Source organism: Clostridium sp. TJA020, assembly GCF_058310295.1.
Map to the genome: position 1 here is coordinate 230,686 of NZ_JBZEFC010000001.1, position 230,686 is coordinate 461,371.

Annotated in this window: 270 protein-coding genes, 2 tRNA genes, 2 pseudogenes, 1 riboswitch and 3 other annotated features (1 of these 278 cut by a window edge); of the genes and pseudogenes, 37 read left to right on the forward strand and 237 right to left on the reverse strand. The window is 26.3% G+C overall.

Annotated features, from left to right (window positions below; all coding sequences use genetic code 11):
• A protein-coding gene (locus AC4FQ1_RS01165) for a hypothetical protein (RefSeq protein ID WP_491147104.1) crosses the window boundary here: on the reverse strand, positions 1 to 387 show its 5' portion. 171 nt of this gene lie to the left of the window's left edge; only the first 387 of its 558 coding nucleotides appear in the window; it begins with the start codon at positions 385 to 387; the stop codon falls past the left edge of the window.
• Positions 388 to 481: 94 nt separating this feature from the next.
• Positions 482 to 907, reverse strand: coding sequence for a hypothetical protein (locus tag AC4FQ1_RS01170; protein ID WP_491168681.1), 426 nt, complete (start codon positions 905 to 907; stop codon positions 482 to 484).
• A gap of 149 nt (positions 908 to 1,056) precedes the next feature.
• On the opposite strand from AC4FQ1_RS01170, the gene lexA reads away from it, so the two are divergent.
• Together lexA and AC4FQ1_RS01180 are read left to right on the forward strand one after the other, a co-directional pair.
• Positions 1,057 to 1,662, forward strand: a complete 606-nt coding sequence (gene lexA / locus AC4FQ1_RS01175; RefSeq protein ID WP_491168682.1) for a transcriptional repressor LexA — start codon at positions 1,057 to 1,059, stop codon at positions 1,660 to 1,662.
• A gap of 506 nt (positions 1,663 to 2,168) precedes the next feature.
• Positions 2,169 to 2,396: a hypothetical protein gene (locus AC4FQ1_RS01180; protein ID WP_491168683.1), complete on the forward strand. Its 228-nt coding sequence runs from the start codon at positions 2,169 to 2,171 to the stop codon at positions 2,394 to 2,396.
• A gap of 36 nt (positions 2,397 to 2,432) precedes the next feature.
• On the opposite strand, the gene AC4FQ1_RS01185 is transcribed toward AC4FQ1_RS01180, so the two are convergent.
• The 13 genes from AC4FQ1_RS01185 to AC4FQ1_RS01245 all read right to left on the reverse strand — a co-directional run bounded on the left by AC4FQ1_RS01185 (position 2,433) and on the right by AC4FQ1_RS01245 (position 15,438).
• Positions 2,433 to 3,719, reverse strand: coding sequence for a methionine gamma-lyase family protein (locus AC4FQ1_RS01185; protein ID WP_491147096.1), 1,287 nt, complete (start codon positions 3,717 to 3,719; stop codon positions 2,433 to 2,435).
• Positions 3,720 to 3,781: 62 nt separating this feature from the next.
• Positions 3,782 to 4,024 carry an RNA chaperone Hfq gene (hfq, locus tag AC4FQ1_RS01190; protein ID WP_024613663.1) on the reverse strand — a complete coding sequence of 81 codons (243 nt, stop codon included), beginning with the start codon at positions 4,022 to 4,024 and terminating at the stop codon, positions 3,782 to 3,784.
• A 47-nt stretch (positions 4,025 to 4,071) separates the two neighbouring features.
• The gene (gene miaA / locus AC4FQ1_RS01195; protein WP_491168684.1) at positions 4,072 to 5,004 is read right to left on the reverse strand and encodes a tRNA (adenosine(37)-N6)-dimethylallyltransferase MiaA; all 933 of its coding nucleotides are present in this window, start codon (positions 5,002 to 5,004) and stop codon (positions 4,072 to 4,074) included.
• A gap of 28 nt (positions 5,005 to 5,032) precedes the next feature.
• On the reverse strand, positions 5,033 to 7,027 hold the full coding sequence (mutL, locus tag AC4FQ1_RS01200; protein WP_491168685.1) for a DNA mismatch repair endonuclease MutL: 1,995 nt from the start codon (positions 7,025 to 7,027) through the stop codon (positions 5,033 to 5,035).
• A gap of 13 nt (positions 7,028 to 7,040) precedes the next feature.
• Complete coding sequence (gene mutS / locus AC4FQ1_RS01205; RefSeq protein ID WP_491168686.1) at positions 7,041 to 9,683, reverse strand: DNA mismatch repair protein MutS; 2,643 nt, start codon at positions 9,681 to 9,683, stop codon at positions 7,041 to 7,043.
• 222 nt (positions 9,684 to 9,905) lie between these two features.
• Positions 9,906 to 11,273, reverse strand: coding sequence for a tRNA (N6-isopentenyl adenosine(37)-C2)-methylthiotransferase MiaB (miaB, locus tag AC4FQ1_RS01210; protein ID WP_491168687.1), 1,368 nt, complete (start codon positions 11,271 to 11,273; stop codon positions 9,906 to 9,908).
• A 97-nt stretch (positions 11,274 to 11,370) separates the two neighbouring features.
• Positions 11,371 to 11,751: a hypothetical protein gene (locus tag AC4FQ1_RS01215; RefSeq protein ID WP_491168688.1), complete on the reverse strand. Its 381-nt coding sequence runs from the start codon at positions 11,749 to 11,751 to the stop codon at positions 11,371 to 11,373.
• Between the two features lie 77 nt (positions 11,752 to 11,828).
• Positions 11,829 to 13,997: a type IV secretory system conjugative DNA transfer family protein gene (locus AC4FQ1_RS01220; RefSeq protein ID WP_491168689.1), complete on the reverse strand. Its 2,169-nt coding sequence runs from the start codon at positions 13,995 to 13,997 to the stop codon at positions 11,829 to 11,831.
• 25 nt (positions 13,998 to 14,022) lie between these two features.
• A complete protein-coding gene (locus tag AC4FQ1_RS01225; RefSeq protein ID WP_491168690.1) occupies positions 14,023 to 14,187 on the reverse strand; it encodes a hypothetical protein in 165 nt (54 codons plus the stop codon).
• Complete coding sequence (locus AC4FQ1_RS01230) at positions 14,180 to 14,392, reverse strand: hypothetical protein (protein ID WP_491168691.1); 213 nt, start codon at positions 14,390 to 14,392, stop codon at positions 14,180 to 14,182. Before AC4FQ1_RS01230 ends, AC4FQ1_RS01225 begins: the two co-directional genes overlap by 8 nt.
• Before the next feature lie 12 nt (positions 14,393 to 14,404).
• Positions 14,405 to 14,824, reverse strand: a complete 420-nt coding sequence (locus AC4FQ1_RS01235) for a hypothetical protein (protein ID WP_491168692.1) — start codon at positions 14,822 to 14,824, stop codon at positions 14,405 to 14,407.
• A 283-nt stretch (positions 14,825 to 15,107) separates the two neighbouring features.
• Positions 15,108 to 15,317, reverse strand: coding sequence for a hypothetical protein (locus tag AC4FQ1_RS01240; RefSeq protein ID WP_491168693.1), 210 nt, complete (start codon positions 15,315 to 15,317; stop codon positions 15,108 to 15,110).
• Complete coding sequence (locus AC4FQ1_RS01245; protein WP_491168694.1) at positions 15,304 to 15,438, reverse strand: hypothetical protein; 135 nt, start codon at positions 15,436 to 15,438, stop codon at positions 15,304 to 15,306. Before AC4FQ1_RS01245 ends, AC4FQ1_RS01240 begins: the two co-directional genes overlap by 14 nt.
• A gap of 331 nt (positions 15,439 to 15,769) precedes the next feature.
• On the opposite strand from AC4FQ1_RS01245, the gene AC4FQ1_RS01250 reads away from it, so the two are divergent.
• Positions 15,770 to 16,150 carry a DUF5301 domain-containing protein gene (locus tag AC4FQ1_RS01250; protein WP_491168695.1) on the forward strand — a complete coding sequence of 127 codons (381 nt, stop codon included), beginning with the start codon at positions 15,770 to 15,772 and terminating at the stop codon, positions 16,148 to 16,150.
• Positions 16,151 to 16,176: 26 nt separating this feature from the next.
• Here AC4FQ1_RS01250 and AC4FQ1_RS01255 read toward each other — a convergent pair whose 3' ends face one another.
• From AC4FQ1_RS01255 to AC4FQ1_RS01495, 49 genes are all read right to left on the reverse strand, one after another.
• A complete protein-coding gene (locus AC4FQ1_RS01255) occupies positions 16,177 to 16,377 on the reverse strand; it encodes a helix-turn-helix transcriptional regulator (RefSeq protein WP_491168696.1) in 201 nt (66 codons plus the stop codon).
• Positions 16,378 to 16,386: 9 nt separating this feature from the next.
• Positions 16,387 to 16,644, reverse strand: a complete 258-nt coding sequence (locus AC4FQ1_RS01260) for a hypothetical protein (RefSeq protein WP_491168697.1) — start codon at positions 16,642 to 16,644, stop codon at positions 16,387 to 16,389.
• A gap of 228 nt (positions 16,645 to 16,872) precedes the next feature.
• Positions 16,873 to 17,313 (reverse strand): hypothetical protein, encoded by a 441-nt coding sequence (locus AC4FQ1_RS01265; RefSeq protein WP_491168698.1) that lies wholly within the window; start codon positions 17,311 to 17,313, stop codon positions 16,873 to 16,875.
• 12 nt (positions 17,314 to 17,325) lie between these two features.
• A complete protein-coding gene (locus AC4FQ1_RS01270) occupies positions 17,326 to 18,306 on the reverse strand; it encodes a hypothetical protein (protein WP_491168699.1) in 981 nt (326 codons plus the stop codon).
• A 203-nt stretch (positions 18,307 to 18,509) separates the two neighbouring features.
• Complete coding sequence (locus AC4FQ1_RS01275; RefSeq protein ID WP_491168700.1) at positions 18,510 to 19,436, reverse strand: N-acetylmuramoyl-L-alanine amidase; 927 nt, start codon at positions 19,434 to 19,436, stop codon at positions 18,510 to 18,512.
• 49 nt (positions 19,437 to 19,485) lie between these two features.
• Positions 19,486 to 19,872: a phage holin family protein gene (locus AC4FQ1_RS01280; RefSeq protein WP_491168701.1), complete on the reverse strand. Its 387-nt coding sequence runs from the start codon at positions 19,870 to 19,872 to the stop codon at positions 19,486 to 19,488.
• Between the two features lie 90 nt (positions 19,873 to 19,962).
• Positions 19,963 to 22,443: a BppU family phage baseplate upper protein gene (locus AC4FQ1_RS01285; protein WP_491168702.1), complete on the reverse strand. Its 2,481-nt coding sequence runs from the start codon at positions 22,441 to 22,443 to the stop codon at positions 19,963 to 19,965.
• Positions 22,440 to 22,655 (reverse strand): hypothetical protein, encoded by a 216-nt coding sequence (locus AC4FQ1_RS01290; RefSeq protein ID WP_491168703.1) that lies wholly within the window; start codon positions 22,653 to 22,655, stop codon positions 22,440 to 22,442. Before AC4FQ1_RS01290 ends, AC4FQ1_RS01285 begins: the two co-directional genes overlap by 4 nt.
• Before the next feature lies 1 nt (position 22,656).
• A complete protein-coding gene (locus AC4FQ1_RS01295; RefSeq protein WP_491168704.1) occupies positions 22,657 to 22,797 on the reverse strand; it encodes a hypothetical protein in 141 nt (46 codons plus the stop codon).
• Positions 22,797 to 25,079 (reverse strand): phage tail spike protein, encoded by a 2,283-nt coding sequence (locus AC4FQ1_RS01300; RefSeq protein ID WP_491168705.1) that lies wholly within the window; start codon positions 25,077 to 25,079, stop codon positions 22,797 to 22,799. The genes AC4FQ1_RS01295 and AC4FQ1_RS01300 overlap by 1 nt, the downstream gene beginning before the upstream one ends.
• Before the next feature lie 10 nt (positions 25,080 to 25,089).
• On the reverse strand, positions 25,090 to 25,506 hold the full coding sequence (locus AC4FQ1_RS01305) for a hypothetical protein (RefSeq protein ID WP_491168706.1): 417 nt from the start codon (positions 25,504 to 25,506) through the stop codon (positions 25,090 to 25,092).
• Between the two features lie 11 nt (positions 25,507 to 25,517).
• A complete protein-coding gene (locus AC4FQ1_RS01310) occupies positions 25,518 to 28,049 on the reverse strand; it encodes a phage tail tape measure protein (protein WP_491168707.1) in 2,532 nt (843 codons plus the stop codon).
• Entirely contained in the window at positions 28,049 to 28,267 is a 219-nt protein-coding gene (locus tag AC4FQ1_RS01315) for a hypothetical protein (RefSeq protein ID WP_491168708.1), read from the reverse strand. Before AC4FQ1_RS01315 ends, AC4FQ1_RS01310 begins: the two co-directional genes overlap by 1 nt.
• Positions 28,251 to 28,685: an esterase gene (locus tag AC4FQ1_RS01320; protein WP_491168709.1), complete on the reverse strand. Its 435-nt coding sequence runs from the start codon at positions 28,683 to 28,685 to the stop codon at positions 28,251 to 28,253. Before AC4FQ1_RS01320 ends, AC4FQ1_RS01315 begins: the two co-directional genes overlap by 17 nt.
• 42 nt (positions 28,686 to 28,727) lie before the next feature.
• Positions 28,728 to 29,345: a hypothetical protein gene (locus AC4FQ1_RS01325; protein ID WP_491168710.1), complete on the reverse strand. Its 618-nt coding sequence runs from the start codon at positions 29,343 to 29,345 to the stop codon at positions 28,728 to 28,730.
• A 9-nt stretch (positions 29,346 to 29,354) separates the two neighbouring features.
• On the reverse strand, positions 29,355 to 29,699 hold the full coding sequence (locus AC4FQ1_RS01330; RefSeq protein WP_491168711.1) for a hypothetical protein: 345 nt from the start codon (positions 29,697 to 29,699) through the stop codon (positions 29,355 to 29,357).
• Between the two features lie 8 nt (positions 29,700 to 29,707).
• Positions 29,708 to 30,052 (reverse strand): hypothetical protein, encoded by a 345-nt coding sequence (locus AC4FQ1_RS01335; RefSeq protein WP_491168712.1) that lies wholly within the window; start codon positions 30,050 to 30,052, stop codon positions 29,708 to 29,710.
• Position 30,053: 1 nt separating this feature from the next.
• A complete protein-coding gene (locus AC4FQ1_RS01340; protein ID WP_491168713.1) occupies positions 30,054 to 30,407 on the reverse strand; it encodes a hypothetical protein in 354 nt (117 codons plus the stop codon).
• Entirely contained in the window at positions 30,404 to 30,628 is a 225-nt protein-coding gene (locus AC4FQ1_RS01345; RefSeq protein ID WP_491168714.1) for a hypothetical protein, read from the reverse strand. The genes AC4FQ1_RS01340 and AC4FQ1_RS01345 overlap by 4 nt, the downstream gene beginning before the upstream one ends.
• 33 nt (positions 30,629 to 30,661) lie before the next feature.
• Positions 30,662 to 31,624, reverse strand: coding sequence for a phage major capsid protein (locus AC4FQ1_RS01350; RefSeq protein ID WP_491168715.1), 963 nt, complete (start codon positions 31,622 to 31,624; stop codon positions 30,662 to 30,664).
• 14 nt (positions 31,625 to 31,638) lie between these two features.
• Positions 31,639 to 32,211 (reverse strand): phage scaffolding protein, encoded by a 573-nt coding sequence (locus AC4FQ1_RS01355; protein ID WP_491168716.1) that lies wholly within the window; start codon positions 32,209 to 32,211, stop codon positions 31,639 to 31,641.
• A gap of 107 nt (positions 32,212 to 32,318) precedes the next feature.
• Positions 32,319 to 32,621: a hypothetical protein gene (locus AC4FQ1_RS01360; protein WP_491168717.1), complete on the reverse strand. Its 303-nt coding sequence runs from the start codon at positions 32,619 to 32,621 to the stop codon at positions 32,319 to 32,321.
• A 9-nt stretch (positions 32,622 to 32,630) separates the two neighbouring features.
• Positions 32,631 to 33,566 carry a minor capsid protein gene (locus AC4FQ1_RS01365; RefSeq protein ID WP_491168718.1) on the reverse strand — a complete coding sequence of 312 codons (936 nt, stop codon included), beginning with the start codon at positions 33,564 to 33,566 and terminating at the stop codon, positions 32,631 to 32,633.
• Positions 33,556 to 34,920 carry a phage portal protein gene (locus AC4FQ1_RS01370; RefSeq protein WP_491168719.1) on the reverse strand — a complete coding sequence of 455 codons (1,365 nt, stop codon included), beginning with the start codon at positions 34,918 to 34,920 and terminating at the stop codon, positions 33,556 to 33,558. The genes AC4FQ1_RS01365 and AC4FQ1_RS01370 overlap by 11 nt, the downstream gene beginning before the upstream one ends.
• An 11-nt stretch (positions 34,921 to 34,931) precedes the next feature.
• Entirely contained in the window at positions 34,932 to 36,140 is a 1,209-nt protein-coding gene (locus AC4FQ1_RS01375; protein WP_491168720.1) for a PBSX family phage terminase large subunit, read from the reverse strand.
• Positions 36,141 to 36,980, reverse strand: a complete 840-nt coding sequence (locus AC4FQ1_RS01380) for a terminase small subunit (RefSeq protein ID WP_491168721.1) — start codon at positions 36,978 to 36,980, stop codon at positions 36,141 to 36,143.
• A gap of 55 nt (positions 36,981 to 37,035) precedes the next feature.
• Positions 37,036 to 38,001, reverse strand: coding sequence for a hypothetical protein (locus AC4FQ1_RS01385; RefSeq protein ID WP_491168722.1), 966 nt, complete (start codon positions 37,999 to 38,001; stop codon positions 37,036 to 37,038).
• Between the two features lie 170 nt (positions 38,002 to 38,171).
• On the reverse strand, positions 38,172 to 38,339 hold the full coding sequence (locus tag AC4FQ1_RS01390; protein WP_491168723.1) for a hypothetical protein: 168 nt from the start codon (positions 38,337 to 38,339) through the stop codon (positions 38,172 to 38,174).
• 404 nt (positions 38,340 to 38,743) lie between these two features.
• Positions 38,744 to 39,214: a DUF722 domain-containing protein gene (locus AC4FQ1_RS01395; RefSeq protein ID WP_491168724.1), complete on the reverse strand. Its 471-nt coding sequence runs from the start codon at positions 39,212 to 39,214 to the stop codon at positions 38,744 to 38,746.
• Between the two features lie 11 nt (positions 39,215 to 39,225).
• A complete protein-coding gene (locus AC4FQ1_RS01400; RefSeq protein ID WP_491168725.1) occupies positions 39,226 to 39,591 on the reverse strand; it encodes a hypothetical protein in 366 nt (121 codons plus the stop codon).
• On the reverse strand, positions 39,557 to 39,745 hold the full coding sequence (locus tag AC4FQ1_RS01405) for a hypothetical protein (protein WP_491168726.1): 189 nt from the start codon (positions 39,743 to 39,745) through the stop codon (positions 39,557 to 39,559). The genes AC4FQ1_RS01400 and AC4FQ1_RS01405 overlap by 35 nt, the downstream gene beginning before the upstream one ends.
• A 143-nt stretch (positions 39,746 to 39,888) precedes the next feature.
• Positions 39,889 to 40,284, reverse strand: a complete 396-nt coding sequence (locus AC4FQ1_RS01410) for a barstar family protein (RefSeq protein WP_491168727.1) — start codon at positions 40,282 to 40,284, stop codon at positions 39,889 to 39,891.
• Between the two features lie 141 nt (positions 40,285 to 40,425).
• Positions 40,426 to 40,830: a RusA family crossover junction endodeoxyribonuclease gene (locus tag AC4FQ1_RS01415; protein WP_491168728.1), complete on the reverse strand. Its 405-nt coding sequence runs from the start codon at positions 40,828 to 40,830 to the stop codon at positions 40,426 to 40,428.
• The gene (locus AC4FQ1_RS01420; RefSeq protein ID WP_491168729.1) at positions 40,831 to 40,983 is read right to left on the reverse strand and encodes a hypothetical protein; all 153 of its coding nucleotides are present in this window, start codon (positions 40,981 to 40,983) and stop codon (positions 40,831 to 40,833) included.
• Positions 40,984 to 41,061: 78 nt separating this feature from the next.
• Positions 41,062 to 41,430 (reverse strand): hypothetical protein, encoded by a 369-nt coding sequence (locus AC4FQ1_RS01425; protein ID WP_491168730.1) that lies wholly within the window; start codon positions 41,428 to 41,430, stop codon positions 41,062 to 41,064.
• 13 nt (positions 41,431 to 41,443) lie between these two features.
• The gene (locus AC4FQ1_RS01430; RefSeq protein WP_491168731.1) at positions 41,444 to 41,788 is read right to left on the reverse strand and encodes a hypothetical protein; all 345 of its coding nucleotides are present in this window, start codon (positions 41,786 to 41,788) and stop codon (positions 41,444 to 41,446) included.
• Positions 41,789 to 41,812: 24 nt separating this feature from the next.
• Complete coding sequence (locus AC4FQ1_RS01435; RefSeq protein WP_491168966.1) at positions 41,813 to 42,595, reverse strand: ATP-binding protein; 783 nt, start codon at positions 42,593 to 42,595, stop codon at positions 41,813 to 41,815.
• On the reverse strand, positions 42,558 to 43,361 hold the full coding sequence (locus AC4FQ1_RS01440) for a phage replisome organizer N-terminal domain-containing protein (protein ID WP_491168732.1): 804 nt from the start codon (positions 43,359 to 43,361) through the stop codon (positions 42,558 to 42,560). Before AC4FQ1_RS01440 ends, AC4FQ1_RS01435 begins: the two co-directional genes overlap by 38 nt.
• Positions 43,362 to 43,372: 11 nt before the next feature.
• Positions 43,373 to 43,678 carry a hypothetical protein gene (locus AC4FQ1_RS01445; RefSeq protein WP_491168733.1) on the reverse strand — a complete coding sequence of 102 codons (306 nt, stop codon included), beginning with the start codon at positions 43,676 to 43,678 and terminating at the stop codon, positions 43,373 to 43,375.
• Positions 43,678 to 44,472: an exodeoxyribonuclease X C-terminal domain-containing protein gene (locus AC4FQ1_RS01450; protein ID WP_491168734.1), complete on the reverse strand. Its 795-nt coding sequence runs from the start codon at positions 44,470 to 44,472 to the stop codon at positions 43,678 to 43,680. Before AC4FQ1_RS01450 ends, AC4FQ1_RS01445 begins: the two co-directional genes overlap by 1 nt.
• Positions 44,473 to 44,474: 2 nt before the next feature.
• Positions 44,475 to 44,987, reverse strand: a complete 513-nt coding sequence (locus AC4FQ1_RS01455) for a host-nuclease inhibitor Gam family protein (protein ID WP_491168735.1) — start codon at positions 44,985 to 44,987, stop codon at positions 44,475 to 44,477.
• Positions 44,988 to 45,001: 14 nt separating this feature from the next.
• A complete protein-coding gene (locus AC4FQ1_RS01460; RefSeq protein ID WP_491168736.1) occupies positions 45,002 to 45,244 on the reverse strand; it encodes a hypothetical protein in 243 nt (80 codons plus the stop codon).
• 9 nt (positions 45,245 to 45,253) lie between these two features.
• Positions 45,254 to 45,436: a hypothetical protein gene (locus AC4FQ1_RS01465; protein ID WP_491168737.1), complete on the reverse strand. Its 183-nt coding sequence runs from the start codon at positions 45,434 to 45,436 to the stop codon at positions 45,254 to 45,256.
• Positions 45,437 to 45,447: 11 nt separating this feature from the next.
• A complete protein-coding gene (locus AC4FQ1_RS01470) occupies positions 45,448 to 45,627 on the reverse strand; it encodes a hypothetical protein (protein WP_491168738.1) in 180 nt (59 codons plus the stop codon).
• A 19-nt stretch (positions 45,628 to 45,646) separates the two neighbouring features.
• A complete protein-coding gene (locus AC4FQ1_RS01475; RefSeq protein WP_491168739.1) occupies positions 45,647 to 46,405 on the reverse strand; it encodes a Rha family transcriptional regulator in 759 nt (252 codons plus the stop codon).
• Between the two features lie 142 nt (positions 46,406 to 46,547).
• Positions 46,548 to 46,811 carry a hypothetical protein gene (locus tag AC4FQ1_RS01480; RefSeq protein WP_491168740.1) on the reverse strand — a complete coding sequence of 88 codons (264 nt, stop codon included), beginning with the start codon at positions 46,809 to 46,811 and terminating at the stop codon, positions 46,548 to 46,550.
• A 19-nt stretch (positions 46,812 to 46,830) separates the two neighbouring features.
• Positions 46,831 to 46,956, reverse strand: coding sequence for a hypothetical protein (locus AC4FQ1_RS01485; RefSeq protein WP_491168741.1), 126 nt, complete (start codon positions 46,954 to 46,956; stop codon positions 46,831 to 46,833).
• Positions 46,956 to 47,165 carry a helix-turn-helix domain-containing protein gene (locus tag AC4FQ1_RS01490; RefSeq protein WP_491168742.1) on the reverse strand — a complete coding sequence of 70 codons (210 nt, stop codon included), beginning with the start codon at positions 47,163 to 47,165 and terminating at the stop codon, positions 46,956 to 46,958. The genes AC4FQ1_RS01485 and AC4FQ1_RS01490 overlap by 1 nt, the downstream gene beginning before the upstream one ends.
• A 52-nt stretch (positions 47,166 to 47,217) precedes the next feature.
• Positions 47,218 to 47,427 carry a helix-turn-helix transcriptional regulator gene (locus AC4FQ1_RS01495; RefSeq protein ID WP_491168743.1) on the reverse strand — a complete coding sequence of 70 codons (210 nt, stop codon included), beginning with the start codon at positions 47,425 to 47,427 and terminating at the stop codon, positions 47,218 to 47,220.
• Between the two features lie 196 nt (positions 47,428 to 47,623).
• Here AC4FQ1_RS01495 and AC4FQ1_RS01500 point away from each other — a divergent pair, with 196 nt between their 5' ends.
• The 5 genes from AC4FQ1_RS01500 (at position 47,624) to AC4FQ1_RS01520 (ending at position 51,353) form a co-directional block, all read left to right on the forward strand.
• Positions 47,624 to 47,983, forward strand: a complete 360-nt coding sequence (locus AC4FQ1_RS01500; RefSeq protein WP_491168744.1) for a helix-turn-helix domain-containing protein — start codon at positions 47,624 to 47,626, stop codon at positions 47,981 to 47,983.
• A gap of 13 nt (positions 47,984 to 47,996) precedes the next feature.
• Positions 47,997 to 48,584, forward strand: a complete 588-nt coding sequence (locus AC4FQ1_RS01505; RefSeq protein ID WP_491168745.1) for a helix-turn-helix domain-containing protein — start codon at positions 47,997 to 47,999, stop codon at positions 48,582 to 48,584.
• Positions 48,585 to 48,614: 30 nt separating this feature from the next.
• Positions 48,615 to 48,950, forward strand: coding sequence for a helix-turn-helix domain-containing protein (locus AC4FQ1_RS01510; RefSeq protein ID WP_491168746.1), 336 nt, complete (start codon positions 48,615 to 48,617; stop codon positions 48,948 to 48,950).
• A gap of 24 nt (positions 48,951 to 48,974) precedes the next feature.
• A complete protein-coding gene (locus tag AC4FQ1_RS01515) occupies positions 48,975 to 49,322 on the forward strand; it encodes a helix-turn-helix domain-containing protein (protein ID WP_491168747.1) in 348 nt (115 codons plus the stop codon).
• 357 nt (positions 49,323 to 49,679) lie between these two features.
• On the forward strand, positions 49,680 to 51,353 hold the full coding sequence (locus AC4FQ1_RS01520) for a recombinase family protein (protein WP_491168748.1): 1,674 nt from the start codon (positions 49,680 to 49,682) through the stop codon (positions 51,351 to 51,353).
• A 193-nt stretch (positions 51,354 to 51,546) separates the two neighbouring features.
• Here the strand turns inward: AC4FQ1_RS01520 and AC4FQ1_RS01525 are convergent, their stop codons facing one another.
• The 8 genes from AC4FQ1_RS01525 to AC4FQ1_RS01560 all read right to left on the reverse strand — a co-directional run bounded on the left by AC4FQ1_RS01525 (position 51,547) and on the right by AC4FQ1_RS01560 (position 59,043).
• On the reverse strand, positions 51,547 to 52,401 hold the full coding sequence (locus AC4FQ1_RS01525) for a GNAT family N-acetyltransferase (RefSeq protein WP_491168749.1): 855 nt from the start codon (positions 52,399 to 52,401) through the stop codon (positions 51,547 to 51,549).
• Between the two features lie 66 nt (positions 52,402 to 52,467).
• A complete protein-coding gene (locus AC4FQ1_RS01530) occupies positions 52,468 to 54,372 on the reverse strand; it encodes a bifunctional 4-hydroxy-3-methylbut-2-enyl diphosphate reductase/30S ribosomal protein S1 (protein WP_491147090.1) in 1,905 nt (634 codons plus the stop codon).
• Positions 54,373 to 54,391: 19 nt separating this feature from the next.
• On the reverse strand, positions 54,392 to 55,051 hold the full coding sequence (gene cmk, locus AC4FQ1_RS01535) for a (d)CMP kinase (protein ID WP_491147089.1): 660 nt from the start codon (positions 55,049 to 55,051) through the stop codon (positions 54,392 to 54,394).
• A gap of 71 nt (positions 55,052 to 55,122) precedes the next feature.
• On the reverse strand, positions 55,123 to 56,337 hold the full coding sequence (locus AC4FQ1_RS01540) for a BaiN/RdsA family NAD(P)/FAD-dependent oxidoreductase (RefSeq protein WP_491147088.1): 1,215 nt from the start codon (positions 56,335 to 56,337) through the stop codon (positions 55,123 to 55,125).
• Positions 56,338 to 56,434: 97 nt separating this feature from the next.
• Positions 56,435 to 57,334: a MurR/RpiR family transcriptional regulator gene (locus AC4FQ1_RS01545; protein ID WP_491147087.1), complete on the reverse strand. Its 900-nt coding sequence runs from the start codon at positions 57,332 to 57,334 to the stop codon at positions 56,435 to 56,437.
• A gap of 142 nt (positions 57,335 to 57,476) precedes the next feature.
• Complete coding sequence (gene mnmM / locus AC4FQ1_RS01550; RefSeq protein WP_491168750.1) at positions 57,477 to 58,019, reverse strand: tRNA 5-(aminomethyl)-2-thiouridylate-methyltransferase MnmM; 543 nt, start codon at positions 58,017 to 58,019, stop codon at positions 57,477 to 57,479.
• 24 nt (positions 58,020 to 58,043) lie between these two features.
• Positions 58,044 to 58,754 (reverse strand): pseudouridine synthase, encoded by a 711-nt coding sequence (locus tag AC4FQ1_RS01555; protein ID WP_491147086.1) that lies wholly within the window; start codon positions 58,752 to 58,754, stop codon positions 58,044 to 58,046.
• Positions 58,755 to 58,875: 121 nt separating this feature from the next.
• Complete coding sequence (locus AC4FQ1_RS01560) at positions 58,876 to 59,043, reverse strand: hypothetical protein (RefSeq protein WP_303130530.1); 168 nt, start codon at positions 59,041 to 59,043, stop codon at positions 58,876 to 58,878.
• A 130-nt stretch (positions 59,044 to 59,173) separates the two neighbouring features.
• On the opposite strand from AC4FQ1_RS01560, the gene AC4FQ1_RS01565 reads away from it, so the two are divergent.
• On the forward strand, positions 59,174 to 59,563 hold the full coding sequence (locus AC4FQ1_RS01565) for a PadR family transcriptional regulator (RefSeq protein WP_303130529.1): 390 nt from the start codon (positions 59,174 to 59,176) through the stop codon (positions 59,561 to 59,563).
• Between the two features lie 21 nt (positions 59,564 to 59,584).
• Here the strand turns inward: AC4FQ1_RS01565 and AC4FQ1_RS01570 are convergent, their stop codons facing one another.
• The gene (locus AC4FQ1_RS01570) at positions 59,585 to 60,187 is read right to left on the reverse strand and encodes a hypothetical protein (RefSeq protein ID WP_303130527.1); all 603 of its coding nucleotides are present in this window, start codon (positions 60,185 to 60,187) and stop codon (positions 59,585 to 59,587) included.
• A gap of 338 nt (positions 60,188 to 60,525) precedes the next feature.
• On the opposite strand from AC4FQ1_RS01570, the gene AC4FQ1_RS01575 reads away from it, so the two are divergent.
• The gene (locus tag AC4FQ1_RS01575) at positions 60,526 to 60,954 is read left to right on the forward strand and encodes a divergent PAP2 family protein (protein WP_303130526.1); all 429 of its coding nucleotides are present in this window, start codon (positions 60,526 to 60,528) and stop codon (positions 60,952 to 60,954) included.
• A 47-nt stretch (positions 60,955 to 61,001) separates the two neighbouring features.
• On the opposite strand, the gene AC4FQ1_RS01580 is transcribed toward AC4FQ1_RS01575, so the two are convergent.
• The 4 genes from AC4FQ1_RS01580 to AC4FQ1_RS01595 all read right to left on the reverse strand — a co-directional run bounded on the left by AC4FQ1_RS01580 (position 61,002) and on the right by AC4FQ1_RS01595 (position 65,255).
• Positions 61,002 to 61,928: a 3'-5' exonuclease gene (locus AC4FQ1_RS01580; RefSeq protein ID WP_491168751.1), complete on the reverse strand. Its 927-nt coding sequence runs from the start codon at positions 61,926 to 61,928 to the stop codon at positions 61,002 to 61,004.
• Between the two features lie 114 nt (positions 61,929 to 62,042).
• Positions 62,043 to 62,957, reverse strand: a complete 915-nt coding sequence (locus tag AC4FQ1_RS01585) for a hypothetical protein (protein WP_491168752.1) — start codon at positions 62,955 to 62,957, stop codon at positions 62,043 to 62,045.
• 104 nt (positions 62,958 to 63,061) lie between these two features.
• Complete coding sequence (locus tag AC4FQ1_RS01590) at positions 63,062 to 64,096, reverse strand: DUF6398 domain-containing protein (protein WP_491147081.1); 1,035 nt, start codon at positions 64,094 to 64,096, stop codon at positions 63,062 to 63,064.
• Between the two features lie 292 nt (positions 64,097 to 64,388).
• The gene (locus tag AC4FQ1_RS01595; protein ID WP_491168967.1) at positions 64,389 to 65,255 is read right to left on the reverse strand and encodes an SDR family oxidoreductase; all 867 of its coding nucleotides are present in this window, start codon (positions 65,253 to 65,255) and stop codon (positions 64,389 to 64,391) included.
• A 172-nt stretch (positions 65,256 to 65,427) separates the two neighbouring features.
• Between AC4FQ1_RS01595 and AC4FQ1_RS01600 the strand changes: the two genes are divergently transcribed.
• Positions 65,428 to 65,664 (forward strand): hypothetical protein, encoded by a 237-nt coding sequence (locus AC4FQ1_RS01600; protein WP_491168753.1) that lies wholly within the window; start codon positions 65,428 to 65,430, stop codon positions 65,662 to 65,664.
• Between the two features lie 29 nt (positions 65,665 to 65,693).
• Here the strand turns inward: AC4FQ1_RS01600 and AC4FQ1_RS01605 are convergent, their stop codons facing one another.
• Both AC4FQ1_RS01605 and AC4FQ1_RS01610 read right to left on the reverse strand, forming a co-directional pair.
• Positions 65,694 to 66,035 carry a hypothetical protein gene (locus tag AC4FQ1_RS01605; RefSeq protein WP_303130518.1) on the reverse strand — a complete coding sequence of 114 codons (342 nt, stop codon included), beginning with the start codon at positions 66,033 to 66,035 and terminating at the stop codon, positions 65,694 to 65,696.
• Positions 66,036 to 66,095: 60 nt separating this feature from the next.
• Positions 66,096 to 66,599: pseudogene (locus AC4FQ1_RS01610) on the reverse strand (FAD-dependent oxidoreductase); the annotation flags it as partial.
• On the opposite strand from AC4FQ1_RS01610, the gene AC4FQ1_RS01615 reads away from it, so the two are divergent.
• Complete coding sequence (locus tag AC4FQ1_RS01615; protein ID WP_491168754.1) at positions 66,591 to 66,872, forward strand: helix-turn-helix domain-containing protein; 282 nt, start codon at positions 66,591 to 66,593, stop codon at positions 66,870 to 66,872. The pseudogene AC4FQ1_RS01610 and the gene AC4FQ1_RS01615 sit on opposite strands and share 9 nt — an antisense overlap.
• A 141-nt stretch (positions 66,873 to 67,013) precedes the next feature.
• Here AC4FQ1_RS01615 and AC4FQ1_RS01620 read toward each other — a convergent pair whose 3' ends face one another.
• The 4 genes from AC4FQ1_RS01620 to AC4FQ1_RS01635 form a co-directional block, all read right to left on the reverse strand.
• Positions 67,014 to 67,685 carry a manganese catalase family protein gene (locus AC4FQ1_RS01620; RefSeq protein ID WP_209796520.1) on the reverse strand — a complete coding sequence of 224 codons (672 nt, stop codon included), beginning with the start codon at positions 67,683 to 67,685 and terminating at the stop codon, positions 67,014 to 67,016.
• A gap of 76 nt (positions 67,686 to 67,761) precedes the next feature.
• Positions 67,762 to 68,043, reverse strand: a complete 282-nt coding sequence (locus AC4FQ1_RS01625; protein WP_491147011.1) for a spore coat protein — start codon at positions 68,041 to 68,043, stop codon at positions 67,762 to 67,764.
• Positions 68,044 to 68,045: 2 nt separating this feature from the next.
• A complete protein-coding gene (locus tag AC4FQ1_RS01630) occupies positions 68,046 to 68,261 on the reverse strand; it encodes a hypothetical protein (RefSeq protein WP_491147010.1) in 216 nt (71 codons plus the stop codon).
• 209 nt (positions 68,262 to 68,470) lie between these two features.
• Entirely contained in the window at positions 68,471 to 69,256 is a 786-nt protein-coding gene (locus AC4FQ1_RS01635) for a PH domain-containing protein (RefSeq protein ID WP_491168755.1), read from the reverse strand.
• 303 nt (positions 69,257 to 69,559) lie between these two features.
• On the opposite strand from AC4FQ1_RS01635, the gene AC4FQ1_RS01640 reads away from it, so the two are divergent.
• Both AC4FQ1_RS01640 and AC4FQ1_RS01645 read left to right on the forward strand, forming a co-directional pair.
• On the forward strand, positions 69,560 to 70,033 hold the full coding sequence (locus tag AC4FQ1_RS01640; protein WP_491147008.1) for a CPBP family glutamic-type intramembrane protease: 474 nt from the start codon (positions 69,560 to 69,562) through the stop codon (positions 70,031 to 70,033).
• Between the two features lie 217 nt (positions 70,034 to 70,250).
• Positions 70,251 to 71,606, forward strand: coding sequence for a putative bifunctional diguanylate cyclase/phosphodiesterase (locus AC4FQ1_RS01645; RefSeq protein ID WP_491168756.1), 1,356 nt, complete (start codon positions 70,251 to 70,253; stop codon positions 71,604 to 71,606).
• Positions 71,607 to 71,678: 72 nt separating this feature from the next.
• On the opposite strand, the gene AC4FQ1_RS01650 is transcribed toward AC4FQ1_RS01645, so the two are convergent.
• From AC4FQ1_RS01650 to AC4FQ1_RS01760, 23 genes are all read right to left on the reverse strand, one after another.
• Positions 71,679 to 72,593, reverse strand: a complete 915-nt coding sequence (locus tag AC4FQ1_RS01650; protein ID WP_491168757.1) for a GH25 family lysozyme — start codon at positions 72,591 to 72,593, stop codon at positions 71,679 to 71,681.
• Positions 72,594 to 72,723: 130 nt separating this feature from the next.
• On the reverse strand, positions 72,724 to 72,885 hold the full coding sequence (locus tag AC4FQ1_RS01655; protein WP_491168758.1) for a glycine zipper domain-containing protein: 162 nt from the start codon (positions 72,883 to 72,885) through the stop codon (positions 72,724 to 72,726).
• 132 nt (positions 72,886 to 73,017) lie between these two features.
• Entirely contained in the window at positions 73,018 to 73,440 is a 423-nt protein-coding gene (locus tag AC4FQ1_RS01660; RefSeq protein ID WP_491168759.1) for a hypothetical protein, read from the reverse strand.
• A gap of 48 nt (positions 73,441 to 73,488) precedes the next feature.
• Positions 73,489 to 73,899: a phage holin family protein gene (locus AC4FQ1_RS01665; RefSeq protein WP_491168760.1), complete on the reverse strand. Its 411-nt coding sequence runs from the start codon at positions 73,897 to 73,899 to the stop codon at positions 73,489 to 73,491.
• Positions 73,900 to 73,946: 47 nt separating this feature from the next.
• A complete protein-coding gene (locus tag AC4FQ1_RS01670) occupies positions 73,947 to 78,908 on the reverse strand; it encodes a hypothetical protein (RefSeq protein WP_491168761.1) in 4,962 nt (1,653 codons plus the stop codon).
• A gap of 36 nt (positions 78,909 to 78,944) precedes the next feature.
• Entirely contained in the window at positions 78,945 to 79,325 is a 381-nt protein-coding gene (locus AC4FQ1_RS01675) for a hypothetical protein (protein ID WP_491146928.1), read from the reverse strand.
• Between the two features lie 65 nt (positions 79,326 to 79,390).
• The gene (locus AC4FQ1_RS01680; RefSeq protein ID WP_491168762.1) at positions 79,391 to 79,654 is read right to left on the reverse strand and encodes a hypothetical protein; all 264 of its coding nucleotides are present in this window, start codon (positions 79,652 to 79,654) and stop codon (positions 79,391 to 79,393) included.
• 16 nt (positions 79,655 to 79,670) lie between these two features.
• Entirely contained in the window at positions 79,671 to 80,024 is a 354-nt protein-coding gene (locus tag AC4FQ1_RS01685; RefSeq protein ID WP_491147000.1) for a DUF6711 family protein, read from the reverse strand.
• Positions 80,025 to 80,027: 3 nt separating this feature from the next.
• Positions 80,028 to 83,456 (reverse strand): hypothetical protein, encoded by a 3,429-nt coding sequence (locus tag AC4FQ1_RS01690; RefSeq protein WP_491168763.1) that lies wholly within the window; start codon positions 83,454 to 83,456, stop codon positions 80,028 to 80,030.
• A 44-nt stretch (positions 83,457 to 83,500) separates the two neighbouring features.
• Entirely contained in the window at positions 83,501 to 83,806 is a 306-nt protein-coding gene (locus AC4FQ1_RS01695; protein WP_491168968.1) for a Gp15 family bacteriophage protein, read from the reverse strand.
• Between the two features lie 16 nt (positions 83,807 to 83,822).
• Complete coding sequence (locus tag AC4FQ1_RS01700; protein ID WP_491168764.1) at positions 83,823 to 84,191, reverse strand: hypothetical protein; 369 nt, start codon at positions 84,189 to 84,191, stop codon at positions 83,823 to 83,825.
• Positions 84,192 to 84,203: 12 nt separating this feature from the next.
• On the reverse strand, positions 84,204 to 84,665 hold the full coding sequence (locus tag AC4FQ1_RS01705) for a phage tail tube protein (RefSeq protein WP_491146997.1): 462 nt from the start codon (positions 84,663 to 84,665) through the stop codon (positions 84,204 to 84,206).
• A 10-nt stretch (positions 84,666 to 84,675) separates the two neighbouring features.
• Positions 84,676 to 85,062 carry a phage tail terminator protein gene (locus AC4FQ1_RS01710; RefSeq protein ID WP_491168765.1) on the reverse strand — a complete coding sequence of 129 codons (387 nt, stop codon included), beginning with the start codon at positions 85,060 to 85,062 and terminating at the stop codon, positions 84,676 to 84,678.
• Positions 85,062 to 85,445 (reverse strand): hypothetical protein, encoded by a 384-nt coding sequence (locus AC4FQ1_RS01715; protein ID WP_491168766.1) that lies wholly within the window; start codon positions 85,443 to 85,445, stop codon positions 85,062 to 85,064. The genes AC4FQ1_RS01710 and AC4FQ1_RS01715 overlap by 1 nt, the downstream gene beginning before the upstream one ends.
• Before the next feature lie 328 nt (positions 85,446 to 85,773).
• Positions 85,774 to 86,136 (reverse strand): head-tail connector protein, encoded by a 363-nt coding sequence (locus AC4FQ1_RS01720; RefSeq protein ID WP_491146993.1) that lies wholly within the window; start codon positions 86,134 to 86,136, stop codon positions 85,774 to 85,776.
• 1 nt (position 86,137) lies between these two features.
• On the reverse strand, positions 86,138 to 86,425 hold the full coding sequence (locus AC4FQ1_RS01725) for a hypothetical protein (RefSeq protein ID WP_491146992.1): 288 nt from the start codon (positions 86,423 to 86,425) through the stop codon (positions 86,138 to 86,140).
• A gap of 14 nt (positions 86,426 to 86,439) precedes the next feature.
• Positions 86,440 to 87,402 (reverse strand): major capsid protein, encoded by a 963-nt coding sequence (locus tag AC4FQ1_RS01730; protein WP_491146991.1) that lies wholly within the window; start codon positions 87,400 to 87,402, stop codon positions 86,440 to 86,442.
• A 37-nt stretch (positions 87,403 to 87,439) separates the two neighbouring features.
• Positions 87,440 to 88,042, reverse strand: coding sequence for a phage scaffolding protein (locus AC4FQ1_RS01735; protein WP_491168767.1), 603 nt, complete (start codon positions 88,040 to 88,042; stop codon positions 87,440 to 87,442).
• Between the two features lie 95 nt (positions 88,043 to 88,137).
• Entirely contained in the window at positions 88,138 to 89,376 is a 1,239-nt protein-coding gene (locus AC4FQ1_RS01740) for a phage minor capsid protein (RefSeq protein WP_491168768.1), read from the reverse strand.
• Positions 89,357 to 90,871, reverse strand: a complete 1,515-nt coding sequence (locus AC4FQ1_RS01745) for a phage portal protein (protein WP_491146988.1) — start codon at positions 90,869 to 90,871, stop codon at positions 89,357 to 89,359. Before AC4FQ1_RS01745 ends, AC4FQ1_RS01740 begins: the two co-directional genes overlap by 20 nt.
• Positions 90,872 to 90,873: 2 nt before the next feature.
• A complete protein-coding gene (locus AC4FQ1_RS01750; RefSeq protein ID WP_491168769.1) occupies positions 90,874 to 92,223 on the reverse strand; it encodes a terminase large subunit domain-containing protein in 1,350 nt (449 codons plus the stop codon).
• Complete coding sequence (locus AC4FQ1_RS01755; protein ID WP_491168770.1) at positions 92,216 to 92,641, reverse strand: terminase small subunit; 426 nt, start codon at positions 92,639 to 92,641, stop codon at positions 92,216 to 92,218. Before AC4FQ1_RS01755 ends, AC4FQ1_RS01750 begins: the two co-directional genes overlap by 8 nt.
• Positions 92,634 to 92,927 (reverse strand): hypothetical protein, encoded by a 294-nt coding sequence (locus AC4FQ1_RS01760; protein ID WP_491168771.1) that lies wholly within the window; start codon positions 92,925 to 92,927, stop codon positions 92,634 to 92,636. Before AC4FQ1_RS01760 ends, AC4FQ1_RS01755 begins: the two co-directional genes overlap by 8 nt.
• Positions 92,928 to 93,024: 97 nt before the next feature.
• Between AC4FQ1_RS01760 and AC4FQ1_RS01765 the strand changes: the two genes are divergently transcribed.
• Positions 93,025 to 93,981, forward strand: coding sequence for a hypothetical protein (locus AC4FQ1_RS01765; protein ID WP_491168772.1), 957 nt, complete (start codon positions 93,025 to 93,027; stop codon positions 93,979 to 93,981).
• Positions 93,982 to 94,342: 361 nt separating this feature from the next.
• Here AC4FQ1_RS01765 and AC4FQ1_RS01770 read toward each other — a convergent pair whose 3' ends face one another.
• The 20 genes from AC4FQ1_RS01770 to AC4FQ1_RS01865 all read right to left on the reverse strand — a co-directional run bounded on the left by AC4FQ1_RS01770 (position 94,343) and on the right by AC4FQ1_RS01865 (position 104,629).
• The gene (locus AC4FQ1_RS01770; protein WP_491168773.1) at positions 94,343 to 94,816 is read right to left on the reverse strand and encodes a DUF722 domain-containing protein; all 474 of its coding nucleotides are present in this window, start codon (positions 94,814 to 94,816) and stop codon (positions 94,343 to 94,345) included.
• Positions 94,817 to 94,943: 127 nt separating this feature from the next.
• Complete coding sequence (locus AC4FQ1_RS01775; RefSeq protein ID WP_491146982.1) at positions 94,944 to 95,468, reverse strand: cysteine hydrolase family protein; 525 nt, start codon at positions 95,466 to 95,468, stop codon at positions 94,944 to 94,946.
• Positions 95,469 to 95,724: 256 nt separating this feature from the next.
• The gene (locus tag AC4FQ1_RS01780; protein ID WP_491168774.1) at positions 95,725 to 96,978 is read right to left on the reverse strand and encodes an erythromycin esterase family protein; all 1,254 of its coding nucleotides are present in this window, start codon (positions 96,976 to 96,978) and stop codon (positions 95,725 to 95,727) included.
• 56 nt (positions 96,979 to 97,034) lie between these two features.
• The gene (locus AC4FQ1_RS01785) at positions 97,035 to 97,448 is read right to left on the reverse strand and encodes a helix-turn-helix domain-containing protein (RefSeq protein WP_491168969.1); all 414 of its coding nucleotides are present in this window, start codon (positions 97,446 to 97,448) and stop codon (positions 97,035 to 97,037) included.
• A gap of 346 nt (positions 97,449 to 97,794) precedes the next feature.
• Positions 97,795 to 98,079: a hypothetical protein gene (locus AC4FQ1_RS01790; protein WP_491146979.1), complete on the reverse strand. Its 285-nt coding sequence runs from the start codon at positions 98,077 to 98,079 to the stop codon at positions 97,795 to 97,797.
• 253 nt (positions 98,080 to 98,332) lie between these two features.
• Complete coding sequence (locus AC4FQ1_RS01795; RefSeq protein ID WP_491168775.1) at positions 98,333 to 98,809, reverse strand: Holliday junction resolvase RecU; 477 nt, start codon at positions 98,807 to 98,809, stop codon at positions 98,333 to 98,335.
• 4 nt (positions 98,810 to 98,813) lie between these two features.
• The gene (locus tag AC4FQ1_RS01800; RefSeq protein WP_491168776.1) at positions 98,814 to 99,161 is read right to left on the reverse strand and encodes a hypothetical protein; all 348 of its coding nucleotides are present in this window, start codon (positions 99,159 to 99,161) and stop codon (positions 98,814 to 98,816) included.
• A gap of 109 nt (positions 99,162 to 99,270) precedes the next feature.
• Positions 99,271 to 99,483, reverse strand: a complete 213-nt coding sequence (locus tag AC4FQ1_RS01805) for a hypothetical protein (protein WP_491168777.1) — start codon at positions 99,481 to 99,483, stop codon at positions 99,271 to 99,273.
• A gap of 7 nt (positions 99,484 to 99,490) precedes the next feature.
• A complete protein-coding gene (locus tag AC4FQ1_RS01810; RefSeq protein WP_491168778.1) occupies positions 99,491 to 99,865 on the reverse strand; it encodes an HNH endonuclease in 375 nt (124 codons plus the stop codon).
• On the reverse strand, positions 99,865 to 100,581 hold the full coding sequence (locus AC4FQ1_RS01815) for a hypothetical protein (RefSeq protein WP_491168779.1): 717 nt from the start codon (positions 100,579 to 100,581) through the stop codon (positions 99,865 to 99,867). The genes AC4FQ1_RS01810 and AC4FQ1_RS01815 overlap by 1 nt, the downstream gene beginning before the upstream one ends.
• Positions 100,582 to 100,596: 15 nt before the next feature.
• Positions 100,597 to 101,499, reverse strand: a complete 903-nt coding sequence (locus tag AC4FQ1_RS01820; protein ID WP_491168780.1) for a DUF1351 domain-containing protein — start codon at positions 101,497 to 101,499, stop codon at positions 100,597 to 100,599.
• A gap of 12 nt (positions 101,500 to 101,511) precedes the next feature.
• Positions 101,512 to 102,189: an ERF family protein gene (locus tag AC4FQ1_RS01825; RefSeq protein ID WP_491146899.1), complete on the reverse strand. Its 678-nt coding sequence runs from the start codon at positions 102,187 to 102,189 to the stop codon at positions 101,512 to 101,514.
• A gap of 11 nt (positions 102,190 to 102,200) precedes the next feature.
• Positions 102,201 to 102,371 carry a hypothetical protein gene (locus AC4FQ1_RS01830; RefSeq protein ID WP_491168781.1) on the reverse strand — a complete coding sequence of 57 codons (171 nt, stop codon included), beginning with the start codon at positions 102,369 to 102,371 and terminating at the stop codon, positions 102,201 to 102,203.
• A 28-nt stretch (positions 102,372 to 102,399) separates the two neighbouring features.
• Positions 102,400 to 102,555: a hypothetical protein gene (locus AC4FQ1_RS01835; protein WP_491168782.1), complete on the reverse strand. Its 156-nt coding sequence runs from the start codon at positions 102,553 to 102,555 to the stop codon at positions 102,400 to 102,402.
• 95 nt (positions 102,556 to 102,650) lie between these two features.
• Positions 102,651 to 102,866: a hypothetical protein gene (locus tag AC4FQ1_RS01840; protein ID WP_491146896.1), complete on the reverse strand. Its 216-nt coding sequence runs from the start codon at positions 102,864 to 102,866 to the stop codon at positions 102,651 to 102,653.
• On the reverse strand, positions 102,866 to 103,102 hold the full coding sequence (locus tag AC4FQ1_RS01845) for a hypothetical protein (protein ID WP_491168783.1): 237 nt from the start codon (positions 103,100 to 103,102) through the stop codon (positions 102,866 to 102,868). The genes AC4FQ1_RS01840 and AC4FQ1_RS01845 overlap by 1 nt, the downstream gene beginning before the upstream one ends.
• Positions 103,103 to 103,121: 19 nt before the next feature.
• Complete coding sequence (locus tag AC4FQ1_RS01850) at positions 103,122 to 103,307, reverse strand: hypothetical protein (RefSeq protein ID WP_491168784.1); 186 nt, start codon at positions 103,305 to 103,307, stop codon at positions 103,122 to 103,124.
• A 70-nt stretch (positions 103,308 to 103,377) separates the two neighbouring features.
• Complete coding sequence (locus tag AC4FQ1_RS01855; RefSeq protein WP_491168785.1) at positions 103,378 to 103,536, reverse strand: hypothetical protein; 159 nt, start codon at positions 103,534 to 103,536, stop codon at positions 103,378 to 103,380.
• 75 nt (positions 103,537 to 103,611) lie between these two features.
• On the reverse strand, positions 103,612 to 104,403 hold the full coding sequence (locus AC4FQ1_RS01860; RefSeq protein ID WP_491168786.1) for a phage antirepressor: 792 nt from the start codon (positions 104,401 to 104,403) through the stop codon (positions 103,612 to 103,614).
• 10 nt (positions 104,404 to 104,413) lie between these two features.
• The gene (locus tag AC4FQ1_RS01865; protein WP_491168787.1) at positions 104,414 to 104,629 is read right to left on the reverse strand and encodes an XRE family transcriptional regulator; all 216 of its coding nucleotides are present in this window, start codon (positions 104,627 to 104,629) and stop codon (positions 104,414 to 104,416) included.
• Positions 104,630 to 104,817: 188 nt separating this feature from the next.
• Here AC4FQ1_RS01865 and AC4FQ1_RS01870 point away from each other — a divergent pair, with 188 nt between their 5' ends.
• From AC4FQ1_RS01870 to AC4FQ1_RS01880, 3 genes are all read left to right on the forward strand, one after another.
• Entirely contained in the window at positions 104,818 to 105,306 is a 489-nt protein-coding gene (locus AC4FQ1_RS01870) for a helix-turn-helix domain-containing protein (protein WP_491168788.1), read from the forward strand.
• Between the two features lie 23 nt (positions 105,307 to 105,329).
• Positions 105,330 to 105,797 carry an ImmA/IrrE family metallo-endopeptidase gene (locus tag AC4FQ1_RS01875; protein ID WP_491168789.1) on the forward strand — a complete coding sequence of 156 codons (468 nt, stop codon included), beginning with the start codon at positions 105,330 to 105,332 and terminating at the stop codon, positions 105,795 to 105,797.
• 83 nt (positions 105,798 to 105,880) lie between these two features.
• On the forward strand, positions 105,881 to 107,596 hold the full coding sequence (locus tag AC4FQ1_RS01880; protein WP_491168790.1) for a recombinase family protein: 1,716 nt from the start codon (positions 105,881 to 105,883) through the stop codon (positions 107,594 to 107,596).
• On the opposite strand, the pseudogene AC4FQ1_RS01885 reads toward AC4FQ1_RS01880, so the two are convergent.
• The 3 genes and pseudogenes from AC4FQ1_RS01885 to AC4FQ1_RS01895 form a co-directional block, all read right to left on the reverse strand.
• Positions 107,579 to 108,364 (reverse strand): annotated as a pseudogene (locus AC4FQ1_RS01885) (FAD-dependent oxidoreductase); the annotation flags it as partial. The gene AC4FQ1_RS01880 and the pseudogene AC4FQ1_RS01885 sit on opposite strands and share 18 nt — an antisense overlap.
• Positions 108,361 to 109,350 carry a sulfide/dihydroorotate dehydrogenase-like FAD/NAD-binding protein gene (locus tag AC4FQ1_RS01890; protein ID WP_491168791.1) on the reverse strand — a complete coding sequence of 330 codons (990 nt, stop codon included), beginning with the start codon at positions 109,348 to 109,350 and terminating at the stop codon, positions 108,361 to 108,363. The pseudogene AC4FQ1_RS01885 and the gene AC4FQ1_RS01890, both read right to left, overlap by 4 nt.
• A 114-nt stretch (positions 109,351 to 109,464) precedes the next feature.
• The gene (locus AC4FQ1_RS01895) at positions 109,465 to 110,550 is read right to left on the reverse strand and encodes a D-alanyl-D-alanine carboxypeptidase family protein (protein ID WP_491168792.1); all 1,086 of its coding nucleotides are present in this window, start codon (positions 110,548 to 110,550) and stop codon (positions 109,465 to 109,467) included.
• A gap of 101 nt (positions 110,551 to 110,651) precedes the next feature.
• Here AC4FQ1_RS01895 and AC4FQ1_RS01900 point away from each other — a divergent pair, with 101 nt between their 5' ends.
• Positions 110,652 to 111,179: a DUF2953 domain-containing protein gene (locus AC4FQ1_RS01900; RefSeq protein ID WP_491168793.1), complete on the forward strand. Its 528-nt coding sequence runs from the start codon at positions 110,652 to 110,654 to the stop codon at positions 111,177 to 111,179.
• Positions 111,176 to 111,649: a GerW family sporulation protein gene (ytfJ, locus tag AC4FQ1_RS01905; RefSeq protein WP_491168794.1), complete on the forward strand. Its 474-nt coding sequence runs from the start codon at positions 111,176 to 111,178 to the stop codon at positions 111,647 to 111,649. Before AC4FQ1_RS01900 ends, ytfJ begins: the two co-directional genes overlap by 4 nt.
• Before the next feature lie 59 nt (positions 111,650 to 111,708).
• On the opposite strand, the gene scpB is transcribed toward ytfJ, so the two are convergent.
• The 42 genes from scpB to dapF form a co-directional block, all read right to left on the reverse strand.
• The gene (scpB, locus tag AC4FQ1_RS01910; RefSeq protein WP_303130821.1) at positions 111,709 to 112,302 is read right to left on the reverse strand and encodes an SMC-Scp complex subunit ScpB; all 594 of its coding nucleotides are present in this window, start codon (positions 112,300 to 112,302) and stop codon (positions 111,709 to 111,711) included.
• Positions 112,289 to 113,044 carry a segregation/condensation protein A gene (locus AC4FQ1_RS01915; protein ID WP_491168795.1) on the reverse strand — a complete coding sequence of 252 codons (756 nt, stop codon included), beginning with the start codon at positions 113,042 to 113,044 and terminating at the stop codon, positions 112,289 to 112,291. Before AC4FQ1_RS01915 ends, scpB begins: the two co-directional genes overlap by 14 nt.
• Positions 113,045 to 113,151: 107 nt before the next feature.
• The gene (locus AC4FQ1_RS01920) at positions 113,152 to 114,333 is read right to left on the reverse strand and encodes a D-alanyl-D-alanine carboxypeptidase family protein (protein WP_491168796.1); all 1,182 of its coding nucleotides are present in this window, start codon (positions 114,331 to 114,333) and stop codon (positions 113,152 to 113,154) included.
• Positions 114,334 to 114,473: 140 nt separating this feature from the next.
• Positions 114,474 to 115,352: a tyrosine-type recombinase/integrase gene (locus AC4FQ1_RS01925; RefSeq protein WP_303130817.1), complete on the reverse strand. Its 879-nt coding sequence runs from the start codon at positions 115,350 to 115,352 to the stop codon at positions 114,474 to 114,476.
• A gap of 77 nt (positions 115,353 to 115,429) precedes the next feature.
• Complete coding sequence (gene spoIIM, locus AC4FQ1_RS01930) at positions 115,430 to 116,065, reverse strand: stage II sporulation protein M (protein WP_491168797.1); 636 nt, start codon at positions 116,063 to 116,065, stop codon at positions 115,430 to 115,432.
• Between the two features lie 114 nt (positions 116,066 to 116,179).
• Entirely contained in the window at positions 116,180 to 116,698 is a 519-nt protein-coding gene (locus AC4FQ1_RS01935; protein ID WP_303130811.1) for an NUDIX hydrolase, read from the reverse strand.
• Between the two features lie 64 nt (positions 116,699 to 116,762).
• The gene (locus AC4FQ1_RS01940; RefSeq protein WP_491168798.1) at positions 116,763 to 117,860 is read right to left on the reverse strand and encodes a DUF1002 domain-containing protein; all 1,098 of its coding nucleotides are present in this window, start codon (positions 117,858 to 117,860) and stop codon (positions 116,763 to 116,765) included.
• 417 nt (positions 117,861 to 118,277) lie between these two features.
• On the reverse strand, positions 118,278 to 118,418 hold the full coding sequence (locus tag AC4FQ1_RS01945; protein WP_491168799.1) for a hypothetical protein: 141 nt from the start codon (positions 118,416 to 118,418) through the stop codon (positions 118,278 to 118,280).
• Positions 118,419 to 118,574: 156 nt separating this feature from the next.
• Entirely contained in the window at positions 118,575 to 119,393 is an 819-nt protein-coding gene (gene spo0A, locus AC4FQ1_RS01950) for a sporulation transcription factor Spo0A (protein WP_303130436.1), read from the reverse strand.
• 303 nt (positions 119,394 to 119,696) lie between these two features.
• Positions 119,697 to 120,881: a SpoIVB peptidase gene (spoIVB, locus tag AC4FQ1_RS01955; protein WP_303130434.1), complete on the reverse strand. Its 1,185-nt coding sequence runs from the start codon at positions 120,879 to 120,881 to the stop codon at positions 119,697 to 119,699.
• A gap of 161 nt (positions 120,882 to 121,042) precedes the next feature.
• On the reverse strand, positions 121,043 to 122,734 hold the full coding sequence (recN, locus tag AC4FQ1_RS01960; protein WP_303130433.1) for a DNA repair protein RecN: 1,692 nt from the start codon (positions 122,732 to 122,734) through the stop codon (positions 121,043 to 121,045).
• A gap of 15 nt (positions 122,735 to 122,749) precedes the next feature.
• On the reverse strand, positions 122,750 to 123,202 hold the full coding sequence (locus AC4FQ1_RS01965; protein WP_303130432.1) for an arginine repressor: 453 nt from the start codon (positions 123,200 to 123,202) through the stop codon (positions 122,750 to 122,752).
• Positions 123,203 to 123,224: 22 nt separating this feature from the next.
• Entirely contained in the window at positions 123,225 to 124,052 is an 828-nt protein-coding gene (locus AC4FQ1_RS01970; RefSeq protein WP_303130430.1) for an NAD(+)/NADH kinase, read from the reverse strand.
• A 13-nt stretch (positions 124,053 to 124,065) separates the two neighbouring features.
• Positions 124,066 to 124,875 carry a TlyA family RNA methyltransferase gene (locus tag AC4FQ1_RS01975; RefSeq protein WP_491168800.1) on the reverse strand — a complete coding sequence of 270 codons (810 nt, stop codon included), beginning with the start codon at positions 124,873 to 124,875 and terminating at the stop codon, positions 124,066 to 124,068.
• Positions 124,876 to 124,877: 2 nt separating this feature from the next.
• Positions 124,878 to 126,752 carry a 1-deoxy-D-xylulose-5-phosphate synthase gene (gene dxs, locus AC4FQ1_RS01980; protein WP_491168801.1) on the reverse strand — a complete coding sequence of 625 codons (1,875 nt, stop codon included), beginning with the start codon at positions 126,750 to 126,752 and terminating at the stop codon, positions 124,878 to 124,880.
• A gap of 18 nt (positions 126,753 to 126,770) precedes the next feature.
• Positions 126,771 to 127,640: a polyprenyl synthetase family protein gene (locus AC4FQ1_RS01985; protein ID WP_303130425.1), complete on the reverse strand. Its 870-nt coding sequence runs from the start codon at positions 127,638 to 127,640 to the stop codon at positions 126,771 to 126,773.
• Positions 127,630 to 127,851, reverse strand: a complete 222-nt coding sequence (locus AC4FQ1_RS01990; protein ID WP_303130424.1) for an exodeoxyribonuclease VII small subunit — start codon at positions 127,849 to 127,851, stop codon at positions 127,630 to 127,632. The genes AC4FQ1_RS01985 and AC4FQ1_RS01990 overlap by 11 nt, the downstream gene beginning before the upstream one ends.
• Positions 127,852 to 127,863: 12 nt before the next feature.
• Positions 127,864 to 129,060, reverse strand: a complete 1,197-nt coding sequence (gene xseA, locus AC4FQ1_RS01995) for an exodeoxyribonuclease VII large subunit (RefSeq protein WP_303130422.1) — start codon at positions 129,058 to 129,060, stop codon at positions 127,864 to 127,866.
• Complete coding sequence (locus AC4FQ1_RS02000; protein ID WP_491168802.1) at positions 129,050 to 129,898, reverse strand: bifunctional 5,10-methylenetetrahydrofolate dehydrogenase/5,10-methenyltetrahydrofolate cyclohydrolase; 849 nt, start codon at positions 129,896 to 129,898, stop codon at positions 129,050 to 129,052. The genes xseA and AC4FQ1_RS02000 overlap by 11 nt, the downstream gene beginning before the upstream one ends.
• A gap of 9 nt (positions 129,899 to 129,907) precedes the next feature.
• Complete coding sequence (nusB, locus tag AC4FQ1_RS02005) at positions 129,908 to 130,312, reverse strand: transcription antitermination factor NusB (protein WP_491168803.1); 405 nt, start codon at positions 130,310 to 130,312, stop codon at positions 129,908 to 129,910.
• A gap of 106 nt (positions 130,313 to 130,418) precedes the next feature.
• Complete coding sequence (locus AC4FQ1_RS02010; RefSeq protein WP_024615037.1) at positions 130,419 to 130,802, reverse strand: Asp23/Gls24 family envelope stress response protein; 384 nt, start codon at positions 130,800 to 130,802, stop codon at positions 130,419 to 130,421.
• A gap of 86 nt (positions 130,803 to 130,888) precedes the next feature.
• Positions 130,889 to 131,398 (reverse strand): SpoIIIAH-like family protein, encoded by a 510-nt coding sequence (locus AC4FQ1_RS02015; RefSeq protein ID WP_303130419.1) that lies wholly within the window; start codon positions 131,396 to 131,398, stop codon positions 130,889 to 130,891.
• Between the two features lie 68 nt (positions 131,399 to 131,466).
• Positions 131,467 to 132,069 (reverse strand): stage III sporulation protein AG, encoded by a 603-nt coding sequence (spoIIIAG, locus tag AC4FQ1_RS02020; protein WP_491146948.1) that lies wholly within the window; start codon positions 132,067 to 132,069, stop codon positions 131,467 to 131,469.
• 12 nt (positions 132,070 to 132,081) lie between these two features.
• Entirely contained in the window at positions 132,082 to 132,672 is a 591-nt protein-coding gene (gene spoIIIAF, locus AC4FQ1_RS02025; protein ID WP_491146947.1) for a stage III sporulation protein AF, read from the reverse strand.
• 8 nt (positions 132,673 to 132,680) lie between these two features.
• Complete coding sequence (spoIIIAE, locus tag AC4FQ1_RS02030; RefSeq protein ID WP_491146946.1) at positions 132,681 to 133,883, reverse strand: stage III sporulation protein AE; 1,203 nt, start codon at positions 133,881 to 133,883, stop codon at positions 132,681 to 132,683.
• A gap of 9 nt (positions 133,884 to 133,892) precedes the next feature.
• The gene (gene spoIIIAD, locus AC4FQ1_RS02035; protein ID WP_303130413.1) at positions 133,893 to 134,276 is read right to left on the reverse strand and encodes a stage III sporulation protein AD; all 384 of its coding nucleotides are present in this window, start codon (positions 134,274 to 134,276) and stop codon (positions 133,893 to 133,895) included.
• Between the two features lie 8 nt (positions 134,277 to 134,284).
• On the reverse strand, positions 134,285 to 134,482 hold the full coding sequence (gene spoIIIAC, locus AC4FQ1_RS02040) for a stage III sporulation protein AC (RefSeq protein WP_491168804.1): 198 nt from the start codon (positions 134,480 to 134,482) through the stop codon (positions 134,285 to 134,287).
• Between the two features lie 15 nt (positions 134,483 to 134,497).
• Positions 134,498 to 135,016 carry a stage III sporulation protein SpoIIIAB gene (spoIIIAB, locus tag AC4FQ1_RS02045; RefSeq protein ID WP_491168805.1) on the reverse strand — a complete coding sequence of 173 codons (519 nt, stop codon included), beginning with the start codon at positions 135,014 to 135,016 and terminating at the stop codon, positions 134,498 to 134,500.
• A complete protein-coding gene (spoIIIAA, locus tag AC4FQ1_RS02050; protein WP_491168806.1) occupies positions 135,004 to 135,933 on the reverse strand; it encodes a stage III sporulation protein AA in 930 nt (309 codons plus the stop codon). Before spoIIIAA ends, spoIIIAB begins: the two co-directional genes overlap by 13 nt.
• A 124-nt stretch (positions 135,934 to 136,057) precedes the next feature.
• On the reverse strand, positions 136,058 to 136,420 hold the full coding sequence (locus AC4FQ1_RS02055; RefSeq protein WP_491146944.1) for a CD1247 N-terminal domain-containing protein: 363 nt from the start codon (positions 136,418 to 136,420) through the stop codon (positions 136,058 to 136,060).
• Positions 136,421 to 136,484: 64 nt separating this feature from the next.
• Positions 136,485 to 137,042, reverse strand: coding sequence for an elongation factor P (efp, locus tag AC4FQ1_RS02060; RefSeq protein WP_303128974.1), 558 nt, complete (start codon positions 137,040 to 137,042; stop codon positions 136,485 to 136,487).
• 187 nt (positions 137,043 to 137,229) lie between these two features.
• The gene (locus tag AC4FQ1_RS02065; protein WP_491168807.1) at positions 137,230 to 137,604 is read right to left on the reverse strand and encodes a hypothetical protein; all 375 of its coding nucleotides are present in this window, start codon (positions 137,602 to 137,604) and stop codon (positions 137,230 to 137,232) included.
• A gap of 2 nt (positions 137,605 to 137,606) precedes the next feature.
• Complete coding sequence (locus AC4FQ1_RS02070) at positions 137,607 to 137,999, reverse strand: hypothetical protein (RefSeq protein ID WP_303128977.1); 393 nt, start codon at positions 137,997 to 137,999, stop codon at positions 137,607 to 137,609.
• Between the two features lies 1 nt (position 138,000).
• Positions 138,001 to 138,552 carry a hypothetical protein gene (locus AC4FQ1_RS02075; RefSeq protein ID WP_491168808.1) on the reverse strand — a complete coding sequence of 184 codons (552 nt, stop codon included), beginning with the start codon at positions 138,550 to 138,552 and terminating at the stop codon, positions 138,001 to 138,003.
• Between the two features lie 5 nt (positions 138,553 to 138,557).
• Positions 138,558 to 139,064 carry a hypothetical protein gene (locus tag AC4FQ1_RS02080; protein ID WP_491168809.1) on the reverse strand — a complete coding sequence of 169 codons (507 nt, stop codon included), beginning with the start codon at positions 139,062 to 139,064 and terminating at the stop codon, positions 138,558 to 138,560.
• Positions 139,055 to 139,549: a hypothetical protein gene (locus AC4FQ1_RS02085; protein WP_303128983.1), complete on the reverse strand. Its 495-nt coding sequence runs from the start codon at positions 139,547 to 139,549 to the stop codon at positions 139,055 to 139,057. The genes AC4FQ1_RS02080 and AC4FQ1_RS02085 overlap by 10 nt, the downstream gene beginning before the upstream one ends.
• A complete protein-coding gene (locus AC4FQ1_RS02090; protein WP_491168810.1) occupies positions 139,546 to 139,980 on the reverse strand; it encodes a hypothetical protein in 435 nt (144 codons plus the stop codon). The genes AC4FQ1_RS02085 and AC4FQ1_RS02090 overlap by 4 nt, the downstream gene beginning before the upstream one ends.
• Positions 139,961 to 140,404: a prepilin-type N-terminal cleavage/methylation domain-containing protein gene (locus AC4FQ1_RS02095; protein ID WP_491168811.1), complete on the reverse strand. Its 444-nt coding sequence runs from the start codon at positions 140,402 to 140,404 to the stop codon at positions 139,961 to 139,963. Before AC4FQ1_RS02095 ends, AC4FQ1_RS02090 begins: the two co-directional genes overlap by 20 nt.
• Positions 140,401 to 141,432, reverse strand: coding sequence for a type II secretion system F family protein (locus AC4FQ1_RS02100; protein ID WP_491168812.1), 1,032 nt, complete (start codon positions 141,430 to 141,432; stop codon positions 140,401 to 140,403). Before AC4FQ1_RS02100 ends, AC4FQ1_RS02095 begins: the two co-directional genes overlap by 4 nt.
• Positions 141,404 to 142,786 carry a GspE/PulE family protein gene (locus tag AC4FQ1_RS02105; protein ID WP_491168813.1) on the reverse strand — a complete coding sequence of 461 codons (1,383 nt, stop codon included), beginning with the start codon at positions 142,784 to 142,786 and terminating at the stop codon, positions 141,404 to 141,406. The genes AC4FQ1_RS02100 and AC4FQ1_RS02105 overlap by 29 nt, the downstream gene beginning before the upstream one ends.
• Positions 142,787 to 142,879: 93 nt before the next feature.
• Complete coding sequence (locus AC4FQ1_RS02110; RefSeq protein WP_491168814.1) at positions 142,880 to 143,896, reverse strand: hypothetical protein; 1,017 nt, start codon at positions 143,894 to 143,896, stop codon at positions 142,880 to 142,882.
• Positions 143,897 to 143,917: 21 nt separating this feature from the next.
• The gene (gene dapF / locus AC4FQ1_RS02115; protein ID WP_491168815.1) at positions 143,918 to 144,736 is read right to left on the reverse strand and encodes a diaminopimelate epimerase; all 819 of its coding nucleotides are present in this window, start codon (positions 144,734 to 144,736) and stop codon (positions 143,918 to 143,920) included.
• A gap of 94 nt (positions 144,737 to 144,830) precedes the next feature.
• Between dapF and AC4FQ1_RS02120 the strand changes: the two genes are divergently transcribed.
• Positions 144,831 to 146,561 (forward strand): Rqc2 family fibronectin-binding protein, encoded by a 1,731-nt coding sequence (locus AC4FQ1_RS02120; RefSeq protein ID WP_491168816.1) that lies wholly within the window; start codon positions 144,831 to 144,833, stop codon positions 146,559 to 146,561.
• A 42-nt stretch (positions 146,562 to 146,603) separates the two neighbouring features.
• Here the strand turns inward: AC4FQ1_RS02120 and AC4FQ1_RS02125 are convergent, their stop codons facing one another.
• The 19 genes from AC4FQ1_RS02125 to rsmH form a co-directional block, all read right to left on the reverse strand.
• A complete protein-coding gene (locus AC4FQ1_RS02125; RefSeq protein ID WP_491168817.1) occupies positions 146,604 to 147,764 on the reverse strand; it encodes a THUMP domain-containing class I SAM-dependent RNA methyltransferase in 1,161 nt (386 codons plus the stop codon).
• Positions 147,765 to 147,788: 24 nt separating this feature from the next.
• Positions 147,789 to 148,331 (reverse strand): bifunctional pyr operon transcriptional regulator/uracil phosphoribosyltransferase PyrR, encoded by a 543-nt coding sequence (gene pyrR, locus AC4FQ1_RS02130; RefSeq protein ID WP_303128999.1) that lies wholly within the window; start codon positions 148,329 to 148,331, stop codon positions 147,789 to 147,791.
• A 10-nt stretch (positions 148,332 to 148,341) separates the two neighbouring features.
• On the reverse strand, positions 148,342 to 149,259 hold the full coding sequence (locus AC4FQ1_RS02135; RefSeq protein ID WP_303129000.1) for an RluA family pseudouridine synthase: 918 nt from the start codon (positions 149,257 to 149,259) through the stop codon (positions 148,342 to 148,344).
• 109 nt (positions 149,260 to 149,368) lie between these two features.
• Positions 149,369 to 149,968: a DivIVA domain-containing protein gene (locus AC4FQ1_RS02140; protein WP_303129003.1), complete on the reverse strand. Its 600-nt coding sequence runs from the start codon at positions 149,966 to 149,968 to the stop codon at positions 149,369 to 149,371.
• A 16-nt stretch (positions 149,969 to 149,984) separates the two neighbouring features.
• A complete protein-coding gene (locus AC4FQ1_RS02145; RefSeq protein ID WP_491168818.1) occupies positions 149,985 to 150,752 on the reverse strand; it encodes a YlmH family RNA-binding protein in 768 nt (255 codons plus the stop codon).
• A gap of 1 nt (position 150,753) precedes the next feature.
• Positions 150,754 to 151,029, reverse strand: a complete 276-nt coding sequence (locus AC4FQ1_RS02150; protein ID WP_491168819.1) for a YggT family protein — start codon at positions 151,027 to 151,029, stop codon at positions 150,754 to 150,756.
• Between the two features lie 14 nt (positions 151,030 to 151,043).
• Positions 151,044 to 151,517, reverse strand: a complete 474-nt coding sequence (locus AC4FQ1_RS02155; protein ID WP_303129007.1) for a cell division protein SepF — start codon at positions 151,515 to 151,517, stop codon at positions 151,044 to 151,046.
• An 11-nt stretch (positions 151,518 to 151,528) separates the two neighbouring features.
• On the reverse strand, positions 151,529 to 152,191 hold the full coding sequence (locus AC4FQ1_RS02160; RefSeq protein ID WP_491168820.1) for a YggS family pyridoxal phosphate-dependent enzyme: 663 nt from the start codon (positions 152,189 to 152,191) through the stop codon (positions 151,529 to 151,531).
• A gap of 106 nt (positions 152,192 to 152,297) precedes the next feature.
• Positions 152,298 to 153,029 (reverse strand): DUF881 domain-containing protein, encoded by a 732-nt coding sequence (locus AC4FQ1_RS02165; protein ID WP_303129010.1) that lies wholly within the window; start codon positions 153,027 to 153,029, stop codon positions 152,298 to 152,300.
• Entirely contained in the window at positions 153,026 to 153,382 is a 357-nt protein-coding gene (locus tag AC4FQ1_RS02170) for a small basic family protein (RefSeq protein WP_303129012.1), read from the reverse strand. Before AC4FQ1_RS02170 ends, AC4FQ1_RS02165 begins: the two co-directional genes overlap by 4 nt.
• Positions 153,382 to 154,119: a DUF881 domain-containing protein gene (locus tag AC4FQ1_RS02175; protein WP_491146879.1), complete on the reverse strand. Its 738-nt coding sequence runs from the start codon at positions 154,117 to 154,119 to the stop codon at positions 153,382 to 153,384. The genes AC4FQ1_RS02170 and AC4FQ1_RS02175 overlap by 1 nt, the downstream gene beginning before the upstream one ends.
• Positions 154,120 to 154,135: 16 nt before the next feature.
• Positions 154,136 to 154,909: a cell division protein FtsQ/DivIB gene (locus AC4FQ1_RS02180; protein WP_491168821.1), complete on the reverse strand. Its 774-nt coding sequence runs from the start codon at positions 154,907 to 154,909 to the stop codon at positions 154,136 to 154,138.
• A 137-nt stretch (positions 154,910 to 155,046) separates the two neighbouring features.
• Positions 155,047 to 156,195 (reverse strand): stage V sporulation protein E, encoded by a 1,149-nt coding sequence (spoVE, locus tag AC4FQ1_RS02185; protein WP_303129018.1) that lies wholly within the window; start codon positions 156,193 to 156,195, stop codon positions 155,047 to 155,049.
• Positions 156,196 to 156,220: 25 nt separating this feature from the next.
• Positions 156,221 to 157,201 carry a phospho-N-acetylmuramoyl-pentapeptide-transferase gene (gene mraY / locus AC4FQ1_RS02190; RefSeq protein ID WP_491168822.1) on the reverse strand — a complete coding sequence of 327 codons (981 nt, stop codon included), beginning with the start codon at positions 157,199 to 157,201 and terminating at the stop codon, positions 156,221 to 156,223.
• Positions 157,202 to 157,247: 46 nt separating this feature from the next.
• Positions 157,248 to 158,606 (reverse strand): UDP-N-acetylmuramoyl-tripeptide--D-alanyl-D-alanine ligase, encoded by a 1,359-nt coding sequence (locus tag AC4FQ1_RS02195; protein ID WP_491168823.1) that lies wholly within the window; start codon positions 158,604 to 158,606, stop codon positions 157,248 to 157,250.
• 13 nt (positions 158,607 to 158,619) lie between these two features.
• Positions 158,620 to 160,077 carry a UDP-N-acetylmuramoyl-L-alanyl-D-glutamate--2,6-diaminopimelate ligase gene (locus AC4FQ1_RS02200; RefSeq protein ID WP_491168824.1) on the reverse strand — a complete coding sequence of 486 codons (1,458 nt, stop codon included), beginning with the start codon at positions 160,075 to 160,077 and terminating at the stop codon, positions 158,620 to 158,622.
• 105 nt (positions 160,078 to 160,182) lie between these two features.
• Positions 160,183 to 162,378, reverse strand: coding sequence for a stage V sporulation protein D (locus AC4FQ1_RS02205; RefSeq protein WP_303129024.1), 2,196 nt, complete (start codon positions 162,376 to 162,378; stop codon positions 160,183 to 160,185).
• Positions 162,379 to 162,466: 88 nt separating this feature from the next.
• Positions 162,467 to 162,901, reverse strand: a complete 435-nt coding sequence (ftsL, locus tag AC4FQ1_RS02210) for a cell division protein FtsL (RefSeq protein WP_491146874.1) — start codon at positions 162,899 to 162,901, stop codon at positions 162,467 to 162,469.
• 40 nt (positions 162,902 to 162,941) lie between these two features.
• Positions 162,942 to 163,874, reverse strand: a complete 933-nt coding sequence (gene rsmH, locus AC4FQ1_RS02215; RefSeq protein WP_303129026.1) for a 16S rRNA (cytosine(1402)-N(4))-methyltransferase RsmH — start codon at positions 163,872 to 163,874, stop codon at positions 162,942 to 162,944.
• A gap of 274 nt (positions 163,875 to 164,148) precedes the next feature.
• Between rsmH and AC4FQ1_RS02220 the strand changes: the two genes are divergently transcribed.
• Positions 164,149 to 164,245 (forward strand) — tRNA-Sec (locus tag AC4FQ1_RS02220).
• Between the two features lie 66 nt (positions 164,246 to 164,311).
• On the opposite strand, the gene ychF is transcribed toward AC4FQ1_RS02220, so the two are convergent.
• Positions 164,312 to 165,409: a redox-regulated ATPase YchF gene (gene ychF / locus AC4FQ1_RS02225; RefSeq protein ID WP_303129028.1), complete on the reverse strand. Its 1,098-nt coding sequence runs from the start codon at positions 165,407 to 165,409 to the stop codon at positions 164,312 to 164,314.
• Positions 165,410 to 165,571: 162 nt separating this feature from the next.
• Between ychF and pdaA the strand changes: the two genes are divergently transcribed.
• On the forward strand, positions 165,572 to 166,375 hold the full coding sequence (gene pdaA / locus AC4FQ1_RS02230; RefSeq protein ID WP_491148134.1) for a delta-lactam-biosynthetic de-N-acetylase: 804 nt from the start codon (positions 165,572 to 165,574) through the stop codon (positions 166,373 to 166,375).
• Between the two features lie 26 nt (positions 166,376 to 166,401).
• Here the strand turns inward: pdaA and AC4FQ1_RS02235 are convergent, their stop codons facing one another.
• The 17 genes from AC4FQ1_RS02235 to ytxC form a co-directional block, all read right to left on the reverse strand.
• Positions 166,402 to 167,046: a cyclodeaminase/cyclohydrolase family protein gene (locus tag AC4FQ1_RS02235; RefSeq protein WP_303129030.1), complete on the reverse strand. Its 645-nt coding sequence runs from the start codon at positions 167,044 to 167,046 to the stop codon at positions 166,402 to 166,404.
• Between the two features lie 24 nt (positions 167,047 to 167,070).
• Positions 167,071 to 168,171 (reverse strand): tetratricopeptide repeat protein, encoded by a 1,101-nt coding sequence (locus AC4FQ1_RS02240; protein WP_303129033.1) that lies wholly within the window; start codon positions 168,169 to 168,171, stop codon positions 167,071 to 167,073.
• 425 nt (positions 168,172 to 168,596) lie between these two features.
• Entirely contained in the window at positions 168,597 to 169,199 is a 603-nt protein-coding gene (locus AC4FQ1_RS02245; RefSeq protein WP_303129035.1) for a 50S ribosomal protein L25, read from the reverse strand.
• Between the two features lie 77 nt (positions 169,200 to 169,276).
• Positions 169,277 to 169,714 (reverse strand): 2-thiouracil desulfurase family protein, encoded by a 438-nt coding sequence (locus AC4FQ1_RS02250; RefSeq protein ID WP_491168825.1) that lies wholly within the window; start codon positions 169,712 to 169,714, stop codon positions 169,277 to 169,279.
• Between the two features lie 59 nt (positions 169,715 to 169,773).
• Positions 169,774 to 170,724 carry a carbohydrate kinase family protein gene (locus AC4FQ1_RS02255; RefSeq protein WP_303129038.1) on the reverse strand — a complete coding sequence of 317 codons (951 nt, stop codon included), beginning with the start codon at positions 170,722 to 170,724 and terminating at the stop codon, positions 169,774 to 169,776.
• Positions 170,725 to 170,895: 171 nt separating this feature from the next.
• Positions 170,896 to 173,256, reverse strand: coding sequence for an endonuclease MutS2 (locus AC4FQ1_RS02260; protein ID WP_491168826.1), 2,361 nt, complete (start codon positions 173,254 to 173,256; stop codon positions 170,896 to 170,898).
• Positions 173,257 to 173,259: 3 nt separating this feature from the next.
• Entirely contained in the window at positions 173,260 to 175,602 is a 2,343-nt protein-coding gene (locus AC4FQ1_RS02265; protein ID WP_491168827.1) for a U32 family peptidase, read from the reverse strand.
• A gap of 115 nt (positions 175,603 to 175,717) precedes the next feature.
• Positions 175,718 to 176,995, reverse strand: a complete 1,278-nt coding sequence (gene zapA / locus AC4FQ1_RS02270) for a cell division protein ZapA (protein WP_491168828.1) — start codon at positions 176,993 to 176,995, stop codon at positions 175,718 to 175,720.
• Between the two features lie 148 nt (positions 176,996 to 177,143).
• Complete coding sequence (pheT, locus tag AC4FQ1_RS02275; RefSeq protein ID WP_303129042.1) at positions 177,144 to 179,528, reverse strand: phenylalanine--tRNA ligase subunit beta; 2,385 nt, start codon at positions 179,526 to 179,528, stop codon at positions 177,144 to 177,146.
• Positions 179,529 to 179,559: 31 nt separating this feature from the next.
• Positions 179,560 to 180,579, reverse strand: coding sequence for a phenylalanine--tRNA ligase subunit alpha (pheS, locus tag AC4FQ1_RS02280; protein ID WP_303129044.1), 1,020 nt, complete (start codon positions 180,577 to 180,579; stop codon positions 179,560 to 179,562).
• 58 nt (positions 180,580 to 180,637) lie between these two features.
• Positions 180,638 to 180,868, reverse strand: a binding site (T-box leader).
• A 52-nt stretch (positions 180,869 to 180,920) separates the two neighbouring features.
• Positions 180,921 to 181,697 (reverse strand): TrmH family RNA methyltransferase, encoded by a 777-nt coding sequence (locus AC4FQ1_RS02285; protein WP_491168829.1) that lies wholly within the window; start codon positions 181,695 to 181,697, stop codon positions 180,921 to 180,923.
• Positions 181,698 to 181,714: 17 nt separating this feature from the next.
• Positions 181,715 to 182,380: a potassium channel family protein gene (locus AC4FQ1_RS02290; RefSeq protein ID WP_303129046.1), complete on the reverse strand. Its 666-nt coding sequence runs from the start codon at positions 182,378 to 182,380 to the stop codon at positions 181,715 to 181,717.
• Between the two features lie 12 nt (positions 182,381 to 182,392).
• Complete coding sequence (locus AC4FQ1_RS02295; RefSeq protein WP_303129047.1) at positions 182,393 to 183,739, reverse strand: TrkH family potassium uptake protein; 1,347 nt, start codon at positions 183,737 to 183,739, stop codon at positions 182,393 to 182,395.
• 194 nt (positions 183,740 to 183,933) lie between these two features.
• Positions 183,934 to 184,293 (reverse strand): 50S ribosomal protein L20, encoded by a 360-nt coding sequence (gene rplT / locus AC4FQ1_RS02300; RefSeq protein WP_024614981.1) that lies wholly within the window; start codon positions 184,291 to 184,293, stop codon positions 183,934 to 183,936.
• Between the two features lie 27 nt (positions 184,294 to 184,320).
• Positions 184,321 to 184,518: a 50S ribosomal protein L35 gene (gene rpmI, locus AC4FQ1_RS02305; protein WP_024614980.1), complete on the reverse strand. Its 198-nt coding sequence runs from the start codon at positions 184,516 to 184,518 to the stop codon at positions 184,321 to 184,323.
• A gap of 22 nt (positions 184,519 to 184,540) precedes the next feature.
• Positions 184,541 to 185,062, reverse strand: a complete 522-nt coding sequence (gene infC / locus AC4FQ1_RS02310; protein ID WP_491146868.1) for a translation initiation factor IF-3 — start codon at positions 185,060 to 185,062, stop codon at positions 184,541 to 184,543.
• A 21-nt stretch (positions 185,063 to 185,083) separates the two neighbouring features.
• Positions 185,084 to 185,206 (reverse strand) — a sequence feature (ribosomal protein L20 leader region).
• A gap of 39 nt (positions 185,207 to 185,245) precedes the next feature.
• Positions 185,246 to 186,133, reverse strand: coding sequence for a putative sporulation protein YtxC (gene ytxC, locus AC4FQ1_RS02315; RefSeq protein ID WP_303131229.1), 888 nt, complete (start codon positions 186,131 to 186,133; stop codon positions 185,246 to 185,248).
• A gap of 146 nt (positions 186,134 to 186,279) precedes the next feature.
• Here ytxC and AC4FQ1_RS02320 point away from each other — a divergent pair, with 146 nt between their 5' ends.
• A complete protein-coding gene (locus AC4FQ1_RS02320; RefSeq protein ID WP_491168830.1) occupies positions 186,280 to 186,981 on the forward strand; it encodes a DUF6873 family GME fold protein in 702 nt (233 codons plus the stop codon).
• An 81-nt stretch (positions 186,982 to 187,062) separates the two neighbouring features.
• Here AC4FQ1_RS02320 and AC4FQ1_RS02325 read toward each other — a convergent pair whose 3' ends face one another.
• The gene (locus AC4FQ1_RS02325; protein ID WP_491168831.1) at positions 187,063 to 187,695 is read right to left on the reverse strand and encodes an HD domain-containing protein; all 633 of its coding nucleotides are present in this window, start codon (positions 187,693 to 187,695) and stop codon (positions 187,063 to 187,065) included.
• Between the two features lie 110 nt (positions 187,696 to 187,805).
• On the opposite strand from AC4FQ1_RS02325, the gene AC4FQ1_RS02330 reads away from it, so the two are divergent.
• A tRNA-Cys gene (locus AC4FQ1_RS02330) sits at positions 187,806 to 187,880 on the forward strand.
• Positions 187,881 to 187,917: 37 nt separating this feature from the next.
• Here AC4FQ1_RS02330 and hslO read toward each other — a convergent pair.
• The 3 genes from hslO to AC4FQ1_RS02345 all read right to left on the reverse strand — a co-directional run bounded on the left by hslO (position 187,918) and on the right by AC4FQ1_RS02345 (position 189,893).
• Positions 187,918 to 188,799, reverse strand: a complete 882-nt coding sequence (gene hslO, locus AC4FQ1_RS02335) for an Hsp33 family molecular chaperone HslO (RefSeq protein ID WP_491168832.1) — start codon at positions 188,797 to 188,799, stop codon at positions 187,918 to 187,920.
• A 3-nt stretch (positions 188,800 to 188,802) separates the two neighbouring features.
• Positions 188,803 to 189,549 (reverse strand): class I SAM-dependent DNA methyltransferase, encoded by a 747-nt coding sequence (locus AC4FQ1_RS02340; protein WP_491168833.1) that lies wholly within the window; start codon positions 189,547 to 189,549, stop codon positions 188,803 to 188,805.
• Positions 189,550 to 189,641: 92 nt separating this feature from the next.
• Positions 189,642 to 189,893: an alpha/beta-type small acid-soluble spore protein gene (locus AC4FQ1_RS02345; protein WP_491168834.1), complete on the reverse strand. Its 252-nt coding sequence runs from the start codon at positions 189,891 to 189,893 to the stop codon at positions 189,642 to 189,644.
• A 202-nt stretch (positions 189,894 to 190,095) separates the two neighbouring features.
• Between AC4FQ1_RS02345 and AC4FQ1_RS02350 the strand changes: the two genes are divergently transcribed.
• From AC4FQ1_RS02350 to dapB, 3 genes are read left to right on the forward strand one after another with little or no spacing between them, the layout of a single operon-like run.
• Entirely contained in the window at positions 190,096 to 191,085 is a 990-nt protein-coding gene (locus AC4FQ1_RS02350) for an aspartate-semialdehyde dehydrogenase (RefSeq protein ID WP_491168835.1), read from the forward strand.
• A gap of 22 nt (positions 191,086 to 191,107) precedes the next feature.
• Positions 191,108 to 191,980: a 4-hydroxy-tetrahydrodipicolinate synthase gene (dapA, locus tag AC4FQ1_RS02355; RefSeq protein ID WP_303127676.1), complete on the forward strand. Its 873-nt coding sequence runs from the start codon at positions 191,108 to 191,110 to the stop codon at positions 191,978 to 191,980.
• Positions 191,981 to 191,991: 11 nt separating this feature from the next.
• Positions 191,992 to 192,747, forward strand: coding sequence for a 4-hydroxy-tetrahydrodipicolinate reductase (dapB, locus tag AC4FQ1_RS02360; RefSeq protein WP_491168836.1), 756 nt, complete (start codon positions 191,992 to 191,994; stop codon positions 192,745 to 192,747).
• Positions 192,748 to 192,786: 39 nt separating this feature from the next.
• Here dapB and AC4FQ1_RS02365 read toward each other — a convergent pair whose 3' ends face one another.
• From AC4FQ1_RS02365 to AC4FQ1_RS02400, 8 genes are all read right to left on the reverse strand, one after another.
• Positions 192,787 to 193,278: a GNAT family N-acetyltransferase gene (locus tag AC4FQ1_RS02365; RefSeq protein WP_303127482.1), complete on the reverse strand. Its 492-nt coding sequence runs from the start codon at positions 193,276 to 193,278 to the stop codon at positions 192,787 to 192,789.
• Between the two features lie 86 nt (positions 193,279 to 193,364).
• Positions 193,365 to 195,056 carry a peptide ABC transporter substrate-binding protein gene (locus tag AC4FQ1_RS02370; RefSeq protein ID WP_491168837.1) on the reverse strand — a complete coding sequence of 564 codons (1,692 nt, stop codon included), beginning with the start codon at positions 195,054 to 195,056 and terminating at the stop codon, positions 193,365 to 193,367.
• A gap of 72 nt (positions 195,057 to 195,128) precedes the next feature.
• Entirely contained in the window at positions 195,129 to 196,112 is a 984-nt protein-coding gene (locus tag AC4FQ1_RS02375; protein WP_303127485.1) for an ABC transporter ATP-binding protein, read from the reverse strand.
• Entirely contained in the window at positions 196,099 to 197,118 is a 1,020-nt protein-coding gene (locus AC4FQ1_RS02380) for an ABC transporter ATP-binding protein (protein ID WP_491168838.1), read from the reverse strand. The genes AC4FQ1_RS02375 and AC4FQ1_RS02380 overlap by 14 nt, the downstream gene beginning before the upstream one ends.
• A 13-nt stretch (positions 197,119 to 197,131) precedes the next feature.
• On the reverse strand, positions 197,132 to 198,073 hold the full coding sequence (locus AC4FQ1_RS02385; RefSeq protein ID WP_303127488.1) for an ABC transporter permease: 942 nt from the start codon (positions 198,071 to 198,073) through the stop codon (positions 197,132 to 197,134).
• Between the two features lie 13 nt (positions 198,074 to 198,086).
• Positions 198,087 to 199,013, reverse strand: a complete 927-nt coding sequence (locus tag AC4FQ1_RS02390; RefSeq protein ID WP_303127489.1) for an ABC transporter permease — start codon at positions 199,011 to 199,013, stop codon at positions 198,087 to 198,089.
• A gap of 519 nt (positions 199,014 to 199,532) precedes the next feature.
• Positions 199,533 to 200,669 (reverse strand): pyridoxal phosphate-dependent aminotransferase, encoded by a 1,137-nt coding sequence (locus AC4FQ1_RS02395; RefSeq protein ID WP_303127490.1) that lies wholly within the window; start codon positions 200,667 to 200,669, stop codon positions 199,533 to 199,535.
• A complete protein-coding gene (locus AC4FQ1_RS02400; protein WP_491168839.1) occupies positions 200,669 to 201,205 on the reverse strand; it encodes a cob(I)yrinic acid a,c-diamide adenosyltransferase in 537 nt (178 codons plus the stop codon). The genes AC4FQ1_RS02395 and AC4FQ1_RS02400 overlap by 1 nt, the downstream gene beginning before the upstream one ends.
• A 155-nt stretch (positions 201,206 to 201,360) precedes the next feature.
• On the opposite strand from AC4FQ1_RS02400, the gene dapD reads away from it, so the two are divergent.
• Positions 201,361 to 202,071, forward strand: coding sequence for a 2,3,4,5-tetrahydropyridine-2,6-dicarboxylate N-acetyltransferase (dapD, locus tag AC4FQ1_RS02405; RefSeq protein ID WP_303127492.1), 711 nt, complete (start codon positions 201,361 to 201,363; stop codon positions 202,069 to 202,071).
• A 40-nt stretch (positions 202,072 to 202,111) separates the two neighbouring features.
• Here the strand turns inward: dapD and AC4FQ1_RS02410 are convergent, their stop codons facing one another.
• Positions 202,112 to 202,765, reverse strand: coding sequence for a single-stranded DNA-binding protein (locus AC4FQ1_RS02410; RefSeq protein ID WP_303127495.1), 654 nt, complete (start codon positions 202,763 to 202,765; stop codon positions 202,112 to 202,114).
• 109 nt (positions 202,766 to 202,874) lie between these two features.
• Positions 202,875 to 203,633, reverse strand: coding sequence for a polysaccharide deacetylase family protein (locus AC4FQ1_RS02415; RefSeq protein WP_491168840.1), 759 nt, complete (start codon positions 203,631 to 203,633; stop codon positions 202,875 to 202,877).
• Positions 203,634 to 203,752: 119 nt separating this feature from the next.
• Between AC4FQ1_RS02415 and AC4FQ1_RS02420 the strand changes: the two genes are divergently transcribed.
• Entirely contained in the window at positions 203,753 to 204,289 is a 537-nt protein-coding gene (locus AC4FQ1_RS02420; protein ID WP_303127505.1) for a DUF4364 family protein, read from the forward strand.
• Here AC4FQ1_RS02420 and AC4FQ1_RS02425 read toward each other — a convergent pair.
• Positions 204,286 to 205,176, reverse strand: coding sequence for a YncE family protein (locus tag AC4FQ1_RS02425; protein WP_491168841.1), 891 nt, complete (start codon positions 205,174 to 205,176; stop codon positions 204,286 to 204,288). The genes AC4FQ1_RS02420 and AC4FQ1_RS02425 overlap by 4 nt on opposite strands.
• 125 nt (positions 205,177 to 205,301) lie before the next feature.
• On the opposite strand from AC4FQ1_RS02425, the gene AC4FQ1_RS02430 reads away from it, so the two are divergent.
• On the forward strand, positions 205,302 to 205,550 hold the full coding sequence (locus AC4FQ1_RS02430; protein ID WP_303127509.1) for a TIGR03905 family TSCPD domain-containing protein: 249 nt from the start codon (positions 205,302 to 205,304) through the stop codon (positions 205,548 to 205,550).
• Positions 205,551 to 205,568: 18 nt separating this feature from the next.
• Here the strand turns inward: AC4FQ1_RS02430 and AC4FQ1_RS02435 are convergent, their stop codons facing one another.
• Positions 205,569 to 206,858, reverse strand: a complete 1,290-nt coding sequence (locus AC4FQ1_RS02435; RefSeq protein WP_491168842.1) for a bifunctional folylpolyglutamate synthase/dihydrofolate synthase — start codon at positions 206,856 to 206,858, stop codon at positions 205,569 to 205,571.
• Positions 206,859 to 207,062: 204 nt separating this feature from the next.
• Here AC4FQ1_RS02435 and AC4FQ1_RS02440 point away from each other — a divergent pair, with 204 nt between their 5' ends.
• Positions 207,063 to 208,316: an FprA family A-type flavoprotein gene (locus AC4FQ1_RS02440; protein ID WP_303127512.1), complete on the forward strand. Its 1,254-nt coding sequence runs from the start codon at positions 207,063 to 207,065 to the stop codon at positions 208,314 to 208,316.
• A gap of 102 nt (positions 208,317 to 208,418) precedes the next feature.
• On the opposite strand, the gene AC4FQ1_RS02445 is transcribed toward AC4FQ1_RS02440, so the two are convergent.
• Positions 208,419 to 211,064 (reverse strand): valine--tRNA ligase, encoded by a 2,646-nt coding sequence (locus AC4FQ1_RS02445; RefSeq protein ID WP_491168843.1) that lies wholly within the window; start codon positions 211,062 to 211,064, stop codon positions 208,419 to 208,421.
• A gap of 125 nt (positions 211,065 to 211,189) precedes the next feature.
• Positions 211,190 to 211,415, reverse strand: a binding site (T-box leader).
• A gap of 58 nt (positions 211,416 to 211,473) precedes the next feature.
• Positions 211,474 to 215,712 carry an acyl-CoA dehydratase activase-related protein gene (locus tag AC4FQ1_RS02450; RefSeq protein WP_491168844.1) on the reverse strand — a complete coding sequence of 1,413 codons (4,239 nt, stop codon included), beginning with the start codon at positions 215,710 to 215,712 and terminating at the stop codon, positions 211,474 to 211,476.
• A 276-nt stretch (positions 215,713 to 215,988) separates the two neighbouring features.
• On the opposite strand from AC4FQ1_RS02450, the gene AC4FQ1_RS02455 reads away from it, so the two are divergent.
• Positions 215,989 to 216,342: a tetratricopeptide repeat protein gene (locus AC4FQ1_RS02455; protein WP_303127520.1), complete on the forward strand. Its 354-nt coding sequence runs from the start codon at positions 215,989 to 215,991 to the stop codon at positions 216,340 to 216,342.
• 25 nt (positions 216,343 to 216,367) lie between these two features.
• On the opposite strand, the gene AC4FQ1_RS02460 is transcribed toward AC4FQ1_RS02455, so the two are convergent.
• The 3 genes from AC4FQ1_RS02460 to AC4FQ1_RS02470 are packed head-to-tail and all read right to left on the reverse strand — an operon-like array spanning position 216,368 to position 219,320.
• Entirely contained in the window at positions 216,368 to 217,426 is a 1,059-nt protein-coding gene (locus AC4FQ1_RS02460; RefSeq protein WP_491168845.1) for a transglutaminase-like domain-containing protein, read from the reverse strand.
• 1 nt (position 217,427) lies between these two features.
• Positions 217,428 to 218,066 carry a recombination regulator RecX gene (gene recX, locus AC4FQ1_RS02465; protein ID WP_491168846.1) on the reverse strand — a complete coding sequence of 213 codons (639 nt, stop codon included), beginning with the start codon at positions 218,064 to 218,066 and terminating at the stop codon, positions 217,428 to 217,430.
• A gap of 9 nt (positions 218,067 to 218,075) precedes the next feature.
• On the reverse strand, positions 218,076 to 219,320 hold the full coding sequence (locus tag AC4FQ1_RS02470) for a M16 family metallopeptidase (RefSeq protein ID WP_491168847.1): 1,245 nt from the start codon (positions 219,318 to 219,320) through the stop codon (positions 218,076 to 218,078).
• A gap of 145 nt (positions 219,321 to 219,465) precedes the next feature.
• On the opposite strand from AC4FQ1_RS02470, the gene AC4FQ1_RS02475 reads away from it, so the two are divergent.
• Both AC4FQ1_RS02475 and AC4FQ1_RS02480 read left to right on the forward strand, forming a co-directional pair.
• Complete coding sequence (locus AC4FQ1_RS02475; protein ID WP_303127530.1) at positions 219,466 to 220,137, forward strand: response regulator transcription factor; 672 nt, start codon at positions 219,466 to 219,468, stop codon at positions 220,135 to 220,137.
• Positions 220,137 to 221,651 (forward strand): sensor histidine kinase, encoded by a 1,515-nt coding sequence (locus AC4FQ1_RS02480; protein ID WP_491168848.1) that lies wholly within the window; start codon positions 220,137 to 220,139, stop codon positions 221,649 to 221,651. The genes AC4FQ1_RS02475 and AC4FQ1_RS02480 overlap by 1 nt, the downstream gene beginning before the upstream one ends.
• Positions 221,652 to 221,654: 3 nt before the next feature.
• Here AC4FQ1_RS02480 and ymfI read toward each other — a convergent pair whose 3' ends face one another.
• The 4 genes from ymfI to glyA all read right to left on the reverse strand — a co-directional run bounded on the left by ymfI (position 221,655) and on the right by glyA (position 225,636).
• The gene (gene ymfI, locus AC4FQ1_RS02485; protein ID WP_303127534.1) at positions 221,655 to 222,392 is read right to left on the reverse strand and encodes an elongation factor P 5-aminopentanone reductase; all 738 of its coding nucleotides are present in this window, start codon (positions 222,390 to 222,392) and stop codon (positions 221,655 to 221,657) included.
• Between the two features lie 5 nt (positions 222,393 to 222,397).
• Positions 222,398 to 223,339 carry a dipeptidase gene (locus tag AC4FQ1_RS02490; RefSeq protein WP_491168849.1) on the reverse strand — a complete coding sequence of 314 codons (942 nt, stop codon included), beginning with the start codon at positions 223,337 to 223,339 and terminating at the stop codon, positions 222,398 to 222,400.
• A gap of 55 nt (positions 223,340 to 223,394) precedes the next feature.
• Entirely contained in the window at positions 223,395 to 224,306 is a 912-nt protein-coding gene (locus tag AC4FQ1_RS02495; protein WP_491168850.1) for a metallophosphoesterase, read from the reverse strand.
• Positions 224,307 to 224,400: 94 nt separating this feature from the next.
• Entirely contained in the window at positions 224,401 to 225,636 is a 1,236-nt protein-coding gene (gene glyA / locus AC4FQ1_RS02500) for a serine hydroxymethyltransferase (protein ID WP_303127541.1), read from the reverse strand.
• A 185-nt stretch (positions 225,637 to 225,821) separates the two neighbouring features.
• Between glyA and AC4FQ1_RS02505 the strand changes: the two genes are divergently transcribed.
• Together AC4FQ1_RS02505 and AC4FQ1_RS02510 are read left to right on the forward strand one after the other, a co-directional pair.
• The gene (locus tag AC4FQ1_RS02505) at positions 225,822 to 226,586 is read left to right on the forward strand and encodes a threonine/serine exporter family protein (protein WP_491168851.1); all 765 of its coding nucleotides are present in this window, start codon (positions 225,822 to 225,824) and stop codon (positions 226,584 to 226,586) included.
• A gap of 4 nt (positions 226,587 to 226,590) precedes the next feature.
• Positions 226,591 to 227,052, forward strand: coding sequence for a threonine/serine exporter family protein (locus AC4FQ1_RS02510; protein ID WP_303127545.1), 462 nt, complete (start codon positions 226,591 to 226,593; stop codon positions 227,050 to 227,052).
• 495 nt (positions 227,053 to 227,547) lie between these two features.
• Here AC4FQ1_RS02510 and AC4FQ1_RS02515 read toward each other — a convergent pair whose 3' ends face one another.
• The 4 genes from AC4FQ1_RS02515 to AC4FQ1_RS02530 form a co-directional block, all read right to left on the reverse strand.
• Positions 227,548 to 228,873: an APC family permease gene (locus AC4FQ1_RS02515; protein ID WP_303127547.1), complete on the reverse strand. Its 1,326-nt coding sequence runs from the start codon at positions 228,871 to 228,873 to the stop codon at positions 227,548 to 227,550.
• 91 nt (positions 228,874 to 228,964) lie between these two features.
• A riboswitch (Lysine riboswitch) is annotated at positions 228,965 to 229,136 on the reverse strand.
• 49 nt (positions 229,137 to 229,185) lie between these two features.
• A complete protein-coding gene (locus tag AC4FQ1_RS02520) occupies positions 229,186 to 229,524 on the reverse strand; it encodes a hypothetical protein (RefSeq protein WP_491168852.1) in 339 nt (112 codons plus the stop codon).
• Positions 229,525 to 229,547: 23 nt separating this feature from the next.
• The gene (locus AC4FQ1_RS02525; RefSeq protein WP_491146842.1) at positions 229,548 to 230,030 is read right to left on the reverse strand and encodes a flavodoxin family protein; all 483 of its coding nucleotides are present in this window, start codon (positions 230,028 to 230,030) and stop codon (positions 229,548 to 229,550) included.
• 90 nt (positions 230,031 to 230,120) lie between these two features.
• Positions 230,121 to 230,570 (reverse strand): hypothetical protein, encoded by a 450-nt coding sequence (locus AC4FQ1_RS02530; protein ID WP_303127554.1) that lies wholly within the window; start codon positions 230,568 to 230,570, stop codon positions 230,121 to 230,123.
• Between the last annotated feature and the right edge of the window lie 116 nt (positions 230,571 to 230,686).

Below are 230,686 nucleotides of genomic sequence, written 5' to 3' on the forward strand. Positions count from 1 at the left end.
ATTTTTAAGCTTATCTTTTTGGTTTTTATCATATTCATAAACATATATTTCACCATTTTTTATTTTTAATGTTTTTCCATCAACAGAGAATATTTTTTTCATAGAATTACTATTTTTATCTTCTTCTTGTTTTGGTTCAAAACCTTTTGAGTTTAAAGTGTCTTTTAATGATTGTTTATCAAATTTCATTTCTTCATCATTGAATATATTATCTGCAAGATCCTTTGCTGAATCTACTCCTTCTTTTACTTTCTCTTTAGTTGCATCATAGCCTTGTTCCACTTTTTCTTTTGTATCTTCAACAGTTTGTTTAGGACTACAAGAAATAAATGATGAAAGTGATGTTGCTAATAATCCTATAATAATTAATAATTTAGTTTTCTTCATATAATATCTCTCCTATCATGTAAATTGCTACAATAATAGTATTTTATTAAAATGTATAAATTATACCAAAATAAAAGAAGCAACTAAATTTAATTTAGTTGCTTCTTTTAACCAATCTTCTTACTCCAGGAAATATTTCTTCTGTGTTATCTTCTAAAGAATCATAATCAAGGTTTGCTTCATCTAAATATTCTACAAACTCAAATGCATCTACATAATCTTCTTGCTCATTGCTTTTAGATATAGAATCGTCTAGTTGTCCTTGTATCATTAAATAAGCTTCTTTTAAAGCTTTTTCTAAGTCTTCTTTTTCTAAAGAAGGATCAATATTTTTAGCTTTAGCTATTGTATTTTTAAATTCTTCTTCAAGAAATTTATTTTCTTCTATATTTTTTGATATATCTTCTATTTTTATAGCTCTTATATCAACACCTTCATTTTCTAAACATTTACCGCAATTATCGCAAATTTTATTTTCATATAAATCGCAATAATCATCTTCGTTATATTTGTTTTTCATACATACACCACCTTCTAAAGTGCAAAATCAAATTACATTATAACAAATAAAAATAAATATAGCAAATAGAACTTATGTTCTAAGAACATAAGTTTGATATATTAATAATCATATGTTATAATTAATAAAAAAACGTGAGGTGCTATGCAATGTTAGATGGTAAAGATAAACAAAGTCAAATATATGAATTCCTAAAAAATTATACTGAAAATAAAGGTTACCCACCATCTGTAAGAGAGATTTGTGAAGCGGTTAGCTTAAAATCTACATCAACAGTACATGGGCACTTAAAAAGATTAGAAAAAAAGGGGCTTATAAAGAGAGATCCTACAAAACCTAGGGCATTAGAAATCGTTGAATTCTTACAGCCAAAACGTGAAATGATAAATATTCCTATAGTTGGAAATATAACAGCAGGCACTCCTATATTAGCTACTGAAAATATTGAAGATACTTTTACATTGCCACTTGATTTTATTAAGCACAACAATGAACTTTTTATGCTTAGAGTAAGCGGTAATAGTATGATAAATGCTGGAATTAATGATGGAGATTTAGCCATTATAGAAAAAACTCAACATGCTTCTAATGGTGATATAGTAGTAGCTTTAATTGATGACTCTTCAACTATTAAGAGATTTTTTAAAGAAAGTGATCATATAAGATTACAACCAGAAAATGATGCTATGTTACCTATGATAGTTGATGATTGTAAAATATTAGGTAAGTTAGTTGGGATTTTTAGATCATATTAAGAATATATTAATTAAGAGGTTCATATATAAAAAGTATGAGTCTCTTTTTTATTTTAGATTTATAAGGAGTATGAAAAGTGAAAATTTTAATAAAAGAAACTAATACCTATAAAGAAAATTATGCTTTCAATATAAGATTTTTTATATTTATATTAATGTTTTTTTATATTTTTTATTTATTAGGATATAATTTAATAAATTATAATGGAAAATTTATAATAACATTTATAACATATTTTAAATTAATACTACTCTATTCTATTTTATGTTTTATTATTAGAATATTTATAAAATATATTTTTTATTTTGATTTTAAAAATACTTATTTAATATTTTGGAAAGATAACTTACACATTTCTATTGCTAATACTAGAGAACTAAAAAAATATAGACATATTATATCTATTCTTTCTCCTATTATATTTTTAACTATAGTTCCTTTAATATTAGATTACAATAATTTATATATTATTTGTTTAATATCTGTAAATATATTATATTCATCTATGGATATTTATAATTTTATAGTTTTAATATTTTATAAAAAATCTAAATTTGTTTTTAATGGAGTAACTATAGTCAAAGAAGGTCAAATGATTAAAGAGGAAGAGTTATATATAAATAAAAAATTAGATAATTTTAATAAAGAGTTTTATTTATTAAATAGAAATTTATTTAAAAATTATAAAGTTAAAATTTCAAATAAATCAGAACTTAAGATTTTAAATAAATAAAAGACTTAGTTTAAAAACTAAGTCTTTTACTTTAAGCTAACTATTTAAAACATTATTTAAAGCTATTAATATACCTATTTTAGCATGATCAAATGTAAGTCCACCTTGAATATATGCTATATAAGGTTCTCTTATTGGAGCATCAGCTGATAACTCTATTGAAGATCCTTGAATAAATGCTCCAGCTGCCATTATAACTTCATCTTCATATCCAGGCATTGGTGTTGGGATACAATGAACAAATGAATCTACAGGTGAACCGAACTGTATTCCTTTTATAAATTCAATTAATCTTTCTTTATTTCTAAAGATTATAGTTTGAACTATATCAGTTCTTTTATCAAAAGCTTTAGGCTTAGCTTCAAATCCTGCAAGTTCCATAACTCTAGCACAAAATATAGAACTTTTAACAGCTTCCATAGTAACATGTGGAGCTAAGAAAAAACCTTGAAATAATGTTCTCATTACACCTAAAGTTGCTCCGCATTCTCCACCTATTCCAGGTACTGTAAGCCTGTAAGATGCATTGTCAACCAAATTTTTTTTACCTACTATATAACCACCAGTTGGTGATATACCACCACCAATATTTTTTATTAATGAGCCTGCCATTAAATCAGCCCCAAAATCTGTTGGTTCTAATGTGTCAACAAATTCACCATAACAATTATCAACAAATATAATTATATTTTCATTTAAGCTTTTTACTAATTCTATAGCTTCTTTAATTTGAGAAAGCATTAAAGAATATCTAGTACTATAACCAGTACTTCTTTGAATATGTACCATTTTTATTGATTTATCATTTAAAATAGCTTTTTTTATTCCATCTAAATCAAAAAATTTATCTTCAATTAAATCAACTTGTGAATATTTAACTCCATACTCTATTAATGATCCCATTCCTCTTTCTTCTGTTAATCCTATAACACCATGAAGTGTATCATAAGGTTGTCCTGATATAGCTAATAGTGTATCTCCTGGTCTTAAATTTCCGAATAAAGCTGTTCCGATTGCATGAGTACCATTTACAAAATGAGGTCTTACAATAGCAGCTTCAGTATTAAATACTCTAGCATATACTTTATCTAATCCTTCTCTTCCAATATCATCATATGCATAGCCTGTAGAATTAGTAAAATGACAATCACTAATTCTTTCTTCTTGAAATGCTGTAAGAACCTTTAATTGATTGTATTCTCTAATTTCATCAAGCCCTTTAAATATTTCCTCAGTATCTTTTAATGCTTGTTTATAAATTTCAAATGCATTATTTTGAATACCGTAATTTTTTATTACTAATTCTTCTGTTGATTTTAACATAAAGTCCTCCTATATATATATATATATATAAACAAAAATAAATAGGCATTTAAGCCTATTTATTAAATATTATTTAATTCATTATTTACAAATAAAATAGGTTTTAATGGAGTAATAGTTGTAATTGCATGTTTATAAACTAACATTTGTTTTCCATCACAATCTAATACAACAGTAAAACTATCAAATCCTTTTACAAAACCTTTAAGCTTATAACCATTTGTAAGATAAACTTCTACTGATATTTTATTTTTTCTAGCACCATTTAAGAAAATATCTTGCAAATTATTTTGTTGTTTATTCATAATATACCTCCTAAAGTTATCAATACACCTTTAGATTAATTATACAACTACTTTGGATTAATGTCATTAATTATTTTATCAATCATAGCCTCTTCTGTTAATATGTCTTTATTTAAAAATCTAACTCTAGGATCTCTTCTAAACCATGTTAATTGTCTTTTAGCATAATTTCTAGATCCTTTTTTTATTAACTCTATAGCTTCATTTAAATTCATCTTACCATCTAAATAATGAAAAATTTCTTTATAACCTATTCCTTGCATTGATTGCATAGATACAGTATACCCCATATTTTTTAAGTTTATACATTCATCAATTAATCCTTTGTTTATCATTATATCTACTCTTTTATTTATTCTATCATACAATTTATCTCTATCCATATTTAATACATAATAATAAATATTATAATTTGACTTATAAAAAGACTCACCTACATTAAATGAACTAAAAGGCTTACCTGTTAGCTTATATACCTCTAAGGCACGTATAACTCTTTTTCTATTATTATAATGTATTTGATTATAACTTATAGGATCTATATCTTTTAGCTTTTCATGTAAATATTCATTTCCATATTCAATTGCTTCTTTTTCTAAAGATTTTCTATATTCTTCATTAGTTTCAGCTTCTGTAAAGTCCATATTGCAAGTTAGTGAATTTATATAAAGTCCTGTTCCACCAACAATGATTGGAAGTTTTCCTCTTTTTATTATATCTTTAATTATTGTATCTCCAAGCTCTTTGTAGTTAGAAACAGAAAATGGAACATCTGGATTAATTATATCAATCATATGATGTTTTATTCCATCCATTTCTTTTAATGATACTTTTGCTGAACCAATATCCATATATTTATATATCTGCATTGAATCTGCAGATATTATTTCACCATTTAATATTTTGGCAAGCTTTATAGAAAGATCTGTTTTGCCAACTGCTGTTGGTCCACCTATAACTAAAATATTTTCTTTTTTCATTTTATGATACATCCTTTACTTATTTGTATTAAACAATTCTTCTAAACCTTTTATCTAGTTCTGTATTAGTAAATTTTATTATTGTAGGTCTACCATGTGGACAATGGAACGGATCCTCAATAAATCTTAATTCATCTATAAGTTTAATCATTTCTTTTTCTGTTAATGAATCATTAGCTTTAACAGCTTTTTTGCAGGCCATAGTAGCAATTTTATTATATTTAATATCTATTGTTTTACCAGTACCTAAACTTTTTAAATCATCTATTATATTTAAAAATAAATCTTTAGAGTCTATCTTTCCAAGGAAATATGGCACTTCTTTTAAAGATATAGAATTTCCACCAAAATCTTCAACCAAAAATCCTGCGTTTTTAAAAATATCTTTATTTTCTATATAATAAGCTAAATCATCAGTTGTTAATTCAATAATTGTAGGTACTAAAAGAGGTTGAACTATTAACGAACCATTTGCTATAGAATTTAAGTATTTTTCAAATAAAATTTTTTCATGTGCTGCATGTTGATCTATTAAATATAAAACTTCATTAAACTCTGCTATTATATATGTTTTATTAAATTGACCAATAATTTTAAGTGGAGGAAATTTTGCAATTTTCTCTTCTTGTTTTTTATTTATTTCTTTATAATTAGTACTAATATTATCTGAAATTTTTTCTACTTTATCATAAAGTATATTATAGTTATTATAAGTAGATTTATCATTTTCAGGTAATACTAATAATTCTTTAGAAGAATTTATATTAATATCATTGTCACTTAAATTATTAATTAATAAGTTATCTTTAGTAAATTTTTCTTTTAACCTATTAAATTCTTCCTTTTCCTTACTTATAGCATCTTTTATTTTTTCAGAATAATCTATAGATTTATCATTTATTATTAGCTTATCATTTTTTTCAAATGAATTAAATTTTATCTCGTTATCATTAAAATCTAAATCCATTTTAATATTTTCGCTAATAGAAGTATTTTTTACATTTTCTTCTTCAGGCAATTTAAAATTATCAAATATATCATTTTTTAATGCAGAGTGTACGGCATCAAAAATCATTTTAAATATTAATCTATCATCTTTAAACTTAATTTCAGCTTTTGTTGGATGTATATTAACATCTATATACTCAGGATATATATCAATAAATAAAGTAAAGAAAGGAAATTTATTAACTGTAGAAAAAGACCGAAATGCATTTTCCACGGCAACAGCTAATGTCCTATTTTTTATATATCTATTATTCACAAAAATACTTTGATTATTTCTAGAGCCTCTAGCTATTTCTTCTTTACCAACATATCCATAGACTTTTATATAGTCATTTTCATTTTCAAAGTAAAGTATATTATCAGTTATTTTTTTGCCGTATATAACTCTTAATACATCCTTTAAATTATTATTTCCAAATGTCTGAAGAACTTTTTTGTTGTTATTAAATAGCTTAAAGCCAATTTCAGGCTTAGAAATAGATATTCTATTTATAATATCATTTATTATAGATCCTTCTCTAGTAAAGGATTTTAAAAATTTTTTTCTAGCAGGTACATTAAAAAATAAATCTCTAACTTCTATAGTAGTACCATTATTACAAGCACATTCATTTTCATAAATTATTTCGCCACCTTCAACTAAAATCTCTTTTCCAAATTCATCAGATGCTTGTTTAGTTTTTAAAGATACTTTAGATACAGAAGCTATAGAAGCTAATGCTTCACCTCTAAAACCTAAAGTATTTATAGAAAATATATCATTAACATCTTTTATTTTACTTGTGGCATGTGGCATAAATGCTTTTTTTAAATCATCTTTATGAATTCCATAACCATCATCTATTATACGTATTAAAGAGCATCCACCATCTTTTATTTCTATAGTTATATTTTTAGAATTTGCATCAATACTATTCTCAACTAATTCTTTAATAACTGAGGAAGGTCTTTCAACAACTTCTCCTGCTGCAATTTTATTTGATGTATTTTCATCTAATAAATTAATTCTATTCAAGTTACATCAACTCCTAAATTAATTTTTTTGCATCTTTAACTAATTCGTATAATTTATTCATAGCCTCCATTGGATTTAAATTTAATATTTCAATTGATGATAAATCTTTTATAAAAGCTTCTTTTTCTATATAAGAAAAATCTAATTGCATATTATTACACTCTTTATTTTTAGAATTTTTCTCTTTTTTATTTATAGCTGAATAATTAATATTATTTTCAAGGGCAATTTCTTCATTTATTGTTACATTACTTGATTCTTTTTCTTCTAATGTAGATAAAATATTTTTAGCTCTATTTATTACACTTTCAGGTAATCCAGCAAGTTTTGCAACTTCAATTCCGTAGGATTGATCTGCACCACCTTTTATTATTTTTCTTAAAAAAATAATATTGTCAGATACTTCCTTAACTGCAACTGAATAATTTTTTACTCCTTCAATTTCACCTTCAAGCTTTGTAAGTTCATGATAATGTGTTGCAAATAGAGTATTACATTTTAAATTATTACTATTTGAAATATGTTCTATAACTGACCATGCAATACTAAGTCCATCGTAAGTCGAAGTACCCCTTCCTACTTCATCTAATAAAACAAGGCTTTTGGGAGTAGCATTTTTTAAAATATTTGATACTTCCCACATTTCTACCATAAATGTAGATTTACCACCAGCTAAATCATCTGAAGCGCCTATTCTAGTAAAAATTTTATCACAAATAGATATATTAGCTTCTCTAGCTGGAACGAAAGATCCAATTTGAGCCATTAATGTTATTAAGGCTACTTGTCTCATATATGTTGATTTACCTGCCATATTAGGACCGGTTATAAGTATAAGTCTATTATCCTTTTTGTTTAATAAAGTATTATTAGATACAAACTCTCCTCTACCTATTACCTTTTCAACAACAGGGTGTCTACCTTCTTTTATTTCAATTAAACCATCTTCATTTATATTTGGCTTAACATAATCATTTTCAAGTGCTATTAACGCTAATGTTGATAAACAATCTAAATTACTAACAATTCTAGCACTATTTTTTAATCTTGAAATTTCTTTAGATACACAATTACGTATATCTTGGAATATTTCATATTCTAAATTTATAAGTTTTTCTTCAGCTCCTAATATTTTTTCTTCCATCTCTTTAAGTTCTTGTGTTATATATCTTTCTGAATTGGCTAATGTTTGTTTTCTTATATATCTTCCTTCTGGAATTGAGGAATAGTTAGCTTTTCTTATTTCAATAAAATATCCAAAAACTTTATTGTACCCTACCTTTAAAGATTTAATTCCAGTAACTTCTCTTTCGCTATTTTCTAAAGAAGCTATCCACTCTTTTCCATGTAATTTAGCCTTTCTTAATTCATCAACTTCGTTTGAATATCCATCTTTTATTATATTACCTTCTTTTACGCTAATAGATGGATCATTAGTAATTGAATTAAATAAAAGTTCCTTTATATCATTTAATATATCTAAAGAATTATAATACTCTTTTAATAATTTTGAATCGCAATTAGCTAAAAGTTCTTTTATATTTGGAAGTTTTTCTAAGGATGTTCTAAGTGATACTAAATCTTTTCCGTTTACATTACCATTGGCAACTTTACCTACTATACGCTCTATATCATAAATATTCTTTAGTGCTGAAATGATATCTTCATTTAAAGATATAGAATTAAATAATTCATCAACAGCATCTAACCTATTTATTATTTCTTCTTTAGATATAAGAGGTTCATCAATCCATTTTCTAAGAACTCTAGCCCCCATTGAGGTTGCAGTTTTATCCATAACCCAAAGTAAAGAACCTTTTTTGCTTTTTTCTCTTAAACTTTCAGTTAATTCTAAATTTCTTCTTGAGCTTCCATCTATAGTCATATAATTTATTATATTATATACTTCTAAGAAGTTTATATTAGAAAGACTCATTTTTTGTGTTTCATATATATACTTAAGTAAAACCCTACATGCTATTTTACTATGATTAGATAAAGAAGAAACTTCTGCATCACTAAATTGATTTATTAATTCATCTTCACTAACTTTAAATTCATTTAAATCTTTTTTTGTAATAAGTGCTTGGGTTATAGAATTTATATCATTTAATAATGATATATCTGTATTTATATCTACAATTATTTCTTTTGGATTTATTTTTGTAATTTCATCAAGCAATGTTGTTTTTAAAGAATTAAATGAAGTTGTTTTAAACTCACCAGTACTTATATCCGTTAAAGCTATTCCTATTGAATCAGATTCAGAGAAAATGGCCATTAGATATGTATTTAAATTATTTTCATTATTTTGATCTATATAAGTACCTGGAGTTATAACTTTTATTACATCCCTTTTAACTATTCCTTTTGCAGCACTTGGATCTTCTACTTGCTCACAAATTGCTACTTTAAATCCTTTAGTTACAAGTCTTGATATATATGAAGAAGAAGCATGGAATGGAATACCACACATAGGCGCTCTTTCATCAAGTCCACAATCTCTTCCTGTTAATACTAATTCAAGTTCTCTTGATGCTAACTTAGCATCTTCAAAGAACATTTCATAAAAGTCTCCTAATCTAAAAAATAATATACAATCTTTATAATTTTCTTTTATTTCAAAATATTGCTTCATCATTGGGGTTAAAGCCATACATTTTCACTTCCTTTAACTTTAAATATTAAATCTCTATATTAAGAATTACGAAATTTTAAATATATTTTAATTACTTTTTTTCAATTTATTATATCTTATAAAATTAAATTTTAAAGACTAATTGATTATATTTACTTATATCTATACGATTATAACATAGGAGTTTATAATTTAAAAATAAGAAAACAAAAAGGCCTTATTTGGCCTTTTTTTATTTCATTATTTAATTAATTCACCTATAAGTGAAAATGGCTGTGCACGAACAATTTTTAAATCTACAAGAGTTCCAATTAAGGATTCATCTCCTTCAAAATTTACTAATTTACCATTTCTACTTCTTCCCATTAATTTAGTATCATCATTTTTACTTTTTCCTTCAACTAGTACTTCAAGTGTTCTACCTTCATATTTTTTGTTGTTTTCTATTACGGCTTTATTAACAGCATCAACAAGTCTATTAAATCTTTCATGTTTAACAGAATCAGGTACTTGATTATCCATTTTATCTGCCGGTGTATGGTTTCTTCTTGAATATATAAAAGTAAATGCTGAATCATATTTTACTTCATTTACAAGACTTAATGTATCTTCGAAATCTTCTTCTGTTTCACCTGGAAATCCAACAATAATATCTGTTGTTATAGTTACATCTGGAATTTCTTTTTTTATTTTTTCTATTAATCCCATGTAATGTTTTCTATCATAATGTCTATTCATTTCTTTTAATATTCTATCTGATCCACTTTGAACTGGTAAATGTATTTGCTCACAAAGTTTATCGCATTCTTTTATAGCTAAAATTACATCTTCATTTAAATCTTTTGGATGTGAAGTCATAAATCTAACTCTTTCTAATCCTTCAACCTCATTAATCATTCTTAATAATTTTGCAAAATCAATATCTTCTTCTAAGCCTTTTCCATATGAGTTAACATTTTGACCTAATAATGTTATTTCTTTATATCCTTTGCTTACTAAATCTTTAATTTCTTTTAATATTTCTTCTGGTTTTCTACTTCTTTCTCTTCCTCTAACGTAAGGTACTATACAATATGTGCAGAAGTTATTACAACCATACATTATTGTAACATATGCCTTTACATCACTTTCTCTATCTACTGGAATACCTTCAACTATATCAGTTTCTTTATTAAAAATCTCTTTTACTTGTACACCTTCAGTTTTTACTCTATTTAAGTACTCTGGGAATTTATATGCGTTATGAGTTCCAAAAATTATATTAACATATGGAAATTTTGATAATATCTTATCTGCCATTCCTTTTTGTTGCATCATACATCCACAAATACCTATTATTAAATCTTTATTTTTTTCTTTAAGTTTTTTTAATGCTCCAAGATTACCAAAAACCTTATTTTCAGCATTTTCTCTAACACAACAAGTATTAAATAATATTATAGATGCTTCTTCTTTATTTTCAGTTCTTGTATAGCCAATTCTTTTAAGCATACCTGAAAGTTTTTCAGAATCCTCTTCATTCATTTGGCATCCGTATGTAGCAATATAGAAGAATTTCTCCTCTTTATTAGAATTAAGTTTCTCAAGTTGTTTTATGTCAAAGTTCATTTCATTTCCTCCATTTATAAAGATTACTTTTTGTATTATAGCACAAAGATTGTACTAAATAAAAGACTGGATTAAAACTCTGGTCTTTTAAATTTATTTATCTTGTTGGCTTCTTTGATCTCTCTAGTTCTTTAAATATCTGTTGATCTTTATCAGAAAAATCTCCTAATTTATTTGATTGAAAAATTTTAGCATCCTCATAATTTAACTTTGTATACCCTTTTCCCCCTACAGAATATACATAAGGTTTAATATCAATAAAATTAGTTACATGATCTATGGACTTTTGGTCTTTAACATCATATAAATCAAGTTTATCTAAAAGATAGAATACACCAAATCTTCCATCACTTCCAAAAGACTCTACTGTATCTTTTCCTGAATTTGATGAATATCTGTTATCTTCATCATTAGAACATCCAATCATTAACGATAGACTTAATATCAGAAGCAACATAATACTTAGTAGTCTTTTCATTAATATTCCTCCTTAGTATAAAAGTATATAAATATTTTATCATAAACATAAAAAAGATAGCAATTTTGCTATCCTTTCTAAATTGGCTTTGGTAATTTAGTTATAAAACTAGAGTAACCTTTACTATAGTATATTAAATTCAAACTACTATATTGGTCCATATCTCTAAGATCTTCAAATTCAAAGTTATCCATTTTATTTTTAAAGTGATTGAAGTCATCTTCCAATGCTCCTGTAAGAAGCATATATGATGTACCTGAACTTTCTAAAGTTTCATCTATTTCATTTAACTGATTTGTATTATGAGTTGCAAATACTAATTTACATCCAAACTTTCTCGTTTGAGGAATTATCTCTTTTAAATCATTCATAACAGTAGGTGCTTGAAACAATTCATCTATTATTATATTACAAGGTCTAGGTTTATCATGCATTGCCCCTCTAGTTGCACAAGCTAACCATATCTTTGACATAAAATAAGTAACAAGTATATTTTTAATATGCTTTGATGGGAATTGTGCTTGTGGCATCTTTATCAGTATTACTTTTCCTTCTTCCATAGCCTTTACAAAATCTATATTGTTTTTAGTATCCTTATTGTACATATATTTAAGTTTAGCATCACTTCTTAATACCCTTGTTCTATCTAAAATATGTTCAATTTTACTTTCTCTAGTACCTATTATTTCAGATTGGATACCTTCTTTTATATCTTTAGCACTAACTTTTGACCATTCATTTAATTCTTCTAAAGTTTCAACCTCTTCATCTAGTAATTCATATAGCTCTTTATCTTTCTTTAACTCTTCTATATATTTCATTCTAGTTTTATAACAAGTCAAACATTTTATTACATCTTTTATGCTGGTATATCCTAAAGAAAATACTATATCTCCAGCTGCTCCTAATATAGTTTCCATTCTACTACTTAATGGATCTCCTACAATAATACTATTAATGAAACTTTTGAGTTGAGTAGTCTGTAAATTTCCTACTTCTAATCTTTCAAAAGCTGATGCATTAGGCTTTATTTTTAATTCATCAAAGCCGAATCCTTGCATATTTTCTTGTTTACCTAAATCAATTTCTAAGACTTTATCCTTTGGAGCTATAGATTTAATACTATCACTCAATTCACACTTTTTAATAAAATCTATAATTACTACACCTTCATTATTATCTATACAATCTTTAGTAAAATTAGATAAGTAAGTTGATTTACCTCCACCCATTGCACCTATAAGCACAAGTGGTAAACTTGCTTTATCATAACTATCTTCTAAAAATGCCTTTGTTTCTGTTCCTTTATACTTAGTAGTTCCTAATCTTTTCTTACCTGATTGAAGTTCTTTAGGTATTTTTACTTCTTCTGTTTTTATATGATTAATTCCTAAAGAGGTTAAAAGAAGTCTACCTGGTATCTTTATAAAATTAGCAACTTCATCTACACTCATTTTACTTATTTTTGTTTTTAAATTCATATCTAATACATTACATACATGTTTACTTTCTAAATGTATTAATTCATTATTATCATCTAATACTCTAAATGAATTGCAAACTGATTGTATATTATTTATTTTTCTTACATTATCATCTGAATCAGAAACAACTGCTATTTGAGTATTTATTATTTGGCTATCTTTTTTCTTCTTTGTAGATATACTAATTTCATCATTTTGAACTGAAAGAGCATTCATAAAAGCTCCATAGGTACTTATTTTTGTATCTATCTTTTCTCCGCCTAAAGAATCATTTAAAACTTCCTTTAACATATCTATTACACTACAGATAAAAGTAAATGTAATTTTAAATATATATTCTAAGCTTACAATTTCTTTATCCATACATTCTTTACGTTTCATTTTAGCTATTGCTTTATTATATTTATCTCTCCATCCAGTTTGGCTACATGGCATCATGTTAAATATTATTGTTATTCTATCTGTATCATTCATAACTTGCATAACACTTAAAATCTGATTTAATGGTTCATTAGATTTTCTATCAACTATTTGTAGGCTTAATGCATCATCTTTTTTTAAGAATAATTCTTTTTGTATAGAATTTTGGGAGAAAGGCTTTATACCTTCCTCCACAATTTCTATAGTACATTTAGACCATATTTCTTTTATTTTTTCTAAAATGATATTTTCATAAAACTTAGGAACAAGAAAATAAAAATTAGAATTTGAATCTACAATATCTATGATGTATTTTATACTGAAATAAGTATCTATAATCAATTTCTTTTGTTCCTTATGAATTAATTTATTTATAATGAATTAATTTATTTATACTTTTATAAGTATTAGCTATTGTCTTAACTAAATTACTACTATTATAGTTTCTTATACTTTTATGGCTAGTTATCTTTATCCAACTGTAGCTAGGTTTTCTTAATTCAAAATAATCACTTAGTTTCAAACTACCCATTTACAATCACCTGTTTAAGTGCTTGTAAGATTATAAATATAACTGTTGATGCAGATACATATTTTAAACTTTTCCTAAAGCTACATATATATAGTAATATTGCTATCATACAAATTATCAAACATATCCAATAAGAATTATCTATTATTCCTAACAGTATCCATTGAAATAAATTAATTATATTTTCTTTAATCCAATCTAGCATATAAATACCTCCTTAAAAAACTTCTTTAATCCAATCAAATAAAGATGGCATAAAATATATACTTGCAAATGCTATACAATACTTAACTATTGGTTTAGCAAGATCAGATGGATTAGTGATAGCATTACCTTGAAGTATTTCAGTTAGAATTTCTTTTATACAAAGTACTAAGCATAACCAATAGCCAACTTGTTGAGCTATTCCTAATAATCTATTTCCTATAGTATCAATTGCTGGAATGGCTTCTGAAGCATAAGCTGTTTTAGTATTTGTTATTAGAAACATTGTACAAGCAACTCCAAAGACTATAAATTTTTCTACTCTAGGATCAATAATTAATAAATTCTTATTTTCTATTCTAATATCAATTAAATCTTTTTCTTTTCTTTGTAATTCCATGAACTGCTTTAGTGTCATAGTAACATCTTTCATATTTAATTAAATCCTCCTGAATATTATTTTTAAAAATGGTAATACTATTATTAAAGAATATTTCATTTTTATCGGAGGTATCTTTATGTTTATTGCAGGGTATATTACTTGTTATGCTGTAGTTGGAATAGCATTAGCATTACTTTCTTAAAAAAATCTTAATACTATAAAAACTAATCGGAAAATAGTCAACTTTTTATATATTGCTGCATAAGCTATAGCGTAAGCAAAGCTTAGCGATAGCAACCTAGCCTAAGTCTATCCTTCAACTGGATAGGCTTTTTTATTTGATTTTAATTATATGAGTAGTGTTATTAACTACACAATAAGCAGTACATTCATTAGTATTTAAATAAATATTAACATCATCTGAATACTTCACGCCTAAAGATTTAAGTTCTTTAAGAATAGTTTTTTCTAAATCTTTAAACTCAAACTTTTTATCTTCCATTTCTAATATAAAGATCTTATTACCTTTTTTAGTTTTGGCCATCTTTTTTCCCCTCCATATCTTTTATTATTAATTCCTTTATATAAGCACTAGGAGAAACCTTCCCCATGCAATGCAAATATAAATTTAATTCTCTTTGTTTAAAACTAACAGGTATTTTCATACTATTTTTGCTCCTTTTTGATTCTTATGGTTTATTTATATGCAATAATTTTAAAAATGTTTCTTATATTTTAAGAAAATTCTTTTATTTTAAGAAAGTTACTTAAAATAGATATTGAATTAGAATACAAGAGAATTAAATGAGGTATGTATAAATAATATATATATATACAATATTCAATATATAAATAGAGAATATTTTAATTTTCATTGATTTTACAAATATAACCATATAATATTTTGATTATAACTATAACTTAATAGGAGTGATTAATATTAGAAAGAACAAAAAAATAATTATTTTCTCAATGGTTATTTTATTAGGGGTTATTATGTTTCTATCAATTAGGGAAACAGTTACGAGTAAACAAATGTTAGATATTCCAAAGAAAAATGAGATTTCATTTATAGAAATATACAATGATTTCAGTAGTAATACATCTAAGTTGCATACAATTGAAGATTCTAAAGACATATCAGAGATTTACAATGCGTTATTATTAGTTAAGAAAAACAAAATAATGCAAAGCATAGACGATTCACCTACTAATATAAATGGAAAACTTATAAGAATAGTATTAACTGATAGTTCTAATAATCTTATATCATTGTTTGTATACCAAGGTAATGACGGTAAATACTATATTGAAAAACCATATGAAGGCATTTATGAAATATCAGTTCAAGTATATGAAACTTTCACTAAGTTTTAAAACAGAGCCAAAATAAAAAAAGGTATCTAGTCATCTAGATACCAAATTTCTTTTACATCTTTATTTAATTTATTTGCAATTAATAGAGCTTTATCTAATGGAGGTTTGCTGTGATTGTTTTCCCAACCACTATAGGTTTTTATACTTATACCTAAAAATCTTGCAAATTCTCCTGAATTCATTGTGTACTCTTTCATTCTTATTTCTTTTAATCTATTTTTTACCATAAACACTACCTATTTAAATAAATTTAGAAATAATTGAAATAATGAAGTGTTTTTCTTAGTTACTTTACCAGTAGTTGATGTATTGATTACATCACCAGCTGAAACCGTTGTTTTATTATATACTTTATTGTAAGCTGCACGTTTAGGATTATTGATCCAACCCATTCCCTTTTTTCCGTATGCTGGATTGATAGCTTTTTTAATTTGTCTTTTAGCTTTTCCTGTGGTTCTAGCTTTTAAAGATTTTTTTAAGCTAGGTTTTCTCATACCCATTTTCATAATATCACCTTCCATAAGTATATTTTACCATTAAATGGATAGGATTTAAAGTGAGGTGATTTTATGGGTATAGTATTTATTTTTATTACTTTAGTTATATTAATATTAGCTTATTTAGTATATATTTTATTTCTTTTACTTATACTATTTATCCTTAATAATTGAAAGCATTTAATATGAAAAATCCCGGAACTTAATATAACCATGTATTTCATACTATTTTATTTTTCTTATTATTCCAATTAAGTCATACATACATTTTATGAATAGCAATACACCTATTAATAAAAAATATTGTTCCATCCAAAGTAATGTTGATAAATTAATATTGCTATTAAACAATATTAATAATGAACTTATCATGCTTATCAAATTACAGAAAATAGCTATATATATTTGCCAATAGTATTTAGCTATATAACCACCATTATTTAGCCTTTTTACCTTTTCGCTACCAAGTCCGCTTATAATTATGCCTAATCCAGTAAATAGGAAACCTGCAAAAATTGATCCTATTGTTAATATATTAAAATGATCGCCTTTTTCAAAATCAGTTATTACTTTGATTAATTGAAATTTATATGCTAAAAAGACTAATATATTGATACTTATAAAATAAATAATAATAAACTTTGCATCCTTAATCCTTTTAAACATATAAATTCCTCCTTATTTCATATAATCTAATAAATCATTTCTATTATTTATATATTCTTGATGTAATTTCTTTTTTATTTCATCAAATCTTTCTTCAGGTTTATTTTTTTTATATTTAAAGTTTACTTTAGATATAAACTCATTTTCTAAAAAATGATAAGGAAGTGCTTGATTTTTAGCTGTATCTTTTGCTTTTGCTAAACACTCTTTTACTCCACTGTTATGGGTTTTATATATATAATCTTTAAACCCTTCTAATTTACTTTTATCTTTCAATAAATTTTTGTTACGTTCAGCTGTAATTGTAATTACAATATCTGTTGAACGTACGTTTTCAAGTTCTTCATATAAACTTTGACTAATACCTATACCATCTAATCCTAAAATAGCATCTGTTGGTACTGCTATTTTATATTGAAGTGCAGTTATTAGTTGTTTTTTTTCTAGAATTTTTGTTGCATCTTCAGTTATAATTGGATTTATTTCAATTTCTCTTGTTTTATCAGAATGATATCTATTTATTAAATTAGTTAGTTTTCTTATATCTGGTGCTGATACTGATGTAAGATAAGCTATACTAACTTTTTTTACTGTTTCTTCAAAGAAAATATAAAAGTAAGTGAATATTTCCATGTTTTCATCATCTTCAATTTCAATTTCTCTTGTACTGTAATCAGTCATATTTCTTTTTTGTAAATTAGTAATATCCTTCTTTTTACCTATTCTCCCAAAAATGTATTGGAAATCATCAAAATTAGCATCATCTTCTCTATTAGTAATATTCTTTCCTTTTTCTAAAATTTCAAACATAACCCAATCAGGTTCATCATTTAATAATATAGTATTATTTGTATGATTATTTTTAACTATATGTTTAAAATCTTTTTTTAATTCATCATAACTTAAGTCAGTTGCTATAGGTATATTTTTTCCTTTTTTTATTATAGTTGATTTTTTAATATAATTAGCTTGATAAAAATGTATAGTAGCCATATTACCTCCATATTTTCTTTCTATCCCTTAGAAAATATGTTATAATAGAACATATTTAATGAGACATATTCGTTTTTGAGAACTTACGTGCTACCAACACTTAGTAAGTTCTCTTTTATTTTACAATATTTACTTTTTTTGTACAAACTAATATTTTCCATAAAATAAAAGGCTAGTAAGAGTTCTCCTACTAGCCTAAAACGTTAATATTTTAAATCTTTAATATATGCCCAACTGATAACATTATCTAATAAAGCCATATCTCCTTTAATTTCTTTAACTTTATACTTATTATTTTTTACCCAACTTGGAACGCTTTGGCCAGTTGCCCACTTTGAACCTACCATTTGAACATACATTCCAACTTCTAATTTTTTAGAACTTGTACTTATTTGTAGATCCTTTAAGTAACACCAGGAAGTTATTTCTTTAAGTAGAGCTCTATCCCCTTGGATTTTACTTATTGTATGAATTTGTTTCTTGGCCCAATCTGATATTTTTTCTCCTGTTGCATATTTAGTACCTGTAATTTTTACTCTATCTCCAACCTTAAAGTTAGTATTTGTATTAGATTGAGGCTTTGTAGTAGATGAATTTGAATTATTACCTGATACTTTTTTATTTGATATAGATTCAGCTATTTTCTTACCTATTGCATCAGGACCTAATTTCTTATAAAGTTCCACATCTTTAGTAGCTTCAACAAAGCATGTTTCAATTATCATAGATTTCATCTTAGTATTTTTAAGTTCATACAGATTAGTTCTTATTTTTTGTCCTCTATTTTTAAATCCTAAATTACCTAATCCATCTACAACTCTTTTAGCTTCTGTAAATTCTCTGTATACACATACTTCTGTACCTAATGCTCCATTATATTTATCATAAGCTTTATTAAAATGTATAGATATAAATAAATCTGCGCCCCAACTGTTAGCTTTGTTAACTCCATATTTTAAGTCTTCTGAAGAACCCATTTTACCTGGTGTTACATCTAATACTGTATGTCCTAGTTGCTTTAAATATTTTATTACTGCATCTTTAACTTTTCTATCTTCTGTTAATTCATCTATTATTGCTCTTGCTCCTGTAGCTCCTGGATTGTGTCCACCTCTTACTGCTATTTTCATAATATATTACCTTCTTTCTTTTAATATTTTTATAAATTAAAAAGAGCAACTATCTAAGTTGCTCTTCATTTCCTAAATTATCAATTTTATCAGTATAAACTTGTAGTCCTTTTACCAAGAACCCTGGTAATTTTACACCTATTTCTATAAGATTTTCACATATTGACCATAGCTCTTTTAAACTCATAAATACTATAAGCACAAAAATTAGTGCTGCCGCTACTGGAATTATGTTTGCTACTACTATAGCAATAAATAATACTATCAATTCCCCTACACTTCCAAATAATCCATCTCTAAGTGTTCTACTCTTAACCCTTCCTTGTTTCCATGCTTTAGTAACTCCTGTTATTACATCCATAAATACTAAGAATGCAAATAAGTAATAAATTGCCTCCAAAGTAACATTTTCTTGTAGAATTTTTATTAAATCCATTTTCTTTTCTCCTTTTTATATAAAATTAGGCAATAAAAAAAGACCTTTAATAGATCCATTAATATTGCCTTTATATTTCTAATTTTATTTTTATTTTACTAATTCATTAGCATCCATTAAGCTTATTATCTCATCATATTCAGCTTGTGTAATTCTCTTACCTTGTAAATATCTACTTGCTTTATATTCAATATCCTCTCTATCATAGTTGTTGTTTAATACTAATATTTTCATCATTTCAAATGGACTTCTTGCCATATTTTTAACTCCTTTCATATTTAAATTTATAGGTAATCCTATATTCATTTCTAATTCAAAAATTCTAAAATCTAGGTCTAAATCTGAATTTGTTAACTCTACATCTTGGTCATGTAACTTAAGTGTTTTAGTATTTACTTCATCTTTAAGTTGTTTATTCTCGTGCTCTAAGTTTGTGTTTTTACTTCTTAAGCTACTAATAGTTGCTGGAACATCTACTGGAGCTTTAAAGCTAAGATTAGGTTTTATTTCATTTTCAGAAAATACATGAGTAATATCTTTAAATGTTTCTAAATTAATAGAATTTAAATTAGATATTTTGTATTCAATTGGTTCAGCCAGTTCATAATAAACAGTAACGTGATTGGTTTGAAGCCATTTTTTTAATCCTTCTACATCTGGAGTTTCTAATCTTTCTTTTTTAATTCTAAAATTGAAATCTTCATCCGTAAAACATCCTTCATAATCTACACTACCTAATCCTGTGAAATATTGTACAAATTTATTATTTATAATTTTTGAATAAGGTTTAATTCCGTTTATTTTTGTAAAAAACATAATTGTTTCCTGTGAAGCATCATATTTATAAATAGTATAATTTTCTACTCCTTTTAAAGTTGTTAAACCTATATTTTTTCTTACATAACAACTATCATCTTTGTTGTATATCAAATCTTTTGTTCCATTAGGTAAGCCTTTAAGTCCGTCCTCAAAAGGCAATAAAATTTCTTTTTTATTTCCCTTATAGGGTTCATAGTCAGTATCACTGGTTATACCTTTTCCTACCATAAGCTTTTGTAATTCTATCTTATTAGAAATATCTACTTCACTACTTGATTTCATTTCAACTCTAGCATATACACATCCACTAGGTATGTTTACAGTTGTATTACCAGAAATATAATTTTTACCTATAAGATCTTTATAATTATTATAAAAATATACTACTGATAATCTTACATCATCATCCTCATTATTATTCACTATACCTAACTTAGTAAAATTTAATACTTTAATGTAATTACTTCTTATATAAATATTTTTATTGTAGTCTGCTCCATTAGCATCTATAATACCACCTGATTCAATAAATTCAACTAAGTTTTTACCACAACTCGAAATACTAATTTTATTATCTGCTAACTCCCCAATAGATTTAACTCCTTCAAAGTATAATTTAGGGATTGGTTTACTTGTATAATCACCTTCTAAAAGCATAACTTCAAACTTTATATTAGTTGATTTATTACCTCCATTTGCCCAAATACAGAAAAAAGCATCGCAATTATACTCTTGTTTATCAATATCTATTGATGTACATTTAATTTTTGATATTCCTAATTTATTTTCAAAGGAATTTTTTTCAGGAACTAATGCACTTAAATAACTACTCATACCTAAATTTTGATTAGCACTATTGCTTATTATATTAACAACCACAGTATAGGTTGTATTTGGTTTAATAAGTGCTTTATTTTTAATACATCTTATTGCTGTAGAATTAACATCAGAACCAAATGGAAGTATTAGTGAATTATTATCTATATCTCCATCACCTTGAAATGAATAATTTGATGTTAATATTTTTGGAAATAAATTTTGATAAGTACCACCTTGTATAATTATATCTTTAGTAAAACCAACCTTTGAATGTTCTATAGTTACATTTTCACCCTCGAAAGGTAAATAACTACCATCATTTATAACTTCAAATGCTCTTTCGATATCTAAAGTATTCTTTCTAATATTTTTTGTATTAGTTGTAATTTTTGAATCATAATTCTTAAGATTTTCAGCTAATGGTTTAGCTTTGTTTTCATAAAACTCTTGTCTTTTAATTTCATTATTTGCTCTTATTTTTTCATTTTCAATTCTAGTAGTTTCATCTCTCTTAGCATTTTGCAAGTCAATTTTTAATTGCTTAAGTGAATTAAATTCATCAGATGCAGCAAGATTATCTTCACCTAAAACTTTCTTATTGACTTTAATAAAAAAACTAGATGTTGTCATTTCACCTTCACTATCTTCTAAGTTTAATTCAAGTTCTATAAGTCCATAAACTGCAAGTACGCTATTTTTAAGTTGTATTGTTAATAAATTACGATTTATAGTAAATCCGTCAATTTGTTCTACAACAGTATTATTAGGTCTATATGCCCCTAAGGTTATAGTTTGTCCTGTTATATCAAATTCTTGTCCATTTTTAAATAGAGTAACCTCTAAAGTAGCATTATCACCTTGCTTAAAAGTAGCAATAGGAGAATAGTTAATAGCATTAACATCAATAGCATTTTCTCTATCTATATTCCTCATTCATTTTCTCCTTTTAACTCTTTTAAAATATTATTATAGGAATTAGTTAACTCTATTTTTTCTTGTCTTTTAACATCAAGCATTATATCTGATAAAATCCCTGTAATTAAAAAAGCAGGTAATCCATATTGCATGGTTGCCTGGCTTAATGCTGTATTTAACATACCTCTTACGTTCTCTATTTTCACATTTAAAGGTAAGTCTTTCCCCATATTACTTCACCTCACTATATAAATAAATTCTTTCTTTACGTTCGTTTTCAGTTTCACTAATATCATAATAATCTTCCTGTTTAGGTTCTTTTGGTCTTTTATAAGCTTTGTTATTTTCTTCTATAACATATTTTTCTTTCATTATGGATTCCCCCAACTAGCATCTATTAAGATTCCATTAGAAAATACTAATTTACAATTATTAAACCAACGTGCTGCAGTTCCATTTGTATTCATTTCTGCTATTTGTACAAATTTTAAAGTTCCATTTATTCCTCCACCTTCAAACTCAACATTTCTTAAAGTGTAATTATGCATATCTATATCACAACCTGCATGCAATCTATTAGCTGCATAACCTTCTACTGTTTTGTTAGCATAGCTCCATTTCATCGCATAATAGCCACTATTTCTTTTCGCCCAGGTCATATATGCACCTGATTCTTCTAAGTCAAAAGTAAATCCTTTAAGAGCATTATCACTACTAATATTATTAGTTCCTATTTTACCTAGATAATCTCCATCTCTCCAAAAGTGCATTCCATCTTCATCGAATACACTTCTCCTATTATAAGCAGTAGCTTCTCCGTTATAAATTACTAATGCTCCATCTTCAAATTGTACGAATTGTGAAATATTGTTCCAGGCAATCTTAACAGCATGAGAATTTTGTTCTAAAAGAGTTCCAAATTCTCCACTACTTACTTTTGTCTGTATAGCATCATCGAGAAAATCAAGTTCTTTTTGAGTTGCAACTGCTTCACTATTTATTCTTAATGTTGTTACATCTAAATTAACATTACCGAAACTGTCTATATCTAAAGTCCTCTTACCATTTCCATCTGTAACAGATAGTTGTTTAGCATCTATATAATTCCCTCTAAGTTCACCTATCCAACCTCTATCTAAAGATAAAGTTCCTATAAGTGCTTCTCCAATAGCCATTTCTCCTACGTAATTAGATAAATCATCAATTTTAGTAGTTGTAACTGTAATCTGATTACTAAATAATGTTCTATTTCCATGACTATTAACAGCACAACATCTAAAATACCAAGTTTCATTAGGTTTAGCTTGAAATAAAAATGTACTCGCTTGTCCTTGAAATATTAAATCAAATACATTAGGAGTAAAGTCTTTAACCTTACTAGCATACAATTCATAGCTGTAATAAAGCTTATTCTCAAAAGTCCAGCTTAACTCTATATTTGCAAAACCATAAACTTTAGAAGTCAAACTAGGTATGCTTGGTAACGAGTCTGGAAAATCATTTAAATCCCCAGGTTTTCCATCTAATCCTGGTGGCCCTTGCACTCCTTGCACTCCTTGTGGTCCAGGTGGTCCTGGCTTTCCATCTTCACCATTTTGACCATTTCCAATAATGTCACAAATATTTGTTTTAGGTTCTCCAAGTTCCATTGATTCATATCTACCTTCTAAAACATTAAATACAGTTTTAATTACTTTTACTTGAGTATCAATTCTATAAATTCTATGCTTAACAGTAACAACATCACATAAACTTATTTCATCTTGTATTTTCTCATACCCAACGCATTTAGAAAGCGGCACAAACTCTATTTTGTAATTTAACTTTGGAATATCACATTTATTTTCTTTAAAGTATTTCTCAGATAAAGTTCTTAATTTTTCTAATGTAGGAACTTCATTATCTTCAAATTTATCTGAGAAATCTATATGTTTTATATAAGGATGACTAAAGTTATTTATAAAGTTACTATCAACATAAATTCCCTTTACTATAGTTTCTTCTTGACCTTCAGGAGTATATTTTGCATAAGGGAATATCCTAGTAATTAAATCTGTTGTATCTTCAGTACAATTAAATCCAGTTAAGTTTTTACCATATTCTATAGTAACGTTATTATCATGGCCACGCCTATTCAAAACATGTATATTTTCGTTATCTCTTAACATTTCAGCACCAGTTCCAAATGTATCTATTATAGATCCTTTACTTCCAGCTATTGCACTTAAGCAATCAATCATTTCTATTTTAAAATTTTGAGCATTTATTATATTAGAATAACCTCTATAATGTCTACAAAATTGAGAGTTTCTAAATATAGTATTAAGAGCATATTCACAACTTTGGTTTTCTATATTTATGCTTTCTATAAAGTCATACATTAAATCAAAACTTATGTGTCTAGCATAAATTTGTACTTTATTAGCAATTTCCTTACTTATATGATAGATTCTAAACTTCTGATTTTTTAATATGTCATTGGCATTTGAAACTATAATGTTTTCTTTTATTAAAGAGTTAAAATTACTATCAAAAGTTGGATAAATAAGTTTTAATTCAAATATTCCATTTCTCTCTTCTTCAACAAAGCATTCTATGCAATTTTCAAGATTAGCTATAATTGTATTACCAGTCTTATCATATAATTTAATCATCTATTCACCCCTACTCTGGTTGGATTTTAAACTTAATGAGTACTTGTCCTAATCCTTCAATTACTTCATCTATTTCTATTCCTGTACAAATAGCTTTATATGTTCTAAAAGAGTTAGAGAATTGCAATTTATTTAATTTAACTTCCGATTGAAGCCATTTTTCTATTTCTATAACTAATTCATCAAAAGTTTCTATATATGATTTTGAATGATCTATAAATCCTTCTATTTTAATTTCTTTAGATTTTCTTCTGTTATTATCTATAATTAAATCACCATTTCGTCCAGGAACTTCTATAAATTTGATATCCCTTTCAAAAGCATTGTTTAACCCTTGTACATTTAGTACATAAAGAGAATAGAGAGTGCTAGACACACCTCCATAAATAAAACTTATTAATTCATTTTCATCTACAAAATATTGCATATAGCACCTCCTTAAGCAAAAGATGTTCTTTTTAAATAAAATGCTAGTTCATCAGCTATTTCTTCTATACTTCTATTATCGGAGTTCATCATTTTATCTATAGTTAGATATATATTTATATCATTATTAGTTGGTTTAGGAGTTTTATCCTTAACTTTTAAATCAAAGTCTTTTAAACTTCTATTTAAAGTATTTTCTATATCTATAATTGAACTATCAACAATACTTCTATCTCTATAATAATTAAACTTAATATCTTTCAAGTCATTAGGATTATCAAAAGTTGAAATAGGATTAGGATTTTCAACCGATATTGATTTAGCTTTTTCGTCTTTCTTAAATATACTAACTACAGCTTTTATAGGATTTTTAAAGATACTTTTAATTTTATCCCACCAACCTTTAGCAGTATCCCAAGCTTTACTTAAAGAATCACTTATACTTTTAATAATATTATTAAAGCAATTCTTAACATCAGTCCATATTCCGTTAACTTTATTTTTTATATCATTTTTGATACCAGTCCAAATGGTTGAACATATCTTTTTAATATTATTAAGAGCATTGTTAATTGTTGATTTCATATTATTCCATGCATTACTAATGGAGCTCTTTATATTTTCAAGCTTAGTTGAGATTATTGACTTTATATTTTCCCAAGCATCACTTATTTTATTTTTTATAGAGTTTAAAGTATTACTTATAATATTTTTTATAGCTTCCCAAGCTTTATCTAGTTGGATTTTTATCTTTTCCATCATGTTAGAGATTATCTGTTTAAATCCTTCCCAATCTCCAGAAAGTAACGCATCTATAGCTCTACCAACAGCTTGGAAAATTTCAGTTTTTATAAATTCCCATGTAGTGCCTATTATATTTTTTATTTTACTTAAAGCTTCGCTTATATCTCCAAATATACTGTTCCAAGTTTCTGTAATGACATTCCAAATAGCACCTAAAGCTTCTGATATATTAGTTTTAATAGATTCCCAAACATTAAAGATATTTTCTTTAACTAAATTCCAATCAAGACCTATTTTTTCAGCAGTCCATCCTATAGCATTATCTATTGTAGTAACTATGTTGTTCCATATTTCACTAGCAAATGTACTTATCTCATCCCAATTTGAAATTAATAAATATCCTACTGCTATAATTCCAGCTATTGCACCTATTACTAATCCTACTGGTCCAGTTAATAAAGTTAATGCACCACCGAAAATTGTAGCTGCTGTTCCTCCTGCTGCAAAGGCTGCACTTAAAGTTCCAAGTGCTGTTGTAACATTAGCTGCAAATATAATAAGACCTCCTATCAATAATAATAGAGGTCCTAAAACTGCTATAAATCCACCAACAGCAATAATTACATTTTGAATGCTTGGACTTAAGTTATTAAACCAAGTTAAAGCATTTGTAACTTTATCAACTAACTTTTGAAATATAGGTATTAATCTTTCACCTATAGTTATCATTACACCTTCAAATGCACTCTTAAGATTATCTATAGATCCCTTAAGATTATTTTGCATAGTATCATACATTTTACTTGCTGCACCATCAGAATTTCTTATAGCACTTTCAAAGTCTTTAATTTTTTTACTTCCAGCTTGAAATGCCATATTAACACCTTTTAAAGCTTCAGTTCCCCAAATTGAAGAAAGTGCTTGATCTCTTTGAGCTGTTGTCATTCCTTTAGTTGCTTTTTCAACATCAGCAAGTATACTATTCATATCTCTATAATTACCTTTTGAATCTACTATAGCAACATTAGTTTTTCCAATAGCTATTGCTCCATCTTTAGCATTCTTCTTCATATCTCTAAACATAGAGTTAAGAGTTGTACCAGCAGAACTTCCTTTTAGACCTTGGTCAGCAAAAGTACCTAAAAGAGCTGTAGTATCTGCTAAATCATATCCCATAGCATTAGCACTAGCTCCACAATATTTAAGTGCTTCTCCTAACTGTTGTACATCTGTATTAGAGTTAGCTTGTGCATATGCTAACATATCAGTCATTTTAGTTGCTTCACTAGCTTCCATTCCAAACATACTCATAGTATCTGTTACTATATCAGTTGTAAGAGCTAAATCCATACCAGCTGCACCAGCTAATTTTAAAGAAGGTTCAAGTCCAGCTGCCATTTGTTCAGCATCCCATCCAGCTAAGGCCATATAAGATAATGCATCACTAGCTTCCGTTGCACTAAATTTTGTAGTTGCTCCCATTTCTTTAGCAACTTTCTCAAGCATTTCTAAATCTTTACCAGTAGCACCACTTAATGCAGATACCTTACTCATTCCAGCCTTAAAATCACTTGCAGTTTTTAGAGCTCCAGCTCCAATACCTAATAGAGGGACAGATACCAAACTTAAAGTGCTACCTATACTGGTTAAACCACTACCAAGAGCCTTAAATCTTTGTGTTGTAGTAGCTGTATTATTAGATACTTGTTTTAAACTAGCTACAGCATTTTTAAGTCCAGTTTGAAATTTACTTGAATCTAATTCTAAATAAGCTACAGCACTTCCCGCATTAACGCTCATTAATTACCTCCTTTCTTTCTTAACTTTTCAGCTAATAGAAGGTTACTTTTCCTAATATCTTTCTTACTTACTCTATCTTCTTGCCAAGTAGGTTTTTTACCATTTTCAAGTTGAGTAATTATATAAAAACAAGCTTCATTAAAACAAAAAGCTGTATATTCATCATATATACAGGCTATTTCCGAAGGTAATCTATTAAATTTATTGGCTTGATTCAATATTCTCAGTATTTGTTTGCTTGATACGAAAGGTTTCTAACGCCTTTAGACCTCCTTGACTGTAGGTTAATATTGCACTTAATTGATTTTCATTAAGTTCGATTCCTAAATCTTTTAATTGTTTATAACTAGGTTTAACTAAACACGCTTCTGCTAATACAACTAAAAGATTAGTTAAAACTTGAAAATCTTTAGGATTGTTAAGAGCTTTGTCTACAACTTCTTTAGTTTTATTATCTTTAAATATATCCATAGCTATATTTAATAAATTATTAGGAATGCTTCCATTAGCCATAAGCATCATCATATTAGGTTTTTTAAGTTCAGCTATAAATGCTGTACCATCATCAAAACTAGGTAATTCAACTACATCATTTAGCTTTATATTCTTTAATTGTTCTAAACTTGTAACTTGCATTAATAATTCCTCCTATAAAAAAGACCAGGTAAAAACCTAGTCTTATTCTTCTATATTTAAATCTTTTTGTGCAACTATTGCTGGATGTTCAAATAAAACAACCCCTCTAGGTAATTCATTTACTAAGTCTATTGTATATAAAGCAGATCCTAAAGCTGGTCTTGATTTTATTTTGTATTCTGCTGCAAAATATTCACCATCTTTAAAATTAGGAGATATAAAACTTCCTTTACAATTAGGGAAAGTGTATTTTAAATATTCTCCTGTTGGCCCATCATCACCAACTATTTCTACATAACATGTAAAATCAAATGATTTAGTTTCAGGAAGAGCTCCAACACTAGGTGCTGTATATTTAGCAAATCTAGTTCCTAAATCAAGTGCTGGTTCTGTTTGAACAGAGCCACCTTGAATATCAGCTAACATTTCTGGAGTAAAAACATTATCCTTACACGTTATATCATGGCCTAATATTATATCTGGAACTTGCTTTTTAGCTACAAGCTTTGATTTAATTTTTAATGACTTTGTTTCTCCTTCTTCTATAACTGGTTCACAACCAATTTCATCAGCAGTAGAAAAATGATAAGTTTTCCCACCACTAACCTTTATTTCTGCTAAAACAACATCACATAATGCTAGTTGAGCTACTTGTTCCATATAATCCACCTACCTTTCTTTTAATTTAATTTTTTTATAAGCTAAAAAAGTCATATAAGCTTGTTTATCATCATCCACAATTACTGGATTAACATTAATAACACGCCTAATATGACTTAACTCTTTCATAGCTTTTTTTATTTTTTCTATATATCCACTAAACTCGCTATATTGACCTAATGGATAATATATAAGTAATTCAATGTTCTTGTTCATTAAATTTTTATTTGATATATCACTATCTCCAGTTTCAGAAATAACAATATAAGGATCTTTGCATATTCCTTTATGTTGTCCTATAGAATATACATTAAATTCATTATTTTTTAAGTGTAAATATAATTCTTTAAACATATTTCACCTTACTTTAATATTTTATTTAATCCTCTAAGTGCTTCAGGGCTTACTTTATCAACGGTCTGTTTTAAGATTGCATATCTTCTTTCATTACAGAATTCTAAATAAACTCCATAATCAACGCCATGACTAATAGCTACCCTTGTACCATTTCCATAGCGTTCCCAAGAACCAGTTAACCTTTTTCTAGCATCACCTGTTCTATCATTCCATTTACGATTACTTTTAGCGTATGACTCCATTTTTTTAGCTACACTATCTGAATAAACACCAAGAGCAGCTTTAGTTTTAGTTTCTATATCTGTTAATCCTTTAATAAGATTACTAGCATCAAATTTAAAATTACTCATACTATTCCTCCAAGAGCATATCAAAATATATATTTAACATATTCTGATTTCCCTTATCCTTTATAAAATATCTTTTATTATCTAGAAAGAGATAATCACCTTCTTTAATAAGTTTGGTTTTCTCATCATATATAACCATAAGAAAGCGTTGTTTATTTCTTTTAACTTCTCCCTTATCCTTTGTTATAGAACTTATTTGAGTATTCCCTTCATGATAAAATCCTTTTACATTACATATAAGTTCTCTTTTAGTAGGTTCTCCAAAGTCATTTTTAGAATCTCTATAAATATCAGCATAAGTAGGAAACTTATTTATAACTTTTTGAATCTTAGGTTTAATCTTATTTGCTATCATAGTATTCTACTCCCATTAGGTTTATATTTCTTAGCAAGTCTTAGCCAATATTTACTGTTATCAGCTAATTGTAATCCTCCAGGAAGAGAAATACTATCATCTTCAGCTTTAAGAAGTAAACATTCATAAGCTGCTTTCCTTATATCATTATTATGTTTTTCTAGATAGTAAGATAATTCTAAATCAGAGAAGAAAGGGGAACTATCTTCTCTGAGTATCAATTTTAGTTGTTCTATATCCAACTAAATCACCTTCTATTTACCTTTTCTTTTTGATTTTAATTCTTTATTATCTTCAATAGATTTATCTTCAGCTGAAGTTTTAAGGCTAAACATTGCTGCTGGCTTTAAAACGGCAAAGGCATCATCTTTAATTGGTAAATATGCTAATCTCATAGTAGCTTTAATGGCTATCATATCATTTTCAGCTAAAGATAAAGGCTTACCATCTGTCATAGTAACACTTTGAAGAGTAGCTTCTTTTAAAATTTCAAACTCTAACCCTTCTCTTATGCCTACTATAGACTTTGACCAATCTCCACATAGTAATTCAGCATTAGTTGTATCAAAAGCACCATTTCTAACAAATGTTAAAGGTAAATCATATAAAGAATTTTCTTTCATACCTAAAACTGCTAATTGATTTCCGTTTTGATCTCTTAAGTTTCTTATTTGTCTTTTAAATCCATAATGGCCAACAAATCCATTAGGATCATAATTTTTATCTTCTAATTTCCCCATAACATCAGATATATCTAAATCTAAAGATTGAGATTCTCTAGTTATAACATTACTTGAACTTGTAGCAACTCCTAGTATATTTTTAGTAAATGGTGAGCTAGTTCCAAATAAACAAGCCTTATCTATAGCTGTATAGAAAGCTTCTGCAATCTGTGGTTTTAATTCACTAAATACATCTATAGTAGTATCATTTAACTTTTCTTTAGTTACAGGAATTATAACTGCTATTTTCTTGGCCGTCATTGTTGGGAATATCCAACTAGCTTTAGAAGTATTAATTCTTTCTGATTCTCCTACCCAATAAGCACCTGGCTTTTCTGCCCAAACTTGAAATTTCATAGTATCTGATTTCATTGGTTTTACTTCTGATAATTGAAGGGTAGATGATCCTCTTGCAATTTCATCCATAATACCTGGAGCAATCTCCGTTGGAACAAATCCTTTTAAGTTATCTTTTAAAAAATGTGAATCTGCCATATTATACAATCCTCCTACTTTCTTAAACTATTATTTAATATTGCATTCATAAAATCGCTAGTACCTGAACTATGTGTAGACTTTCCAAAAGCACCTACACTTCCAGTATTGTTAGAAACATCTTCAAATAAGTAACCTTCATTTTCTTTTAAAGTTTCTAACTGCTCTTCTAAACCTTCAAATTTACCATCTTTTAAATTGATATCATCTAATTTTAAAAGAGCTTTAAGAGCAGTAGTGTTTTTACATTTAGCACCTAAAAGAGCTTTGTCTAAAGCATAATCAAATTCCATTTTTGATATTTTATTTTCATATTCAGTTTTAGAAGTTTCATTTGCTGATTTTAAATCTTCTAATTGCTTTAATAACTCTGCATTATTAGAATTGTTTTTCTTTAATTCTTCAAGCTGAGTATCTCTTTCATTTAGCTGCTTTTCTAACTCTGATTTTTGACTTTTAAGCTTAGAATATCTTTCATCTATGTTTTCATTTTTACTAATGTATACCTTAGATTCCTTCATAGCATTTAATATATTCTCTATAGCTTTATCATCAAGTCCTTGTTTCTTTAAGATTTCTTTTAACATACTTAACCTCCTACGATTTTTACAAGTTTTCTCTTGAAATAGAGTTTAAATTTATTGTTCTTTTACGCCTACAATAAGAAAAAAGGCAAAATAAAAAAGCCTTATTTCTAAGACTCCTTAAATCTTTCTTTTAATAGATCCATATCTTTTTTAATTGCTTTCTTTAAATCTTCATATAGTTTCCAGTACTTATCTCCATTAGGTGTACCTTTTACATACTTACTAAGTTTCTTAGCAATTTTTCTAACCTTCTCTTGTTTCTGCTCTATCTTACTATTTACATAATAAGATATATATTTCTTATTACAATGAGGACATATGAAGTAAACTCTTCTTATATCACCTTTGACTTTTTCTATTTGTTGTTTAATTTCAAAATCTTTTTTGCATTCATCACAAACTACTTGCATACCTCACCTCTATATAAATTCTTCTCCATATTCATTAAACCAATTATCTAACATAGAGTTATTAGCTCCATCTATCCACTCTCTTAATTCTTGTCCTATATCATCTAAACTTTTCTCTATAACTGGAATAGTTGTGCAAAGTCCATTAGGATGGTCTAAAGGAACATCATTAACTTTATAGATTACTCCATCTCTATCCTTACATAATTCGCAAGTTCTACTATGTGCATTACTTGTTAACCATTGTATTCCTTCAACATAAGGATTTTTCTTACAAGACCTCATTTGTGCTTGTTGAAAGGCATGACTTACTGATGTTCTAGCAAGTCTTTGAGCATTATAATCTACCTTTTGTCTAGATTTAGGGTAACAATTTGACCAATCAGTATCCTTTTTAGCACTAGTCTTAACATATTTCTCTAAATCTTTAGCTATTTCAATAGAGCTCTTTTTATCAGCTATGCCTTTAGATATTATATAATCTATATCTTTATTAAAAGCTTTAGTATCTTTCCATATACGCTTGTTTAAGCCTTGCCTATCTTTATATACTTTACCAAATAAAATCTCTTTCATAGCATCTTCTGGTATTTTAGCAAACATTTTTTTAAAAGTATCTTTCATATCTAAAGAATACTTCTCATTAATTTTTTCAAAGAAATCTAACTGAATATTATTAGAAATTTCAGCTGATTTTTTAATATTATCTTTGATAGTATTCTTAATCTTAGAATTACACTTTTTTATTGCTTCCTGATATATATTTTTAACTTCTTCCAAGTACCTATATTTAAGAGATTTAGAATCTAACTTAGATATTTTTTCTCTAGTTTCAAAGTAAAGCTCTTTATATATTTCTTTTATTTCTTGTTCTTGTTTTTTACTTAATTTAAACTTCTTTCTTTGTGCTTCTTTGCATAGCTTTAGATAGTCTTTATTCGCCATCTATAGCACCTTCAAATTGACTATAGCTATCTTCTAATAATTGCTTTTCAAATTGCATTTGCTTAAGCTCTTCTTCAATAACAGTATCTTTAAATCCTAACCATTTCTTCATATAAGTTTTTCTACTCATAACCTGTGTATTAACTTGTTGCATATCAAGTACCTTTTCATTATCTTCATCTTCTTGAAGAGGATAATTGTTAGTTACTTCTATATAGTAATCATCTTTTATATTAAAAGATTTAAGTATACAAGTAGCAAGCCATTCAAGAGCTGGTATCCAAGCTGTAAGTTTTTCTTCACATCTAGTAATAAGTTGCCAATATAAAGCCTTCATACTTTTACCTGAAGTTATCATACCTTTTAAATCATCATTTGATATTTGAGGTATATTTAAAGCTTCGTACATATCACTTTTCATTCTTTTAAGAGCATTTTCCATTCTCTCGTTATAATTAAAGTCAGTAGCTATAGTTCCTATTTGTGCTTGTTTACCATCAGCAGTTGGATCTGTCATTACATCCCAAAATGCTCCTGGTTTAAGTTCAAAATGCCTACTAGATTCTTCATCTATATCAGTACCAAAGATAATTCTATTCATACCTTTTCTAAGAGTGTCTAAATCTTCACTAGCCATACGATTATACATAAAAGCATTATCAAGTATTTCTTTAACATCACTTTCACCAGTATAATCATGTGATAGACCATCATTTATAACAATATAAGCTGGTATTTCTTCAAATCCTAAGTCTTTGTTATCATCTAAAGATTCAACTATATTTCCAGTTCCATCACATATAAACTCAGTAAGATAACACTTTTTATTAATCATTTCATACTTTTGTATCCAGTACCTTTCTTCACTTTGGGTAATAGATGATACAGTTTTCTGAAAGAAGATTATTTTCTTTAGCTTGTTTTGACTATTTTCCATAGTTTCAAACATAAAATTAGTTGAAGGTACAAATGTTATAATAGGATTTTTATCTATTATATTTACTTTAATAGCTACTCTTTTACCTATAAAACAATCTCTAGTTCCTTTTATAAGCTTACCTTTGAATAAATTTTTCTTTAAAGTATCATTTAATAGTTTCTGATTATCTTCTATAACTTCTCCTTCTTTATCTAATACAGTAAATTCAGGAGTTTTACCAAACATGAATCTAGCCTCTTCTTTAATTAATTTCTTAATATTATTAGATATTTTCATAACTGCATAATAAGCAGTTTCCTCTTCATTCCACTTTTGACCTGGACCTTTATATATTTTATAGAGCTGTTCTGTTTCTCTTATATCTTCCATTACTTCATTGTAATTTTTAAATTCTTTCTCTAAGATTTTCTTCATGTTGCACCTCCTTATTTACTGTTGAATGTTCTATTTTTACCATATGCTAAATCTGAAAATATCCCATATCGTATTGAATCTAAAACATCATCATATTTCTTAACTGGTTCATCCTTACCTTCTTGCCATACATAGTTATAAATTTCAGTTTTAAATACATCTACGTTATCTTCAACAACCTTTAATTTTCTTGTTTTAAAAAGTGATGATACTTCTGCTATTCCAGCAAGTACATCCTTCTTAGCATTAATAGCTTTTATTTTAGCTTCCCTCATTTTTTTAATATGTTCTTGCCTTGCATGATCACAATAAAAGTTTATATTCCCATATTGGCTTATTATATCCTTAGCTTGACTTATCCACCATTCAATATGTTTATGCTTATATGCTATCTCTTTAATCAAATAATAATTATCATTAATATCTATTCCAATTAAAGCAATAGAACCATAGTGTTCCCAACCAAAGTCAACACCACAAAAATACTTCTTAAATTCTACATCCTTTAAATCAATAGACCTTATATAATTTTCATTTTTATTAAAATCAGCATATACAACACCTTCACTAGCAACCCAAACCCCTAGTATATCCCTATCAAAAAACATACCAGTTGGAGTTGAAGCTTCTATTGATTCCACATACTCTTTATTTAAAAATGTATTATCATAAAGAGTGAAATTGAAAGCTCTTATATTTAACTGACCATTTTTAAGCCTTTGTCCGTCTTTATCAACATAGTCAATTTTAACTGTATGAGTTGGATTTTCAGGATTAGTATCCATATATATTCTAGCACCTTCATATGAGCATCTTGATATAACTTCTTTAACAAATGTATCATGTAAAGTTGTAGCTTCATTTAAAAATGCTCCAGCACTAGTAAATCCTCTAGCTTTTTTATAACTATCAGCTTGAGCACCATCAAAACAATAAATTTTATTACCAAACAATTCAAAGGCATTAGACTTATCAAGTTTAATCTCTCTGCCTAGTAACTTTTCAATATCATCCAGTATATTTCTTCTAATGGATGCTTGTGTAGCTCCACCCAATATAAATGCTAATCCCATATCTTTATATTTTGAAATATGAGCCATAAATCCAAATGTTAAAACAAAGGTTTTACCAGCTCTCTTTGCTCCTGAACATATAAGAATTTTAGGATTTTCATACTTAATGCATTTAAGTACTTCTTTTTGTTTTTCATGGAATTTCATTTATATATCCTCCAGGGCCTCTTTTAAAACTCTAGCAATATCTTCCTCTCTGTTATCAGCTCCTGTATCTTTATTAATCATATGATCTAATCTCTTTTTCTCATTTTCTAATTTAATTTTAGTATCAGTAGGTAATAAATCCATTCTGTCTGATAACCATTGAAGAGCTTTCATTTTATCTTGTAATTTTATTGATACACCATTCTTTCCTTGTGATACTTCACTAACAATAGTTCCATCAACTTCATTACTATTTTTAAAATCTACATAGTTAACTTCAATCATTACTGGATTATCTTCCTTATCTTTAGCAACTTCTATTTCTTTTCTTCCGAATGTTACATAATCAGTAATATCACTAAAAGCTATATCTATATACTTCTGAAATATATCTTCTTCACTTAACATTACTTGATTAAGTTTATGCTTCTTAAGTTTTTCTATTTCCTTTATAATACTATCATTTTCCATCAATCTATATCCATTAGATAATGCTGATTCATAACTACATTCATATGCTTTCTTATAAGCCTTAGCTGCATTAAAACAATTTATATAATAAATACAAAAAAGCCTTTGCTTATCAGTAAGTTCAGTATTTTCTAGTACCTCTTTTACTTCATCTGCAATAGGCTCTTTCTTCTTTACTTTTTTATTATTCTGTTTAAGTGAACGTTCACTATTTTTATACGAACGTTCGTTATCCCAATTATATGTTTTCTTCCATCTTCGCACTGTGCTAGATGGTATATTTAATTCTTTTGATATATCTATAAGCTTATATCCTTTTTTAAATAATTCATAAGCTGTATCTACTTTTTCATTTGGAGCTCTTGCCATTTATCACCACTATCCTAGTTCTTTATCTAAAAAAGAACCTAACTAACAGGCTCTTTTAAATTATTTCATATAATATTTTCTCTAATATATCTGAGTATGTATATTTCATATTTATACTATCTTGATGAATATTAAAAATTTTAATATCACCTTCAATATTAAATTCTAGCTCATATATTATATTTCTTTTCTTTTTATAACATATTCCTTCAATTCTATCCATATTATATATTTTTACATATATATCTTCACTTGATTCATCTAAGCTAAGCTCTAGCATTCTTCTATTTTTAATCACATATAATATTTTAGATTTTACACTATCACAATTATTTTCCTGAAACTTTATATAATATATACTATCGTCTACATCGAACCCTATCTTTTGAGCTTCTTCTACTAATGAATATATTATAAAATCATCAAACTCACATAAATTTTTTAATTTATCTTTATAGTCTTCTATTCTATTTCCCATAATATTATCTTCACTTTCTTTTTCTATATCATCTTGACTTGAAGCCTCGTTTTTTTCATGTTTTTCCCCTAATAAATTATCTATTAATTCACTATTTTCAGGATATATAGTTTCAATTCTATTAATTTCACTAAGTTTTATTGTAGCTAAAGAATTTTTCTCACTTTCTTGTGGAAGAACTTCTTCAAGAATTTTAGATTCTCCATACTTATAGACTTCATAATCATTTAAAACTATGCATCCATCCTCATATTTATCTTTTTTTTCAAATAAAATTACAGAACCATAATAAACTAACTTATCATCCTTTAGGTAAACTCTTGCCCAAGTTCCAGCATCCTTATCTATGATATCATCAAATATATTATTATTTATTGTTCTATTAATTTTAAAAAACCTTCTTATTTTAGTAAACTTATCTGATTTTATGAATACTCCTATAAGATATCCTAAACTCGCACTTAAAATCAGTAAAGATACTATTATTTGAGGTAAATTCATATTTACTTCATTATAAAATATTCCTAATATAGACTTTACCACAGCACATAATATATAACTAACCACTACATATTCAAAAATATTATTTTTAATTGTTTTATCTTTCCAGCTTAGTATATAGTTAAAAATTTTATAATATAAATAACCTGGGACAATATAAATAAGTATTTTAGGAACTAAATTTATTAATTCATTTATATTGTTAGGATTCATTATCTACTGCCTTTTTTTCCAGGTCTAGATGGTTTTGAATACATTGGCTTGCTTACGACTTCAGCTCCTTCATTAATAGAGCGTCGTTCAAAAATCTCTCTTTTAGTACTTTGACTTTTATCACTATTACTATTATTACTATTGGTATTATTTTTATTTCTACACATAATATCCCCCCTTTACTATATTTTATTATATAAAATTCTTTAATTCAACTTTCTAAAACTTAAGTATTATTAATCTTCGAATATTATATAAGAATATCATTTATATTTATATCCATATCAACAAAAAGAACCTAGCCTAAGCTAGATTCTTTAGTAAACTTACTAATAGCACTTGTAATCCCTACTATTAGTCCTATTTAATTATAAAGGGGAACTTATGAGAGGAAGGTAAAGGAATTGCACCTTTATTAACACTAGACCTTCCACGTTGCAGAGGGAAACCCTCTGCCTAGTAAATAATTATAAAGGAGGTATTCAATGAAAAACTTTAGCCTATCACAATATTATTTTACTATATGTTATAGGTACTTTATCGAATATAAATCGAACATAAACCGAACCCTCTATAATTTTAACTTCTCTTGCTTGTATGGATTAACAAATATCGTATCACTAATTTTATTGATGATCTTTCTTCTTAATTTTTGTCTGCAATAATCAGGATTAAAACCTAATATATATCCAACCTGATCCCAACTTAAAGTATTTCTATTAGTATATCGTAATTCAACCAATTTCCTCTCAGAATCATTCATTCTTTCTATAGTACTATCAATCTTTTCTTTAAGAATTTTCTTACTATACAAATCCCTTTTGAGATTATTTATAATTCTTTCTTTTTCTATAATTTCATTCTCTACGCTGCTATTAAACTTGTTTGTAGAACCAGTCTTTTCTTCATACCCTATAGCTCCACAACCACTATAAGAATTTTCAATATCATCTATTTCTAGTTCTAGACACTTTATTTTAGATACTAACTCATTGTATCCATAAAGTGTAGCTTCTGTTTTCCTAAAAATATTTTTATCCATAAATCCCCCTCCTATTTATTGTAAATCCCTTTAATTAAATTTCTTACATCTTTTATATCAGTATTAACTTTAACTCCACATCTATTTAAAAATTCATCACCTAATTTAACTTTTATATTGTTAATGAAACCTCTAACCGTATCCTGGTTATTCTCATCAACATACCACTTTATTAAATTTCCACTATAATAATCTATAAAGCTTAATATGAACTTTTTTTCATCATCAGTTAGTTCCATTGCTTTATTTTTAGTAGCTCTAGGTCTTATATCTTTTTTCTCTACCTCATGCTCTATAACATCAGGTTCATTATCAAATATGCTAGTTTGTCCATCTATCATATCAACACCTCTTTGTATCTTTCTTATAAATTCCATAGAATGTTTCATCTATTAAGATAATGCAGTAGTTCTCTCTTTCTAAGAAAACTTCATGAATGCTATTTTTAGTTAACTTAGGATGTAATTTTGTCCAATCCTTTAATAACTTTATTTTTGGTTTATCAAATATACTTATTTGTCCTTTTATCATAATCTCACTTCACTTTATTTTATTAAAAAATACCGTATATTCATTTTTGAATAATACGGTATTTTACTAGAATAATATTTGGTTTTATTTAATTGATTAAAAATAAATACTATAAAATAAACTTTATATATATTTAGAAATTATTATTTTAATATTAATTCAATATCATCATGTTCATTTATTATTTCAATAATTATATCAAACAATGTTTCTTCTTTTTTCTTTTGTGAATTTTCAAGTAATTCTTTTACATAATTTATATTTGTCGGATGACATTCTTTTAACATATTTTTATAATGTCTAACAGTTTCATTATACCCTAAATCTGATTTACTTTTATTAGCGTTCTTCCATATGATAGTAATCGGCTCACAATATTCATGTACTCCGAAGCCTCCATATAATAAATCATTAAAAGCATCTAAATTATGTCCTGTTTTCCACGTTAAATCTTTTGTAAAAACTCTATCAACTTCTATATAAAATTCATTAAGATTACTAAAATTGCATCCATCAATAATAAGTTCTTTCTTATTCATATATCCCCCTTATAATTATTGTTGTTATCACTTTATAAGAATTATGAATTAATTATAGCATATTTTGTAAATACCGTACTATTCACTTTTCAAAGATCAAATTTTCTTAACTAATTCGCTTAATTCTCATACTGCGAATTATTATTTTCTCGTTGATTCAATCATTAATTCAACTCTTTCATTTTCTTCAGTATACTTTTTTAAAACTATCAACTCTATTATTTGAGCATCATCATTGAATGCTATCTTATTTAAGCTATCAAGAATTATTTTTGCTATATTATCTGCATCAGGTTTCTTAACTGGTTGTTCTAATCCCTCTCTTATAGCTTGTACACGCTTTTTAGAATAAGACTTAGGTATTTTATAGTATGCAGTTATAACAGCTCTTATAGGGCCTTCTATATACCTTCCATCTTGTTCTTTATAACAATACTTAACCCAATTTTCATAACTTAATGTATCTTTAGGAGTTATTGCATGACCTGTATTTGTATTAAATCTTGGTCTAGCTTTACCTTTAATTTTACCTTCTATAACTACCAATTACTTTCTCCTCCTCATTTTTCTTTGAATCGTTTCATATCTATCAACTTCATATTGATAAGCTTCCTTTTCTCTTTTAAGCTTCTTACGCTTTATATCCCTTAATGTCATTTCCATCATTTCATGTGGTGTATGATCTTTAAGTAAATCCATAACATCACCTCTCATTTGATTTTCATATGAGAATGAATGGTTATAACTATAACTTAATTCATTCTCATATTTAATTAATTAAACATTTATTTCTTCTATGTTTATAATTTTATAAAAAGTTGGTTCATATCCATGTTCTTTTTGCCATTTAAAAAATACTTCATTTAACTTTTCCTCTAATTCTAATAAGTGTTCTAACTCTACATCACCTAAGTAATCCTCTGCAACTTCTCCAATATCTTCATACATAGTTTCATTAATACGTTCTATTACACTATCAACATCTATTCCAAAATTAAAAGCTGGTTCAGTTTCTCCAATTTTAAACTTATTTAAACCATCCTCTTTTGCTAACTTTCTACCTTCTGCTATAGCCTGTTCTTTTGTATTAAATTCATCTCCACGCCATATATCAGAATTTGATATTTCTGCTACCCATTTTCCCATTTTAATAATCCTCCTAAGAATTTTTATATTCTACCTTAAGCCATGCCAGCTTAGATCTTAAAACTTCTATTTCAACCTTTAAATTTTCCATTGAACTTTTGCATACATAATAATTATTATCTGCAATATCTCTTTCAAGTCTTAGCCTTGCTATTTCATCATCACCTCTAGATAAATCTCTTATCAAACTCACTTGAACTTTGTCCATTTTTAAACTAAATATCTTTTTAGCTAATGCAGTTCTATAAAGCCTTTCGGATTCAGCTTTTTTAAGTCCTAATGTTTTTAACTGAATATTACCTTTACTTAGAGCAGCAATACACATATTTAGTTTATTGATTAACTCTTCAGGATTCATAGAATATCCCATCCCCTCTATTTTTTATAAAAGTATTTTTCTTAATAAATTAGTTTTTTCTTTAGCTTGTTCTTTTCTAATACTTTCAGCACCATTTTTTAGTGGAGTACACATTTCAAATAGTCTATCTACTGTTCTAACATGATACATATCTTTTAACTCAGATAGAGATTTATTGGTACTAACTATAATCGGTAACCCATTTCTATATCTGCTATCTATAATGTTATAAATTTTTGTTGCACTCCAATCAGTTAATTGTTCTGTTCCTAAATCATCTATTATTAGTAAATCTGCATATGCTAATGTATTTAAAATATCTCTTTCGCCTTCTTTTCCACAGCTACTATAAGTTTTTTGTATTCTTTCTAATAAAGCATTTATACTTAGGCATATAACAGGAATACCTTTATTTAATAAATTATTAGCTATGCAATTTGATAGATAAGTTTTTCCGTTACCTGGTGGTCCATATATAAGAAATCCTAAGCCTTCTTTTTTAGCTGCTTTAAAATTCTCACAATATTTATTTCCTATATTGAACATTTGTTCACTACCTTTTTTATGATCCCAAGCTTCAAAGGTTTCTTTCATGAACTTCTTATCCATTAAAGAGCTACTGAATAATCTTTTAAGCCTTTCTTGTTTTTCAGTATTTAAATCTTTTTCTCGTTGCTTTTCTAATTTAGCTTTTTTACAACTACAAGCTATTGGAACTACTCTTACCTTACCTAATAATTCAATTTCTTTTTGTATAGGCTCTCCACAATTACTGCATATCATCAATGTCGAATCCAATTCCTTCATCTTGAAGCTCGTATCCAGAGTTGCTGTTATTAGCTGTTCCATTATTCTTTACTCCTTTCCTATCAACTCCATCAGCTCTTCTACGCCTTAATATTCCTTGTACATAGCTATAAGTATGCTTTCCATTATTATCAGCTATATCTATTGCCTGTTTAACTTCTTCTAAAGAATACATTTCTATATCACTTTGTATTTGTTGAGCTATCATAGAGCTTATTGTTATAAAACCTCTTTGTTGCATATAAGTGAATATATTAAAATCACCACAACTAATTTCAACTTTTATCTCTTTTTCTAGTTCTTTCTTTAACTCTAATTCTTTCTCTTTATCTATCTCTTTCTCTATCGGACAATTTAAGGACTTAGTTGGGACATTGTCCTCGTCCGTTTTTTTCTCTCTTTGTAGTCTTTTCTTTCTAGCCCAATCTGTTTCACTTCCAACCATTTGCTCAAGTTGCGTTATATATATTTCTCCATTTTCTAAAATTTGAACTAGACCAATTTGCTTAAATAAACTCATAGCTACTCTAACTGTATCTTTCTCAGTTCTAGTGATTTCAGCTAATTTCTTTACATCATAAGGAATTAATATTTGGCCTACATTTCGTATTAATATCCCATTAGTTTTTAAGGATTTCAAACATAATTTAAGATAAAATAAACAATATTCTTTTCCGTTTTCTTGCTCCTCTAACCATTGAAGAGTATCTTCTTCAAAAAAATCTTCTTTTAACTTTAACCAATAGTATTTTTTACTTCCTGGCATAAAATTTCCTCCTATAAAATCCCTTCTGACATAAAATATTTTTCCATTCTAGCATCATTATGCTCTTCATATTGTTCTATAAGGTCATTTCTTTCTTCTAATTGATTTTTCAAACTATTTATTTTATCTAAAAGTTCTTGATAAGTAGGCTCTCCAAATGCTTTTTTAACTTCATTATCAAGATTATCCCATTGATCAAACGAAAATTTTATATCTCCATCAAGTTCATAATCTTCTATTTTAAGAATAACTTCTGTACTAGGCTTTATATAAACTGCATCACGCTTTTTAATTAAATCTAAATTTATTTTATACATTACTTGATACCCCCTAAATCCTCATTTAATAACATTTCACAAGCCTTTTTTATTGCTGCATCTTTAGTATTTTTGTGTAGCCAATCTATATAATCAGGCTTAACTTCTTGAGCTTCTTGCAAAGTCTTTCCTTTGAATTGACCGAATGTTATTTTCATATTTTTAGCTTGGTCTAGTGTTAGATTTTCAACGTGCTCTGATTGCATAAATTCTCTAATGTCTTCTAAGTCTTGAGTAAAAACATCACTTAAACTTGCTACTTGTAATACTGCATCTATAAAAGCTCTCTTTTTAGCCATTTTTAGAATTGTATTAACTAAATCAGCTATGTGTGGATTAGGAATTTTATATTTTACTTGCCCCCATTTTGTAGTTATTTTCTCTACTGCTGTTGGATCTACACCTTCTGGAATAGTATCTGAATTTATATATCTATATTTCTTCTCCATACTGTTACAATTTCCAACCCCTTGACTTACTGGACTACCATTTCTGTATAAAGTACATTTGATATTGTAAGCAAAGAATCCATCATTGTAATTCTCTGTTTTTTCTAAAAATTCATATTCGGGATTAAGACCAAACATCATACATATTTTTTCTCCACCTGGTTTTAATAAGGTTGGTTTACTTCCAGTACCAGCTATAACTCCAAAATCATGGTTTTCTTTTAGGTTCTTTTGTATTACTGCTTGAAATGTTGCTATTTTTTGCATAGTTCCTGTTATTGCAGCTATATCTACACTATCTATTAAACTTAAAGCTTGATTTTGCATTACTAATTCCTTTTCCATTTTTATTCCTCCACCTTTACTGTTATATTTTCGATTTCTTCTATTCTTACAAATGGTAATATCTCTCCTGTTTCTTGATTAACCCCATCTTTAAACAGCTTTTTAAGGCAAGTCTTATCAATTTCTTCTTTAACCTTTATAGCTTCTATACCATTTAATTTAATGTATTCTTTAAGTTGAACTTCATCATCATAGAACCACTTTTTACTTTTTCTACTATTTACCTTTCCGTATGGTGTAGTAAGTTTAAATTTTTTATCTTCTCTTTTTTGCTCTACATAATATTCAGTAAGTAAACCTTCAAAGTATGCTTTATCCCCTTCATAAGCATTTATAGACTCTTTTACCCATCTATCTATATTTGCCTTCTCTTTTTCTGCAACTGCATTAATTTCAGCTATTTTACTTTCTAAAGCTCTAAGCTTTCTAAATGCCCATGTAGCTCCTTCTAAATCCTTAATTTTAAAATTTTCTTTTTCTTGATTTAATTCTCTTACAACCTCTAAATTTTCCATTATCTCAATACCTCCTATAATTCTTTTATTGTTTTCCCAGTTATTTCGTCATACACTTCCCCATTGTCTAAATCAGTTCCTGGTGGTAAAATATCTTTGAATTGAATTTTTAGTGTGCTTTGGTTGTTTTGGTCGACTCCAAGGCACTCTTTATTTAATTCTTTAGTTATTAAATCATTGAAATCTTCTCCAGTTTTACTTGCTCTTTCTTGTACTACTGGAGTTAATTTATTTACAATGTCTAAAATCTTACCCATAATATCCTCCTAATAATATCTTCTAACTAAGTTTAAGCTCCTGTTACATATAACAATAAATTCATTAGCACTTGTTACCTTATTGAATTTAACCTTATTAAACTTAATATCTTCTTCTGTCATTTTAAGAATTACTTTGAATTCTTCTTTAGTAGTAACCTTTTGCAATTTATCCAAATATTTAATAAGCATATTTATCACTCCTAAATTAAATTAACTATAAAAATGAAGCTTATAAAACTTAAACAACCCATTACACCAAATAGCATTCTATCTTTGCTTGTAGCTGCATTAACTGATGAATACATTCCCATTACAGTACTGAATATTAACCCCAATACTGTTATTACTGATAAAACGATTCTTCCACTCTCTGTAAACATAAATTATCACCCTATCCCCTTATATATTTAAATTCAATTGACAATTAATTTGATTTATCTCTTCTTCTAATATGATTGGTGCTTTGTAGTTAGAAACTATTTTCTTTGCTAAATCTAAATGCTTTCTTTTTATAGCCTTATATTTATTAACTTGAAATTGTCTTTTAAGTTCCCTTTGTATATCTGTATAAACTTTAGTTCTTATAGATTTATCTTTATAAGCAATCGATTTTTTTCCACCTAATATTTCTATGCCTTTATGCCTAACAAGAGCTTGTAATTCTTCTGGCTCACTTCCTATTAAAGGTAAATCCTCTTTAAATTCTTCAAATTCTTTTCTAGTTTCAAGTGTTTTAAAATTAACTTGATTTAATTGATCTCTAGTTTCTTTTATAGCTTTGAATTGAAGTTCTAATAAATCAAATGCAGTTTTAGGTTGCTTAACAACCTCTTCCATTTGATTGAATCTTTCTACATACTTAGCAGTAAATAATATTCCTTTTTCTCCATTAAATTTATTTGCTATAAATTCGCATCCCATTTTAGTAAGTTGATAGCATAAATTTCTCTTCCCAGAGATATCTTTATAACTACTTTCTATGAAATATTTACTCACAACAATTTTGTTGTCAGTTAAAGTTTTAATAATTCCCTTTAATTTTCTTAAAACTTCCCAATGTCCTATTTCCATCATTTCAGCTACTTCTCTGCTGTCTATAGTTTTAATAGCTTGTTTTCTAACTAAGTCAGTTCCAAATCTTTCAACTTTTTGTTCCATTTTAAAATCCCCCATCCCTATAAATTTTTGTAATAATATTTAAACTGGTGCATAGAATATATTGTTAACTCTATGCTTTTTTGTGCTTTTAAAAAATTTTTAAGGCATAAGCCTTAACTTAATCTTTTGTATAAACAAATATTTAATTTCCTATATAACCTATACATTCTCCTTTTAGGTTAGTAAGCTTATAGCACCAACTAAATGTTCTTGATAATCCAATTATTTTACTAACCTTATATATAGAATCTAGATATACATCTACAACTCCAGGGCCTATTAAATAAATACATACCTTTGAATTGTCTATATTTACTTCCTTTACCTTTGTTCTTATACGAAAATCATTAGTAATTAAGTAATAATGACCACTTTCAAATAACTCTTTAATTTTTTCTTTATTCATATACCCTCCAAATAAATTGTTACTGCTCTAATGCAGTTGTAAAAAATCCTATATCTAATTGATTATTTTTTAGTGCTTCCTTTAAATCTTCTTCTGTATATATGTTGTAAGAATTTAAAGTTTCCCAAATATCCTTTTGATCCACTAGAATCCTTCCTTTCTCTTAATTTCTTCCCAATCAAGCAATGTGTTAGGATCTACTACTAGACCTATACAAAGTTTGATTATTATTTCTTCAGTAGCCTCATGCTTTTCATTTTCTAACTCTGAAATATAATTTTGGCTAATTCCAGATCTTTCTGATAATGCATATTGACTTAATCTTTTTTGTTTTCTTAACTCTTTTAATTTCATGGCAATCACTCCTATTAATTTTAAATTTGATTACCATCCCCTTTTTTAACGCCTAACTGACTTCTAAAGTCAATTCATCAGCAAAAAAAATTTCCTCTTTAACATTCAAAACCTTTGCTAATTTTTTGATTTCTGCAACAGTAAAAAGATTGGGATTGGATTCTTTCCTAGCAAATGTTTTTAAAGATATACCAATCTCCTTGGCTACGTATTGTTGAGTATAACATTTCATATTTCTAACTTTTCTTACTATACTATACAAATAATCACCTCCTTTAACTGACTTATTAAGTCAGTTTATGATTTAATTATACTGACCTAATAAGTCAATGTCAACTGTTTTTTAGAAATTTTTTTCTCTTTTTAAGAAATTTTTGACTTATTAAGCCAATTGGAAGTTTGATTATTTTTTTTAGGTTATAATATAAACAAGTATAATTTATTAGAGGGGGGATAAAATGAGTTCTCTAGGACAAAGAATTAAATTACGTAGAAAACAATTAGGACTAACCCAAAAAGAATTAGGTTCTAAAGTAAATTTAACGGAATTTAATATAAGTAAATACGAAAGAGAATCAACTAAACCAGATATAGAAACTTTGTATAAGCTCGCTGAAGCATTAGATTGTTCTATAGATTATCTTCTTTGTAAGACTGATAATAAAGAAAATTCAATAGTTGAAGGAAAATATAATGATGATGTTATAAAAATAGAGATAGAAGGTAGAAATGTAAATTTAACCGTTGAAGAAATTCAAGAATTAATAAACAAGTTGGGAGCAGTTGGATTTGATGTGAATAAGCTTATAGGAAAATAAGGAGGAATATATATTGAGTTCTTTAGGAGAAAAATTAAAAACTCTTAGAAAAAACAATAAACTAACTCAAACTGATATGGCTAATATTTTAGGAGTTGAAAAAAGTTCTATATCTAAATACGAAAATAATGTTAATACTCCTGATATTAAGTCATTGATTAAATTATCAAATTACTTCGAAATAAGCTTAGACTCTTTAGTTGATAATAGTTTTGAATTGTATGAAGATGAAAAAAACTTTTCTTTAATGTTAAGTGATAGAATAAAAGAATGCAGATTAGAACTAAGATATAACCAACCTGAATTGGCGAGGATTTTAAATGTTACTAAACAAACTATATCAAACTGGGAAAAAGGAGTCAGAATACCTGATGCTCATACACTTTTAAGGTTATCTGATTTATTTAATTGTAGTGTGGATTATATGCTTGGAAAAACTAATAATAAGAATAATTTAAATACAGATATTTCCTTTGATAATGAGAATATAGAGTTTAAATTAGAAAATAAAAAAATCTATTTAACTTTATATGAGATTCAATATCTAATAAATAAATTAGAGTCAATCGGATTTAATGTAGAAAAACTAATTAATAAATAATATGAGGAAATAATAATGATTTATAAAAGGTTGAAAATATTGAGAGAAGAATTAGGATTAACTCAAAAAGAATTAGGAGCAAAATTAAATGTTTCATCATCTACAATAGGAATGTATGAAGTTAATAAAAGAATCCCTGATGCTAATATGATAGAGAAAATTGCCGATTTTTTTCAAGTAAGTGTAGATTATCTACTAGGACGTACTAGAAATAGAAATAATTCAATAGTAAAAGGAAAATATAATAATATTGTAAAAATAAAAATTAAAGGTGAAAATATATATTTAACAGCTGATGAAATACAGAATTTAATTAATAAGTTAGTAGATATTGGACTTGATATAGATAAGCTTACAGAAAAATAATAAATTGTATATGAGGTGTATACATTGAATAATTTAGGAGAAAGGCTAAAAGAGTTAAGACTTGAAAGAGGTTATGATCAAAAAGAACTTGGTAAATTATTAAATATAACCTCTAGCAGTATATCCAACTGGGAAACTAATCGAAGATCTCCAGATTTAAAAACACTTGTAGATATAGCAGATTTTTTTAATGTAACAGTTGATTACTTACTGGGAAGAACCGATTTTAGAACTAATAATATAGATAAAGATAATCATGAATATATAACAATTCAGTTAAGTAAAAATAAATACCCTGAATTAAGTCATAAGGATTTATTAGAAAAGTTAGATCTTTTGTCAAAATTAGAAAAATTAATAAAGAATATTTAATAGTTAACTTTTTATAGTTAAATTAGTATTTTTTTCAATATAAAATTTTATTATTATTAAGAATTTGAAATTAAGTTTCAAGTTCTTTATTTTTTTATACTATTTTTTAAAAATATACCAATCGATAAAAAAATAATCGATATGTCGATTACAAAATAAAATTCAAATAGTTTAGAATGTCGGTGTGGGATTTTATAAGCACTATATGTGTATTAATGGAGGGTGTATGGAGAATATTATTTCAAGAATTGTTCAGATTTCAAGGGATAATAAAATTATTTATCAAAAATCTGAACAAAACAAAAAGGTACAGAGTGGCAAATAGCTACTCTGTGCTTAAAGTTGAGGTGATAACTAATGAAAAAGAAAAAAAGTGCTATATACGTTAGAGTATCTACTAATTATCAAGTAGATAAAGACTCTCTCCCACTTCAAAGACAGGATCTTATCAATTATTCTAAGTATGTATTAGGTATAGATGAATATGAAATTTTTGAGGATGCTGGATTTAGTGGGAAAAATACAAGTAGACCAGCCTTTCAAGAAATGATTGAAAGAATACGAACGAGAGAATTCTCTCACCTTTTAGTTTGGAAAATAGATAGAATATCTAGGAATCTACTTGATTTCTGTAACATATATGAGGAAATTAAGAAGTATGATTGCACATTTATATCTAAAAATGAGCAATTTGATACCTCTTCTGCTATGGGGGAAGCTATGTTAAAAATAATTCTTGTATTTGCAGAATTAGAACGTAAATTAACTGGTGAACGTGTTACAGCTGTTATGCTTGATAGAGCTAATAAAGGGTTATGGAATGGTGCTCCTATTCCTTTAGGATACAAGTGGGATAAAGAAAAGAAGTTTCCAGTAATAGATGAAAATGAATCCAGGACAATTAAAATTATTTTTAATAAGTATAGAGATACTCAATCTACATCAATAGTTAGAAATGAATTAAATGAGATTGGACTTAAAACAAAAAGAGGTGGCTCATGGACTACTAAAACTTTAGCTGATATAATAAGAAATCCATTTTATAAGGGCACATATAGATATAATTATAGAGAATCTGCTAGAGGTGCTAAAAAGAAAAAGGAAGAATGGGTACTTGTTGATGATAATCATCAAGGTATTATATCTAAAGAGTTATGGCAAGAATGTAATGAAATAATGGATAAAAACGCTGCTAGTAATAATGCTAGATTCAGGAGTAATTCTAAAACTCATGTATTTGCTAGTATACTTGAATGTGGAGAATGCCATAATAATTTATATGCTAAAGAAGATAAGGCTAATAAAGACGGTTTTAGACCATCTATATATGTATGTAGTAGTAGATATAATAATAGTGGATGCAAACAAAAGACTATAAGTGATAAGGTTGTTGGAAGCTTTGTATTGAAATATATATCCAATATAATAAAACTCTCTGAATCTAATGTTACCAATATAGATGATATTCAAAAAGTATTACTATCTGGAAAAGTATTTAATGATGTTATTGCAATAGATAAAGGATCTTTAACATCTATTATTAAGTTACTTAATATTAAAAGTACTAATATATTTTCTAAGAAAGTACCTGATAAAAAGGCTATGAATAAAGAAATAATTGAAATTGAAAATTTAAATAAACAAAAAGAGAAATTTGAAAGAGCTCTTGAAAGATTAGAAGATTTATATCTTTTTGATGATGAAAGTATGAGTGAAAAAGATTATATTTTAAAAAAGAAAAAATTAAATGAAAAACTAGATGATATAAATAAGAAATTAAGCGATATTTCTTCTGAAAATGAAATTGAATTTAATACTAATCTTATAGAAAATGCTAAGAGTTTAATATTAATATTAGAGCTTAAAAAGAATTCAAATATTAATTATAAGAAATTAGTTACAACAATAGGCAAGGCTTTACTTAAAGAATTAGTTAACTCTGTAATTAATAAAATTATAGTTAAAGATAAAAAAGTATTATCTATTGAATTTAAAAACGGGTTAGTCAGCAAATTTATATATGCCGACTAGCCCGCACTATTACTATCTTAGGAGAATTCGTCTGTTATATAACGCTTGGACATCCCCAAGTTTCTATACAATATTTTAAATCTTTTGTATTTGACATAATAATCTCCTTTTCAATAAAAATCACTTGTTTAAATAGTCTTATATATTATATTAAATTTTATAATCAATTTAAAGCGTTTTTTAATTTTATGAATTAAGGTCTTATCCAAGTAGCATAATCTCCAATCATTTTAAAACCTATTTTTTTATAAAGATTAAACGCTTTAAAATTATTTTCTTCAACTCTTATAAATATTTCCGATATATTATTTTTATACGCTAAGTTTATTAGATAGATAAGTAAATCTTCACCATATCCTTTACTTCTATATTCACTAATTATACCTAGATTAACTATTGTATATATGTTGTTATTAAATATTATTTGTCCATAACCAATTTCATTATTATTAGAATCTAAAATAAAAATACAAAAATTTTCATTATAGTAAGATTGTTTTTCTTCAAAACGTATATCTTTAGGTTTTAAAGGAAGTCTAGATTTATCATAAAATATAGAATTTTGAATATTGCATCTTAGAAATTCATCTTTATTTTTATTAAATTTTCTAAAGCTAACATTGGAATTTATATTTAATTTAGTTTTTATATTATATTTTAATAATTTTGTTTGTTTAGAACGGATAAACAAATTTGATAATAAAATATTAGTTGTTAATTTATCTTCATATGTTTGATAAATTAATATTTTGCCATTAAGTTTAGGTATATCATTAAATTTTACTAAATCTACATAATTATTTTTTATATAAGTATCATTTATAATTATTGTATCTATATCGTTATAATCAAACCAAATATAACCAATATATTGTTTGTTCAATAAAATTAATATTAAGTTATTTTTAAGAAGTGATTTTTTAAATAAATTTGATTTGAAATAATATTTAATAAAGTTATTTTTATATTTATTAAAATTTAAAGATTCATTTATTAAAATTTCTAACTTAGAGAAATTTTTATTGCTTAATTTCTCATATTGTACCATATAAAAATATCCACCCCATAAATTATTATAAAATAACCCCTTTAATAAAGGGGTTATCATTTACTACTAAATATCTTTTATACTTAAGCTTATACGTTTATTTGATTCATCAACAGATAATATTTTAGCTTTTACATCTTCTCCAACTGATAATATGTCCTTTGGATGATCTATTCTATCATGACTTATTTTTGATATATGAACTAATCCATCAACACCAGGTTCTAATTCAACAAAAGCTCCAAAATCATTCAATCTTACTACTTTGCCTAAAACAATAGATCCTTCTGGATATCTTTCTGTTATATTGCTCCATGGTTCAGGAGTAAGCTCTTTAATACTTAAAGAAAGTTTTTTATTTTCTTTATCTAAATCAATAACTTTAACATCAATTATATCTCCACTCTTTAAATAATCTTGAGCTTTTTTTACATGATTCCAAGATATTTGTGAAAGATGTATTAAACCATCAACCCCATTTACTTCAGCAAAAGCTCCAAAATCAGTAAATCTTTTAACTTCAGCCTTTACAACATCTCCAACTTTTAGTGAATCAAAAACTAAGTTTTCTTTAGCTTCTTTTTCTAATTCTTGTACAATTCTACTTGATGCTACAACTCTTGAAGGATTTTCTTTGTTAAAATCTATTAATTTAACTTTTAAAGTTTTTCCTTTGTAAGATTCTTTATCATTAACAAATTTCATATCAATTTGTGATGATGGAATAAAAACACGTATACCTCCAAAGTAACCAACTAATCCTTTTTCTTTTATTTCTGAAATTTTTAATTCAAATGTAGATTTTTCATCAAACATTTTTTGAAGTGTATTTAGGATTTCTTCTTTTTCATATTCTAATCTTGATAGAACAACAAATCCATTATCATTATTAAGTTTTATAACTTTAGCTTTTAATTTATCACCAACATTTAAAGTTTTTGCATATTCTTTTGGATCTTCTTTAGCAGTTAATTCTTTAAATGGGATAACTCCATCTGATTTATATCCAGTAAGTGAAATAACTACTTCATCATTTAATATTGAAAGTATTTCACCTTCAATTTCACTTCCAGTAAATAATCTTTTATCGATTTCATTCATCAATTGTAATTGTTCGTTATTTGTATTTTCCATAACTTCAATAACCTCCCTTATTATCCATTCTGGTGTAGAAGCACCAGCAGTAATACCAATTTTTTTAAAGTTTTCATTATTTATAAAATCATTTGGTAATGCACTAACGTTTTCTATATGAATAGTATTAATACAATTTTCTTTTGAAATTTGGTATAACTTATTTGTGTTAGAACTATTTTTTCCGCCTATTACAATCATAGCATCTACTTCTCTTGAAAGTTCAAATGCACTTTTTTGTCTTTCTTCTGTAGCTAGACAAATGGTATTAAATTGTAAAAGGTTATCTGTCATTTTTTCTAGATTTGAAACAGTTTTATTCCAATTAGATTCCTTTTCAGTAGTTTGAGATACAACACAAGTTTTACCAAAATGATTTTTGCCTTCAGTAAATTCACCATTTTTCGTTATAGTAGCTTTATTATTACACCATCCATTTATACCAATTACTTCTGGGTGGTTTTTATCACCAAGTATAACTATATCATAACCTTCTTCAGAATATTTTTTAACCTTTTTTTGAATATTAGTAACAAATGGACATGTAGCATTTATAACTTTTAAACCTCTTTTATTTAATTCGTTTAAAGTTTCCTCTGAAACTCCATGAGATCTTATAATAATTACATCATTAGGAGCTAATTTATTAATATCTTCAATATTTATTGAAAATACATCGTTTTTTTCTAAAAATTTAACTACATCATTATTATGAATAAGAGGTCCTAATGTATAAATTCTCTTATTATAATTATTTTTTATTTCAATAGTTTTATCTACAGCTCTTTTTACTCCAAAGCAAAATCCAGAGTTTTTAGCTAGTATAATCTCTCTCATTTTAAATTCCTCATAAATTTTATTTATTAAAATTTTCTCTTATAAAATTATTTATTTTTTCTGTTACTTCTACTATGTTTAACCCAGTTGTATCTATTTCTATAGCGTCATCAGCTTTTCTTAATGGATCTGTAGCTCTATTGCTATCTTCATAATCTCGTCTAATTATGTCTTTTAATATTTCATTATATGAACAATCTATATTTCTATTTTTTAATTCAGTATATCTTCTATCTGCTCTTTCTTCTGGAGTTGCAGTTAAAAATATCTTAAATTTTGAATCTTTTAAAACAACAGTTCCAATATCTCTACCATCCATTATAACATTATATTTTTTAGACATATTTTGTTGAAGCTTTACAAGCATTTTTCTAACTTCAGGTATTGATGCATAAGCTGAAACTATAGAACTTATTTCTGGCATAGTTAGTTCTTCTTGAACATTTTTACCGTTTAAAATTAAATCATCATTTTCAAAATGCATTTCCATAGTTTTTATTAATTCGCATATTTTATCAATATCGTTTGGTTTTAAATTATTTTGTGAAGCTTTTAAAGCTACTGCCCTATACATAGCCCCTGTATTTATATACATCAAATCAAATTCTTTAGCTACTAACTTAGCTATTGTACTTTTTCCTGCACCTGCAGGACCATCTATTGCAACTGAAATTTTCAAAATTTCTCCACCTTTCTAATAAACAATTACAAAACTAATTATATAATTTTATTTATTTTATAACAAGTCTTTTAAATATTGCTACCCGCAACATATCCAGTAGATAAAGCTATTTGTACATTATACCCTCCAGTAAATGCATCTACATCAATAACTTCTCCTGCAAAAGATAGATTTTTTATAAGTTTACTTTTCATAGTTGATGGATCTATTTCTTTTGTATCTACTCCACCAGCAGTAACAATTGCTTCATCAATAGATCTTAATTTTTTTACATTAAGATTAAAATTCTTTATTAGAAAAACAAGACCTTTTCTTTCTTCTTTAATTATTTCATTTACCTTTTTATTTTCATCTATATTAGATAATCTAATTATTACAGGAATTAATTTTTTAGGTAATAGATCATCTAATGAGTTTTTAAAATCTTTGTTTATATATTTTTTAAAATCTTTTTGAACTCTTAAATCTAATTCTTTTTCAGTTAAAGCAGGTTTTAAATCTAAAGAAACCTTATATTTTTTATTATCCTTTATAAATCTACTACCAGTTAAAACTAAAGGACCTGATATTCCAAAATGGGTGAAAATCATTTCACCTATATTTTCATATACTTTTTTATTATCTTCGTAAATCTTCAAAGATATATTTTTTAAAGATAATCCCATTAATTCTGTGACGATAGGTTCTTTTATTTCTATTGGAACTAAAGATGGTTTTAATTCTTTTATATTATGACCAATATTTTTTGCAAATCTTTGGCCATCACCTTTTGAACCTGTTAACGGATATGAAGCTCCTCCTGTTGCTAAAATAAAATGATCTCCTAATATTTCTTTACCATTTTCTAATATAACGGAAACAATTTTATCATCTTTTTTTATTATATCTTTTACTAAACTATTTAACATTATTTTTATATTTTTATTTTGAAGTGCATTTTTTAAACCTTTTATAATATCTGAAGATTTATCAGATTTTGGGAAGACTCTCCCGCCTCTTTCAACTTTTAATTTTATACCTTCTTTTTCAAAAAAATTTATAGTATCTACATTTGTAAATGTATATAAAGCACTATAAAGGAAATAAGGATTTCCAGGTATGTAATCAAAAAATTCAGATATGTCTTTATTATTAGTTACATTACAACGACCTTTTCCAGTTATAAATAATTTTTTACCTAATCTATCATTACCATCTAATAAAATTACTTCATTACAATTACTTGCAGTTATTGCAGCCATCATTCCTGCTGGGCCTGCACCTATAACTACTACTTTTTTCATTTAATCAGCTCCTTAAATTATGCTAAAATCATTTTACTATACTAAAGCATATAAAAAAAGATGTGTACTAAAAAATACACATCTAAATTAAAAACTATTAATTATCATTGTCCCCAATTGTTTTATTATTGATTTGATATACATTATAGTCTTGCCATATAGCTTCTAATGATCCAAATATATCAGCTATATTTTCTTTTTCTCTCATTCCAACAGAAATAATTAAAGCATTAATAAGAGAAAGAGGCGCTACTAAAGAATCTACAAATGATGCCATATTACTTTGAGCAATCAATGTTAAATCAGCTTTAGCTGCTAATGGAGATATTAAGCTATCTGTTATAGCTACAACTTTTGCTCCTTTATTTTTTGAAAAATCAAGAGCAGCTATAGTTTTTGAAGCGTATCTTGGGAAGCCTATTCCTATTACTAAATCCCCCTGTTTAACATTTATCATCTGCTCAAAAATATCAGATATACCATATCTAACTGTTCTCACGTTTTGAAGTATTATATTTAAATAAAATCCTAAAAATTCTGCTACAGCAGTTGAACTTCTTAACCCTAAAATATATATATTGTTAGCTTTAAATATTTCATTTACAACTTCCTCAAATACATCTGGATTAATTTTTTCTAAAGTAGCTCTAATATTTTCAATATCTGCCTTTAAAACACCTTTTAATGAATCACTATCTGATATGTATTCATTAGATAATTCTAATCTTTGAACAGTAGTAAGTTTATTTTTTATTAATTCTTGAAGTGCTTTTTGTAACTTTGGATATCCACTAAATCCAAGTTCATTAGCAAATCTAACTACAGTTGATTCTGACACCCCAACAGATATTCCAAGTTTAGCTGCAGTCATAAAAGCTGCTTTATCATAATTATTTAAAATATATTCAGCTATTAACTTTTGTCCTTTACTTAATCTTTGAAACTTAATTTGTATTAATCGCATTAAATCTTTATTTTCATTCAAATTCTTATCCATAATTATCTACCTACTTATAACAATCTTTAGTCATATAATTTTAACATTAAATGATATATTTTTCAATAAAAATTTCATGTGTGTTAAGTTTATTATATAAAGTTCAAGTCGAATTATATGCTTAAAATTAAGTTTTTAAAAGTTATTTCTTTTCAACAATAACTAGCATTGGTGCAGTCTTGCTTCTGTTTAAGCATTTATGAATCATTACCCCAAACTCATTTTTAGGCAAATTTTCCAAGTAATCTAATATGCAAGTTTTTTCTTTTTTTCCTTCATCATGCCCAGTATATATACATATAGACATAATTCCATTGCTATTTAAAAGTTTTAATCCTATTTTTATACTAAGAAGAGATGTTTCATGCAATGTTGTTATATCTTTTGATGCTCCAGGTAAAAAACCAAGATTATACATTATACAATCTACTTTAGAATTTATATATTTGTCTAGTTTATGATGAGAATCACAAATTACAGTAACATTTGAAATTTTTTTATCTTTGTATCTATCACAAGCATTTTTTTGTATATCAAAAGAATATACACTGGAAAATTGGTCACTTAAAAAATCTGTATCATGTCCATTACCTAACGTAGCATCAATTGCTATATTTTTATTTGTTAAAAAGTTTTTTATTATGTAGTGTGATAGTTCACTAATATCAGATACGTATTTAAACATATTTAACACTTCTTTCTATAATAATTATAATGAATTTATGTAGTTTAATTCTTCTTCAGTTAAATCTCTATACTCTCCCGTTTTAAGGTAACCAAGAGAAATTTCTCCAATAGATACTCTTTTAAGATTTATAACATCATGTCCAAATGCAGAACACATCTTTCTTATTTGTCTATTTTTTCCTTCGTGAATTATTATTTCAACTGTGGAAATATTATTTTTAGAAGAGATTTCTTTGATAGAAGCATAAGAAGTTATATAACCTCCTATATCAACTCCATTACTAAATTTAATCATTTCTTCTTTTGTAAATTTACCCTTTACTGTTGCTATATATTTCTTATCTATAGAAACTCTTGGGTGTATTATTTTATTATATATATCTCCATCATTTGTAAGAATTAACAAACCTGAACTATCGTAATCTAATCTCCCTATTGGAAATATTCTTTCATTAACTTTAACTATATCTAAAATAGTTTTTCTTCCCTTTTCATCTTTTAATGAAGTTATATATCCAACTGGCTTATTTAAAGCAAAGTAAACTTTTTTTTCTTCAGGTACTATTATTTTATTATTAAATTCAACTTTGTCTTTATTTTCAATAATCTTTACTCCTAATTCATTTACAACTTTTCCATTTACTTTTACTTTACCTTCTAATATAAATTGCTCACATTTTCTTCTTGATGCAACACCGCATTTAGCCATAAATTTTTGTAATCTTTCTTCCATAAAATATCACTCCATCTTTCTATTCCTATATGATTATATATATTAAATTAAGGTTTTACAAGAAAATATAGTACTTTAATTAATAAACAAAGCTTAGGTGAAAAACACCTAAGCTTTTTATTTAAAAGAAAAATCCACCATTAAAAAATAATAACAATAACAATGGACTTATTCCACAACCGCCAAAGCCACAACCTCTACCTCTACAGTTATTAAAATTATTATAGTTATTATTATATCCACATCTATTGCATCTGTTACAATTATAATTATTACAACATCTATTCATGAGTTTACCACTCCTTTTCTTCTGTTACTATATAATATTCTTTTTTTTCAATTTGTTGAGTAATTTATTTTTGTTTATTTATATATTTTGTTAAAATATAATTATATATTTAAATAAGGAGGTTTAATTTATGGACAAGCGTAATCGTATTATTGCTCCAAGAAATGTTGTTAATACAAAAATGTTATATATGCTTTATATATTAAAGGAACTTTCAAAAGGAGAAGTTGTTTTTGGAAATAAAATTCTTACAGATTTTAGAGATATGTTTGATTCAACTACTATGCCTTTCCCAGTATCTTCTAGTACTGTTTATGAAAGTTTATATGAACTAGAAGATAGAGAGTATGTAGTTTCTAAATGGAGTGGTGAAGATTTATCTAATAAAAGAAGTAAAAAGGTATATCATATAACAGATAGGGGATTAAATTTTTTAAATGCAAATTTAGATGAATATGTTCTTAATTTAGATAAAACGAAATCAACATTAGATAAACTAAAAAAAATGCTATTAAAATAGTACATATTAATATGTACTATTTTAGCATTTTTTTATTTTTGATGATTTGCTTATAAATTTTTTTCTAAGTATAGCTTCTTCTTTACAGGAACAATCCAATTTAATAAAAATATTTTTATAACCTTCTTTTATGTATGAATTTTTATATAAATCTTCATAAGATAACTTTTCTATGTCTTCTTTTAAAATAGATAAATAATTATAGCCATATATTTTAAATAGTATATATTTAAATCCTAATAATATTTGTTCTTTATTTTTTTTATTTTCAATATCTAAGTTTAAAATATCATTATTTAATTTTTCAATAATTCCATATAATTGATATAGGTAACTAAGTTCTCTTATTGTGTATTTATCACTGAGAGATGCAACAGCACATGAGAAATTTTTATTTATTGGTATAGTGTAAATATAGCCTAATTCATCTTTATTTAATATTGTACGTATGCTTTGATAAATAGATGTACAAATATCTAACCTTATCGTATTAGCGTTTTCACATACTGCTTTTATTTTAAAAAGATTTTCATAATCTCTATTATAATTTATTAAATTAAGTTGTTCTTCTCTTTGAATTTTATGCATTTTATTATTTATAATCCAACTAAACCAAGCTCCCATTGCAGAACCAGCTAATATTGAACATGCAGAAATTATAGATGTAATAACTTGTATTTGTATATTTATCAGCTCCTTAAAAAATAATTCTATCTTATTATTAACTAAAAATATAAAAATATTATTTATAAAGATAAATTTTTTCTATAATTTCAAAAATATTATAATACTTATAAAACAATTAAATTAATTTTATATAGAAATTTTTTAATATAAGTTAACAATATATTGAAAAGTTTTCTTAATTAAATATTTATTTACATCGTTTAATTAAAATTTTATTTTAAAATCTATTATATTTATACTATAAAATTGTATAATAAATATATGGAGTGATAAGTATGATAATAAAAAATCAATTAATTATTTTAAGTGTATTATCTTTAATAATAGCTCAAGCATTAAAAATAGTATTTGGTTATTTTTACACAAAAAAATTTGATTTAAATAGGCTATTTGAAACTGGTGGTATGCCAAGTTCTCATTCAGCTTTTATAGTTTCTTTAGCAATTGGAATAGGAAGAATAAATGGTTTTGACTCATCAATATTTGCACTAGCTTTTGTATTTGCATCTATTGTAATGTATGATGCAATGGGAATAAGACGTGCTGCTGGTGAACATGCAAAACTTTTAAACTTGATTTTATCAAAAGATAATACATTTAAATTAGATAATAAAAAATTAAAAGAATTATTGGGTCATACACCTTTTGAAGTTTTAGGTGGGTTAATACTTGGAATTATAATTGGATGTTTTTATCCACTTTAAAATAAAAAACAAATGCTAATAATTGCATTTGTTTTTTATTTTAAAGTTTAAATCATAGAGTTTTTATATAATATAGATAAATTAATACTATCAAATAAAGAGTCATGTTGATTACCTAAGAATTCAATATTATATTTTGACAAAGCATTTTTTAAAGATAAAGCATTTTCAATTTCTAATAAATCTTTGCATAAAATTTCTTGAAAATCTAAGTTATTTTTTAAAATAGTTTGTAATATTTCTAAATTTGAATTATTTCTAGTTATATCATTTTTTAATACTTTTATATCATTTCCACCCCAGTATATAAATAATTTCTTTTTATTTCCACACCATATTGAAAATTTTTTAAACACTGTTTCAAAGTTATTTGCATTATCTATATCATTTTGATTTAATGATGTTATTTCTATACACTTTGAAGTTAATTTTGAAATATTTTTTGGTTTAATAAGCTCATAAAATTTAGAATTTATATTACCATAAATATCAGTTTTTACAGCACCAATACTTATTATCTCTACATCATTAAAATTTTCTAAGCAATTCATTTCAAAATCGAAAAATATAATTTCTTCTGAGGTTTCTATATTCTTTTTTAACATTACTAAAGTACTGTTTCTATTTATAAGTTTTTTGTAAGTTTTGCCTATGCATTTACATTCATTATATAATGAAAACGATACTCTTCTACTTTTTCTTATAATATCATATACATTTTTATTTAAAATTGCACTATAATCATATATTTGATTTAAGAAAAAGCTTATATATTCCAAATCTTCATTTAATGTAAAATAATTATTGTTTATTTTGTATATTATATCTTTATTATCTGTAAATAATTTTATTTTGCTATATTTATCTATTTTTTTTAGTTCTATTAAACAAACTATATCTTTTAAAATATAATATAATCCATGATAATGTGATGTTTTAAAAGAATCACTCTTTAATTTTTTTCTTATTTTCATTAAGGTTATATTATTAATATCTTTTATTAAATAGTATAATACAAATTTTTCATCAAGTTTTTTTATATGATAGTATATATTTATATAATTAATCATTTGTATAGTATCCTTTCTTTATATATACATACTTATTGGAATTACTTGAAAAGAATTTTCTGTACACTTTATTCTTGGACATTTAGGTGGAACTATACCTATATCTAATAAACAATCAAATTCTTTAATACATTTAGCAAGCATTTGTTCATTAAAACTTTGCTGTCCAGTTTTTCTTAAAAAGTGAATGTTATTATTATTAGAACATTTTTTAACTAATTTACCTAATACATTAACATTGCAATCTATATTATCAAATTTATTAGAATTATTATTAAAAAAATATGAGTTATTAACAGTTAATATAACATCTCTATTATTACATTGTACTATTAAATCAGTAGTATTATTAGCACTTAATTTACTTTGCATCTCAGAAAGGAATCTATCTATAATATTAAAGTCAATTATAGAATCTCCTTTTCTTATGCTATTTAGTTTATCCACACCAAAACAATCTATTATTAATTTAAGAGAGGATATATACTCATATAATGACTCATGACATACAAGACCATTTAAACTTATATAGTCCCCCTCTATTATAGAATCATTACATAAGTTTTGAATAGTTTTTAATTGATTATTTTTAGAAAGATTATTTATTAACTTATTATGAAAGCTAAACAAAGTATAAATTCTTTTTTCTTCTTCTTCAATTCTAATTGCACCTCTATTTTCTAGTATTTCATCACTTTCTGATCCTACTGTTCTTGTATTTGCATCAGAATTTGTGTATCCTTTATATCCTTCTCTTTTATCTTTTGAAAATCTGTCTTCATAATAATCACTTTCTTTATTTTCACAATGTAATCTTCCAGTTAATGATTTATCACATATTCTCTTACGTGAAAAAATTTCTATGTATCCCTCAGCTGTTATAGAAAAAATTCCTCTAAGCAATAATTCATCTAAATAAAGAAGAAAATCCAAATTATCTACCTCCAAAATTAACTCCTTTATATATATGTTTATGTATAAATGTAATAATATATTAAAGCATAAATAAAAAGCAAGATTTAAATCTTGCTTTTTATTTATTTTATTTTATTTAAAGCTTTAATAATCCATTTTCCTATTTTTTCGTTAGTCCATAATGGTAAACTATACTCTATACATAAACTAGCTTCTTCTAAACTACCTTTTCTATATGATGATATTTCACCATCAACTAGATTTATTTTTCCTACTAAACAATCTATAAAATAATGATTATGTTTTAAAGCTTTTTTTAAGGCTTTTCTAGCATTTTTTCTATCATTTGTATAGTAATAATATAATACTCTTCCATATTTAAAGAATATACAATCTTCATCACTATACTTGTCTAATATATAATTTGCAAATTCATAGTCTTTATTCATTAAAGCTCTAAACACTATTGAATGTCTTACATTTCTAGAATCATAATCATCTAAATTTAATATTTCTTTTTCTATATTAAAACTTCTATCATAATTACCTAAAGCAAATTCATAATTAGATAAAGTTGATAATATTGTTAAGTAAAAATCTCCTTCAGCAGAAAAGCCTATTTGACCTTTAAATTTATCAAAGTAGTCTTGTCCAAGTTGGGTTCTTAGAAGCTCTTCACATTTTCTAAGTTCACTTGCCCCTTTTTCTACATCATCTAATTTTAATGCATTATCGAACAAATCAATAACATTATTTTCAGAATTACATCCTGAACATTCAACATTTGAAGATAAATCTTCTATTTTCCATTCCTTTGAAGTTTTATCTATATTTAATAATTTTCTTATTTCTCTTGATTTAGTACCTATAGTTCCCTCTGAAACTTTAAAATAATCTGCTAATTCATCCATTCTTATACCTTTTTTATTAAGTGTATCATTTACAAAAAAGATTGCATGAAGCACTCCAGCAGACCAAGTATTAACTTTACCTCTTAATAATTTATTTTCATCAGTATTTGCTAAAAACTCTACTAATTTAATGCATTTTTTATAATAATCATCATTTAGTACATTATTACAAAAAGTATCTATACTAATTAACATTTCTTTTGCACGAGCTTCAAATTCAACTGGTACATTTATACTATATTTCATTTATACCTCCTAATAATTTATAGCTTCTGTAGTAAATCACATCTAATTATTATAACTTAAAATTAAAAAATTTTCATTAATAAATTAAATATTATTGAATCATAAATAAAAAAACGAAGAAAAATAACTTTTTCTTCGTTAATATAATCTAATATTGATTATGGTTGTTATTTGTTTTATTTTCATTATTATAATTTTCTCTGTAACTTTTAATCTTAGAATTTGATAATGCTCCACCTTTTTGTATATTCTTCTTATTTTTACCCATTATAAATCTCCTTTTAATGTAAATTTAATTATTAATCATTTCTCCACCATTAACATGTATAGTTTCTCCAGTTATAAAAGAAGCATTTTGACTAGCTAAAAAAACATATGCTTCTGCCAATTCAACTGGTTGCCCTGGTCTTTTTAAAACTGTATTAGCTCCAAAACTTTTAAATTGATCTTTTTTAAATGATGCTGGTATTAACGGAGTCCATATTGGACCTGGCGCAACTGCATTTACTCTTATTCCCATATCTGCTAAGCTTAATGATAAGCTTCTAGTAAGTGATGTTAATGCGCCTTTAGAAGCTGAGTAATCAATAAGTTCCTTGTGTCCATGATAAGCTACAACAGAAGTAGTATTTATTATACAACTTCCAGGACTCATATAAGAAAGAGCTTCTTTAATTAAATAAAAGGCTGAGAATACATTAATACTAAATGTTTTTATTAACTGATCATTTGTTAATTCTAATATTGACTCAACTGGATATTGTTGAGCAGCATTATTAACTAATATATCTATAATGCCATATTTTTCTGATACTGTTTTTATTACTTTTTTACAAAAATTATAATCAGCTAAATCACCTTGTATGCCTATAGAATTATTATTATATCTTTTTATTAAATTTAGTGTTTCGTCTGCATCTTCTTTTTCATTTAAATATACAATTACAACTGTTGCTCCTTCTCTTGCAAAAGCTAAACTAACAGCTCTTCCAATTCCACTATCACCGCCTGTTATTATTGCAATTTTTCCATTTAATCTTTTACCATTATTCATATAATCTTTATGTTCATATACAGGTTTTGGATTCATTTTTTGTTCAATTCCAGGTTGATTTAATTCTTCTTGTAAATCAAAAATTTTAGGAAAAGTATTATCAATCAAATAATCACCTCATTTTATTAAGTGTATTTCATGATTATTTTTTGTAAAACTTAAAATAATATTCTATATTATATTTATAAAAAATTGTGATGTATCATATGTTACAGAAAAAAGATTTAATTTTAAGTATAATAATATCATTATTTTAAAAATTAGGAGGAAATTTAAAATGTCTTGTGGATGTTCAACAATAAATAATGGAAAACAAGTTTCAGATTTAGTTAGAAGTAAGGGATTTGAAAATATGCAAACAAAGAAATTACATAATATAACTTGCTCTTGTGGAAATACTTTTATAATGGATAAGTTAATTTGTAAATGTAATAATTGTAATATGACTTACGCTGTTACACCATGTAGTTCTGATGATATAAATAGTATAAAAGAATGTGGAATTAATTATTAGTTTTTTATAAAGTAAATGAGTATAATTATTTAATTATACTCATTTATTATATCGTTGCTAAATTTTAAAATTAATTTATCATAATCTATTTCATTATACTTTTTTTCTAATATTTCTTTATTTTCTTCAAAATAAATTGCTTTTTCATTTATTATTTTATTTAAGCTATCTATATTAAAATCATTTATATTTTTAGTGTTTATTAATTCTTCTAAATAATTACTTATATTTTCTTTATGCCTGTTAATTTGATCATTTTTCATTGATTCCAAAGCTTCTTTCCAATTGTTAAAACCACCTATTGGCGTATCTTTTTCTTCTTCAATAGGTTCATTATTATAGGTATTTTTAAAAAAATTCATAAGTCCCATAATTTAATCCTCCGTACAATAATTATTTAATAATATTATATTACATTAATTTTTTATAATTTAAACTAATTTTTGATTAAATATATTATCTAAATTTAGTTTTTTAATTTTTTTATTTATTAAATCTATATCAGTTGTATATAATCCTTCTTCTTGCATTCTTTTAAAGTATATAGATCCTGCAAAAGTATATCTACTTTTTCTATCTTTACCTTCTGTAATTCTTTCATTTGAATAAGAAATTATATCACCTATTGCTAAACTTGTAGGTAAAGATAATAAAGGCATTCCCATAAAATATCTAACTGCATTATGACCTGCTAAAGAACCAGTACATATAGCTTCTGTATGTCCTACAAACAGTCCGGATTTTTCTCCACCACAAAATAGATTATCTACTCCTTTCACTTGCATAAAATTAGTTCTAGGAGCTACTGATAAATATCTTATAGAATTCCCCTTGCTTCCAGCATAAGGATCTACATATTTTGCATTTTCAAGTCCCTTTACTTTTCTAAGTTTCTCTAAAGGATAATAAGTAGTCATTAATTTAGCATGTCCAGTGTAAACAAAAGAACAACCTTTAACCGAGTTTTTAAAGAAGAAACAGCATCTTTTTTATCATTATATCCTAATAAAACTATAGGTGATAAAATTAAACTTCTTAGAATTAAAAGTGGACTTACCTATAATCAATTTGCAAAGAAAGCTCAAGTAGCTGTTATGACTATTTATAGATGGGAAAGTAATGAACGTATCCCTTCTGATAAGTATTTAAAACAACTAATAAAAAATTTTAAATTAAATGATGATTATTTTAATTTAAATGATAAATAATCTTATAAATAAGAAAAGACTAGGAATAAAAACTCCTAGTCTTTTTTAATTGAATACTTTTAATATTTTATCCTTATATTCATTAAATGTATATTTTGCAGATAAATTTATTAAAAATACCACTTAATCTCACCATAAAAACTATCTTCTTGGATTATCAAAGGATGGTGGTGTAGGCTCTGGATGTTTATGTTCTGGTCCTGGTGTAGATAAATCAAAGTAAAGTTTTGAATCTTCTGTTACACCAAAATCTTTATTTGATCCTGTTTTTTGTACTTTATTTAATGCTTCCCTAAATAATGCATTATGAGCTTCTTCTCTATTAAGTAAAAAATCAATAGTTTCTTTAACATATTTATCATCAATCTGTCTATATAAATATTCATATACAACTTTTGCTCTTTGCTCAGATGCAATATTAGATAATAAATCAGCCACTAAATCACCTGTAACTGTAACATAATCAGCAGTCCATGGAGCTCCTGAAGAATTTATTAATACTGGAGATAATCCAGTAAGTACATGAGTTTCTATTTCTCCAACTTCAGTTTTATTATAATCTACTTCATGTCCGTTTAATAAATTAATTGTTTGAGCTACCATTTCCATATGACTTAATTCTTCTGCACCTATATCCAAAAATAAATCCTTTATCTCTGGATCTTTTATTCTAAAACTTTGAGATATGTATTGCATCGCTGCTTTTAGCTCACCATTCCCACCACCTAGTTGTTCTTGCATTAAAGCTGCATATTGTGGATTTGGTTTTTCAACTTTAACTTCATGTAATAATGCTTTATCATGTTTAAACAAAATAATTACCTCCTAAATTTAATAGATTGTATTATTATTATTTTTATTAAACAAGAAAAGTATTCTTTAATTTTTATTATTTTATTTTATTGTAAGTATCTAATAAATTTTCAACTAATGGTTTATTAGGATTTACCCATTCTTTACTTATATTTAATTCTGTTATAGCAGTATGTCCAGCCACCATTTGTCCTAACCCATTAGAATAAATAAGTCTTAATTCTGAATTACTACTTGTTAATGTAGCATTTAAATACATTTCAGCACCTTCTTTTGCAGCTGCTAGCATACCCATGGATATAATTTCATTACTCATTTCTGTTTTTCCTTGTATTAAGTTTGATATTAAATTTATCATGACTATTCCTCCATAGTTATTATTTCTTTATTTTCTTCAATAAAATTTTTAAGTGCTTTTATTCTTCCCTCAGCTGCAAGTACACTTGCCTCACCTTGTCTTTTTAAATCTTCATCTGTTATTAAGGCATTTATAGCTCTTTGTGCCATAACAGCATCATTCTCCATCTTTAAGATTCCTGTCAAAGATAGAATTTCTACTTCAGAAACTTTTTTCATATTAAAAATCCTCCACATAATAATATATTTTACAATCTTATATTATGTAATTCTTAGTATAAATAAACTATCAATTTACGTGAAAATTTTCAAAATTTATGAATTTTATTTTTATAAATATCTGATTCTTTTTCTATTACTACCGTAGATTCAAAATCTCATCTTTCATCAAGTGATTGCATACTCAATAAAGTTTTTTGTTTATTATTTTATAACTTCCATTTATGTCCACAATTTAAACATTTAACATACCCTTTTTTGCTAGTAAGACCTCCAAGAATAGCACCATCACTACCAAATAATATTTTCCCTGTTACAGCTCTTCCAACACTTAACTTTTTATTTTGATATGTTAATGATGTACTTTTACATTTAGGACAATAAGGTATATGATCTCTTTTTAATTGTTTTAATCTTTCTTTTTGATATTTCTTTTCTTCTTGTCTTTTAGATAGTTTGGGTTCTATTTTTATATCTATATTCTTTTTTAAAGTCACTTCTGGATTAGAATCCATTATCTTTTTAAATTCTTTTTGCTTTTCTGCTTGTAGTTCATTTTTTTTATTTATTCCATATTCTTTTTTTGAAATAAATTCTTTTTCAAGAGATTTTAAAAAAGTATTTAAGAATATATTACTTATATTTTCAATTAATATATTTTCACCATCTAATTCAATCTCTACTTTACTCATAATCATACCTTTTTTTACAATTACTTTATATAAATCATCTAGTAAAAATATTTTTTTATCTATTTGTTTATTTAATTTTTTTCTTATAAAAATCAATCTAAAATTTGTTACTGATATTATCCATCCTCTATTAAAAGAAAATCCAGATATAATTAAATTGCAAATTTCTTCCTCTTTTAAAATATTCCTTAATTCTTGTATCTCACATTTATCACTATCTATAGAATATTCTCCTAAATTACACTTATCTTTGCTCATTTGTTTTTCTTTTTGTTCTGCCATTTTATCAAGTAAAAATCCCATAAAAATCCTCCTTAGTTATTTATAAGGATATTTTAACATAAGGAATTATTTGATTTGTAAATAAACCTTTACTAGAATATGTATAAAATATGTTTTCATGGAAAGTATTATATATGTAAATAAAATCTCATTAATAATATTATTTATCATAACGCCACTTATCATTTATTAGAAAAGCAGTAAGATTAATTTCTTACTGCTTTTTCTAATTTAATCCATACAACTATTTTATTTTGTAAACAAAATATAAATGTAAATTTTTATAAGTTTATGTATAATTAGTTATATTAAGGGGGAACTAATTTGATTAAATTTATAAAACTTAAAGACAAAATAAATAATTTATCTGATTTTAAATTCATTTTATTATCAGTTATATTATGTATGCTATTACACTGTATATTTGCATTGTTCTATAGTGTATTAAATATTTCAGATTCATCTATTGGTGGACCAGTGATTGATTCAGTATATATGATTATTTCTGCTATATTAATAGGACCATTAATTGAAACAGGAATATTGATATTAATAGTAAAAGTGCTTAGAAAATTTATAAAGTATGATCTTTTAAATTGGGTGATTGTATCTTTAATATTTACTTTTCTTCATAACTATAGCATTTATTATATGATAGTGATACTTCCTGTATCATTTATTTTTAATTATGCTTATATATTTTATAAAAACAAGAAATTATCTATTTATTGGATTATGGCAATTATACATATATTATGTAATTCAATATCTATTTTAATTAATTATATTATTACATAAATAAAAATTTATAAAAATAAAGTGTATTATATTTATAATTTTCAAACTCATATACATTCTTATTAATTCTTTATTATTATAGACATCTTAATAGTATTACTTTATAATACTACTGATATTAAAAGGATATTTTGGATTTAAAACCAATATAATACACATTTTTTTTAGATTCTCTATATTATTTTTTTAATCCTACTTTTATAAGGAAGTGTTTTTATTGACTAAAGAAAATTTTGTAATAAACAATTTTAACGGAGAAATCCCTAGATGTATAAAAGAAAAAAAATCTATTGAAGATTTAATATATAGAGATTATCTTACTAATCTTTATAATAGACAAAGTCTTTTTAAACTTTATCACTTACTCAAAGGTGATATTAAAGCAAAAAATTTTACTGTTTTTATTGTAGATTTAGATGAATTAAAAGATATAAATAATTATTTTGGGCATGATATTGGAGATTTAGTTCTAAAGCTAGTTTCAAATGTATTAACTGATATATGTAAAAATACATATATAGCCAGAATTTATGGTGATGAATTTATAATTATCTATGAAAATATAAAAGATATAAAAATAATAAAATCCATTTCTAAAAAAATACTATCACATCTAAATAACATATCTATCGACAAAGTTAATCTTTATGGTATTTCAGCAAGTATTGGTATTGTAATAGGTGAAAATAATGAAAAGAACCTGCGTAAATTACTCATTAAAGGAAGCTTAGCATTATATAAAGCTAAAAATTTAGGAAAAAATACTAGTGTATTATTTACTCCTGACTTAGAAGAGGAAAAAAGAATAAATACAGAGATGGTTAACGATTTAATAAGTGATATAAAGACCAATAAAAATGTATGTTTACATTATCAGCCTGAATATACTTGTGATAAAAAGTTAGTAAGTTTTGAAGCTTTATTTAGATGGAGTAATAAAAAATATTCTAATATACCTATATATAAAGTAATAAATGTAGTTGAAAAAACTAAATTTTTTGATGAATTTAATAATTACGTAATAAAGGAATCTTTAAATTTTGCAAAGAAAATAAATAAAAATAGAAAAAATAAAATAATTGTATCTATAAATATTTCTGCCAAACAGTTAATGAAAGATACTTTTATAAATGAATTTTTAAATATGATTGAAAAATTTGATATACCTTATAATATTATTGGAATAGAACTTACCGAAACTGTTTTATTAAATAATTTAAATAAAACTATTGAGAAGCTTCAAAAGTTAAAGGATCTAGGTATACTTATATATATAGATGATTTTGGTACTGGATATTCATCCTTAAATTATCTTATAAGCCTTCCTTTATCTATGGTTAAAATTGATAAATATTTTATATGGCAAACAGATAAAGGGGAAAAATATATTGAAATATTAAAATCAATCATAAAAATATGTCATACATTAAATTTACCAATAGTAGCTGAAGGTGTTGAAACAACTATACAATTGAATTTATTAAAAAAATTAAATGTAGATTATATACAAGGTTATCTATTTTCTAAGCCCCTTCCTGAAAATGAAGCTTATAATCTTGTTGCAAAAAATTAATAGGTATTATTTTATAAATAAGTTTATATAAAATAAAAATAAAGGCAGGTTTTCTCCTGCCTAAATTAATTTCTATACACATTTACCATATCTTTTATTAGTGCTTAAAACTCTTACCGCCATATATCTTCTTTTGCCACTAGCACCTATCCAAGATATCCATCTATAACCTTCATTATCTACATAATAGTCATAATTTACACTTTCCCCTTTAGTATAAGAACCTACTGCTTTTGAATCTCTATAAGGTCTTTCTCTTATCATTAATTCATTAACTATAATTGTACAAGTTCCAGTTTGAGGTATTAATTTCAATGAAGGTTTAGAAGGTCTTGAAACTGGTTTGCTATTATCTAAATTATTTAATCCTGCTTCTTTTATTGCTTTAGCAAAACCTCTATACTCATAGTTCATATCTACGCTATTAGTTCCAATACCAGGTATAGAACCACTTTCAGAATACTGCCACATTTGACAACCATATTTTTTAGCTTGATTTTCTGTAGCTCCATACCATGCAAGCCATAAAGAATATCTCTCTAATTCACTTTGATAAAATTTATTATTTATAAAATCGGGATTAGCATAATTACCAGCCCAATATCCAGCACCTTCTATTTCACTGCAAAAAGCCTTTACCATATCAGTAGCAAGTCTTTTACTTATATTAATACCATTCTTTTCAGCATAATTAAATGTATCATATTCAATATCAGCGAAAACTGGATATTCAACTCTATATGGTTTTATAGCTTCTAATACATATTTAGCTTCTTGTTTTGCCATTTCAACTGTATAGGCATATGAGAACCAATAAACTCCAACTGGTATTCCTAATCTATTACATTCTTTTATATTCCTTACGAATTGTTTATCTATATTATTTCTTCCATATCCTACTCTTAATATAGCAAAATCAATATGATCTTTAACCTTTTCCCAGTCTATTCTTCCTTGGTGTTCTGATACATCTATTCCTTTTAACATTTTACATTACCTCACTTTTTTATAAATTTATATATATATATTAGGCTTTGTTTTAAACCAATGTTGATATTAGATAATTAAAAAGTGGATATGCAATGCATATCCACTTTTTTCATATTAATATTCAAATTCAATCTATTTTTTTCTTTTCATCATCTAAAACTATACCAATAGCAACACCTAAGCATAAACCTATTGGTATTTGATTAAATGCCACACCGATACCTAATCCTAACGCTATAAATATTGGTAAATAATAACTATTATCCTTTTTATCATTGTTTTCACTCATAAATTTCATCCCCCATAATTTACAACTATTATCTTATTATACATAATTTATAGATTATAATTCTAGTTATTATGTAATAATAAAATAGAATTTATATAAATATCGGTTGATATATTAAAAAAAGAACAAAGACTATTGTCCTTGTTCTTCCTTTGGTACATAGTTTGAAATAGCATTTAATTTGTTTTCCAGATCTAAATTTTTAGCTTTTAATTCTTCATTTTCAAATTGGAGTTTTCTTAGAATCTCCGAATTATCTAAAACTGATTGTTTACCTTGATTAATTTCTCCAGCTACTGCTTGTCTGAAATATTCAACATCTTCCTTAGATAACTCTTGATGTTCTTCTAAAAATCTTCTGTTAAATTCATCCGCTTTACTAGATAGTTTCTCTTTAACATTTTGTGTAATTCTAAACTGTTCATCTACAATTCCCCATATTTCTTTAGCTGTATCAATATACTTTTTATGATTTAATATTTCTTCTTCTATGCCTATTTTCTTTAACTTTGCTTCTACTAATTTTACTAAGATCTTAATAAGTTCTTTTATCATTTAAATTCCTTCTTTCTTTTTATTTATAAAAATAAAGCATAAATAAAATTATCTATGATCTTCTTTATCTTCTCTTAATTGTATTAATGCATTTTTAAGTTTTGTTGGAACTGGTGCTCCTAATTCTGATGCATTTTCTAATATACTTATCCCTTCATTTGCTATGTAAAAATAGCATACAAGACTTCTAAATACCCAATTTCCTGTATTTAAAAGTCTATCTAACATAACTGCTACAATAAGTATTGCAAATATAACTCCTTTTCTCGCTATACCTTTAAGACCTACTCGACTACTTAAATCTTTATTTACATAACCTTTTGTAACTCCCATTAAATAGTCAATAATCATAAATACAATTAAAACTATTAAAGGTGTATCCCATGCTCCAAATAGCCATGTAAATAAAGAACCTAAAATAACAATAATAACTTTAAGTTTTATTAAAATATCATCCATTCATTTTTCCTCACCTTCCTAATTTATAAAATAAAAAAAGACTAGAATTAACTAGCCTTTAATACTTCTAACCTATCTCTTTCATAACCTTTTTGTTTTGCTGTTATAGTCCAATCAAATAATGTATTTGGTGTTCCTCTAACTTTAAAATACTTATCTGTTTTTTCTACTACTCTTACATATGTTAACTTACCATTACTAGCAAATTCACCTATAGGAGTTACATCAATTTTATATTTACACCTTGTATTTACAGTTTGTAAAAACTTATTATCAAACCATATTATACAATCTCCATTAGAATCTGTTCTGCTTTGATCTATAAGCATATCTGTGAACCAACATTCTGTACTTTCTATTGCATTTAATTTTAAATCACCATACATGGTTTCAACTATTCTGTTTTTAGATCCCCTTACAGATAAACTTCCTTGGATTTTCATATTTACCCCAACTTTTGTACATATATCACTTGATCCAGCATCTACCCAAAAATATTTATCTTTATTTCCTCCATTACCACTTGAAAGAGCAAATCCTCCAGGGAAAAATTCAGCATAATAATAAACCTGATTCCATTTACCAAATCCAACCGAATCCGATCCTAATCTTGCTGTATATTTTCCTGTGTCCTTATCCATAATATATACTCCGTGTTTTGCTTCTATGCAGAAAATACCTTCCTTTGATTCGTAAATATCATTTATCTTAGAAGTTGAAAGATATAATAAAGAAGCATTTAAAGCTATATCTTCATTTATTTTTATAGGAACTTTATTACCTAGTATATTATTTTTATCAAAAGTCATAAAAGATGAATATTCATTGCCATTTTCATAAACTATATTAAATGTTGAGTTTACTTTATGCCCTATTGCTAAACCAGGCTTTCTAGCATCTCCATTAGTTCTAGTAGAAAATATTTCTCCTACATATTCTTTTCTTTCACTACCTTCCCAATCATAAAAGTTTATACTATTACCTTCTATTTCTATAGCTTTTAACCCTGTTTTACTAGCGAATGTTGTTAATCCATTTATCTTAATTTTTGAAGCATCTATTTTTATTTCTTCTGCACTTTGGTTTATAGCTGATATAATAGATCCTTTATCTGTCTTTTTAGCTACTTCATTTTTAATACCATCTAAACCTATATTTATACTAGCTAATTGACTTTGCATAGAACTTACTACACTTCCATCCGCTTTTGTATTTAACATGCTTTGTACAGAGCTTACTGTTGCATTTATATTATTTGTTTTTTGAATTAAATTACTTTCTACATTAGATATTTTAGTTGTTACTGTTGTTATATTATCTTTTATTTCTTGTTCTATATCTTCTGGAGCAGGTGTCCAATCACCATTTATAGTCCCTTTAACTAATTTTATATAAGGAATAAAAATAGATTGACCTTCTTTATTAATACAAAATCTAATTGAATTTTCGTTACCTTGTATTTTAGGTGTAAAAGTAATATTAAATGGAGTATATCCCCAACCATTTATAGTTATAATAGAATCAATTACACAATTTAAAGAATTATCATCAGCAATTTGAAATTCTACATTACCTTTGTTATTAGTCCATATTACACCTTTAATAGTATATTTTTCATTAACTTCAAATTTGAACTTTTTTGATTTTAAACTTGTATTAGTTAATATACACCATCCACTAGGAAAACTTATATTAGTTAAATTAGGGCCATGATATTCTCCATCTTTACCATTATCTAAAAATATATCTTTGCTAGTCGCTCCACCACCAACATTTTTTCCCCAATATTTTAGATCTTTACAGTAACCACTATTAAGAATTAAATTTCTTCCACCGAACTCAATACTATTAATACTTCTATCGATATCTGATTGACTTACTTTAGTTGATATTTGATTTTTAAGTATATTAATATTACTTTCTGCATTACTAACTCTTGTATTTACTGTTGTTATTTGTGCATTAGTATAAGTATTTGCACTATTTATAGCTTGATTCTTTGCATCATTTGCCTTGCTATCAGCATGAGCTATTGCTGTTGATTGAGCTATATTAGCTTTAGTAGTAGCAACCGAATCTGCATGAGAATTAGCACTTGAAATAGCATCATTTTTAGCTATGTTTATTTTATTACTTAAATCATTATTAGTTTTAGTTAAATTAGTTGTTATAGTTTGTGTTGTGCTATTTAAGCTATTAACACTAGCTTGTAGACTATCTTTAGTTTGAGTTAATTTAGTAGATACATCACTAATTTTATCTGTAACTACTTTGATATTATCTACGATAGTTTGATTAACCTCTAAAGGATTGCTAGTCCAAACATAAGATGAAGTAGCTCCTTCTACCATCTTTACAAATTCAATATATAAATCAAATTCATATCCTAAATTACTTGTAATAAATCTAAATTGTCTTTCATTTCCTTTTTTACTTGGAATAAATGTATATTTAAATATATTCCAATTTGTCGTTAATTCAAAATATGATCCACTAACAAAATTACTACTATCTCCATCTATTATTTGAAAATTAACTGCTTGATTTCTACTAGCTTTTAATTTACATACAACAGTATATTTTTTAGATGTATCTAATGGTATATTTCTTAAACTATCATTTGTTACATAACAACCCCAATTAGCATAATTGTTAAATTTAGCTACAAGATAATTATTTTGTACAAATAAATTTTCAGAACCATTTGTTATACTCCAATGTGAAATATCTTTAAAATTAGCACTATTAAACAACATATTTACATCATTGAATTTAATTTCTTGAACACTTTTATCTATATCACTTTGTCCTACCTTAGTTGATATCTGATTTTTAAGTATATTAATTTCACTTGTGGCTTTACTTAAATTACTATTTACAGTAGTAACTTGTGCATTAGTGTATGCTTTAGCATTATTTAAAGATTCATTAGCCTTATTTGTGGCAACAGAATCTGCATGAGAATTAGAACTATTAATAGCTTCTTGCTTCTTAGAATCTGAATAAGATTTAGCTGTACTCAAACTTGAATTTATTTTACTTACTAAATCATTATTTAAATTATTAATATTCTTATTTATAGTAGATGTAGATTGAGTAAATGTTTGATTATCTACTTTTAATTTAATAGCATTATCTAAAGCATTTATTGTAGCTTTTTGATTACTTAATTCTTTTCTATGTTCTGTGATAGTATTCTTTTGTGTAGATAGCTCTACATCTAAAGTTCTATCCCCTACAGTAACCTTAGTACCTTTAATAGTTTCAGTACCTTTATTATTAACTTCCCTAATAACAGAATTTATATCTAATTTATTTCCTGATATATTTGCATTATCAGCTACCTTATTATTATTTATAGCTCCATCTGTAATACCTGCATTATGAACTCCTTCACTATCAAGCATTATAGTTTTTCCATCTTTTGCTCTTATTAGTAATCCATAATCTGTTGTATTATCTTGTTTTCTATATTCTCCTAAAATAACTCTATTAACATTATTTCTATTTATAAGTATTTGATTTCCTACTATTTCTATAGTTCCATCTTCACTAACAATTTTATGTTTACTAGTAATTATATCTCCTGCTTCTAATTTATTTACACTTAAAGAACTTATTTGTGCTGATCCTATAGCACCTTCTGCTATTATTCCACTACCTGCTGTTATAGAATTAGTCTTAAAATTCTTTGCTGTAAGATTACCTGCAAGTTGATTTTCTACACTAAGTGTTTTACCTTCTAAAATCCCAACTCTTTCTACCGCTACATTAAGTTCATTTACATCTGCTTTTCCAATTAAAGCATGTTGTAATTTAGATTCTAAAGCGTTAAATTCTAATGTACTAATTTTATTAGATTGTAAATCTATAATTTTGGCATTTAGTACTTTTAAATCTTGTGCATACAGATTATTTATCCTAGCATCTATTACATCTAATGAATCTATATCAGCTTTTTTTATTAATGCCTTTTTGATAGATGCTTGCTCTATAGAATAGTTTTCCATAGTCTGTGTTATAGAACCTTTTATATCAAATCTATCAGAACTTTCTGTTTTACCACTTGCTTTTAATTCACTTTTAATTCCACCATTATAAGTAAATTTTTGTTCCATAATTAACGTATTATATACTTTTCCATTTATATCTACTATTTCAACTTTATCGCCAGCTTGAACTGAGGGATTTCCTTGCCAACTTAAAGTATAAGGTCTATAAGTAAAATCTTTAAACTTATTATAAAGATCATTAACAATTCCTTCTGTAATTACTGGATTATCAATTATTATTTCAGTATTAGAACCTTTACTAAAAGTCTTTTGTCCTTTTTTAGCTGTTATTTTTCCTATAATATAGTCTTTGTCATTTGTTTCAATCTTAAAGAATGTATCTGGTGTTATTCTTAAATCTGTATCTGTATAAGATAATATTTCTAATTCTCCAATTCTATTAAATCTAGCAAAACAACCGCAAAGAGTTGCTAAAATTCCTATTGCTTGTCTAAAACTATATCCTTTTATTTCATCTATAGAATAATTAGGTAAAATAGAATTACAAGTTATATTAGATTTTATACAAATTTCTTTTAATATCTGATTGATATTACAAGGATATTTTAAGTCAGAAAAATAAGCTCTTTCTAACTTAATCATATTATCCATACATTCTAATTTAACTTTTTTATCTTTTATTGTTACATTATCAACAGTAAAAACACCTAATGGAATATATTCTATTTCATCATCAAGTTTTAAACCTACATACGGTTTAATAGTTGCTTCTTTAAAAATCACACTAGTATCAACATTAATTAAATTTATTTCAAATGTATTAGAAACAACAGAACCTAGTGAAAAATTATCTCCAGGATTAACACTTTCATCTAGGCTCATATCTATAATTACATCATCATTATATTCTTTATCTCTTATTACAACTTTACTTACAAAACTTCTTCCTCCAAGCTTATTTATTTCTTTTTTATATTTTTCTGATACTTTAAACAAATATTAACCTCCTTTCTTTTAAGATTAATGAATTAATTATTCTTCTATCATAAAATCTATACACATCATCTCACTTGCTGTCATATCATAACCATTTAACATATCAATACTAAAAGTATGTACATCAATTTCAACAATAATTTCTTGTAAATCTTGTATATCCTTATTCCATTGTTCTAATTTATTTGGATCTATAGCATAGTTGCCATCTTCTACTTTAAGATTTCCATCTTCATCTTTTAAACAGCATTCTTCTAATATTTTTTGTCTTTCTTTATTGTAGTGCTTTAATTCACTTTCTATTTTTCCAATATTTTTGCCTATTGCATAACTAACCTTAACTGGTAACTTTCTATTGCTTATTTCTCCTAACATACCCACTTTTTCTATTATTTCTTTATTTGTTAATTTTGCCATCTTTAAATCCTTCTTTCTTAAATTTATTCAATATAAAAAGAGCCTACATAATGTAAGCTCTTAAATTAAAATACAAAACAATTTAATCCCTTAGCTACTTCTGTAGCTTTTGTTCTAAACTTTTGTACTTCTGCTGCAACTAAAGTAGAATTAGATTTAAATAAATCCATGTTAATTACATAGGTTTGTATATTAGCCACGTCATTCTCTTTTAAGGAGCAATTCATATTCATGACTTGCTGTTTCATTCCGTCTTTCTCCACTTCAACTACTCCATTAAGATTTGTAGTTTCTGTTATTGTACTTGTTACTTTTATTTCATTTTCCATTTTAAAATCCTTCTTTCTATTTCTCTATTAAATTAAAAGATAGACCTAACCACATATTGCTTTTAAAATCAAAAGCTGGTGCAGATCTATCTCCTGTATAAAATGTTTTTGTTATTTGTCCTTCCTTTGGATCTGGATAAGAAACTTCAAAATATACTCCACTTACTGAATTTAATATTTTCTTTATTTCATTGCCTGTTAATGGACCCCATTCTATTTCTAATTTTCTAGTAACCCTTATTCTATCTCTAAGCATTACACCCTTAGCATTTCTATTTGTATTTTCGCCATCCAAATCCATTATATTTACTTTAAAACTTTTAGGAGCAACAACTGTTACCCCATTAATTGTTAAATTTATTGTTGCCACCTCCTAAATAAGTAATAATTGCTTTCCATAAATTCTATTTAATTTATTTATAGTTTTTATAGCAATTCTACCAAATTCTATATCATCAATCTTTAATACTATATCTCCAGTGTCTCTATCGGCGTTTCCACTATCTTTATACTCATTATCATTTTTACTTTCTTTTATGGCTTCAATTATTGCTTCTTTTAATTTATCTAAATAATTAGAATCATTAATATTTTTATTATCTGTATTAGAATTTTGTCCAAGCATTGTTAAATCTGGTTGCTGTAATAAACTACTAGATGCTAATAACCTATTGTTTATTCTTTCTGTAAGTTTATTAGCTAGTAAATCTAATCCTTGTGTATTATTTTCTAAAGGTACTACAGCTTCTGTTCCTGCTTCACCAACTACTGCTTGTGTAGGTTTATCAACTATACCGCCTTTGGCTAAGTAAGGCATTTTAGGAATATTAACACCAAAATGTTGTCCTCCTACAACTGGTACCCAACTAGGTGCTGTAAAGCTAATAGTATTTAATCCATCTATAGCCATATTTATAAGTCCAATTACAGCGTTAAGTGGAGCTTTTGCAATTCCAGATAAACATTGAAATACTCCCCTAAATATTTCTTTAACCCCATTCCAAGCTCTACGCCAATTTCCAGTAAATACTCCTGCTATAAAATCAATGATTCCACTAAATATTCTTTTTACGCCTCCAAAAATATTACTTACATTTCTTGAAAATGCATTAAGTAAATTTCCTAAAACACCAAAACTTTTAGTCCAATCTCTTTGGAATACTCCTTGTAACCATACTTTAAATGCATAAAATATTTGTTTTATTTGAGACCAAACTACTTTTGCTTTTGCTTTAATAACATCCCAGTTTTTATATAATGCTACACCTATGGCTATTATTCCACCTATTGCTACAACTGCTATTCCTATTGGACTTGTTAAAAAAGCTATTGCAGCACCTAAAGCAGTAGTAACAGTTGTTGCTATTACACAAACTGCATTCCAAGCTACTGTCGCTGCTGTCATTATTCCTTGTGCTGTTGCATCTGCTATTTTCAAACCAGTATTTATCGTAAATTGTCCTGCTTGTTTTATTAATTCTAATGTTCCCTTTCCTAATGAAACAATAAAATCTTTAGCATACATTAAAGTTAACTTCATTGTTTCAATTCTATCTGCTATTTTAGTTAAAGTGCATGCTTTTAATGCTCTGCCTATGTTACCTAAAACACCTATTACACCACCAGCTTGTTGAATAAATGACATTAATTTAGCCACTTTCCAAGCTGCAAAAAAATAAGTTACTGTTACAATCATTGTATCTAATACAGGTTTACCACTTCCTAATAACCAACCTATTAAATTACTGAATGCATCTAAAACAGTTCCTACTTTATCTGCAACTTTAGCTATAACTGGAGCTATACTATCATCAAACCATATAACAAAAGGAGCAACAAACTCAGTATAAATATATCCTGCTAACTCAAATATTTTATCTCCTAATCTTATAAGTCCTTTAAATAAATGACTACCTCCATTATCCCAAACATATAATAAATTCTTTGTAGTATTTTTAAGTACTCCAGATATTGAATCCATTATTTTCATAAAGGTTTTTGCAACTCCGGGTCCCACTTCACCCCATACTTCCCTAAATGAATCTCCAATATGTTTTATAAGAGTTAATACATTTATAAATGCGTCTGCTAAAGATTGAACTATAGCTGTTCCTATTCCTCCATCATTCCAAGCATTAGCAAAAGTAACTCCTATATCTCCAATAATATTAAATATATTTTGTAAAATCTGTAGAATAACAACAAGTATTGCTTCACCAGTTCCATTAGTCCATACTTCTAAGAAACTATGCCCTATAGATTTTATTAACTCCCAAATTCCGTGTAATGCATATTTAATACTTGCAATAGTTGCAACACCTTCTCTTGCCCATGCATTTTTAAATGGTTGAAATACCTTTGATATAATATTTTTTAACTTTTCTACCATTGAATTTATTTTTTGCATTGCAGCACTTGTAGGACTTAAATCTATATTAGGTGCAACCATTGGTATTGGGTCAACTCCACCTCCACCAGATTTAGGTGTTTTTGGAGCTTTTTCTTTTGGATCTTTAGGTAAACTTAATTTATTTATTTCATCAAACCCCGCTAAAGCACCCTTTATTTTTTTGGCTGTCTTTGCTGTATTATCTCCTATCCCTTTTACTGCTCTGCCAGTTTTCTTACCTTGCTTCTCCATATTTTTCATTGCTGCTATTGAAGCATTCATATGTTTAGCAGCTCCAAAACTAGCTTGATATGTTTTACCGAATATAGCACTTATAAATGCTGCTATATATGCAGTTACAGTCGCTAACGCACTCATTAAAGCATTAAGTGCTGGTAGAACCGCTTGATAAATTGGCATAAAAGCAACCATTAAATTAGTTCTTACCTGAGCTAAACTATTAGCAAATTGTGCATTTGTCATTAAAGCACTACCTATATAGCTTCCAACCGCTGAAATACCTTTCATAATAATAGGAAATACTATTCCCCATCTAAACATACTATCTATAAACATACCTGTTGCACTTCTTGCTCCATTGATATTTTCTCTATAACTTCTGGATGAATTATTTGCGTTTCTTAAATTTCTTGAAGCATTGTTTGCAACATTTGCTGTTCTTTTTATACTTTCGTTAGCTTGATTCACTCCATTACTAGAACTTTTAGCAGCACTACTTAACCTTTGAAATTGTGCATCTAAGTCAGCAAGTTTAAATCCTGCTTTATCACTTTGTCCTATTAATTTATTTATAGTAGCTTCTGTCTTTAATATTTGTTCTTGAATCTTATTTTTTCTAGCTTGATTAAAAGTAGAATTATAAGTTTGTCTTAGACCTGCTAACTTTTCTTGTTGCTGTTCTATCTTTCTATTAGTTATGTCTAAGCTGTTAGATAAATTATCTATCTGTGCTTTAATACTTTCTAAATTAACTGCATTAGTCTTTGGTGGTCCTCTTGAACTAACTGTCTTTGCAGTAGTTTGACTAGGCATTGAAATATTCTTTGCAGGTTCAAAGTTTAAAGGAATATTTATTTTTTTAGCTTTTGCCATAATACTTTTTATACAATCTAAAGCTCTTTCCTTTATTTCCTCAATAGTCTTTAATATACTTTGTTTACTTTTTTCAAGATTAGAATTTATTGTTTCATTTATACTGTTAAAAGCTCTATTTAAAGAATCTGAAATTCCATTAGTTAATGAGCTAAAATCAAATTTACTTGTAATACCTTCTAATGATTTACTTATTTTGTTTCCTATATTGGAAGCCATCTGCTCTATTTGTTTTTCTATATCACCATCTTGTATCTCTAAATCAAGACCAATTTTACCTACACTATCATTATCTGCCACTAACTTCACCTACCTTTCTCATAAAATAAAACAAGCACCTAGATTTAACTAAATGCTTGTTTAAATAATTCTTGTATTTCTTTTATTTGCTGTTCTTTTTCTTCATCTGTCATTTCTTCTAATTGCTTACTTCTCCACTCATCTCTAATTTTATGTTGTTCTTTGGTGAAACTCTTTAATATTTCTTCATCTTCTTCACTTCTTATAGAAATAATTTGTCCAAGTGGAGTTTTAGGCATTATTCCACTAAGTAAAGTACAGAATTCATCCCAACTCATATCTGATTCATTTCTTAATCTAATACCATATTGAGCGGTAAATGAAGCATCTATAAGCTCCCAATCTTCAATTAAATCATACCATTGATTATTTTTCTTCTTGTTGAAATCGCTCTATTTCTTTTTTACCCATTTCCTCGATTTCTTCAAGTTCTGAATTAGATATTCCAGCCATTATAGCATTAACTATTGTGTTATACCCTTCCATACTTAAATCTAAGCTTTCTATATAGTCAAAGGCATCTTTCCCTAAAGAAGCTTTTATTATTTTTTCTATTAATTTTATTTCGTCTACTTCTTCATTTTTTTCTTTATCTTGCTTATTCTTTTTTACTAAAGATTGAATATATACTGCATTGTTTTTAGTATTATTAATCTTATACTCATGTTCTTCATCTATTTGCACTATTGGTTTTACATTAACTAATTTATCCATTATATTATATACTTTTGCCATTATTTATACCTCCTAGTGACTTAGTGTTGGTGATGCTGGAGTATATGTTGGTTTTCCATCACCTTTTAAATCAAATTCAAGTGGAGCAACCTTTGTACTATCATCTCCGCCTACATTTTTAACATCAATTACACAATCAAATGAAAGCTTTGATCCATCTGGAAATTCTATAGCTCCTTTTGTACTGCAATCTAATCCATCTTTCCATGCTGTTGCTGCTACATAATCATTTCCTGGATCACCTACATTTCTTTTTCCTTTTAAAGATATAGAAAAACTCTTTCCAGTCATTAAACTTCTTGCCCATCCCGCTGTGTCCATTGGTGTCCAATCTTCAACCTTACCATCTATTTTTATACCAAAGTTCTCCATGTCAGCTATGGGCTGCATATCTTTTTCTTGACTTTCTTTTCCTTTTGTACCTATCTTAAATTTAAGATTATATACTGGAAATACTCCTGTAAATCCTGCCATAATATATTACCTACCTTTCATGTATTATATTTACTTCTATCACATATTCATATATACCGTTTTTATCTGTTCCAACACTTATAGGTTCACTAGTTCTCATATTAAAATCTATAACTCGCTTTCCTCCTATAATAGCATCTTGTCCAAACAACGAGTTAAATACTTCTTGTGCTTTTTGTTCTGCTATATTAGCATTCTTTCCCCAATGTATTAATATAGAAATAGCCTTAGTAGAATAGCTTGTATTTTCTAATCCACCTAAGGCTATATGACTTATTGGTCCTCTTATACTATAGATACCTATACATTGTTCTTTAGTTCCATCTATCTTTCCTATATGCCATTGAGGACATTCTATTTTAGTTTTTAAATATTCTCTTATTTCACTTAGCAACATTACTTAATCAATCCTTTGCTAAACATTTTTAAAAATTTAGAATAAGTATCTGTTACAAATTCTTTGTTATCTCCATCAATATAAGACTGCATCCATCTTCCTTGTGCATTTATATTTTTATCTTGTCTAAAATTATACTCTGGATGCCAGTATAATCTTCTTGCATATGGTGTATCAAAGATTATAGATGTTATTCCATTATCTAACCTTGATAAATCAACAAAACCACTTCTTTCAAGTTCTCCAGTATCTTTAGGAACTACGGCACTCGTTTTAATATCACTTAAAATAGCTTCTGTAGTTTCCTCTAAAGCTTTGTTTTTAGCATTTATTATTGTATTTATCTTTGCTCTATCTAATTTTATTGTTACTTTAGACTTCATTATATAAGCTCCAATTCAGTACTAAATACAGAACCATCAGGATTACGTGGTCTTGATGATTTATAAATATCTTTTTTTATATCTCCAATTTTAATATATCCTTCTATTAATTTACCTGGATTAATATCACCTTCAATAATAACTTTACCTGAAAGCGTTACTAGCCTTCTTTCAGCATCAAGTGTTTGCTTACTCTTTTCATTATAATTACATAATCCATCATAAATTAAATCCTCTACTGGTTCACCATCTTCATTAATGAATGTTTGGTATACTTTTACGGGAGTATTTAAAATTCATTTAGGAAACGGTAACTTAACACCCATAATTATAACCTCCTACTATTTAAACCTGTTTGAGATATATAATTAATAACTTCCTTAGTTGTAGTTATTCCGTTTACAATGCTTCCATTAAAGCTAACAGATGTACCTCCAACACTATAACCACTTAAAGGCATATTAATAAATTCACCATACTGCTCTATAAATTCAGCTTGTAAGCATATTGCTTTTTTAATTTTATCTTGTTGAAATGGAGATAAATTTTTAAATTCTATTCCTATTATTCTGTTATGAGTTAAAGTATCAATCTGATCTGATGCTCTTTCTAATTTATTCTCTAAGTTATCATCATCAATGATTTTGCCTTTAAATTCTTCTTTATAATATGAACTATCTACATAAGCCATATTATTCTCCCTGTTGTTCTGCTACTTTAATTTTTTCTATTATTCCACTTTGACTTGTAGCTTTCCCTATATCTATATTATTTTCTTCAGCATAACTTACTAATTCTTCTACTGACATATTATCTATATTTTTCTCTACTTTTTCTACATCTTCTTCTATAACATTATATCCATGTTCTTTAAACCAACTAATTAAATCTTCATTAGTTGTTTCTCCAATTCCATTACAAAAATATACACTAGCACTAATGCCAGTGTATTGTTTATTTGGTGCTATTATTTTAGCCATATTAAAACTACCTCCTACTTAACTTTTATATTTCTAAATACTCCTGCAGCTTTGCTAGCTTTTAATGCTATAGCTGCATTCATTTCAACTTCACCTGTTTTTACTGCTCCTGCTGTTTTAAAATCAGGTAACCATGTTTGTACTGGTGATACTCCAGCCATAGATACTCCATGTAACCCATCTAAACCTAATCTAGCAACATATAATGATGTTGTTCCTTTAGATGAATCAGTAGCAACTACATCTTCATTAGTTCCAGGTTTTGTACCTAAATCTACAAAAGGGATATTTCCGTATTGTTCTACTTGTTGTCCCCAATCATTCTTTGTTACTTGATACATACTAGCTCTTCTAGCACATGCTCTTAATTTAGATATAAGTTTTGTGTTACCTGCTATAAATGATGGTGTTCCATCTAATGTAGTTAAAAATTCATCTAGCATATCTAAAAATGCAACGTAATTATCTGTTACAGCTTTAGAAGTTGATAAATCAATTATATTATCTCCACCAGCATTATATTCAGTAGATGAACCTTTAAGTGCCTTTTCTAATCCATCAAACGCCTTACTATCTGTAGCACTGTCTCCATTTATAAAGGTATCATTAAATAATGCTTGAGCTGCTTTAATTTTTTGACTTTGTTGTAATTCTACTTCTGAAATAATTCCACCCATATTGGCTATAACTCTGTCAATTTGATAACTACCACCAAATATTTTTATATCTACTGAATGTCTTTCTTTAGTAACTTCACTTGGTGAATATTCTGTATTAATATCTCTAAATCCAGCTTTTGGTTGTGTTTTTAATCTAGTATATGAATAAGTAAGTGTTGCCCCACCACCTGTAGGTGAAACTGCATCATCAAATATTAAATGATCTAAAATCCAATTTGACTTTCTAAATTCATCTATTACTCCCATTTGTAATGCATCTTGTACATTTAATTTTGCCTCTGCTAATGTTACTGGCATATAAAATCATCTCCTAATTAAAATTATTTTTATAAATTTATTTTTGAATTTGTGATTGAATATGAGATGCTATAGCATCTCTCATACTAATACCTGGATCATTATGTTTTTGATTTCCATCATTACCAACTCTAAAACCTGGTAATGGATTATTATTATTGTTTTTTTCTTCACTCTTAAATAAAAAAGCTTTATTTTCTGCTAAACTCTTAACCTGTTCATCAAGTCCTGTAACTTTTCCATCTTCGCTTAATATTAATTTTGTTTTATCAATTAACCCTGCCACTAAATCAGTATCTTGTGCTTTTCCCGATATAGCTAATTTAATAGCATTAGTTAATTTTAAATCCTTAAGCTCTGCTTGATGATCTTCATCTTTCTTTTTATTATCAGATTGAAGTTGTTCAATTTGCTTTTTAAGTTCTTCATTATCACCAGTTGATTTTTTCAAATCTTCTAATTGTTTATTTCTATCTTTAATGTCCTTTTCTAATTGTTTTTTAGACTGTGAAACCTCATCAAATTTAGATTTTTCAATATAATTAGCACTATCAACTAAATCAATATTTTTGTATTTACTTTTTATATCTTCTGGTAAGCTATTAAAACTATCACCTAATATCTCTTTTAAATTTGCCATATTAATCAATCCTTTCTTAAATATTAATAATTTCATGCACAGTTTAATGTCTTAAGCAAATTTTGGACAAAATAAAAAAGCCTTATTTATAAGACTTAAATTTCTTCTCTATAATAATTTCTTCTAAGTTCTTTATTATCACTTAAAAGGTTTTTCAACATATCTTTATAGTTTTTAATTTTTATATTTGCATTATTTTTGTTGTCTTCATCTAAAGAACCTATATAAATTCTTTTCCACTTTCTTATCTGTCTTTCATAATATCTTTGCTTTTGCTCTGCTTCATACAACTTAATAGCTTCTTTACCATCTTGAACTATTGGCAATCTTGTTATACCTGGAAAGTATGTTGCTAGTGTATGCCTACAGTTAGGATGTAATAAACCTTCTGTTATAGCTTTACTAAGTAGTGTATATTCTCCATCTTCTTTAGTTCCATTGCTAAATAAATCATCAATAAGTATTTTACCTTGCCAAGGCTCGCACATCTTACAAGTATTTGCATGAGCTGATACAACTATTAAATGTATTCCATACTCATCTCTTTTTTTGCCTTCACCTAAGAATGTAGCTCTTTGACTTGCTGTTCTTAAGCACATCTCTGCGTAACTAGCAATATTAACTCTCTTGCCATCTTTATAAACTATACTATTTATCCCTTTGTCTAAAAAATCTTTAGTAGCCATATCTATAGCTTGATTAATAGTCTTAGTACCACTTTGTAAATAAACATGAGTTTTAAATATAGTTTGTCTATAAACATCATCCATTTTTCTTAAAACAGAATATTGAGCCTTTTTCAAATCATTTGTTACAGCTTCTTGTAATGCATCTAGCTTCTTTTCATTAACTCCAAAAAAGTTTTCTTCCTTAGGTGGTTTACTTTCTTTTCCTAGCTTATTTGCTATATATTCTTTAACTGTTTGAGATTCCTTTATATCTTCTGGAAACTGTACTTTAACACTATCAACTAAGTTTTCTACATACTGTTGACCACTAATAAACTTATCTTCTAATTCTCTATCTATTGCTTCTTGAATAGGCTTATTATAACTTCCAACTATTTCCTTATTTCTTTTTTTGTATTTTTCTATCTCCCTAAGTTTAGTACGTTGCCATTGTTCCCAATTAAAACCCTCTTCTTGCTGTTGTTTTTTATGAAAATAAAAAGCCCTATGCATAGATGATATTAAGGCAAGTTCCATTTCCTCAAATATCCTTCTTATGTCATAAGACTTATCTCTTTCTTTTTTATGATCTTCTAATATCTTTTTCTTTGTTATACCTTCAAGTATTTTACTTAGCTTTGATGGATTATTGTTGTTCTTGTCCATCTTCATCAACCTCTAAATTCAAATCTTCATCATCTATTGATTTAGGTTCATCAGCTTCAAGGTATCCATTCTGTTCCTTTATTCTTTTAATTTCTTCTTCCTTTTCTTCATCTGTCCATGTATCTCCATACATTTCTTCTATACACTGCTCTATTGACATTACACCATAACTTTTAGCCTTACCTACAGTTTCTACCTTATCATCAAATGATGGTGAAGCGTACTCTCCAAAATCTACAGTAATATCTATGTCATCAATAGCTTTATTTCTATTCAATATACAATTGACTTTAAGCAATGTATTTATAAGTTGTGGTATAACTTCCTGTAATTCATCTACTATTTTCTTTCTAGTATAGAGAGTAGTTTTTTCCTTCTCTCTTTGTGCTTCCGCATTATCCAACTTCTTTAAGTCTATACCTAAAGTTGCAGGACTTAATATGCCTTGTAAACACATATCTAGTGATTTTGCATAACTTTCAATAAAAGCTTCGTATCTTATTTCTGGCTGTATCATATTAATTTCATTTTTAGCATCTTCTGATAAACTTGTACCAATCTTTATAAATTGATTATCAAAAGGATTAGGCTCCATAATTTGCCCTTGAGAATTCTTAGGTAATAAATCCTCTGGTATATATTTTTGTACCCTACCACTTCTTATCGCATCTATCCATTGTGATATTACTTCATCTAAACTATCAAATGCATCTGATTTATTATCAAATAATGATTTACCTCTATTATTCCATTTTTGAGATTCAAAAAACTTTAAAGGTACAGCCATTATAAATTTACTATCATAAGTTACATCTTTTAATTCTGATAATTCAGGAACAGTATTTAATGGAACTTCTGCGCCTTTTTGATCTATAAGTTTATTCCTTATATATCCCATTCCAAATGTTTCTATTAATCTATAATTATTATTTCTAACAGAATAATCAGTATAAAATAATACTTCCTGTAATCTACCTCTTTTTATTATATAATCAACTCTTTCTCCAGAATAAAATTCTAAAATAGGGTATGGAGTAATATCAGTATCAATGGTTATCTTATATGCTCCATCACCAGTAACAAGTGTTTCTACTAATGACTTTTTTAACAATTTATCAAACTTATTATCATTACTTATTTTCTCCCATTTATTTAATAATTCCTCGTTCTCAATTGATATGTTATTTATATCACTTATAATAATATCTGCTAATGTTTCAACTAATATTGCAGGTAATCCAGAATGCATTTTTCTTATATTTAGTTTATCACTTGGAACTGCTGCCCAAAATCTGCTTTTACTTACTTGATCCATTACTGTTCCTTTAAAAAATTGGTCTAACTCTGATGGATCACCTCTATACCACATTCTATTTTTCATAACATTTCCTTCAAAAGATAAAGGTTCTTTTATAATTACAGGCTTAGATATAGCAGGTTGTATATCTAATAACTTTATAGCTGCATTAGTCAACATACTCTTAATCCACCCCATTTCTATTCCTCCTTATAATCTCCTATCATTTTTCTAAATGGTATCCATGCATACTGACAAGAGTTAATTGTATGGTCATTTGCATCTTCTGGCTCATACTTATCTTCTTTCCATGAATAACACTCCAACTCCCTTGTATGCTCTTTACAAGTATCTACAACATAATAAAATATTTTGCCATTAACATTTATCCAACCTAACATTAAATGTATTCTATCTAATATAGCTACCTTCTTATAAGAATTAATAAAGTTATACATACAAGCGTTAGTTCTTTTAAACTTCTTAAGCTCTGTTATTGTTGCTTGGTCAGCACAATCTATAAACACATCTCTAGCGAATCCCCAATCTTTTCTATTCTTCTCTAAGAACTTAAAGTATTTAGGAGCTATATCACTAGGTGCTAAAGGTATTTCTAAATCTTTATTGTTATATACTTCTTCATCTAGCATTACTAACTCTTTCTTATCTGTAATACCTAAGAAAGTAAATGCAAATGTATCTGGACTATTCTGTGAGTATGCTGTATCAAGTCCTGCTGTAAATTGAATAAATTTCATTCCTTTAGCTTTTTCTTTAGATATAACATTATTCTTTCTTTCAAAGTTAGAGAATATTAAACCTGTTGCTCTACCTCTTAAGCCTAATATCTTATTTTTATATAATTTAGTTCCCTTAGGAGCACTTGTCTTTTTCTTCTCTATATCTTCATCGCTTAATGATGCATTATCATAAAAAGAAAAGAACCAATAAGTCCAATTAGGCTTTGGTTCTGATTTTAATTGTTCCATTATTTCTTTTGGAACATCCTTCTTATATTTTTCTAATGGTCTACAGCAATTAATAAATTCATCATATATAGGTAAATTAGGATCATCTGGATTAAGTGTCATCATAAGATAATCATTTCTAGTACATATTTCTCTTACAAACTCAATACTAGCTGTGTTAACCTCATCTATAAGTACACATCCAAATTGAGAACCTAAAGCCATCTTCCATTTATCTACGTTATCATAACCTAGTATATATATGATTTTTTCTCCATTATTAGTTTTGTACCTTATATGAGGTATTTTATTATCTTTATCTCCATTACCGTTATATCTGACTAAATCACCAAATACATCAGTAATTCCATATTCTTTTTGTATTATATTCTTTTCAGCAACACCAGTTGTTTTAGCTGCTATAACATGCATTTTCTTAGTAGATTCTGCAACCATTAACATAAACTTAAGTATTCCTACTGTAGTTTTTCCTGCTGCTGTTGTTCCTTCTAATGCTTCTACTGGTGCTCTATATTCTAAAAAGTCTAGATACTTATCAGATAATTTATATTCATCACTCATTTTTATTTCTTTCCTTTAGTTGTCCTAGTATAGAATCTAGTTTAGCTGTTGAATTAACATTTAAGTTTGTATCTTTCTCAACCTTATCTACAAATAATCTATATCTTTTGCCTAATAACTCTGCTGCTTTAGTTCTATCTTGAAGAGATGCATCTAATCCAAACTGGTCTTTTTCTTCTCCCCTCATAACTTTTGTTAAGTATTGAAGGACTTCTTCACCTTTTGCTATTCTCTTTTCATCTAAGACTTTTATTCTTTCTTCTATATATGATTTAACACTAAGTTTTTCTAAGTTCTGACTTCCTTGTACATTAGGCTTTTTATATCCTGCTCTTCTTGCTGCTTCTGTTGCATTCCCTAATTCAATATAATAATCTGCAAATGCTTTCTGTTTTGGTGTAAGCTTTTTATTATCCATCTGCTCCACCTACTTCTTTATATATCTCAACTAATTTTAAAAGTATTTCTTGTTGTTTAAATGTACTTAATATTTCTACCTTAACTTTAGAATACTTATTAGGATCTTTCTTATCATCTGGATACATTTCGTTATAATCTTCAACATCTATTAAGTGAAATAACTTATATACAGTACATACATTTCCTGTTTTATTACTTATGAATTGTTCTCTATTTACTAAATATATATATTCATAAATATTTAATCCTTTTATTAACTTATTTATTTTACCTTGCATATTCATAATTTCACCTCAATTCAATATCGTAAAATGAAGGATTATTTTTCCTTTTATAGAATATTTATTATTAGAAATATTTTAAATTTATAGGAGGAAACTAATGAAAAAAAATATTAATAAAATACCTAAAAATATAACTGATAAAATCATAAATCTAAATAATCCAATAATAACATTTGGTTATTTAAAAATATCTAAAGAAGATATTATACAAAACAAATATTCTAAACTAGGAATTAAATTTGAAAACAATAAAATTACTTATAACCAAAATATCCTACCTGATATTAGTCAAGGAAAATATTCCAAATATAATATAAATGGTAAAGTAAGTGGACCTTTAAAACATTTGCCTAAAATTACTAAAAGTTATTCTCATGATGCTCCTAATTTTGGTGATCCTTCAAAAGGTTATCATACAATAACTATCAATAGAGAAGTTTGGCAGAGAAAAATTTTTCCACCTAAATTTATAAATTTAATATTTGAACTTGAAGAAAACCATGAAAATGAATTATTTATCTTTAAAGTATTTACAGATAGTAAAATTGATACTAATTCTGAAACATTTGAATATGACTTATTATTCAATTGCAATTTATTACAAGAAAATATAGGCAATTTTGATATAACAGATAAAATAGATTCCGAGTCATATATAGATACTTTATATGTTAACTGGGAAATACTTCCCCCAGGAGAATCTAGTTTAAATTTAATAAAAGCTTTATTAAATAATAAATCTAACAAATCAAATAGTTCACAAGATACTTCAGAACGTATGCTTTTTTTTGAAAAACTAGGTGTCAAAAAATATATTCGTGGAACTAATTCATTTAACTCATATATAGGAGCTATTTTTGATAATGATGTAGTATTGCTAGAAAACTCATCTTATGGTAATGCTGCTTACATATTAAAATCAGATTGGCAAACACTAAGTAAATTAAGTCGTACAGAATTACTGTCCAATTATAGTGATGATATCATTCGAATACCTCACAATAAAAATTGGAAAAATAACCTTAAAAGTGCTTTACTAAAATTAACGCAATAATTTTTTATTTGTAACTTAAATGAGTTTCCTTATAGGAGCTCATTTTTATTCTTCATAAATAACTACAAATACAAAAGAACCTAGCCTAGACTAGATTCTTTAGTAAACTTACTAATAGCACTTGTAATCCCTACTATTAGTCCTATTTAATTATAATAAAGGGGAACTTATGAGAGGAAGGTGAATGACTTGCACATTCATATTAACACTTGTCCTTCCACGTTGCAGGGAACATAATCCCTGCCTAATATGAAAACAGGAGGATTGCATAATGAACTGACTTCAATCTGCCCACATCTATATTCTAGCACAACATTTTGGGTATTTGTTGGGGGTAAATTGGGTATAAATTGGGGGTATTTTATATTATAAATTTTTCTTGTTTACACTTATCTATAAATATAGTTTTACCTAATTTAGTTATTGCATCCTGCCTTATTTCTTTTCTTACATAATCTACATTAAATCCTAAAATAGATGCTACTTGATTCCATGATAAAGTATTTCTATTAGTATATTTAAACTCTATTAACTTTCTCTCGCTATCATTCATTCTTTCTACTGTACTATCTATTTGATCCTTAAGTGTTTTCTTATCATTTAATTTTTTTGATAACATTTTTATTTCTTTTTCTTTATTTAGTATCTCATTCTCTACTGAACTATTAAATTTATTAGTAGGTCCTGATTTTTCTTCATATCCTATAGCTCCACAACCTTCATAATTATTCTTTATATTATTTATTTCTAATTCTAAACATCTTATTTCTGCTTCTAATTGTGGGTAACTATAAAGTATTGCTTCTGTTTTTCTGAATATATTTTTATCTATCATTTATATCACCTCTAATTTTTTATAAAAAATACCGCATATTCATTTTTGAATAATACGGTATTTTAAGTAATTTAATATTTAATTTTAGTTTCATAATATATTAAAATTATTCATTAATATACTCTATTTAGCGTTCCAACATATTAAATACCTTATTAATAGACATACATTTAGCATATCTATCATTCCACATAAATTCATTATAATACTTATAACTTTGCTCTCCACTAAAGAAGTCATTATCAACAGTTGAGTTAGCATAGCTTGGTACAATCATATTAAGTCCATGTTCAAAACCACACTTTATGGTAGCATCAATACATTTATCAGTTTGAAGTCCAACAACAATTATATCTTTTTCACCCTTTTCTCTTAAATATTCTAACAAACCAGTTCCTCTAAATGAACTATTTACATTTTTTACAAACACTTTTTCTTGTTCCATAGGCTTAAATTCTTCGTAAACTTCAAATCCATCTTTTCCTTTTGTTAAATCACTTTCTACTCCATCATCATGTATTACATATAATACTTCAATATTATTTTTCCTTGATGTATTAATTAATTCCCTAATATTTGTAATAAAATTTTCAAAATTATATAATTTACTATTTACTAATAGTTTTTGTGTATCAACGACTAATAAAACCATTTATGTACGCCTCCATTATTTTATTAAATTCCCATTTATTTATATATTATCAGAAAAATTATCAATTCACATTATATAACAATTACGAATCAATTATAACAAATTTTTACAACACCGTAATATTCAATTTTAGTTTCATAATATATTAATAATGAGAATTAACTATAAAAATGACTGATACTATTTGATATATAGTGCCAGTCATTTTTACTACTTATACTAACAAGTAAATAATCTTAACATAGCCTTTTAATATTTATTTTTCTGTGATTATTTTAGTGGGATTCGCATCTGTTACAAATATCATACTATCGTAAAGTACCGCAGGTGGTTGAAATATTCGGTAACTTGGAGGAATAAGACGCATAAACCAAGAATAACTTTCTCCAAGATTACCCATATAGGTATATTGTGAAATTAATTCAGCCAGCTTAGAATTTTTAGGAACATTTGCAAAGTCCAACCAGCAAATATCTAATCCAGCCATTTTTGCGGTTTTAGCCAATGGATTATGAGAGTAAAACACTTGATTTGTACGCCTTGTAGATGAGCTGGTTGGCATATTACACTTAGTTCTATAAAAATCTGTGCCTATTACATAGTAACCATTATCTGCGTTACTTGAAAGCAACTTTCCCATTGAATCGAAGCTACCCCATTTAGCCACATGACTGTTATGCCCCGTAACAAATATACGCTCATTCCCCCTCTGTTGCTCTTGCTGCAATATCCATTCAACATTCTCAGCCATAAATCTGTCTCTTAATGTACTGCCATCTGTTTCTGTTATGTTTTGAAGTTCACAATATTGCAATAGCATATCTGCAAAATGTATTGCTTTACTAGAATCTTGCTTGCTCTTAAGTTCATTTTTAACTTGAGTTATGATTTCCATTCGATTAAGGTAATTGTATTCACTACTCCATTTTTCGCCATCTATAAGTTTTTGTAAACTATTAGTATCTACCCCTAGTTCTTTGCAGACTTCATTTAAGAATTGAAAACTGTAAGAAGTTCTTTGCATATCAAACCCGTAAAAGCGAAGATCTTCACCTTCCTCTGCACTTTCATTATACTGTTTCATATACGAAATAAGCTCAGCCATCTCATTCGTGCGATATATAGTAAAACCAATAGCCTCAGCTGATTCTTGAGCAGTTCCTTCTCCACCATGTATGTAGCGATTTACTTGCTCACAGCCACCATAGTCCCCCTCAAGCACAAACGCTCTCACACCATAGTCTTCCACCATTTTTTTGAATACATCGAGCTTAAGCTGTTGGAATTCTACATTACCGTGTGTAGCTTCTCCTAAGGCTATTATTTTAGCATTTTCTGGTATTGTGATATCTTCCACAGATTTTGCATATTTAGCAAACTCTTCTGGATTTGTATTTTCTCCTGTACTAAATCCGCCGAAGTGCATAAATATGAATGCTACCAAAGCTATTACTACTAATATTCCAAAGACTATATACCATATCTTAGAGTGTTTTATTCTTTTTTTCATAAATAAGACTCCCCCTTATTATTAATATGAATTTCTCTACGTCATACTTATCATATCTAATGTACTTCGTGTAATAGTTCTTCAGCAGAAATTTCAAATAATCTTGCAAGTGCAATTAAATTGGACGTACTTGGCTCAGATGTTCCATTCTCCCATTTAGATACCGCTTGTCTACTTACACCTATTGCCTCTGCAACAAACTCTTGAGTCATATTAAAGTCTGTTCGATGCTGTTTTAAAACTTCACCAAGAGATTTCCTGATGATTGACTTTTCTTTTCTAACATCTCCTGATTTTATATATTTAATTAGTGCTTTCATAATAAATATACCTACACCGATAAAACATATTATCACTGTTAGTCCAATAAGAAGTATGCCACCAAAAATGGCTACTCCTAAAAAATCAAGTTTCATACTATCAACTCCTTTCTTAGATTTACTGTAACAATATTTTGTGTTTGACACCACCAACTATCTCGCTATTTTCAGTTGCACTTTGGTTGCAAGCGTAAAACAGTGTAATTTAGCTATTTTCTATCATACTTAAATTTATACTTTATCAGTGTTATTACTTCGAATTATGAATTAACTATAACAATTATGAATTAATTATAACATATTTTTACAATACCGTAATATTCAATTTTCAAAGAGCAACTTTTCTAAAAAGGTTATTATTTATATCAACATTTGTAATTTCTTAATGTTGAAATAAAAAATACCGCATATTCATTTTTGAATAATACGGTATTTGAGTTATAGTTTTAAATATGTACTTAATAAATTGGATTTTAACACATTAAATTTATAGAAACTAATCTAAATTTTCAACATATTGTTTTGCTTCTATTAAAGACATTTGTGTTTGTTCACGAATTCTTTTAATGGCTTCAACTTCTTTCCCAGTTCGTTTTAAATGGATAACTAATTCTTTTAATTCATCAGAAACCCAATAAGAAGATAAATTATCATGTCCTGTTAGCTTACATAATTCATTTAAACGATCTTCTTGTATTTTTATTCTTTTCTTCAATACAGAAATTTCATTAAATGCAAGCATACCAGCTATGATAAATAGTAAAACAATAAAATATTCCATGTGTTTTCCTCCTTATTATAACTTTTAATTTATAATTATAAGTTGATTATAACATATTTTATAAATACCGTATTATTCAGTTTTTAAAGAACATTTTCTATTAATAATTAAGTTTTTATCTCCAATTTTTTAGTTTGTTTGGTTATATTCATATAACCTACATTTTAATTTGTTATGCTTTAATATTTGAGATATACTTTGATTTTATTTTTAGTTATTTAATAATCATTTACGAGTATATCTATTAAGAATATTATTTCCTAAAGAAGTTATCTAACTCGTATCTAAATCTAACTTTCTTTTTAATCCCTTCAATTTCTATTCCATTTTCTATACACCATTTAACAGGAATACTCTTTCTCTCTGCCTTTTTTATAAAGTCTTGTACATTTTCTACTCTAACGGCGTAAACCTTCTGTAATGGTCTAAAATTTAACATAAAATACGGCTCTATGTTTTTATAGTTACTTGCCTTTAACATTTCTTCTAATTGTGTCTTTCTTATGCCACTTAAAGGAATACTTACCCCGTTATAGCTCTTAAGTTCTAACAGGAATAATTTATTTTCTGCAAATACTTCAAAATCACATACATTATGTGCTTGAAATCTTACCTTTTCATTTTTTACATTTCCTATATTTGCAGTTCCATCTTTATATCTATTGCACCAACACCAACTAGGTATTGATTTTTTAAAATCTTCTTCAAACTTTTTACCTTCATTCTTCATTTAATTATCTCCTACATGTTGCAAATGCTCTATTAGGCTCTAAATACATTACTTTAATCATATGGCTTGATAACATATCTTTAGTTACATCTACCCACTCTTTATTTTGTTTTATTTGCAATTTACTTGAAGAAGGATTAACTATATCTGCTATATTAAAACATTCTGTATACTTATCTAACTTAACAACTATATAAGTTTTCTTAATTAATATAATCTTGCCTATAAATTTAGTTACTCCACTATTTCCATCCTTCTTAATAACTCTTATATTAAGTCCTCTCTTTAACATTATTTCACCTTCTATCATTTGATTTTCATATGAGAATGAAAAGTTATAACTATAATTCAATTCATTCTCATATTTATTATTAATAATCTTCCTTAATTCTTAAATCTTCTTTAGCACTTTTCCAAATAATTCTGCTAGTAACACCTACATCATAAAGATATTTGCACATTTAACCTAGCCTTTCTTTTATAGCTGCCTTTTCTCCACGTCCTAATTCTTTCTTAATATCACATTTAATCTTTGACCATCTATTGTAAGCTTGAAAACTATCTAACATTAATCTATAAGCTCCTGCAACATCATTTTCTTGTATGTTATTAAATCTGTTATAAATGCTATTAAATAATTTCACTTCCTCTTTGTACTGTTCTTCATAATTCATATACACCTCACAGAATTAATTTACCACCCATACAAGCTCTTATAATATCTTCTCCAATATATTTATCATCTTGTGGTAATAAAGTCTTTAAAAGCTTGTCTACTTCTTTTAAACTTATATTTAATTTTTCTTTTATTTGTTCTTTAGTGTAATAAATATTTGCTCCAAACATTAATTTTAAATTATCTTGTAATCTTTTCTTTAACTCCTGGTCTAATTCATGTCCATATATACCATGAATTCCATAATTACCTTTGTGGTGCTCCCAACATAATGGTATTAAATTATATTTGCAATCTATTAATGCAGGAGCTTGACTTCTTTTTATTATGTGATGAATTTCTACTAAGTGATTAGAGCCACAAACTTCACATATTTTCATCAAATCACCTCTATTCTTTTATCTAGTTGCCAATCTATTCTAGGTATATAACCAGATATTATTTTTTTATCTATATCATTTTCTGTTTTTATAGATATAATCTTTTCATTTTCTTCTATATTAGAGTTCATAAAAAACCTATAAGCATTTTCTCCTAATAAGCTATAAATTTTTCTACAGGTCGGAGTTGGAAAGGATAGTGGTTCAAGTTTAGGTATATCTTCTTTCCTTTCTTCCCCTTCTTTAACTTCTTTAATTTCTTTATATTCTTTAATTTCTTCTTTTGTGTACCTTTTGATGTTTTTTTGATGTTTTTCTGCTGTACCTTCTGATGTTTTTTTGATGTCCTTTTCATTGTTTTTTTGTTGTTTTTCTGTTGTACCATCACCTTGGTAAAAGTCATAGTTTTCAAGGGTTAACATTGTTCCTTTTGTTGTACCTTTTTTGATTATCATTCCTTCACTTTCTAATAACTTAAGGTAGTCCCTTATTTTATTCCTACTCCAACCCCATCTTTCAGCTAATTTTAATTCGGAAGTGTAATAACTTCCTCTAGGAATTTCTATAACTTTATTGCCTATTATTAACTTTTCATCTTTCCATCTCATTAATTGGATAAGGTCCACAAATGCTTTAAATTTTTCTGCATCTTGAAATATCCAATGTTCAAAGATGGCTCTATCTAGTTTTATAAATCCTTTTGAAGACTTATCCAAATTAATCACCTTTTTCTACTTAACTTTTCCTTTATTGTGAACCTCGTAATTATATCCATTTTCTTTCAAGAACTTACTTAAAGATTGGATCATATCAAAATTATGTTCTACATAAACATCTACAAAGAATTTATCTTCTTTAATTTCTTTCTTAGAAGCTTCAACTTTCTTACTAGAAAAATCTAAAGGTACTTTAATAGCTTCTTTTTCTTCTTTGATTTCTTGCTTAGTATTATTTTCTGCTTTTAATATAATGTCAGCTTCTTTATTTATTTCATTTAAAATCTTTTCTAACGGATAATCTTTTGATACATATACTTCAAATTTCTTATAATCTAACTTTGTATTAATATTTTCATTTACTCTATCAATTTCATTCTTAACTGCAACTTCAAGCATTTTAATTCTTGTTTTCTTATCTTCTTGTTCTCTTTTAAGCATCATTGCTCTCATTTCAACATCTTCTTTAATGCTCTTTATACTTCCAGTTAATTTTAAATAACTATCCTTTAAACCTAATTTATCTGCATAATCTTTTTCTAATTCAAAATTTTCTATTGCTGCATTAATTATTTCTAACACTTTTTGTTTCTTTTCTTCTTTACGTTTATTATCAAAACCTTTTATGCCTTCTTTTATCGGTTTCTCCACCTCTGATATAAGACTGATAAGTTCCTTACAGTTACTCTCAAATTCTTTTATAGGTACTTCCATTTCTCTTTTAACATCTTTTCTATAAGTATCTATCTTATTTCTAAGACTTGCTAAATCTTTTTGAGTTGCTTTACAGTCCTTTAAGCCTTCTTCTGTAACTATAATCCCTTCATACTTTTTCATTGTTTCTTGAAGTGATCCTTTTACTTCCTCAAAGTTCATTGTTATTACTGGTAATTGTTTATTTACTTGTATCTCTTTCATTTCTCACCTCTCCTAAAAATCAAAATCTTCTTGATGTTGTTCTAATTCCTTCTGATGCTCTTCCTGTTGTTTTTTCAAATCAATGTCTTTTTTCTTTTTTTCTTCTAACTTTGCTTTCTTTTCCTTGAAACTCTTAAGACATTCATTAAACATATCATTTGTTATATCTTCAACTTTCTCAACATTAGCCCAAGTCAAAAAGCTTTTAATATCTGTTTTAGTTTCTGCTATTAATTTATTTATAGTGAATACATGAGCTTTACTTATTTTTTGACTAGCAAATGCTGCTTCCTCATCTATTTCACCAGAATCTATCACATCTGATTCTGCTATTTCAAAGGCCATCATATATAAATATCTTCTAGCAAAGCTTTGTGTTCCTCCAATATTTTGTATAGTACTACATCCTTTTAATTGTGCTACTTCTACTGGTGTACTCCACTCTCTTTTAATATCTGGATTATCTGAATCTATTACATAAAGAAACGATTCTTTTTCACCATATTTAAATTCGGTATAAAGTCCTATGTTATTGCAAATTTCATTTATATAAGGTAGAAAATCTCCTAGTTCAAAATATTTATAATTAGAGTACTTATTGTGACCTGTTTTTTTAAGATCCTTTTTTTGAAGCTCTACTCTTGCTATCTGTATCTTTTGAAATATATTTAATTTCTTTTCTTCTGCCATTTATATTCCTCCTAATCATCTGATAACTTAGTTAAAAAATATAATTTATCTTCATTACTGTTGTATTCAATTCCGTCTAAATAAAAATTTGGATTTTCAATATCATAAACTTTATAGTTTGATTTATTAAACTCTTTAATCTGTGCATTTATAGAATTTATTAATATTTCTAAAGCACTCATACTAGCCTCCCAAAAATGTGTTATAATATTAATGGATAATTTCCAAAATAATTGACTTTGTACCTTGAATACTTTGGTCGGTGTCAAGGTACTTTTCTTTTACCTTTTCTATTGCTTCTGCAGCTGAAATGTTTTCTTCAAAATATATAATCGCTGCTTCTTTTGCAATTTCTAACTTATCCATAAACTATTCCTCCAATGTTATAGTTTTTATGAAGTTTTCCTTTTCTTTTTTAGTCATTGCTAAGCCTAAAAGACTTCTTATAAATTTAATCATTACTACATAACTCCTTTCTTTCTTAATTTACAAACTTTAGACCTTATAGATGCTTCTGGTCTTTCTAATGCTAAGCTCATTTCAGCAGCACTTATTTTTTCATACCAGTTTATTAAATAGTCTAAATCTTCATCACTCCACAACTCACCTGTTTTACTATGAAATCCTTCTGTGTAGGCTATCCTACCTTGATTATCATAGTTTAACTCTCCTTTCATTAGCCTACAGCTCCATCATCTAAGTTTTGGATTACCTTTTCTAAAACTAATGTCCCCTCTCTTTTCATTAGTTCACTTATTAATTCATCTGTAGTAAAAACTCCTGCTCCAAGCATTATTAAATCCATCACTTCTTCTAAAGCTTTTACATCATCTTCTGTACTTTCTATGAATTTTTTATTTTTGAAATTATCATGCAATTCTTCTACTTGCATATACAACTCTTTCTTGTTCATTCTTAAATCCTCCTAAAAATTAATATAAAAGTACTACTGGATTAGTAAATAATATAAATCCTATTAATCCACTTAGAGATATTATTAAATATTCAATTTTATCTCTTTTATTGTTTGATACTATATACTTACTTGCTGCTATACAGAATGTTATTATCTGTAATAAAGCTATAATTGATATTATTAGATACTTCATTAAGTTCATAAATTTTTCCATCCTACATATCTTTAATTATGTTAACAACTTAATTTGGTGGACTACTCCACATCATTTGTTAATCTAATCTCTTTTCTAATCCCTCAGCTATACTCATACTTCCTTCTGGTCCAAACTTTTTATATACTATATCTGCCAAAACCTCTGACATTTTCTTTTCAAGCTTGTCCATATCTTTAGGGAAGTTCAGTTCAACTTCATAAATTTTCTTTGCCATAAAATCACACCTAAAATTTTTTCTATATATTTTATGATTAATAACCATTTTGGTTACTATTAATATTTATCTTGCTTATGAATTAATTTCTTTAATAAGTTTATTTATTATATAAACTTGCCCTTTACCAGTTACCCTAGTTGTATATTTAGTTTCTACTCCATGACTTCTTTGAATTACAAACTCTGATTTTTCAAATAGCCCTTGCTCTAAAGCTCTTTGCATTGGTTTAGTTGAACCTTTTTGAATAAGACCCCATTCCCTAAGTTTGTTCCAAAGCCTCTTTTCTCCAATTTTTATATTTTGCTTAGTTACTAAATGTGCTACATCTCTAACCAATATTGAATTTGAACTTGCTGATATTTGATTTAAGAATCTATTTTTTTCTTCAAGTTCTTTTATTTTAGTCTTTAAAAGTTCATCTTTTTTCTCGATTGTCTTTTGGGATATTAAAAGTGCTTTTGCCATTATCTCTGCTTCTGACATCTCTTCATTAACTGGAATATATCCTCCAGTCTTTCTTATCTGTGGTAATACTTCTGATGTAATCCACTTTTTGAATTTCTTAGCTTCTTTCTTATCGCTTCCTAAAATTGCATTGTATAATCCACTTTCTGTTATAAATGTTGCTTTAGGTGAAAATTTAGATAATCCTAATTCACCGAAGGTTACTCCCAATTTGGTCGCAACCTCATTTGATTTTATTTCTATTTTTTCATCGTCATCTAATCTTTTTAGCATTTTAGATGTTTCAGAGTAATTCAAAGCTTCTGCTAATGGATTAGCTAAAAATATTGGTTCTCCCTCTTTAACTATTGTTTTAATAACACCAAAACTTTCATTTTTAAAAATCATTAGATTATTCATTGTTTTCCTCCTAACTAACTTTCTTTGTTTCTTCAATATCAAACAAATACTCAATACTTAATTGTGGGAAAAATTTCTTTTTAATCTTAAATGCTTCATCCAACTTAAAACTATATTTCCCATTTATTTTGTCGCAGATAGTAGCCACTCTTAAATCTAAAAACTTAGCTATTTCTTTTTTTGTTATACTCTTTCGTGCCATTTCTGCTAATAAATTTCTATACATATCGTCACCTCTTTTTTGTTTACTAAGTACTCAATTTCGCACTCGTTGACTTAATATTATACTCATTTTCGTATATTGTCAATGCTTTTTTACGAAAATGAGTATTTTTTTATTTACTTTTTAGTTTTATTACGATATAATATATTCAAGATACGAAAAAGCGTAATAATAATAAAGAGGTGGATAAAATGGATAAAACAGAATATTTGAAGCAATTAATAAGTGATACAGGTCTTAAATTGAAAACTTTCGCTGAAAAGGCTGATATACCATATACAACTCTAAGGTCTATGTTGGAAAGGGGTATAGAAAATGCTTCTGTAAATAATGTTATGAAAATTTGCAGAACATTAAATATAAGTGTTGAAACTTTATATACTAAGTGCAATCAGAGTATATCCTTAACTTCTACTGAGGAAAACCTTTTAAACAAATTCAACAAGCTAAATACTAAAGGTAAAAAAGAAGCAATAAAAAGAGTTGATGAACTTTCAGAAATTCCTAAATATCAAAAAGAAAGTAATGTTACTACTCTTCATAATAAAGAACATCAAATATGGGAAGATGAAGGAAAAGAATACCTTATGCCTATTGCTTGTCATAATGATAATTTATCAGATGAAGAAAAAGAAAATATGGATAATATAATTGATGATTTCCTAAAACATAAAAAATAATTTTTAGATGGGGGTTGTGATTCATGACAAGATATGAAAAGCTACTAAATAGTGCCCATCTTCAAGGAATTAATGTTTATGAACTAGATTTAGGTATAGACATTCCATACGGAAAATGTGTTGGTAATAATATTATTATCAATAATAGAAGTACAGAAAAAGAAAAATTATGTGTACTTTTAGAGGAATTGGGTCATTTTAAATATACAGTTGGTAATATTACTAATCTAAAAGATATAAGAAACTTAAAACAAGAATATACAGCTAGAAGTTTTAGCTATAAATCTTTAGTAGGAATAACCAAATTAATTGAAGCTCATAAATCAAGAATATCAAATCATGATTTAGCTGATTATCTTGGTGTTACAGAACAATTTCTTTTAGAAGCTCTTTCTTATTATGAACGTAAATATGGAAATTGGTATGAAATAGATAACTATATAATTAGATTTAATCCACTAGGTGTCATTGAAAAATTTCAAGACTTCTAGTGATTATTTTAAAGTCTCAAAGAACGTACGTTCGTAAATAAATTTTAATACTTTACAATATAATTTTATAAGGAGGGATTAATTTGAAAAAGGTAGCTATATATTCAAGAAAATCAAAGTTTACTGGTAAAGGTGATTCAATAGAAAATCAAATAGAAATGTGTAAAGAACATGTTAGAAACTTTATTTCTAAAGATGTTGAATTCATTATCTATGAAGATGAAGGATTTAGTGGTGGAAATATAAATAGACCTCAATTTAAAAAGTTAATGAAAGATATTAAACATAAAAAGATAAATTTATTAATTTGCTATAGATTAGATAGAATCAGTAGAAATGTTTCTGACTTCTCTTCTGTTCTTGATACTTTACAAGAATATAAAGTTGATTTTATTTCTATAAAAGAACAATTTGATACTTCAACTCCTATGGGTAGAGCTATGATCTATATTGCTTCTGTATTTGCACAATTAGAAAGAGAAACTATAGCTGAACGTATTAAAGATAATATGCTTGAGATGGCTAAGAACGGTAAGTGGACAGGTGGTAAAATACCAGTAGGATTTAAATCTAAAAAAACATTCTACTTAGATGATAATGGGATTAAAAGACAACAAACTATATTAGAGCATGATGAAAAAGAAATTGAGTTTGTTAAATTTTTATATGAAAAGTATTTAGAGCTTGGTAGCCTTCATAAATTAGAAATATATACTCATGAAAATAACATAAGATCTCATAGTGGAAAGTTATTTGAAAAAAGTACATTAAAAATTATTTTACAAAATCCTATATATGTTAAATCAACACAAAACGTAACTACTTATCTTAAAAATAATAACTGGACTATATATGGTGAACCAGATAATATTCATTCTCTACTAACTTATAATAAAACTGAAAGTGTAGTTAAAAAAGGTAAACTTACAAAAGCAAATAAAGATATATCTGAACGTATAGCTTCTGTAAGTAATATAATTGGATATTTAGATGATAAACTTTGGCTTAAAGTTCAATTACAATTTGATAAAAATAAGTCTACATTTCCTCGATTAGGTAAAACCCATAATGCTCTTTTAGTTGGTAAATTATATTGTGGCAACTGTGGTAGCCGTATGATTATACAACATGGAAAGACATCAGTTAAAACTGGAGAAAAGTTATTTTATTATGTATGCTCTTTAAAGAAAAAATCAAGAAAAGCTTTATGTAGTATTGATAATGTAAAGTTGTCTGAAATAGAACATTTAGTTTTAAAATCCTTAAAAGATTTAAGTTATAATAAAAAAGAGTTTATAGATTCTGTAAAAATAAAATATAAAAAAGAAGCAAATAAATCTATAGAGCTACTTTCTTTAAATAAATCATTAGAAGATAAAAAGCAACAAATTAATATTTTAGTAGATAAACTTGCTCATGATGATAAAAACCTTTTAACAGATATATTATTTGAGAAAATATCTATCTTAAAGAAAGAATGTATTGATATAGAAAATAAAATAGAAACTTTAAATAAAGAAAAAATTAAAATAGAAAATTCATCACTAGAAATATCTTTCATAGAATCTCTATTGAATAAATGTTCCTTTATTGATAAAATTAGTCATGAAGAACAAAAACAAATAATAAATGCATTAATAGATAGTATTTATTATTATAAAGAAGATGATGATAAATATAAAATAAAAATAAACTTTGTTGGATCTATTGAAGAAATAAGTTCTTCAAATTTAGATAGTAATTGTAAAAGGCAGCTTGATAAGTTGTCCTTTTACTTACACGGCATGTCCAGTATCTAACAAGATAATATTTTCTGCAAATTCTTTTAAAGCATATTGCTGACAAACTTTACTACTTAACTTATTATAATTTACATCTTCTTCTGGTATTTTAAGTATTACTAATCCCTTTTCATCTAATTCATTTACTATTTCTTTTGATAAACTATCTTTTGATAATTTACAAGACCCAGAAAAGGCCCCTAATTCATCACTTGCTCTTTCACCTTTTATATCTTCAATATTGCATCTTTCACTTATACTAATTCTTGGTCCAAATGCCGGACATCTTAATACACACATTGAGCATCCATTACCATATCTTAAGCAATTTCCCATAGGTCCAGTTGATCCAGTTGTTTCTATAAATACATCTCCATCTATGCATGTATCATCAGCCAATACTATTTTTTGTATTAATTTATCTTTAAATTCTACATCCTTAACCCTAGTTTCCATATATAAATTAATACCCATATTCTTCAAATGAGATTTAACTAATCCTTCTACTAAATTTACATCATATAAACTAGCATGTTTATGACCTGGAAACTCTATATTTTTATGTCTTGCACAATCATCAGTAATTTTAATTAAATCCCCTGCTCCTAATGCAATTAATTCTTCTGACGCAGTAAATCTTCCATTATTTCTCATTATCCCACCTACATTACCAAGTCCAAGAAGTAAGTCAGTTTTTTCAAATAAATGAACATCTGCACCTGCTTTTTTAGCTGTAATAGCAGCTGCAACCCCAGACCAACCTCCACCTATTATAACTACCTTCATATTAATCTCCTTTCTTCAAATATGTTTCTAGGATTTGTTTGGATTTTACAAAATCTTTTTACCTTATGACCTTTATATCTAGCTGTACATGCTCCACAAACTCCTTCGCCACAACACATTTTAAAATTATTACAACAAGATAATAGTACTTCATCTTTTCCTAACTGATGCAAATAATTTATAATATTATATGTCAATATATCTGCTCCTCCTATGTGTATATAATTAACTCCTTTTTCTATATTATTATATATTCTATATTTCAATTCATCTGTTAATTTTCCATTTACCAATGTATTTATATTTAGACTACTATCAACATATTTACTTACAAAGTTATCTATAAATTCTTCATTTAATGATGAATAATCTAAAATACAATCAATTGAACAATTTTGTAATCTTAATTTTCTTAATATTGGAATCATAGGAGCAATTCCTATCCCTCTTCCAATTATCATGCAATTAGTGTTTGCTTGTTTTTCTATATTTTTAATTCCAAATATTCCATTCCAATAAGGTGCTCTTATATTTATAAAATCTCCAACTTTAAAATTTAATAATTTTTTCGTTTTAATTCCTCTTATTTCTATAGCCATAGTTATACAATCATTATTTGTATTAGATTCTAATATTGATATAGGAAAATCAAAATTTTTATCATCATCAGGACATAAAAAAACAAAACTTCCTGGATTAATTAAATCCAAAGCTAGTTTGTGAGTAACTTTTATTTTAATTACTATAACTTTTCCATCATAATTTTTTATATCTAATATATTGCAATTAAACTTTTCTCTTTTTTCTTTTGCTTTATTTCCATTGTTAAAAAATTCCTGATATATACAAACTCCTTTCCAATTTATACAATCACAAAAGCATTTACCTTGCAATTGTGAGCATAAAATACATTCACCCGTTTCTGCTAATTTGCATGGACAATATTCACTCCCAGCATCAATACAATCTATGTCTTCTCTAATCATTATTTCCCCCTAAAACTTATTTCTCCTAATAAGATATTAGTTAAGTATTTATTTTGTTCTTAATATACAGAAAAAAGTATGATAAAACCAATTTGGTGTTATCATACTTTTTTATTATTTGAATGTTATTATATTATCTAAATCTTCTCTTTTCATATTTCTAGATAATTTTAACTGTTGTTCAATATTATTATTTTTTGATTTTATCTTACTATTTTTAAATGCTCCTATTATATCTCCCTTATTTAAATTTGTATAAGGTTTAAATACTTCTAATTCATATTCTGTATTATCTTCACTATAAGATTTAATTATTTCTTCTTCACTAATATTTTGTGCCAACAAAGGATTTACTTGTTCTAAGACTAGCTGTTTACTATTTAATAAATTAAATGAATATGTATCTTTTATGTAGTTAAATATTTTTTCAGTTTGATTCCACCTATCTGGACAATTTAATACAACTATTATTATATCTCTTCCATCCTTATTCACAGAAGAGACTAGACACTTACCAGCTCCACCAGTATAACCTGTTTTTATTCCATTTGCTCCTGGAATTTTCCAAAGAATTTTATTGATATTATTATAATCTCTTGAAAATCCATATCTTTCTTTATTTATAGACTTAGTTCCTACTATTTCTCTAAAAATATCATAATTCATTGCAGCTGATGATAATATTGCTAAATCATAAGCTGATGAATAATGATCTTCTTTATCTAACCCATGTGGAGTTTGAAAATGTGAATCTAAAATTCCTATACCAATAGCAAAATGATTCATTTTTTCTGCAAATCCTTCTACTGAACCTCCAATACCTTCTGCAATTGCTATAGCTGCATCATTACCTGACTTGTACATTAAGCCATATAATAACTCTCTTAATTTTATTTTTTCACCAACTTTATAGCCAACCTTTGATCCTCTAACAGATGCTGCATTTTTTGAAATCTCAAATTCTTCATTTAAATCTCCATTTTCTATTGCAACTAATGCAGTAAGTATTTTTGTTGTACTAGCCATTTTAACTATTTCAAAAGCATTTTGTTCATATAAAATTTGTTTACTTTCTTTATCTATTGCTATTGCATTTCTAGCAGATACTTTAAGATTAGTATCAGCAAAAGCATTTATAGAAAATATATTTAAAATAAAACAAATTAGAAGTGCCTGTATTATGTATTTAATTTTTCTCATAAAATCACCTCATTATTATTTTTAAATAATCTTTTTCTAATATTCATAGTATATTTTTCCTAATAATTGCTCAGAATATTAATATTGTAGGGAGGTTTAAAATGAAAGTTTCTAATTTTGTATTATTAATTATAATGCTCATTATATTAACTCCTATTCCAATAAAATTTAGTGTATTTTATGAAGATAAGGTTTTAAATGTAAAATTTTATAATTTTTCAGCAATATCAACTAATAAAAAAGATAAAAATTTAAATAAAAAGTTAAATTTAAATTATGTAAAGTTTATAAACAATATTTTTTCAAATATAAATAAATATAATGCTAAACCTTCCATTAAACTTTTAGGAAGTTTAGATTATTCATTAGGAGATGCATGTAAAACAGCAATTACATATGGAATTTTAAGTTCATTTTTAGCATTTTTATATAGATACATTAGTATAATATTTAAAGTTAACAATTCAAATTTTAATATTAATCCTATATTTAAAGAATATTCTTTTATTAATATTCATCTTAAATGTATATTATATTTATCTTTTGGAAAAATTATTTATATATTAGTTTTAATATTAAAATCTTTAATTGAATCTAGGGAGGTGAACCCTGTTAAAGGGGATTTATGAACAAAGAACATCCAATTCAAAATTTAATGAAAAGTACAATGGAAAATATAAGAGATATGGTTGATGTTAATACAATTATAGGTGATGCTGTAGAAACTAGAGATGGAACATATATTATTCCTATATCAAAAGTATCTTTTGGTTTTGCATCAGGTGGTACAGAATTTGATTCTCCAAATAAGGTATCATCAGATTTTGAAATAGACTATCCTTTTGGTGGTGGATCAGGAGCTGGTGTATCAGTAAAGCCAGTTGCATTTTTAGTTGTAAGAGAAAATTCAGTAAGGTTATTACCAGTAGAACAAGATAATACATATGATAGGATAGTAGATACTGTACCTCAAGTTCTTGAATTATTTAAAGATACATTCTGTAAAAAAGAACAAAGTAGTTGCCAAAATAAAAAAGAAAATCAAGATGTTAATATAAACATAGATGCAAGCACTAAAACTATAGATGTTGATGATTAAAAAATAAAAGCATAGTTGGATTAACCCTCTATGCTTTTATTTTTAAATTATCTTTGCATCTATTCATTAATATCTTCTATTTCTTCTGTTACAGCTACTTCAAATAATTCTAATGATGGTAATTCTTTTATAGAAGATAATCCAAATTGTCTTAGAAACTCATTTGTTGTTCCATAAAGGATTGGTCTTCCTGGAACTTCAAGTCGTCCAACCTCTTCCACAAGATCTCTTTCTAATAATTTTTGAATTGCGCTTTCTGATTTAACACCTCTTATTTCATCTATGTCAACTCTAGTTATTGGTTGTTTATATGCTATTATAGATAAACTTTCTAAAGATGCTTGACTTAATGATTGTCTTTTATTTTTCTTTAGTAACTTTTGAATATAATTTGAATATTCATTTTTTGTAACTAATTGATAAGATCCATTTATATTTATTAATTTAATGCCTCTATTTGATATTTCATATTCTAAACTTAATTCAGAAATTATTTCTTCTAAGTATTTAGGAGTTACTTCTAAATTAATAGCTAAGTCTCTTAATGTTAAAGGCTCTCCACTTACAAATAGTAGTGCTTCTATAGCTCCTTTAATAGGATCTTTTCTAGATATTTCTTTAAATTCAAATTGCCCTACACTAACTTTCTCCATTACCGTCACATCCTTTTATAATTATGTCTTCAAAATTAGAGTTTTGATATATTTTAACTTGTTTTTGTTTAATTAATTCTAATAAAGCTAAAAATGTAACAACACACTCTAACTTATTTTCACATTTATTAATAAACTCACTAAACTTTCTTATATTATTTTTCTTTAAAGATTTAAGTATATAATCATATTTATCTTCTATTTTATATTGATCTGTCTTTATATTTCTTTGAATAATATTAAAATCATTTTTTTTATTTTTTTTTACTTCAAGTAATTTATTATATATATTATAGAGGTCTATTAAAGTTAAATCTTTAAATAATTCTTTATTATCGATTTTATTATCACTTATATCTTCTATAATTTCTGGTTTTTTAGAATAACTTATATTATTTTCTAAAGAAACTTTTTTGAAATATTCAGTAGATGCTTTTATTTTTTTATATAATATTAATTTTTCTAAGAGCTTTTTTTCAACATCTTCTTCAACTTCCTCTACCTTTTTTACTTTAGGTAAAAGACTTTTTGATTTTATTTCTATCAAGGTAGCAGCTATAACTATAAATTCAGATGTAATCTCTAAATCCATCTCCTTCATAGTATCTAAATACTGCAAATATTGATTTGTTATTTTATAAATTTCTACATTATATATATTCATCTTATTTTTTTTAATAAGATACAAAAGCAAATCAAATGGACCTTCAAAGTCCGCTACCCTTATTTTTGGTAGTTCCATAAATACACACCTTTCAACTAAAATAACATTATAATTATATAATAAAATTGTATTAATTTAAATTAAAAAATAAAGAAGCTATATAATATATAGCTTCTTTATTTTTATTATTTAAACTTTGGAATTAAATTTTTAATTTTAAACTTAACTTTTTCGAATATGTTAGGATTACTTATTTCTCTATCTGTATATATTTCAACTTCTCCAACTTTTTGATCATCTATATATACTTCACACTTTCCAACAATTTCTCCTGAATTATATTTATTTTTGTTGTTATCAAATTTAATTTCATTTTTAATTTCACCTTTAGAACCTTTTTCTACAACTACATTTAAATCTGTTTTAGCTTTAGCAATAAAATATTTATCAGTATCAGGTCCCATAAATACTTTACCTATTTCTTCATCTTTACCTAATAATTTTTTACCAGTAAATTTTGAAAATCCATAATTAAGAAGTAAACTTGCATCTCTATTTCTTATTTTAAATGTAGGAGCACCCATAATAACACTTAACATTCTTACTCCATCACGTGTTGCTGTTGCTGATATACAATATTTTGCTTCTGATGTATATCCTGTTTTTAATCCATCACAGCCTTTAAAAAATCTTACAAGCTTATTGTGATTAACTAATTCAATTGGAGATTTTCTTCCTTCTGATATAGTTTCCATGTAAGTTCCAGTATATTTTAATATCTTGTTATGTTTTAATAATTCCATAGACATTAAAGATATATCCTTAGCTGTTGATAAATGTCCTTCAGCTGGTAAACCAGTACAATTTTTAAAGGTAGTATTTTTCATTCCAAGTTCTTGAGCTCTTTTATTCATAAGTTCAACAAAACTTTCTTCTGATCCTGCTAAATATTCAGCCATTGCAACTGCTGCATCATTTCCTGATGCTATTGCTATTCCTTTAAAAATATCTTCTACAGTTCTAACTTCACCTGTATCTAATAACATTGTACTTCCACCCATTTTTTTGGCATTTTCACTACATGTTATTTTATCATTTAATTTAATTTTTCCAGAGTCAACTGCTTCCATTGCTAGTAACATAGTCATTATTTTAGTAACTGATGCAGGAGCGAATTTTTCATCTGAATTTTTTTCATATATAATTTTACCTGTAGTAGGTTCAATTAATAATGCAGATTTAGCTTCTATTTTCATCTTATCATCTGATTTATCATTTGCAATTGCTTGTATTGGTGCGAATGGTAACATTAAAAATGTCATAATTAATAAAAGTATTTTTGAAAATTTACTACATATTTTTTTCATATAAAATCCTCCCTTCGATATTAGTGTTACCATAGAAAGAATAATTAAAGCTGTTATTTATTTCATATTTTAGAAAAATAAAAAACTAGCCAAGTATGGCTAGTTTTTAAATTATTTACCACTAATACTTAATTTAATTTTTATGCTCTTGGATGTGAGTTTTTATATACTAGATTAATTTTATCACTATTTATTATTTCATAATAAGTATCCATATAGGTTAATACTTGATTACCTAATAATTTTTGAACAGCTCGTACATTAGCACCATTTTGTAACATATGAACAGCAAAAGAATGTCTAAAAGTATTAAGATTTACATCTTTTTTTATTCCAGCTTTATGAGAATATTCTTTTACTATTCTCCATATCCCTTGCCTTGTTAATCCTCTTCCATTAAGATTTACAAATAACTTATTAACTCCACTTTCTGCAATTTCATCTCTTACTAATATATATTCTTCAAGAGCTCTAATAGCACTTCGTCCTATTGGAATTAATCTTTCACATTTTTTGTTATCTGTACATTTTACAAATGATAAATCTAAATTAATATCTTCTACATCTAATGATATTAATTCTGATACTTTCATTCCAGTAGCATACATAAGTTCTAATAAAGCATTGTCTCTTATTCCTTTTACTCCATTCTTTTCTACACATTTTATTATTTTATCAACTTCATCTACAGTTAAAATTTGAGGTAATTTTTTATTTGTTTTTGTACTCTTATAAGATATTTTAGGAATATCATCTATCTTACCTTCATTTTTTAAAAAACTATAAAAACTTCTAAGACTAATCACTATTCTATTTATTGATCTTTCAGATTTTCCATTTTTCAAAAGATTATTTATATACTCTATAATTGAATTATTATTTGATGTATATAATGGTTTTTTAGTTGAGTTAAGAAACTTAATAAAAAGATTAACATCAGTAACATATGCATATACTGTATTTTCACTTTTTTCATTATTTAATAAATACCTTTTGTAATTCTCTATAATTTCTAACATTATTCTCTCCTAAAACATTGCTTTATATATTGAATATTTTATACTTCTTTTTTAAAACATCATTAGCTAACCATTATTTATAAATATACATTTTTTAATATTACTTTAATTATATTAGGACATACATATGTTTCTATTATTATTCCAATAATAAAAATACATAGCAATGCAATTATTAAATTTGCTCCACCTTTATTCAACATTAAATTTTTTATATGTGTTCTTTTTATAAACTTCTCTTTAAATTTCATAGTTGATAAATTAAGTCCTAATATGCTTATAGCTATTATACAGGGAATATATATTATATTTTGTGGTATTATAGATGCCAATGCAATTCCAAGCCCCTTACCATTAAAAGTTGTAAGTAAAAAAGTAAATGTATAACCTAATGTGAAGCCTTTAACTAAATTAAGAGCAAGTATTAGTGGTGCTCCAAAAAAAGTGAAACTTAATAAAATTATTGGCGCTATTAAAAATATATTCTTCTTTAATACTTCTAATAACAAAATTCCATAATCTATTGTCTTTTTTTCTATACTATTTACAAAACTCGTATAATAATTAGCTAGGTCTTGTCTATCTATATAATTCATACTTTTTATAGCATATACTCCTAATACAATACCAACACAAAAAAATAATATTACCAATAAATAATATACTTTTTGTTCCTCAAAAGTTTTACTTAATTTATTTAATGAAAAATGCATCTCTCTATCCTCCTAAAGTATTATAACTAATACTATGATTAGGAACTTAAATTTATTCTAAAAATATGTAAAATAAAAAGAAGTAATATTATAAATATTACTTCTTTTTATTAATTATAAATACATAAATGCTGAAATTGTTTTTGTATCTATTATTTTACCTGATTTTATCATTTCTTTTACTTCTTTTAATTTGTAAGGTTCTGCTTCTATAAATTCATCTTCATCTCCACCTTTTATTCCTTTGTAAAGATTTGTTGCTTTATAAAGATGAATTCTTTCATCAGTAAATCCAGCACCAGTAGCTATAGTTCCTAAATATTCTATATTTTCTGATTTATAACCTGTTTCTTCCTCAAGTTCTCTTATAGCACATAATTTTGGATCTTCTCCTGCCTCTAATTTGCCAGCAGGTATTTCAAGTAATATATCATTTAAAGCTACTCTAAATTGTTTTACTAATAATATTGTTTCATCATCTAAAAATGCTAAAATAGCAGCTGCACCTGGATGTCTTATTACATCTCTACTACCTTCATTTCCATCTGGAAGCTTAACATTTATATTTACAAATTTTAAGAAATTCCCCTTATATTTTAGTTCTTCGTTTAATATTTCTTCTTTTAAGTCCATATAATCTCTCCTTTTAATGAATGTATATTTATAGTATATAATTATTAAATTAATTTTACAAATTTTACTCTATATTAAATATACCTTTTATCCATGATACAAAACTGTCCAAAATATTTTTATCACCTGAATTAGAATTGTTTTCATTTGATGAAGATTGACTGTTTTCATTAGAATTATTATTTTCTGTTTTAGTTCCTTCCGTATTGCTTGTTACAACAGTATTTCCTGATAATGCTGAATCGTTAGTTTCATTTATTATACCTGAGTTTTGATTATTATTTTTCTGTTCTAATCCATTAAAGAAGTTCTTTATGCTAGTCCAAATTTTATCAAAAAATCCTGAGTTTTTTATAGCTTCTCCAGACTCTTTTAATACTTCATTTATATTGTTCCCAATTTCATTTAATGTCTTTTTTAATTCATCATAATTATAATCTTGTTTACCTATATTAACCATTAAATCTTGTAATTCTTTTTTATTTTCTGGAGAAAGATTTATATTATAATTATTAGTTATATTATTAATTATTTTAGTAACTGCTTGTTCATCTTTCGCTTTATCTTTAATTACTTCTGTTTTTACATCATTTACAACAGCAGCAGCTTTTTCTTTTCCTATACTAGAATTATCAGATAAATTTCCTGTTACTATTAACTCTTTATTTGCTAATTCTTTTTTCTTATTATCAAGCTTTTCTCCGGTGGAATCTTCAAATCCTTTTAATATTCCTGTTAAAGCTCCTGTACCTGAAACTTGAAATGGAGCTGCTGCTATTACATTAGCATCATTAACTCCAGCTGTAACCAATGTATTAGTAATCATTGCTGCTGTAACCCAAGTTAAATTAACAGTTTTAACATTTATTCCATTACCTTTTTCTGTAGGTTGCACATATGAACAAGATATAGTTTTATTTCCTATTTCATTTTCAGTAGCTATTCCTTTTAGAGCTTCTCTTTCTTCTTTATTATTTATAGTTATTAACTGATAAGTACCTTCTTTCGCATTAAAATATTTAAGCATTTCTTCTTTTTGCTTTGATGTTAAATTAGCACCTAAAGTTATTACATTAAATTGATCAGCAAATGATACATTTCCTACTATACCAGTAAAAACAGATGCTATTATAAGAATTTTTGCTATAAAAGTTTTTTTCATTTTAACTCTCCTTTATTGTCTTTAATTAATTTGTACTTTATTATTATAATTTTTTATTCTTAATAGAATATTATTTAAATATTAAATTTTTCTTATCTATTTAATTATCATTTACGAGTATATTATATAAGAACATATATTTTGTTTATTTGTTCTTATTTACGAGTATTTCTTTTAAGATTTATTTTATTTTGTAAATTTTAAAGATTTTACAAACCTTTAAATTACTAAATTAATGTTTTAAATTATAAAATTAAAGCGTTATAGAGTAATAACAATTAACTAAATTTGAATAATCTCCGAAATATATTTAGATATTTTTTCATAAAAAGAGCCTAAATTATTTAGAATATACTATAAATATTCTTTAATATCTTTTGTTTTAACTTTAAGTGGTGAAAAAATCTTTTTATCATTTTATATATATTTTGCAAATAATTTTAATGTACTTTCATAAGATTTTAATGTTTTTTTAGTTAAATCTTTATTTGTACAATAAATCATAAAGTCATTAATAGCATCATCAAAACTTATAATTCTTTTACTAATTTTAGGCAAAAAAAGACACCTCCTATTAGAATTAACTAATAAAAGATGTCTGTCTTACATTTTATTATATTTGTTGGTATGTTTTTATATTTGTTGATTATAGAATTGGTTATTTTACATTTTATTCCTATCCCTTAACCATTGATATTACTAACTTTATGCTATTTAACTCACTTTATTTTTAAGTCTTAATTTATCTGCAATAATTGCTATAAATTCACTATTAGTAGGCTTACCTTTATCATTATGAATTGTATAACCAAAAAGCTTATTTATGGCATCTATTTGACCTCTGCCCCATGCAACTTCTATAGCATGTCTTATTGCTCTTTCAACCCTTGATGCAGTTGTATTATATTTTTTAGCTATTGAAGGATATAATTCTTTAGTTACAGCTGATAATAATTCCATATCATTAACAACCATAGTTATAGCTTCTCTTAAATACATATACCCCTTTATATGTGCAGGAACTCCTATTTCATGTATTATACTTGTTATTTCTGTTTCTAAATCTACTGGTTCATTTGATGAAATTGATGAATGAACTGAACTATCATGACTTTGATATCTTGAAGTATTAGATAAATTTTTATTTGTATTTGAACTAAACATTTCTCTAATCCTTTTAGTAAATATATCCATATCAAACGGCTTAACTACATAATAATCTGCTCCTAATGTAATAGCTTGTTGTGTTATTTTATCTTGTCCTACTGCTGATAAAATAATAACTCGTGGCATTTTTTCTAACTTCATATTATTTAACTTCTCTAAAACCCCTAATCCATCTAAGTGTGGCATGATAATATCCAAAATTACTAAATCAGGCTTTCTTTCCTCTATTAATGTTAATGCTTCCCTTCCATCCTTTGCTATACCTGTTACGACAATATCTTTTTGATTTAATAAGTAATCATTTAATATACTGCAAAATTCCTTATTATCATCAGCTATAAGTATAGATATTTTTGAATTTTCCATGTATTTCTCCCCTTTATCCATTTTTTATTCTATATACCCACAAAAACAATCACTATATATAAGAATATACTTAAATATTAATTCTTACAAGTAATTTATTCGACATTTCTTTAAAAATTCCTTTTATATAGCTAGTTTTTATTTTAATAAAGTTAGCTTATACTTTTATTCCACTATTTGTAAATTATACACTATCAATCGTTCTTTGTCTATATTTATTGTAAAAAAATACCACTTACTGTATTAAAGAAGCTTTATTTTGCAAAAACAGGCAAGATAAAATTTCTTGCCTGTCTTTTTTACTTATTTTATTATTCCAGCATCTTTTAACATCCAATCTATATATATTCCATACCCTACATCTGGTTTATTTATTAATACATGAGTAACAGCTCCTATTATTTTCCCATTTTGTATAATTGGACTTCCACTCATTCCTTGAACTATACCACCAGTTTTTTGTAAAAGTTCTTCATCAGTAACTTTTATAATCATACTTTTAGGACTAGGACTTTCCTGATTTAATTTTTTTATAATTTCTATATCATATTCTTTAGGTCCAGTTTCATCTATAGTTGTTATAATTTTAGCTTTACCTAAATTTATTTCATTTCTAAATCCTACTGGTAACTTTTCATTTAAATTATTATTTATATTCTTTTTATTTTCTAAACCAAATATTCCACACTCAGTATTTTTTTCTATTTTTCCAATAGGAGTTTCTTCATTAGTAAATATGCCCTTCAATTCCCCAGGAGAACCTTTCTCCCCTTTTCTTAAACTTATTATAGATGCATCTAATAAATCCCCTGACTTAACAGAAAATCTAGTATTAGTATCTCCATCGGTAATTGGATGTCCTAAGGCTCCAAATTTTTTACTTTCTTCATGATAAAATGTTAAAGTACCAACTCCAGCTGTTGAATCTCTTACCCATAGTCCTAATTTAAACTCGTTATTCTCTTTTAATAGTTTCACATTTTTTGTTATTATACTTCCATTTCTGTTTATAGTTAATTTAACTTCTTCATTTTTTGAAGTTTTTATAAAATTATTTAATTCTTTAGTAGTACATATATTTTTACCATTTATCTTTGTTATTAAATCTCCAATTTCTATTTCTGATTTTTTTCCTGGACTTTCACTTCTATTACTATTTACAATAACATCTGAAAATCCAACTACTAAAACTCCATCTGAAGAAAGTCTAACACCAACACTAGTACCACCAGGATACAACTTTAAATCTTTAACATTTTCAACTGAAACTGACTTAAGAGGAATTAAACCCATAAAACTTATATCAACAGAATCTTCACCATAAGTTACATAATTTAATGGATTCATAGAATCAAACATAGAAGTAGTTTCTATAGCATTATTTGTATATATCTTATCTGGCATATCTTTAAGAGTAAATATTGTTGTTGATATTAAAATAAGCATTAAACTAAACATTAAACTTATTGATTTTATAACTTTTTTCATATTATCTCTCCTCCTTTGTCTTTATATTTAAGTTACCCTTAGGACATGCTATGTATTCTATATTAACATTTCTATAATAGACAAAATTTTAAAAAATAAAAAAATAAAACCACGTAATTACCGTGATTTTATTTTTTCCAATTATCACTCTATATATGTATTTATATAGATTTTAATTCACTTTTTTTTATAATAGAATTATTAAACATTTCTCTTACATTTTCCAGTGTTGCATTAGTTACACTATCTCCGCCTAACATTGTAGCTACTTGATATATTTTTTCTTCATTTGATAATAATCTTATATTTGTAAAAGTTTTTTCATTTCTAATTTCCTTTGAAACAAAATAATGATGATCTGAAAGAATAGCTATTTGTGGTAAGTGAGTTATACATAATACTTGATGATTTTTTGATACTTGATACATTTTTTCTCCAACTCTTTGTCCTACTTGACCACTTATACCAGTATCTATCTCATCAAAAATTAAAGTAGGTATATCATCTTTATCTGCAAAAACACATTTTAAAGCTAGCATTATTCTTGACAATTCCCCACCAGATAAAACTTTTTCTAATGATTTCATAGGTTCACCAGGATTAGTTGAAATCATAAATGTAACATCATCAAATCCTTTTTCATCAAAATTTTCTTTAGTTTCTATTAAGATATTCATATTAGATTTATCCAATCCAACATAAGAAAGTTCCGTTAAAATCTTTTCTCTAAGTTCTCCACTATATTTCTTTCTTATATTTGATATTTTTTCACCTAATACTTTCATATCATTATATATTATTTTTTCTTCTTCTTTCAATTCTTTTATTATTTCTTCTGCATTAATTAACTCTTCATATTGTTGCTTTAAATTATTATAAGTATCTAACACAGCTTCAATAGAACCACCATATTTTTTCTTGTAACTATTTATTAAAAATAGTCTTTCATTTATTTTAGATAATTCTTCTTCATCATAATATATTTCTTCTAAAATATCTCTTAATTCTCTAGAAGTTTCTTCTATGTTATAAAAAGCCTCTTCTATTATTTCACGCTTTTCTTTTATTTTAGAAAGATGCTCTTCAACATAACCTAATTCAGTTAAAACTTTAGATATATTTTCTATTATACCGGCTGATTCAACACCATTTAACAAATTATAACTAACACTAACTGATTTTGTTATTTTTTCTGCATTTGATAAAATATTATACTGATCTTTTAAATCTTCTTCTTCACCAATCTTAAGATTTGCTTTGTCTATATCTTCAATTTGAAATTTAATATAATCAGCAAGTTTTTCTTTATCATTATTTCCACTTATAGACTTAATTTTTTCTCTTATATTTAAAAGTTTATTTCTTAAATCTAAAAATTTCTTTATTTCAACTTCAACTTCACTACCTATATAATTATCTAAATAATTCACATGACTACTTTTTTGTAGAAGATTTTGACTTTGATGCTGTCCATGAATATCTAATAACTTTTCACGTATCTTCCTTAATTGAGATACAATAAAACTTTTCCCGTTCACCTTTATTATAGTTTTTCCACTTATTAATGTTTCTCTAGATATTATTAATACATCATCTGATTCAATTTCTAATTCATTTAAAACTCCTCTTAAATCATTTGAATCTATACTAAATATAGCCTCAACTCTTGTTCTTTCTTCACCAGTTCTAATTAAATCTTTAGAAAACTTACCACCTAATACATAGTCTATAGCATCAATTAATATTGATTTACCTGCACCAGTTTCTCCTGATAATATATTAAATCCACTTCCTAAATCTAAAGAAATATTTTCAATAAGAGCAAAATTTTTAATATTTAACTGTATCAGCATTTATATCACCTATATTTAATCATTAATTCTACTATTTATTTTTTCTACAAGATTTTCTGCTCCACTAATACTTCTAACCAATATAAATATAGTATTATCTCCAGCTACAGTTCCAGCTATATCATCAAAATCAAGACTATCTATAGCTTCTGCTGCTGCTGAAGCACCACCTGTAAAAGTTTTTACCACTACCATCTTATCTATATTTTCAACACTTACTACTGCATTTTTTAAAATATTTGCAAGTTTATCTGTTATATTTGTAGTATCTTTAGTTGGAACTACATACTTATACTTTCCAAAAGCAGATTGCATTTTCAATAGCTTTAAATTTTTTATATCTCTTGAAACTGTAGCTTGAGTAACGTCAAAACCTGATTTTTTTAGTTCTTCTGCAAGCTCTTCTTGTGTTTCTATATCCTTTTCTTTTATTATCTCTAATATTCTTTCATGTCTTTTTGATTTCACTGTACCTCACCATCTCATTCTATTATTTATTTAAAATTTTTGTTCTTAAAACTTTGAAATAATCATAATTATCAAACTGTATAAGCTTAGCTTCTTTATAAGTTTTACTAACCTTTATTATAGAATTTTCATTCACCTTATATACTTTTTGTCCATCAATAGTTAAATAAACTTCTTCATCATGATGAAAAGTTTTTATTTTTATTGTACTTTCTCCTCTTAACACCATAGTTTGCATGCTTTTTGTATGTGGACATATTGGTGTTAATAACATAACATCTAAATCTGGATATATAAACGGTCCCCCAGCTGAAAATGAATATGCAGTAGAACCTGTAGGAGTAGCTATTATTAATCCATCACCTTTAAAAGATGTATAATATCTATCATCTACATATATCTCAAAATTTGTCATTCTAGATAATGTTCCTCTAGCTATAACTACATCATTTAAAGCCACTTGATCATCATTAATTATATCATCTATAGAACAACTAAGAAGCATTCTATTTTCTATTTTATATAAACCATTTTTTAATTTTTTTACTGCTTCATCTAATTCTGATATATGTATACTACTTAAAAAACCTAAATTTCCTATATTAACACCTAATAAAGGAATATCTATTTTATTAGAAATAATTCTTGAAACTCCAAGTAAAGTTCCATCTCCGCCTAACACAACAATTAAATCCATATCTTTAGATATATCTTCATATTTTAACTCGTAAGTATTTAATACCTTAAATCTTATATTTTTAAATTCATCTTTTATTTTTCTTTTAACTAAATCAAGAATACTACCATCTGGATCCTTAGATGGATTTATTGCAATACCTATGTATTTCATAAACATTCAATCCTTATATTTCTGAATGTGAAGCTTTAATAACTTTATCTATATCTTCTAAATTAAAAACACTATTTTTGTCCTTATCTTTAGTAAAGTAAACTAAATACTCTATATTTCCTTCTGGACCTTTTATTGGAGAATAACTAACACCCAATACATTAAGATTATTTTCTAATAAATAATTTACTATTGACTCAACTACCTCTTTATGAACACTAGCTTCTCTTACAACTCCCTTTTTTCCAACCTTTTCTCTACCCGCTTCAAATTGAGGTTTTATTAAAGCTACTACTTCACCATTATCTTTTAATAAATTTAAAGTTGCTGGCATAATTGTTTTAAGTGATATAAAAGATACGTCTATTGATGCAAAGTCTAATTTTTCTCCTATATCATCTGGAGTTACATATCTTATATTTGTTCTTTCCATACAAACGACTCTTTCATCAGTTCTAAGCTTCCAAGCAAACTGTCCATATCCAACATCTACTGAGAAAACTTTTTTAGCTCCATTTTGTAACATACAATCTGTAAATCCGCCTGTTGATGCTCCTATATCCATGCATACTTTATTCTCTAATGTTATAGGAAATTCTTTCATTGCCTTTTCTAATTTAAGTCCACCTCTACTAACATATGGTATTGTATCACCTTTAAATTCAATATTAGCATCTACACTTACTTTTGCACCTGCTTTATCAATACGTATACCATCAACAAATACTTTTCCAGCCATTATATTAGTCTTTGCTCTCTCTCTTGATGTTATTATTCCTTTTTCTACTAATAATATATCAAGCCTTTCCTTTTTTTCTGCCATTTTTATCTCCTTTTGTTTAATAGTTTTAAAACTTCTTCTTTTATTCCTTTTGGGTCCATATATTCATCGCTATAAAGAACATTTACGTCTCCCTGTTCTATAAACTTATCATCATAACCTATAGATTTAAAGTTTCCTTTAAAACCATATCTATTGATAGATTGTAGTATACTAGATCCCATTCCACCTTTTATTATATTGTCTTCAACTGTTATTATATCATATCCATCATTAACTAATTCTTGCAAAACACCTTCATCTAAAGGCTTTATAAATGTGGCATTAATTAACTTTGGATATATGCCTTCTTTATTTAATAAATTTTTTGTTAAAATAGAATGTTGAGTCATCTTACCACATGCTATTATGGCTATTTTATCATCTTTTCCTTCATCTAAAACTTCCCATTTTGAAAATTCTATATTTTTTAACCCATCTATATTATCTATTGTATCTCCACCTCTAGGATATCTTATTGCTACAGGAGTCCCCTTTTTTAATGCCCATCTTAGCATAATATCAATTTCTGATAAGCATTTTGGAGCCATTATAGTCATATTAGGTATTATCGAAAGGTAAGATATATCAAATATTCCTTGATGTGTCTCTCCATCTTCTCCAACCAACCCAGCTCTATCTATTGCAAAAATAACTGGAAGGTTTTGTATGCAAACATCATGAAGAACTTGATCAAATCCTCTTTGAAGAAATGTTGAATACACTGCAAATATAGGCTTTAATCCCGCACAAGCCATTCCTGCTGAAAGAGTAACCGCATGCTGTTCTGCTATTCCAACATCAAAGAACCTATCCTTGAATTTGTCTTTAAACCCATTTAATCCAGTACCATCTGGCATAGCTGCAGTTACAGCAACTACATCTTTATCCTCTTCTGCAATTTTTACTAAAGCTTCACCAAAAGCTTTAGAATAACTAGACCTAGCAGTATTTACCGGTTCACCATTTTCTAAATTAAATGGAGAAACTCCATGATACTTATTAGGATTTTTTTCTGCAAGTTCATATCCTTTTCCTTTTTGTGTTACAACATGTATAATTACAGGTCCATCTATTGTCTTTGCATAGTTTAAAACTTTTGTTACTTCATTAATGTCGTGTCCGTCTATAGGACCTAAATATTTAAGTCCCATATCTTCAAACAACATTGATGGAACAACAAGTTGCTTTATACTATCTTTTATTTTACTTAATTTTTTTGCAATTCTTTTTCCTGTTGAACTAACATTTAATTTATTATTAACTTCCTCTTTAAATTTATTATAATTAGGTTTCATTCTCATTTTATTTAAATATGATGATAATCCTCCTACATTTTTTGATATAGACATTTGATTATCATTTAATATTATAATCATTTTTGTTTTTCTAAAACCTAAATCATTTAATGCTTCTAAAGCCATTCCACCGGTTAAAGCTCCGTCACCTATAACAGCAACTACATTGTTTTTTTCTCTCTTTAAATCACGTGCTCTTGCAAATCCTAAAGCTGAGGATATTGATGTACTACTATGACCAGTATCAAAAAAATCGTATTTACTTTCATTTCTTTTTGGGAATCCACTCATCCCATTGTGTTTTCTAAGATTTATAAATCCTTCTTTTCTTCCTGTTAATATCTTATGTACATATGTTTGATGTCCAACATCCCATACAATCTTGTCATTATTAAAATCAAATTCTTTAAATAGGCTTAATGTAAGTTCAACTACACCTAAATTTGAAGCTAAATGTCCCCCAGTCTGTGAAACAGATTCTATTAAAAATTTTCTTATTTCCTCTGATAACTCATTAAGTTCTTCAGTTGTTAAATTTTTCATATCATTAGGAGATTTTATTTTATTTAAAATATCCTTCATATCATCCCAACCTTCTTTTTAAAATTCCCTATTTAAAAGGTTATTTGTAATTTCTATTAAATTATTAGCTTCAACAGACAATCCATTTAATAATTCAATACATTCTTCTGTAAGTAATCTACAAATTTCCTCGCACTTTTCTACTCCATATACTGTAACAAAATTTGTTTTTTCTTTGTTTTCATCCGCATGTATTTTTTTACCTAATTTTTCTTCACAACCAATTACATCCAATAAATCATCCTTAACTTGGAAAACAAGACCTAATTTTTTTGCAAATTCATTTAATTTATATAAATCCTCTTCTGGTGCTTTAGCCAATAATGCTCCTGAAATCACTGAACATCTTATAAGCTCTCCAGTCTTTTTTGAATGCATATATTCTAATTCTTCTAAAGATATTTTTTTACCTTCACTTAAAATATCAACTACTTGACCTCCAATCATTCCATCAGATCCTGAAGATTTTGATATTTCAATAGCTGCCTTTAATCCGTCTTCTCCATTTTCTAAGGCACTTTGCATAAGTATTATCATTGCTTCATTTAATAATGCATCTCCTGCTAAAACAGCTATATTTTCTCCATAAATTTTATGATTCGTTGGTTTACCTCTTCTTAAATCATCATCATCCATACAAGGTAAATCATCATGTATTAATGAATATGTATGTATCATTTCTATTGCACATGCCATTTTCATAGCCTTTTTTACATCTGTTTTATAAAGTCCATAAGTAAGAAGTGTCAATATTGGCCTTATCCTTTTTCCACCTATATTCAAACTATAACTTTGAGCATCATAAATTAATTTATTATAACTGCCTTTATTTTTAAAATAATCACGTAAATAAGCATCTATTTCATACTTTAAGTCATTAATATTCATTTATATCTTCAAACCCCGTTTCTTTATCATCTATAACTACAGATATCTTTCCTTCATAATCATTTAATGTCTTATAAAGTTTATTAACAAGTTTTATACCTTTTTCATATTCTTTTATAGATTCATCTAAAGTTAAATCATTTTCTTCAAGCCTTGATAGTATATCTTTTAAATTAGAAAGCATATCTTCATAACTAACTTTTTTAGCCATATTATTTCTCCTTTATTCAATACTAAATTTACCTTTTAAAGTTCCATCTTTAAATACTATTTCAACTATTTCATTATTTTTTATATCATTTTTACTTTTTAGTATTTTATTTTCATTATTTTTTATAATAGTATATCCTTTATTTAAAATATTAAGAGGATTATTTGCAACTAAAAGTGAAGCTATTTCTTTAAGATTCCCTTTTTCTCCTGAAAGTTTTGTTTTAATTATTGTATTTAGCTTATCACTTATAGAATCTAACTCCATATAATTATTATTTATTTTAATAATTGGTGAATTTAATCTTAATATCTTATCCATTGAATTTAATTTATTTTTTTCTAGCTTTATTATACTATCAATATTTTTATTTAGTAAAGTTTTTAATCCTATAATTTCATTTTTTAACTCTATTTGGTTAATTACTGCAAGTTCTGCACCTTGAGATGGAGTAGCTGCTCTAATATCAGCAACAAAATCTGATATTGTATAATCAACTTCATGACCAACAGCTGATATTATAGGTATTTTAGACTTAAATATAGAATATGCCAATTCCTCTTCATTAAAATTCCAAAGTTCCTCAATTGATCCTCCACCTCTTCCGATAATTATAACATCAACAGATTTATTTTTATTAAAATATTCTATACCTTTTATTACGGTTTTATATGCACCTTCACCTTGAACTTTTGCAGGGTATAAAACTATATCAACTGAAGAATTTCTTCTTTTGGTTACATTTAATATATCGTGTATAGCTGCACCTGTTAAAGCAGTTACAACTCCTATTCTTTTAATATTTTTAGGTAAAGTCTTTTTCTTTTTATCATCAAAAAGACCTTCTCTTAACAGCTTTTCTTTTAATTTCTCAAACTTTATATAAAGATCCCCAAGTCCTGTTTGAGTAATTTCAGTACAATAAAGCTGTAAGCTCCCATTTGCTTCATAAATAGATGCTCTAGCTCTAACAATTACTTCCATTCCATCTTTTAGTTCTATATCCAGACCTAAAGAATCACTTCTAAACATAACACAATTTATTTTACCTTTTTCATCTTTAAGTGAAAAATATATATGTCCACTAGAATGATATTTTAAATTAGAAATCTCTCCTTTTACAGAGAGATTTCTTAATATAAAATCATTGTCTATTACCTTTTTAATGTAGTTATTAACCTCTGAAACACTTAAAACCTTAATTCTCATTTTTCTTAATTGCCTCACAAACATTTTTTATAAGTAAAGTTGTAGTAATTGATCCTATACCTCCTGGTACTTTTGTAATCATAGAAACATTATCTAAAACATCCTCTAAATCTACATCTCCTGTTATTTTACCATTAAAACTTGAAGTTCCAACATCAAGAACTATAGCATCATCTTTTATGTAATCAGCTGTTATAAATTTTGGCTTTCCAATAGCTACAACTAATATATCTGCTCTTTTACATACACTCTTTAAATCTCTTGTTCTTGAATGACATATTGTTACTGTAGCATTTTCATTTAATAGAAGTTGTAAAGCTGGCTTACCAACTATATTACTTCTTCCAACAACAACAACTTCTTTTCCTGATAAATCTATATTGCTTTCTTTAAGAACAGTCATTATAGCATTAGGTGTACATGGTAAAAACTCAGGATTTCCTAAATATAATCTACCAATATTTTCATAAGTCAAACAATCTATATCTTTTGTGCTTAATATTGTATTTACAACTTTTTCTTCATTTATATGTTTTGGAAGTGGTAACTGAATCATTATACCTTGAACACTTTCATCACAGTTAAGTTTATTTATTAGGTCTATTAACTCATCTTCCGTAATATTTTCTTCTAATATTACTTTATCGAATAAAACCCCAAGAGAAGTTGCTATCTTCTCTTGTGAATTCAAATAATATATTGAGCCGCCATCATTGCCAACTAAAATAGATGAAATTTTTGGTACTATTAGACCTTTATTTCTTCTTTCATTTATAAATTGTTTTATATCCTCTTTTAATTTTTCTGATATTTCCTTGCAATTAATAACTTTCCCCAATATAAACACCTACTTATTTTTATATATTTTATCTAATACTCCATTAACAAATGAAACTGATTTTTCATCTGAATATTTTTTTGTTATTTCAAGTGCTTCATTTATAGCAACTTTTTCTGGAACATCACTTACATATTTCATTTCATATATAGCAAGTCTTAAGATTGAAAGATTTACTTTTGATATTCTATCAATCTTCCATTTTTGAAGATTGCTTTTAATTAATTCATCTATTTCTTCTCTGTTTTCTTCAACACCTTTTAGGACTTCTTTTATGTATTCTAAATCTATTTCTTTTATGTTTCCTTCATAGTTATCTACAAATGTTTCAATTGCTTCTCCATGTGATTCCTTAGTTAACATAGTACTAAATATTAATTCCATTGCTTTTTCTCTTGATAATTTTCTGCTCATTTTTTCCTCCTAAAATGCTTTTCTTCTAAATTATAGACTTATTCTAATAGTATTAATCATTATATATTCAAACAAGGAAACACCCTCTGAATATCAGAGGGTGCGATTAAATCTCCTTTGATTCTTTTTCTGAATTCTTTGGTAAGTAGATGTTTTGAACATATACATCTACACTACTTACAACTAAACCAGTCATAGCTTCAACAGTCTTTTTAACATTTTCTTGAACTGAACCTATAACATCTAGAATCTTCACACCATACTCTACAGTAACTGCCATCTCTATCTTAGCTCTATCTTCTTCTAACGTAACTTTAACTGCTTTACCAGATGACTTTTTACCTTTAAGTAATTGTGATATGTTGTTTGTAACGCCATGTTGGAATTCCATAACCCCATCAATCTCTTCTGCAGCAATTCCCGCAATAACTGAAACAACTTCATCAGAAATCTTAACAATTCCAATGCTATCATTATTGAAGTTTTCCATCTAATTCGACCTCCTATGTTTTGTATATATCAAAACTATTTATCTTAGAATTATTATATCAAATATGATATGGCATTACAACGGATTTATTTTTTTACTTCTATTGATATATCATTTACATTAGCAACATCTTGTACTATTTCTTGAATTTCTAAACTCATTTTTTGATCTATGCCTTCAGTTTTTACAAATACTTTTGCTTTATCACCATCAACATAACATATAGCATCTTTTATTCCTTTATTTTTTATGTTCATTTCCACTCTATTTTCAATAGAATTTTGTTTAGTTTTTTCTAATAATTCTTTTTGAGCATTTGCTTTTTGCTCTTTTGTTGTATTTTTATCTTCTACAATAGCTTTTAGATTTTGAATTGTTTCTGCATCTTTTTGTTCTTTTTCACCTCTTGCATCATAGAAAAAGTCTTTTTGTGCTGAAGTTTCTTGCTCTTTTTCTTTTTCTTCTTCATTTGCAATTACTTGACTTAAATCACTTGGATCATTAAATCCACCCTCATTTAGTTTACTTGCTAAAAGTCCTACACATATTATTAAGCCAAGTAGAGTAAAAATAATCCCAAATTGTTTTTTGTTCATTTTTTATTACCTCCCATCCTTTACTTATTGAATTATATGCTAAGTATTTTTAATATATACATTAACTTTTACTTTTTCATCGGATGAACATTAACTTTATCTACTGATAAATCATAAAGAGTTGAAACCATCTTTTGAATCTCATATTTAATTTTGCTATTTTCAGCTCCTTCTGCAGCTACTACTACCCCTATTACTTTAGGCTTTTTTGTTTGAATTACAAATGGTTCATTTCCATCATCATTAGTACTCATTACAACTTTAGAGCCATCATTTTTTTGCTCATTTACCCTCTTTCCACCTTCGCTATCTTCTTCTTCTGTTACTGAAGTTTGAGTATCTTTATCATAAGCTGGTATTTTCACCTCACCACTTTCAAATGTCATCATTACACTAACTGAACCTACACCACTTATATTTTGTAGTATATTTGTAAGCTCTTCTTTTTGACTTGCCTCATATTCATCCTTACTTTCTTTTGTTCTTTCATTATTTATCTCTTTCTCTAATTCACTGCTTAGAGTTTCTTTAGCTTGATTATTTTCATTTTTACTTATTACACTTAAAGCTGTAGTTAAGAAAACTATAATTATTATTATGACAATTAAAACATTTATATGTTTTTTACTTAAAAATTCATCTAAAATTTCCTTAAACTTTTTTTTATTCATAAATAATCCCCTTTACTCCACTTTATATATATTAATTTTATTCTCATCAATTTGAAACTCTTTGGATATAAAATCTACAACTTCCTTAAACTCACTATTTTTATTTTCTTTCTTTTCTTCTTTCTTATTTTCTTTGTTTATTTCAACTTTTTCTACTTTCTTAATTTTTTTTATATTTTTATCTTTAATAGTTACATTAACTAACTTTATTAAAAATTTTTCATCTTTAATATCTATATCGCAATCTATATCACAAGAAAAATCTAAATCTTTAAATTGTTTTTTTAACATAGACTCACAATTTTTCGAAAGATTTTCTTTAAAATTTTTTTCTTGAATTTTTAAAACATTTTGTTCATTATGTTGATTCTTTTTTTCATTCTCACTATATTGCTTCTGAAATTTATCTATTGAATCTTTAAGCTTAGTTTCTCCATCTAATACTATTGATAAAATAGGGCTTAATATAACTGCAGTTAAAATTAATCCTAATACAAATTTCACATATTTTTTCATACTATTATCTGGAGCTATAATTTCAATTGCTGATATAAATATTAATAATGTCACTAAAATAATCACAAAATTTTTTATTAAATCCAATTATCTAATTACCCTCCTACAATAAATTTACTAGCTGTTGCCATTATTCCAAGCAAAATAAAGAACATAAAGCTAACGCTAATTACACAAGACATTAAAAGAATTAAATAATCTCCTACAGCTGCGATAGAGTTAGTTATTCTTTTATCACTTATAGGCTCTACAAGAGCTGCTGATAATTTATATATAAAAGACATTAAAATTAATTTAATTATTGGATATATTAAAACTAATACTATAACTATAAGACCTATTCCAGTAACTGCATTTTTTATTATTAATGAATATCCAGCAACAGAAGTTATTGCATCAGAAAAGGTTTTTCCTACAATAGGAATAAAATTATCTATTGCAAATTTTGCTGTTTTTACCGCAACCGCATCCATAGTATCTGCCGTTATTCCTCTTATTGTAAGTATTGCAATAAATACAGTTATAATTATTCCTTGTAACCATAAAATAACTTGTTTAAATAATTTACATAAATTGTCTATTTTATGTTCATTAGAAATATTATTTGCAAAAGTCATAACAAAACTTATCAAAATTAAAGGTATTATTACTGTTACATATATTTTTGGAATTAAAGTTACAGATGCTAAAATTATAGGATCTAATGTTGCGGCTTGCATAAATCCACCAGCTAGAGCAATCATAGTAACTAATACAGGCAAAAGAGCTGCCATAAAATTTGCAATTTCATTAATGGCTTCTGTTGCCACAGATATTGATACTATAAAACTTTTAGATAATACCATAATTAATATTGAATAACAGGCAAAAAACGCAATTTGTGATATACTCTCATTTTTAAATGCATCTTGCAAACTCTTAATTAAAGAACAAAGTATTGCTATTACTACCACAGAAACAACTAAATTAAGCACCGTTCTAACTTCTTTAAATAATAAGCTAACTACACTTTTCATTAATTTATCAAAACTTATGTTTCCATGACCTTCACTTATATAACTTTTTATATATTCAGCTGGATTTAATTCGTTTATAAGTTCAACATCTGTTTTCATATTATTTATATAGTTATATAAATTATTTAACTCTTCTTTTGTTTCTTTATTCATAGACTCATCAATTAAGTTTTCTTTAGCACTTACTATTATTTCTCTTGAATTAATAAAAGCTACAAACATAGTAGAAAATAATATAGTAATAAATAATGTAATAGTAATTTTTTTATATTTTAAATTCATATATATCACCTAAATTATTTTTAAAATAGAATCTAAAACAGCCATAAGTATCGGTATTGACATAGTTAAAATCATTATCTTTCCAGCAAATTCAACTTTAGATCCAATAGTAGACGCCCCTGCATCTTTACATACTTCAGATGCAAATGATGCTATATAAGCAATTGCAAGTATTTTCATTATTATCCCTAAATAAACAGTGTCTATTCCCGCTTTATAAGATATTTCCCTAAGAAAATTTATTATTTGCTGAAGCTCTCCTAAAATAAATATAAGCATTGTAGCTCCTGCTATTATAGATATTAAAACAGCTATGTCAGACCTACTATTTTTAAATAAAAGTATAATGAATAATGCAACAAGAGCAAATGATACTACTTTCAAAATAATCATATTGTCACCTATAAAATAAATATAGTTTTAACTGACTGAAATAAATCCCCAATCATTGAAACTATCATAAGTAATATAATAACTACCCCTGCTATATTAGTTATAACAGCAATATCATCTTTACCACTACTTTTCAAAACTTTATCTAGTATTATTAACAATATTCCAGCTCCACCAATTTTAAATAATATACTAATGTTTAACATAAACTCCCTCCCCATTTAAATAAAAAATATAAATATCATAGCACCAACACATACTCCTAAGTATCTATATAGCTTTATATTTCTTTCTGCAATAATTTGTGCATCCTTTATATTAATATTTAAATTAGCTTTTGCTAATTCAAACATTTTTTCTTGTCCATATACCCCTAGTTCTCCAAGAGACTTTAAAAAATCTGATATAATTCTAATATCTTCCTTCTTCAAACATAAATCTTCTTTATATTTTTCGTATGATATCTTAAACATATCAAAAATACTATTTTCTTCTGCCTTATAAATTAATCTAGATACATCCTTTACCAATAAACTTAATGGATCTCTGCATATTTCCGAAACTACATTCAATGCTTCTGGAAGAGCTGTACTATTGTACATAATTTCATTTTGTAAAATATTTATAGCCTTAAGTATTTCTTGTAAAATTTTATATCTATTGTTAAATTTTTCTCCATATATATATCCAAAATAAGAAAATATTAAAAATATTATAGATAAAACAATTAATTTAAACATATAATATCTCCCTCTTTCTTTACAGAATATATATTTTCTATAGTTCCTACTCCACGCTTATTGCTTAAAACTATTACCCTTTCTATAATTCCATTTTGGAAAAGATTCTTAAATATATTTCTTGATTTAATATCATATAGATTATTTCCATGAACTGTAATAATAATATTTACCCCTGAATTAAAAGCTGTATTTAAAGCCTTAACATCATCTTCTGTTCCTATTTCATCACATATTAAAACTTCTGGTGATAATGACCTTATTGCCATTATCATCCCCTCTTTTTTTAAACAATTATCTAATATGTCTGTCCTTATACCTAAATTCATTTGCGGAATACCAAGATAAGATCCTCCTATTTCACTCCTTTCATCTATAACAACTACTTTTTTACCTTTCGTATCAAAGCTTCCATTTGAAATAACCCTAGATAAATCCCTTAGTATAGTAGTTTTTCCACATTTTGGTGGAGATATTATTAATGTATTTTTTACCTTATTTTTATCTACTATAAATTTAATTATTTCTCTTGAGCATCCTATAATTTCTCTAGATATTCTAATATTTATTGAAGATATATTTTTTATAGTTTTCACTTTGTTATTTTCCATTACGCACTCACCAGCAATTCCAACTCTATGTCCACCTTTTAATGTTATAAAACCTTGCCTTAACTCTTCTTCATATGCATATATAGAATAATTTGATATACGTTTAATAATAAAATTAAATTCCTCTCTATTTATATTAATATTAGATACTACTTCTTCTTTATTTGTATAAATTATTATTGGATTGTTTATTTTAACTCTAATCTCTTGAATCTTATCTTTTTCATAGTCTTTTAAAAATACAACTACTTTAGGAGGAAAGATATTTAAATCACAATCAAGCATTAACGTTCCCCATCCTTTCATACTAAAAAAGTAAATCATTCTTTATAATTAATATTTTTATATAGCTTTAAATATTACATATTTTATAAAAAAATATGTAAATTAAAAATAAAAAAAAGAGCTTTGTAATCAAAACTCTTTTTATTTACTCTATTATATTTTTATTGCAATATGGACAAGGAATTTTATTGTTATTTTCTAGTGTAGAAACTTCTATAAATACAGGCTTTTTACAATGACTACACTTTATTTCTTTATACTCATCATTAAAGTCTTCTAATTCATCTAATGAAACTTCTTCAAAAAGTTCTTCCTGAATTCCTGATAAATCATCATCCATATATTCTAAAGTTTCCTCAATTGTCTCTTGGTTAACCTTAATTTCTTCAACCTTTTCAGTTAAATTTTCTAATATATTAGATAACTTTAAAAATAAATCTTTATTTTCAATATCAATAGTATTTATTGTAGCATTTAAATCTTTAATTGCTTCTTTTATATTATCCATATAAACACTTCCTTTTATATATTAAAATTGCTAAGTTCTAAGAACTTAGCAATTTATAATACTATTAAACTCTTTCCATGTACTCTCCAGTTCTAGTATCAACTCTAATAGTATCTCCTTCATTAACGAACATAGGAACATTTACAACTGCTCCAGTTTCAAGTGTAGCTGGCTTTAAAGCATTTGTTGCAGTATTTCCTTTTACTCCTGGTTCACTTTCAGTTACTAATAATTCTACGAAGTTTGGTGCTTCAACTGAGAAAGCGTCTCCTTTATAGAATTTTATTATAGCAAACATATTTTCCTTTAAGTATTTTATAGCATCTTCAACCTTTTCATAATTTAAAGGAATTTGATCATATGTTTCTTGATCCATGAAGTAATATAACTCTCCATCTGAGTATAAATATTGCATTTCTTTTCTTTCAATAACAGCTTCTTGGAACTTAGCTGTAGGGTTAAATGTTGTTTCAGTAACTCCTCCTGATATAACATTTCTAAGTTTTGTTCTTACGAAAGCTGCTCCTTTTCCTGGTTTAACGTGTAAAAAGTCTACAACTGTATATACTTGTCCTTCGTGTTCAAAAGTTGTACCTTTTCTTAAATCTCCTGCTGATATCATTAAATATCCCTCCAAAAGTATAAATTCAATCCAAATAATTATATCAATTAGAAGTTAATCATATATAATCATAATTTGGTTTCTTCTGACATACAAATTTATTTTATCAAAACTCCTTATTAATTGCAATTATTTAGAGTATTATTTTAACATTATTTTTATATTTAAAATCCTTCTTTAAATATTATTATAATTTTCGTTTAAATTTATACTCTTCAAGATTTAATTTTACATTAAAATTGTCATTATCATATTTAACTTCATAATCTTTTATAATATAACCTTTTATTTCTTTCATTGCCTTAATAATAACGTCCTTATTTCCTTCTATAGTTACAAGAGCTTTTATATTTTTATTTCCTTCTATATTATTTACAATTAGTCCTTGTATGTTGCTTAAATCATTAAATACATTATCAATAGTTTTTATATCTCCATTAAATACATTTATTGCATTATCATAATAACTTTTTTCATCTATTTTAGATGATGATACAAAAAACATTCCCTGAATCAAAATCATTATTATAAGTGATATATATTTAAAATAAATCTTTTTCATAATCATTTTCCTAAAACCTTTAAATAATAACCTTCCTCTCCTTTATTTTCTATACTTTCTATTGTTTTTTCTTTGCTTATATAATCTATATATTTTTTATCCATTATAAGCATACTTCCCTCATTATTTTTAATCTCACCACTGCGTGAGGTTTTATATAATATATTCATCCAATCTTTTAATTCATCTATATTAACTCCAATATCAGCTACTATATTTTCATTTATTTTTGATTTTATTTCCTTATTATTTATCAAAACTTTTATATTACTAATTGTACTTGGTAATAATATTAAATTAATAATTAAAGTTATTTTAATCATTATATTTAATCTTGTTTTAGTTTCTTTCATCCTTTTATCTATAAACTTTTTAGGTATAAATTCATTGCTCATATCATACCTCCTCTAAAATAAAGCTTTTTTTATTAAAAGGAAAACTTATTTTTCCAACTAGAATATTATCTAACGAATCTTTTAAATTAAAATTACTGTATATTTTATTATTTATTAAATACCCATTTACCACCTTAACAAAATACCAATTTTCATAAACTTTTATTACAGCCTTAAATGTATTTAATTTCTTCATTTTAATTATTAAATTTATTATTTGAAATTGGATTGGTATAACTTTAAGTTTTCTTATATTATTTAATACTTGTGATATTTTATTTCCACCTTTAACAGCATATATATACGTTTTATTTAGTTTTTTATCAACTTTAAAATCTAATAAATAATCATCTTCATTAAACTCACCCTTTATATCATTATCTATAATATTACTAATTTTCTTTTTATTAATTTCTAAGTATTCTTTTATATAAATTTCTTCATCTAATATAAAAATCTTAGCATTTAATTTATTATGTAAATTTAGTGAATTTTGTTGTCCTTTATAAACATATCCAAATTTATTTATCTCTAATATTTCTTTATTTATCATAAACTCTATACCTTTCTTTTAGGAAACAATCTTAAAATTTTATTTTCTTCATTTTGTAAATCAGCTTTTAATTTTTCATCCTTTTTTAAATTATTCTGACTTTCTTTTTCTATGTAAACTTTTTCTTTATCTTCTATACTATAAAGACAATATAAAGTTTTTTCTTCTTTTTTAATACCATAAGCTATTTTAAATATTTTTTTACTTTTTAAATAATGTAATTTAATATAATTTTCATTTGGTATAACATAAGAATTTTCTATATCATTTATATTTTCATTATTCATATTGTTAATAACTTTATTACTATTACTTTCTAGCCAAGCATTGCATATATTTAAAACTTCAACCTGACTATCTTTTAAATCTAAAAAACTAGAATAAATTTCATAATTTTTTATATATTTAATATTCATGTTTGATATTTTAGCTCCTAAAATTAATATAGTTGTTATAAAAAATATTAATATTATAGAGTTTATAAGTACATACCCCTGTTTTTTTACATACATATTAAGTACTCCTTATCATCAATTCCGAGTTCAACATATATAAGTTTATCTTTTTTATAAACAATAAATTTTGTTACATCATCTAAAATTATATTTGTTGTTAACTCTTTTTTTACTCCACCTATTTCTCTATAATACTTAATTTGTAATGTTTTGCTAACTAAATATATCTTTTTATATTTAACTAATAAATTTTTATCTATTGCATTTTTATCATTTATTTCTTCTAACTTATGTTCTTCCTTTGAAATTTCAATTTCATCACTATTTTTTGAAATTTTATAATTTGTATTATCTACTTCTGAAAATATTTTCTTTATATTTAATATTGCCCTATCAATTTCATTTTCTTTTTTTATTAAAGTATTTCTTTCACTTGAATACTTATATGTATTCAATGTTAACTTAATCAAACATAAAATTATAATTGATGATATAAATATATATGATAAACATTCTATTAATGTAAAGCCTTGCTTTTTCATTTTAATTCCATCCAATACTCTTTTAATATTTCAGTTTCTAAAAATTTTTCATCATTTAAAGTTAAACTTATACTCATTTTAATCTCTTTATCATTTTTGAAAATTTTACTTATTTTTACAAAACTTTTAGAATTAAATTTAGAAAATAAATTTATTATATTTTCATCTTTTAATTTATTTGCATCATTTAAATTAATAAAAATATTTTCTTCAAACTTATTAAATATTCTATCTAATTCATTTATACTAATATTAAACTTAAGCTCACTTATAATATTATTTAAAATAATATTATTTTTTCTTGATTCTTCCCTAATAACAAATGCCTTCAAATCTAATTTATTCATTTTTACAACTACTCCACATAATATAGTTATTATAAATATAGAAACTATACATTCAAGCAATATACTACCACTTTTCTTTTTCAATATTTATATAGTCAACTCCTACTCTTATTTTTAATAAATATTTTTCCTTATCTTTATAATTCTTCATTACAGTTGTTTGAGATGAAATTTGTCCATTAGTACTTATTTGAATAATAGATCCATTTTCAACACTTATATAATCTGGTATTTTAAAAGATTCTATTACGATACCTTCTTGAGTTAAATTAACTTTACTATTTGCTTTACTAAAGTTAATTTGAAAATTTTTATTCTCTTTTATTGCCTTAGCCTTACTATAAGTTAATATACCTTCAATAGATGTAAGAAAATTTTCTGTTTCTAAATTTCTAATAGCCTTGGTATAGTAATTTATAATACTATTTGAAGATCCTATTATAATAGTTGTAATTATAATTACTGCCATAAGCTCAATAAGTGTATACCCCTTCTTTTTCTTTATCAAATTATTCCTCCATAAACACTTTGAAAAATTGGTAATATAAATATTCCAATAAATGCTAATATTAAAATAGACATAATAACAATAATTATCGGCTGAAACATAGCTGTTATTTTTTTAAGTTTATCATTATTTTTCTTATAAAGTCTTGAATATAAATTATCTAAGTTATTATCTAAAGAACCACTTTCTTCACCTAACCTTATCATAGCTAGACTATATTCAGATAAATTTATAGTTTTCTTTAAAGATTCTGAAAGTTCTAATCCACTTAATATATTTTTATTAATATCTTTATAAATTTCTTTATTTAATATATCGTCTTCACAATATTTAAGCCCCAATGATATATTTACCCCACTTAAAACAATTATCTTAATAACTAAAATAACCTCAAGCTCTCTAAATTCTTTAAAAATTTTATTCTTTTTAAATATTAAATTTATTATTTTATTAAAGTTATTTTTAAATAATATGCAAGGAATTAAAATTACCCATATAAACAAAGATAATATAAATATAATTGGAGATTCGTTTATTTTATAGGAAAAATCAATTAGTACTTGTGCTATATAAGGAATAGAATTTCCTATAGATTTATATATATCCTCCAATTGAGGAATCATAAATTTCATTACAAAAATTAATATAAATATCATAGAACTTAATAAAAACATTGGATATATCAAGAAATTTATTATATCTTTAAGTAATTCATCTTTTCTTTTATAATATATACTTAATTCATTAAGAACTTCTTGAAGTCTTCCAGTCTTTTCTCCAATTGAAATCATTCCAACAAAAAACTTAGGATATAAATTATTATTTTTCATAAATCCTTCACTTAAAGATTCTCCTTGCATTATTGAGTTAACTAATACTTTTATACTATTTTTATAATCATTTCTTAATGGAAATTCATTTAATAAACTAATCGCTTTACTTATTTGCAATCCATCTTTATATAAATTAGATAAGTTTTCACATATAATACTTAAATTCTTATATGAATATTTTTTGTTGAAATTCATATTTTACTAATTCCTCTCCATTTATAAATCTTTTATATTGCTTATAGCTTATTTCTCCTTTATACAATAATTCTTTACATCTGCTATACATTTGTTCATTTGACAATATTTCTAAATCTTCATTTATATTTTTAAGCTTACTTCTTATATTTTCATCTATAAAATGTACTGCACATATTAGTCTTCTTCCACTTATACCAGTATAATTACATCTTTTACATCCAACTTCTTTATAAAAATAGTAAATCTTATCATTTATGATTTCTTCTTTTTTAGTTTTACATTTTTCACACAAGCAACCAATTAATCTTTGAGATATAGCCCCAACCATTGAATCGCGTATTAAATAATCCTTTACATTCATATCTTCAAATCTAAAAAATACATCTCTACTTGATTTTGTATGAATTGTAGAATAAACTTTATGTCCAGTAATTGCAGCTCTTATTGCTATATTAGCTGTTTCTTCATCTCTAATTTCTCCTACCATTATCACATCTGGATCTTGCCTTAATATGCTCCTTAGACCATTTGCAAAATTTAAATTTATTTTATTATTCACATTTATTTGATTAATTCCACTAAGATTACATTCCACCGGATCTTCAATGGTAGTTATATTTATATCATTATCTTTAATTTTTGAAATTATTGAATATAAAGTTGTAGATTTACCACTTCCTGTCGGACCATTTATTATGACTATTCCATTGTTAGCTTTTATAATTTTCTCTAAATTTTTAGACTGTTCTTTTGATAAATTAAGTAATTCCATATTATAATCAGATTTTTCTTTATAAAGTATTCTTATAACCATTTTTTCTCCAAATACTAATGGTATTATAGATATTCTGCAATCAAAATAAATTTCATTATACTTAACAACAATTTTTCCATCTTGAGGTTTTCTCTTTTCTGCAATATCCATATTTCCATTTAACTTTACTCTAGATAATATTTGATTATAATCACATATTCTTATTTTACTAACTAATATTAAGATTCCATCTATTCTTATTCTAACATTTACGAAATCTTCAAAAGGCTCAAAATGTATATCACTGCCTTTTTTAGATATAGTATATTTTATAAAAATTTCCTCTAAAGATTTGCTTAAGTCCGGCTTAACCATATAAAATAAATCATAAAAATCATCCTTACTTAAATAAATAAATTCTACTTTTTTACTAAATATAAATTCTATAAACTCTTTTGAATTATTATTTTTTTCATAAGTTGCAACCTTTATATAATCCTTTTCAATATATAAAGGTAATATTTTGTATTCAATCATCTTATCTTTATCTATTTTGTATACACAATTTAAATCTATATTTAAAATTAAATTTTTCATATCTCCTCCTTAATATTATTTATTTAATTATTTTCCAAATATTTCATATAATATTCAAAGCAAAATAAAAAAGCCTTAATAAAAATTAAGACTTTAATTTATATTTATAAAGTTATAGTTTCCTTCTTTATTACTTATTAAAGAAACACTGTTATCCTTATAAGAAAATACTTCTTCTTTACCTTCTGAAGAATTACTTCCAATAAATAATATTCCACTATTTGAAATCTGAATTCCTTTTTTCATATTTATACTTGATGGAAAAGAAAATACTAATTTTTTAACATTTTTATCTTTTAACTTATATAATGATTTTGTATCATCAAAAGCTTCGCCTAATATATAGTATGAATTATCTTGTTTTTCTAAATCATTTATAGATTTAAAACTATTTGATATATTATTTATATTCTTATTTTCAGCATTTATTTCTAATAAGATTTTTTCATTATTAGCTTTTTGTTGAAACACAAATACACTATTAAGATCTCCCTTTAGAAAATCTACATATCCTCCAGACTTTAGATTGTATAAAAGTTCTTCTTTATTCTCTTTTAAATCGTAAGTAAATATTCCATTTATTTTATCTTCTGAAATTCCATAATAGACAAGTTTATCATTTTTTATAAAATCATATAAATTGCCAGAAATAGCAACCTTAGATTTTATATTTATTTCTTTATCATCTTCTAAAGAAATTACTTTTAAATTATATCCGTTATCATAACTCATATAAGAAACATATCTTCCATCATAAGATATTTTTATAAAGTTATAATTACTATCCTTTATTGGAATTTCTTTACCCTTATAATAAATATAATGTTTTCCATCTTTAACAAAAATATAAGTTCCACTTTCTTTGTTAAAATTTATAATAACCCTATCATTACTTATCCCATGATATTTATCTTCTTGTAAATCAAAAACTTTATACTTTCCATTACTTTCTAATAACACAGAACCTTTTTCTAAGTTTATAGGTTGCAAATTTAAATTTGAGTTTTCTATATTTGATTTACTATTACACGAAATAAATGTCAAAGATAAACTTAAAATAATTAGTATATACATAGGTACTTTGATTGATACCTTTTTTAATAAATGCATTAAACTCCCTCTTATCTATATTTATAATGTTTCACCTTTACATATATACTCAGCATTCCCCGTCATATAAACACCATTATCTAAAACTTCTATAATTAATTCTCCACCTGGTAGCTTTGCTAATACTTTATTATTAGTTAATCCAAATTTATTAGTTACAACAGCAGATGCACATGTTCCAGTACCACAAGCTAAAGTTCTTCCTGCGCCTCTCTCCCATGTATCTACTTTAATTGTATCACTATCAATTACTTTAACAAAATTAACATTTGTTCCTTCTTTAAAATAACTAAACTTCTCTATATACTTTCCTTCTAAAACATTATAATTATTGTTTTTATCAATTACTATAGTATGTGGTACACCCATTAATAATGTTGTTAACTCATATATCTTATTATTTATATTTACCTCTTCTTTTATTAATTCTTTTTTATTATTTAATGGAATTAATTCGCCTTTAAATGATGGCTTACCCATATAAACTCTAGCTCCAATTATAATATTATCTTCACTTATAAGTTCAATTTTTTTTTTTCCATCATCTGTTTCCACAATAAACTTTTTATCTTTAACATATCCTTTATCATAAATATATCTTCCAAAACATCTTATTGCATTTCCACACATATTTGCTCTAGATCCATCACTGTTTATAATAGTCATTTTCATATTTAAATTATTTAATTTTCTAACTACAACTAATCCATCTGCACCTATTCCAAAATGTCTATCACATAGCTTTTTAGCTATTGAAACTTCTTTTTCTAATAATTTGTTATCTAAATCTTCAATAAATATAAAATCATTCCCAATACCTTGCATCTTTGTAAACTTCATTTCTATTCCTCCTGTAACTAATATATATAATTGATTATTATCTTTATTTGGTGTTATACTATCCTTAAATTAAAGAAAAGAAAGGACGATAAACGTGGCATTAGACGGTATATTTTTAAACAGCTTAATCGATAATTTAAGAATTTCTATTATAAATTCTAAAATAGATAAAATAAATCAACCTGAAAAAGATGAAATTATTTTAACATTAAGAAAAGATAGAAAAAATATTAAACTATTAATCTCAGCATCTTCACAATTTGCTAGATTACATATTACCAATACTCAAAAAAATAACCCTCTTAAAGCTCCATTATATTTAATGGTTCTTAGAAAGTATTTACTTGGAGGTACTATAACAAACATAACTCAAAAAGATAATGATAGAATAATAACTCTTCATATTTCTTCTAGAGATGAGTTAGGTTTTGATAGCAAGTACCAATTAATTATTGAAATAATGGGAAGACATTCAAATATAACTTTAGTTCGTGAGCGTGACTTTAAAGTTATGGAATCAATAAAACATATTACTCCTGATATAAATAGTTTTAGAGTTTTATATCCAGGTGTTACTTATATCTATCCACCAAAATCTCAAAAATTAAATCCATTTAATTTTTCTAAGGAAGACTTTGAAAATATTATAAATGCTAACTCTTATGAAGTTAACGAAAATCTATTCTTTAATATATTTACCGGGATTAGTAAAACCTTTTCCAAGGAAATATTTTTAAATATTACTATTGATTATTATAACCCAATAACTTCAGAAAGGTTATACAAATTTGTTACAAATTTATTTAATAATTTAAAAAATAATATTAATTTTAATATATATATAAATGAAAATGGATTATTTAAAGATTTTTATTCAGTAGATTTATTAAATGTTTATAAAAACTTAAGAAAAATAAATTATAAAGATCCATCAAAAATGTTAGATGATTTTTATTTTAAAAAAGATAAGCAAGAAAGACTTCATAGCAGATCTCAAAACTTACAAAAATTAATTAATACAAATATAGAACGTTGCAATAAAAAAGAAAAAATACTTAATTTAACATTAAAAGATTGTTTAATAAAAGATGCTTTTAAAATTAAAGGTGATTTATTAACTTCTTCTATATACAGCTTTAAAAAAGGTGATAAATTTGTTGAAGTACAAAACTTTTATGATGAAAATTTACCTATCGAAAAAATTAAATTAAATCCAAATAAAACTCCATCTGAAAATATACAAATATATTATAAAAAATATAATAAATTAAAAAAAGCTGAAGAAGAAGCTAAAGTGCAACTTGAAAAAAATAAAACTGAATTAAATTATTTAAATTCAGTTCTTACTAATATTATAAATGCTGATTCTTATGATGAAATTGAAGAAATTAAAAATGAACTTATGGAAACAGGATACTTAAAATTCAAAAAATCAAACAAGAAAAAAATTATTAAGTCAAAGCCTCTACATTTTATATCTTCTGATAATATCGATATATATGTAGGTAAAAATAATTTACAAAATGATTATCTAAGCCTTAAATTTGCAAATAAAAATTTTATGTGGTTACATACTAAAGATATTCCTGGATCTCATGTAATAGTTTGCTCTAATGAAGTTCCTGATAATACATTAGAAGAAGCTGCTGTCATTGCTGCTTTTTATAGTAAAGCAAAAACATCATCAAAAGTTCCTGTAGATTACACTTTGGTAAAAAATTTAAAGAAACCAAACGGTGCTAAGCCTGGGATGGTTATTTATCATACTAACTATACTATGTATGTAGAACCTAAAGATTTTGAAACACTTAATTTAAATAAATAATAAAAAGGTCTAGAAACTTATTAAAGTTTCTAGACCTTTTTATTATATTAAACATTGCATCAAAGTATCACCTTGATTTTTTATTAAGCTATTATCAAAATATTGGTAATAATAACATTTTAATTTACCATTATAAAGTTTTCTATTTTTAGTTGATTTTCTATTGAATGACTTTTCAAAATTTTCATATGATGTAAGGATATTAAATTCCCATTCTGAATACTCCTTTTTATATTCTCCAAATATTCTATAAAGCTCTTTTACTTCTCTTTCATCACTTAATCTTTCCCCATATGGAGGATTAGATATTATGAAACCATATTTATGTTTATTTGAAAATACTCTAAAGTCTCTCTCTTGAAACTCTATATATTCATCCACACCAGCTTTTTTTGCATTTTCTTTTGCAACTTTTAAAACTCTATAATTTATATCATAACCTATAAGCTTTAAAGGCTTATTTTTTATAGCTTTTCTCGCACCATTTCTTACTTGATCATATATATTAGGTGGCATTGTTGGCCATTTTTCTGATACAAACTCTCTATTTAATCCTGGAGCAATATTTTGCATAATCATACAAGCTTCTATAAGTATTGTTCCTGAGCCACAAAATGGATCAATCAATATATACTCCTCTTTCCATCTTGATAATAAAACCATTGCTGATGCTAATGTTTCTTTAAGAGGTGCTGCTCCTGCATGTTCTCTATATCCTCTCTTATGAAGTCCAGCTCCTGATGTATCTATTGTAAGAGTTACTTTATCTTTTAATATAGCAACTTCTATTTTATATACTGGACCATCTTCACTAAATTGACTTATTCCGTAAGCTTCGCTCATTTGAGTTACTATTGCCTTCTTTACTATAGATTGACAATCCGGAACGCTATAAAGAGTTGATTTTATAGATTTTCCAACTACATGCATAACTCCATCTTTAGGAATTATTTTGCTCCAATTTACTTTTTTTGTACCTTGAAATAGCTCTTCAAAACTTCTTGCTTCAAATTCTGCCATTTTTATTAAAACTCTATCTGCCGTTCTTAAATGTATATTTGCTATTGCTATATCCATTTCATCTCCTTGGAAATGAACTTTACCATTTTTTGTCTTTAACCCTTCATATCCTAAAGCCTTAAGTTCTTTTGCAGTTACTCCTTCTATTCCAAAGGTTGTAGTTGCAATTAAATTGTATTCCATTAAATTCGCTCCTTTAAGTTTAAATTAAACTTCTTTTTGATATATTTTTACTGAATCTTCTCCATCAATTTCTTGTATTTTAACTCCAACAACTTCTTCTTTTGATGTTGGTATATTCTTTCCAACAAAGTCTGCTCTTATAGGTAATTCTTTATGTCCCCTATCTATAAGAACTGCTAATTCAATTACTTTAGGTCTTTCCACATCTATTATTGCATCCATAGCTGCTCTTGCTGTTCTACAAGTGTATAATACGTCATCAACTATTATTACTCTCTTATCTTTTATATCAACACCTAAATCAATACTCTTTAACTCTGGACTTTCATTATCTTTGCTTAAATCATCTCTATATAAAGTTATGTCAACTGAACCAACAGGTAATTCTATTCCTTCAATATCTTTTATGAAGTTAGATATTCTTTTAGCTAAAGGATATCCTCTTCTTTTTATACCTATTAAAACTAAATCATCTACGCCTTTATTTTTTTCAATTATCTCATGTGAAATTCTTATTAAACTTCTCTTTATAGCCTTATCATCTAATAAGTTTGCTTTTAATTTCATTTTTATCCTCCTATACATTATCTTTTCTTAAATTATTTAATAACACTTTATAATTTTCTGGAAGCTCTGATGAAAACTCCATATATTCTGAAGTTGAAGGATGAATAAATCCTAATGTTTTAGCATGTAACATTTGCCCTTCAGTTTTAAATTTACCTTTTTTAAAACCATATGTAGGATCTCCAACAAGTGGGTATCCAATAGATGCCATATGAACTCTAATTTGATGAGTTCTTCCAGTTTCTAAAACACACTTTACTAATGTAGAATTTCTAAATCTTTCTATAACTTCATAATGTGTCACTGCCCTTTTACCATCTTCACATATTGCTATTTTTAATCTATCTCTCTTAGATCTAGCTAAAGGCTTATCTATTGTTCCTTCATTTTGCTTCATTCTACCTTCAACCAATGCATAGTATTCTCTTTTCATAGAATGTTCTTTTAATTGTTCTGATAATTTATTATGAGCATCATCATTTTTTGCAATTACAAGTATACCAGTAGTATCTTTATCTATTCTATGAACTATACCTGGCCTTATAATTCCATTAATACTTGATAAATCTTTGCAATGATATAATAATGCATTAACTAGGGTTCCTGTATAATTCCCTGGAGCTGGATGGACAACCATTCCTTTTGGTTTATTTACTACTATTACATCTTTATCTTCATAAATTATATCTAATGGGATGTTTTCTGATTCAACAGCTAATTCTTTTGGTTCCTCAACAATTACCTTTATTTTATCATTTTCTTTTAATTTATAATTACTTTTTATTTTTTTATCATTTACCAATACTTTTTCACGTTCTATTAATCCTTGAATAAAACTTCTTGATTTTCCTTCTAATTTTGTTAAAAGAAATTTATCAATTCTAATGTTCTTTTCTTCATTTGTTATGCTATATATTAATTCATCCATTTTAAAATTCTCCTAAAACTTTATTACTTAACAATTATAATATATAGTATACTTTTACTCAACTATATCAATATATAAAAAAGTCGGCATTACAAAGTAATGCCGGTTTTTATTCTTCTTTATTTGCAAAAAAACTTTTTATCTCATCTAATTCACTTGATGAAACCCCTTCAACTACATTATCAACTATTTCCTCGTTATAATTAACATCTTTAATATCTAAATCTTCTATTGTATTTGTAATTGAGTAATTTTTATTTATATCTTTCTCTAAATCATCAAAAGTTTCTAATTGTGTATTCATAAAATTTCTAAACTTAGCTCTAAACTTAATAAATTCCTGTTTTACTCTATCAAATTCATCATTTATTTGAATAACATCATTGTGTGCTTTATCTACTATTCTTTGTGCTGTTTCATTTGCATTCTTAACAATAAGTTCGGCCTCTTTTTGTGCACTTTCTTTTGCTTGATCTGCAGCATTTTGAGCTAAAACTAAAGTGTTTTGAATAGTTGATTCAATTTTAGCATAATGTTCTATTTGTTCTTCTAAAATTTCTAACTTTTCTTTAAGCTTTGAATTTTCTTTATATAGTTCTTCATAATTATCAACAACTTCATCTAAAAATTCATCTACTTCATCTGGAATATATCCTCTAAGACCCCTCTTAAATTCCTTATTATTTATATCCATTGGAGTTAATTTCATTATTTTCACACCTCTACTATGTATATTTTTTTATATCTATTTTACATTTTCCACTCTTTGTATATCCAGTACATTCCCCAAGTATGTACTTTCCATATTTTCTTATAGTTATTCTATCTTCCCTTTTTACCTCAAAACTTTTATCTCTTACTGTAGAATAATTTACAAGTACTAAACCCTCATCAATCATACTTTGAGCTATATTTCTTGATTTATTTATAAGCTTTGCAACTACAGAATCTATTCTCATAGATGAAATATTTATTGTAATATTTTCAAAATTATAAGTTACTTCATTTGTAGTTTTGTCAACTTCTTCTACATTACATTTTGCTTTTCCTATTTGAATTAAATTAGATATTATATAATCTTTTATATCTTCATGAACTACAACATAACAGGTATTATCTTTAACTATTAAATCACCAATCTTATTTCTTTCTAATCCTAATGATAGTATACTACCTAAATATTGATTATGAAATACTTTATTAAATTTCGTGTTTACTGTTATCTTAAGAAGAACTATTGGAAAAGGTAAATAAAAGTTATTATTAAAACATATCATACGTCTTTCGGAATCTTCAAAAACTCCTTCACTTTCAACCTTTAATCCATTTATCTTTTCTTCATCACAAAAAAATTTCCATATGTTTGGAGTATAAAATTCACTTCCAAACATAGGAATATCTCTATTATATGAAATTATCATTTTTTCATATAAATTTATTGCTTTATTTTTATCTTCACCTATAAATTTTTTAATTATAGTTTCTTTATTCATACTAAAAAACGCTTAACAATATTGATAAAATTATTGGTCTTATTAAATCTAATATAATAATTGCGAATATAGGTGATAAATCAATTGGTAAATTTCCTAAAAATTTATATTGTATAATTCGAAATGGCTTCAAAATAGGATCTGTAAAACTTGTTATAATACCCATTATTCCATTATTTCTATCTCTTATAACCCAAGATAATATACATTCTAAAATAATGGCTAATTCTATTATACGAAAAAGGGAGTTAATAAAATTAACTAAAAAGCTTTGCATATAATATCCTCCTATTATTTAGACCAATTAAATAAAGCTTTTGAAGTTAACTCACTTTTTAACTCACTAGTTACCTCAACATTTGAAGGTGATAGTAAATATACTCTTTTTTCTATTTCTTGTATATCTCCATGTAATGCATAACAAGAACCACCAATAAAATCTAACAATCTTTGAGCTGTTCTTATATCAAGATTAGTTGTATTAACTACTACTATTCTTCTATTTCTTATAGCATCACATATTTCCATAGCTTCTTCATATGCAGTAGGTTTTGTTATTAAAACTTTAGCTGATGCTGAAGTATGAATATTTACAACCTTGTTTGATCTCTTTCCTGATACTGCAGGTGCTGAAATATTCTCATCTGTTTCAGTAACATCCTCATCTATTTCTTCGATTTCATCTGCAAATCCATCATCATCAAAATCTTCATCAAAATCTCCAAAACCTAAAATATTTTTCATCTTTGATATCATATTTGCCATAAAAATTCCTCCTAAATATTATAATTTCTTTCTCCAAATATTCCAGTTCCTATACGAATCATATTAGAACCTTCTTCTATTGCTATTTTATAATCATTTGTCATCCCCATTGATAATATTTCCATATTTATATTATTAAAAGATCTTTCTTTTAATTTTGAAAATATATCATAAGTTTGCTTAAAATAATACCTATTACTTTCATCATTTCCTTTTGGAATGATAACCATTATACCCTTAACTTTCACAAATTTACATTCTTCAATTTTCTCTATAAGCTCTTCTAAATTTTCAAGTAAAATCCCTGTTTTACTTTCTTCCCTTCCTATATTTATTTGAATTAAAGTATTAGCTACAACATTGCTTTTTCCAAATAATTCTTCTATTTTTTCTAAAAGCTTAATACTTGAAAGGGAATGAATTAAATGTACCTTGCCTACAATATATTTAACTTTATTAGTTTGCAAGTTACCTATAAGATGCCATCTTACATCTTTATGAAATAACTCTTCTTTTCTAATTAATTCTTGAACTTTATTTTCAGCAAAATCTCTTAATCCAAAATCATAAGCCTCTTCCATTTCTTCTATAGTTCTAGTTTTAGAAACTGCTAATAATTTTACGCTTTTAGGTAAATTATTTTCTATGGTTTCTATATTTTGCTTAATACTCATAAAAGCCTCCTTAATTAATAGTTTCTACCCTAAATAATATTATTCTTCATTTATTTTCAAATTCCTCTAATTTATATATATTTTTTTATATATTTCATATTTTTTATCAATTAGCTACATATTCCTTCATATATTCATTGTGCATTATCTTAGATGTAGCTGGCATAACTATATTTTCTTTTATTTCTATATTAACTGATAATTGTCTAATCATAAGTTCTCTAATATGACTTCCTTCCTCTAATAAAGAAGTTTTCATAACTTCTGGGTCGCCTATTGCATATATGTAAAATGGTGCATATTCTGTTGTTTCATCCCCAAAACCCAAAAAAGCCCAATTACATATAACACCACTACCTGGTGTAACTCTATGATTATTTATACTTATAGCTTCCGCCCCTGCTTTTCTTAAATCATTCAAAACTAATGCCATATCATTATCATGAAATATTTTTGATTTAGTTTCAAAATCTGTATCCTTATTTAAATCAATATTTCCATCATTTATTTTTATTAAAAGTCCTGGACCTTGAACTTCTGTAAGTCCTGTTATCATACTATAATCTTTAAGCTGTAATTTCATACTATCTAATATTTTATCTTGTTTTTTATCATCATACTTATATTTATTTATAGTTTCTTGAGTTTTAATATTATTTTCTCTTAAGCTTTCAACCTCTTTATATAAATCTCTCTTTTCATTTATTGCATCTTTATATTGTTTTGCACTTAAGCTTAAATTCCTTTCTATTATTTGATTAAAGTTTATATTAAACGATATAAGCATACCTAAAAATATAGCTGCAATAAAAACTATAAATCCGCCCTTTATTTTCATACCTTTTTCTCGCTATGTCTTGATCTAAGTTTTTCTATCAGTAATCTTCGTATTATTGCGAAATTATTAAATATTCTTCCACCAAATACTATTACTGCTGCAATATAAATAGGTATTCCAAGCTTATCTCCAAGATATGCTAAACCAGCAGCCAATAAAGAATTTCCAAAAAAACCTGAAATAAATATATCAGCTTGAAAACTATTTGATAGATTAGCTCTTATTGCTCCAAAGACAGAATCTAAGCACGCCAATATAGCAACAGACATATACGGTGAAAGCTTATCTGGAATATTTATATCAAATATAAAGCCAAATACTATCCCTATTAATAGTCCTATAAATGGTACCATTATTTCTCCTCCTTTTTTTCAACTGGTTTTAAATAATCACTTTTTATAGTTTGAGTTGTTTTATCTATAATTATATTATCACTTTGTTCAACCTCACAATTATAATTTTGAAGTGCTCCAAAATCTAAAGACCCTGGAAAATTCAATCCAACATTTAACCTTGCCTTATCCCCTATTGCTTTTATTGTTATAGGTTCCTTAGGACTAACTTTACCAGCACTTCCAATCCATATATAATTACTTGAATTTTTTATACCAGTTTGTGGAGTTATCCTGTATCCATTTACTGAAATTGCCTCAGCCTTTGAATACCAAAGTAAATTAATAATATGTACTAATTCTTCTTCAGTAATCCCTCTCCCCATTTCTTCTGTATTGCTTCCAAATATTGATGTCTTTGGAGTTATCTTTATAGTAACTCCTGGTCCTTTTACATCTACAAGCCCTAATTGCATCCTAGCTGAATCTAATTGGTTTTTTATTTCTTTCCCAACATTACCTTCTTTTGAAGCTGATTCTTCTAAATTTTTCAATTCTTCTCCTAATGAATTATTTTTCTTTTGAAGTTCTTCCTTTTCCTTCTTTAAACTATCAATTTCTGCAATTATATCACTTTTATTGTAACTGTCTATTCCTGTTTCATTATTTATTTTTAATATTTTAAACTGATATGCTAATAAAAATCCTAATATAGCACATACAGCAGCAATAGAAATCTGTGAAACTGATTTCTTCATTTATATATAACCTCCTCTATTTTCTCTCTCTAATTACAGGAGCTCCTTCAAAACTTACATCTATATATCCATTTTTCATATCAACTTTTTGTTCTTTTAACCCACTTAAAATATTTAGAGCATCATTCATTTTTTTAACTAAATCATCTCCATTTCCAATCCTTACTTCAGTAGTACCAAAATATACTATTATTGAATTAAGATTTGAAACATTAACATTAGTTATATTATGTTTTGTAGTATTTGCTTGTTTTATCTTATACAATTCTTTTAGAAAATCTTCTAACCTTGTATCATCCTTAGTATCAATATATTTACTTCCTAAAGTTTCATTTCCAGAGTTTAACCCTGTTATTTCTATCAAATTTTTTCCATTCAAATTATTTACTTTTTCTAAAAAAATAAAATCAGAACTTATAATATCGTATCCGTTATTAGATTTTACATAATACGCTACATTCTTTTCTGTAATATCAACTTTAAGTGTTGATGGAAACTTTCTTGATATAGAGATTTCATTTATATATGGATCTGATTTAAGTTTTGTTTTTATATCATTACTTTTAATAAAAAATATATTTTCTCCCTTAACACCTTGAAGTTTATTAACTATAAGATTTTTAGAAATTAATTTATTTCCACTTACTTCTATATTCTTTATTAAAAACATATTTGATTTTGTGATAAATAATCCTAATGCAACTAATATTAAAATTAATATAAAAATACTTCGCTTTATCATCCTTTTCCGTCTAGCTTTTTTTATATATCTATTTTCTGATGTTCCCATACATTTACCTATCCTCACATATTTTATATATACATTAATATAATACCATTGTTCATATAAATTTTCATCAAAAAATTCTTAACAAGGAATTAATTATTTTATATTGCCCATTAAAAAACTTAGTAGTGTTATTACTACTAAGCCTTTTTTTCATTTATATTCTTAATCTTTTCTTTGCCTTCAACTTGTCTTGATATATTAAGTAATATACCCATAGCTATTAAGTTGATTACAAGGGATGTTCCTCCATAACTTATAAATGGTAGTGGAACTCCTGTTACTGGCATTGATCCAGTAACAACAGCTATATTTATTATAGATTGTACTGCTATAACGGATGTTATTCCTATAGCTAAAAGACTTCCAAAAGTATCCCTAGCTTTTATAGCAACTCTTATTCCTCTCCAAACAAATACAACAAATAATAATATGATTACTATACAACCGATTAACCCTAATTCTTCTCCTATTATAGAAAATATAAAGTCATTATGTGGCTCTGGCATATAAAGCATCTTTTGTCTTGATTGCCCAAGTCCTAAACCTGTTACTCCACCAGCTCCTAATGCATAGAATGACTGTATTAATTGATATCCATTTCCTGCTGGATCCTTCCAAGGATTTATAAAATTTAACATTCTTGCTCTTCTATACGGTTCTAAAAATGCAAATGCTGCTGCCGCCGCTCCTAAAGTTGGCATAACAAGGCCAAACATATGCTGATTTCTAGCACCTGATGAATATACCATTATAAACGTAACAATCATAATAACTGAAGCTATACTTAAATTTTTCTCAGCAAGTACTAAACCTGCAAATATACCAGCAATTAAAAAGCAAGGAATTACACCTTTTTTTAGACTTTTTACATAATCTCCTTTTCTTTCTAAAAACATTGCTAAATAAAGTACAACTACATATTTTGCAAGTTCTGAAGGTTGAAATGAAAGTGGTCCAAGTTGAATCCATCTTTTTGCTCCATTAACACCCGGAAAAGCAAAAACAGCTAATAATGCTAATATAGTTATTGGGATTAATGGTAGTATTATCTTCTTAAGCTTATGATAATCTACTGACATCATAATCATCATAGATACAACACCTAAAACACTCCATATAAGCTGTCTTTTCAAATAATGCATACTATCATTATTATGAAACATAGCATAATAAGAACTTGCTGAATATACCATTACAACCCCAACAGCAAGTAATAATATTATGGTACAAAACACACCATAATCAATTTCACCCATTCTCTTCCCTTTGGGTCTTAATTTTCTCATACAAAACTTCCTCCGATATATATTATTAAAGTGATATCCCCCCTATAATACAAAGGATAATAGTTACTAATGAAAATACAAATACTACTTTCTTTTCTGACCAGCCTAATTGTTCAAAATGATGATGAACTGGAGCCATTTTAAATACTCTTTTACCAGTTGTTTTAAATGAAACTACTTGTATTATTACTGATAAAGTTTCGAAAACATATATTCCTCCAACTATTGCAAGAATAATTGGATTCTTTAAAAGTAAAGCTATACTTGCAACAGCACCGCCTAATGCTAATGACCCAGTATCACCCATAAATATTTTTGCTGGATATTTATTATATTTTAAGAAACCTAAAAGTGCTCCTATTAAAGCTACACAAAATACTGTTATTTGATAATTACCTTGTGTATAAGACATTATACTAAAGAATATTAAAACTATAACTGTAACACTTGAAGCTAATCCATCTAAACCATCAGTAAGATTTACAGCATTTGTCGCTCCTGCATAATATAAAATTACAAATGGAATATATATTATTCCAAGGTTTAAATCTATTCCTAAGAATGGAATTACTATACTTGTTCCAAGAACATTATAGCTATAATAAGCCATTGCTATTGAAAATAATAAAAGTAATAACATCTTTTGCCATGCTCTTAATCCTAAGTTATTTTTGTGTATTATCTTTAACATATCATCTAAAAATCCAATAAAACCAAAGGCTATCATTGAATATAATATTATCATCCCTTCATCTGATAACTTATATCTCATAACAAACATTACAATTGTAACTGATATTATAAATATAACTCCTCCCATTGTTGGAGTACCAGCTTTTTTAAAATGACTTTTTGGCCCCTCTTCTCTTATATTTTGGCCAAATTTAAATTTGTGTAACATCGGTATAAATATTGGTCCTAATACTATTGATATAACAAAACCTAATATTAACGCTAATGCTAACACCATAAATGGACTACTAAAACTACTTAAAAATTCCCCCATCTTTACTACTAAAGAAATCTACTTTAGTAGTTCACCTCCTTCGTTGTTATTTTATATTTTTTAATTCTTCGACTATTTCTTCGAATTTTTCTCCTCTTGATGCTTTAACTAATACTACATCCCCAGGTTTAATAATTGAATTTAAGTCGTTTATTAAATTTACCTTTGTATTATATAATTTTATTCTATTTTTTTCAAAACCTTCTTTGAAATCATCTATATGTTCACCACATGATACAAGTAAATCAACTCTATCTTTTGCATACTCTCCAACTTCTTTATGACATCTATTAGCTTCATCACCTAATTCTCTCATAGTGCCTAGTATTGCAATTTTTCTTTTTCCTTCTCTATTTTTTAATACATCAAGAGCTGCTTTCATAGAATCTGGACTAGCATTATAACAATCATTAATTATTTCTATTCCAAATTCATTTTCTATAAATTCTAATCTCATAGATGTAGCCTCTAAATTTTTAAGACCTTCTTTTATTTCATCTACTGTTAAACCTAATTTATATGATGCAGCAATACCTAGTAGAGCATTTAGAACGTTATGAATACCTACCATTGGTAATGTTATTGTATTCATTTCTACATTATAGTTAAAATCAAAAGATGTTGTTTCTTTATCTAATTTAATATTTTTAGCAAAATAATTACAATTTTGATTATATCCAATATTTATTATTTCATACATATTGCTATTAACAGTTTGAAGCATATCATCTTCACTATTTAATATAAGAATATTATTTTTATTAAAGAAATCAGTTATTTCCATCTTCGCTTTTAATATATTTTCTCTAGTTTTTAAATTTTCTATATGAGAAACTCCTATATTAGTTATCATAGCAATATCAGGCTTTGCACATTCGGCAAGATTATGAATTTCATTAAAATTACTCATTCCCATTTCAAGAACAGCAACATCAATTGAACTATCAAGTTCTAATACCATAAGTGGAAGTCCTATTTCATTATTAAAATTCCCTTTTGTTTTAAAAACTTTATATTTTCCACTTAAAAACGCACTTACCAAATCTTTAGTAGATGTTTTTCCTGTAGACCCTGTTATGGCAACTACTTTTATTCCTAACTTTTCTCTATATCCTCTTGCAATGCTTAATAAAGCCTTCTTTGTATCTTTAACTTTAATTACAATACCATTTATTTCTTCTTCATTATATAAAACTTCATCAACTATAGCTATTGAAGCACCCTTTTCGAAAGCTTCCTTAACATACTTATTTCCATTAAAATTCTCACCTTTTAATGCTAAAAATATATTATCTTTTTCAATTTTTCTAGTATCAGTTGATAATTTATTGAATTTTTTATTTTTATTATTTAAAATTATTTCTCCTTCGCTATATTTTAGTAACTCCTCAAATGTCATTTCCATAATAACTACACCCCTAGTTCTTTTTTAAAATTTCATCTATTACTTCTCTTTCATCAAAGTGAATTGTTTTATCTTTTAAAATTTGATACGTTTCATGACCTTTACCTGCTATAACAATTACATCATCTTTTTTAGCAATATTTATAGCCTTTTCTATAGCTTCGTATCTACTTGTTATTTTAATAAAATTATCTTTATCTATTCCTTGTATTACATCTTTTATAATTAATTCAGGTTCTTCACTTCTTGGATTATCTGATGTAATTATTGCAATATCTGAATAATCTACACCTATTTTTCCCATTTGTGGTCTCTTGACTTTATCCCTATCTCCACCGCAACCAAATACTGATATTAAATTTCCTTTAGTAAATTGTCTTGCAGTTTTTAATATATTTTCTAATCCATCTGGAGTATGTGCATAATCTATTATTATTTCAAATGGAAGATTATACTTTCTAGCTACCCTTTCACATCTACCTGGTACAACTATTTCTTTTAATCCTTTTTTTATATTTTCTAATGATATACCAAGTGAATAACATGCACCAATAGCCCCTAATGCATTATATACGTTATATTCCCCTGGAATAGGAAGTAGAATATTTTTTTCTCTCTCATCTTTAACTTTTAAATCAAATATTATGTCCATACTTTCTAACTTTTCATTTTCAGCCTTTATATCAGCATTATTTTTTATACTGTAAGTTAAGTAATTATTTATATTTTCTTTTTCTAAATCTTTTATTATTCTATTACCATATTTATCATCTATATTTATTATACTTACTTCTGTTCTTTCAAACAATTTATATTTTGCTTTATAGTAATTTTCAAATGTTTTATGAAAATCTAAATGATCTCTTGTTAAATTAGTAAAGATTGAAGTTTTAAACTTCACTCCATAAACTCTATCTAATTCTAAAGAATGTGAAGATACTTCCATAACACAATATTTAACACCTTCGTTTACCATATTACAAAATAATTCTTGTAACTCCAATGATTCTGGTGTTGTTCTTTCTGATTTTATTTGCTTATCCCCTATGTAGTTAGCAATAGTTCCTATAAGTCCTACCTTTTCTCCTAAACTTTCTAATATACTTTTTATCATAAAGGCTGTTGTAGTTTTACCATTAGTTCCTGTTATACCTATTATTTCTAATTTTTCAGAAGGTCTTCCATAGTAATTAGCTCCTATACTTGCAAGTGCTTTTCTTGTATCATCAAATTTTATTATTGTAACATCTTCATTTATATTTATATCATCTTGACAAATAATAACTTTAGCACCTTTTTTTATTGCACTATCTACAAATTTATGTCCATCACTTTCAAATCCCTTTATACATACAAAAACATCTTTATCTTGTACTTTTCTACTATCATAGTTAATTTTATTTATTTCTCTATCTATATCCCCTTTTATTAATTTATAATTTAACCCATCTAATAATTTAGCTAAATTCATTTAATCATCTCCTTTAATAATATGCACTTTACTTAGCTATAATTACATTTACTCTTTAAAATAGCATGTAAGGATAACCCTTACATGCTATAACAATTAAAGAATTTAATCTTTATAATCTGAATTTAATGTTAACTTAACACTAGTTCCCTTATTAATTAATTCTCCACTAGGTACATTTTGATCAGTTACTTTGCCTTCACCTTCAAAAATAGCAGATATTCCAAGACCTTTTAAAAGATTTGATGCAGCATCTTTTGAGTACCCTCTAACATCAGGCATTATAACAGCTTCTTTGTTATTATCATTTCCATTAGTATATAATGTTACCTTAGTACCTTCCTTAACTGAATAGCCTGGATATGGTTTAACACTCTTTACTGTTGTTCCATTTCCTTCTATATTATAATCTAACTTTGAATCTTTTAAAATCTTTTTAGCCTCTTCAATACTTTTACCTCTTACTTCTGGTATTATAGCATCTCTAATTATAGCTGAATCATTCTCTTTAGAAAAGTCACTTTCTAAATAATTAAAAATATCAGTAAATAAAGATTTTGCCACAGGACTTGTTACAACCCCAGCATAATATGCTCCATTACTTGGTTCATCAATTGTTATCATAACTGTTATCTTCGGATCACTAACTGGAGCCATACCTACAAATGAAGATATATATTTACCTTGTTCATAAGTACCATTCTCTGGATTAACCTTTTGAGCAGTACCAGTTTTTCCACCAATATGATATCCTTCTATAAATGTACCCTTTGCAGAACCTGCTGTAACAACTCTTTCTAAGTATTGTCTAAGTTGTGCTGTAGTCTCTTTATCTGAAACAGCCTTCTCTGTTGGCTCAAACTTTCTATCTACTACCTCAACTCCACTATCATCTTTATGAGTTATTTCTTTCATAATATGAGGTTGTATTAATGTACCACCATTTGCAATAGCATTAAAGGCAGACATATATTGAACAGAATTTACAGTATTAGTTTGTCCAAATGATATTGTAGCTAAATCTGTTGCTGAAATATTTTTAGGATTCTTTATTATTCCTGATGCTTCTCCAGGAAGGTCTATACCGCTTTTTTTACCAAATCCATATTTATCAATATATTTATATAATTTATCTTTACCAATCTTTTCACCAAGTTCCATAAATCCTACGTTACATGAATTTTGAATTATTTCAGGAAATGTCAACTTACCATGTCCTGTAGTTTTCCAACATTTTATTTTTCTTTTTCCAAATGTTAAACCTCCGTTACATACAAATGTATCGTCTGGTTTTACAACACCTTCTTGCATAGCAGCAATTGCCGTTATTACTTTAAAAATTGAACCTGGTTCAAATGTATCATTTACAAGTCTATTTCTCCACATTTTTTGAACTTTATCATACTCTGTTTTTCCTGTAAATTTATCAGCACCTTCAAAAGGATTATTAGGGTTAAAATCTGGCTTATTTGCCATAGCTAATATTTCACCATTTTTAGGATTAAATACTAAAACTGATGTTGCTTTTGCCTTATTATCCTTTAAAGCTTTTTCTGCTGCCTTTTCTGCAAAAAACTGAATATTTTCATCTATAGTTAAAACAACATCTTTTCCTTCAACTGGAGGAACAAATTTTGATATTGTATATGGTAAATCATTACTCTTACTATCTAATTCTGCAATTCTCATTCCTGGTATTCCTGATAATTCTTTATTATATTGAAGTTCTACTCCCGTTAATCCTTGACCATCTATATTAGTACTACCTAAAAGATGAGCTGCAAAATTATTATTTGGATAATATCTCTTTGTATCTGGTGAAACTATAACACCATGTATTTTTAAATCTTTAACTTTATCAGCTTGGTCTTTTTCTATTCTTCTCACTAAAGTTGCTGATCCAGCTGGAGCACCACTTGGTAATTTAGTTTCAAGTTTCTTTAAAACATCAGCTTCTTTCATATTAAGAGCTTCTGCTATTTTAGGTGCTATTTGACTATTTGTTAATTCATTATCTTTTAAATATGCTCTTATAGAATTTAAATCAAAGTCTACTCTATATACATTTGCTGAAACAGCAAGTTCTGATCCATTTCTATCTAATATTCTTCCTCTTCTTGCATCAATCTTAACTTCGCTTGTCCATTGTTCTTCAGCTCTTGCTTCATAATCTTGTCTTTTAACAATCATTATATAAGATAATCTAATTGTCAAAACTACAAATATTAATGTTAAAAAACCTACAACGACTCCAATCCTTTTTCTAGTTAGAGCTCTATCAACAAAGCCTCTTTTTTTCACTTTAACTCCTCCGTATAATTGCTAAAACACTTTGGATGCACTTTAAAATATTGAAAGTGCATCCAAATATTTTTTAAACTCTTTAAATCTATCTTGCTAGTCCATTTAAACAATCTTTTGATAAATCGATATTTACCTTATCAGCTTTAGCTGGTGGAATCATACCTAATTTACTTTTTGCTTTTTCCTCTATTCCTTTAAGTGATGAATGTTTCAATAAATCTACCCTTAATGCTTCATTTTCATTGTTTACAACTTTTATTTCATTACTTATATTTCCAACCTGTGTTTGTAAATTATAAACTTTTGTATCTCTCCAAATTGTAGCAACCCCTAAAACAAATATAACTAATGCAACTTGAATAGTTGAATTTATTTTTTTCTTTTTTTGTAACGTAGCTAATTTTTTCTTTTTATTGTTTTTTTGATTCTTTCTTTGCTTATCTTTTTTTATGTCATCGTATTTTCTTTGAGGTTTTACTGCAGTATTCCCTCTAACATAATCAAAATCCTTCACTATCACTTTATTCACATCCCCTTAAAATTATAACATAATATTTTAATTATAGCTTTTCAATAACTCTAAGCTTTGCACTTCTACTTCTTGGATTTTCAGTAACTTCTTCTTTGCTTGGCTCTATTGCCTTTCTACTTACTAATTTAACAGTTGGTTTCTTTCCACAAACACATATAGGAAACTCTTTAGGACATTTACATGGATTTGCAAGATCTCTAAATTTCAACTTAACTATTCTATCTTCTAAAGAATGGAATGTTATTATAGCCATTCTGCCACCCTTATTTAATCTTTCAACTCCATCTTCTATAGCCTTATTTAATATTCTTAATTCTCCATTAACTTCTATTCTTATCGCTTGAAAAGTTCTTTTTGCTGGATGAGGTCCCTCTCTTCTAGCTTTCGCTGGTATTGCACTTTTTATTATGTCAACTAATTCTAAAGTTGTATTTATAGGACCTTCTGACCTTCTCTCTACTATAAAATTAGCAATTCTTTTTGCAAACTTTTCTTCTCCATAATCTTTTATAATTTTAAATAATTCTTCTTCACTATATTCATTTACAACATTATATGCTGAAAATTCATTATCTCTATTCATTCTCATATCTAAAGGTGCATCTTGCATATAGCTAAAACCTCTTTCACCTTCATCTAATTGATATGATGATACTCCTAAGTCCATTAATATTCCGTCTACATTTCCTATATTTAAACTATCTATTATCTCACCTATATTGTAAAAGTTATTGTGAACTAATATTTTATTATTATATTGTTCTAGTCTTTTTGATGCAGCTTTTAATGCATCTTTATCTTGATCTATTCCAATTAAAAGTCCGTCTTTATCTAATCTTTTAATTATTTGAGATGAATGTCCAGCTCCACCTAGTGTGCAATCAACATATTTACCATCTTTTTTTATATTTAACCCTTCTAAACATTCATTTAAAAGAACTGAAATGTGTTTAAATTCCATATATTATTCTCCTCTTTTTGCTGTAATTTAAGCTACTAAATTATATAAAATTAATTAACAGTTTATACTATTCTGTTTGAACTTATTTTTAATACATATTTTCACTTTCTCTATTATACTTTACATTTATTTTTATATACTTTCAACTACTATATTCTATTTTTAGCTATTTATTTATAGTTATTCTATAATTATTATTAATTTCCTTCATTTAAAAGTATATTTTTCAATAGTTTGACTTTTAATTATATTTTTTATAAAATAGTTCTATTAAGGGAATAGATAAGTTCTGGTGTACTTACCGGTCTTCAACACCGAGTTGTGGCGCTAATACCGTCATAGGTAGGTTCGATTCCTACATATTCCCGCCATAAATTTAAAATATAACTATAAAAAAGGTGGAGAATATTCTCCACCTTTTTTATAGTTATATTTTATTAAACATTAAATCTAAAGTTTACAACATCTCCGTCTTTCATAACATACTCTTTACCTTCTAATCTGAAAAGACCTTTTTCTTTAGCTGCAGCTTCTGATCCACATTCTACTAAGTCATCATATGAAACAACTTCTGCTCTAATAAATCCTCTTTCAATATCTGAATGAATTTTTCCAGCAGCTTGTGGTGCTTTAGTACCTTGTCTTATAGTCCATGCTCTTACTTCTTGAACACCAGCTGTTAAATAACTTATAAGTCCTAATAATTTATAACCTTCTCTTATAAGTTGATCAAGTCCTGATTCACTTAAACCATATTCACCAAGCATTTCTTCTTTTTCTTCATCTTCAAGTCCTGATAGTTCTTCTTCTATTTTAGCACTTACTATAACTATACCTGAATTTTCATTTGTAGCATATTCTTCTACTTTTTTCACGTATTCATTATGAGTGTTTCCACTTACTACGTCGTCCTCTGAAACATTACAAGCATATAGTACAGGCTTTGATGTTATTAAGAATAAAGTTTTTATAAATGCTGCTTCATCTTCATTAACGTCTAAAGTTCTAACAGGTAAATTATTTTCTAAGTGAGCTTTAACTTTTTCCATTATCTCATATTCAGCTTTAGCTGTTTTATCTCCTGATCTTACAAGCTTAACAGCCTTTTCCATTCTTCTCTCTAAAACCTCTAAATCTGAGAATATAAGCTCTAAATTTATTGTTTCTATATCTCTTATAGGATCTACTGAACCTTCAACGTGAACAACATTTCCATCATCAAAACATCTAACCACATGAACTATAGCAGCTACTTCTCTTATATGTGATAAAAATTTATTTCCTAATCCTTCACCCTTTGAAGCTCCTTTAACTAATCCAGCTATATCATAAAATTCTATTGAAGTATATACTTTTCTTTTCGTATTATACATTTTTTCTAATACATCTAATCTTTTATCTGGGACACTAACTACTCCAACATTTGGCTCTATAGTACAGAATGGGTAGTTTGCTGACTCCGCTCCTGCCTTTGTTATAGCATTAAATAAAGTACTCTTACCAACATTCGGTAAACCTACGATTCCTAACTTCATTATGTACATTCCTTTCTAACTTTTACTTATACCCATAAATTATACTCTACATAATATTAATTTTCAACTTTTGAATTTTTTATCATTAAATCTTAAATATTACCATGTTTATTTTTTAAAATTTTCCTAATACTAATTATGACCTTTAAGAAAGGAGGTTTTATATTGAAAAAGCATTTTAAAAAGCTTTTATTTATTTTTTCATTTATTTTAACTTTATTAGTAAGCGCTACACCTTTAGCCTTTTCTTCTAATGATAATACTGAATTTAATTGGTACTTTGTTTCTAGAGAAAAAAATAAAACTCCTGAAGCACCAAAAGAATCAGCAACATTTTTAAAAGATAGTAATTCTTTTTATGTTGGAGATACAACAAAAAAAGAATTATATTTAACATTTGATGAAGGATATGAAAAAGGAAACACAGAAGAAATTTTAGACATATTAAAATCCTTAAATGTAAAAGCAGCTTTTTTCGTTGTTAAACCTTATATAACTTCTCATGCTAGTACAGTTACTAGAATGGTTAAAGAAGGGCATTTAGTTTGTAATCATACAAATACACATCCATCAATGGCAAGTATAACAGATGTTTCTAAATTTAATGAGGAAATAAATAGTGTAAATGAAGCTTACAAAGAACTTATTGGTGAAGATATGCCGAAATTCTTTAGACCACCTATGGGAAAATACTCTAAAAGCTCGTTAGATAAAACATCTGCGTTAGGTTACAAAACAATTTTTTGGAGTTTTGCATATAGAGATTGGTTAGTTAATGATCAACCAAATCCTGAATTTGCTATGAAAAAAATTAAAAATGGTGTCCATCCAGGATGTATAATGTTATTACATGCTGTATCTGATACAAATACAAAAATATTGAAAGATTTAATTATATCTTTACAACAAGATGGTTATGAATTTAAAACTTTAAATGATTTACCAGATAAAATGATTATAGAGTGAAGTTAAAACTTCACTCTATAATCATTTTAAGAAAATATATAATTATTTACATCTTTTAATATTTTATTTTTATATTCCTTAGATTTATTTAAAATATCTTCTAACTCTAATTTTATTTCATCAAAATATTCCTCATCCTTTAATGAATTTAAATTAACTTTCACATTTATTATAGAACTTTCTATAGCTGAATGTAATAAACTTGCTGAAACTCCAGCATCTGATATAAGCATTTTATTACCATATTTTATTGCAAATTCTATATTTTCATAAAATTTAATACATTCTCTACAAACTTTAAGAGGTGATATCATAGCTTCATATGTTTTAGCTTTTAATTCAGATTTTCTGTACTCTTTTTCTTCATCTGTATTTTTAGGGAGTTTATAGCATTTCATTAAGTTATTGAAACAAGTTCTATCTTCCTCCATAAAATTTACACAATTTGAAATAAAATTGTTACATTCATTTTCAAATTTTATCATTTCTTGTTTTTTCTCTTCAGTTAATATTTCAAATGACTTTTTATTTATTGTAAGTGAGTATACCATATTATTCAAGCATCCTGCCAATGCTCCTACAAATGCTGCAGTACTTCCTCCTCCTGGAGATGGAGCATCTGAAGCTAATTCATTTACAAATTCTTGTATTTTATAATCTTTAAATAGCATTTGACTCCTCCTTAAAAGCTATATTTAATTATCTTTTTCATTTTCTAATAATTTTTCAATCTTTTTAACAATTTCATCTTCACTATTTAATTTTTTTGCAATTTCTAAATGTAATTTTGCTTCTTTAATATTACCAATATTTAAGTAACACATTATTATGTTTGTGCAAATTTCAACTTCTTTTGAAGCTTCAAAAGCTTTTTTAAAATATTGTATTGCTAAATTATATTCTCCTATACAAGCATAATTTAATCCAAGCTCATTTACAACTTCAAGTATTCCGCTTTCTATTTTTATACTTTCACATAAATAATATATAGCTTTATCATGTTTACCTAATTTTCTAAAGCAAACACCTAAGTAATAATATATTAATGGATTACTATCAAATTTATCTACTAATGATAAAAATAATTCAATAGATTTTTCTGGCTCAGTTTCAACTAACTCCACAGCCTTTTCATATGTTGTTACATTTTCTATATCATCCATAAGCATTTCTATTTCAGAAGTTTGTTCTCCACCTCTTCTTAAATACTCATTGATTTCTACCTTAGCTCCAACATAATCATTTTTATCTTTTAATATTATTGCTTTATATAAATAAGGTTCTTTCATATTTCCAAATAGTTTTTTAGCTTCTTCTATATCTTCTAGTAAAATCTCTTCAAAAGCCTTGTCTTTCTCTCTTAAATTAACACCTAGAAGAAGCAACTTTTCCATATATTCTTCCTTTTCTTCAAAATCAAGTAATCCTTTTAATATAAGATAAGCATCATCTAATCTATCCTCTTTAACTCTTTGTGCTACTAAACTTTTTCCACATTCTTCACTTTGAGGTATTTGCATAAGTAATATATTATAATCATCTGCATATTTTATATTTCTATCAGCTCCTAAAGTTAAAAGCATACCTTCTACAAAATAATATATAGGTAAATTTTCTATTTTTATTTTATCATCTATATTACTTGTTATGTATTCAGAACTTATTGGTACAAATAACTCCTTACTATTAAATGAAATATATTCTGGTATATTTAGTATATTTTTAAATCCTTCCTTATCAATCTCTAAGAATAAAAGCTTTCCTAATTTCTCTTTAAATACTGCTTTATAATCCATTTGTTCACCACCTATATAAAAATATCGCTACCACCTATATAAGATGATAGCTTAAATTTCAACTTATTTTTAATTAAGCTTACACATTTTCTTTAAATATAATATATAATTTTACTATATATAAAAATTATTTTTAAAAAACATATTTTTATTACTCTTAATAGTTTTAAATTTTAATATAAAATATAATATATTTTCAAGTATAAATTTTAACATATTTATCTTAAGTAGTTCAATGTTAGTTTTTATATTTTAAATTAAAAGTTTTTAAAACTCTATCTTGAATCATATTTAATATTTATTTTATATAGTAAAAATTTTACTAATAAAATAATAAAGTTATTTTTTATACCTTGTTTAAGTAAAGTAATTTAGTATAAATAAATAAACGGAGGTAAATCCTCCGCTTAAATAAAAATATACTTTTATTTATTTTTTTCTGAATTGTTAGCTTTTTGTTCTTCATCCATTAAATCTGATGTTAACTTTCTTTCATTTGATATTGAAGCCATAACAGAATTTAAATCATCTAAAATATTAAGTTCCTCTGCAATTTCTAAATCACAAACTCTAAATACATCTCCATTCATTCCCTTTGACACATCAAATTTAATTGATTTTGGAATAGAGTTTAAATCACATGAAACTTTTATTGAATCTTTTTCTTTTTGTAAAACTGCCCCTTTATTATTTAAATATTTTTCTCCTAAATATTGTATTGGTACTTCCGTTTCAATATTTTGATTAGAGCTTATAAGTTCTAAATCTAAATGTATTATTTCATGATTTACAGGTTCCCTCTGAACTTCTTTTATTAACGCATCTCTTTTATTTCCATTAATATTTAAACTTAAAACTCCATGTTCCCCAACATTTGCTACTTCTCTACAAAGTTCTAAAGAAGATACCTCAAACATAAAATTTTTCATTTCTTTTCCATAAACTACTCCAGGCACTAACCCCTTATTTCTAGTTTTTCTACCACTATGAGTAACTCTTTTTCTTTCAGTTATATTTAGTTCTGCCATAATAAATACCTCCTATTTTTATTGAAACTCTTTTTAATTATTCCTAAAATAGATAGTATTTATACTACTAATTTATATTAAATATTTTCTGGTATATTATTTTCTGAAAAAACTTCTATTCCATTTTCAATAAATTTTTTTGCTGTAACTCCAAAACCATTAATTTTATTATTTGTAAATGTTCCATCATATATAAAATTACTTCCACAAGATGGACTACCATCTTTTAATATTGCAAATTTTGCATTTATAAGTTTTGCAAGTTTAAAAGCCTCTTCTGCACCTTTATTAAAGTTTTCCGTCAAATCTTCATCTAATTTATTAATAACTGTAAGATTTCCTTCTTTTTTTATAATTTCACAAGGTATTCTAGGAGTGCTTAATCCCCCTAATTGTTCAGGGCATACTAAAATCGCTTTCCCTTCTTTAAATAAATTTAAACATTTTTCATTTTTATTATTTTTACCATTATATTTACAATTACACCCACAAAGGCATGCGCTTATTATAATCACTTTACCACTCTCCTATCTATAAAAATAGCTAAAGGATTTACCTTTAGCTATTTTTATAATTAATATGTATTTTCTTCCCACTCAATTTTGTTCAGATATACATCTACATAGTCATTACTCATTTTAGGATTTATAGTATCTTCATGGGAAATAGTTATTGTTGACATTGCAATTGCATATTTAACGGTATCCTTTAATGATAATCCATTCATATATCCATATCCAACTCCTGCAACAAATGAATCACCAGCTCCAGTTGTATTTTTAACTTTAACTTTTTTAGCTTTTATTTTTCCAACTTCTACTCCATTTGTATAATATATGCCATCTGCATCTAAACTTATAAATATATTTTTTACTCCTTGATCTAAAAAGTATTTTCCTGCTCTTTCTAAATCATCTTTAGTTTTTATTTCAAAACCACAAAGTATTTCAGCTTCATATCTATTTGGCTTTATTGTGTGGAAATATTTAATTAAATGTTTTATATTTCTAGCTTTAGCCGCTGATACTGGATCTAATATAAATTTTGTTTTTCCTTCATATTTTTTAAGTATATATTCAAGTAATTCTGCATCATCAGCATCAAGTATAGTGTATTCTGCAGCCTCTATTATGTGACTTTTAGAATCAATAAAATCAGTATCCATTTCATCTAAACTTTCCATGTCAACTACTGCTGATACCATATCACCTGTATGGTCTAAAATAGCCATGTATGTTGGAGTACATCCGCCTTCAAGTATTAACGAATCTTCCATATTGTAACCTATCATTTTTGAATGTGATAAAATATTTCTACCATTTTCATCATCACCTATAGTTGATATAAACTTAGTTCTAACTCCAACCCTTGCAAGATTTTCTGCAATATTTCTACAAACACCACCAAGTGATATTTTAATATTTCCCGGATTAGAGTCTTTTCCTTTATATGTATTTCTACTAAAGCCTAATATATCAACTATGGATGCTCCAATAACTAGTACATAAGAATCTTTTTCTATCATATTATCTCTCCTGTTTCTATTTCCCATTATTATAAAAAAATCTATCATAATTATAAGTTACAAAAAGAAAAAAATAAAGAATAATTATTTAATTTTTTTAAATAACACAATGTAAAGGTTTATTTGTATTATTTTTATGTTAAAATCATAGATTATTTATGAACTTAGTGTTTACTTTAATATAACTACAGTGACTCCATCTCCCCCTTCACCATACACTCCTAATCTATGTGACTTTACATGAGGATGTCTCTTTAACATATCATTTATAGCTTTTCTAAGTATTCCTGTTCCTTTACCATGAACTATTGTAACTTCACCTAAATTAGCCATATAAGCATCATCTAAATATTTATCCGCTCTATAACATGCTTCTTCTGCATCTAACCCTCTAAGATCTACTCTTGATGATACAGAACTTAAATTTAATTTCACTTCCCTCTTTTTCTTTTCTTTTTTCTTTGTATTAGGATTATTTATAGCTCTTAGATCTTTAGCTTTAGCTGTTATTTTCATTATGCCTGCCTCTACTAAAACTTCACCTTTATTATCTGGAAGAGATAATACTGTTACATTCTGATTCAATGATGGAAGATATGCCTCCATTCCAAGTTTTATATTTTTTATTTCTTCTCCTTTTTGTTCTTTTTGCTTATAAATTTCATTTTCTTTATTTTCTAAACTTTCTCTAAGTTTTCTTCTCTCTTCTTCAAGCCTACTTCTTCCACCGCCTGATATTCCTAACTTTTCAAGTTCCCTCATAGCTTTTAATATATCATCAGCTTCTTCTTTTGCATCTGATATTATATTTTTCGCTTCTTGCCTTGCTTCCATATAAACTTTATCTCTAGTTTTATCTAACTTCTTAAGTTTTTCTTCAAATTTTTTCTTTAATTCATTAGCTTCTTCTTTTATTTTTAAAGCTTCTCTAGCATCTCTTTTAGCTATTATACTTTTTTCTTGAAGTTCTCTTATTAAATCTTCAAATTGTAGGTTTTCATTAGATATAAATTCTTTTGCAGAATTTATTACATCTTCATTTAATCCTAATCTTCTTGATATTTCAAAAGCATTAGATTTACCTGGAATACCTATTAAAAGTCTATATGTTGGCTTTAATGTTTTTACATCAAATTCAACTGAAGCATTCTCTACATCTTTGTTTTTAAGAGCATATCCCTTAAGTTCACTATAATGGGTAGTTGCAATAACTTTAGTTCCTCTAGCTTTTAAATTATCTATTATTGCAGCAGCAAGTGCAGCTCCTTCTGTTGGATCTGTTCCTGCACCTAACTCATCAAAAAGCACTAAAGATTGTTTAGTTGCTTTCTTCATTATATCTACTATATTAGTCATATGCGATGAAAATGTTGAAAGAGATTGTTCTATACTTTGTTCATCACCTATATCTGCAAATATTTCTTTATAATATGCAATAGTTGAACCTTCCTTAGCAGGTATTAAAAGTCCAGACATTCCCATAAGATGTATTAATCCTACTGTTTTTAATGTTACTGTTTTACCTCCTGTATTAGGTCCAGTAATCATTATTACATTATATTCATCACCTAAATATATATCTGAAGATATAACTTCTTTTGAATTTATAAGTGGGTGCCTTGCACTTATAATATCAAATCTTCCATCATCACTAACATTAGGATAAGTCCCATCAATACTAGATGCATATGCACCTTTAGCAAATATAAAATCTAATTTACCTAATATTTCATTATTGCTTTTACATATATTTATATTGTTTGCTATTTTAAGTGACAAATCTTGAAGTATTCTTTCTATCTCAGCCTTTTCTTTTAACATAAGCTCCTTAATTTCATTATTTAAATTAACAAGACTCATAGGCTCTATAAAAAGAGTTGCTCCTGTTGAACTTTGATCATGTACAATACCTGGCACCTGACCTTTATATTCTACCTTTACAGGTAAAACATATCTTTCACCTCTCATAGTATAAAGAGTTTCTTGAAGATATTTTGAATAACTTCTAACAATACTATTTATCTTTTCTCTAACTGAAGAATTTTTTTCTTTTAAATTTCTTCTCAAACTTCTTAAAGTGGCAGATGCCCTGTCACTTATTTCATCTTCTGATACAATTGCTCTTTCTATATAATCTTCCAAATCCTTTAAAGGTTCCAATATATATGCTAAATCTTCAATTCTTTCAAAAGCTAATTCTTCTTCTTCTCTTTTAACATACTCTTTAAATCTTCTAGAACACTTTAACATATTGCCAACTCTTAATATTTGTCCAGCTGATAATACTCCACCCTTTCCAGCTCTTTCTATAGCTTCTCTTACATCATATAACCCTTCAAAAGGTGGTGCTCCCTTTGAAACTAACATATCAAGTGCTTCTTTTGTTTCCTTTAATGCCATTTCCATCTCATATTTAGTTTCATAAGGAACAAGTTCATCTATAATCTTTCTTCCCATTTGTGTTTTAGAATATTTTTTTAAATTTTCCTTTACTTTTTTAAATTCTAATACTCTAAATGTTCTATCATTCATCTTTTATTCTACACCTCTTCTGTAATGACCTTTTGTGTAATCTTTAACATCTATAACTTTTTTGTTATTAAATTCATTAATTGCTTTTCTTACTTCATCTATTGTCTCATCTGTAAAATCTAATCTTAAACAATTTATCCCCATATCTTTTAAATCATCGATTTCTTCTATTAAATTTAAAGGAAGAGAATTTAATATATAACTTCTACAAAATACATCTGTCATAATACTAAACTTTTCATTTACTCTATCAATCAAAGTATATATGTCTTTTTCACAAGCTCTATTACAACTTTTATTTGTATCTTTTAAACCAAATGTACTTCCTATAGGGCAATATTCACTAACCATAAGTTCAGTTTTTCCATATATCATTTTAGCACAATTATATTTTGAACTCTTTAATAATGCTTTTATTTCTTTTCTATTTAATTCTTCACTAACTGTAATTATATCTAAATCTTCTTTAAAGAAATTTAAAGCTTCACTATTAAATATGTTTAATTTATAGTCACCTATAATTTTCAATTCATTTTTATATTTATTTATTATACCTACATTTGATGTTAAAATACCATAAATATAAGGTTTTGCTTTTTCTATAATATTTACAACTGAGCTAAATTCACTTTTTATTATATTAGGTAATTTAAGTATTAATTTATTTGTTTTACTATATTCTTTTAAATCATCTATTTTAATTGAATTTTTATATCTACTAAATATATCTACTGCAATATACTCAAAATCTTTTTTTAATTCATTAAATTGATCTTTTAATATAACCTTCGGCAAAACATCTATAGATTTAATTTCCTTAGAAATATTTTTAACTTCTACTTCTTTACCATATCTATTTCTTCTATACTTAGAACATTCACCTTTTACTATTTTCTCAAATAAAGCTCTTCTTAATTCATTAAGGTCTCCTATTCTTATAAACCCGTTATCAAAATCAATAAAATTAATTTTATTAAATTTATAAGGATAATCACCAGATTTAAATAATGCTTTTTCAATTCTTTCTTTATCTAAAGGCCTATTTGTAGCTTCTTCAACTATTTCCCCTGAAACTTCATAGTAATTATCATTAAATAAAGCACCTAATTTCAATTTCTCATTAACTTTAAATGTTACATATCCTTCTAATTCTATTTTTCTACCATATGGTTTAATAGTTTCAGAAAGTTCAAGAGTTAATTTTTTATCTGACATTTTATATAAAAAATCACCTTTTTTATAATCTATAGGAAAAAGTTTTACTTTATCACCTTTTTTAGCTTCTTTAATTTCATTTTTATTTTTTATTATTTTACTTAAAGTAAAACCACCATCATTTACTCTTATTCCATCACCTAAAGATATATCTCTTTCTAATATTACTTCTCCATTTTCTAATACTTTCCCTAATATAACACCTGTATTTTTAGGAAAATTGTAACTCATCATATCTCTACCAACATCTTTTTTTAAATAAGCCTTAGAAAAACCTTCTCTATTAAAAAGCTGTAATAATTCATCTTTTCCAATCTTTACATCAAATTTTTCATGAAAAAGTTCTTTATCTACTGCTTTTCTGTAATTTCTAACTACACCAGCAACATACTCTGGCCTTTTCATTCGACCTTCTATTTTTAAAGAATACGTTCCACTATTAATTATATCTTTAACATCTTCTATAGTACACATATCTTTTGGAGATAATAAATAGCCTCTTTTTTCTCCAGATTTTCTTGATTTTAATGTATACTCCATTCTACAAGGTTGTGCACATCTTCCTCTATTTCCACTTCTTCCACCAATCATAGAACTCATTAAGCATTGTCCTGAATAACATACACAAAGTGCTCCATGAACAAACATTTCTGTTTCTATTTTTAAATCTTTTGATATATGCTTTATTTCTTCAAAAGTTAATTCTCTTGATAATACTATTCTATGAAAGCCTCTCTCTTTAAAGTAAAGCGCACCTTCACCATTATGTATTGTCATTTGAGTAGAAGCATGTAATTCAAAATCACTATATTTTTCTTTTATTAATTTAACTAAACCTAGGTCTTGTATTATAAGTGCATCTACTCCTATTTCATATAAATAACCTGCATATTTTAAAGCCTTTTGCAGTTCTTCTTCCTTTAATAAAGTATTCATAGTAACATATACTTTTACTCCATAGCTATGTGCATAATCTATAGCTTTTTTCATATTCTCATTATCAAAGTTAGATGCATATGCTCTTGCTGAAAATTTATTTCCGCCTAAGTATATAGCATCTGCACCATTATTTATTGCAGCATAAAGACTTTCCATACTTCCTGCTGGTGCTAAAACTTCTATTTTGTTCATTTTCATCTCTCCTAAATTTTTAAAAAATAATTTCTCCTATGTATTATTTTAGTTTAACTTATAAACACACAAAAATAAAGTACTGAGCAAAATTTAGTTACTCAGCACTTTATGATTATTTTCTCTTTAATAAAACAGGCTCATTTTTAGCTTTTACCTTAGTAACTTCTATTTGAGCATCTATAAGCTTCTTTTCTAAATCTAAAATTTTATATTTACTAGTTTGAAGTGCTATTCTTGTGCTTTTTCCAGCTTCCATAAGTTTATTTCTGTCTTCCTTATACTTACAAGCCTTTTCTGTTAACTCTTCTATAATTGATTTCTTATCATTTATATCTTTATTTAAAGTTTCTATTTCTATTTTAAGATTTTCTATCTCATTATTTTTTTCATTTTCTATACTATTAAAGTTATCTATTGTATCACGATTTTTTCTCATCTCATCTTTTAGTGAATTATTTAACTTTTCTTTTTCTGCAATTAATAAGTTTAACTTTTCCTCGTTTTTATCTAATACATTAGATAAAGTTTTATTTTTATCTTCATATTCATTTATAATATCTTCATTATTTTTTATTTCTACGTTCAGTTCTCTAATCTTTCCATTTAATTTTCTTATATCTTTTTCTAATATATTTTTTTGTTCTGCTTCTTTGTTTAAGTTTTCTAATAAATTAATCTTTTCTTTTTCTATATTTTTAATTTTCTGTTCAAGATTATTATTTATAATAGAAATATTATTTATTAACTCTTTATTAGTATCATTTTTAGATTCAAGATCCTTTATCTCTCTATATAATATCTTTTCACTTTCTTCTCTTTCTTTTGTTATTTCTTTTATTCTATTTTTATAAGTTTCATTTTCAGATTTTAATATTCTATTTTCTTCTTTAAGCTTATTTACGTAACTCTTTAAATTTTTTATTTCTTCTTCATTTTCTTTTATCTTAATTTGATTTTTTTCTTTTATTCCTTTTAAATCAATATTTGATTTATTTAGTTCATCTCTTTCCTTTAGAAGATTATTTCTATCTTCTTTTAAACCATTTATAGTATTTTCTTTTCCATCTATTATTTTAGAACTTTCCTCTTTAAATTTTTCTAAGTTAATTTTTACTTCTTCTAAACTTTTATTTAATGCTAGATTTTCTTTTTCTATACTATTTTTTAACTTTGCTATGTTTCTTAATTCATCATCTGTTTTATATAATATATCTGTAATATTAACAGCTGCTAAAACAGATGCTTGTGAAATACTAAGCATTTTATTTTTAGCTAGTACCTCTTTTATTCTTTCGTCAACATAAGATGCAATATCTCTTAAATATTCTTCACTTTCTTTACCTTTTAAGTTATAATCTACTCCATTTATGTTAACCGTAATTTTCACCATTATGTCCCACCTCTTAAAATATAATCTTCCTATTATATTAATTATATTTGATATTTTAAGTTTGTACAATTATGTATATTAAAAAGGTAATTAATTTTATTATTATTTTAAAGAAAAGAGGTAGTTTAAAAACTACCTCTTTTAAAATTTATTGTTCTCTTAAAATAGCACCTAATTTATGTTCAAGTGATCTTAAAATTTTATCATGTACTTTATTTACTTCTTTATCTGTTAAAGTTTTATTTTCATTTCTATATGTTATTGCGTAAGCAATACTTTTCTTTCCTTGTGGAACTTGTTCTCCTCTGTAAATATCAAAAAGTTCTACTTTTTCAACAATATTTCCACCAGCTTTTATTATTGAATCTTCTATATCTTGAACTAATATATTTTCTTCAACTAAAAGAGCTATATCTCTTGTAACAGCAGGGAATTTTGGTAAAGGTTTATACTTCTTTTCAAGTTCTGAATTTTTATATACTTCATCTAAATCTATTTCTGCTACAAAACAAGAAGTTTCTATACCAAAGTTTTCAGCTACATCTGGATGTATTTCTCCAAATACTCCAGCCTCAAATTTTCTACCAACAACAAGTTTTGCTGTTTTTCCTGGATGGAATGTAGGATTTTCTGATTCTCTTAAGAATTTAACGCCTTTAACTCCTAATCCATCAATTAAGTTTTCAACTATACCTTTTAAATCTAGATAATCTACGTTTCCGTAAATTCCAATAGTTAAAATATTCTTTTCTATTGGTAATTCTGTTTCATCTTCTGAAGGAATATAAACTTTTCCTATTTCAAAAAGATAAGCTTCACTATTATTTCTTGTATAATTTCTTGAAAGTGATTCCATCATTGAAGCTAAAGTTGTTGTTCTCATAACACTATAATCTTCACCTAAAGGATTTTTGATAGTTACAACTTTTCTTAAATCACTATCTTCACTTAATTCTATCTTATCAAATGCTTTCTTTGATATAAATGAATAGCTTATTGATTGATTTAAACCACTAGCTATCATTATATCAACAACTTTTTCATCTAATAATTCTTTCTTATATTTAGCTTCTCTTTCAGTTTGAGCCTTAAATATTGTACCTTCTATGTTATTATATCCATATATTCTAGCCACTTCTTCTGCTATATCTTCTTTTATAGCTATGTCAATTCTAAATGTTGGTATTGTAATTTCTAACATATCACCATTTATTTCAGTTTTTAAATCTACTGAATCTAAACATCTTTTCATTTCCTCTATTGAAATATTTGTTCCTAAAAATTTATTTATCCAAGTAGAATCAACAGCTATATGTCCTTCTTCTTTAACTTCGTTATATACGTCTATAGTTCCATCTATAACTTCTCCAATACCTAATTCACATACTAAAGCACAAGCTCTATCAAGTGCAAGTTTTGCTAAATTTGGATCTATATCTTTTTCAAATCTTGATGAACTTTCTGTTCTAATTCCTAGTTTTTTAGAGTTTACTCTTATATTAGTTCCTTCAAAATTTGCACATTCAAAATAAATATCTGTTGTGTCTTTTTTTACTTCTGAATTTAATCCACCCATTATTCCTGCTATCGCAACAGTTTTATCATCATCCTTTATACATAAAACGCTACTATCAAGTTTTCTATTAACTTCATCTAAAGTTACAAACTCTTCACCATCTTTAGCTCTTTCTACAACTATTTTATTTGACTTAATTTCTCTTTTGTCAAATGCATGCATTGGTTCGCCAGTTTCTAACATAACAAAATTAGTAATGTCAACTATATTATTTATAGGTCTAACCCCTGCTTCTAAAAGTCTATCTTGCATCCATTTAGGTGAAGGTCCTATTTTAACATTTCTAACTCCTCTTGCCATATATCTTCTACATAAAGAATCTCTAACTTCAACTTTCAATTCGTCATTTATGTTACTTCCATCTACAGTTTTATATTGAAAGTTTGGCATTTTATAATTAGTTTTTAAAGTAGCAGCTGTTTCTCTTGCCATACCTATCATACTTAGGCAATCTGGTCTATTTGATGTTATATCAAAATCTAAAGTTTCTTTCTTAAGACCTAAATATTCTTTTATTTCAACACCTATAGGAGCATCCTCTTCTAATATCATAAGTCCATCAACTTCTTCTTCACCTTTTAAGCCAAGTTCTGCTTCTGAACAAAACATACCATTTGATACAACGCCTCTAAGTTTTCCCTTTTTAATTTCTGTTCCATCTGCTAATGTTGATTTATGAAGTGCAACAGGAACCTTGTCTCCAACTTTCATGTTAGTTGCAGCTGTAACTATTTGTATTTCTTCTCCTCCAATATCAACTTGACATATACTTAATTTTTCAGCATCTGGATGCTTTTCTATAGAATTGAATTTACAAACAACAACTCTATTTATATTATCTCCTTGAACTATTATTCCTTCTAAGGCTGAACCTGTAAGAGTTAATAAATCCCCAAGTTCTTTAGCACTTACATTTATATCAACATAATCTTTTAGCCAACTATATGGTACTTTCATTTAATTTACCTCCTGATTTATTAAATTTTTACTAGAATTGATCTAAAAATCTCATATCACTTTCATATAGTAATCTTATATCATCTATTCCATATTTAAGCATTACCATTCTATCTACACCGAATCCGAAAGCAAATCCTGAATATTCTTCTGGATCTATTCCACAATTTCTTAAAACTTCTGGATGAACCATTCCACAACCTAGTATTTCTATCCATCCACTTCCCTTACAAACTTTACATCCTTTTCCACCACAAACAAAGCAAGTAGCATCCATCTCTGCTGAAGGTTCAGTAAATGGGAAATGATGAGGTCTAAATTTAGTTTTTACTTTATCTCCAAACATTTTCTTTGCAAATAATTCTAATGTTCCTTTTAAATCAGCAAAAGTTACTCCTTTATCAACAACTAAGCCTTCCATTTGATAGAAGATAGGTGAATGAGTAGCATCAACATCATCTGATCTATAAACTTTTCCTGGTGATATCATTTTTATTGGAAGAGTTTGTTTTTCCATAGTTCTAACTTGAACAGGAGAAGTTTGAGTTCTTAAAACAAGACTATCATTTATGTAAAAAGTATCTTGTTCACTTCTTGCTGGATGATCTTTTGGAATATTTAACGCTTCAAAATTATATTTATCAAGTTCTATTTCTGGACCTTCCTCTATAGTAAATCCCATTGATACAAATATATTTTTCATACTTTGAAGAGTTAAATCTAATGGATGTCTCTTTCCTATTCTATTTTTCTTTCCTGGTAATGAAATATCTATAATTTCACTTGCTAGCTTTTCATTTTTTTCTTTATTTTTTATTTCTTTAGAAACACTTTCAATTTTTTCTTCTAATATACTTTTTACTTCATTAACAAGCTTTCCAACTATAGGTCTTTCCTCTTTAGAAACATCTTTCATACCTCTTAATATAGTTGTAAGTTCTCCTTTTTTTCCAAGAAATCTTACTCTTATTTCTTCTATTTGAGAAGAAGTATTAGCAGTTTCAATTTCTTTTAATGCTGCTGCTTGAATATTTTTAAGTTTTTCTTGCATATTCAAAATCTCCTTTCTTTAAAAACAATATTTTTTTACAATAAAAAAACCGCCCCTAAAAAGGGACGGAATATCCGCGTTACCACCCTAATTGGTTTAATAAAATGAACTTTACTAAACCCAACTCGTAAATATAACGGTTTTAACCGCTAACCACTACTTTAATTAAATTTCACAGTTAGAACTCCAGAGTGAACTTCAGAATAAAACTTTTAAAATAGCTTACAGTCAACGGCTATTTCTCCCTTAAAAAGTTATTTATACCTACTCTCTCTTTCTTAGTCTTTTAATGTAATTTTATACTATTAGATTATACATATTATTAATCAAAATTTCAATAGTTATCTTATTTGTCTTACTCTTTCATAAATAATAATAGATGCTGCCACTCCAACATTTAAAGATTCTGCTCCGCCAGGCATAGGAATTTTTACTTTTTTATCAGAAATATTATATATCTCTTTTGATACACCGTTTCCTTCATTTCCAACAGTAATTATAATATTTCCTGTCAAATCCTCATTAAAAAAATCTTTGCTTCCTTCAAGTGAAGTAGAAACAATTGAAAATCCTTTATTTTTTAAATTCATTATATTTTTCAAATCTTCATCTTCTTGAATTATTGGTATATAAAACATAGAACCCATTGTAGATCTTATAGTTTTATCATTATATATATCTACAGTTCCTTTAGTTAATATAACTCCATCTATATTAGCTGCATGAGCTGTTCTTATTATAGTTCCTAAATTCCCAGGATCTTGAACTTTATCACAAAGCAAATAAAAACTACCATTTAACTTTCTATCATTGTTATCCATACATATAACTGCAAGTATACCTTGAGGGTGTTCTGTTTGAGTACAGTCTAAAAATAAATCATTATTTAATCCAAAAATTTTACCTTCATAATTATATTTTTGCAATAATTCTTCTGCTTTATATTTAGTACCTTCTGTAAATAATATACAATCTATTTTTGTATTAGCTTTTAATGCTTCCTCTACAAATCTAAAACCTTCGATTAAATACTTTTTTGCTTTATTTCTATTTTTTCTCTCTTTTAATTTTTTTATTTCTTTATATATAGCATTTTCTTTACTTTCTATATAAATCAATGTAATTACCTCGTCAATTAAAATTTAACTATCATACCTTCTAACTTACTTAAGTCTTCAGCAGATCCTATTGCAACTATAATATCTTTACTATTAATTACAAAGTCAGCAGGAGGTGAAAGATTTATTTCATCATCTCTCTTTATAGCCATAACATTTATCCCGTACTTACTTCTAAGTTTTAATTCTCTTATAGTTTTATCGTTCCAATCTTCTGGAGTCTCTATCTCCATAATACTATAATCAGGAGATAACTCTATAAAATCTAATATACTTTCTGATACCAAATTGTGTGCAACTCTAACTCCCATATCCTTTTCTGGTAATATTACTCTGTCTGCACCTATTTTATATAGTACTTTAGCATGTAAATCACTATTTCCCTTTGCAATAATATATTTAACTCCAAGTTCTTTAACTAAAAGAGTAACCATTACACTTGCTTGTATATTAGAACCAATAGTAACTACTGCAACGTCAAAATTTCTAAGTCCTAATGTTCTAAGAGCACCTTCATCTGTTGCATCCATTTGAACAGCATGAGTTACCTTATCTGATATATCTTGTATTAAATCTTCATCTTTATCTATTACTAAAACGTCATTGCCTAGTCCATATAAAGTTTCAGCAACTGATGATCCAAATCTACCAAGACCAATTACTACAAATTGCTTTTTTACCATATAATTCATCCCCTAACCGATTAAAATCTTACCTTCTGGATATTTATGTGTTTGCTTTTTCTTATTTCTTATAAATGCTAATGCTACAGTCATAGGACCAACTCTACCACAATACATAGTTATCATTATAATAATTTTTCCAGCAGTACTTAGCCTTTGGGTAACACCAGTTGTAAGACCAACAGTTCCAAATGCTGATGTTGCTTCATACAAAATATTTATAAATGATTCATTTGGGTCAGTTATAGATAATAAAAGTGTAACACCTATAACTAAAGTCATTCCTATAATTAGTAAAGCAAATGATTTATAAACTAAACTTTTTGAAAATCTTCTTCCAAAAACTTGAGTATCTTCTCTACCTCTTATAACCGAAATTACTGTTAAAATTATAATTCCAAATGTTGCTGTTTTTAATCCACCTGCAGTTGAACCAGGTGATCCACCGATAAACATTAATATTATAGTTAATAACTTCCCTGAATTTGTCATTCCATCTGTAGAAACACTATTAAAACCAGCTGTTCTTGGTGATACAGATGCAAAGAAGGAGTTTAAAACTTTATCATCAAAACTCATATTACCAATAGTTTTTGGGTTATGCATTTCAAATAAATACATAAAAATAGTTCCACCAATTATAAGAACAACTGTAATTAATATAACTATTTTAGAATGTACAGATAATTTCTTAAGTCCTCTATAATTATAGACTTCAAGCCATACTGTAAAACCTAAACCTCCTATTATTATAAGAGCACTTATAGTAAGTAAAACTACAACATTACCTGAATATGAAACAAGAGAACTAAATCCTCCAAATAAATCAAATCCAGCATTACAAAAAGCCGAAATTGAATGGAATATACTATAATAAATTCCTTTTGCTAATCCAAACTTCGGAACAAACTGAGTAGATAATAACAAAGCTCCAAAAAATTGTACTGCAAATGTAAATCCAAGAACATATCTAACCATTTTAACAAGACCTTGAATATTAAATGTATTCATAGCTTCTTGCATTATAAGTCTATCTCTTAAGGTTATTTTTCTTCCAAGAAGTACAGCTATAAATGTTGCAAAGGACATAAATCCTAATCCACCAATTTCAATTAAAAACATTATAACTATTTGCCCAAATTCGTTCCAATGCGTACCAGTATCTAAAGTAATTAATCCTGTTACACATACAGCTGATGTTGAAGTAAATAATGCATCTAAAAAGTTTGTACTTTCACCACTTGCAGAAGATATTGGTAAACTTAATAATACACCACCAACAAATATTACTATAAAAAATCCTAGTGCTAATATTTGTACGCCACTCAACTTCATTTTTTTAGTAAAAAATTTTTTCATTTAATCACCTCAAAGGTTTATATCCAATATAATATCTAATATTTATTATACACCCTTCAATAAAAATATTAACGTGTAAATTTTATCAATACTCTGTTAAAGATTTATTATACACATATTAATAAATTATGAAAACAATTTTTGTTTAATTTTATCTATATATAAAGAAAATGCGACCTAAGTCGCATTTCAAATTAAGCGTTTATATGTTTTTTAGCTACTTCAACTAACTCAGCGAAAGCTTTTGGATCATTGATAGCTATTTCTGATAACATTTTTCTGTTTATATCTATACCAGCTAATTTGATTCCATTCATGAATCTTGAGTATGAAAGACCATTCATTCTTGTAGCTGCATTTATTCTAGCTATCCATAGTCTTCTGTAATCTCTCTTCTTTAATCTTCTTCCAACATAAGCATTTCTTAATGCTCTGATTACTGATTCGTTAGCTGTTTTAAATAACTTGCTCTTTCCACCGTAGTATCCTTTTGCAAGTTTTAATACTTTTCTATGATTCTTACGAGCGTTAACTGCTCTTTTAACTCTTGCCATTTAACAAAACCTCCTGCGTCTAAACTCTTATAGGTATGGTAATAATTTCTTAATTACTTTTTCTTGTGCTACTGATACGTATCCACCTTTTCTAAGTTTTCTCTTAGTTTTTGAACTTTTCTTAGTTAAGATGTGGCTTCTGAAAGCTTTAGCTCTCTTAAGTTTTCCTGTACCTGTCTTTCTGAATCTTTTTGCTGCACCTCTGTGTGTCTTCATTTTTGGCATGATAAAATCCTCCTCTCAAAAGTTATGCCTTTTTTGGACCTAAAATCAATGTCATGTTTCTGCCTTCTCTTTTTGGTTTCTTTTCGATAACACAAACATCTTCAAGTTTTCCAACGAAGTTATCTAGAATTCTTTCAGCTATGTGACCTAATTCCATTTCTCTTCCTCTAAATCTTACAGTGACTTTGACTTTATCTCCATCTAATAGGAACTTTCTTGCTTTTTTAGCTTTAATTGCAATGTCATTTTCTTCAATTGTTAAACTTACTCTGATTTCTTTAACATTAATGACTTTTTGTTTCTTCTTAGCTTCTTTTTCTTTTTTTGATTGCTCATATATGAACTTACCTAAATCCATTATCTTGCAAACTGGCGGATTAGCATTTGGTGATATCATAACTAAGTCTAACTCTTGCTCTTCAGCAATTTTAAGAGCTTCCTTACTTGATAATATTCCAAGTTGTTCTCCATCCTTTGATATTACTCTGATTTCTTTCTTTCTAATATCTTCGTTTATTATATAATTTTTACTAATAGCTTCCACCTCCGGATTTTAACAATTAAAACATATAAAAAAGGACGGCTTTAGCCGTCCTGTTTAATCCAATAACCTAAAATCGAAATAAACTAACCTTACTTGCTACACTATTGCGCTCGTAGGTGAGAAACGGCGTTTCTACTTTGCTTTATTATAATATCTAATTATTTTATCTTTGTCAACACTTTTTTATTTAACATCTAAATTCTTAGTTAAATTCACTTCGCTAATAAAATTAACTCTATTTCCAAAGACATTTATTATTGTATCAATAAATTCTTTGTTTGTACAGTATTTTTTTTGATAAATATTTATTTTTTTTGGAGCATTTGTTATTAACCCGCTTATAATCACGTCTTCAACATTTGCATCAACACCTAATTTGCAGTCTGATAACTCTTTCATAAATTCACTAAATAAATTACTATTATTTTCATTTAAAACAGTATACTCTCCTGAATTATTTATGAAAATATTAACTGTATCTATTCTACTATCTTGTATATCAACAAAATACCTTAGTAATTTTATAAACTCTTTATATTCTTTTTCAACCATATATTTCTCTATTATTTTATCTATAATAGATTCTATATAATTTCTTAGTTCTTTCATTCTAAATGTAATAAATCCATTTATATTAAATTCATTGTTTTCTTCTAGACATTCTTTTATTTTAGTTATTATTGTATTTATTTTATTTTCACAATAAACACTTGTTTCATCTCTTATGGAGGTTCTTCTAAAAAACACATCCATAATTATAGTTTCTACCTCTAATATTTCTTCTTGTTTTAAAAAGAAATAGGTATCTGTTATAAATTCAAATAATTCTTTTTCTTTATAGTTTTTTATGACCATTTCATATAAAAGTTCACTTATATATATTTTAATCTTTTCAAAATTTTCTTCACTATAACACTCTTCTTCACACAAAACTTTTACAAGATGAGTTTTACCTTCAATCTTTTCAACTAAACCTATTACTATATTCTTCTTTTTTAGTAGGGCTTTTAATTCTTGTAACTCTTTTATAAAGTCTAAATCTCCCATATAAGCTAATTTCAGCACAAGCATATCTTTCACTCCCTTCTTAGTAATAGTATGTATTGAATATATAATCCCTATACTAAAATTAACTTTGTAAAACTTCCTAAATTTATTGCTTTTTTTACATATTAGTAGTAATTTAAATATATATTTATAATATTAGGAGGATATTTATGTATTCTTTTGTTGATTACAGGATTACCTGTGAAGAATTTTCTAATTTAATACAAGAAGGTGTAATACCTATAAAAGTCCCAAAATCACCATTGCTTTATGAAGCTATAAATGGTCATGTTGATATTCAACTAAATATATTAGATAAAAAATCAAAACTTATAGTTGTCCATAAAGATATTGATACTAATTTTTTAAATATCTTAAAAAATTATTCTATAAATTTTATATTTTCTGAAAGCTCTTTAGATTCTAAATATCCTAAAGATATAATTTTAAATGCATTAATTACTGATGAAATTTTAATGCATAATCTTAAATACACAGATAAATCAATATTAAACAACTCACAAAACAAACTAAACTTAAATGTTTCTCAAGGTTACACTAAATGTTCGGTTGTTAATATTTATGATAAAGCATTTATAACATCAGATAAAATTATTTATAATACTTTAGTAAAATCTAGCTATGATACTTTATTTGTTCCACCTGGTGACATAATTTTAGAAGGTTTAGATTATGGATTTATTGGTGGTACTTGTGGCATGATAGGTAAAAACAAATTAGCTTTTTTTGGAAACTTAAATAAATACAAATACGGGAAAGAAGTTCTTTCATTTTTAGAAAAACATAATGTAATTCCAATATTTTTAAAAGATTCAAAACTTATAGATCGAGGTAGTATTTTATCTATATAATCTTCTCTATATAGTACGTTCTTAAATACAAAATGTTTCTTTTTATAGAATAAAAGCTATAAAATTTAATATTTATAGCTTTTATTTTAAATTTACATTTAGGTTATACTTCTTCATAAAATCTTCTATGCTCTCTATTATTTTGTTTTTATCCTCTTTATTTAATCCACCTCTCCCTAACCTATCACACAAAAAAACTAATGATATATCATTCAAATTAACTTCTTCAATCATTTTAATTTCATTTCCAAAAGGTAAATTCTTAGTTATATATAGAAAATGCATATGGTATTTTATAAGTTTCTCTACTTTATCTATAAAATCATAATCCTTTACTTTTAGACTAATTAAAAATTCTCTACCATCAATTGCCCCAACTTTATCATGATTATATGATGTCCATCTCCCTTTCCTAAGTTTAGTTGTTTTTAATTTTCCTATATCATGTAACAAAAGTGCCCACATAAAACTTTCTTTATCATTAACATACTTTTTATAATATGCACCATTATCTATAACTAACATTATATGATTCCATACATTTCCTTCTGGATGATATTTAAATGATTGAGATACATCTTTCAATCTTTTTAGTTTAATAAAAGGTTCTTCATCTAATTTCCCACTTAACAGCAACTCTTCAAAATACTTTGATGGCTTTTGGCTATTTATTAATATTTCACTTATTTCATTAAAACTTAAAAATTTACTCAATTAAATCCTCTCCCTTCGTAAAATATTTTATCCATAAATATATTTTAAATGTATTTATTTTTTAATAATTAGTAATCTTTTATATGTTTTTGCATATAATTTAATTATAAGGCGCTATAGCCAAGTGGTAAGGCAGAGGTCTGCAAAACCTTTATTCCCCAGTTCAAATCTGGGTGGCGCCTCCAATAAAAAAGGAGAACTATAAGTTCTCCTTTTTTATTTCTATTTAATTTTTTCAATTAATTCTCCAATTTCATCATGAGTTATTTTATACTTTTTGTTACAGAAATTACAAACTATTTCTTCATCTTTTCCTTCATCATATATTTCATTTAAATCTTTTGATCCAATACTTATTAATGCTTTTTCTATTCTTTCTTTTGAACAATCACATTTATACTCTGGTTCAATTTCTTCTAATATTTTAGGATCCATATCTTCAAATATTTCTTTTATAATATCTTCAATTGTTTTTCCTTCTTCTATAAGTGCTGTTATAGGTTTCATATCTTGAAGTCTATATGTTATAACATCAGCTAAAAGTTCATCTGCATCTGGCATCATTTGAATTATAAATCCGCCTGCTGCCTTTATTGATAAATCTTTATCTACTAAAACTCCAAGTGCAACTGCAGATGGTGTTTGTTCTGATACAGTGAAATAATAAGCTAAATCCTCTGCAACTTCTCCAGTATATATAGGAACCTGTCCAACATATGGATCTTTAAGACCCATATCTTTTATAACATGTAATAATCCATTTTTTCCAATAGCTCCACTTACATCAAGTTTTCCATTTTCTTTTAATGGAATATCAACTTTTGGATTGCCAATAAATCCTTTAACAGTTCCATTTGAATGAGCAGTAACAGTTACTCCATTAACCGGTCCTCCTCCATTCATTCTTAAAGTTATTGCTTCTTTTTCTGATTTTAGTTGAACTCCCATTAATGACGCAGCTGTAAGCATTCTTCCAAGAGCTGCTGATGCAACTGGTGTACATTCATGAAGTGCTGTTCCTTCATTTACTAAATTAGTAGTTATACCCCCTATGAATCTAACCATTCCATCTTTAGCTGTACCTCTTATTATTTTATCTTTCATGTACTATCCCTCCATATTCCTTTTAACTACATATAATATTCTTTCAGATAAATCTGAAACTGCCTTATCTGTATATCCTTCAAATTTATCTAATATACAAAATCCAGTCTTATGAATAAGATCTTCTATAAATTTTTCTTTATAAGCTCTTTCAAAATGCTCTTCTTCAAATCTTTCATATAACTCCCCATCTTTAATAAAAAATGTTAAATACATACTTGTAATATCATCTTCAAAAGTATTTTCCCATGAATAAAAAACATCTTCTGAATTATATGTATAAATATTATTTCCTAATATAGTAGAAAGTTTATAATATGAATTTATATCAAATATAAATATACCATTATCTTTCAGATGATTATAAACACTTTTAAAATAATTTTCAATATCAGAATCTTCTAATATATAATTTGTTGAATCTAAAACAGAGGTAATAAGATCAAATTTATGATTTAAAGAAAGCTCTGTCATATCTTGGCATACAATTCTACTTTTAATACGCTCTTTTTTGAATTTATCAAAAGCTTCTCTAAGCATATCTTCTGATAAATCAACTGCAAAAGAATTTTTAAACTCTTTTGCTAATCTTAAAGAAACGTTTCCTGTACCACATGCTAAATCTAAATAATCTTCATTATTAATTTTATATTTAGATAATAATTCTTTAACTCTACAGGCTATTTCATCGTAATTAATATCTTCATTTATTAATTCATCATATATTTTAGCAAACTCTCCATATGCCATAATATTCCCCCATTCACTTATATAAACATTATAACTTATATTATAATTATTTATAAATTTAGTCAAACTAATTAATTACAATTTATGATGATTTACTTTCTACCTAATATTTGATCATTTGTTGGTATATGTAGCTTTTTCTTTCTGCTAGTCATTATACCTCCAATTCTACCTGTTTCTTCAGCAGTTAATGAGCCCCATCCACCTTCATCAACTTTATCTTTAAGACCTAATTCTTCTGCTATTTCATATTTTATTTTTTCTCTAAGTTTTTCAGCTTCTGTTAATTCTCTATTAGATTTTAATTTAGATTTTATAATTTTTTTTAAAGGCGTTTTACTCAAATTAAATCCCTCCATTCTTTAAAATTATTTTATCCAAATTATATTAAAATAATGTATATATCCTTAATATATTTATTAAGACTCTTTTAATAATGTATATTTTAAATTTATTTCTTATTATAAAACTTGATATTTTTTTAATAAATATTTATAGTTATTGTATACATATATTGAATAGATATATAAAATTGGAGGGATTAAATTGTATAATGTCGCAGTAGTCGGTGCTACCGGAAATGTTGGTAGAAAAATGCTAAGTATTTTAAAGGAAAGAAATTTTCCTATAAATAATCTTTATCTTTTTGCTTCAAAAAGATCTGCAGGTAAAAAGATAGAATTCAAAGGAAAAGAGTATGTTGTAGAAGAAACTTGTGATTCAAATATATTATCAAAAAAAATTGACTTTGCTCTATTTTCAGCTGGAGGAGATACTAGTTTAACTTTCGCTCCTGTATTTGCTAAAAATGGTGCTATAGTAATTGATAACAGTAGTGCTTGGAGAATGGATCCTAAAGTACCTCTTGTTGTTCCTGAGGTAAATCCTGAGGATATAAAGTGGAATAACGGAATAATAGCTAATCCAAACTGTTCAACTATACAAGCTATGCCTGTATTAAAAGCTATAAATGATAAATACGGATTAAAAAGAGTTATATACTCTACTTATCAAGCTGTTTCAGGTGCTGGTATGCAAGCTATTGAAGATTTAGAAAATGGTGTTCAAGGAATAGCCCCTAAAAAATTCCCAAAACCTATATTTGGTAACGTATTACCTCACATAGATGTATTTTTAGAAAATGGATATACTAAGGAAGAAATGAAGATGATAAATGAAACTAAAAAAATCCTTCATCTTGATGATTTAAAAATAACTGCTACAACAGTTAGAGTTCCTGTATTAAATTCTCATAGCGAAAGTATAAATGTAGAAACTTTAAAACCATTTGACTTAAAAGATATAGTTACTGTTTTAGATAATCAACCTGGAGTTAAGGTTTGTGATGATGTTAACAACCTTGTATACCCAACTCCCCTTGAGGCATCTGACAAAGATGAAATATTTGTTGGAAGAATAAGAAGAGATTTTAGTGTTGATAATGGTTTAAACATTTGGGTTGTAGCTGATAACATTAGAAAAGGTGCTGCATTAAACGCAGTTCAAATTGCTGAATTAATAATAAACAATAAATAGATTGGAGGATTTTATTATGTCAATTTTTGAAGGATCTGGTGTTGCTTTAATTACACCATTTACAGAAACAGGCGTGGATTATGATAAATTAAAAGAAATTTTAGAATGGCACGTTAAGGAAGGTACTGATTCTATAATAATATGTGGTACTACTGGTGAAGCAACTACAATGACATTAGATGAGAAAAAAGAAGTAATAAAATTTACAGTTGATACTATAAACGGAAGAATTCCAGTAATTGCAGGTACTGGTTCTAATAATACAAAAGCTTCTATCGAAATGAGTAAATATGCTGAGAGTGTTGGAGTTTCAGCAGTACTTGTAATTACTCCATATTATAATAAAACTAATCACAAAGGTCTTTTAAAGCACTTTGAATCTATAAATAACGCTATAAATATACCTATAATTCTTTATAACGTACCAAGTAGAACAGGAATGAACATTACTCCTGATACTTTAAAAGAATTAAGCAAGCTAAATAATGTAGTTGCTATAAAAGAAGCTAGTGGTGATCTAAGTCAAGTTGCTAAAATGGCAGAAGCTTGTGGAGATAGAATAGATATTTATTCAGGAAATGATGATCAAATAATCCCTATTATGTCTCTTGGCGGAAAAGGTGTTATTTCTGTTCTTGCAAATGTAATTCCAAAAGAAACTCATAACATGACAAGAATGTATTTGGATGGAAAGTGTCATGATGCTTCAAAAATGCAATTAGAGTATTTAACTCTTGCTAATTCACTTTTCTTAGAAACTAACCCTATCCCAGTTAAAACTGCTCTTAACTTAATGGGATTTAAAGTTGGTCCTTTAAGACTTCCTTTATATGAAATGGATGATGCTTTAAAGAATCAATTAGAAAATACCCTAAAAAAATATAAATTAATCTAAGGAGATTTTAAATGACTAAAGTAATAATAAATGGTATATCCGGAAAAATGGGAACTGTTATATGTAATGTAGCAAAAGATTTTAAAGACATTGATATAGTTGCAGGTATAGATAAATTTCCAAAAGAAAATTCTAATATAAAAATATTTTCTTCTCCTTCTGAAGTAAATATTGATTATGATGTTTTATTAGATTTTTCAAGAGCTGATGCATTAAAAGGCTTATTAGAACTTACTGAAAAAACTAAAAAACCTCTTGTTATATGTTCAACTGGATTTTCAGAAGATGATTTAAAACTTATAGATGAAAAAAGTAAAAGCTTGCCATTATTTAGATCTGCTAACATGTCTCTTGGAATAAACTTAATAAATTCTTTATTAAAAAAGGTAGCTCCTTTATTATACGGAAACTACGATATAGAAATAATAGAAAAACATCATAATCAAAAAGTAGATGCTCCAAGTGGAACAGCTCTTCTTTTAGCTGATACTATCAAGGATTCTTTAAAAGATGATACTAAATATATATATGGAAGAGAAGGACAGCACAAACGTGAAAAAGAAGAAATAGGTATACACGCTATACGTGGCGGTTCAATTGTCGGAGATCATGATGTAATATTTGCTGGTACTGGAGAAGTTATAGAACTTTCTCATAAGGCAATATCAAGAGATGTATTTGCTGTTGGAGCTTTAAAAGCTTGTGAATATATGAGCAATATAAAAGAACCTGGACTATATGATATGAATGATGTTATAGGATTATAAATTTCAAAAAAATAGGCAATTTTTTATTTGCCTATTTTTTTATAATAACTTACTCATATAATATTCATCATAATAAAGCCCATCCTTGAAAATAGCTCTTTTCTTCAACCCTTCAACTTTAAATCCAACTTTTTTATATAAATTTATTGCAATAATATTATTGCAAACTACAGTTAATTCAAGTCTCTTTATATTATTTTCATATGCCCAAATAAATAATTCTTCAAATAATTTTCTTCCTATTCCTTTGCTCCTATATTTTTTTCTAATTCCAACTACACTATAAGATACATGTCTTATTCTATTGTACTTACCTCTAAAAGAACTTAAATAACCTATAAGTTCCTCACCATCAAATGCCCCAATAAAAACTAAATCTTCTAAGCTACTTGATAACATTTTATGAACTTCTTCTTCTGTTATTTTTCTTTCTCCTTCTTCAAATAGCAGAAATTCACTTTCTTTATCTAAATTATAAAAAAGTTTATGAAGCTTTTTATAATATCTTCTATTAAGTCTTCTTATTTCCAAATATTAGACCTCCTTATAATAAACGCTTTATATTTATATATATAAAAAAGAAGCAAGAATTATATCTCCTTGCTTCCTTTTTTATATTAATGAGCTTCTACATATGATTTATCAAAATAAATTTGTCCAAGTGATGATGATTGATAACCCTTAACATATGATTGAATTCCATATACTTTAGTATAATCATATAATGGAATTATAGGCATTTCTTCTAGTAATATTTCTTCTGCTTTTTTCATTAATTCAAATCTTTTATTATTATCAGCTTCAACCTTTGCCTTTTTAATTAACTCATCATATTCTTTATTTGAAAAATGTGAATCATTATTTCCCCAACTATTTTTATCTCCATCATTTCCACTAATCCACATATCTAAAAATGTCATAGGATCTATATAATCTGCAGACCAACCATGTCTTGCTATTTCATATTGACCATTTTGTCTTGTATTTAAAAATACTGCCCACTCTTGATTTTTAAGTTCTACATTAACCCCAATTTCTTTCCAATTTTGTTGAACAACTTCCATTATTGCTTTATGACCACCTTCTGAATTATACATTAATTCTATAGTTGGAATACCTTTACCATTTACATATCCTGCTTCCTTTAAAAGCTTCTTAGCTTCTTCAACATTTTCTGATTGTTTTGTTGGGTCAAACTTATTATTCTTAAAATCCTTTCCATTTGAATCTTTTATTCCTTCTGGAACATAACTAGCTGATGCTACTTGACCTGCTTTAGTAACATTTTCAACTATAGAAACTCTATCTATAGCTAAAGAAAGTGCTTGTCTAACCTTCTTATCTGAAAGTACCTTTTGAACTTCTTTATCTAACTTATCAAATTCATTATTTACATTTACACATAAGAAGTATGTTCCAAGATTCGGATAAATTTGTACTAATCCACTCGCCTTCCCATCTTCTATTCTTTCAGTTGGAACATTACTTATAATATCAAAATCCCCTGATTCTAATGATGCATATGAACTTGTTTCATCCATAGCCATCTTATAAATTAATGTTTCAAGCTTTACGTTATCCTTATTCCAATAATTATCATTTTTAATAAAAGTATAAGAATCCTTCATTTGAAAATCATTTAATTTAAAAGGTCCATTTGATACATAGGTTTCAGGCTTATTTGTCCACTTATCACCATGCTCTTTTATTATATCTTCTCTTACTGGCATATAAGTTGGAAATGACATAAGTTCTATAAAATAAGGAGTTGGTGAATTTAAAGTTACTTCTAAAGTTTTATCATCTATTACTTTAACTCCAAGTTTATCCTCTTTTACCTTGCCCTCATAAAATTCCTTTGCATTTTTAATGTAATAAAGTTGATATGCATATTCTGCTGCTGTTTCTTTAGAAAGTGCTCTTTTCCATGCATATGCAAAATCTTTTGCTGTAACAGGCTTACCATCTGACCATTTGGCATCATCTCTTAAATTAAATGTATAAGTTAATCCATCATTTGATATTTTCCATTCTTTAGCGACTCCAGGTATAGCTTTATCATTTTCATCTAATCTAGTTAATCCTTCAAATGCATTCCCAATTATAGTAGATCCATCTACAGCTGTATTTAAAGCTGGATCAATAGTTTCTACAACTGCTCCAACATTATAAGTAATTTTTTGTTCTACCGCTTCACTATTTCCCCCATTACCTTGATCACCTGAACCTCCACATCCAGCAAAAACAGATGCACTTAACGCTACAGCTAATGCTACAGCACAAAGCTTTTTGATTTTACTTAATTTCATTTTTTATCCCCCTTTTTATATAGTTATAATTAAATTATCAATTAGATAATAAATTATCTTAATATTATATTATTAATTATTAAATAAGTGACAAGAAACAAAATGTCCTTTTTCCACTTCTTTGATAGATGGTTCTACCTTACTACATATATCTTTGGCATAAATACATCTTCCACAAAATCTACATCCTGGTTTAGGGTCTATTGGAGATGGTATATCTCCTGTTAGTACTATTCTTTTATTTTCTTTAGCAATTTTAGGATCTGGTATTGGTACTGCTGATAAAAGAGCTTTAGTATATGGATGCTTTGGCCTTAAATAAACATCATCACTAGGACCTTTTTCAACCATTTGACCTAAATACATAACTCCTATATGTGTTGATATATGCTTAACCATTGATAAATCATGAGCTATAAATAGATAAGTAAGCCCCAGTTCATCTTGAAGTTCCTCTAACATATTTATAACTTGAGCTTGAATAGAAACATCAAGTGCTGATATTGGTTCATCACAAACTATAAATTCAGGTTCTACTGCAAGTGCTCTAGCAATTCCTATTCTTTGTCTTTGTCCACCTGAAAATTCATGTGCATATCTATTTATATGGCTTCCATTTAATCCAACTTTATCTAGTAAATATCTTATTCTATTTTCCCTTTCTTTTCCTTTATATAATCCATGAATATCAATAGCTTCACCAACTATATCTCCAACTGTCATTCTTGGATTTAACGATGCATATGGATCTTGAAATATCATTTGCATTTTTCTTCTTAAAGCTATCATTTCTTTTTCAGATTTATTTGTTATATCTTCTCCATTAAAAATTATTTTTCCACTTGTTGGCTCATATAGCTTTAATATAGTTCTACCTGTTGTAGTTTTTCCACATCCTGATTCTCCAACTAAGCCTAACGTTTCTCCTCTTTTTATAAAAAAAGATACATTATCAACTGCTTTTACATAACTTTTCTTTGAAAAAATCCCTTTGCTAGCTTGAAAATATTTACAAAGATTTTGAACTTCTAAAATAATATCATTATTTTTCCCCATATTGCTTCACCTCTATTTCTGATGTAACTTTAGGTGCATTTTCATGACATAGCCAACATGCTGAGTTATGATTTTCTCCCAATTTAAATAATGGTGGCCTTTTATCTAAGCAAATTTTCATTGTATATTTACATCTTTCTGCAAAAGGACATCCTGTTGGTGGTTTTAAAAGGTCAGGTGGTTGTCCTTCTATAGGAATTAATTTTTCTCTAAGTTCACTCAATGGATTAGGAACACTATTTAATAATCCCCATGTATAAGGATGTTTGCTTCTATAAAAAATATCTTCAGCACTTCCTGTTTCTACTATTACCCCTCCATACATTACATTAATTCTTGAACAAAGATCTGCAACAACACCTAAATCATGAGTTATAAGTATTATAGATGTATTTAGTTTTTCTTTTAAATTTTTCATAAGGTCTAATATTTGTGCTTGAATTGTAACATCTAATGCTGTTGTAGGTTCATCAGCTATTATAAGACTTGGCTCACATATAAGACTTATTGCAATCATTGCTCTTTGTCTCATTCCGCCTGAAAATTCATGAGGATATTGTTTCATTCTACTTTCAGGACTAGGAATACCAACTAAATCTAATATTTCTATTCCTTTAGTCCACGCATCTTTTTTTGATAATCCTTTATGTTTAATTAAATGTTCAGTTAATTGAGTTCCTATAGTATATAAAGGATTTAACGAAGTCATAGGATCTTGAAATATCATACTAATTTTATTTCCTCTTATTTGTTCCATATCTTTTTCTTTATATTTACTAATATCATCTCCATCAAATAAAATTTCATCGCATTCTATATTTGCATTTTCTGATAATAATTTCATAATTGACATCATAGACACAGATTTCCCACATCCTGATTCACCAACTATGCCTACTGCCTCTCCCTTATTAACATAAAAAGAAATTCCTCTTACTGCTTTTACATCTCCTAAATGTGTTTTAAAGGAGGTTTTTAAATTTTTAACTTCTAATAATTTACTCATATTTTTCCTCCTACTATCTTTGATGCTTTGGATCTAACGCTTCTGTTAATCCATCACCAAGCATATTAAACGAAAGTATTATTAAACATATCATTGCTGCTGGGAAGAATAGCTGATAAGGATTTGTATATATAGCTGGCATTGCATCATTACATAAAGTCCCCAATGATGCAAGAGGAGCATTAAGGCCTAACCCTATAAAACTTAAAAAGGCTTCAGTAAAAATAGCTTGTGGAATTAAAAGAGTCATGGTAACTATTATTGACCCCATACAATTTGGTATTAAATGTCTAAATAATATTCTTTTTTTAGATGCCCCTAATGTTTTAGCTGCAAGTACAAATTCTTGTTGCTTTAATTGAAGAATATCTCCTCTTACTATTCTTGCCATTCCAACCCAATATGATATAGAAAGAGCTAATATAATACTAAGTATTCCTGTTTTATCAAATGCAGTATCTTTTAATACAGCCATTATAATTACAACATATATAGTTGTTGGAATTGAATAAAGGCAATCAACTATTCTCATCATTATATTATCAATCTTTCCACCAAAAAAACCTGATATTCCACCATATATAACTCCTATAAAAAGATTTATAATAGCTGCTGCACCACCAATAACTAATGAATACCTTGCCCCCATCATAACTCGTACAAATAAATCTCTACCAAGTTTATCTGTACCGAAGAAATTAGTTTTATTAGGCCCCAAGTCCTTTAATGCTAAATTTTGAGAATCATATTTAAAAGGAGATACTATAGGAACTACTATTGCAAGTATAACTAAAGCAATTATAATTATTAAAGAAATTAATGCTACCTTATTTGACTTTAACCTTCTCCAAGCATCACTCCAATAACCAACACTTGGTCTTATATTTTTTTCGAAAGCTTTTTCTTCTTGCGATACAGGAGTAAACATACTTTTATCAAATTCTAAATTTTCCATAAATCTGCCTCCTTTATCCTTCAATATCATCCAATTTTATTCTTGGATCTATGATTACATATAATATATCAACTAATAAGTTACTTATTACAATTAATGTGCAGAAAAACACTACTACTCCAAGTAAGGAAGTATAATCTCTATTTGTTATAGTTGATACAAATTCATTTCCAAGCCCAGGTACAACAAATATCTTTTCAACTACAAATGATCCTGTTAAAATTGATGCTATAAGTGGTCCTAAATAAGTTACAACTGGAATAAGTGAATTTCTCAAAGCATGTTTAAATATAACAATTTTGCTACTTAAGCCTTTAGCTTTTGCTGTTCTTATATAATCTGATTTTAATACATCAATTAATTTGCTTCTTGTAAGTCTTGTTATAAATGCCATTGAACTTCCTGCAAGCGCAATAACTGGCATAATATAACTACTTGGCCCCTTCAATCCAACTGCAGGTAGTAACTTCCATTCAACAGTAAAAAAATATATAAGTACTGCACCTATTACAAAACTAGGTACTGTTATGCCTAAAGTAGATATAAACATACATAATTTATCTGGTAATTTTCCTGATTTTAATGCTGATACTATTCCAAGTAAAGTTCCAACTGCTAAAGAGAAAACTACTGCAACAACTCCAAGTTTTGCTGATTTAGGAAATGAGTATTTTATAGTTTCTTTTACTTCCCTTCCTCTAAACTGCATTGATTCACCTAAATCACCTTTTAATAAATTTTTCATATAGATTTCATACTGCTCACTTAACGGTTTATCTAATCCATATTTTTCATTTAATATAACCTTCATTTCAGGTGTTACTTTTTCACCATCAAATGGTCCTCCTGGCATTGCCCTTACCAAAAAGAATGTTATAGTAACAACTGCCCATATTGTTAAAATACTAGTAAAAATTCTTTTTCCTATGTACTTTAGCATTTTACCCCCTCCATTCTATTTTTGTAATATTTTTTACATTTATTTATTGTTATTAATTATATTATATATAGTCATTTTGCTAATTTATTATAACAATTTTTATAGTAATTTATTATTAACTTATCAATAATATATCAATATTTTTAATATTAACTCAAAATTCCTTTTTCTTTTTGAATACGTTTACTCTAGCTTATACTGTTAATTTATGGATAAAATTTAAATAAAATAAATATCTTTTTTTTATCGTTTTTATTGAAATATTTGTAAAAAACTTTTTTTATTTTACTATTCTTTTTTAAATACATTTCTTTATTTTTGTTCGCATTAAACAAACATTTTGAAAGTTTAATTTTTTAACTTTTATTTTTTATATTAAAAATAAAGAAAATTTATAGTATTAACTAGACTTTTTGAAGTAAAATTTAATCTTTCCTTCATTTTAATTTTTTTCAAAATAAAAATACGTTTGTTACTTTTTGTATAACAAACGTATTTTTTATAAAATTTATATATTATTTATTTTATGTTATTAATAAAATTTTCTATTTTATTCAGTGCTATTTCTAATTCTTCCATTGAATAACAATAAGATATTCTAATATAACCTTCACCGTTACTTCCAAAAGCTGTTCCTGGTACACAGGCAACCTTTTCTTTTTCAAGCAATTTATCACAAAACTCTTCTGAAGTTAAATTAAATTTTTTTATAGATGGAAAAACATAAAATGCACCTTTTGGATTATTCACATCTACTCCCATTTTTCTTAATCTTTCCACTACATAATTTTTTCTTCTTAAAAATTCATTTTTCATAAATATAACATCATCAAATCCATATTTTAATCCTTCAATCATACCATATTGTACAATAGATGGAGCACATGAAACACCATATTGATGAACTTTCATTATCTCATCCATTATTTTTTCTTTACAAGCTATATATCCAATTCTAAGACCAGTTGCTGAAAACATCTTAGAAAACCCACTTATATATATTATTTTATCTAATATAGATTCATCTTGAGCTACTGAATAATATGTATCATATATAATTGAAGCATATATTTCATCTGTAATTACTATAATATCTTCTTTCTTTATAAACTCTACTAGCTTATCTCTTAATTCTTTATTTAAAATAGCTCCAGTTGGATTTGTTGGAAAAGACAATACTAAATATTTACTTTTAGTTTCTTTATATTTATTTATTAAATTATCTATATTTATATTAAAGTTTTCATCTAACTCATAATTATTAACTTTCCCACCAATCATTTTCACAATACTTTCATAAGCTGGGTATGCAGGGTTTGGAATTAGAACTCCATCCCCATTATTTAAAAGTGCCATAAAACAATCAAATATTGCTTCACTTCCACCAACAGTAATGCAAATATTGTTACTATTATATTTAATGTTTAAGCCATTTAAATATTTTGCTATTTCCTCTCTTAATTCCATTATTCCAGCATTTTCAGTATACACAGTTTTATTTTCATCTATAGCTCTTTTAATTCCATCTTTAACAACCTTAGGTGTATTAAAATCCGGTTGACCAAGAGTTAATGATATAGCTCCATCAACTTTCTTTACTTTATTATAAAATTTTCTTATTCCTGATATTTCTATTCCTAGTACTTTATTATTCATTAAAACTCTATCCCCTTCCTAGCTGGAATACCTTTTTGATAATAATGTTTAACTAACTTCATTTCAGTTACTAAATCTGCTTTTTCAACTATTTCTTTTGGTACATTTCTACCAGTCATTATTATTTCTACATGTTTTCTCTTTCTATCAATTATATTTATAACATCTTCAACTGTTAAAAATTTATTTTTTAATACTCCCATTATCTCATCAATAATTAGAACATCACATCTATCATCTTCTAAAAGACTTAAAAGAAAATCATAAGAAGCTTTAACTTCCTTTTTTACTTCTTCTTTTTCTTCTTCACTTAAAGTCCAAACGAAACCCCTTCTCTTATTAAATCTAAAAATTTCAAAATTTTCTCCAAGCTCTTTTACTGTTTGAAGTTCTCCTGTTTCTCCACTTTTTAAAAATTGAATCATAATAACCTTTAAACCATTTCCATAAGCTCTAATCCCTTGACCTATTGCTGCTGTAGTTTTTCCTTTTCCATCACCTGTATATATCTGAACAAATCCTTCACTTAGTTTCAAACTTATCATCTCCTTATTAAAAATATTTTACATTAAACTTTTAATACTAGCAAATATTACTCTTTTTTACTCTAAACTCTTTTATTATTAAACTTTTTTTATTATAATTAACTTGTTATTTATAAATAATAGTAACTGTTAGAAAGGATGATATTATGGAATATAATTTAACTGATCCATATGAAATAGCTAGATTTATAAAAGAATCTAAAAAGTCAACACCTGTTAAAGTTTATATAAATGGTGACTTAAGCGAAGCAAACTTAGAAAATATAGAATGGTATGGTGCTAATGGATTTTACATATTAGCAGGTGAATCTGATTCAATACTAAAAGTTGTTTTAGATAACAAGCATTTAATTAAACACTTTAGAGTTGAAAATGATAGAAGAAATTCAGCAATTCCAATGCTTGATCTTCTTGAAGTAGAAGCTAGAATCGAACCAGGTTCAATAATTCGTGATAGAGTTAAAATTGGTAAAAATGCAGTTGTTATGATGGGAGCTGTTATTAATATAGGAGCTGAAATTGGTGAAGGAACAATGGTTGATATGAATGCTGTAATAGGTGCTCGTGGAAAACTTGGAAAAAATGTTCACTTAGGTGCCGGTGCTGTTGTTGCTGGTGTTCTAGAACCACCTAGCAAATCACCATGCGAAATTGGAGATAATGCTTTAATTGGAGCAAATGCAGTTATATTAGAAGGCGTTAAAATTGGTAAAGGTTCTGTTGTTGCAGCTGGATCTGTTGTTACTGAAGATGTTCCAGATGGAGTTGTTGTTGCAGGTTCTCCAGCTAAAATAATTAAATCAGTTGATGATAAAACAAAAGATAAAACTCAACTTCTTGATGATTTAAGAAAATAATAAAAAAGGTATTTGAATTTTCAAATACCTTTTTTTAATATTAAACTGCACCTTCTTCGTGCTCACAAACCTCATCTTTTTTTACTCTTTCCATTTTAGAAATTGAAACTTCATAAGCAATTTTCTTTACTACTTCTGTTTCTGATATTTTCTTTTGATATTCTCTACTTTGTAATCTACCCCATACTTTAATATTATCTCCAACTTCTAAACTCTTGCAAAATCTTGAATTTCTTCCCCATGCAATTGTTGGAATATAATCTGACTTATTATATGCTCTGTTAACAGCTAGTAAAACATCTGCTATTTCTCTTCCAAATGGTGTAGTTCTATATACTGGTTCTTTACATATGAACCCATCTAAATATATTTCATTTGGATTTTTGCTTTTTTCTATACATGGTTCAATATTTCTAGCAAATACAGTAAGTATAAGTTTATTAGAACCATCTACAAATTTATTGTATGATCTTAATTGTCCTTCAACTATAACGTCTTTTCCTAAGCTTACATCAAAATCAGCTAATAATCTTTCTGAAATCGTTATATTAAGTAAGTCTGTTGAATCACTTAATCTTTGAACTTCTAGATTAAAAGTATAAAAACCTTCCCCATACATTTCATGACTATACTCTAATTCTGAAACTACCTTTCCTTCAAGATAAATTTTGTTGTTTAACATTAAGTTATCCATTGTAACCCCTCTCTCCCTTTATAATTAAGTATTTTATAAATTTTAATGATCCCCACACCAGTACATTTCCATTATAATACATAATTTATTGCTTTTTCAATATAATTTATTATTTTTTATGTTGTATGCCTTGAGAATCTATATAATAACTATCTTTATAAATCATTTCACCAACCTTTTTAAATGAATATCCATCCTTTTTTAGTTCACTTATTAATCTATCTAAATTTTCTACTGTATACTTTGCATTATTATGATAAAGAATTATAGATCCTTCCTTTATCTTATCTTTAACCCTTTTATATTCCTTTTCTTTTCCATCTTCTCTCCAATCTACAGAATCTATATTCCATTGTATTGGTATATAACCCATACTTTCTACTTTTCTTAATGAATTATTCGAATAATCTCCACTTGGAAATCTAAATAAAATAGTTTTTACTCCCGTAGCTTCATATATTACTTTTTCTGTTTTAATTATTTCCTTTTCAATAAGCTCATCTCTAAGACCTGAAAAATTTGGATGTATATAACTATGATTTCCTATTTCATGACCTTTCTCATTTATAATTTTTAATTTTTTTAAATTTTCATCTGTATAATTAACCCATTTACCTATTATAAAAAATGTAGCTTTAACATCGTATTTATCTAACACATCTAATATATTCTTTAAGTAATCTTTCTCAGCCCAATTTATATCAAATGTTAAAGCTATTTCCTTCTCTTTAGTTTCTATACAATGTATAGGTAATTTTTTTTCAGTTGCTATAGTTTCTAATGATATTTTTTGATATTTTACATATACAAAACTCATAAGTAAAATTATAGCACCTATAACTAAAAAAATATTCCTTTTTCCCTTCATACCCTCTAAACCTCTTTCAGTGTTATATATCATTTATATTTTATTTATAGTCACTATATTCATTATTTAAAAATTTATGCTATAATTAAAAATATATCTAGATAGATGGAGGCTTAATTATGTACGAAGAAAATTCATTAGAATTAGCAGAAAATAAATTATTGCTTTTATATATTTTAAAATCTTTAAAACATCCTATTTCTAATACACAACTTACAGAAATAGTTCTTGAAAATAGCTTTATTAACTATTTTACTCTTCAACAATACATAACAGAACTTAATGAAGCAAATTTTATAGAGTATGCTGAAGTAATGGATAAAAAATTATTAAAAGTTACAAATGAAGGTGAAGGAGTTCTTTCATTTTTTCAAGATAGAATATCCCCTTCGAAAATATCACTTATAAATGAATATATTAAGTCACATATAGATTTAATAAAAAAAGAATTAACTATACATAGCGATTATACAATTGGACAAAATGATAGCTTTATTGTAGATATTAAAGCTTTAGAAGATGATTCTCCATTGATAGAATTAAAATTACAAGTTCCTACAAAAAAACAAGCCACTTATCTTTGTAACAAGTGGCAGGAAAATCCTTCTGAAATTTATAATCAAATTATAAATCTACTTTTTGATGATTTAAATTAAACTATAATCATTGCATTAGGCTCATTTCCTATTGCAATGATTTTTAAATTTTCAAGCTCCTCATCTATTTGATATAAATTTCCATTAAAGTAATCTGTAACATATAGTTTATCTTCATGCTTCAATATTCCGTTTGGCATCCCACCTAAAAATAATCTTTTTTCTTCTTTTTCTTCTTTTTCATTTATTAAATTTATACTACCACCTTCAAAATCTGAAACATATAAAATTCCTTTATCTTCATAAATATCAACAGGTGTCTTCCCCGCTCTTATTCTACTCTCTAAATTAAAATTACTTAAAGAATAAATACTTATATATCCATTATTATCATCTTCTAAATTACTTTCACAAACATATAGTAATTTTTTATCTTTAGATAATTTTATTTTTATAGGATAATTTCCAACCTTTATATTTCTTATAACTTTATTTTCTTTTAAATCTATAACTGTTATTGTATCTTCTAATATATTAGCACAAAAAAGCTTACTATCTTCCTCACATAATACAATACTCCCTGGCGAAATACCTGTTTTTAATTGCATTTCTATTTCTTCTTTTATTATATTGTACATTATTATTGAATTTGTTTCATTACTAGATATATAAGCGTAATCTCCATATATTTTTATATCCCTAGGTGCTGGACATATATATTTTCTATTATTCTCAACAAATGATTCTAAATCAATATTTGATATAGTCCCATCTAACTTATTCACTACAATACAATTATTTTCTTTTATATCTATAGAAATAGGTCCTATAGATTTTTCATCTATTAGCTTTAAATGTAAACTATCTATTTTAAAATTATCTATGTTTAGTTTTTTAATACAGTCGTCTATAGTATTACAAACATATATATTATTTATAGGTAACACCTCCTTAAAAGACTTACCTATATATAATATGAATTATTTATAGAATTAGCGACAAATTACACTTTATTTCTTTATAATTTACAAATATAATATACTTGTACACTTTATAATTGGAGGTAAACTTAATGTACACTTATAAAACAACTGGTGTTTGTTCAACTGAAATACACATTGATGTAGAAAATAATACAATAAAAACTGTTGAATTTGTTAGAGGATGTCCTGGAAATCTTTTTGGAATTTCTAAATTAGTAGAAGGTATGAATATTGATGATGCTATATCAAAACTTGAAGGTATAAAATGTGGCAATAAAGATACATCATGTCCTGATCAATTATCAAAGGCATTAAAAGAATATAAAAATAAAAAGTAAGCTTATTTAGCTTACTTTTTATTTATTATTTATTATTTTCCTCATATCTCCTATCATATAAAGAGAGCCAGTAACTAAAATCAAATCATTTTCTTTAGCATCTTTTAAAATTTCCTCTAATCCTTCATTATAATCTTCAAAACTTAATACATTTTTATTTACCATTTTTATATGTTCTCTTAGTTCACTAGCAAGTTCAGCTCTGTCACTATGTGGAGTTAATGCAATTACTTTTTTACTTAATGGAACTATCTCCTTTATCATATCATCAACTTGCTTATCACTTAAAATACCAATTAATAAATACATATCATCATAATCAAAATATTCTAGTATATTTTTTTTAAGCATTTTTATTCCTTGTATATTATGAGCCCCATCTATAACAATAAGAGGATTTTCTCTTAGTACTTCTAATCTACCTATCCATTTAGCATTAAATACACCTTTTTCAATATTATTAATATTAAAATCTTCTATTTTAGATAAAACTTCAACTGCATTTATAGCTACATTACAATTTAATACTTGATGCTCTCCTAAAAGTCTAAGCTTTAATTTATAATCTTTTTTTAATCCTTTCACTTCTATATTCTGATAAAATTTTTCTTTATTTATGCTTATTAATTTAGAATTTTTTTCGTTTACTATATAAACTTTTGAATTTTTTTCTTTTGCTATTTTTAAAATCTCTTTTTTAACGGATTCTTTTTGAGGATATAATATTAAAGGAACATTATTCTTTATAATTCCTCCCTTTTCCCCTGCTATTTCTTCAATAGTATTTCCTAATAAATTTGTATGATCTAATCCAATTGAAGTTATAACAGTTAAAATTGGACTTACTACATTAGTAGAATCAAGCCTTCCACCAAGACCAACTTCTATTACTGCATAATCAACTTTATTTTTATAAAAATACTCAAACATTACACAAGTTATTATTTCAAATTCTGTTGGATGGCTGTACCCTTCTTCAATAACTTTATCTACTGCTTCTTTTACAGTTTCTACAAAGATTGCTAAATCTTCCTTTTTAATATTTTCTTTATTTATTTGAATTCTTTCTTCAAATTCCTCCAAAAATGGTGAAGTATACATTCCTACTTTAAATCCTTCTTCAATTAATATAGAATTAATAATAGATGTAGTAGACCCCTTACCATTTGTTCCTGCTATATGTATACATTTCATTTTTTTATGCGGATTTCCCAAAATCTCTAAAATTCTTTCAGTTCTTTCAAGACCATAATTTGATCCAAAATTGCCTACTTCTTTTATATAATCCATTGCTTGTTTATAATTCATCCATCTTCTCCTGTTAATTTTATTAATAATTATAATAATATTTTATAATTAAAAGTTAATACTACAATTATATTATATTTTTCTAAATTTATCTAATAAATGACGTTTTATCATTTACATTAAATTGTTTTTTTGATATCATAAAAATAGTCGGATTAATATTTATTATTTAATAAAAAGTATTGTTAGTAAGAGGTGTTCAAAGTGAAAAATGTTGAGATTAAAAAAGACATCTACTGGGTAGGTGCATTAGATCCAGGTTTAAGAGTATTTGATATTATTATGTATACTCCATATGGAACAACTTATAATTCATATGTTGTTAAAGGAAATGAAAAAGTTGCTTTATTTGAAACTGTAAAAGAAAAATGTTTTGATGAATATTTAAAGACTCTTGAAACTTTAGATATAAAACCATCTGACATAGATTATATAGTAGTTGATCATACTGAACCAGATCATGCAGGATCAGTTGGTAAAATACTTGAGCTTGCTCCACATGCAAAAGTCGTTGGTTCAATGCAAGCAATTTCTTTCTTAAAAGAAATTATAAATAGAGATTTTGACCATATAGTCGTTAGAGATGGTGATACTTTATCTCTTGGAAATAAAACATTAAAGTTCATTTCTGCACCATTTTTACATTGGCCAGATTCAATGTACACTTATGTAGTTGAAGATAAAGTCTTAATGACTTGCGATTCATTCGGAAGCCACTACTCATGTGAAGAAGTATTTAACGATTTACTTCCTAACAAAGATCATTATTATGATGCATTAAGATATTATTATGATTGTATATTCGGACCATATAAGCAATTCGTATTAAAAGCTATCGATAAAATAAAAGACTTAGATATTGATATTATTTGTCCAGGACATGGACCTGTGCTTAGAGATAATCCATGGGAAATAGTTAAAACTTATAAAGAATGGAGTACTCCTGTAAAACCTAATATAAACGGAGACAAAAAAGTTACTATTTGTTATGTTTCAGCATATGGATATACTAAGGAATTAGCAAATCACATTGCTGAAGGTATTAAAAAAGATCATAATGTTGAAGTTAAAATGTACGATGTTATAGAACATGAAACAGCAGAAATACTTAAAGATATAGAAGAATCAGATGGTATATTATTCGGTTCTCCAACTATAGTAAATGAATTACTTCCACCAATTAGAATATTACTTGCAAACTTAAACCCTATTATTCATGGTGGTAAATTTGCTGCAGCATTTGGTTCATATGGCTGGAGTGGTGAAGCTGTTCCAAGAATAGAACACAGATTAGAAGAATTAAAAATGAAATTAGTAAATCCAGGATTAAAAGTTAGATTTAGAGCTTCAGAAAAACAAATTCAAGAAGCTATAAACTTTGGTAATAGTTTCTCTAAATCTATGTTTGGCGAAATTGATCTAAAAGCCATTGATCACGGAAAATGTGATGTTAAATAATATTTTAGATTAAAAAAGAGGCATTAGCCTCTTTTTTATTTAAATTTATATTTTCTATGAAAAAACGCTGGTAATTAAATTACCAGCGTTATAATAATTAAATTATTTTAATGTATCAATTCTGCCTTTAACAGCTTCTAACATTTCAACATATTTAACTCTCTTTTCTTTTTCACCAAGAACTACTTTTTCAGGAGCTTTAGCTACAAATCCTTCATTTGAAAGTTTTTTATCTATTCTTTCAATTTCTCCTTCTAATTTCTTAAGTTCTTTATTTAATCTTTCAAGTTCCTTTTCTCTATCAACTAAATCAAGAAGTGGCATAAATAATTCTCCACCTTTAACAACTAATGATACAGCATTTTCTGGAACTTCATTTTTGCTTTCTATAAATGAAACATTTGATGCTGATGCTAACTTCTCAATATAAGCAGCTCCATTTTTAAATGCATCTTTAGCTTCATCTGATATATAACATATAACATTTGCTTTTCTTGAAGGCTTAACATTCATTTCAGCTCTTAAATTTCTTAAGTTTTTAATAGCTTCTATTATAAATGCCATATCATTCTCGGCTTTTTTATCATTTAATTCTTCTTTATATTCTGGCCAATTAGATAAAGTTATTGTTTCTTCTTTATCATTTAAATGCGTAAATATTTCTTCTGTTATAAAAGGCATTACAGGATGAAGTAATTTAAGTCCTGATTCTAAAACATTAAATAATACATTATAAACTATACCTTTCGCCTTTTCATCTTCTCCATATAATACAGGTTTCACAAGCTCAATATACCAGTCACAGAATTCATTCCACATGAAATCATAAATTTTTTGAAGAGCTATTCCAAGCTCAAATTTATCCATATTTTCTGTAACTTCTTTAATTAAAGTATTTAAGTTTGAAAGTATCCATCTATCAGCTAAACTATATTCATTTGAATCTTTATATTTATCCATTAATTCTCTATCTAAATTCATCATTACAAATCTTGAAGCATTCCAAATTTTATTTGCAAAGTTTCTTGCTGATTCAACTCTTTCTGGATAATATCTTATATCATTTCCTGGTGCATTACCAGTAACTAACATAAATCTTAAAGCATCTGCTCCATAAGTATCGATAACTTCAAGTGGATCTACTCCATTACCTAATGATTTACTCATTTTTCTTCCTTCTGAGTCCCTTATTATTCCATGAATTAATACATTTTCAAATGGAGTTTCTCCCATATTATGTATTCCACTAAATATCATTCTAGCAACCCAGAAGAATATAATATCATATCCTGTAACTAATGTATTAGTTGGATAGAAATATTCTAAATCATCTGTTTTATTTGGCCAACCAAGTGTTGAGAAAGGCCATAGCGCTGAACTAAACCAAGTATCTAAAACATCTGTTTCCTGTTCTAAATTACTGCTCTTACAAGCTTCACATGTTGTTACTTCTGATTCACTTACGTTTATATGTCCGCAATCATTACAGTACCACACTGGTATTCTATGTCCCCACCATAACTGTCTTGATATACACCAATCTTGTATATTTTCCATCCAGTTAAAGTATGTTTTATCAAATCTTTCTGGAACAAATTTTGTTTTTCCATTTTTAACAACTTCTATAGCTGGTTCTGCTAAAGATTCCATTTTTACATACCATTGTTTTGATATTATTGGTTCTATTACTGTACCACATCTATCATGTGTTCCTACATTATGGCTATGGTCTTTAACTTTAACTAATAGTCCAAGTTCTTCTAAATCTTTAACTATTGCCTTTCTAGCTTCATATCTTTCAAGACCTTCATATTTTCCACCCTTTTCATTTATGAATCCTTTATCATCCATAACTCTTATTTCAGGAAGTCCATGTCTTTTACCTACTTCAAAATCATTTGGATCATGAGCTGGAGTTATTTTTACTGCACCTGTACCAAACTCTAAATCTACATACTCATCTGCAACTATTTGAATTTCTCTATTTACTAATGGAAGTATTAAAGTTTCTCCAATAAGATGCTTAAATCTTTCATCATTTGGATTAACTGCAACTGCTGTATCTCCAAGTAATGTTTCTGGTCTTGTTGTTGCTATTTCTAAAAATCCTTCTCCATTTTTAAGAGGATAATTTATATGCCAAAAATGTCCTGCTTTTTCTTCATATTCAATTTCTGCATCTGAAAGAGCAGTTTGACACTTAGGACACCAATTTGTTATTCTATTTCCTTGATATATAAGTCCTTCATTATAAAGTTTAACAAATACATGCTTAACAGCTTTATTTAAATTTTCATCCATAGTAAATGCTTCTCTAGTAAAGTCTGCTGAACAACCCATTTTTTTAAGTTGAGTTCTTATTCTCTCTCTATATTCATCTGTCCACTCCCAAACTTTTTCTAGGAAAGCTTCTCTTCCCATTTCTTTTTTCTTTAAGCCTTGCTTAAGCAATTCATTTTCAACTTTAACTTCTGTAGCTATTGAAGCGTGATCTTCTCCTGGAAGCCATAAAGTTTCAAATCCTTGCATTCTTTTAAATCTTATAAGCATATCTTGAAGTGTATTATCAAGCGCATGACCTAAGTGTAATTTACCAGTTATATTTGGTGGAGGCATAATAATGGAATATGGCTTTTTATTTTTATCTACTTTTGGAGTAAAATATTTTTTTTCTTCCCAAGTTTTATAAATTCTATCTTCAAATTCTTTTGGATTATACGTTGTCTCAATATTTCTTATATCTGACATTACAATCTCCTCCTTTAATAAATTTCTAAAAATTATTTATATTTAAGTATAATTACTATTTTTATAATTTTATATAAAGATAAATTTTTTTGCTTTTTTATAAAATAAAAAAAGAGCCTTCATCCTAAAAGGACGAAAGCTCGTGGTACCACCTTTATTCTTATAATAACTAAATATTTATTATAAGCACTTAATTCAATTAACGATTATTTTAAAACCGTCTTTAGTTACTACTATTTCACTAAAGAAGCTCCAAAGCTACCTTCAAAATATTCAGTATAAAGGGCTCTCACCTAATCCCTTTTCTCTTTGATACTTAATAAATTTACTCCTCTTTTTCTAAGCCTTTAATATATGATTTTCGTATATATATGTTATAGTAATATTTGTTTTTTGTCAAATATTTAATTTATTTTTTATTACTATCCTCTTTCATCTTTTTAAATGCAACTGAAAGCATTAATTTTATTCTATTTACTTGATTTACAACTGATGCACCTGGATCATAATCTACAGCAACTATATTAGCATTTTTATATCTTTTTTTAAGTGCTTTCATCATACCTTTTCCTGTTACATGATTTGGTAAACAAGCAAATGGTTGCATACAAACTATGTTATCAGCACCACTTTTTATAAGTTCTATCATTTCAGCTGTTAAAAACCAACCTTCTCCAGTTTGATTTCCAAGTGAAAGTATTTGTGAAGCCATCTTACCTAAATCTCTTATATTTTTAGGTGCTTCAAATCTTTCACTTTTTTCTAGAGCTTCATTCATTGATTTTCTATAACTATTCATGTATTTCATTGCTAAATTGGATAGGTTCTTTGACATCTTACTAAATGCTAAATAATCAGCTTTAAATTCACTATCGTAAGCTGAATAAAAGAAGAAATCTAAAAGATCTGGAACAACAGCTTCTGCTCCTTCACTTTCTAAAAGACTTACTATATCATTATTAGCTGTTGGATGATATTTTACTAATATTTCACCAACTACACCAACTCTAGGTTTTTTAATATCTAATAATTCTAACTCATCAAATTCTTTTATTATATTTTTAACATTTTTATTAAATTCTCTCTTGCTTCCATTTCTAACATTTTCTTTAGCAATTTTTTCCCATTTTTTATGAAGTTCATTTGCTGAACCTTTAACTTTTTCATATGGTCTAGTTCTATATAAAACTCTCATAAAAAGATCTCCATAAATAAGCGCCATTAAAGCTCTTCTTATAAGTCTTATAGTTATTTTAAACCCTGGTTGCTTTTCAAGCCCAACTGCATTTAATGAAAGTATAGGTACATTATTAAATCCAGCATTTTTCATAGCTAACTTCAAAAATCCTATGTAATTTGTTGCCCTACATCCACCACCTGTTTGAGATATTATAACAGATGTATTATTTAAATCATATTTTCCTGATTTTAAAGCCTTTATTATTTGTCCAATTACAATTATTGATGGATAACATGCATCATTATTCACATATTTTAAACCTTCTTCAACTGCACCTGGATCTGTTGATGGTAATATTTCAAGGTTATATCCAGAAGCTCTAACTGCCTCTTGTAAAATATCAAAATGTATTGGAGACATTTGTGGGCATAATATTGTATGTTTTTTCTTCATTTCTTTAGTAAATGTAGGATTTTTATATTCTATATCCTCTGTTACTGGACTATAATTATTTCTATCTCTTTCTTCAATAGCAGCTTTTAGTGATCTAATTCTTATTTTTGCAGCTCCTAAATTATTTCCTTCATCTATTTTTAATACAGTATATATCTTACCTTTTTCTTGAAGAATTTCATTTACTTGATCTGTTGTTACAGCATCTAATCCACATCCAAAAGAATTAAGTTGAATCATTTCTAACACTCTTGAATCTCTAACATATGCTGCTGCTCTATATAGTCTTCCATGATAAGTCCATTGATCAACTACTCTTAAAGGAGCATTTAATTCACCTAAATCACAAATGCTATCTTCTGTTAATACTGCCATCCCAAATGAAGTTATAACATCTGGTATTCCATGATTTATTTCTGGATCTATATGATAAGGTCTTCCTGTAAGAACTATACCTTTTTTATTATTTTTTTCAAGATATTCAATAACTTCTTTTCCCTTATTTTTTATATCAGCTCTATATTTATCTCTTTCTACATAAGCTTTTCTAACTGCATCTTTTGCTTCATTTAATGTTATTTTAAAGTCTTTAAACTCTTCAACTATTCTTTTAACCAATACTTTTTCATTATCTAATGAGAAAAATGGTGCAATATATTTTATATTTTTTTCTTCTAATATATCCATATTATTTTTAATTACTTCTGGATATGAAGTTACCATAGGACAATTGTAATGGTTAGTTGAATCACTAAACTCTTTTTTCTCATATGGTATACATGGATAAAATATTGTATCCACTCCAGCTTCTATTAAACTCATTATATGACCATGCACAAGCTTTGCTGGATAACAAGCTGATTCTGATGGTATCGTATCTATACCTTTTTCATATAATTTTTTTGAAGAAACAGGTGATGCTATCACTCTAAATCCAAGCTCTGTAAATAAAGTAAACCATAAAGGATAATTTTCATACATATTTAAAACTCTTGGTATACCAATAGTTCCTCTTTGGGCTTCTTCTTTCTTTAATGGTTTATATCCAAACGTTCTTTTAAATTTATATTTATAAAGATTTGGGACTTCATCTTTTTTTATGTGAATTCCAAGTGGTCTTTCACACCTATTACCTGATATAAATTTTTCATCTGTAGAAAATGTATTTTCAGTTAACAAGCAATTATTTCCGCATAAACCGCATCTTCTAAATTCAGATGTCATTTTAAATCCTTTTATATCTTCTTTTTTAAGTAAGCTAGATTCTTCACCTTCTACATATCTTTCTTTTGATATAAGAGCTGCTCCAAAAGCACCCATAAGTCCTGCTATATCTGGTCTTATAACTTCTCTACCTGATATCTTCTCAAAGCTTCTTAAAACTGCATCATTATAAAAAGTTCCGCCTTGAACTATTATTTTTTCTCCCATTTCTTTTTCGTCTCTAATTTTTATAACTTTATATAATGCATTTTTTATTACTGAATATGAAAGCCCTGCTGATATATCACCAACACTTGCACCTTCTTTTTGTGATTGCTTAACTCTCGAATTCATAAATACAGTACATCTTGAACCAAGATCTACAGGAGAAGTTGAAAATAATGCTTCTTTTGCAAAATCTTTAACTTCCATACCTAAAGATTTTCCAAATGTCTCTATAAAGGAACCACATCCTGATGAACAAGCTTCGTTAAGTAATATACTATCTATTACTCCGCCTTTTATTCTTAAACACTTCATGTCTTGTCCACCTATATCAAGTATAAAATCAACTCCAGGTAAAAAGTATTCAGCTGCTTTATAATGGGCTATTGTTTCTATTTCTCCAAGATCCATATGAAGTGCAGATTTTATTAAAGCCTCTCCATATCCTGTAACAGTACTTTTTGCAATTTTAACCCCTTCTGGTAATTTGCTATATAAATCATTCATTATTTCTATAATAGTTTTTAATGGATTACCCTCATTACTACCATAAAATGAATATATTATTTTTCTATCTTCATTTATTAATACAACCTTTGTAGTAGTCGAACCAGCATCTATACCTAAAAATACATTCCCTCTAGTATTTTCTAAATTTCCTCTTTTAGCTTTAGCTTTATCATGTCTTTCTTTAAACTTTTCAAACTCTTCTTTATTTTCAAATAATGCTGGTAATCTTTCTATATTATCATCTTTTGCATCACTAATATTTTTAGTTTTATCAACTAATTCTTTAAAGGATATACATTCTTGTTCTTCTGATAAAAGTGCAGCTCCCATTGCTACAAATAACTGTGAGTTATCTGGAAATATAATTTCATCTTCTTTTAATTGTAATGTTTCTATAAACCTTTTTCTAAGCTCTGATAAGAAATAAAGTGGCCCTCCTAAAAATGCCACATTTCCCTTTATAGGCTTACCACACGCAAGTCCACCAATTGTTTGATTTACAACAGCTTGTAACACTGAAGCTGCGATATCTTCTTTTTTAGCACCTTCATTTATTAATGGCTGTACGTCTGTTTTAGCAAAAACACCACATCTTGATGCAATTGGATATATAATTGTATGTCCTTTTGCAAGTTCATTTAATCCTTGTGCATCTGTATTTAAAAGAGCTGCCATTTGATCTATAAATGCACCTGTTCCACCTGCACAAGTACCATTCATTCTTTGTTCTATCCCATCTCTTAAATATGTTATTTTTGCATCTTCTCCTCCAAGTTCAATTGCAACATCTGTTTCTTTTATAACTTTTTCTATAGTTTCTGTACAAGCTATAACTTCTTGCACAAAGTTTACTCCAAGCCACTCTGATAATGATAATCCTCCTGAACCTGTTATAGTTACAGTAATTTTTCTATCTCCAATTTTTTCATAACATTCTTTAATTAATTGTATAATTGTATTTTTTATATCTGAAAAATGTCTTCTATACTCTGAAAAGACTATTTCATTATTAGTATTTAAAACTACTATTTTTACAGTAGTTGATCCTACATCCAACCCCATTTTATAATTATTCATTAATTACACCTACTTATCCATTTTAAATAAAACACTTATATATGTATTATATATTAACTAATTGTCAAATCAATAATAATTATATTATCACATTATTATTTATCAAAAATTTAAGGTTAAGTTAAATCTTTATTAAAATTTCAGTATATATTTGGTAAGTTTCGTATATAATATTAAAACTATGTATATAATGTAAATGTTTAATACTTTTATTCATTCACTTTTAAAAAAATAAATTTTAATTTGTTAATTTTTTTTAAATTTAAGGAGGAATATATGAATTATTTTAGCGAAGCTAATAGATTATATAATACAAAAGATTATGAAAAAGCTATAGAATTTTATCAAAAAGCTGTTGAATATAATGAAAATGAAGCATGTTCTTACTATAATTCAGGTGTTTGCTTTATAAAGCTTAAAAACTACGATAATGCTATATCTATGTTAAAAAAAGCAATAACTTTACAAAGGGATAGTAAGTATTTTTTTAATCTTGGATACTGTTATGCAATGAAAAATGAAAATAATAAAGCCTTAATATATTTCAATGTATCTTGGTCTTTAGACAACAAAGATAAAGATTGTGAAAAGGCTATTGATTTAATATTATCTAAACATAAAAAAAGTTAGAATGAGATAAACACTCCTTCTAACTTTACCACTCTCCAGCAATGCTCTTACTTTTATGATCATTATTAAAATATTTATTATCAAAGTAATTTCCTGCTGAATAAAATGTTGGATCTACATTAATCCACTTTCCTTCATTACTTAAATATACTTGATTCCATGCATGATTTATGTATTCATGTCCATTATAAGCTTTACCAATTATCATTCTAACCCTTATATTATTAGCCCTACACATCGCTACAAAAAGACATGCATAATCAAAACATATTCCTTTCCTTTCATTAAAGGCAACTATAGCTCCACTACTATTTAAACTACTATTTTGAATATTTTCTGCCTTTTCAAAATCATACTTTATATTACTTCCAATCCATTTATAAAGCTCTCTAGCCTTTTCTCTATCTGTTTTTAAGCCTTTTGTTATTTTTATAGCCTTACTATCTATAAAATTGTTAGATTCTATCCCCTCATCTAAAGTTACACCATTATAATAAATTATTGTTTTTAATGAATTATCTTCAAATAATCCATTTTTTATTTTATCTACAGTTTTATTATCAATAGAAGATGCTATTTTACTATAAATATTTAGTTTATCAAAAAAATTTATTTCAAATTTTTTATTAACTAATCCATTATAAAAGATTATTCCTATTAAGAGGCTTATAACTATTAAAAAACCTCTTAAAATACCAAGAAAGGAACTTAATGTTATAAGTAATGCTTTTTGAGAATTTGAATTTCCATTAAATTCAAAATTAAAAAACATTCTATCTATAAAATTTAATATAAAATATATAATACACTTTATAGTCCAAAATATTATTATAAATCCTATTAATCTAAATAATACTAACAAACTTTTCCCACTATAAATATTAGATAAAATTATACTTACTCTCTCGTAAAAATAATTATAAAAATAAAATATTATAAAAAAGCTTAAAATACTTGATGAACTTCCTATTATAGAATTTTTCACATAAAAAAGACTTTTATTTAAAAATGAATCCTTTATACTTTTTAATGTAATCATAAAAATTATAGTAAAAATAACTAATTCAGGTAGAGTAAAATTCATATTATTCTCCCTTGTATTGTAAATAAATTTTAGACACAACATTTCGTGCTACTTCATATTCATATCCTCTTCCTAACATATATCTTATAAGCTTATTTTTTATTTTGAAATCATCCTCCTCTCTTTTACATATTGATAAATATTTTTTTTCGCATATTAAAAGTGCTCTCTCTTCTTCATCATTTCTATCTAACTCTTCTAATACTTCATCTACTAAATATTTATTAACACCTTTTTGTATTAATGCATATTTAATTTTATTTCTTCCTTGAGTTCTTATTCTATCTTTAACATACATCTTAGTAAACTTTAAATCATCAATAAAAGTGTACTCTTTTAAAAAATTTATTGTTTTTTCAACAGTTTCTTCATCGAATTCTTTATTTAAAAGTTTATCTCTAATCTCTTTCTCTGTTTTATAACTTCTTTCTATAGTTTTTAAAGCACTATCTTTACATTTAGATAAATTTTCAACCTTTGCAATTTCTGTAAGTTTTTCTTTATCTACTTCTTCATTTACCTTAAGATTAAATCTATATACAAGTTCCATATATATTGCAAAAGCAAATTCTTCATCTATATAAATATTTACTCTCTCTTTATTTCTTTTACACTGTTCTATTTTTGTTATCTTGCTCAAAATTTCACCTTATTTCTCTCTTCTTAAAATATGAATTGTTGGATTTTTAAGAACTTTTTTGGAAACCTCATAAATTTCATTCTTTTCTATATTATTTATTCTATCCATATCATCAACAAATTCTAGTAAATTTTCATTTTCAAGTTCTTGATGAAGTATATAATTACAAAGGTCTGCTGAATCTTCAAGTGTACTTATAACTGCTGTTTTATGAACCTTTTTCATAATATTTAAATCTCTATCTGTAAACTTTATTTTGTTATTTAATATTGAAGATATAACACCATCTATAGCTTCTTTTGCTTCTTCTACATCTTCATCACCTACTGAAGTATATATATATAATGATTTATAATCTTTATTTATATCTAAATGTGTAAATATATCATAAGCTAATCCTCTATTTTCTCTAACCTCTCTAAAAAGCAGTGAATTAGCACTTTCTCCAAGTCTATGATTTAGTATTCTAAGTGGAAGTTCATCATCTTTTTTAAGGTTATCAAAAGTATATAAGTATACTATTGTACTTTGTTCAATTTCGTTTTTATAACTTGTAACTTCTTCATTTTTATTTTTTTCTGATATTACTTCTTTTTTTCTAGTTTCTTTCATTTTCCAATTAGAAAAGGATTCTTTTATTATATTTAATGCTTCATTATGTTCAAAAGAAGATACCATTACAATAACAGAATTATTAGGTCTATAATTTTCTTTATAATATTTATATAAATCTTCCCTATTAAATCTATTTACATTTTCTTCGAAACCTATAACATCAAATTTTAAATAACTTTTATCAAATGCTACTTCACTTGTTTTTTTAAAGCTTAAATCCTCTATATCATCTTTGCTAGTTCTTATTTCAGCAAGTATTACACTTCTTTCTTTTTCTATTTCATCTTCTGGAAAATTTGAATTTATAATCATATCACCAAGTAAAATAGTAGCATTTTTAATTTCATCTTCTAAGCAACTTATAGTGTATACTGTTGATGCATAATCAGTATATGCATTATATTCTCCTCCTAAATATTCTAATTCTTCATTTAATTCTTCATTTGATCTAGAGCTTGTACCTTTAAACAACATATGTTCTATAAAATGACTTATTCCTTTTTCATCCATTCTTTCATACATTGCCCCAATATTTACTCCAATATTTATTGATGCTATCTTTGTATCTTTTTTTACTGTTATTACTTTTAATCCGTTTTCTAATACTTTTTTATTTATATCGAAATTTAATTTAATCATATCCATCTCCTATTTGTAATTTAATTACAACCTTTAATATAATATGTTTTCATAAATAATACAACATAAACCTTGTGAAACCCTTCAAATATTTTTATATTTGTATATAATGTAATTAGGTTAAATAAAATGGAGGGTTAATATTATGAAAAAATCAATACTTATTGTAGAGGACGAAATAAGAATTAGATTTTTAATTAGAGATTATTTCATAAATGAAAATTTTAATGTATACGAAGCTGAAGATGGTGAAAAAGGTATTGAAGTATTTTCTAAAGAAAAAATTGATTTAATAATTTTAGATATAATGATGCCTAAAATGGATGGAATATCTTTTTTAAAGAAAATCCGTTCTGTATCATCAGTTCCTGTTATACTTCTTACAGCTAAAAGTGAAGAAGATGATAAGTTACAAGGTTATGAAGTTGGTGCTGATGATTATATGACAAAACCATTTAGCCCTAAAGTATTAGTTGCAAAAAGTAAGGCTTTATTAAAAAGAACTAGAACAGATATAGACTCTAGTTCACAAGATTTTAATGGACTTACTATAAATAAAATGTCTCATGAAGTTAAAGTAAATGAAACTGAAATATCCCTATCTCCAAAAGAATATGAACTATTATTATATTTAATATCTAATGAAGGAATTGCACTTTCTAGAGACACAATTTTAGATAACGTATGGGGAATAGATTACTATGGAGATATACGTACTGTTGATACAAATATAAAAAGGCTTCGTGAAAAACTTTTAGATAAAGCAAATTATATAGTTACAGTTCGTGGTAGTGGATATAAGTTTGAGGTAAAGTAATGAAAGAAACTTTATCAAAAAAATTATTTATAATAACAGCTTCATTTTTAGTTTCTTTTATGGCTTTAAGTTTAATTTTTCAAACCTTTATATTTGAAGACTTTTATGAGCAAAAAAAAATCAAAGATTTAACTTACGAAATTGAAAACTTTTCTAAGGCAAATTCTTTTCAATTAAATAATTTGCCAGGCCTTTATAAAGCACTAAAAAACTTTGAAAATACAAACAATGCAAAAATCGCAATATTTTCAGTAGATGGAAGCTTAAGATATATATCTAATAATTTAGAAAATGATAAAGATGATATAAAAATACTTAGTGATTTTTGTTCTACTTTGATAAATAACAAAGATATTTTATTTAAACTTCTAGCAAGTAATAAACCAATATCAACTATATTTTCAACTGATAATAGTCAAATTAAAAACATAGGCGTTGCCTCATCAATGTCTTTAAATTATAAGCATGACTCTATAGTGCTTGCTGTATCATCAATTCAACCAATAATAGAAGCTGGTAATGTTATAAGTGAATTTTATATTTATGTATTTATCGGAATAATGTTTATTGCTTTAATTATTTCATTAATTTTTGCAAAATTAGTTACTAATCCATTAAAAAAGATTAATCATGTAGCTACAAAATTATCTAATATGGATTTTTCTGAAAAGTGTACTAATATAAGTGATGACGAAATTGGTAATTTAGGAAAAACACTAAATTTCTTATCTGAAAATTTACAAAAATCATTAAATGATTTAAAAATGCAAAATAAAAAACTTGAAAAAGATATTGAAAAAGAAAGACAACTAGATATTATGAGAAAAGATTTCGTTGCTAATGTAAGCCATGAATTAAAAACACCTATAGGTATAATAGAAGGATATGCAGAAGGTATTAAAGATGGTATTGTTACTGGTGATGATTTAAAACTTTATCTTGAAACAATAATAGATGAATCTAAAAAAATGGGAAAATTAGTTGCTAATATGCTAGAGCTTTCAAAACTTGAATCAGGAGTTATAAAATCTAATTTTGAAATATTTAATATAAATAGACTTATTAATAAAGTTGTAAAAACACTTAAACATGAATGTATAGAAAATGGACTTTCTATAGAATTCAATCCTAAAACTGATTATTCATATGTTAAAGCTGATATTTTTCAAATGGAACAAGTTTTAACTAATATTATTACCAACGCTATAAAATATACAAGTGAAAATAATTCAATATATGTATCTATAGAGGACTTTGATGAAAATAACTTTAAAATTTCTGTATTAAATACAGGTTCATCAATACCAGAAGGAGAAAATATAAATTTATTTGATAAATTTTTTAAAGTAGATAAATCAAGAAATAGAAAAGATAATAGTACTGGACTTGGTCTTGCTATAGTAAAAAATATATTAGATCTTCATAATTCAAAATATAGTATTAAAAATGTTAAACTTGGAGTTTTGTTTGAATTTACACTAAAAAAAGCTGAACAAAGTGAAATGGAGGAATGATGTTTAAATCATTCCTCCATCTATTCTAATTACTTGTCCTGTTATATATGATGAATCTTCAGAGCATAAAAATAAAACACACTTTGCAACTTCATTTCCTTCTCCAAATCTTCCCATTGGTATTTCATTTTCTAGTTCTTCCTTATCTTCATTAGTTAAAAAAGCATTCATACTTGTATTTATAACTCCTGGAGCTATAGCATTTACTCTTATATTAGATGGCGCCATTTCTTTTGCTAAAGCCCTAGTAAATAAATTAATTCCACCTTTTGATGTAGAATATATAACTTCACAAGAAGCCCCCACATCTCCCCACATAGATGAAATATTTATTATACTTCCCCCATTATTAAGCATATACTTAAGTCCATGCTTTGATATATACATAGCTCCTAAAAGATTAGTTCTAATAAGATTATCTATGTCCTCTTTAGTTGAATCCATAAATAACCCTATATTGCTTCTTCCCGCATTATTTACTATAATATCTAATCTTCCAAAAGTCTTAACTGTTTCATCAACTAATTTTTTTGAATCTTCGTAATCTCCAACATCAGCCTTAATTTTTATTGCGAAATTACCATTACTTTTTATTATATTTAATGTGTCACAAGCTCCATCTTCATCTTTTGAATAATTTATAACAACACTTGCTCCACTTTTTGCAAGTTCTATTGCAATATCTCTCCCAATACCTCTTGAAGCTCCTGTTACTATTGCAACCTTTCCCAATAATTTCATTTAATTTACTCCTTATTACATTCTTTTAATACTCTTATTATGTTCTTATAAAATACCTTTTCTATTTCATCATCAGTAAACCTTTCTTTTTTAAGAGCATAATAAAGCTTGTTCATTTCACTAGTATCTTTAATCTCTACTTCATTTTCTATTCCATCAAAATCACTTCCTAAAGATAATACATCTATTCCTCCAACATTTTTTATATGTGTTGCATGTTTTACTAAGTCATCTATCTTTGTTATTTTGCTTTCTCCTACAAAATCACTACAGAAGTTTAGTCCCATAACTCCACCTTTTTCTGATAATTTTTTAATCATATCATCAGTTAAATTTCTAGGATGATTTTTAATTTCTCTTGCATTAGAGTGAGTTGCTATAAATGGCTTTTTACAAATTCTTAAAAGATCATAAAATCCACCATCTGACAAATGTGATGCATCTGGAATTATATTATACTTTTCCATTTCCTTTACTATTTCTATTCCTTTATCTTTAAGACCTTTATCTTTAAATTTAAAATTGTAGTTTGGATATCCAATAGTGTTTTCATAATTCCAAGTTAATGTTATTATTTTGATTCCAAGATCTGAAACTTTAGACACATTATTTATATCCCCTTCTAAAACTTCTCCCTCTTCTATTGATAGAATTGCACCTATCTTTGAATCATTTTCTATAGAATCTAATCTTTTTATATCTTTTATTACTTCTATTTTATCCTTGTTTTTATTTATTTCTTTCATAAAATTATTATACATTTTATGAAATTCCTCAAAAGGACTTCTTTTTATTTCTTCTAAATCTATAAAAAACGCAAATATTTGTGAAAGTGCCCCACCTTTTTTTAATTTATCTAATGTTACTTTACATATACTATCTTTAAGTTCTAGATTTTCATTTAACATTCTATATGCAGTATCGCAATGTAAATCTATATATTTCATAAGCTATTCCCCCAATCACAGATAAACTTTATTACTAATAATTATATTATAACTTTTAGTTATTAACAAAATTTAAATAACTATCTAACCTTTCAGGTCCTTCTAGAAAACTTCTTTTTATGTAAAGATTGTTATCTTTACTAATATCTATATTCCATTTAACTAAAGCTATAAGCCCTTTATTTATTTCTATTGATGTTATACTATGTGGAAGTACACAAGAACCATCATTAAAATAAGTTCCTTCTCCAACCTTAGGAAATCTCACTCTATGAGTATGTCCACATATAAGTATTATTTTATTTTCACTTGCCCAATCATTTAGGTCTTTATCTATTTTATTTCCTTTTTTATAACTGCTTGCTGGACTATTAGGAGCTTTAAAACCAAAAAATCCTTCCATAACTCTCCAAAAATATCTTACTAAAAATCTACTAAAAAAAGCTAATTCATTATTCATAATATCAAGTTGATGTCCATGAACTACTAATCCTTTTTTATTATAAGGCTTAAAATTTATTACTAATCCTTCATAAAACTTAGTTTTGGATATAAGATTAATAAAATCTTCTCCAAAATTCCCTCCAATTTTTTGAAATTTTTTTCTTTGCTGTTCTTTAAAATCTTTTTTACTTTTAATTTTATCATGATTTCCATATATCATATAAAGTCTATTATCACTGTTAAATCTATTATATATGCTAAACACATCTTTATAATTATATGCTATATCTTTGCAATCTTTATTTTTCCAAAGCTCATCTCCATCTCCAACTTCAATTAATGTATATCCTTCTTTATAATAATAATTTATAGCCGCTAAATATATATTTTTATTTCCTACTAGAGAATCTGATGTTCCAGCATCCCCTCTATGAACATCACTAATAAAAACTATTTTAGAATTTATACTAATATCTAAAGTTTCGCATTTTTTTAATATTCTTTTTAAGTCCCTCTTTCCCATAATACATCCTACTTAAATTATTTTATAATATATTATATTATCAGTGTTTCCTAAAAAATTAAGCGAGTAGAAAAATCTACTCGCTTAATTTTTATTAAATATACATTCTATGTTTAGAGCTTAATTTCTTAACTCTATTAATTAATTCTTCATCACCATAAACTTTTTTATTTATAGCATCATTTATAATTGATGCTATTTCTTTCATATCTTCTTCTTTATATCCTCTTGTAGTTACAGCAGCAGTTCCTATTCTAACTCCTGATGTTACAAAAGGACTTCTTGTTTCATTCGGAACTGTATTTTTATTTAAAGTTACTCCTATTGAATCTAAAAGTTTTTCAGCATCTTTACCTGTTAAATCTTTATTAGTTAAATCAACTAATATTAAATGATTATCTGTTCCTCCTGATACTAATTTGAAACCATACTTAACAAGTTCTTCTGCTAATACATTACAATTTTTAACTACTTGCTCTATATACTCTTTAAAACTAGGTTCTAAAGCTTCTTTAAAGCATACAGCTTTTGCTGCTATTATATGCATTAAAGGTCCACCTTGCATTCCTGGGAATATATTTTTATCTAATTCTTTAGCATATTTTTCTTTACAAAGTATAAGACCTCCCCTTGGTCCTCTTAAGGTTTTATGTGTAGTTGATGTAACAAAATCAGCATAAGGTACAGGTGACATATGTAGTCCTGCTGCAACAAGCCCTGCTATATGTGCCATATCAACCATAAAATATGCTCCAACTTCATCACAAATCTCTCTAAACTTTTTAAAATCTATTTCTCTTGAATAAGCACTAGCTCCAGCAACTATAAGTTTTGGTTTATTCTCTAATGCTATTTGTCTTACATTTTCATAATCAATTACTTCTGTTTCTTTATCTACTCCATATGATATAAAGTTAAATAATCTTCCTGAAAAATTTACAGGTGAACCATGAGTTAAATGCCCTCCATGACTTAGATCCATTCCTAAAACAGTATCTCCTGGCTTAAGTACTGAAAAATACACAGCCATATTAGCTTGTGAGCCTGAATGAGGTTGAACATTAGCATGCTCTGCATTAAATAATTTTTTAGCCCTATCTCTTGCTATATCTTCTACTTTATCAACTATATGACAGCCTCCATAATATCTTTTGTCTGGATAACCCTCGGCATATTTGTTAGTAAGATATGATCCCATAGCTTCCATTACTGCTTCACTTGTAAAATTTTCTGATGCAATAAGTTCTATTCCTTCTTCCTGTCTTTCAACTTCTTCCATTATTAATTCATAAATATCATTATCTTCTTCTTTAATTTTTTCAAAGTTCATTATAACACCCCAATTTTATTTATTTTTATTAGATTATACGGTTCTTCTTTAATTTTTTCAACATATTTTTAATAAATTTATAAGTATATATAATAAATATCACATTTTATTAATTATATATACAATATTTATTTTATATATTTATGCTATAATTTATTTATAAATTTACACAAGGAGTGATTATATTGAACGTAAATAAATTGCTTCATCTATCTACATATGCAGGTATTGTTATGCTTCAAAGTGGTGCTGAAATATATAGAGTTGAAGAAACTATTTGTAGAATTTGTAAATCCTATGAAATTGATGAAGCTAATAGCTTTGTTACTCCTACTGGAATAATGGTGTCTATTTGCTATAAAAATCAAACTTACTCTATAGTAAAAAGAGTAACTATACGAGGAGTAGATTTACATAAAATCGAAAGGATAAATGACTTATCAAGAAGAATTGCAAGTACTAAACCTCCTCTTGATAAAATTGAAGCTGAATTAAAAGATATAGATAATACTGAAAGATATTCTTTATTATCAACTTTATTTTTTTCTGGTATAGCAGCAGGATTTTTTTCAATACTTTTTGGTGGAAACTTAAAAGACTTAATTGCATCTTTTTTTATAGGTGCATTTATTAAATATCTTTCAATGATATTCACTAAAATGTCAATTAACGACTTTTTTATAAATACTATTTGTGCTGCAGCTTCTGCCGCTTTTGCAATATTATTTTTACACTTAGGATTTATAGATAATATTGATGAAACTATAATAGGTGCAATAATGATACTAGTTCCAGGACTTGCTATTACAAATGCAATAAGAGATACAATAGCTGGAGATTATTTAGGTGGAATTATAAAAGCTAGTGAAGCTTTTTTAGTTGCTATTGCAATTGCTGTTGGTACAGGTGGCGTAATAAGTTTCTGGCTTAAGATATTAGGAGGTATATAATAATATGACTATATTTATTCAAACACTTTGTTCTTTTATTGCTACTATTGGTTTTGCTGTAATATTTAATATTCATGGTAAAAATCTAATTTTTGCTGGTATAGGCGGTGGAATAAGTTGGTTTGTTTATAGTTTATGCTTAAAAATTCACTTTTCTCAAACCACATCTTTTTTTATATCTGCTGTTATTTTTAGTATTTATTCTGAAATACTAGCTAGAAAATTAAAAACTCCTGTTACAACATTAGTAGTTTGTGCATTAATCCCTTTAGTTCCTGGATCTGGAATGTATTATACAATGTATGAAGCTGTAACTGGAAATATCATTCATTCAATAGAATTAGGATTAAATACTTTATCAAGTGCAGGAGCTTTAGCTCTTGGAGTTATATTTGTCTCTACAATTACTAGACAGTATTATTTAGTTAAAAATAAAAGATATAAAAAAAAGATTGAGAAAATTTAATTCTCAATCTTTCACTTTTTATTTTAATATTAATAAAATTACTCACTATATAAAACAAATATATACTTTACTATTAGCTTTTTATAATTTCATTTATTAATTATGAATAATTTCCTTCAAATTTATTATTCATAATTACAATATAATATTGTTTTTATAACTTTTTTACTTCTTCTTTATTTTATATATTTGAAATTATTATTTCATCTAGAATACCTTTAGTACTTTCAATAGCTTATTTAATAAAATTTGTATTATCTTTAAATATAATACAACCACTTATAAAGATATCTTTCATAATAATTCTTTTTATAATATAAAATCCTTCATATTATTTATATTATCTTTTTTTACCTTTAATTATCTTATAATTATAAAATTCTAATTTTATATATTCAAATAAATATTTTTGTATTAATTAAATATTTATTTGATAACTATTAATTTATTTATAAACTAAAAGACTAGCCTTTAAATTTAAAGGCTAATCTTTAATTAATTAATTTCAACTTTATTTTTATGATAATTATATATATAAAAAGGAACGCCTATAAGCATTAATATAAATCCCCACATTACAGTTTCTGCACCTGAACCATATATTGTCCAAATTGAATATATAAATGCTAATAATGGAACTATAGCTTTTTTTATGAAAATTCCAAAATTAAATTCTTTTGTTCCTTTAAACATAAGCATTATTTCTGCCGCTGCTGTTAAAAGATATATTGGTAAAAATGAAAGTGTTGCAAGTATTGTTATAAATGTAAATGCTGATACCATACTCTTTTGATAATTCATTATTAAAAGTATATTTACTAAAATTGATCCAACTATTAAAGCATTTGCTGGAGTTCCATACTTAGGATGAAGTTTTCCAAAGAATTTAGGAAAAACTCCGTCTTCTCCTGCCGCAAAAGCTACACGTGCTGTTGATAAAAGCCATCCAATGGTTGTACCTAAAATACATATTACAACTGCAATAGTAATTGGCTTACCAATTGAACTACCTAATATTCTAGTTAATATATCAGTTAAAGGTGCTTGACTATTTGCAAGTTCTGAATTTGGCATAGCACCCATACTAGCTACACTTATTAACATATATATAACAGATGCTATAATCATTCCATAAATTGTACTCTTTCTTACATTTTTCTCTGGATTTTTAATTTCCCCAGCTGTAACAGTTGCACTTTCAAGACCTACAAAAGCCCAAAGCGTTGATGTTGCTGCAAGTGATATTGTAGAAAGTCCCTTTCCTTGAGGAAGTAATGGCATTATATTTACAGTATCAAAATTAATTAATGCTACTATTATGAATATAGCAAAAAATGCAATCTTAAATACTGTAGCTACCGTTTGAATCTTTCCTGCTTTTTTTACTCCAATTATATTTATAATTGTAAAGAACCAAAGTATGGCACTTGTATAAATTATAGAGATAAGTGGATCTCTTAAAGCTGGTATAACTGCTGCACTATAACTTGAAAGTGCTACTATTATTGCTGCATTTCCTATCCATGAACCATTCCAATATAACCATGCACTTAAAAATCCTGCAAATTCTCCAAAAGCAATCTTAGTGTATTGATATGCCCCTCCAGTTGAAGGATATTTAGATCCTAAGTTAGCAAATGACATTGCAATAAGTATTGATCCTGCAGATGTTAATATCCATGCAATTATTGTTGCAAGTGGTCCTGAAAGCTGTGCAAGTGTTGCTGGAAGCATAAACACACCTGATCCTATCATATTACCACACACAAGCATAGTTGCCATGAAAAGACTAATTTCCTTTTTTAAATTTCTCTCTTCCATTTAGTCCTCCTTAAAGTATATCTTTATAAAGGTAAAATAAAAGCTCAGAGAAGTATTCTAATCTCTGAGCCCGAATAACTAAAATTCAAAACACAAAGATAGCTCTCCACAAAACTTGTGACAGTTTTACATATATTTTATGTAAACCCAACATACAATTTTAAAGCTTCCATTGTACATTTCGGCAATAATACCTTTCCTTAAAAATCATCGTGCTTACCTCATTAAAAGTACTGATTATTATTGCAACCTCTATCTTACCTATTTTTTAGTGACTATGTAATTGTAGACAAAATTTTTAATAATGTCAATTTATTTTATATTATTTTTTATATTCATATAAGTGCTTTTTTTTATATTTATACTATCTATATCAATATTATTGGGATTAGTAGTTAATTTATAATCTTTTATCCAATAATTTCCGTCAACATATGTACCTTCTTCAACTAATTCGCTTGGATTTTCATCATATACTTCTTCAATATTATTATCAGGTGTTAATATAACCAAACGTCTACACGCTTCCTCAGCATCATCAAATATATTATAAAATGCATTATAATTATTAAAAGATCTTACTGATGTAACTACTTTTATATTCAATCCTAATTCTTTTGCAACATCTGTTAATTTAATTGTATCTTTCATATTAAACTCTCCTTTTATTATAATTAAAATAGTTCTTTAACTTTCTTAGCTATTCTTTCTCCAAATATCATAGGTGTTTCTTTGTCTTCATCATTAACACCATTTACACTAACATAACCTAAATGTATAAAAGGTTTACCATGTGCTGACCCTCCAGAATATAAAAGCATTCCTTTTACAATTAAATGATTCATTAATGTTAAAATAGCAGTATCTGCTCCTCCCCATATGTAATCAGCTGTAGCATACATAGCTCCTATCTTACCTTCTAAATTAATATTATGTGAATTATCTAACCAATTCTTAATATTAGAAGTAGTGTTAGCTAAATATGTTGGTGTACCAAATATTACCGCCTTACTTTCATTTAAAAAATTTATATCAATGTTATTAATATTCATACATTTTACTTCAATTTCACTTACTCTCTCAGCACCTAGCTTTATTGTTTCTCCAATTCTTTTAGTATGCCCACTTTTTGAATCATATAATATAGAAATTTTCATAAATTTACCCTCCAACCTTTATCTTTTGTTTTATATAAAATAGGTGTAAGCATTAATCTTACACCTATTTTTAAATTAAAAATTTTTTAATTAAATTTCTTCTATCTCATCAATAGATTCAATTTCTTCTAAATTTTCTTCTTTTTCTTTTGAAGCAATAAATGAGCTTAAATCATTATATGTACTTTTAGCAAATTCTAAAAATAACTCTTCATCAATTTCTTTAAATTCTCTGCTGTTAACTACAACTAAATCTCTCATTAAAAGATTTACATCTATTCTACCAACAACCTTAGCAAGATTTGCTGAAGTTATAGCATTTAATATTCCTTCACATTCGTTTCTATTATTTATGATTGCGTTGTTTGATTTTGGTAAGCTTTCTTTATAATCTAGTGTAACACACTCATAAAATTCACCGTACTCATCATATACCTCTAAAGCTATATTATTAGTATCTAAATATCTTTCCATTACACAAGTTAAATTTAAACCATCCCAGTGTATTTTTTTATTAAATACTTTTATAGTTTCCATCATTTCTACCTTCTTCCAAATATACTTTTATTAAGTGCATATAAATACTATAATATGTCTAACTGTAAAAGAAGTTAGCTTATTCACTTAAAATAAATTACTTATATATTATACATTAA

Bases quoted from the DNA above. Each gene is read 5' to 3' on its own strand.
- AC4FQ1_RS01680 (WP_491168762.1), bottom strand. From the start codon at position 79,654: ATGGAAAATGAAATAAAAGTAACAAGTACAATAACAGAAACTACAAAT.
- lexA (WP_491168682.1), top strand. From the start codon at position 1,057: ATGTTAGATGGTAAAGATAAACAAAGTCAAATATATGAATTCCTAAAA.
- spoIIIAA (WP_491168806.1), bottom strand. From the start codon at position 135,933: ATGAAAGGATGGGGAACGTTAATGCTTGATTGTGATTTAAATATCTTT.
- AC4FQ1_RS02165 (WP_303129010.1), bottom strand. From the start codon at position 153,029: ATGAAAATAAAGGGCGGATTTATAGTTTTTATTGCAGCTATATTTTTA.
- AC4FQ1_RS01705 (WP_491146997.1), bottom strand. From the start codon at position 84,665: ATGGCAGGATTTACAGGAGTATTTCCAGTATATAATCTTAAATTTAAG.
- AC4FQ1_RS02395 (WP_303127490.1), bottom strand. From the start codon at position 200,669: ATGAATAATAAAGTACTAGGAATAGAAATATCAGGAATAAGAAAATTT.
- AC4FQ1_RS02125 (WP_491168817.1), bottom strand. From the start codon at position 147,764: ATGGAATACAATTTAATTGCAACTACAACCTTTGGAATAGAAGGAGTA.
- AC4FQ1_RS01310 (WP_491168707.1), bottom strand. From the start codon at position 28,049: ATGAGCGTTAATGCGGGAAGTGCTGTAGCTTATTTAGAATTAGATTCA.
- AC4FQ1_RS01790 (WP_491146979.1), bottom strand. From the start codon at position 98,079: ATGGAATATTTTATTGTTTTACTATTTATCATAGCTGGTATGCTTGCA.
- AC4FQ1_RS02235 (WP_303129030.1), bottom strand. From the start codon at position 167,046: ATGCTATTTAAAGATTATAAAATACAAGAATTTGTAAATGAATTAGCT.
- AC4FQ1_RS01580 (WP_491168751.1), bottom strand. From the start codon at position 61,928: ATGAAAATAAGAAAAAAATTAAAGAGTGATTCTTTTAAAACATCACAT.
- AC4FQ1_RS01570 (WP_303130527.1), bottom strand. From the start codon at position 60,187: ATGGGAGCTTGGTTTAGTTGGATTATAAATAATAAAATGCATAAAATT.
- pheS (WP_303129044.1), bottom strand. From the start codon at position 180,579: ATGCAAGAAAAACTTAAAAATATTCAAGCAGCAGCATTAAAAGAAATT.
- spoIIIAG (WP_491146948.1), bottom strand. From the start codon at position 132,069: ATGAATAAAAAAAAGTTTAAGGAAATTTTAGATGAATTTTTAAGTAAA.
- AC4FQ1_RS01295 (WP_491168704.1), bottom strand. From the start codon at position 22,797: ATGAAAGAAAAATATGTTATAGAAGAAAATAACAAAGCTTATAAAAGA.
- AC4FQ1_RS01850 (WP_491168784.1), bottom strand. From the start codon at position 103,307: ATGAACTTAATGAAGTATCTAATAATATCAATTATAGCTTTATTACAG.
- AC4FQ1_RS02170 (WP_303129012.1), bottom strand. From the start codon at position 153,382: ATGGTACCATTTATAGGACTATTAATAGGGATAGTATTTGGCTTTATA.
- AC4FQ1_RS01465 (WP_491168737.1), bottom strand. From the start codon at position 45,436: ATGCTTATTAAATATTTGGATAAATTGCAAAAGGTTACTACTAAAGAA.
- AC4FQ1_RS01280 (WP_491168701.1), bottom strand. From the start codon at position 19,872: ATGGATTTAATAAAAATTCTACAAGAAAATGTTACTTTGGAGGCAATT.
- AC4FQ1_RS01590 (WP_491147081.1), bottom strand. From the start codon at position 64,096: ATGAAATATAGTATAAATGTACCAGTTGAATTTGAAGCTCGTGCAAAA.
- AC4FQ1_RS02370 (WP_491168837.1), bottom strand. From the start codon at position 195,056: ATGAAATTAAGTAAAATCAAAAAGCTTTGTGCTGTAGCATTAGCTGTA.
- AC4FQ1_RS01710 (WP_491168765.1), bottom strand. From the start codon at position 85,062: ATGTTGCTAAGTGAAATAAGAGAATATTTAAAAACTAAAATAGAATGT.
- AC4FQ1_RS01970 (WP_303130430.1), bottom strand. From the start codon at position 124,052: ATGAAATACATAGGTATTGCAATAAATCCATCTAAGGATCCAGATGGT.
- AC4FQ1_RS01865 (WP_491168787.1), bottom strand. From the start codon at position 104,629: ATGTATAGAAATTTATTAGCAGAAATGGCACGAAAGAGTATAACAAAA.
- AC4FQ1_RS01405 (WP_491168726.1), bottom strand. From the start codon at position 39,745: ATGATAAAAGGACAAATAAGTATATTTGATAAACCAAAAATAAAGTTA.
- AC4FQ1_RS01875 (WP_491168789.1), top strand. From the start codon at position 105,330: ATGACAAGATATGAAAAGCTACTAAATAGTGCCCATCTTCAAGGAATT.
- AC4FQ1_RS02385 (WP_303127488.1), bottom strand. From the start codon at position 198,073: ATGGAAAATTTAGAATTTGATAAAAGTATGTTTACTCCTGTATCGCAA.
- AC4FQ1_RS01350 (WP_491168715.1), bottom strand. From the start codon at position 31,624: ATGGCAGATTCACATTTTTTAAAAGATAACTTAAAAGGATTTGTTCCA.
- AC4FQ1_RS01915 (WP_491168795.1), bottom strand. From the start codon at position 113,044: ATGGAACTACCAAAAATAAGGGTAGCGGACTTTGAAGGTCCATTTGAT.
- AC4FQ1_RS01325 (WP_491168710.1), bottom strand. From the start codon at position 29,345: ATGGAACAAGTAGCTCAACTAGCATTATGTGATGTTGTTTTAGCAGAA.
- AC4FQ1_RS01270 (WP_491168699.1), bottom strand. From the start codon at position 18,306: ATGGCTACTATACATTTTTATCAAGCTAATTATATTAAAAAATCAACT.
- miaA (WP_491168684.1), bottom strand. From the start codon at position 5,004: ATGAAAAAAGAAAATATTTTAGTTATAGGTGGACCAACAGCAGTTGGC.
- AC4FQ1_RS01430 (WP_491168731.1), bottom strand. From the start codon at position 41,788: ATGAATCCTGAAGAGTTAATCAATAAACTAAATATGTGTATTGCTGCT.
- AC4FQ1_RS01330 (WP_491168711.1), bottom strand. From the start codon at position 29,699: ATGTTTAAAGAATTATATTTACACTTAAAAAATAATGAATTTAATGTA.
- AC4FQ1_RS02160 (WP_491168820.1), bottom strand. From the start codon at position 152,191: ATGAGTATTAAGCAAAATATAGAAACCATAGAAAATAATTTACCTAAA.
- AC4FQ1_RS01855 (WP_491168785.1), bottom strand. From the start codon at position 103,536: ATGGCAAAGAAAATTTATGAAGTTGAACTGAACTTCCCTAAAGATATG.
- AC4FQ1_RS02180 (WP_491168821.1), bottom strand. From the start codon at position 154,909: ATGGGAACATCAGAAAATAGATATATAAAAAAAGCTAGACGGAAAAGG.
- AC4FQ1_RS01370 (WP_491168719.1), bottom strand. From the start codon at position 34,920: ATGAAGAAAATCTTAGAGAAAGAATTTAAAAATTACAATGAAGTAATG.
- AC4FQ1_RS01460 (WP_491168736.1), bottom strand. From the start codon at position 45,244: ATGGGTAAGATTTTAGACATTGTAAATAAATTAACTCCAGTAGTACAA.
- AC4FQ1_RS01725 (WP_491146992.1), bottom strand. From the start codon at position 86,425: ATGGCTAAAATAATAGCACCAAATAAACAATACACTGGCATTAGTGCT.
- mraY (WP_491168822.1), bottom strand. From the start codon at position 157,201: ATGGGGGAATTTTTAAGTAGTTTTAGTAGTCCATTTATGGTGTTAGCA.
- AC4FQ1_RS02140 (WP_303129003.1), bottom strand. From the start codon at position 149,968: ATGAAATTAACTCCAATGGATATAAATAATAAGGAATTTAAGAGGGGT.
- AC4FQ1_RS02255 (WP_303129038.1), bottom strand. From the start codon at position 170,724: ATGATAGAAAAAGATTCTTATGTACTAGTTATTGGAGCATCCATAGTT.
- AC4FQ1_RS01565 (WP_303130529.1), top strand. From the start codon at position 59,174: ATGGACAAGCGTAATCGTATTATTGCTCCAAGAAATGTTGTTAATACA.
- pheT (WP_303129042.1), bottom strand. From the start codon at position 179,528: ATGAAAGTACCATATAGTTGGCTAAAAGATTATGTTGATATAAATGTA.
- rpmI (WP_024614980.1), bottom strand. From the start codon at position 184,518: ATGCCAAAAATGAAGACACACAGAGGTGCAGCAAAAAGATTCAGAAAG.
- AC4FQ1_RS01795 (WP_491168775.1), bottom strand. From the start codon at position 98,809: ATGAAGAATGAAGGTAAAAAGTTTGAAGAAGATTTTAAAAAATCAATA.
- AC4FQ1_RS02175 (WP_491146879.1), bottom strand. From the start codon at position 154,119: ATGAAGAAATCAGTTTCACAGATTTCTATTGCTGCTGTATGTGCTATA.
- AC4FQ1_RS02390 (WP_303127489.1), bottom strand. From the start codon at position 199,013: ATGCTAAAGTACATAGGAAAAAGAATTTTTACTAGTATTTTAACAATA.
- dapD (WP_303127492.1), top strand. From the start codon at position 201,361: ATGGAATATAATTTAACTGATCCATATGAAATAGCTAGATTTATAAAA.
- spo0A (WP_303130436.1), bottom strand. From the start codon at position 119,393: ATGGAAAATTCAAAAATATCTATACTTATAGCTGATGATAATAAGGAA.
- AC4FQ1_RS01940 (WP_491168798.1), bottom strand. From the start codon at position 117,860: ATGAAAAAAACTTTTATAGCAAAAATTCTTATAATAGCATCTGTTTTT.
- AC4FQ1_RS02015 (WP_303130419.1), bottom strand. From the start codon at position 131,398: ATGAACAAAAAACAATTTGGGATTATTTTTACTCTACTTGGCTTAATA.
- AC4FQ1_RS01520 (WP_491168748.1), top strand. From the start codon at position 49,680: ATGAAAAAGAAAAAAAGTGCTATATACGTTAGAGTATCTACTAATTAT.
- AC4FQ1_RS01540 (WP_491147088.1), bottom strand. From the start codon at position 56,337: ATGAAAAAAGTAGTAGTTATAGGTGCAGGCCCAGCAGGAATGATGGCT.
- AC4FQ1_RS01700 (WP_491168764.1), bottom strand. From the start codon at position 84,191: ATGGCAAAAGTATATAATATAATGGATAAATTAGTTAATGTAAAACCA.
- AC4FQ1_RS02295 (WP_303129047.1), bottom strand. From the start codon at position 183,739: ATGAAAAAATTTTTTACTAAAAAAATGAAGTTGAGTGGCGTACAAATA.
- AC4FQ1_RS01750 (WP_491168769.1), bottom strand. From the start codon at position 92,223: ATGAGTGATGAATATAAATTATCTGATAAGTATCTAGACTTTTTAGAA.
- AC4FQ1_RS02340 (WP_491168833.1), bottom strand. From the start codon at position 189,549: ATGGCATATGGAGAGTTTGCTAAAATATATGATGAATTAATAAATGAA.
- AC4FQ1_RS02260 (WP_491168826.1), bottom strand. From the start codon at position 173,256: ATGAATGATAGAACATTTAGAGTATTAGAATTTAAAAAAGTAAAGGAA.
- AC4FQ1_RS02525 (WP_491146842.1), bottom strand. From the start codon at position 230,030: ATGAAAATTTCTATATTATATGATTCAAAAAGTGGGCATACTAAAAGA.
- AC4FQ1_RS01525 (WP_491168749.1), bottom strand. From the start codon at position 52,401: ATGGTACAATATGAGAAATTAAGCAATAAAAATTTCTCTAAGTTAGAA.
- AC4FQ1_RS01830 (WP_491168781.1), bottom strand. From the start codon at position 102,371: ATGAGTGCTTTAGAAATATTAATAAATTCTATAAATGCACAGATTAAA.
- AC4FQ1_RS02520 (WP_491168852.1), bottom strand. From the start codon at position 229,524: ATGAAAGATACAATTAAATTAACAGATGTTGCAAAAGAATTAGGATTG.
- AC4FQ1_RS01770 (WP_491168773.1), bottom strand. From the start codon at position 94,816: ATGATAGATAAAAATATATTCAGAAAAACAGAAGCAATACTTTATAGT.
- zapA (WP_491168828.1), bottom strand. From the start codon at position 176,995: ATGGTGAAAATTACGGTTAACATAAATGGAGTAGATTATAACTTAAAA.
- AC4FQ1_RS01735 (WP_491168767.1), bottom strand. From the start codon at position 88,042: ATGGCAAATTTAAAAGAGATATTAGGTGATAGTTTTAATAGCTTACCA.
- AC4FQ1_RS02265 (WP_491168827.1), bottom strand. From the start codon at position 175,602: ATGAACAAAATAGAAGTTTTAGCACCAGCAGGAAGTATGGAAAGTCTT.
- AC4FQ1_RS01605 (WP_303130518.1), bottom strand. From the start codon at position 66,035: ATGGGACTTATGAATTTTTTTAAAAATACCTATAATAATGAACCTATT.
- AC4FQ1_RS01235 (WP_491168692.1), bottom strand. From the start codon at position 14,824: ATGAAAGATGTTACTATGACACTAAAGCAGTTCATGGAATTACAAAGA.
- AC4FQ1_RS01720 (WP_491146993.1), bottom strand. From the start codon at position 86,136: ATGGCTTATGTAGATAGTTCATATTATAAAGAAGAATTTAAAGGCAAA.
- glyA (WP_303127541.1), bottom strand. From the start codon at position 225,636: ATGAACTTTGAAAAAATTAAAGAAGAAGATAATGATATTTATGAATTA.
- AC4FQ1_RS01475 (WP_491168739.1), bottom strand. From the start codon at position 46,405: ATGGAACAAAAAGTTGAAAGATTTGGAACTGACTTAGTTAGAAAACAA.
- spoIIIAC (WP_491168804.1), bottom strand. From the start codon at position 134,482: ATGTTAAACATTAGTATATTATTTAAAATTGGTGGAGCTGGAATATTG.
- ymfI (WP_303127534.1), bottom strand. From the start codon at position 222,392: ATGAAATTATTGGGAAAGGTTGCAATAGTAACAGGAGCTTCAAGAGGT.
- AC4FQ1_RS02145 (WP_491168818.1), bottom strand. From the start codon at position 150,752: ATGAATAAAGAAACTATAATTAAAAAATTTATAGGTGAAGATAAAAAT.
- AC4FQ1_RS01560 (WP_303130530.1), bottom strand. From the start codon at position 59,043: ATGAATAGATGTTGTAATAATTATAATTGTAACAGATGCAATAGATGT.
- spoIVB (WP_303130434.1), bottom strand. From the start codon at position 120,881: ATGAAAAAAGTTATAAAATCAATAAGTTTAATGTTTAGTTTAATGCTT.
- AC4FQ1_RS01935 (WP_303130811.1), bottom strand. From the start codon at position 116,698: ATGGACTTAAAAGAAGAAATATTAAACGAAGAACTAAAATATAAGGGG.
- AC4FQ1_RS01660 (WP_491168759.1), bottom strand. From the start codon at position 73,440: ATGATAAAAGAACTTATTAAGATCTTAGTAAAATTAGTAGAAGCAAAG.
- AC4FQ1_RS01470 (WP_491168738.1), bottom strand. From the start codon at position 45,627: ATGTTTACAGAGAGTGGAAGAATCGTTTTATCAGTAATAACAGTATTG.
- spoIIM (WP_491168797.1), bottom strand. From the start codon at position 116,065: ATGCATTTTTCATTAAATAAATTAAGTAAAACTTTTGAGGAACAAAAA.
- AC4FQ1_RS01375 (WP_491168720.1), bottom strand. From the start codon at position 36,140: ATGAAATTCCATGAAAAACAAAAAGAAGTACTTAAATGCATTAAGTAT.
- AC4FQ1_RS01845 (WP_491168783.1), bottom strand. From the start codon at position 103,102: ATGAACAAGAAAGAGTTGTATATGCAAGTAGAAGAATTGCATGATAAT.
- AC4FQ1_RS01860 (WP_491168786.1), bottom strand. From the start codon at position 104,403: ATGAATAATCTAATGATTTTTAAAAATGAAAGTTTTGGTGTTATTAAA.
- AC4FQ1_RS01740 (WP_491168768.1), bottom strand. From the start codon at position 89,376: ATGGACAAGAACAACAATAATCCATCAAAGCTAAGTAAAATACTTGAA.
- AC4FQ1_RS01300 (WP_491168705.1), bottom strand. From the start codon at position 25,079: ATGATTAAATTATATGATAAGACTGGTAATACAATTATAGCTAATCTT.
- AC4FQ1_RS01365 (WP_491168718.1), bottom strand. From the start codon at position 33,566: ATGGCGAATAAAGACTATCTAAAGCTATGCAAAGAAGCACAAAGAAAG.
- AC4FQ1_RS01715 (WP_491168766.1), bottom strand. From the start codon at position 85,445: ATGAAGTCTAAAGTAACAATAAAATTAGATAGAGCAAAGATAAATACA.
- AC4FQ1_RS02495 (WP_491168850.1), bottom strand. From the start codon at position 224,306: ATGGGAAAGAGGGACTTAAAAAGAATATTAAAAAAATGCGAAACTTTA.
- spoIIIAE (WP_491146946.1), bottom strand. From the start codon at position 133,883: ATGAATTTAAAATATAAAAAAATTACTATTACATTATTTATTACTATA.
- efp (WP_303128974.1), bottom strand. From the start codon at position 137,042: ATGATATCAGCAGGAGATTTAAGAAAAGGTACAACTTTTGAACACGAA.
- AC4FQ1_RS01275 (WP_491168700.1), bottom strand. From the start codon at position 19,436: ATGAAAATAGCAGTAAGAGGTGGACACAATCCAGGAGCTACAGGAGCA.
- nusB (WP_491168803.1), bottom strand. From the start codon at position 130,312: ATGAGCAGAAAATTATCAAGAGAAAAAGCAATGGAATTAATATTTAGT.
- AC4FQ1_RS02070 (WP_303128977.1), bottom strand. From the start codon at position 137,999: ATGAGCAATGAATTTATACCTAAAAAGTTTATAGATAAAAGGATGAAA.
- AC4FQ1_RS01255 (WP_491168696.1), bottom strand. From the start codon at position 16,377: ATGGTAAAAAATAGATTAAAAGAAATAAGAATGAAAGAGTACACAATG.
- AC4FQ1_RS01555 (WP_491147086.1), bottom strand. From the start codon at position 58,754: ATGGAAGAAAGATTACAAAAATTTATGGCTAAATGCGGTGTTGCATCA.
- AC4FQ1_RS01355 (WP_491168716.1), bottom strand. From the start codon at position 32,211: ATGTTAAAAGAAATCTTAAAGAAACAAGGACTTGATGATAAAGCTATA.
- miaB (WP_491168687.1), bottom strand. From the start codon at position 11,273: ATGAACTTTGACATAAAACAACTTGAGAAACTTAATTCTAATAAAGAG.
- AC4FQ1_RS01215 (WP_491168688.1), bottom strand. From the start codon at position 11,751: ATGAAAAGACTACTAAGTATTATGTTGCTTCTGATATTAAGTCTATCG.
- AC4FQ1_RS02435 (WP_491168842.1), bottom strand. From the start codon at position 206,858: ATGAATTATAAACAAGCAATGGATTATATAAAAGAAGTAGGCAATTTT.
- AC4FQ1_RS01835 (WP_491168782.1), bottom strand. From the start codon at position 102,555: ATGGATAAGTTAGAAATTGCAAAAGAAGCAGCGATTATATATTTTGAA.
- AC4FQ1_RS01990 (WP_303130424.1), bottom strand. From the start codon at position 127,851: ATGGCTAAAAAAGTTAGTTATGAAGATATGCTTTCTAATTTAAAAGAT.
- AC4FQ1_RS01810 (WP_491168778.1), bottom strand. From the start codon at position 99,865: ATGAAAATATGTGAAGTTTGTGGCTCTAATCACTTAGTAGAAATTCAT.
- AC4FQ1_RS01925 (WP_303130817.1), bottom strand. From the start codon at position 115,352: ATGTTAGAAATTATAGAGAATTACAAAAGGTATTTATTAAATAATGAA.
- AC4FQ1_RS02455 (WP_303127520.1), top strand. From the start codon at position 215,989: ATGAATTATTTTAGCGAAGCTAATAGATTATATAATACAAAAGATTAT.
- AC4FQ1_RS02490 (WP_491168849.1), bottom strand. From the start codon at position 223,339: ATGAAATATATAGATTTACATTGCGATACTGCATATAGAATGTTAAAT.
- AC4FQ1_RS01600 (WP_491168753.1), top strand. From the start codon at position 65,428: ATGTCTTGTGGATGTTCAACAATAAATAATGGAAAACAAGTTTCAGAT.
- AC4FQ1_RS02530 (WP_303127554.1), bottom strand. From the start codon at position 230,570: ATGATGGAAACTATAAAAGTATTTAATAAAAAAATACACTGGGATGGT.
- AC4FQ1_RS01450 (WP_491168734.1), bottom strand. From the start codon at position 44,472: ATGGAAAAGGAATTAGTAATGCAAAATCAAGCTTTAAGTTTAATAGAT.
- xseA (WP_303130422.1), bottom strand. From the start codon at position 129,060: ATGAGAATTAAGGTTTTAAGTGTTTCAGAGGTTAATAACTACATTAAA.
- spoIIIAB (WP_491168805.1), bottom strand. From the start codon at position 135,016: ATGTTTAAATTAATTGTTTTATCTATAATATTTTTAATATTTTCTTAT.
- AC4FQ1_RS01435 (WP_491168966.1), bottom strand. From the start codon at position 42,595: ATGAAGGAATTGGATTCGACATTGATGATATGCAGTAATTGTGGAGAG.
- AC4FQ1_RS01240 (WP_491168693.1), bottom strand. From the start codon at position 15,317: ATGGCCAAAACTAAAAAAGGTAATAAGATCTTTATATTAGAAATGGAA.
- AC4FQ1_RS01400 (WP_491168725.1), bottom strand. From the start codon at position 39,591: ATGGAATTTATAAGAAAGATACAAAGAGGTGTTGATATGATAGATGGA.
- AC4FQ1_RS02075 (WP_491168808.1), bottom strand. From the start codon at position 138,552: ATGATAAATAAAGAAATATTAGAGATAAATAAATTTGGATATGTTTAT.
- AC4FQ1_RS02195 (WP_491168823.1), bottom strand. From the start codon at position 158,606: ATGGAAATGACATTTGAGGAGTTACTAAAATATAGCGAAGGAGAAATA.
- AC4FQ1_RS02100 (WP_491168812.1), bottom strand. From the start codon at position 141,432: ATGAATTTCAACAAAAAATATTCATATAAGAATTTAAGTATTATATGT.
- AC4FQ1_RS01760 (WP_491168771.1), bottom strand. From the start codon at position 92,927: ATGAATATGCAAGGTAAAATAAATAAGTTAATAAAAGGATTAAATATT.
- AC4FQ1_RS02470 (WP_491168847.1), bottom strand. From the start codon at position 219,320: ATGATTAAATTAAATTTCGATATAAATAAAAAAGTATTAGAAAACGGA.
- AC4FQ1_RS01635 (WP_491168755.1), bottom strand. From the start codon at position 69,256: ATGGGATTTTTACTTGATAAAATGGCAGAACAAAAAGAAAAACAAATG.
- AC4FQ1_RS02055 (WP_491146944.1), bottom strand. From the start codon at position 136,420: ATGGATAATATAAAAGAAGCAATTAAAGATTTAAATGCTACAATAAAT.
- AC4FQ1_RS01340 (WP_491168713.1), bottom strand. From the start codon at position 30,407: ATGATAGCAAATAAGATTAAACCTAAGATTCAAAAAGTTATAAATAAG.
- AC4FQ1_RS02200 (WP_491168824.1), bottom strand. From the start codon at position 160,077: ATGAATTTAGCTAAATTATTAGATGGGTTAAATTATAAATTAATAAAA.
- AC4FQ1_RS01180 (WP_491168683.1), top strand. From the start codon at position 2,169: ATGGATATTTATAATTTTATAGTTTTAATATTTTATAAAAAATCTAAA.
- AC4FQ1_RS02150 (WP_491168819.1), bottom strand. From the start codon at position 151,029: ATGCAAAGCTTTTTAGTTAATTTTATTAACTCCCTTTTTCGTATAATA.
- AC4FQ1_RS01805 (WP_491168777.1), bottom strand. From the start codon at position 99,483: ATGAATTATGAAGAACAGTACAAAGAGGAAGTGAAATTATTTAATAGC.
- AC4FQ1_RS02240 (WP_303129033.1), bottom strand. From the start codon at position 168,171: ATGGATTATAAAGCAGTATTTAAAGAGAAATTAGGAAAGCTTTTATTC.
- AC4FQ1_RS01530 (WP_491147090.1), bottom strand. From the start codon at position 54,372: ATGAGAGAGATTATACTAGCTAAAAACTCTGGATTTTGCTTTGGAGTA.
- AC4FQ1_RS02515 (WP_303127547.1), bottom strand. From the start codon at position 228,873: ATGGAAGAGAGAAATTTAAAAAAGGAAATTAGTCTTTTCATGGCAACT.
- AC4FQ1_RS01410 (WP_491168727.1), bottom strand. From the start codon at position 40,284: ATGAATAAGAAAGAACTTATTATTGATGGATGCAATTTTAGTAATCTT.
- AC4FQ1_RS01615 (WP_491168754.1), top strand. From the start codon at position 66,591: ATGTCCAGTGTAAACAAAAGAACAACCTTTAACCGAGTTTTTAAAGAA.
- AC4FQ1_RS02135 (WP_303129000.1), bottom strand. From the start codon at position 149,259: ATGGATGAATTAATATATAGCATAACAAATGAAGAAAAGAACATTAGA.
- AC4FQ1_RS01320 (WP_491168709.1), bottom strand. From the start codon at position 28,685: ATGCAAGTTACAAGTTTAGAACAATTAAAGAATATAAAGCTAAATGAT.
- AC4FQ1_RS02245 (WP_303129035.1), bottom strand. From the start codon at position 169,199: ATGGCAGAACTAAATATAACTGAAAGAAAAAGAGTTACTCATAGTGGT.
- AC4FQ1_RS01380 (WP_491168721.1), bottom strand. From the start codon at position 36,980: ATGGCAAGAGCTCCAAATGAAAAAGTAGATACAGCTTATGAATTATTT.
- AC4FQ1_RS01745 (WP_491146988.1), bottom strand. From the start codon at position 90,871: ATGGGGTGGATTAAGAGTATGTTGACTAATGCAGCTATAAAGTTATTA.
- rsmH (WP_303129026.1), bottom strand. From the start codon at position 163,874: ATGGAATTTAAACACATTTCAGTTCTTTTAAATGAATGTTTAGAAGGG.
- AC4FQ1_RS01305 (WP_491168706.1), bottom strand. From the start codon at position 25,506: ATGCAATATTTTGTAGATGAAAATGAATTAATAAGTTTTATTTATGGA.
- AC4FQ1_RS01185 (WP_491147096.1), bottom strand. From the start codon at position 3,719: ATGTTAAAATCAACAGAAGAATTAGTAATAAAAAATTACGGTATTCAA.
- AC4FQ1_RS01920 (WP_491168796.1), bottom strand. From the start codon at position 114,333: ATGAAAAAAATATGTAGTAAATTTTCAAAAATACTTTTATTAATTATG.
- AC4FQ1_RS02065 (WP_491168807.1), bottom strand. From the start codon at position 137,604: ATGAAAAAGATTTATTTTAAATATATATCACTTATAATAATGATTTTG.
- AC4FQ1_RS01625 (WP_491147011.1), bottom strand. From the start codon at position 68,043: ATGATAAATTTAATATCAAACTTAATACAAGGAAAAACAGAAATGAGT.
- mnmM (WP_491168750.1), bottom strand. From the start codon at position 58,019: ATGTTTAAATACGTATCTGATATTAGTGAACTATCACACTACATAATA.
- AC4FQ1_RS01650 (WP_491168757.1), bottom strand. From the start codon at position 72,593: ATGTTAAAAGGAATAGATGTATCAGAACACCAAGGAAGAATAGACTGG.
- spoIIIAD (WP_303130413.1), bottom strand. From the start codon at position 134,276: ATGATTATTTTGAAAGTAGTATCATTTGCTCTTGTTGCATTATTCATT.
- AC4FQ1_RS02010 (WP_024615037.1), bottom strand. From the start codon at position 130,802: ATGGAAAACTTCAATAATGATAGCATTGGAATTGTTAAGATTTCTGAT.
- AC4FQ1_RS01285 (WP_491168702.1), bottom strand. From the start codon at position 22,443: ATGAGGAATATAGATAGAGAAAATGCTATTGATGTTAATGCTATTAAC.
- AC4FQ1_RS01260 (WP_491168697.1), bottom strand. From the start codon at position 16,644: ATGAGAAAACCTAGCTTAAAAAAATCTTTAAAAGCTAGAACCACAGGA.
- AC4FQ1_RS01780 (WP_491168774.1), bottom strand. From the start codon at position 96,978: ATGAAAAAAAGAATAAAACACTCTAAGATATGGTATATAGTCTTTGGA.
- AC4FQ1_RS02155 (WP_303129007.1), bottom strand. From the start codon at position 151,517: ATGGCAAATATGATATCAAAGATGAAAAATATTTTAGGTTTTGGAGAT.
- AC4FQ1_RS02510 (WP_303127545.1), top strand. From the start codon at position 226,591: ATGACTATATTTATTCAAACACTTTGTTCTTTTATTGCTACTATTGGT.
- AC4FQ1_RS02480 (WP_491168848.1), top strand. From the start codon at position 220,137: ATGAAAGAAACTTTATCAAAAAAATTATTTATAATAACAGCTTCATTT.
- AC4FQ1_RS01245 (WP_491168694.1), bottom strand. From the start codon at position 15,438: ATGAAAATACCTGTTAGTTTTAAACAAAGAGAATTAAATTTATATTTG.
- rplT (WP_024614981.1), bottom strand. From the start codon at position 184,293: ATGGCAAGAGTTAAAAGAGCAGTTAACGCTCGTAAGAATCATAGAAAA.
- AC4FQ1_RS01975 (WP_491168800.1), bottom strand. From the start codon at position 124,875: ATGGCAGAAAAAAAGGAAAGGCTTGATATATTATTAGTAGAAAAAGGA.
- AC4FQ1_RS02290 (WP_303129046.1), bottom strand. From the start codon at position 182,380: ATGGTAAAAAAGCAATTTGTAGTAATTGGTCTTGGTAGATTTGGATCA.
- ytxC (WP_303131229.1), bottom strand. From the start codon at position 186,133: ATGCTTGTGCTGAAATTAGCTTATATGGGAGATTTAGACTTTATAAAA.
- AC4FQ1_RS01870 (WP_491168788.1), top strand. From the start codon at position 104,818: ATGGATAAAACAGAATATTTGAAGCAATTAATAAGTGATACAGGTCTT.
- AC4FQ1_RS02445 (WP_491168843.1), bottom strand. From the start codon at position 211,064: ATGTCAGATATAAGAAATATTGAGACAACGTATAATCCAAAAGAATTT.
- AC4FQ1_RS02410 (WP_303127495.1), bottom strand. From the start codon at position 202,765: ATGGATAACTTAATGTTAAACAACAAAATTTATCTTGAAGGAAAGGTA.
- AC4FQ1_RS01675 (WP_491146928.1), bottom strand. From the start codon at position 79,325: ATGGCAAAATTAACAAATAAAGAAATAATAGAAAAAGTGGGTATGTTA.
- hslO (WP_491168832.1), bottom strand. From the start codon at position 188,799: ATGAAAGATAAAATAATAAGAGGTACAGCTAAAGATGGAATGGTTAGA.
- AC4FQ1_RS01445 (WP_491168733.1), bottom strand. From the start codon at position 43,678: ATGTATAAAATAAATTTAGATTTAATTAAAAAGCGTGATGCAGTTTAT.
- AC4FQ1_RS01575 (WP_303130526.1), top strand. From the start codon at position 60,526: ATGATAATAAAAAATCAATTAATTATTTTAAGTGTATTATCTTTAATA.
- AC4FQ1_RS01500 (WP_491168744.1), top strand. From the start codon at position 47,624: ATGAGTTCTCTAGGACAAAGAATTAAATTACGTAGAAAACAATTAGGA.
- dxs (WP_491168801.1), bottom strand. From the start codon at position 126,752: ATGAAGGATATTTTAAATAAAATAAAATCTCCTAATGATATGAAAAAT.
- AC4FQ1_RS01170 (WP_491168681.1), bottom strand. From the start codon at position 907: ATGAAAAACAAATATAACGAAGATGATTATTGCGATTTATATGAAAAT.
- AC4FQ1_RS02105 (WP_491168813.1), bottom strand. From the start codon at position 142,786: ATGAAAAATTTAATTTTAAATATAGATTTAAATTGTGTATACAAAATA.
- AC4FQ1_RS01225 (WP_491168690.1), bottom strand. From the start codon at position 14,187: ATGGGTAGTTTGAAACTAAGTGATTATTTTGAATTAAGAAAACCTAGC.
- AC4FQ1_RS01755 (WP_491168770.1), bottom strand. From the start codon at position 92,641: ATGGATAATAAAAAGCTTACACCAAAACAGAAAGCATTTGCAGATTAT.
- dapF (WP_491168815.1), bottom strand. From the start codon at position 144,736: ATGAAGTTTACAAAGATGCAAGGTATTGGGAATGATTTTATATTTATT.
- ychF (WP_303129028.1), bottom strand. From the start codon at position 165,409: ATGAAGTTAGGAATCGTAGGTTTACCGAATGTTGGTAAGAGTACTTTA.
- AC4FQ1_RS02320 (WP_491168830.1), top strand. From the start codon at position 186,280: ATGTATTCTTTTGTTGATTACAGGATTACCTGTGAAGAATTTTCTAAT.
- AC4FQ1_RS01395 (WP_491168724.1), bottom strand. From the start codon at position 39,214: ATGGATAAAAATATTTTTAGGAAAACAGAAGCTACACTTTATGGATAC.
- hfq (WP_024613663.1), bottom strand. From the start codon at position 4,024: ATGAATAAACAACAAAATAATTTGCAAGATATTTTCTTAAATGGTGCT.
- AC4FQ1_RS01765 (WP_491168772.1), top strand. From the start codon at position 93,025: ATGAAAAAAAATATTAATAAAATACCTAAAAATATAACTGATAAAATC.
- AC4FQ1_RS02450 (WP_491168844.1), bottom strand. From the start codon at position 215,712: ATGAATAATTATAAAATGGGGTTGGATGTAGGATCAACTACTGTAAAA.
- AC4FQ1_RS02475 (WP_303127530.1), top strand. From the start codon at position 219,466: ATGAAAAAATCAATACTTATTGTAGAGGACGAAATAAGAATTAGATTT.
- dapB (WP_491168836.1), top strand. From the start codon at position 191,992: ATGACTAAAGTAATAATAAATGGTATATCCGGAAAAATGGGAACTGTT.
- AC4FQ1_RS01335 (WP_491168712.1), bottom strand. From the start codon at position 30,052: ATGAGTAATTTTAAATTTGATGCTAGTAATCTTATTAAAGGATTAACA.
- ytfJ (WP_491168794.1), top strand. From the start codon at position 111,176: ATGAACAAAGAACATCCAATTCAAAATTTAATGAAAAGTACAATGGAA.
- AC4FQ1_RS01420 (WP_491168729.1), bottom strand. From the start codon at position 40,983: ATGGATTTACTTAAAGATCATACACCACATGAAATGATGGAAATGACA.
- AC4FQ1_RS02080 (WP_491168809.1), bottom strand. From the start codon at position 139,064: ATGTATGTAAAAAAACAGGGGTATGTACTTATAAACTCTATAATATTA.
- AC4FQ1_RS02380 (WP_491168838.1), bottom strand. From the start codon at position 197,118: ATGAGTAAATTATTAGAAGTTAAAAATTTAAAAACCTCCTTTAAAACA.
- AC4FQ1_RS01820 (WP_491168780.1), bottom strand. From the start codon at position 101,499: ATGAAAGAGATACAAGTAAATAAACAATTACCAGTAATAACAATGAAC.
- AC4FQ1_RS01630 (WP_491147010.1), bottom strand. From the start codon at position 68,261: ATGAAAAAAGTTTCTGAAGTAGAAATTCTATCTTTGACAGGAATCTTA.
- AC4FQ1_RS01545 (WP_491147087.1), bottom strand. From the start codon at position 57,334: ATGGATAAGAATTTGAATGAAAATAAAGATTTAATGCGATTAATACAA.
- AC4FQ1_RS01890 (WP_491168791.1), bottom strand. From the start codon at position 109,350: ATGATTAGAGAAGACATAGATTGTATTGATGCTGGGAGTGAATATTGT.
- AC4FQ1_RS01265 (WP_491168698.1), bottom strand. From the start codon at position 17,313: ATGTTTAAAAGGATTAAGGATGCAAAGTTTATTATTATTTATTTTATA.
- pyrR (WP_303128999.1), bottom strand. From the start codon at position 148,331: ATGAAATTAAAAGCAAACTTATTAGATGATAAGGCTATAAAGAGAAGT.
- AC4FQ1_RS01490 (WP_491168742.1), bottom strand. From the start codon at position 47,165: ATGAAATTAAAAGAGTTAAGAAAACAAAAAAGATTAAGTCAATATGCA.
- AC4FQ1_RS02110 (WP_491168814.1), bottom strand. From the start codon at position 143,896: ATGCATTTATTAAAAAAGGTATCAATCAAAGTACCTATGTATATACTA.
- AC4FQ1_RS01290 (WP_491168703.1), bottom strand. From the start codon at position 22,655: ATGGGGAAAGACTTACCTTTAAATGTGAAAATAGAGAACGTAAGAGGT.
- AC4FQ1_RS02085 (WP_303128983.1), bottom strand. From the start codon at position 139,549: ATGAAAAAGCAAGGCTTTACATTAATAGAATGTTTATCATATATATTT.
- AC4FQ1_RS01230 (WP_491168691.1), bottom strand. From the start codon at position 14,392: ATGCTAGATTGGATTAAAGAAAATATAATTAATTTATTTCAATGGATA.
- AC4FQ1_RS01390 (WP_491168723.1), bottom strand. From the start codon at position 38,339: ATGTGTAGAAATAAAAATAATACCAATAGTAATAATAGTAATAGTGAT.
- recN (WP_303130433.1), bottom strand. From the start codon at position 122,734: ATGCTGATACAGTTAAATATTAAAAATTTTGCTCTTATTGAAAATATT.
- AC4FQ1_RS02415 (WP_491168840.1), bottom strand. From the start codon at position 203,633: ATGAAGGGAAAAAGGAATATTTTTTTAGTTATAGGTGCTATAATTTTA.
- AC4FQ1_RS01895 (WP_491168792.1), bottom strand. From the start codon at position 110,550: ATGAGAAAAATTAAATACATAATACAGGCACTTCTAATTTGTTTTATT.
- AC4FQ1_RS01730 (WP_491146991.1), bottom strand. From the start codon at position 87,402: ATGCCAGTAACATTAGCAGAGGCAAAATTAAATGTACAAGATGCATTA.
- AC4FQ1_RS02420 (WP_303127505.1), top strand. From the start codon at position 203,753: ATGTACGAAGAAAATTCATTAGAATTAGCAGAAAATAAATTATTGCTT.
- spoVE (WP_303129018.1), bottom strand. From the start codon at position 156,195: ATGAGAAAATTAAGACCCAAAGGGAAGAGAATGGGTGAAATTGATTAT.
- AC4FQ1_RS01480 (WP_491168740.1), bottom strand. From the start codon at position 46,811: ATGAATAAAGAAAAAATTAAAGAGTTATTTGAAAGTGGTCATTATTAC.
- AC4FQ1_RS02375 (WP_303127485.1), bottom strand. From the start codon at position 196,112: ATGGGGAAAAATAATGATATTATTTTAGAAGTTCAAAATCTTTGTAAA.
- AC4FQ1_RS01425 (WP_491168730.1), bottom strand. From the start codon at position 41,430: ATGGGAAAATGGGTAGCAGAAATATCAAATTCTGATATATGGCGTGGA.
- AC4FQ1_RS01900 (WP_491168793.1), top strand. From the start codon at position 110,652: ATGAAAGTTTCTAATTTTGTATTATTAATTATAATGCTCATTATATTA.
- AC4FQ1_RS01455 (WP_491168735.1), bottom strand. From the start codon at position 44,987: ATGGAAAATTTAGAGGTTGTAAGAGAATTAAATCAAGAAAAAGAAAAT.
- AC4FQ1_RS01655 (WP_491168758.1), bottom strand. From the start codon at position 72,885: ATGAGTGAAAACAATGATAAAAAGGATAATAGTTATTATTTACCAATA.
- mutS (WP_491168686.1), bottom strand. From the start codon at position 9,683: ATGGCTTTAACCCCAATGATGAAGCAATATTTTGAAATAAAAGAAAAT.
- AC4FQ1_RS01360 (WP_491168717.1), bottom strand. From the start codon at position 32,621: ATGCAAGTAGTTTGTGATGAATGCAAAAAAGATTTTGAAATTAAACAA.
- AC4FQ1_RS01250 (WP_491168695.1), top strand. From the start codon at position 15,770: ATGTTTCTATCAATTAGGGAAACAGTTACGAGTAAACAAATGTTAGAT.
- AC4FQ1_RS01440 (WP_491168732.1), bottom strand. From the start codon at position 43,361: ATGCCAGGAAGTAAAAAATACTATTGGTTAAAGTTAAAAGAAGATTTT.
- AC4FQ1_RS01665 (WP_491168760.1), bottom strand. From the start codon at position 73,899: ATGGATGATATTTTAATAAAACTTAAAGTTATTATTGTTATTTTAGGT.
- AC4FQ1_RS01825 (WP_491146899.1), bottom strand. From the start codon at position 102,189: ATGGCAGAAGAAAAGAAATTAAATATATTTCAAAAGATACAGATAGCA.
- AC4FQ1_RS02430 (WP_303127509.1), top strand. From the start codon at position 205,302: ATGTACACTTATAAAACAACTGGTGTTTGTTCAACTGAAATACACATT.
- AC4FQ1_RS01775 (WP_491146982.1), bottom strand. From the start codon at position 95,468: ATGGTTTTATTAGTCGTTGATACACAAAAACTATTAGTAAATAGTAAA.
- AC4FQ1_RS01985 (WP_303130425.1), bottom strand. From the start codon at position 127,640: ATGAATATTAATGACTTAAAGTATGAAATAGATGCTTATTTACGTGAT.
- AC4FQ1_RS02460 (WP_491168845.1), bottom strand. From the start codon at position 217,426: ATGAATTTTACTCTACCTGAATTAGTTATTTTTACTATAATTTTTATG.
- scpB (WP_303130821.1), bottom strand. From the start codon at position 112,302: ATGGAGAAAGTTAGTGTAGGGCAATTTGAATTTAAAGAAATATCTAGA.
- AC4FQ1_RS01840 (WP_491146896.1), bottom strand. From the start codon at position 102,866: ATGAAAGGAGAGTTAAACTATGATAATCAAGGTAGGATAGCCTACACA.